This is a genomic window from Chryseobacterium sp. B21-037, assembly GCF_028570785.1.
GTDB lineage: Bacteria > Bacteroidota > Bacteroidia > Flavobacteriales > Weeksellaceae > Chryseobacterium > Chryseobacterium proteolyticum.
Genome location: NZ_JALGCB010000001.1, coordinates 3,229,602 through 3,460,287 on the forward strand (window position 1 = coordinate 3,229,602; position 230,686 = coordinate 3,460,287).

A 230,686-nucleotide genomic window follows, 5' to 3' on the forward strand; every position below is an offset into this window, starting at 1 on the left:
CAATTAGAGGATATTGTAAAGAATATTGCCCAGCCTTTTGAGGATAAAAAGGACGAATATAATGTCACCTATTATAGCATTAAGCTTAAGGAAGACTTCCCTTTTCCATGGCCAGGTGATGTTTTTTTCAATACATTCCCGGAGTCTTATTTACAAATCCCAAGAGAAATCCTTCCTCCGCCCGAAGAAGTATTGAATAAGAAATTCGATCTTATTATTTTCGGGTACCAGGTTTGGTATTTAACTCCCTCAATTCCAATTATCTCTTTCTTAAAAAGCGGTTATGCGGAAAACATTTTAAAAGACACTCCTGTTGTTACTGTTTCAGGAACCCGAAATATGTGGATGCTTTCGCAGGAAAAACTTAAGGTATATTTAAAAAACTTAAATGCAAAACTGGTCGGAAACATTGCATTGGTAGACAGACATGATAATTATACCAGTGTATTGACTATTTTGCGCTGGTTGACAACTGGAAAAAAAGAAAAATCGGGAATGCTTCCGGCAGCAGGAATTTCCGATGAAGAGATTGCCGGAGCCGGAAAATACGGTAACATCATCAAAAGGCATTTCGATAATAACCACTATGATAATCTGCAACCTGAACTAGTAAAGAACGGAGCTGTAGAAATCAGACCTTTTTTAGTAAGGGTGGAAAAAGTAGGAAACAAAATCTTTACTGTATGGTCTAACCTTATTATCAGGAAAAAAGAAAAGCGACCAATGCTTATCAAATTCTTTAAGGTATATTTGATGGCAGCGATATGGATTATTTCTCCTATTGTTTTAGTTTTTCACATATTGTTGGCACCTCTTTTGAGATCTAAAAGAATGAAAGAAAAAAAATATTTACAAGGAATAAATTTAAAATAAGAGATGAACGACGTATTTATAACCAAAGCTTCAACATACTTACCCAATGATCCGGTTTCTAATGATGAGATGGAAAGCTATCTTGGCTTGGTCAATGACACCCCCTCTAAAGCAAGAGCTTTGATCTTAAGAAATAATCAGATTAAAACAAGATATTACGCTTTAGATAAAAACAGCCAACCTACCCATACCAATGCTCAGATCACAGCAAGAGCTGTAGAAGGGTTGTTTGATGAAAATTTCACGAAAGATGATATTCAGTTATTATCTTGTGGAACTACTTCTGCAGATCAGATTCAGCCTTCTCATGCTTCGATGGTTCATGGAGAGCTGAATGTGGGAAAATCTATAGAAATCAATACCTCAACGGGACTTTGTAATTCAGGAATGAATGCCTTTAATTATGGTTTTCTTTCTGTAAAAGCCGGTGTACGTGATAATGCGGTTTGTGTAGGTTCTGAGAGATTTTCGGCCTGGATGACAGCAGATAAATTCAATCACGAAGCAGAAAACCTGAAACTACTGGAAGAAAGACCAATCATTGCTTTTAAAAGAGAATTTTTAAGATGGATGCTTTCCGATGGTGCAGGTGCTTTATTATTAGAAAACAAACCAAGGGAAAACAGCATTTCTTTAAAAGTAGAATTCATCGATTTTTATTCTTATGCACATGAAATTGAAGCTTGTATGTATTCCGGCTGTGAAAAACAAGAAGACGGAAGCTTAAAATCATGGGCAGATTATCCATCTGATGAATGGCTGAAGCAGTCTCTTTTTGCATTAAAGCAGGATACAAAGCTTCTGGATCAATATATATTAGTAAAAGGGGCAGAAAGTTTAAGAGCTTCTTTCGACAAGCACCAGCTAGACCCTGAAAAAATAGATCACGTCCTGGCACATATTTCATCCGGTTACTTTAAAAATGGGCTTAAGGAAGAATTTGCCAAAAAAGGAATGGATTTCCCATGGGAAAAATGGTATTATAACCTTTCCGAAGTAGGAAATATTGGAGCTGGCTCTATTTTCATTGCTTTAGAAGAACTGATGAATTCAGGAAAACTGAAAAAGGGAGAAAAAGTACTTCTTTGTGTTCCTGAAAGTGGAAGGTTTGCTTACTCCTGTGCATTATTAACGGTTTGCTAATGGAAATCAATCTGCCAACATCTGATAAAAGTTTTGTGGAAAGTTTAATTCCACAGAGGTTTCCTTTTGTCATGGTGAATGAATTAACTGAATACTCTGAGAATCATTTGGTCTCGGGTTTTACGATAAAAGAAGACAATATCTTCTTGCAGGATGGAATATTCCAGGCATCGGGATTGATCGAACATCAGGCTCAAAGCGTAGCTTTGCATACAGGCTATAAGTATTACCTTTTAGGTAAAGAAGCTCCAACGGGTTATATAGGAGCCATCAAATCTTTTGACGCGGAATCTTTACCCAAACTTGGAGATGAGCTAAAAACAGAAGTGGCAATCCTCAACGAAGTAATGGGAGTTACATTAGTTAACTGTATTACGAAACTGAACGGACTAACTATCGCAAGCTCTCAAATGAAAACTGTTGTAAAATAATAGTAATGAAAATTAAGGAAGACAATATCATCAATATCCATAACTTTTTACCTCATCGGGAACCGATGCTGATGGTAGATTATATTTTGGAATTAACAGAAGAAAATGTGATTACTTCCTTTCTGATAACAGCAGATAATATTTTTGTTCATAACAATGAACTTGTAGAAGCAGGGTTAATCGAAAATTCCGCACAAACATGCTCCTCTATTGTAGGCCAGAGTTTTTTTGAAGGACCCGAAATAGAAACAAAAGTGATCGGATTCATTACCAATATTAAAAAAATCGAAGTCTTTTCATTACCGAAAGTGGGTGATACGATCATTTCGAAGGCATCGCTTATTTCCAAATATGAGAATATATGCAATATCTTCTGCGAAACTTTTAATAATAATGAATTATTGATAAGAGCTGAAATCAATCTGTTTATTCAAAAACTATCATAATAAAAAACAGACTATGAAAAAGCAGGATCTTCCACAGGACGAAAGTAATCTGAAATCAGCGAACATGACCGAAGTGGTATATGTTACCGATGAAAATGACAATTATACAACAGCAAACAGTATTGGCTGGGAAGCCAAAAAGCTTGCCCTTGACGAATCCATGGCTCTTATTAATGAGAGGATAGAAGAAGCCCGGCAAAACGTTGCTGCTCAGATCGTAAGTCCGATCATTTATTTCATGGAATTAAATAAAATGGATATGGCTGTCCTTTCTGCATATGTCGGAATGTGGCAGTGGCGGATAAAAAGACATACCAAACCAAAAGTATTTAGAACACTAAGCGATACTGTGCTGAAAAAATATGCTGATGCATTCGGAATCACAGTAGAAGAATTAAAAAATTTCAATGGAAGATAATAAGATAAAGTACATAATTGATACTGATTCTATCTTCCCTGAAATAAAAAAATATAAGGATGAAATTGAATTTTGAACACCACCAAACCGCTCATTGCGAAAACGGTGTTGCCTCTAATTTATTACTCTATAAAGGTATAAAATTAAGCGAACCTATGATTTTCGGAATAGGTTCGGGGTTATTTTTTGTGTATCTGCCTTTCCTAAAAGTAAACTTTGCACCGGGCTTTAGCTATCGTCCGATGCCAGGTGCTATTTTCAGCAAAGCAGCAAAAAGATTGGGTATTAAAATTAAAAGACAAAAATTCTCAAATCCTAAAGATGCCCAGGTAGCATTAGAAAAAAACTTAGAGAACAATATCCCTACAGGACTTCAGGTCGGGGTTTTTAACCTTACGTATTTCCCGGAAGAATATAAATTTCATTTTAATGCGCATAATCTTGTCGTTTACGGAAAGGAAGACGGAAGGTTTCTGATCAGTGATCCTGTAATGGATTACGTAACCACATTATCTGAAGCTGAACTCGAAAAAGTAAGATATGCAAAGGGAGCATTACCACCAAAAGGACATATGTATTATCCCGTTTATATCCCGGAAAACATCCATTTGGAAGAAGCCATAAAAAAAGGGATTAAAGACACCTGTAAAAATATGCTTGCTCCCGTGCCTCTCATAGGAGTAAAAGCCATGAGATGGGTCGCGAAAAGTATTCCCAAATGGGCCGAGAAAAAAGGAACGAAAGTGACCAACCATTATTTGGGGCAATTAATAAGAATGCAGGAAGAAATAGGAACCGGTGGTGGCGGATTCAGATTTATTTACGGAGCTTTTTTACAAGAAGCAGCAGAAATTCTTAAGAATGATCAATTAAGGGAGTTGTCAAAAGAAATTACAGCCATAGGTGATCTATGGAGAGACTTTGCTGTGGATATTGCCCGCGTTTATAAAAACAGGAATTCAAAAAGCAATATTTATCAGGAACTTTCGAAATCAATGCTTCATATAGCAGATCTGGAAGAAGCTTTCTATAAAAAACTAAGAAAAGCAATCTGATATGGCAGAGCATATTATTGAAATTAAAAATCTTTATAAAAAATACAAGAACTCTGATGAGTTTTCTGTCAATGATATTTCTTTAAATATCGACAAAAACGAAATCTATGGAATTCTTGGGCCAAACGGTGCGGGAAAAACGACCCTCATTTCCATGCTTTCGGGACTGATCAAGCCCACTTCCGGCCAGTTTACCATTAATGGTCTTTCACCACAGAAAAACAGTTTTAAAATAAAGCAGATCATTGGAATAGTTCCTCAGGAATATGCTCTTTATCCTACCCTTACTGCAAAAGAGAATTTGTTATTCTTTGGAAGCTTATATGGGCTCAAGCATAAAGCACTTCATAAAAGCATTGATGAATCCCTCGAAATTATGGGATTATCAAAATTTGCCAATAAAAAGGTAGAACAATTTTCAGGAGGTATGAAACGTCGTTGTAATCTTATTGCAGGAACACTTCACAATCCTAAAGTCCTTTTCCTGGATGAGCCTACCGTAGGAGTAGATGTACAATCCAAAAAAGTGATCATTGATTTCCTTCAGGAACTCAATAAAAACGGAACCTGTATTATTTATACCTCCCACCATCTTTCAGAAGCCGAGGAATTTTGTACAAAAATTGCCATTATCGACAGAGGGAAGATCCATGCTACAGGGACCCCGGAGGAGCTTGTTGCACAGATAGCTTCCGCCGAAAATCTGGAAGACGTTTTCATTTCATTAACCGGAAAAGAACTAAGAGATGTTGTTGTATAAATTGTGGAGAAGTTTTATTAAAGAAATCCTTTTATTAAAAAGGGATATCGGAGGGATCGTTATTATTTTTGTGATGCCTTTGCTGCTTATCGTTACTATCACATTGATTCAGGATTCGACTTTTAAAAATCTGGAAGGATCCAAAATACCAATCATTTTTATCGATAAAGACAAGTCTGACGTTTCTCAAAATATAAAAAAGGAACTGGAAAACAGCAAGACATTTCAGCTTCTGACCCATTACAACGAAAAGTCCGCCCGGGACGCCGTTTTTTCGGGCGAATATCAGATGGCCATTGTCATTCCTGAAGACTTAACCAAAAACCTGAATTCAAATATAGAATCCAAAGTTCAGACGATCGTAAGTTCTTTCGGACTGGAAACTGACTCCGCAGCTGTAAAAAAAACAGCTCCAAAGACAAAAGATATTCATTTATATTTTGATCCTGCAACCAATGCAGGCTTCAAAAACTCCGTGATGAATTCTGTGAATAAAATGATCTTTGAGATTGAAAATAAAAAAATTTACAAAGCTTTCCAGAATCAGCTCGGAACAACAGAAAACCTGGAGGAAAACAAGAATCTCATCAGCTTTAAAGAGATCACTCCATCGAAAGGCAATGTGGAGATAATCCCGAATTCTGTTCAGCATAACGTTCCTGCATGGACATTATTTGCTATCTTTTTCATTGTAGTCCCTCTTTCCATCAATCTGGTTAAAGAAAAAAGCCAGGGCACCAGTGTTAGAGCCAGAGTGAGTCCAACACCTTATTATATTCATATTCTCGGTAAAACATGTACTTATCTGATCATTTGTATGATTCAGTTTTTACTGATGGTTGCTGTAGGTATATACCTTTTCCCATACATGAATCTTCCGGCTTTCGATGTGTCGGGAAAAATGTTCCACCTTATTGTGGTTACTTTATTTGCCGGGCTTGCCGCTATTGGGTTTGGGGTTTTATTGGGAACCATTGCAGATACTCAGGAACAGTCTGCGCCTTTTGGCGCAACATCTGTTGTTGTATTGGCTGCTATTGGTGGAATCTGGGTTCCCGTGTTCCTGATGCCTGAATTTATGCAGCATATGGCCAAGTTCTCACCCATGAACTGGGGACTTAATGCATATTACGATATTATTTTAAGAAACAGTGGAATCACCGATATAGCGAAAGAGCTTATTTTATTATTTTTATTTTATATCGCTATGGTCACAATTTCTATTTTTTACGAAAGGAAAAAAAATGCAGTCTAAAGAAAAAAATATTACCTTTTCTGAACAAGTCAGAGTAAGATTCAATGAAACAGATCCTTTGGGAATTGTCTGGCATGGTCATTATATTGTCTATTTTGAAGACGGAAGGGAAGCTTTTGGAAGGGAGCACGGACTTTCGTATCTCGACATCCAGAATGCCGGTTACCTTACTCCTATTGTAAAAAGCACCTGCGAGCATTTTCTTCCCTTAAAATACGGAGAAATCTTCAGGATAGAAACTACTTTTGTGAATTCGGTTGCGGCAAAACTGATCTTTACTTATGAAATATTCAATCAGGATAATAAACTGGTTTGCAAAGGCGAGACCATTCAGGTATTTTTAGATAATGACGGAAATTTATGCCTCTATAATCCCGACTTCTTTCAGAAATGGAAAGATAAAATGAAATTGTCATGATGAAGGAGATCTACATAACTGATTATAACTGCGTCACTCCGCTGGGTATGAACCTCAATGACAATTGGCATGCTCTGTTGCAAAACCAGTCCGGAGTTGCCCAGCATCCAATTTTAGAGAACCAGGAAGCAGTATATGCTTCAATGGTGGATACGGAAAAATTAAATGCGGAATTCAACAGTCATTTTCCCGACCAGAATTTCACCCGATTGGAAAAAATGTTCCTGTTGTGCTTAAAACCTTTAATAGAAAGGCACGACATTACTACAGAAACAGCTTTTATATTATCTACCACAAAGGGAAATGTGAGCTTACTAAAGAATCAATCTTCTTTACCAGAGGGGGCATTTCTTTCTGTCTTGGCACAAAAGATCGCTGATTTTTTTGGATTTAAATCAAAGCCCATTGTTGTTTCTAACGCCTGTGTTTCAGGAGTGATGGCTATTGGCGTAGCTAAAAACCTGATTCAATCGGGAAATTATAAAGATGCTTTTGTCATTGCAGGTGATGAAATCACGGAGTTTGTTATCTCCGGTTTTAACTCTTTTCAGGCTCTGGCAAAAGAACCTTGCCAGCCTTATGACAAAAATCGAAACGGGATCAATATCGGAGAGGCTGCGGCAGCGGTATATATAACTTCCTGGGCAATTTCTCCTGATCAGTTTAGGTTTAAAATTCTCGGAGATTCTGCTATTAATGACGCTAACCATATTTCAGGTCCTTCAAGAACAGGAGACGGACTGTATAAAAGTATCAGGAATGCCATGACAGAGGCTAAAGTAGCTGCCACTGATATTGATTTTATCTCTGCACACGGAACAGCAACCCTGTATAATGATGAAATGGAAGCTGTTGCTTTTAACAGAATGGAGCTTCAACATGTCCCTTTGAATAGTATGAAGGGGTTTTACGGACATTGTCTTGGTGCATCGGGATTATTAGAAAGTATCATTTCAATGGAAAGCGCTTTACACAATACCCTTCTTCCCTCCAAAAACTTTAAAGAGATGGGTGTCTCCCAACCTCTGCATATTATAAAAGAACAGCAACACTCAGAAATTAAATATATTTTAAAAACCGCTTCAGGTTTTGGAGGATGTAATGCTGCAATTGTTTTAGAAAAATGTTAAACCGGATAAGATGAAGAAAACAGCTGTTTGCACTATAGAAAACTCTACAATTACCATGAACGGGAATATGGTCTTCTCAAATAAGGAAACAACATTTCAGGAGTTTGCTAAAGAAGCCTACAAGAACCTTGATCTTAATTATCCTAAGTTCCATAAAATGGATCCGCTAAGCAAACTTGCTTTTTTAGCCGCAGAAATGCTTCTGAAAGATCAGGATAACAGCAAAACCGCTTTGGTTTTTGCCAATAAATCATCAAGCCTGGATACGGACTTTAAATATCAGGAAAGCATCAATTCCAACGAGAATTATTTTCCCAGCCCTGCGGTCTTTGTGTATACATTGCCTAACATTTGTGTAGGAGAAATAAGCATCCGACATAAAATGCAGACTGAAAATGCTTTTTTCATTTTAGACGAATTTGATGAAAATTTTTTAAACAATTATGCCCAGCAATTACTGAAGTCGGGAAAAGCAGAAAATGTATTGTGTGGCTGGGTGGAACTATATCAGGAAAGTTATAAAGCTTTTGTATATTTGCTCGCATTATAAAATATCATTGGTAATCTGGCACATTGTTATAGGGTTACCTTAAAATAATAATTATGGAAGATTTAAAATTAGAATTAAAACACAAAATTATAGAAGTTCTTAACCTTGAAGATGTAGCTGTTGAGGAAATCAAAGACACAGACCCGTTATTTGGTGGTGGTTTAGGATTAGACTCTATTGATGCGTTAGAACTGATTGTTCTTCTGGATAAGGATTATGGAATAAAATTAGCTGATCCAAAGAAAGGAAAAGAAATTTTTCAATCTATCGATACGATGGCAAAATTCATCGAAGAAAACAGAACAAAATAATTAATGGGTCATAAAATTGCCATAACAGGAATGGGCATCATTTCTTCCGTTGGCAACAACGTGGAAGAAAATTTTATTTCGCTGACAACAGGCCGGCATGGCATTTCGGACATCCAAATGTTTGAAACCCGCCATGCAGGATACATTAAAACAGGTGAAATAAAACAGTCTAATGAAGAACTTGTACAACACCTTCAGCTGAATGAAGACAACAATGTTACAAGAACCTCTTTATTGGGAATGATTGCTGCAAAAGAAGCTGTAGAAAATGCAGGAATTTCCGATATCAATGCCTTCAGAACAGGCCTGATTTCCTCGACTAGTGTCGGAGGAATGGATATTACTGAAAAGTATTTCTACAACTATGAAGACTTTCCTGAAAAGCAAAAATATATTGATGCTCATGATGCAGGAAACTCCTCTTTAGCCATTGCAGATTATCTGGGCTTAAAAGGAATGGTATCAACAATAAGTACCGCATGCTCATCGGCAGCGAATGCGATCATGATGGGAGCTAAGCTTATTAAAAATGGGGTGCTGGATCGTGTGATCGTAGGCGGAACAGATTCTTTATCCAAATTTACACTCAATGGGTTTAATACCCTAATGATTCTTACTGATTCTTATAATACTCCTTTCGACCAGAACAGAAAAGGATTGAATCTAGGTGAAGCAGCAGCTTTTCTGGTGCTGGAGTCTGATGAAGTTGTAAAAAAAGAGAATAAAAAGGTTCTTGCCTATCTTTCAGGTTATGGAAATGCAAATGATGCCCATCATCAAACCGCGTCGTCTGAAAACGGACAAGGTGCCTATCTTGCGATGCAGCAGGCATTAAAGGTTTCCGGAATCAACAAAGAGGAAATTAACTACATCAATGTTCATGGAACAGCCACTCCCAATAATGACCTGTCGGAAGGAATTGCAATGATCCGTATTTTCGGAGAAGGAAATGTTCCCGAATTCAGCTCCACCAAAGCTTTTACAGGACATACATTAGCCGCTGCGGCAGGAATAGAAGCAGTTTATTCCATTTTAGCCATTCAGCACGGCATTATATTTCCGAATTTGAATTTTAAAACTCCTATGGAAGAATTCAACCTGGTTCCGGTTACTGAACTTAGGAAAAAAAATATCAACCATGTCTTATCCAACTCATTCGGATTCGGAGGAAATTGTTCAACACTAATTTTCTCTAAGCCATGAGTTCAGTGTATATCAATGGAGCTTCATGTATTTCGGTACAGGATACATTAGCTGAAGATTTTTTTGGTCAGTTCAAACCTGAAAACTCTATACCAATTGTAAAGGCAATAGAACCGGCATATAAAGAATTCATTCCCGCAGCAATGATCAGGAGGATGTCTAAAACGGTAAAAATGAGCTCGGTCGCATCTCACTATGCCTTGAAAGAAGCTGGAATAGAAAAACCGGATGCCATTATTGTAGGAACCGGAATGGGCTGTTCTCAGGATTCTGAAAAATTCTTAAAAAATGTAATCGACAATCAGGAGGAGTTTTTAACTCCAACCTATTTTATTCAGTCGACGCACAATACCGTAGCCGGCCAGATTGCTTTGGCTCTACAATGCCACGCTTATAATTTTACTTATGTCAATACTTCTTCAGCTCTAGAGTTTTCCCTACTAGATGCCAAACTTCAGCTTACCGATGATGAGGCTGAAAATATACTTGTTGGCTGTACGGATGAACAGACCGAAAGAACAATGGAACTTTACCAACTCCGCCACATCATTAAAAAAACCGAACATTTTCCTGTTGATTTTTTAACATCAACAACAAAAGGTGTACTATGGGGTGAAGGTTCAAGCTTTTTTGTCATTGGAAAAAATAAGGCGGAAAATTCTTATGCCCAGATCAGGGACATTCAAATAACCAATAAACTTGAACAGCAGGAAACCGAAAGATTTATTGAAGCTTTTCTCGTGAAGAATAATCTTTCTCTTACCGATATTGATGCCGTAATTTTAGGATTCAGTGGCGATCAGGAATCGGATACGTATTATAAAACAGCAATGAACCTGTTTCCTGAATCAGCATTGCTATATTATAAACATTTAAGCGGAGAATACAATACGGCAAGTGGTTTTTCAACATTTATGGCATGTCATATTCTGAAAAATCAACAAATCCCGGAGATCATGATGATCAATTCTATAAAAAAGAATGCGATTAAAAATGTGCTTTTGTATAATCATCTTTTAGGAAATGATCATAGTTTGGTATTGTTAGAAAAGGTATGATAGGATAAAAGGACGGAATTTTTAATCTTTACATTTCAAAATCGTTAAATTGTAAGCGGGTAACATCTGGTATGTTCTCAATTTTTTAGATTTTTCGTTCTGCTGTGTCAAACCCCGGATGAAAAATTTTAGATTGGAAATTCAAAAAAACAATACAATGAAGCATTATTCAATGATCCTGTTTTATATATTCTGTAATGTATTTATTTATGCATTTCACGGGAGCTTTTGGGTATATGTATTCTGCTTTTTGCTTTTTTCGGCATTTGTGGTTTGGGGTTCCTTTGATATTAAGCTGGGCTATTTTGTGAATAGCATTACCCATAAAAAAACAAAAGTTAAAGAGGTTGCCCTTACTTTTGATGACGGACCGACTGAGTTTACACCTCAATTTTTAGATCTGCTTCAGGAACATCACATCAAAGCAACATTTTTTTGTATTGGAAAACAAATTGAGAAATATCCTGATACGTTCAAAAGGATTATTGCCGAAGGTCATAACATTGGAAACCATACGTATACCCATTCTAACTCAACGGGTTTTCTACCGACAGCAAAAATGACTGATGAAATAACAAAATGTGATGAAATAATTGCCTCTGTGGGAAACACCACAACCGTATTATACAGGCCTCCATTTGGAGTGACCAATCCTTCCATAGCTAAAGCAATTAAAAGAAGCGGAAAAATAAGTATCGGCTGGAATGTACGATCGCTGGACACCGTTATAGAAGATGAAAGGAAAATCTACAAAAGGATTACATCTAAAATAAAACCCGGCAGCATTGTGCTTCTCCATGACACTTCAGAAAAGACCTATCGTGTTTTGGTAGATTTATTGCTATTTTTGAAGAATAAAAAGTATTCTGCTTTTACTATTGATTCAATTATAAAATCAAATAAAAAATGATTAAAAATATTGCTTTCGGAGCATTTTTATTGGTTTCAGGTTTCTTTTTTGCTCAAAACACAGCAATGACAGGAAACGAGGCAAAGGCGTTTGTAATGAAGGTATCATCTGAAACACAACAAATCAAAACGTTGCAGAGCGACTTTACCCAAACCAAAAAAATGGATTTCCTGGATAAGAACATTGTCACCTATGGTAAGATGTCTCTTAAATCGCCCAATATGCTAAGCTGGAAATACACCAAGCCTTATCAATACAGCATTGTTTTTAAGGAAAATAAAATCTTTATCAATGATCAGGGGAAGAAATCCTCTGTTGATGCAAAAAGTAAAACATTTGAAAAAATTAACAAACTTATTGTAGGAAGCTCCAATGGAAAAATGTTTAGTGATCCCGAATTCATCGTCACCTACTTCAAAAGCTCTGCTTACAATATTGCAAAATTTACTCCTAAATCTGCTCAGCTCCTGAAGTACATCAAACAGATCGAGTTATATTTTCCTAAAAATGAATCCACCGTTGCCCAGGTCAATATGCTGGAAGCATCGGGAGATACGACGAATATAGTTTTCAAAAACACAAAGATCAATGCCCCGATTTCTGCATCAGAGTTTTCTTTATAGTACTCTTCTACTGTTTTTCTTATCCTGTAAGACCTATCAGCTTAATGATGTAAAACCTGCACCAGGAACTGAGAAATCTGTTGAGAACTTATATTTTTCTTCAAAAGAAGATTATGTGTATAAATGCCAGATCGATATTTATAAAAATCACGTGAGTGGAATTCTTATCATAAAAAGGATCAACGAAACGACACATCGCGTGGCATTGACATCAGATTTTGGGAATAAGCTTATTGATTTTGAAATTTCAGATCAAGATTTCAAAATCAATTATATCATTCCTGATCTCGATAAGAAAATCGTAAAAAACTTCCTGAAGAATGATTTTCAACATCTTCTGAAGCAGACCTATCCGGTACAGGAAAGTTTTGAAAATGATCAGTCAAAGATTTTTGTCTCTCAGGAAGACCACAACAAGTATTATCTGTTTTTTGATAAAAAGGACGGCTTGCTTCATCAGATCATGTATACAAGGAATAATAAAGCAAAAATCGATTTTAGTTTTGAAGCAAAAAAACATATATTCGCGGATAGTATCAATCTTCAACATAAAGATTTCAAGATCAATATAAAGTTAGTTCAAATAACAGAAACCGAGTAACAGATGCAAACCATTCTTACAGACTTTTATACTCTAAAATCGTACGACAAAGCGGAAAACGGAAGCTTCGTTGCCCATATCAGATTAAACAGTGATCACGAAATTTTTAAGGGACACTTCCCGGGAAATCCGGTTACGCCCGGAGTGTGCATGATGCAAATTGTAAAAGAACTTACAGAAGAGATCACCGGTTCAAAGTTGTTCTTAAAAACAGCTTCCAATGTGAAGTTTATGGCCATCATTAATCCTTTTGAAACACCCGACCTTACTGTACAGCTCGATATTAATGAAGGAGAAGATGAGATTAAAGTAAAGAACACGACTTTATTTGGCGAGACTATTGCATTAAAGATGTCTGTACATTATAAAAGATAGAAATTATGAAATTCATCTTATCGCTGGTAGCCGTATTTACATTTTTCTTTCAGTCCTCTGATCTGGAGTCATTGAGAAACAGCTATGCGAAAGCCAATCAATCGAACGCCAATACTCAGTCCTTTATCAATATCGCGGAAAAACAGTCTTCAACTGATCCCGTTATTTCCGGTTATAAAGCAGCTGCACAAATTATGGAAGCCAAGGTAACCACTGAAAAAGGAAAGAGAAAATCTTTTGTAAAAACAGGAGCAACAAGTCTTGAAAGTATTATTAAAAATAATCCTAACAATATTGAATTGAGAGTGATCCGCCTGAGCGTTCAGGAAAATATTCCTAAAATTGTAGGATACCATTCCAGTTTAAAAGATGATAAATTATTCATTCTGAACAATTACAGCAAGCAGAATCAGGCTTTAAAAAGCTATATTCAGAGATTTGCAGCGCAGTCTAAAACTTTTACTCCAGCAGACAAAGCTTCATTAAAATAAAACAATGACCCTTCCTGAAGTACAAAATACAATTTCCGAAAAGAAAATCTGTATTTTAATTCCCACCTACAACAATGAAAGAACACTGGCAAGAGTTATTGATGGTGTTTTAGAATATACTTCAAACATTATTGTGGTCAATGACGGATCCACGGATTCCACAGCTCAGATACTGAACGGCTATCCGCAAATTACAGTCATTACACTTCAGGAAAATAAAGGTAAAGGAAACGGCTTAAGAACAGGTTTCAGAAAAGCAAAAGAATCAGGATTTCATTATGCTATAACAATAGATTCTGATGGCCAGCATTACCCGGATGACATACCGGTTTTTACAGAAGCCCTTATCAAAGAAAAAGAAGATGTTTTGCTCATCGGTAACCGAAATATGTCTCAAGACGGAATTCCTAAGAAAAGCAGCTTTGGAAACAGGTTTTCTAATTTCTGGTTTTGGTTTGAAACTGGTATTAAATTAGAAGATACCCAATCTGGCTACCGTCTGTATCCATTACTAAAGATCCCCAAGAAATATTTTACCCCAAAATTTGAGTTTGAGATTGAAGTTATTGTAAGATCTGCATGGCGGCATATTCCTGTAAAGAATGTTCCTGTTAAGGTTCTATATGACCCTGCAGAAAGGGTTTCTCATTTCAGGCCATTTAAAGATTTTACCCGGATAAGTATCCTGAATACCATTCTTGTTACGATTACCCTTTTCTACATTATTCCAAGAAATTTTATTAATAATTTCCGTAAGAAAAGTCTCAAAAAGTTCATTAAAGAGGATGTGCTTGAAAGTGATGGCAGTAACAGAACGAAAGCTTTTTCCGTTGCATTAGGTGTATTTATCGGACTGTCACCTTTTTGGGGATTTCAGACACTGCTTGTTATTTCCTTATCAGTATTATTTAAATTAAATAAGGTGCTGGCTTTTGTCGCATCCAATATAAGCTTACCTCCCTTTATTCCTTTTATCATTGCAATCTCTTTATTTATCGGTGCTCCTTTCGTACATGGTGAAAGCAATGTTTTTAACCAGGAATTAAATTTCGATCTGGTAAAGAATAACCTCCTTCAATATGTTATCGGCAGTATGATCCTTGCAAGTATAACATCTGCTATTTCAGGTGCTGCAGTCTATCTTTTTCTTAATAAAGTAAATCCTGAATAATTAATTTATTTAAATACAACCCCTGAAAATAACAATAGGGTTAATATAACAGTGATAAATATCGAAACGATAACCAACACCATTTGAGCTGTTGCATAGGTCCTGGCTTTCTCGTCCTCTTTTATTTCAAAGGAAAAATTAATTTTATGAGGACTTTTGATAATCCACCAGATAAACAACAACAGGATCAGGTTAAGAATGATGGGAAAAAATAAAAACATTTTGCTGCCAAATCCATCTGTATTTTTCCCATATCCGTGGATAGGGATAATCTCGGGAATGGAATCATATACACTTATTAAATAACAAGTGTAGCACACAATAATAATAAAAGGAATACTAAATAAGATTTTAATCTTCTTCGAAATCATTGAATCGTTTTTACTTATACTCAGAATAATGTAATATTATTTTGAGCCTGCAATATAGTATTTTAAATAAAAAACTGCATAGCCTTTCGACTTTGCAGTTTGAAGTTATTAATTGATTGTAGTACTATTTTTTAGTTACTTTCTGCGAATATAATTTGCCATTCTTATCTAATAACACAAGAATATAAGTACCTGTGTTCAGCTGTTTAATCGATATTGTATTTCTTTCAACTTTTGTCTGCAAAGCTATTCTACCGCTTGCATCAAATAATCTGGCCTCCACCGGAACGAAATCGGCGTTGGATTTGAAATTTAAAAGGTCCGCACTCGGATTAGGATAAACTGTCAGCAGTTCTTGTGTATTTTGCACTTCCTTCACATCAAGATGTGTTCCTTCCACAACATGCAATGTTGTATCCGGGGTAACATTACTAATAACATCTACCAATCCGGAAGGCCATTTTACGACCACTTTTCCGATCGTTGTTGCTTGCCCGATTCCAAAATGAACATTAAGAGTATTCATATTCATAAAACCTACCCCACTTTGCACATCCCGAATCTGTTTACCCCATTCTCCGTAAATCTCAACTCTTGCCCCGATTCCATTTCTGTTACTCTGGGTTCCCCTCAATGTCACTTTTAACCAGTGATTAGAATTTCCGTCATTAATCATGATCGTTTGTCCACTTTGAATGTCCAGGAAACCATCGTTATTCAGATCACCTATTGGACGCTTGTTAAAGTCAAGACTATAAGGATTAAGGTTAGGAGTGAATTGGAAGTTTCCATTGCCAAACATAATTGTATTTCCAGCTCCCAATACATCTAGAAATCCGTCATTATCAAAATCATAGGCCACATATTCCCTGCTTAGATTGCTTATAATATCATATCCGGAGCCTACAGATACATCAGTAAAGGTACCGTTACCATTATTTTTCATGACTCTGCTCAACCCGTTTGAGGTAGAGTTTATCCCTATGATAGCATCCATCCAGCCATCGTTATTAAAATCCCCCCATGCAGAGGACCATGTCTGTGTAGGATTCGCCATATTAGCCGCCACTGCCACATTCGTAAACGTTCCATCACCATTATTCCGGTGCAGCTCATCTACGTTTCCTCCTGGCCCTGAACCTCCACCACTGCATTTTGCAATATAAAGATCCATATCTCCGTCATTATCATAATCAATCCAGATAGAACCATAATTACCTCCTGAAGGAAAATCTCCCAATCCTCCCTGGTTATGGTTCATATTAGTACCATCATTCAAATAGAACCGGTTCGGCGCATTATCATCACATACAAAAGCATCAAGCTTTCCATCTTTATTAATATCTATAAAATTGGTACGCTGTGTCAGGAATGTTTGGGGTTTTCTGTCAGAAGTGTACCCTGTTCCATCTGCATTGGCCTTTAAAAAACAAATGCCATTTCCCGAACCATATATCAGATCATTAAATCCGTTATTGTCATAGTCTCCAGCTGCTATGCTCCAGCTAGGGGTAACTGTGGTGTTGGGAACGTTATAGGTAACCGGATTAAAAGTTCCTCCCGGCTGCTGGTAGGAGATTGCAATCTGCGTGTTACTCAAAACCGATACAATATCATCCAGATAATCCCCGTTCATATCTACTACACAATTATTATAAGTACCATAAACATTACCGGACTGCGGGGTAAAAGACACCCTGTTGACAAGCGGAGCCGTTTCAGATACCGTGAAATTGAATCCTGAACTGGACCACTTATTATCAAAAACAATATAATATGTTGTGCCGGCCTGTGCTGTAAATGTTACCTGAGAAGCGTTTCCTAAAAAATCATCATTCGCCGTTACACAGGTCAATGCTCCGCAGGTGCCTTTAAATATAATCTCCCGGGTATCAACATTTTGTCCTGTAATGACTGTTGAGACGGTAACACTCCTATCCTGGGTCGCGGTATATTTGTACCATAACCCGGCCGTACCAGGCAGTCCGATATTACATGCCGTAGTAGCTGCAGTTCCGGTAATTACAGGTGCTGTATTTGTTCCCAGCACCACATTCAATGCAGAAGCACACGTTAATTGTGCAATTCCCCAGGTTATATTGAATAACAAAATAAAAAGGGATAAATTTTTTCTCATGTTTTCTTCAGGTTGTTTAGTTTTTAGGGACAGTTTTGGTTCAAAGAATTGATCCATTGATTTAAGAGGGCAACCCCTTCATCATGCACAATCGTTCTCCCCAGCAAAGGCATTCTCTTACTTTCATCTACAGAAGAAAGTCTGAAGCTCATCACTGATTTGTTATGATTTCCAGGTGTTATAATTCTTTCCAATGAGGCATCTATCGGTTCATCTGCCAGTACACAAACTCCCATATTGGTAAGGTTTGTAGTCTGGTTAAAGCTCAATCGGATAGCCCGATAATCACAACGTGCATTCTGCTGATGGCAGTGAGCACAATTAATATCCAGATAGGATCGTAACCGGATATCCACAGGTTTACTCGTATCTTTATAATTCACTGTAGAAACGATGTTTGCAGGATAGCTGACTAGGTAACCCTCGTCAACCAGTTTTTGCAATTGATTTTTAACTCCTCCAGGGTAATTGTATGTTGTATTTAAATTCTGGGGCTTTACCCCAATAGGGACAGGCTTATTGTCTAATTTGTGACATGCATAACATTCCGATTCCGATGGAATTCTGTAGTCAATATTCAGGATTTCATTATTTTCTTTTTAAATGTAATATTTTTGGAGCTTCCGCTGGTAAAATCGTTTCCGGATACGAGGTTGGCTTCTGTCTGGTTATCATTCCATAAATATTCGGCAAATATCCATCCACTGGATTTTCTTATCATTAATCTCGTTTCCAGAATTTTCGTTGTATTACCGGGCTGTATGGTATTGTAATAAAAACTTTTTATCAATACAGTGCCAACAGGAAAGTCCAATGTTTTGCTATCACCATCAAAAGTAGCTTTTGTACCTTTCGGCATCCAGATAAATCTTTTCTTTAAAGCATAATCTGTAAAAAGCGAACTGGCAGGTTCATAAGGTATTACTTTGGGTGCCGGAACCAGGTTCTTCAATTCGCCGGTGAAAAAAGAATAAGTAGATAATTTTGCATAGGGAATAGCATTAATATCGAAATTAACACGGGGATTTTCAACGCCTATTCCTTCGATTCTCTCATCTTTACAGGAGTACATAATAAGAAAGGACAAAAGAAATAAAAAATAGATTTTCTTCATTCATTTATTAATTTTAAACAAACGAATATAATTAATAAATTCAAATGTTTTAAAATATTTTTCACTTAAAAGTAATTTTTAATTAAAATAATAAAACAAATTGCCCTAAATAAAACAAATTACTCAATAAAATAACTGAGAATACAAGCAATCCCACAAACACATATATTTTTATCCCCAATAAAAATCAGATAAAATATGATCACTAAATATTCAATAGTATTAAAGGGAATGGGAAGGTTTTAAATAGAACAGTCTTAATTCAATTTTCTATCGGATTTTCTCAGATATTTTTCAACTTTCCTTTTGTCCGGGACAGTTGTGATTTCTTTCGTCAGAGCTTTTTCGAAAGCTGCCTTTGCCTTATAAAAGTCTTTCTTACTGAGATAGTACTTCCCCGCCTGGTAATAAACAAGCCAGAAATCTGGGTTTAAGGATTGATAATGCCGGATCCAATCTTCTGACAGCATTTCTCCCGTACGTTCTGAAGCATCATCTATCTTGTTATGAAGCTTTTTGTATTCTTCATAATTTTTAAATTCCCGGGAGTCTAAGAAAGGATCTTTAGATATATTGAGGCTGGAAACAGCAAACTCTCCGGATTTCAAACGATCTGCGGAAAATATCCTGTTTAAATCATAACAAACAAATTCGCCCAACTGATAAGGATTAGAAGAAACCCAGACTAATTTCTTCTGAGGTGAAAATATAACGGCATGATGAGCCAGCAGCTGGTTAAGGGCTTTTTCATTTCCATATCCTATCTTTTCACCTTTTAAACCTGATCTGTCCCTGAGAATCGAAGCCATCTTTTCAGGATTTAATTTTTTGTTCTCCTGAAGAAGCTCCTGAAGTTTTTCATATCGATATCCTGAATGGCTTTCCAGAATATGTTTTCTGTTTTTCTTATCATCTTTATAAGACTCGGATTGAAAATGATTGGTACAAACAATACGACTTGAATTCTGAACCCGGTAAACTCCAAAGTTGTTGGGAGAAACTTCAATTATCACTGCATTTTTATCATTGGCGCTTCCTACCAATATAGATTCTGAAACGAAAACCTTTCTTTTCTTAGCAATAGCAATGGCTTCGTCAATATTTTTAGCATACTGCAAAATCTCCCTGGTTACAAGAGATATTGGGGTTTTTGCGGTTAAGGGAATTTTGGATTTCCCTGCGTTGATGGTCACCGTGATTCCTTCTTTATTCATTCCGGAAACCACCCCGATCATTCCGGGCCAGCTGACAGACATATAGGGAATACCTTCTTCAGGTTCTATAAATTCTACAAGCTTATTTTTTGCAAAATCGTCTCCAACATAAAAATCAAAATTTCTACCAATCAGCAGGTCTCCATCTTCCGTATTATCATTCCAAACTGCCAGGGAGCTGCATCCCACCAAAGCAAGATCCTGCATGGCGTGGCCAATATCATGAGCTCCATGAAGGTATAGGCTTCTTAAATACCTTGGAGCAATAAAGTTGTACTGATCAGAGGAATAACGGGACAATCCGTATAGTTCAGCCTGATAATCTTCCCTTACATTCAGGTACATCTTCCTGTTATACCATTTTAGAAATCCTCGTAGTAATTTTTGCTTAAAATTGGATGGTACAAATCCTTCTACCTTAGAGAAAAAAATGGCTTCCTGCTTCTGCATCAGGTCTTTCGTCAATGCACCATTATTGTATCCCAGCTGTAAAGGATTTCCCTTGATATACAATTCCCAAAGCTGCTGCCGGTTCTTCGTTAAATAATTCTGATTAAAACTAAAGGTAGAATCGTTAATCCTTTCAACTTTGGGAACTTCCAAAGCATATTGTTTTACTTCAGGAAGATGATGTATGGATTTTTGAATACCACATGAGACGAGCGTAATAGTGCATAAGAGCGAGCATACTATCTTACAGATATCAACAATACGTAAGATAGAAAAGGAAGATTGAAAACCCTCATTCCACTTTCTATCATCCCGAATTGAAAACCTGAAATTAACTCTCTTTGTCACTCTTTGTATCCATTTTTTTCAAACGATCATCAATAAGTCCTTTCCCTAAAATCTCGGCACAGGTATTAAAAGCACCTATGGTCACGCCTAAAATACCATGCATATTAACAGTCTGTCCGGTTAAAAAAAGATTATCAATTTTAGTCCTTGGTGAAACCATTGTTTTCAATGGGGTTTCAGAACTTTTTATATATCCGTACATATTTCCTTCAAAACTTCCTATATAATCACGATAAGAAAGCGGTGATGAGGTGTATATATGTTTAATCGATTGTCTGAGATCCGGAATTTTCTTTTCCAGCGCATCAATCATCCTGTTGGCTTTTTCCTGCTTGAACTTTTCATATTCTTTCCCTCTTTCATGCTCATCCGTTACTGTATTGACTGTTTTCTCCCATTTTTTCACCTCATCAAAATCCATATAAGTAATTGCTGTCATACTTTCTGCAAATTCAGGATGATGCTTCGATGGCGTGGAGCTTAGCATATACGTCTCAGGCCAGGTTTCATTCTTATACTGATAAGCATTCCAAACCTGTTCACTGCAAGAATAATGGTAGATGTTGTGATTAAAATAGGATATAATTCCCGGCTTCAGAACAATATAGACACTGAAGCAGGAAGAAATAGGTTCCCAGCTTAAAACCCTGTTAAGAAAAGATTTTCTTAGTCTTTTCTCGTTGATCAGCTTTAGAGTAGAACGGATTTCCATGTTGGAAATAAACTTTTTAGCAGCATATTCCTTACCCGTTTTAGTCCTTACGGCTACCAAAACATCCTCATTAAAGATCATTTCAGAGACTTCAGAATGCTTGTGAACATCTGCACCATATTCCCGTAATTTGCGGATGAGCAACTTGGAGATCTGGCTTCCTCCTTTCACACATTTATAAGCACTCTGAATACAGGAATTAACGGTAAGTGCATGCACATAAAACGGGGTATTTTCAGAATCTCCGCCATACAGAAAATTAGACCCTAATAATATGGCCTGCAGCTTCTTATCAGAAGTAATTGATTCTATGAATCTCCGGGTATTGAGGTGAAGGATCTCCTCATTGTAATGATCTTTTCCAACCACATTATATCTGGGGAAATGATTACAGACGTATTGTACTCCCTCACAGTATCTTTCAAGGTTTTCTTTTTCATGAGGAAAGAAACGGGATAATTGAAAAACAAAGTTCTCATAACCCTGCGCATGAGGATATTCTGTATCATCTCCGTCAAAAGTTATTTTATCAAATCCGTTTAGATCCATTTGATGGATTTCCAGATCATCCATAATTTCCAGATAGGAAAAAAAACGGTTCAGGTTCTGGCCTTTTGAAAGCCCTCCAAGATAATGAACACCGGTATCGAAAATAAGTTTATTACGGGAAAAGGTCTGTAGATTACCTCCGTACTGATTGTTTTTCTCCAATACACATACCTTAAGACCTTCTTTCGCTAAAATCAAAGCCGAAACAAGACCTCCTAAACCGCTGCCGATTACAAGTATGTCATATTCTTTTTTCAAAAGTAGCGTCTCATTTCTTTAAAGCTAAGAAATTCAGAGGTTAAATTATTAAGCGGACGTATTTATTTTTGCTTCTTCCTTGCATTAAGATTATGCAAGGACAAAAACAAATACAGTAAGCTTCATTGATCTAAACTTCTAAAGAAATCTTAGCAGTTGGAGTTATTGTTAGTTTTTATGCCTTAAAAGTATAGAAAATTAATTAATATCATCCCAGAAATCAAAATAATTGAACCATTGCAGCGGATATTTTTTAATCATATTCTCCAGATTCTCGACATAAGAGTTTAATAACCCCTGAGCGTCCCGTTTTTTTACGTGTGCAACCCTTGCATATAAATGGTAATGGAGATTCTTTTCTTTCATAACATAAACGTACACCACAGGCACTCCTAACCTGGAAGCAATAAGAAACGGGCCTGCCGGAAACTTGGCACTTTTCCCCAGCAATTCGGTTTCCAGGAATTTAGAGCCTTCAAAGTAGCGATCTCCTGTAAAGCAAATCAACTCATTTTTAGATAAGGCGGTATTGATATCGAAAATATGGGACATATCATCTTTAACGTAAATAAATTTGATATTGCTTTTTTTAACAGCAATACTGTCCATATATTCTTTAATGGCTGTAACTTCCTGATCCGTAGTCACTAAATTAATCTGGCAATCGAAATCAATATCTGCAAAAAAATGTTCCGCGATTTCAAAATTTCCGATATGAGCACTGATAAGTACGCCGCCTTTTTTTTCATTAAGAAGGTCCTTAAGATTCTGGATCCCATCAAATTCGTAGGTAAACCGATCCCTTAAGCCAACCGATATGGCTGTCTTATCGATAAGAACCTTTCCAAAAGTAAAGTAACTTTTAAATACAGCGATTTTTGACTTCCAGAAATTATACTTTAATCTTTTGTTGAAGTAATAAAAGATATACTGATTACTCTTTCTTAGAAACAGAAAGTAATAGGTTGCTACAAAATAAAGCACAAAATATGAACTTCTGATGCCGATATTTCTAATACAGTAAACAAATATCTTATATCCTGATATTGTTCCTTTAGACTTACCTTTCCACTTGTTCATTTTTGATCTGCCTGATTTTTATAATAAAAAATAAAGTTCAGTCGATAGTTTATGCGTTTTTGTTAGCTATTTTGTTTTCAATAGTGTTGTAGAAGTCATCAAATGTGACCATCTTTTTAAAATCGGCTTCGCCTAACTTCACTCCGAAGTTAGCCTCAATAATGACAACCATGTCAATATAATCTAAACTGTCTAAACCTAAAGTTGTTTTAAGGTTAGCGTCTTTGTTTATCTCATCGCCATCTACCTCAAATTCATTTACTAAAAAATCATTAACGATAGCAACAATTTTTTCTCTTTCCATCTTTTTTAATCAAATTTTTTTACAATTAATGCCGAATTGGTTCCCCCAAACCCAAAAGAATTCGACAAAAATACGTCAATTTTTTGATTTTTTGTTTTAGATACCAAATTTATCCTTTTTGCCTCTTCATCGGGATTTTCAAGATTGATGTTCGGAGCTACAAAACCATTCTCCATCATCAGCATCGAATAAATCACTTCGCTGGCTCCCGCCATCCAACATTCATGTCCTGTCATTGATTTTGTAGAGCTTACCGGAACTTCGCTGCCAAAAATCTCGTAGATCGCACGTGCTTCATTAGCATCTCCTATCGGAGTAGATGTAGCGTGTGCATTGATATAGTCTATATCTTTAGCACTTAATCCAGATTGTTTTAGAGCTCTGTCCATTGCTAAAGCAGGACCATCTACATTAGGAGTAGAAATATGTCCCCCGTTTGAAGAAAAACCATATCCTATAATCTCGCCTAAAACAGGAACTCCCCTCCTTTGGGCAGATTCAAGGCTTTCGACGATTAAGGTCGCCGCTCCTCCACTCGGGATCAATCCGTCACGTGCAGAATCGAAAGGTCTTGATGCCTTTTCAGGTTCGTCTTCCTTTACAGAGAAAACACCCAGCCCATCAAAACTGGCCATTGAGTATTTATTGGTCTCCTGAGCTCCGCCGCAAACAATCATGTCTTGCAGACCGCTTTTGATCATCAGATAAGCAAGCCCCAGAGAATGTGATCCGCTTGCACAAGCTGCGCTGATGGTAAGGTTAATTCCTTTGAGTTTAAAAATCGTAGATAGGTTCATGGTCACCGTAGAGTTCATAGACTTGAAAATGGCACCTGATCCCATCAATGTAGTATCCTTCTTTTCCCTGGCAATATCAATCGCTTCCACTACAGCCTGAGATACGCTATCGTTCCCATACAAAATACCTACTTCATGATCTTCAAGAAAACTATCGCTGACCTGAGCCTGTTTTAAGGCGTCTACTGTAGCAAGATAAGCATATTCACTTTCTTCTCCCATGCTTACACGCTGTCTTCTGTTCAGAAGACCTTTAAGGTCCGGTTTAGGAACTTGTCCTGTTAACCCTGATCTGTATCCGAATTCCTTTCTTTCCTTTTCCAGAACGATCCCTGATTTGCCTTGATATAGGGACTCTTTCACCTCTTCTAAAGAAGTTCCGATGCAAGAATAAATTCCCATTCCGGTAATCACAACCCTATTTTCCATCTTTCTTATGCTATTGATTATGAATAAATACCACCATTAATATTAATCACTTCTCCTGTAATATAGGAGGATTTTCGTGAAGCCAGAAATGCAACCAGATCAGCCACTTCTTCAGCCTCCCCAAATCTGTTTGCAGGAATCATTGCCTTTAATTCATCTTCATTAAACTCCTGTGTCATATCTGTTCTTATAAATCCCGGAGCTACTGCATTTACCGTGATATTTCTTTTGGCAACCTCCTGCGCAAGTGCTTTTGTTGCACCCACTAAGGCTCCTTTTGCAGCGGAATAATTGGTTTGTCCGGCAGTTCCTTTAACACCGGAAACTGAAACCATATTTATAATCCTGCCATATTTGTTACGCAACAATTTCTGAATGAAAAAATTCGTAACATTGAAAAAACCATTTAAACTGGTATTAATTACACTATTCCAGTCTTCGTTCTTCATCCACATAAACAGACCGTCTCTGGTAATCCCTGCATTATTTACGATCACTTCAACCAATGCATCGGCATTACTTTCCTGCCAATCCCCTAAAACCTTAAGGGTTTCTTCGGCATTTCCCACATCAAACTTAAGAATTTCTCCAGTGGCTCCAAGTTCTTCAACTTTTGCCAATGTTTCCTTTGCTGCCTCTTCATTAGAAGTATAGTTGATCAGTATATGATAATTTTTCTCCTCAGCCAGTTTTATACAGATTGCCCTTCCTATACCTCTGGAACCACCTGTTACAATTGCACATTTCATCTCTTAGAATTAGTTTTAATTTTGAAAAAGTTCTGCATTATAAAACCATTTATTTCCCACCAGGGATCCTGTTTTATCAATAAAACCCCATTTTCCGGATTTCTTCACTCTGGAAACGCCTTCATTAAAACCTTTATTTTTTTCATTGAACCCAAAGCTTACTGAAATATCATAATCCATCGGAATAACAAGCTTACCGGAAGTATCAATGAATCCCCAATTCTTTCCTTTTACTGGAGCCAGGTTATCATTGCTAAAAACCTCAGCATCATTATATGCAGGTTCTACTACAAAGTTTCCTTTCATATCAATATATCCCCATTTTCCTCCTGAATATGCAGGAGCTAAATTTTGATTAAATGCCCTCGCCTTATCAAACTTAGGCTCTATCGCCCATTTTCCTGCTTTGTCCACAAATCCTATTTTTCCGTTTCTGCGGGCGTAGGTAATGGGCTGGTTTCCAAAATCCCAGATCTTATCCGCACCTTCAGCGATGGAAAAAATACTTCCATCAATAATACCATAAGCTTTTCCTTTCTGCGCCCAGGTTGCTCCGTTCTTATATTCTCCGATATCGTTATATTCCACAGGAACAATCACTTTTCCGGCTGTATCAATAATTCCCCATAATCCTTTCTGAGAAATCCTCGCATAACCATTTTGAAAGGGTTTGATAACATCATATTCTGCGGGTATTACAACCTTTCCGCCCGTATCAAATGCTCCGATTTTATTTGAAACTTTCATTAAGGCAAGTCCATTGTTAAAATCGTATAATTTATCCGAATACGGCATGTTTAGCTTTTCTCCATTCTTATTGATATAGAACCAAATTCCGTCACGTTCCACAGCACAAAGTCCATCATTGAAATCCCTCGCCTTCGTGAAGGAAGGTTCGATAGCCATTTTACCATCTTTCCCTACAAAACCCCACATATCTTTGATTTTCACAGCTGCTAATCCGTCAGAGAAACTTCTTGCTGTTTCATATGCAGGTTCAATTACGTAATTTCCCGATTTATCAATATATCCTATTTTCGCCTTTTCTTTTACCAATGCAAGCTGCTGAGCAAATATACTTTGCCCCAATACGATAAGAGAAAGAATCAACACTTTTTTCATCCTTTGTTGTTTTTAAAATATTGTTTCACCTCTTCCAGATAAGGGTACATCACCATATCGTCAGAGAATGCCGGGATGATTTTTCTGATATCATCATATAAGCTTTTTGTTGAAGAGGACACTTTATTCTGGAAGCCAAGATATTCGATTGCCTGAACAACTGTGATCGCTTCTATACTTAACACCTCAAAAGCATTTTCTATTACTTTTCTGCAAATAACCGCTGCATTCGTTCCCATACTTACAATATCCTGGTTATCATTATTGTTAGGAATACTGTGGACATACATAGAATTCGACAGCATCTGGCTTTCAGCAGTAGTAGAGGTAGCTGTAAATTGAACACCCTGCATTCCGAAGTTAAATCCTAATTTTCCTAAATTAACAAAAGGAGGTAAAATTTCATTGATCTTGGAGTTCAAAAGATAGTTCAATTGTCTTTCTGCAAGCATCGTTAATTTAGTTACGACCAGCTTTAGTTTATCCATCTCCAGCGAAATGTAATCACCATGGAAGTTTCCACCATGATATACATGTTTATCTTCAACGTTGATGATTGGATTATCATTTGCGGAATTGATCTCATTCTCAAGGACTTTCTCTGTGTATTCCAAAGTATCCAGTACAGGTCCCAAAATCTGAGGAACACATCTTAATGAATAATATTCCTGAACCTTTTCTTTAAATACTTTTTCCTGTTCTTCGAAGTGGGTATACAAATGATCTTCTCTTTTTCTGATCAGTTTACTGTCAGATAAATGGGCTCTCATTTTTTCAGCAATTTTCTGCTGTCCATAATGTCTTTTAGTCCCGTTTAAAACCTCTGAGAAATGATCATCATAAGCCTGAACAATCTCATTAATCGCGCAGGAAAGCTTTATGGATATTTCAGTAAGCTGGTTCGCTTTATAAGCATTTACAGCTCCGATACCAGACATTACAGAAGTTCCGTTCATTAAAGCTAATCCTTCCCTGATCTCAACTTTTATCGGCTCTAATCCTTCCGTTTCAAAAACTTTTTTTGTTGGTTGCCTATCTCCTTTATAAAATACTTCCCCTTCACCAATCAGAACCAATGCCAAATGGGCAAGCTGGACCAAATCCCCACTTGCTCCCACTCCTCCATGTTCAAAAACAAGAGGGATAACATCTCTGTTTATCAATTCTTTAAGTAAATAAACAACAGAACTATGAACACCGGAATTTCCCAAAGACAGAGTATTAAGTCTCGCCAACATACAAGCCTTAACTTCGGCTGCAGGAAGAGGATTCCCAATTCCTGAAGAATGGCTTCTGATCAGGTTATACTGAAGCTGATGGGTGTCTTCATCACTGATTTTAAATTGAGCCATTGGCCCAAAACCTGTGTTTACACCATATATTACTTTATTCTTTGAAAATTCTTTTAAAAACTGAAAGCTTTCTTCCACTCTTGTTAAAAGTGTATCATCCAGTTCTATTTTCTCATTTTCAATAATAATTTTTTGAAAATCCCTCAGTTCTAAAAAGTTGTCTATTTTCATTAATCAGAAGTAATAGTAGATAATTTTATAAAATATTAATTAATTGTCACTAATTTTGCGGCAAAGATAGAAGTTATTATTAAAATAAAAAATCAAAGATGGGTAAAGAGTTTGTAGACGTTCTTGTAATCGGTGCCGGACCTTCAGGATGTGTATCTTCCTCATACTTAAAGAAGAACAACATCAATGTAAAGGTTGTTGAGAAAGCCAGATTCCCAAGATTGGTCGTTGGCGAAAGCCTAATTCCCAGAGTAATGGATCACTTTGATGAAGCCGGACTTTTCCCTGCCCTGGACAAAATGAACTTTGAAAAAAAGCTGGGAGCCCGCTTTCTGAGAGGTAATGAAGTCTGCCTGTTTGATTTCAGTGACAAATTCGGAGAAGGTTGGGACTGGACCTGGCAGGTTCCCAGAGCTGATTTTGATAATACACTTGCCAACGAAGTCATCAATAAAGGAATTGACCTTGAATTTGAAACAGAAGTAATCGACATCAGGTTTGAAGGAACCGATTCTGTGACCACTGTAAAAAATAAGAATGGCGAGATGAAAGAGATTCATGCAAAATTCGTTATTGACTCCAGTGGTTATGGAAGGGTGTTGCCTCGTTTACTTGATCTGGAAAAACCTTCAAAACTATCTCCTCACTCCGCTATTTTTTCGCATGTTGAAGATATCAATAGAGAAACGGGAACGGAAGGAACCTTAATCTCTTTCGATATCATTGAAACTGAAGTATGGCTTTGGGTCATTCCTTTTTCTAATGGAAATACAAGCGTAGGAATTGTAGGTCCTACAGATTATATTGAAAAGCTTGCAGAAAATGGTGACACAACGGAAGCTCTCAGAAAAGCAATTTCACTCTCGGATTATTATGTGAAACGTTTTGGAAACGTAGACTTTATCTTTGAACCTAAAAAACTAGTTGATTACTCTTGCTCTGTAAAAAAACTATACGGTGACGGGTTCGCCCTTACCGGAAATGCATCAGAATTTTTAGACCCTGTTTTTTCATCGGGGATGGCTTTTGCTACAGAATCCGGAATGCTGGCAGCCAAACTTGCCATCAGACAATTGAACGGGGAAACTATTGACTGGCAAAAAGAATATTCTGATTACATATTATACGGTGTGGATGTTTTCACCACTTATGTAAAAGAATGGTATACAGGAAACTTACAGGAGCTGTTTTTCCACAGACCGGAAAACGAAGATGTCAAAAGAAAAATATGTGCGGTCCTGGCGGGTTATGTATGGAATAAAGACAATCCTTTTGTAAAGAAGCACGATACCGTCATAAAAAACCTTGCTAACCTGATTAAAATAGAGAAACAACAACAAGAATTACAATAAAAAGCGGCCTAGTTTCAGGCCGCTTTTCTATTAGTTTAAAGTACTTTATTTCTTTTATCTATCTCATATCAATAAAAGTAATCGGTTTCCTGCTGTTGGGATTATGTACAACTTTAGATAAAGTCTCAAATTCCACAATTTCAATCTTAGGACTTACCCTTAGCTTAGCCCGGAAGTGGTCCCGTACTTCGCTTACGAAATCTTCAGACTCACTATCCGTACTGATTTTAATAATGATCTCATCCAGCCCGATTTCATTAGATTGAATAACAATCTGATAACATTGTAAATTATTAAAATCATTCAAAATATCATTCATCGCAGGTGGATAAAGTGTTGTCCCTTTATATTTGATCATCTGCTGCTTCCTTCCGATCACAGGTCCAAGACGCATGGTGTTACGCCCGCATTGACAAGGCTCATAATGTGCTTTTACAATATCTCCTGTTTTAAATCGAAGCAATGGTATAGCTTCCACATCCAGAGTAGTAATAGTCAATTCACCACTTTCACCTTCCTGTACAGGATTTTCATTATCATCAAGTATTTCTGTAATGATCAGCTCCGGATGCTGATGTCCACCCACCTGAAACTCACATTCGGTAAATGCCGTACTCATTTCTGTGGAGGCATATGTAGAAAAAAGTTTAATATTCCATTTCTCCTTGATTTTCTGCGAAAGAATATTATCTGTAAAATCCTGGTTTTTGATACTTTCCCCAATACAAACAGCTCCATAAACGCTGGAATTTTTATAATCAATCCCATTCTTTTCTGCATAATCGATCATTTTTAGGAGAAAAGAAGGAACTGTGATCAGGTATTTAGGCTTATACCTGAAAATAGAATCCCATTGTAATTCCGGAATTCCAGGTCCCATCCTTACAACACTGGCACCCATTTTCCGCAGTCCCAGAAAATAAGCTAAACCCGCCATAAATCTTTTATCGATCGTAGTAATCATCTGCACTACATCTCCTTTCTGTACTCCCGCACAGGCAAAAGAAATAGCTTCATTATAAGCCAACCTTTCGAGATCTTTATCAGATAGCCCAAAGGTTACCGGATCTCCTAATGTTCCTGAAGTCGTACTGTAATCTACAATCTCCCCTGGAGGAATACAGAAGAAATCATGGTTATGCTGCTGCAGATCATTTTTGGAGGTGGTAGGAATCTTCCGTAAATCTTCCAAAGATTGAATATCACCACTGCTGATATTATTTTCTTTAAATAATCTCTGGTAAAACGGCGAGTTCTTTTCAAGATAAATTAGAAGTTCCTGAAGTTTTTTTTCCTGAAACTGTTTAATTTCGGGAAGGTTTGATTTTTCGATTGATGGATAGAATTCCAATGATTTTATTTTTATGTAACAAATTTATTAAATAAAATATTGTAGAATGTATTCGGGTACAATGTATTCATGATTTTTAATTGTCGTGTATCCCCGATATGTTATCTGTGAAATGTAAAAGTTTGTGTATTCATGTTTCCTGCAGTATTGGTTGTTGTCACTTTTAGTGTATGTACACCCGAACCTTTAGGACATTTTTCATCAAAAAGATAAACGAAATTATCTTTTATTCTTGCAAAACGAAGCCATTTCCCATCCAGTTCCGCACGAAATGATTCTATATCTCCAATATCCGTTTTCCCTCTGAGGATCAAAGAACTGCCTGCTATAAGCGCACCTTCTTTCCAGTTTGGAGAAACCGATGGCACACTACTATCCAAAAGAATTCTTGCTACCCCCAATCTCTTAAACTGTCCTTCGACATAGCTACCATTCCACTTTCCTTTAATGAACTCTTTATCACTTCCATAGTTAAGCTCAATTACCAAGCGGTTCTTTTCGTCATCATTTAATTTCCGGTTGGGTTTTATTTTCAGAGCATAATGATCATGAATGGGAACATAGAGATTGTGTAATATGACAGCATTTGAAACTGCATCCGCATCAGATCTTTCAGACATTTTAAAATTAATTGCGTCATAAAGAGCATTTTCGCTCAAATTGATTTCCGCATTCTCTGTTTTTATTGTCCTTGCTTCATTAGGATGTATTGTCTGGGCACTCTCAACTATTCCTTCTGAGGTTTTAATCCATTGGATTTGGGTTATTAGCCGACTGGTATTTCCATTAGTATTTTTTAATACAATTTCAATATTATGAATCGCATCATCAGGAAGGCTTATAATCCCATTTGATCCGGAACTATAATCGGGAAGCTTCATTCCCGGTAATACTGACAAATGCTGAATACTCATTTTATCACGAATGAACTTTGCGTAATCGATACAACCATTGATATACCGGGTATCGTCATAACTCACTTTATCTATTGTAAAGCTGTATATCAATTGATTATCCATCAAAAGCTGTGCTTTATAGATCCCGAGATTAAAGCCCTTATTAGCTTTATCCACAGCTTTAATGGCTAAGCTCACGACCGGAGAATTGACATATATGATATTGGCCGTATAAGTATTTCCTGATTTTTTAACAGAGACATCATTCGCTCCAGGTTCATAGCTACTGAACCGTCTGTCATACCAATACAAACCACTCACTATGGGGGCAACATTGTCCGGAATGTTAAAACCAAACAACAACGGATTCAGGCACTCTTCCGTTTTTGTATCTCTGATTTCAAAATGCAGATGGGGTCCGGCGGATCCGCCGGTATTTCCACTTAAAGCGATCATCTGCCCTTTCGCTACAGGAAACTGGCGTGGAGAAAAAGTAATATCCTGCTCCCACTTTTCATCTTTATACTGCTTTTCTTTTACGAATGCGTCAAGCTGATCAAAATATTTGTTTAAATGGGCATAAACAGTAGTATAACCATTAGGATGTGTAATATAAACAGCATTGCCAAAACCATAGCGTTCAACCTTTATTCTGCTTACATAACCTTCCGCAGCAGCTACTACGGGAAGATTTTCCTGACTGTTCGTCCGTATATCCAGCCCCATGTGAAAATGATTTGACCGTACAGCACCGAAATTAGCCGCCAGCTGTATCGGGATATTTAAAGGATTTCTAAAGTAGTTTTGAGGATAGCTATTTTGAGCCAGCATCAGGTTCCCGCTCACAAAATAAATAATAAGCAATAATCTGGAAATGGTTTTCATTCAAATGGTTTTTATGTGTTATCTTAAAATTACGAAATTTTGGTTAATTATCAGAAAAGGATAAAACCAAATGATAAAATGTATAATTTGAAAGTGGGTTCTAGCCCATTTTTATTAATATAAGAATAATTTTAATGAATAAAGGTCATAGAAGTATCCAGTAAAAACCTTAAAAAAGCTCAATTTTGCATTTCAAAATTCACAAATAATCAATCCCTTTATTTATATTTCTGAAATTGAAGTTTTTAATAGATGATATCAAAATAAAACATATATTATAAACCGACAAAAAATCACTAAATTTGCCAACTTAATTAATCAACGATATTGAGATAATACAATGAGTCAATTTAAAGAATACAAAAACCTCAACCTTATTGATATAGCCGACAATGTTTCGGAATTTTGGAAACAAAATAAAACCTTCAATAAAAGTGTTGAAATTCGCGAAGGTAGCCCTGAGTTTGTATTTTATGAAGGTCCGCCTTCAGCAAACGGTATGCCCGGGATTCACCATGTAATGGCAAGAGCGTTGAAAGATATTTTCTGCCGTTACCAGACTCAGAACGGTAAACAGGTTTTCCGTAAAGCGGGTTGGGATACACACGGGCTTCCTGTGGAGCTTGGTGTTGAAAAGGAATTAGGAATTACGAAAGAGGATATTGGCAAAAAGATTTCTATTGAAGATTATAATAAAGCATGTCGTGAAGCGGTAATGCGTTATACAGACGTGTGGAATAACCTTACAGAAAAAATAGGATATTGGGTGGATCTTGATGATCCATATATTACCTATAAATCAAAATATATGGAGACCGTTTGGTGGTTACTAAAACAATTATACAACAAAGAGTTGTTGTATAAAGGTTATACGATCCAGCCTTACTCTCCAAAAGCAGGTACAGGACTTTCTTCGCATGAGTTGAACCAGCCCGGAACATACCGTGATGTTTCGGATACTACCATAGTAGCTCAATTCAGAGTAAAAAAAGAAACCAGTGATTTGTTCAACGATGTAGAAGGTAATGTAGACATCTTGGCCTGGACCACTACTCCATGGACGCTGCCGTCAAATACAGCTCTTGCTGTAGGAAGAGACATTGAATACGTTGTTGTTAAAACTTTCAACCAATATACTTTTGAGCCTGTAACGGTTGTGTTGGCAAGAGTTCTTTTGGAAAAGAACTTTGGTAAAAAATATTCAGCAGGAACAGCGGAAGATTTTGCCAACTATACATCGGAGAGCAAAACAATCCCTTACCAGATTCTGAAAGAGTTTAACGGAGAAAAGTTAGCAGGAACTCAGTATGAGCAGCTCATCCCATGGTTTACGCCGTCTGAAACCCCTGAAAAGGCATTCAGAGTGATCATCGGTGATTTTGTGACAACTGAAGACGGTACCGGTATCGTTCATATCGCTCCTACTTTTGGTGCGGATGACGCCAGAGTTGCTAAAGAGGCAGGTATTCCTCCAATGTTGGTAAAAGATGAAAACGACAATCTTGTTCCGTTAGTAGATCTGCAGGGTAGATTTATAAGAGGAGAAAATGTTCCGGAAGTATTCTCAGGAAAGTATATCAAAAATGAATATTATGATGACGGGACCGCTCCTGAAAAATCTTGGGATGTTCATTTGGCAATTGTATTAAAAGAAGAGAATAAAGCTTTCAAAGTAGAGAAATACGTCCACAGTTATCCTCATTGCTGGAGAACTGACAAACCTGTATTATATTACCCATTGGATTCGTGGTTTGTAAAAATGACAGCCGTAAAAGACCGCCTGGTGAATCTGAACAAGGAGATCAACTGGAAGCCAAAAGCTACCGGAGAAGGACGTTTTGCCAACTGGTTAGAAAATGTTAATGACTGGAACCTTTCACGTTCCCGTTACTGGGGTATTCCATTACCTATCTGGAGAACGGATGACCTGAAAGAAGAGATAGTAATCGGTTCTGTAGAGGAACTATACAACGAGATCGAAAAATCCGTTGAAAAAGGATTCATGAAAGAAAATCCTTTCAAAGGGTTTGAAATAGGAAACATGACGGAAGAAAACTACTCTTTGGTAGATCTGCATAAAAATGTGGTGGACAAAGTTGTTTTGGTATCTGCATCAGGAAAACCTATGAATCGTGAAAGCGACCTGATCGATGTATGGTTTGACTCAGGCTCTATGCCTTATGCCCAATTGCATTACCCTTTTGAAAATAAAGAATTAATAGATAATAAAAAGGCCTTTCCGGCGGACTTCATTGCCGAAGGTGTGGATCAGACCCGTGGTTGGTTCTATACCCTTCACGCAATCGGAACAGCCGTTTTTGATTCAGTTGCTTATAAAAATGTTATGAGTAACGGACTTGTTCTGGATAAAAACGGTCAGAAAATGTCTAAGCGTTTAGGTAATGCGGTAGATCCGTTTGAAACTCTTTCCGTTTATGGCCCGGATGCTACACGTTGGTACATGATCTCCAACGCAAATCCTTGGGAGAATTTGAAATTTGATATTGAGGGCATCGATGAGGTAAGAAGAAAATTCTTCGGAACCCTTTATAATACTTATTCCTTCTTTGCATTATATGCGAATGTGGATGGATTCAATTACTCAGAAAAGGATGTGGAAAACCGTCCGGAAATAGACAGATGGATCCTTTCTGAACTGAACCTTTTAATTAAAGAGGTTAAAGCATTCTACGAGGATTATGAACCTACAAGAGTGGCAAGAGCGATAAGTAATTTTGTAAATGACAACTTAAGTAACTGGTATGTAAGATTATGCAGAAGACGTTTCTGGAAAGGAGACTACTCCGATGACAAGATCTCCGCTTACCAGACTTTATATACATGTCTTGAGGTAGTTGCTAAATTATCTGCACCAATTGCTCCGTTCTTTATGGATCAGTTGTATCAGGATCTGAATAAGGTAACAGGAAAAGAAAACTGTGATTCAATACACCTTACAGATTTTCCGGTTGCTGATGAAAGTTTAATCGATCAGGATCTGGTTGAAAAAACCCATTTAGCGCAGCAAATCACAAGCATGGTATTCTCTCTTAGAAAAAAAGAGAATGTAAAAGTACGCCAGCCTTTACAAAAGGTATTGGTTCCTGTATTAGATTCCAAAGCTGAAGAACAGATTCTTGCAGTTGCGGAACTGATCAAACAGGAAGTGAATGTAAAAGAATTACAATTAATCAATGCAGAAGAAGCTTCTCATTTAATTGTAAAGCAAATTAAACCGAACTTTAAGGCATTAGGCCCTAAATTAGGGAAGGATATGAAAGTAGTTGGAAATAAAATTGCTAATTTCTCATCAGAACAAATTGCTGATTTAGAAAAAGAAGGCAAAATAGCTATCCAAGGTTACGAAATAACAATGAATGATGTTGAAATTTCAACAAAAGACATTCCGGGATGGACAGTGACTTCTGATGGAAAAACAACTGTGGCATTAGATTTGACGTTGACAGACGAGTTGAAATCTGAAGGTGTGGCAAGAGAGTTCATCAATAGAATTCAAAACCTGAGAAAAGACAAAGACTTCGAGTTGACAGACAGAATAAATATCTTCATAGAAGAAAATTCACCATTCCTTGATAATATCAAGAAAAATGAAGAATATATTTCTGCAGAGGTCTTGTCAAATAAAATAGAAATTGTATCTTCACTTTCAAATTTTAACGAAATTGAGATAGATGAGGTTAATTTTAAGGTAAATGTTGAAAAAAATTAACATATAGTTATTGCATTTCAAATTCCATTTCATAATTTTATTAAAAAAGAGAAAAGAACATGTCAGACGAAAGAGTAAGATATAATGATTCTGATTTACAAGAGTTTAAAGCGATCATTAAAGAAAAAATAGAAAAAGCAGAAAAAGATTTACAACTGATAAGAGAAAGCTTTATCAATGACCAGAATAATGGGACTGATGACACATCGCCTACATTCAAAGCGTTTGAAGAAGGAGCTGAAACTCTTAGTAAGGAACAAAACTCGATCTTAGCAGGAAGACAGGAAAAATTTGTCCGTGATCTTAAGAACGCTTTAATCAGAATAGAAAATAAAACGTATGGTGTTTGCAGAGTAACAGGGAAACTGATTCCAAAAGAAAGACTATTGGCAGTTCCTCATGCTACCTTAAGCATCGAAGCGAAAAATATGCAGAAATAACCGTAAGGTTTGTAAAATAAATTTGGGTTTATATTGTATTAGCAGTAATACTTTATAAACCTAATTTTTAATTTATATCCATGAGCGAATATTTAATTTTAGGGTTGATCCTGATTGTGGTTTTATGGTTTTTCAACAGGGAGAGGATTAAGAATAAATTCTTTCCTGATCAGCACAAGAACTATACAATAGACGATCAGTTTAATTCCGATAAACGCGAAAGGGAAAAAGAAATTGACAAACTTTTAGGTAAGATGGGCAAAAACGGCATCAATGATCTTTCTCCAAAAGACAGAAAAAGACTTGACGAATTATCTAAGAAGTAAAAATCTAAATCCAGAACAATGGAATCTATAATAGTACATCCCAAAAATCCTATGGAGCTGAGTGCACTGAAAAGTGTTCTGAAGGAAATGAACATTAAATTTGAAAAGGCTCATGTTAAAAGTTCATTTAACGGACAAAAAGTGATCAAGAAAGCAAGCGATAATAAAAATGTAAAACCGGCTGCAAAATCCTCAAAACCTAAAGGACAGTAATGAAAAAGATATTAGCTATTACATTTTTGGTATTGTTAATCGACCAGGCTTCAAAAATATATATAAAAACTCATTTCAACCTTGATGATAGCGTTTCCGTTCTTCCGGGTTTCAAGCTTACTTTCGTAGAGAATCCAGGAATGGCTTATGGACTTCACTTTGGCGGTGTTATAGGTAAATATTTCTTAGTTATTCTAAGAATATTCCTGATCGGAGGGATGATTTATATGTTCAAAAAATGGCTTCAGCAGGGAGCCTCCAATTATCTTATCATTCCAATGGCTGTAATTTTTGCAGGAGCCATCGGTAATCTTATCGACGGAATGTTTTACGGGTTAATTTTCGATAGCGGCACCGTTTATGATCCTAGCATCGACCGCTGGATCGGATACGGAGGTATTTCGAAAATAGCTTCTGCAGGACAAGGATATTCGTCTTTCATGAGAGGCTGTGTAGTGGATATGCTTCACTTCCCACTGGTAGACTGGAATGTACCGGAAAGCTTCCCTCTTATTGGTGGAAAGCACATTGAATTTTTCAAATATATCTTTAATGTCGCGGATTCTGCCATTACTGTAGGAGCCATATTATTATTGATTTTCAGAAAAAAGGCCTTTCCAAACGGACTGGAATTTTAGAAAATAATACAGATGAAAAAACTGATTAAAAATACTCTTAAAATTTTCCTGCTTCTTCTCGTAGCAGGAATTATTTTTATTGCCTTTGCCAACTATAATATCAAAAAACAAAGTGCCCCATACATTTCAGATAACTTATCAGTATTACCTTCGACCAAAACAGCAATCCTCCTTGGAACAAGTAAAACACTAAACAGCGGTATGCCCAATGCATACTTCTACAACAGAATACAATCCGCTATAGATCTCTATAAAAGTGGTAAGATACAATACATTATTGTAAGTGGAGATAACAGTACTGCGGACTATAATGAGCCTGAGGATATGCAACTTGCTTTAATGAAATACGGAATTCCAAAGGATAAAATAATTCTGGATCACGCAGGTTTTAGAACACTAGATTCTGTAATCAGAGCTAAAGAGATTTTTGGACAAACCAGATTCATCATCATTTCCCAAAAGTTCCACAATGAAAGAGCCGTATTTTTAGCCCGTAAAAACGGAATCGAAGCCTATGGTTATAATGCAAATGATGTGAATAAATATGCGGGTTTAAAGACCAATCTAAGGGAGTATATTGCTAAAACCAAAGTATACTGGGATCTTTTATTTGGGGTACAACCGAAATTCGGTGGGGAAAAGATTGTGATTCAATAGTTTTTGTGTCCCCAGATTTTGAGGATTGAGCATATTTTTATTTTAAATTAATTTTAACTTTGGGCTAAAGCCATACGGATGATCATTTTTTTTGAAAGCGGACTAAAGTCCGCTCCTATTGATCCTTCTTTTTTGTAAAAAATTCCCGAGATTTATCCAAAAATCTTTTAATCTTTTAATCTTTTAATCTTTTAATCTTTTAATCTTTTAATCTTTTAATCTTTTAATCTTTTAATCTTTTAATCTTTTAATCTTTTAATCTTTTAATTATTATTCCCGCCAAACCTCGTAAATTTGTGGTTCGTTAATTTTTATAAATAATAAAACAAAATGTCAAGAATTCTTACCGGCATTCAAGCCACCGGAACACCGCACCTTGGAAACTTATTGGGTGCTATTATTCCTGCTGTTGAACTATCGAAACAGGAAGGAAATGAATCATTTTTATTCATCGCTAATCTGCATTCATTAACTCAGATAAAGGATGCAAAAGAGCTGAAACAAAATACCTACGAGATTGCTGCGGCTTGGCTTGCTTGTGGGCTGGATACTGAAAAAACATTTTTTTACAGACAGAGTGATATCCCTGAAACCTGTGAACTATCTTGGCATTTATCATGTTTTTTTCCTTATCAGAGATTAACCCTGGCGCATTCATTTAAGGATAAAGCAGACAGGCTTCAGGATGTGAATGCCGGTCTTTTTACTTATCCTATTTTAATGGCTGCAGATATTTTATTGTACGATGCAGAAATAGTTCCAGTAGGAAAGGATCAGCTTCAGCATTTGGAAATTGCCCGGGATGTAGCCTCAAGGTTTAATAATCAGATGGGAGAGGTACTGGTACTTCCTCAGGCCGAACTTCAGGAAAATACAAAATATGTCCCTGGAACAGATGGTCGTAAAATGTCTAAATCCATGGGAAATATTATTAATATTTTCTTACCGGATAAAGAACTGAAAAAACAGGTGATGAGCATTGAGACAGATTCCAAATCATTGGAGGAACCGAAAGATCCTGAAACCGACAAAGTATTTGCAATTTATCAATTGATTGCAACTCCTGAACAGACAGAGGAGCTAAGAGCAAAATATCTTGTAGGAAACTTTGGATATGGACATGCAAAAACAGAACTTTTAAACCTGATTACCACTCGTTTCCAGAAGGAAAGAGAAACATTTACCTACTATATGACCCACCTGGATGAATTGGAAGCAAAACTTCAGGAAGGTGCTGCAAAAACAAGAGTGATTGCAGTGGAAACCATTAAACGTGTAAGGGAAAGTCTAGGACTTTAATATATAGGCTAACTTTTATTCTTTGACAGAATGAAGCTATGCATTCCGTCTTCAAAATCATAAACAATATCCCATCCGGGATATTGTTTTATTATGGTTTTAATGATAGAAAGTCCCAATCCGGTAGAACTGCTGTCCGTGCTTTGCTTAAAAAACCTGTTGAAGATTTTTTTTCCATCCAGAGGATTCATTGATCCGGTATTCTGAAAAATCATCCTGCCCTTTTCGGTAATAATATTTAAAATTCCATTTTGATGGTTATACCTGACTGCATTTTTAAGTAAATTAGAAAGTAAAATATTGGCTAAGTCAGGGCTGAAGATAGTTTCAAATATTTCTTTGTCCAACAGGTTTACTTTAATCTCTTTGTATTCTATAAAATCTTCATAGCTATTGACCAGCTCTTTGATCATCGCAGTAAAATTTACATGGGACAAAGTACTGAACTGATTGTTCTCAATTTTAGACAGCATAAGCAGTGATTTATTCAGGCTTGCCATCCTTCCCAGATCATTCTTGATGTCAGTAAAGAAATTCATATCCTTTTCATCAAACTGATCATTCTGTATTGCCAGATCTATTTTATTGATTGCAATTGCCAAAGGTGTCTGCAATTCGTGAGATGCATTTTCAATAAACTGTTTTTGTTGATTAAAGGCGAGCTCGTTACGATCAATCATTTCGTTGATCTCTCTATCCAGCTCTTCAAACTCTTTGATGGAATATTTTGGAGACTCTTTATCAGAAGAAATCCCAAACTGATATTTTTTGAGCTTATCCAGAATACGGTAAAAAGGCTTCATCGCTTTGTGAAGCAAAAATCCGTTGATCCCGATAATACTTACTACCAATAACAGGTACAAAACAATCAGAGCTGTTGTAAGGTCATATACCAGCTCATCTTCTTCTACCGTGGACGTTCGGATAGTCAATTTCTGATACTTTCCAAACTGGTCTATAAAATCTGTCTCAAGAACTCTGTAAGGCTGCTCTTCATCATCGTATTCCATGTAATACATCTTATTAAAAAGCTTGTTCTTTTCCTGATGCTCTGCTGCAGAAATAGGATTGATCTTAAATTCATTAAAACCAAACTCATTATTCTTTAACAAGTGCTCATCCAGATATACTGCCTTAATAATCTGTATTTTTCTGTTTTTCAATCCATCATCCACATTATCATACACTTCGTCCAGAATATAGGCGTAAAATAATGCCGCCCACACTGCAATGATCAATAGCAGAATGGTTATCAGGTATTTTATGGTATAATATTTCAGAGAAACTTTCATTATACAAATTTATATCCTATTCCGTAAATCGCCTGAAAATCAGCTTCAGCGCCTAACGCTTTAAGCTTTTTACGAAGGTTTTTTATCTGTGAATAAATAAAATCCAGGCTATCCGCCTGATCAATATAATCGCCCCAGATTGCTTCTGCAAGCATTGTTTTTTGTAATGTTTTTTCAGGATGTATCACGAAATAATACAAAAGATCATACTCCTTACGGTTAAGGATCAATTCTTCATTACCTATCTTTACTTTTCTGTTGTCAGGATCCACAAAGATGTTTTTATAAGTGATTATATTCTCTCCATCCTGATTTTTCCTTCTGATGACCGATTTAATCCGGGCCATCAATTCTGCCAGGTGAAAAGGCTTGGCAAGGTAATCATCTGCCCCTATTTCCAATCCGCTTACTTTATCGTCGACAGAATCTTTTGCAGAAAGGATGATTACAGGATCTTTTTTGTGCATACTTTTAATTTCTTTAAGAAGATCCATCCCACTTCCGTCTGGCAGCATAATATCCAGGAGAATACAGTCATATTCATATGAAATGATTTTATCCAAACCTGAACTATAGTCAGAAGCGGACTCTACTATAAAGTGCTGTGCTTCAAGAAAGCTTTGCACGGTATTTCTTAATTCCGCCTCATCTTCAACAAGTAAAATTTTCATAGTAAGTATTATTCTGACTTTCTGATCAAATATATAAAATTATAACCTCCTGTTCCCGGGAGGCTATAATTTATCAAGATTAAAAATTATTTGTGATAGAACTACCATCCACATGAAAACTAAGCGTTTGCCCATTCAGCACATGGATTTTGTATTTATTCTTTATATCTTTTACCGATTCAATGATCATACATGGATGGTATATAGTAAGAAAAGTAAGTATATTTCTTCGGCTTTCTTTGTTGATTATATTCCAATTTACCATAACATAAAAATTTAATATAGTATTAGTCATCAATCTTACTAAAATTCCCATTTTTGTCGAATTTCAGGTCAACGCCATTGGATAGTTCAGCTTTATAAGACCATCTTTCTTTTTCAATTTTTATAATCGAAGTGTTTGGAAAGCTTTTAACCACATAATTTCTTATACCTGCAGGAATAAAGCCATACGGGAGCTTCTGATGCTTACCATCCACTTCCTTCCAGTTTCCCTGGCTGTCAAACTCTATTTTCACACCGTTGGAAAGGTATACTTTGTATTCGTCTACTCCATATATTTCACGGTCCTCTATAACGGAACCTACTGCAATACCTTTAAAATTTCCTGCCAGAAACTTCTTTGCAGTAACAGGTAATTGATTGGGACTGATTGCTCTATCCTGTGCAAATATGAAACCTGCTGATAAAACTAAGATAAAGGTTAGTAAGCTGGTGATTTTCTTTAAACTTTTCATAATATAAAATTTTATTCATTTATTATGAAGCAAAATTCTATATTAATTTAGGAAAGAATTAGGAAAAAAATGTAAGCAGCAAATTTTAAAGATATTCTTTGATTTGAAGAAGATGCTTAATGGTCTTTACATTTTCTTCTGTCCGGTTTTCGTTCAGGACATCAAAGAAAATAACATCCATTCCAAAATTCATGGCTCCTACCGCATCTGCAATCCAATCATCCCCTATCAAGATACTTTCTTCCTTATTCGCGTGTGCACGACCTAAAGAATACTCAAAAATTTCAGGATTAGGTTTCCTCACCCCCACTGCATCAGCACTGGTGATCGTATTAAAATAATGATCAATCCCTGAAAGTATACATTTTCTTTCCGTGACTTCCTTAAAGCCATTGGAAATAATGTGCATTGTATATTCTTTTGATTTTAGATAATCAAGAACATACAAAGCTCCCTCTACCAGTTCATTGTGATTAAGAATTTTATCCAGAAAGTGTTCTTCAAAATAATCTGACAACTGCTCATCTTCAACTCCAAAATGTTTAAAAGTATTAAGAAAACGGTGTTTTCTTAAATATTCTTTACCTATTATGCCGTCTCTGATTTTTTCCCATAAGCTCTCATTGATTTCATGATACACTTCATGAAATTCCTCGAAATCTATATTGTATTTGAGTGTTATTTCCTGCTTTTCGAAAAGATCCCTGATGGTAAGGTAAGCGTTCTTGCGATGATCCCAAAGCGTATTGTCCAGGTCAAAAAAAATGTGCTGAATTTTCATACAGCACAAAATTAATACTTTAATTTTTAGAGATCGAATAATTTTTATCTTTGATTTTTACTATTCCAAGATTTTTTGAAAAGTTGAGTAGAAAATCAACAGTTTGTTTTTTTGGTTTCAAAGTTTTCACTTTTAAGGAATCATTTTTTTTCATAGGCGAAACATGTTTATCCTTAAAACGGGAATTTTTTATAATTATTATCTGGTAAGGATAATATTATTCTCTTCCATGATTTTTCTCAGGTTGATCAGCGCATACCTTACACGTCCCAATGTAGTGTTAATGCTCATATCCGTGTGATCTGCAATCTCTTTAAAGCTCAACCCATCAAAAAATCTTAACTTAATAACCTCTTGCTGATTCTGAGGCAGGTATTGCAGCATTCGCAATAAATCTTCCTGAATCTGATTAGTCACTAATTGATCTTCAATATTTTCTGAAGGCTCTCTGATTAAATCGAAAATAGAATATTCGTCAGTTTCAAAAGTTGTTTCCGAAACCTTGATATTTTTCGATTTCAATCTGAAATGGTCAATAATAAGATTATAGGCAATTCTTTTAGCCCAAAGAATAAATTTTCCTTCTTCGTTATAACGTCCTTCTTTCAACATCACGATGATTTTCATGAATGTATCCTGGAAAACATCATTAGCTAGGTCTTCATCATTAATTTTGTAAAAAATGAATGTAAACAATTCTCTCTGATGACGATGAATAAGAGTTGATAAAGCTCCTTCGTCTCCTTTTTGGTAAAGGGAAATTAATACGCAATCCGATTTTGATTTCATGACTTTCTTCTCAATATAATATATATTTGCCGACAGTTTTTCTTCCAGATATTTTATCTGGTTTTAGCTGTAAATACAAAACAGTTTTTCAGAGTAAAGTCCAATCAATAAGCAGTTCGTTTATTTATGGATGTAAATATAATAAAATTTTAATAACTGTTAACCTATTATTAATATTTAGAAAAAATTTTTAAAAAAAATCACTTAAACATATCATGAATGAAGACAGTTGGGATATTTAATGTAAAATTTACATTCACTCCTTTTAGCTGTTTTCCGTTCAATTCAGCGTCTCCAAAGGGAAAAGCATACCCTGCAGTTAAATCCAACAGCCCGAATAAAGTAACCCCTACTTTGGGTGCAATATATTTATTGGTCCCTTCAACTCCTGCTAAAAAATAATAAGAGTGATAAAAATCTACATTTTTTTCAAAATTAAGCAAGACATCTGCCTGAATTTTGGGCATGATGGCAAATTTAGAATTAGTGGAACCCATTAATGCGGAAGCTCCTAATCTGTAAATAACATCGTCATTCTTAAGGAAAAGTAATTTTCCACCCAATTCTCCGAAGCTTTGGTTTTGATATGTATATCCAACACTAATCATTTTGTGCATGGTATATTGTGCACTTGCGTAGGTGGATAAAAAAAATATGGATACAACCGTTATTACCCATCGGAAATTCATCATCTTTTTATTTATTTAAGGTGTAAAATTAAAAAAAACTGCCTTATCTTGTTAAAGATAAAGCAGTATAAATATCTTAAAGAAAAAATTAAATACCAAATGCTGTTTTAATCTCTTCTACTTTGTCTAATTTCTCCCAGGTGAAGAATTCCAGGTCTTTAAGCGTAAGCTCATTTTTATGACCTTTATTAAACGTTTTATCAGCAATGTAGTGTTCTTTACCCATATGTCCGTAAGAAGCTGTTTCCTGATAAATAGGGTTTCTTAATTTCAGATTTTCTTCAATTGCGTAAGGTCTCAGATCGAAAATTGCAGAAACTTTCTTCGCAATTTCCCCATCATGAAGATCTACTTTTGAAGTCCCATATGTGTTGATATACAGACCACAAGGCTCAGCAACACCAATTGCATAAGAAACCTGCACCAATACTTCATCTGCAACACCTGCAGCTACAAGGTTTTTAGCAATATGCCTTGTTGCGTAAGCAGCACTTCTGTCTACTTTTGAAGGGTCTTTTCCGGAAAATGCCCCACCTCCGTGAGCTCCTTTTCCACCGTATGTATCCACAATGATCTTTCTACCTGTAAGACCGGTATCACCATGAGGACCACCGATTACAAATTTCCCGGTAGGATTGATGTGATATTTGATCTGATCGTTGAATAAAGCTTTGATTTCCTCCGGCTGTTGAGCCACTACTCTTGGGATCAGGATATTTTTGATATCCTCACGGATCTTGTTCAACATTTCTTCTTCGGCTCCAAAGTCATCATGTTGAGTAGATACCACGATAGAGTCAATTCTTACCGGTTTATGATCGTCAGAATATTCAATAGTCACCTGGCTTTTCGCATCAGGACGTAAATAAGTAATTTCTTTATTTTCTCTTCTTACTGCAGAAAGCTCTTTTAGAATAGTATGTGCAAGGTCAAGCGCCAAAGGCATATAATTAGCGGTCTCATTAGTAGCATAACCAAACATCATTCCCTGGTCTCCTGCACCTTGTGCATTAGCCTTGCTTTCAAAAGTCTCATCTGCTACTTTTCTATCAACCCCCTGATTGATATCCGGTGATTGCTCATGGATCGCAGAGATTACCCCGCAAGAGTCTCCATTGAACATATACTCTCCTTTTGTATAACCTATTCCATTGATTACTTCTCTGGCAATGGTCTGAACATCAAGATAAGCATCCGACTTAACCTCTCCTGCCAATACTACCTGTCCGGTAGTAACAAGTGTTTCACACGCTACTTTTGAGGATTTATCGTATGCTAGAAAATGATCAATCAAAGCGTCAGAAATCTGATCCGCAATTTTATCAGGATGCCCTTCTGAAACGGATTCAGATGTAAATAAATAAGACATATTATTCTTTGTTTTATTAGATTAAAAATATGAGGAATAACGTGAATAATTGCATGGAAAGCTCAAAAAGAATACTGTTTTAGCTTTTTTTTATAGAGGTTGCAATCAGGTCAAATTTTTCCTCGTTTGTAAACAGGGGCAAAGTTAAGGACTATTTTTCAATAGCCAAAACTTTTAAGAAATAATTATAAATTTCTTGAAACAAGCGATTTATCCCGATTGAGTATAAAAAACTATTGTGGTTTTATGCTTACGAAATCTTTTGGACTTTCATTATAATTAAGTCTTTCTTTTAAAGAAGACTGGATTGAAGAAGACAATTCGTCAATAATCTTTTGTTTGAAAGTCGGTTTGTAATAAATGATGCTTATTTCCCTGTAAGGGAAAGGCTTCTTAAATCTGAAAACTTTACCTTTCTGCTCTTCAGAAAGCTGGCTTAAAGCCAATTCCGGCAGAATACTTATTCCTCCTACCTTATCAACCATATGAACCAGTGTCTGGATATTGGAAGCAAGGAAGTCGAGATTTTTTGGCTTGAGTGTATTTTCTTTCAGATGACAAATGTTTTCAAACTGATTTCTCAAACAGTTCCCTTCTTCCAGAAGCCATACTTTTTCAACATTAAGCTCCTCAGGAATAATATAGGAATTCTTTTTATTAGCTTGTGTATCAGAGCTGTAGATCATCAGCTCTTCATTGAACAGAAAATCCTGATAGAATTCATCCGCCGTATCATACGGAGTTGAAATAATTCCAGCATCCAGTTCCCCAGCCTTTAAAGCCTTGATAATACTGTCTGTTGTCATTTCCTTCACGTTCATCTGAATTTTAGGATTCTCATCAAGGAATTTAAAAATTTCTGTAGGTAAAATAAAGGAAGATACTGTAGGAATAATTCCCAGGTTAATTGTTCCTCCTAAAATGTTATTAAGCAGGTTTGCTTTATTTCTCAGCTCATTGACAGATTCTATAATCACCTTCGCCTGATCAATGATCTGAAGCCCTACATCTGTGGTACGGATCGGGTGCGTAGTCCTGTCGAACACCTTTACATCCAGTTCATCCTCAAATTTCTGTATCATCGCACTTAGTGTAGGTTGCGTAATGAAGCATGCTTGAGCTGCTTTCCCAAAATGTTTGTACTTATCTACAGCGATAAGATACTCCAATTGCTGAATGTTCATCTGATTAATATTATCTATTACAAAGATATGATGTTTTTGCTATAAGCAATTAAAAATTCAAGTAAATTTGATAATTCTTACATCCAAAAACACAACAAATAAATCAAAATCTTAACTATATGGATTCTAAAAAATTAACATTAAGCAGCGGTGCTCCGTACTTTGAGCATCAGGATTCTCAGACGGTAGGTCCCAGAGGTCCTGTCCTATTGCAGGACTTTATTCTTCAGGAAAACCTTGCCCATTTCGTAAGAGAAAGAATTCCCGAAAGAATTGTTCATGCAAAAGGAAGCGGCGCTTATGGAACATTTACCGTAACACACGATATTAGTAAATATACCAAAGCAAAATTATTTTCGAAGGTGGGAAACTCCTGCAGAATGTTTGCAAGGTTTTCTACCGTAGGTGGTGAGAAAGGAAGCGCAGATACCGCAAGAGACCCGAGAGGTTTTGCATTAAAATTTTATACTGAAGACGGAAACTGGGATCTTGTAGGTAATAATACTCCTGTGTTTTTTATTAAAGATGCCAAAAAATTCCCTGATTTTATTCATACTCAAAAAAGAGTGCCGAAAACAAATTTAAAGAGTGCCACAATGATGTGGGATTTCTGGAGCCTGAATCCTGAATCCCTTCATCAGGTTCTGATCTTAATGTCCGACAGGGGTACGCCTCATGGTTACAGGCATATGCACGGTTTCGGATCCCATACCTTCTCTATGATCAATGCAAACAATGAAAGAGTTTGGGTTAAATTCCATTTCAAAACAAAACAGGGAATTAAAAACTTCAACAATGAGGAAGCCGTAAAGATGGCTGGTGAAAATCCAGACTTTGCCCAGGAGGATCTTTGCAATGCTATAGAAAATGGTGATTTCCCGAAATGGACCTTATATATCCAGGTAATGACTGAAGAGCAGGCAAAAGATTTCAGATGGAATCCTTTTGATGTAACCAAGGTTTGGTTCCAGAATGACTTCCCTCTAATTGAGGTTGGAGAAATGGAACTGAATGAAGTACCTGTTAATTATTTTGCACATGTAGAACAATCCACATTTTCCCCTAGCAATCTGATCAATGGAATTAGTTTTTCTCCGGATAAAATGCTTCAGGGAAGATTATTCTCATATCCCGATGCTCACAGATACAGAGTAGGAGTAAATGCTCATCAGCTGGAAGTGAACCGTTGCCCTTTTGCTACCAACAATTACCAGAGAGATGGTTTTATGGCTGACTCCAGTGAATATGCTGATAAGCCTAACTACCATCCTAACAGCTTTGATGACATCAAGCCGGATCCTTCTTATAAAGGTTATGATTATGAACTTGATAGCGCTCATGTAGCTTTCTACAACAGAAATGAAAATGATGATGATCATTATACACAACCCGGGCTGCTTTATACAAAAGCAATGAATACTGAAGACCGGGAACGCCTTGTCCATAATATTGTGGGAAGCATGAAGGGGATTGACGGACCAAAGAGAGATGAAATCATAAATCGTCAGCTGTGTCATTTTTTCAGAGCGAATATTGAACTTGGCATGAAAGTAGCATCACAGCTAAATATCAATATCGATAGCAATATGATGAATCACATCAAATAAGCAAACAAAATAATATTTCAACAAAAAAGGAAAAAATATCAACTTTTTTTCCTTTTTTTTGTAAAAAAATGATAATTTGCAAGGGTTAGTATTTAAAGTGGAAAAATGAGTTACGAAAATATATTATTAAAAAAAGAAGATAAATTAGCTATTATTACAATAAACAGACCTGAAAGTCTCAATGCACTAAACGCTAAAACCATCCAGGAAATAAGTTCAGCTTTAGACGACCTGGATTTGGACAAGTCTTGCAGGGTGATTATTCTTACAGGAAGTGGTGAGAAATCTTTCGTTGCAGGAGCAGACATCAAAGAATTCAGTGATTTCGGACAGGAAAGGGCTGAAGAATTGGCAAAAAACGGTCAAAATTCTCTTTTTAATAAAATAGAAAATCTCTCTAAACCAGTCATTGCAGCAGTCAATGGCTTTGCTTTAGGTGGAGGTTTAGAGCTTGCTATGGCATGCCATATCAGATATGCTTCGGAAAATGCTAAATTAGGACTTCCGGAAGTAACCTTAGGACTGATTCCTGGTTACGGAGGAACGCAAAGGCTTCCTAAGCTTGTCGGAAAAGGTATTGCCAACGAAATGATCTTCTCAGCCAAAATGATTCCCGCTCAAAGAGCCAAAGAAATCGGATTAGTGAACGAAGTATATCCTATTGAAGACTTATTAACCAAAACAAAGGAACTAGCAAACGTTATTGCCTTCAATTCACCCATGGCAATTTCCAAGGCTATTCATGCAGTGAATTTATCGGATACGGATAAAGGCTTTGATACTGAGATTAAGTATTTTGGCGAGCTTTTTGAACTAGCTGATAAACAAGAAGGAGTAAGTGCTTTTCTGGAAAAAAGAAAGCCTAACTTCTAAGATTATTTTTACAAATTATTTCGAAAAAAAAAAATGCTGCGGTATGAATAAGTTTGATAAAGCTTATCTAAAAATGGCTCAGGAATGGGCAAAACTTTCCTACTGTAAAAGAAAACAAGTAGGAGCTCTTATCGTAAAAGATAGGATGATTATTTCAGATGGTTATAACGGAACTCCTTCGGGATTCGAGAATTGTTGTGAAGATGCAGAGGGAAAAACACATTGGTACGTATTACATGCAGAAGCAAATGCTATATTAAAATTAGCTGCTTCTACCCAATCTGCAAAAGGAGCAACGCTGTATTTAACGCTTTCTCCATGTAAAGAGTGCAGCAAGCTAATTTTACAGGCTGGGATTACAAGACTGGTATATATCAATGAGTATTCGGATGACGATGGGATATCATTCCTTAAAAACCATAATATTGAAATAGAACAAATTTCTGATTGTGAACTAAAAAAATAACACAAATGACTTGGGATGAAAAAATTAAAGATTTTGAAATCTTTCTTCGTTTCGAAAGAAATTTTTCAGAAAACACTCTAGACGCTTATGTTAGAGACATTAAAAAATTAAAGGAGTACGCTGAGGAAGACCTCGACAACATCGGACCGGATGTGATCGGATACGATAATTTACAGGAGTATATCTTCAATCTTTCCAAACAAAAATTCAGTGAGCGGTCGCAGGCCAGATGGATATCTTCTATCAAGGCTTTTTTCAAGTTCCTTCTGGAGGATGAGGCCCGTGAGGATAATCCGGCAGCATTGCTTGAAGGCCCTAAATTGGGATTATACCTTCCCGATACACTAAGCCTTATGGATATCAACAAGATTATCGGAGCCATTGAAGTGAACTCGGATCTGGGAAGAAGAAATCAGTGTATTGTAGAAGTACTTTATGGTTGTGGACTTCGGGTATCAGAACTTATTGATCTGAAAATTTCAAACATTAATTTTAAAGAAAATTACATTAAGGTGAACGGGAAGGGAAATAAAACCCGTTTCGTTCCTTTGGCCGATTACACTGCTGAATTATTGAACAGTTACATCAAAGAGGTGCGTTCTAAAAACAAGATCAACAAGAAATATGAAGATTCATTATTCCTGAACAGCAGAGGAACTTCCATGTCCAGAGTGATTGTATTTCTTATTATTAAAGAACTCACGGATAAAGCCGGTGTAAGTAAAAAAATATCCCCACATACCTTCAGACATTCATTTGCTACACATTTACTACAAAACGGAGCTGACTTAAGATATATTCAGGAAATGCTTGGTCATTCAAGCATTACGACAACTGAAATTTATACTCATTTAAAAACCGAAGAACTACGGGATGTCATTTTAAATTACCATCCCCGAAATATTAATATTGCTTAATGAAATTATTGAAATATTGTCCAAACTGTGGCAAAGAATCTCTACACTGGGATGGCGAAAAAAAATGGAGCTGCCCTCTATGCAATTTCACGTTATATAACAATGTAGCAGGAGCTGTAGCCGTTGTTATAAGATATGGTGATGAAATTTACCTGACAAGAAGAAACCGGAATCCTAAGAAAGGAAAGCTGGACCTAGCAGGTGGTTTTGTTGACCCGAAAGAAAGTGCAGAAGAAACCTGTAAAAGAGAACTTTTTGAAGAGCTACAGCTGAATATCGATATTTCAAATTTAAAATACCTTACCAGCCTACCTAATATCTATCAATATAAAGAGATCGACTACAATACGATCGATTTATTTTATGAATACCGCGTGGATAAAAAATTCGAAGTTAACATTGAATTATCCGAAATATCGGAAGCACAGTGGATTCCACTAAAAGATATTAAACTGGAGGATATTGCTTTTGATTCTCAGAAAATATTTTTTAAGCAATATTTAAACAATCTATAATTACACAATTTAAAATATTGATAGCAGGGCCAAAGCTCTGCTATTATTATTTTACGACGCTACAAACCAGCGTATCAGTAAGTTTTGGATTTCAGCATTTCCTCGAAATAATTGATCAGCAGTTTTCGCTCTGCTTCAGATAAATTAGCCTCCTTATGATACACAATATATCCGGGCATCGGCATTGTCCTGCTTTGAAGTGTTGGAATAATACTGTTAAGCATACTTATCTTCAAATCTGAATTGTAAGTTTGCCAGATCGAAAAGTTCAGATGCTCTCTTCCATCATTAACATGGCTTTTTATAGACCATGATATAGGCGCTATATAAGAATACTTAGGATATACCGTTTCGTTGGAATGACAGTCATAGCAAGCTCCTTTTATAAGTTTAGTGATCTTTTCGGGTGTTTGTTTTGCATCTACAAAATTTACCTTATGATCAACGGGCATATTGGTCCTGTCTATAGGGATAAACTGAATGAGTGCAAAAACAACCAGGCTCCAGAATACAATCTTCTTTATCGTTTTCATACGTTCTCTATCTCACAGGTTGCAATACGGAATTACCGGACTTAAGTGCAGGATTATCCTTTTCAACAGGCTTTTCAACAACCGGTTTAGGAATATTTAATCCTTTTGTATCCAGCACTCTTGTATCCTTTAAATCCCAATCTTCATTGCTGTCCCATAAAGGTCTTACAACAACAGCTTTATAGAAAATATAAGAGTCTTCCGCAAACACGTCGTTTTGAAAGTCTGCTTCATCCCAATATTTATTATCATTGTTGTCAACCAGAATCCTCACAACATAATCTCCGGGTTTCAGAATATCGAATTTAACAGCGTCCCCCTTTGTATATTTCTGGTAAACCACTTTTTCAGATGTATCCAATAGCTGAAGCCAATAATTCGAAGCGGGGGCATTTTGGAGCTTGAATGCAAGACTGCCGTAGTTTTCTACCTTGTCTGCTTCAAAGTCAAACCGCTTTGATGTTGGGTTTTTATCATAGAATGACAGAACAGTTGTTTTAGGAACAACCAGCTGATATTTTTTTCCCGGAACAAAATCGGATTGAATCAGGATCTGATACGGATTGGTTTCGGAAATTTTTGCCGTGAAGTTCTGTGTTGTTAAACTATCACTTTTCAATACCCATTTATCCGTATTTATTTTATCAATGATGTAATTGGAAGTAATCCTGAAATCTGTTTTAGGAGGTAAAAGAGATCCGTCATTGTTGTCAAGGGTCATTCCGTTTTTCGCATTGTATTTATAAAAGACAGAAACCGTATCCTTTTTATTATCAGCATCATAACTAAACTTCAAATTTTCAGTAGTCGTCTGTCCTACATTGCTTTTCACCGCGTCAAACCATATCTTAACAGAATCCGATTTAGGTCTGTGGGTTACTTTTATATCCTGAAGCTTATCGTTAATAGAAAGAACCTGTACATTATCCGGCTTTCCTTCAAACGTCATCGTGATACCTCCCGGTGTTTCCTTCATCTCTACATACTTCAATGGTTTTCTCGATGGATATACCTTTAAGTTCAATCCCGAAATGGATTTTTCAAAGTCGATAGGCTCTTTCTGGAATCCTACTTTTTCTTTTCCGGGATCATACATGGAATTACCATTTTCATCTTCAAAGGCAATGATCTTGTATTTCCCCGGCGACAAATAATTAAGCTCATAATAGCCATCGTCATCTACCTTTGTGATATAGTAAGGTTTTTGTTTATAATTCATGGTATCCTGAACCTTGTACAAACCTACAACCATTTTATTTTCTGTGCTTGTTTCCTTTTTAAAGGATATTGCATCTCTTACATCACCACTGATATAAAGATCATCCAGTTTCTCACCCGTAGAAAAAGCAAAGTTGAAATAACGAAGTGTGTTAGACTCATTATTATCTACTATAGAATTTCCAAAATTAAAATTATAAGTGGTATTGGCCTGTAAGGTATCTTCCCACTGGATCAAAAGATATTTATTGGCAATATTCGAAGGTAAGATCCGCTTGATTTTTTTAATAGGCGGAGAGATAATTAAATTTTTGTTGATATCTTTCAGCGTTACATATTCATCAAAATCGATACGAAGTTCTTTAACATCTCTTCGAACATTGACTCTGGTTGTATCTATATTTGAGCTTAAAAACTTTGGAGCCAGCGTATCTTTAGGACCTCCTACCGGAGAACCTACTCTTGCACAGGACTGTACAAGAAAACCAATAATGAATAGTAGAAAAAGTCTTTTCATGAATATGTTTAAGCAAAAGTAAACATTATTCTCCAAAAACTTCATGTCCATTTTTTAAAGAATCCTGATTATCGTTCATGACACTATGCAGCTTATCTTTTTGCGCAGGAAAATCTTCAAATAATCCGGATAATGCCAATGCTGTATACACCCTGTTTGAATATTTGTTTCCAATGGCAACAATGGTCACCTTTGAATTTAACAAATGGGCAAAAACAGAATTCGTTCCATGCCACCATCCGTTGTGATAGGTAAGCTTCTCTCCGTTATCAAAAATCTTCATCCGGAAACCTAATCCGTAATTATTCATTCCGGCTTTTTCATTACTGTAAGGTGTAAAAACCATCTGCATAAGTTCCGGCTTTAAGAAATCCTTGGAAAACATTGCTTTTGAAAAATTAAAAAGATCCCTTGGAGTAGTATATACATTCTTGTCTCCGTAAATAAGGTCAAGTCTGTCCAAAGGATATAGCTTACCTCGTCCGTAATAAAAAGACTGTGCAGCGGTAGGTATATCTTTCTCCTGGAAGATATAGGTATTTTTCATTTTAAGAGGATCAAATACCATTTCCTTCATGGCCTGAGGAAACGGAGTTTTTGTAATCTTCTCAATCAGCAATGCCAATAAAGCAAAATTTGTATTGCAATACATAAAACCAGTATCTGTGTCTCTTGCCAGTTCAGGTTTATATTTGATGATCATATTCAATACATCCTGATTGGTCATGAATGTTTTGGAAAGCTCAACGGGAGCCGGTTGAATTTTAGTAATAAAATATTCGTATTTGGGTAAACCGCTTCTCTGTGATAACAAGTTCTGAACGGTTACATTCGGATAAGGAAATCCCGGGAAATATTGTGTTAAATGATCAGACAATTTTATTTTTCCTGCCTCAATTAACTTCATCATCGCCATCGCCGTCATCGTCTTTGAAACAGAAGCAACATGAAGAGGTGTATTTTTATCAATAGGCATTTGATTTCCTTCTCTTCCAAAACCTCTGTAATTTTCATATAGAATGTCATCTCCTTTAGCAACAAGTATTCCACCACTTAAGTCACCGGCATCCCATACTTTTTTATAATACTGATCAATATATTGTACCAGAGAAGCTTTATTAGGCAATTGATCATCTGCTTTTGTAAAAACCTTGCTCAGGTCCACATTTCCGTAGTTGGGTAGGTTAGTAGTATTTTCTGCTACAGCTTCTTTAGTTTCGGATTTATTCTTACAGGAAAACAAAAATGCAAAAGCAGCTAAAAAAAGGACAAAATTATGCTTCTTCATGAGTATCAAAAATGAGCGGCAATTTAATAAAACTCAAAATAAATATTGACTCCTCAATACGAATTATGAATTATTTAACAGTATCGTTAAAAAAAATAAACTGCATTACACAGTTTATTCTTAATTGAGCCATTTTTAAAGTAAATAGTTTGTGTTCTTTGATATTTTTATCACGGGCAATATCACTGAAAAATGAGTAGCCCTTAACAATCTTATTATTCTTTCAGCACCTTAAAAGTACAGAATTTAACTCCTGTACCAGAAAGATTATCTATGATCACTTTATTTCCATCTGTCCCTTTAATAACTAATTTAGACACAACTCCTTCACTTGTCGTACAGTGAAAGGCGCCATCTCTAAATTCGTAAGTTCCGGAAAATGTTCCATTAGGTGCAGAAGTTGAAAATGTCTGATCTTCATTAAACTGAATATACCAGCCCTTACCATCAGCTGGTAAAAATTGTTCTCCCAGCCTTGGTATCGAATACTCTTTAACAATCCACTTTCCCTGATAATTCGATTGTATCGCACTTGTTTCTTGATTTGATATGGTATCATTACTCTCAACAGTGCAAAAGTTGAAAGAAAATAAGACTAATACCATCGGTAAAAATAACTTTTTCATAATCTGTATTTTGGTTAATTCGCTGTAATTATTAAACAAAATGACTCAATTCAATTAATAATTTAAGTTAGAATAGCATAATAAAAATAAATTATTTATATTCAAATAGCTGATTATCAGAAACTTAAATTAACATTCACTAATGTAGTTATTTTTTTCAAGGAGGTCACTAATTATACAGCTATTTGAAAAGCCTTTGTGAAAAATCTGTAAAAAATCGTGTAGCCATGGACATATGACAGCCTATGATATTTGTCAGTTTTATTCTTTTTACAGTATATTGATAATAAAAAAGTGCTATCAATTGATAGCACTTTTTTATTATTGTTTTACTCTTAACCAGCGAACCTAGCGACAATCTTATCCACAATAACCTGGGCCAATTTTTCTTTGCTTTGATGCGTCCATCCCGCTATATGCGGTGTTACAATTACTTTTTCTGATTCCAGCAGATATTGCAGGTCTTCATTTTCCCCTGCCTCTAAGTTTTCAAAAGAAGATTTCTCATACTCTAATACGTCAAGACATGCCCCTTTTACTTTCCCAGCTTTTAAAGCCTCAACTAAACTTTTCGTTTCTATATTTTTCCCTCTTGCCGTATTTATAAAATAGAAATCATTTTTCATATCGGAAATGAACGGTCCATCGATCAGATAATAAGATTCGTCGGTCAAGGGAATATGTAAGCTTAAAACTTCAGCCCTTTCCTTCAGGTCTTTTAAAGAAACCTGTGTAGCGTATTCATCAGAAAGACCGGGTAAAATATCATGGAAAATCACAGTACAGCCAAAACCGGAAAGTCTTTTAGCAGTCGCCTTCCCCATATTTCCATAACCAATCAGCCCAACAGTTTTTCCTAGCAATTCGTCACCTCTGTTTTCTTCGCGCAGCCAAATTCCGTTTTTCACTTCCTGGGAAGCTATAAACAGGCGATTCATAAGAATCAGCAACATTCCTACAACATGCTCTGCCACGGAGTCCCTGTTTCCTTCCGGGGAGTTAATCAGCTGAATTTCCAACTTTTCAGCGGCGGGAATATCAATATTCTCCATTCCTGCTCCTACTCTTGCAATGAACTTCAGCTTTTTCCCTTTTTCAAGGAAGTGCTTATCCAAAGGAATCCTGCTTCTTATAATCACACCGTCATAATGATGAATTTTTTTACAAACCTCATCATAAGAAGACGTAAAGTCTTCTTCCAGGATAAAATTTTTTGCGAGAAGCTGCTCCGTGATAAGGGGATGATTTTTATCTAAAAGAAGGATTTTCATAATATTTAAACACTGATGACACAAATTTTATTAACCAATAACACCAATTAGAATCACTGTGTATGCAATTCCGAATATTTCATTCTCAGAAATACCTGCTTTCATAATTTTTGATCATATGTTGGCAAAAATCAGTGGTCAAGTTTGTACCAACCACTTGTTTACTCGTATTTATTTCGGTTCCTGGAAAAGCTTTTTAAGCTCCACCGATTCCAGAGGTTTCATTCTACCGGAAAGAATCAATGAAAGTTCTTTTCTACGAAAAGCAGCAGCAAACCTTTCTTTTTCTTCTTCTGTTTCAGGAATCATTTCAGGAATAGGAATCGGACGATTAAATTCATCCACTGCAACAAACGTATAAATACCTGCATTGGTATGCATTTTCTTTTGATTGATGGGATCATCCAACCAAACATCAACATACACCTCCATGGAAGTAGAAAATGCCCTTGAAACTTTTGATTCCAGAACAACTACTCCACCTTCAGGAATAGGATGATTGAAAGAAACATGGTTTACGGATGCTGTCACTACTCTTCTTTCACAATGTCTTGCAGCCGAAATTGAGGCACACCGATCCATTTTTGCCAAAAGCTCTCCACCAAAAAGGTTTCTTAAAGAATTTGTTTCATTGGGAAGAACAATATTAGTCATAATCGTCAGGGATTCCGACGCCTTTTTTATTTTTTTTGCCATGTTGCCTTAGTGTTGTTTTGAGTGTTTTTAAGGTTTGCTCCTTTTTCAATCTGCTTTGGTAAAGAATCTTTTTTCAGGGAATCTAAAGTTTTCATCTGAACAGAATCTTTTTTAATCTTTACCGTGTCTTTTACTATTCTTCTTGTTTTTGTCTGTACAGAAACACTATCGAATGATTTTTTCCCAAACAATAGTTCCTGCTGTGAGAATGCTACATACAAAATTCCTAAAACAGGAATAATGAACAGAAAGATCCAAAGAATGGATTTATTAAATTTATAATCGCTCTCTTTATTTTCTGAAACCAAAGGCTTCTGTGCACTATTAATATCCGAAAGCCTGATCTCTTCCAGGCCATAATATTCAGGATGGTTGGACTCCAGTCTTTTTCCTTTGAAATGGGGCTCACCATCTTCAATAAAAATTGTTCCCAGATTCTGAATTTCCAAAATCTGATCCGCCTGGAGTTTTTTCTTCCAGAAATCAGTCTGAATTTGCAATTCATTCTGTGCAGACTCAATTGAAATTTGTTTTTGACTACTTATAAAGGATACCAGTTCTTCTGATTCCACCTCATAATCTGATGCAAAGGCTATCTGACTGGAGGGAGGAAGTATACTTCCGTTTTCAGAATTAATAATCGCTTTTGAGTTCTCCAGAGAAAACACGCCAAACGCTGGAACTGTAACAGAACCAAATTGTTTCAGATATTCTAGAATGTAAGCTGAAATATTCATCTGGCAGCAAATTTATAACTTTTTCAGGACTTTTTATGACATTTATTTGGATAAAAAAAGACTGCCTGAGCAGCCTTATCATGTATAATTTCCAAGTTTAGATATCTTTTTTGCATATTTCAAAAAAAACAGCAACTATTTTTACATTATTCTTATTGTATTTTCCAACTTATTCCAAACATAAAATTAATTCCCGCTTGTGAAAAATAATACGGCTCACCGCCATACACAGCACCGTTATTGACATATTTTTTATTGAAAATATTATTAACCAAAAGCTTTAAAGCAATATCATTGTTGGCAATCCTGAGCTGATATTGTGCATTAAAATCGGTAAGAAAGTAATCCTTAAGCTGTAAATTCGGATCTTCAGTGTTATCAAGATATTGTTTTCCGACATATTGATTCATCAATGAAAACTGGAAATTTTTATCAGGATTAAATTTTAATCCCAGATTAGCAACAACATCTGGAGAGAACGAGATCTGTGTATTTCCCAATTCTTTAACAACCGCTTTATTTTCTATTTTAAAGTCCTGGTTCCTGTTTTGACTTAAACTAACATTCCCTGAAATCTCCCATTGCTTTGAAACTTTTGCGACTGCCCCTATCTCGATACCTCTCCTATAGCTTTCACCCGAATTTGTACGGATAAAAGCTCCAACATTATTCAGTTCTCCGTTAAGCACCAGCTGATTTACATAATACATATAATACAAATTAGCCGTCAATGAAATAATACCAAGCTGTTTTTCAAACCCTGCTTCGAAATCATGAAGCTTTTCAGCTTTTACTTCATTATTGGCAATAAGATCGTCCCGGTTCGGTTCCCGTTGAGCATGTGCATAGGATAAAAATATTTTACCATTTCCTATTCTGTAGTTTATCCCTGCTTTCGGATTGAAGAACAACCAGTTTTTCTTGATATTAGCACCTTCATCATCACCTTCCAATAAAATCTTTGTATCGTAGTCAATATTTCTAAGCTGCAAATCTCCAAAGAACTCAAAATCATTGACCCTAAACAAAGCTTTTGCAAATCCTGCCACCTCATTTTTTACCGAACGCCCTCTGTAATACTCATGCTCATCAATAGGAAAGAACACACCCGTCACATTCCCATAATGTCTTCCATAGTACTGATTTGCCACGGCACCGAAATTAAGATCCAGGTTTTCGTATTTTCCGTAAAGGGTTGAAACAATTCCGTAAAAATCATTGTTCAGCCATTTCTTTCTGATAAAATCTGATGTTTCTATGGTCTGCCCTCCTTCTATGATATTGGGTAAATTATACCTTGAAAACGGATCTCCCTGCTTATAATTTTCATAATACCCTTTTCCTTTGGTATAATGCAAAGTTGTCTCTAAATTCCAATGATCATTAAACCCCTGTTCCCATAATAACTGATAATGATCTTGCCTGTAGTTATCAGTTTCATTATTGTAAAAACCTGTGATATTCCCATCAGCGCCATAAATTGCACCTGAATAATTAAACTTCGGATCTGTCTCCCATGTTTTCCTGTCTATCCCGTTCCAGGCCTGATATGTTTTCTCCTTCCCTCCAAAAGCCATCAGACGAACCCTTGTTTTTCCTTCTTCAAATAAGGCAGTGAAATTATAAGAATCTAATCTTGATGAAGCCCTGTCAATATATCCGTCAGAACTGATGTGGGTATACCTACCCATCAATGACAGACGATTATTCCAAAACTTTCCGGAACCTACCTCAGCAGAATATTTATAGGTATTAAAAGACCCGTAACTGTCATCTGTTTTTACATAAAACTTATCTTCCGGATCTTTGGATATAACATTGATACTCGCACCGAAAGCCGAAACCCCATTATTGGAAGTTCCTACTCCTCTCTGAATCACAATCTGTGATGCCGAGCTTGTCAAATCCGGGACATTCACAAAAAAAGTACCCTGGCTCTCCGAATCGTTAAACGGAACTCCATTCATCATAACATTTATTCCCCTTCCAGCAACTCCACGAATTCTAAAACCAGTATATCCCACCCCGTTTCCGGCATCTGAAGTGGAAATTACAGAAGTCTGATTTTTTAAAAGTATGGGAAGATCCTGTCCGAGGTTCCTGCTGTCCAGGTCTCTTTGTACATTAATGATCTCCTTTGCAACGGGAAGTCTCCTGGTAAAATTAACCGCTTCAATTTCCTTGATTTTTAAGGAATCTGTATTTTGGGTTTGGGAGAAAGCCATTGAACTGGCAGTAAGCCCTAAAAAAAATAATCCTTTCATTCTATAAATTTTAAAATTTAATGAATAAAAGGGGATCAATAAGATATTATACAATTCCGGCAAAAGCCGGAGCGTCCCTAAACAGCATTACCTGTTCCAGGTTCAGTGGGTATAATCTCAGCCTGTAAAAGCACCCCTTTATTTCAGCCGCGAAATTACAAAAAATATATGAGATGGGAGAGGCATGTGGATACCCGGGGCTCACATTGCTTAGTACGCTTTATTCTTCGAATCTATATAATAATAGTTTGTTCCATCTTTTGTTACTTCAAACATCTTTCCCAATTTCCAACTGAAATTTCTTTTAATATTGGAATACTCAAAAGGGATCACAATTTTATTATGAACATCAATTACTCCAAAGCGGTCATTATGAGAAGCGACGATCATAGGATCAGAAACATCATCTCCTTCCATGATATGCAGATATTCATATTGAGGATAGATCTGATATTCTCTGTAATCAGCAGCATTCATAAATTTTGAAGGTTCAATAATTCCGTAAAAGCCATTTAAAATATAGGCCTGATATTGTTGCTGTTTAAATTCCATCTTACATTGTCCCAGATCGGAATTTTTGTACTGATATACTCTTTTTCCGGTCTGATCTATTCTATAAGAAATCAGATCTTTTTCAACTGTAGCATATTCTTTTGTTCCGAATTTTCTGACCTTTTCATTAGGGGAATACAGTAAATTACAGTCTTCAGCAAAAAAAACAGCTATATGGTATTCAGGCTGAATAATGAATTTTCCTTTTTGGTTGACATAACCGAATTTGCCATCCTTCTTTTGTGGAATCAGAACAGGAATCTCGTCATTAATAACAACCAGATCGGGATTGATTTTTGGTTCGGATGCTTTTTTAACAACCGCTTTGGAAACTTTTTTAACCGGATATTTTTTCACAGATTTAGCCTGTGAAAAAACAAAAATCGAAATAAAAAGGGATAGCAGACCCATTACATTTTTCACTTTCATCATTTATTTTTTGCAAAAGTACAGCCAAAATAGAAAATATAAAAATCATATTTATAAAGAATCTAAATAATTTCATCCTTATAAAATATTAAAAATTCGTACTTTTGGGAGCATTTTTAAATGTTTGATAATTTTAAAACGTCTTTGGAATACAAGATTTGATATTGACATGATCAGAAAGTTTTCCAACGTTACAAAGAGAGTTTTTGCGGCAAGACAGACTACAGGTAAGCCATTTACACTTTTCGATAAGGTCCTTTATACTTAGCTTTGGCATGAAACATTATCTTTCATTTTATAAAAGCAATGTAGATTGTACTTATTTTAACTGGTCCGTGTTACATATCAAAATGCAAAGCTCAAAAACGGCATATTATGGTTTAATTCTGACTGGTAAGGAAAAGTGGCGTTATCAATCTACCTTTAATTAATATCGAAAAGACTTCTATATGAATAATTATAAGGATTACATCAAAGAGATTGAGGAAAGAAAAAACCAGGGGCTTCATCCAAAGCCGATTGATGGTGCAGAATTGCTAAGCGAAATCATCGCACAAATTAAAGACCCGGCTAATGCAGACCGAGCAGATTCTCTTAAGTTTTTCATCTACAATACCCTTCCGGGAACGACCAGTGCAGCAGGTGTTAAAGCAAAATTTTTAAAAGAAATCATTCTGGGCGAATCTGTGGTAGAGGAGATATCACCTGCATTTGCTTTTGAGCTTCTATCTCACATGAAAGGTGGTCCTTCGATTGAAGTACTCCTTGATCTTGCTTTAGGAAATGATATTTCTATCGCAAAAGAAGCAGCAAACGTTCTTAAAACACAGGTTTTCCTATATGACGCAGATACCAACCGTCTGAAAGAAGCATTCAATAATGGTAATGAAATCGCACAGGAAATTGTTGAAAGCTATGCAAAAGCTGAGTTTTTCACAAAATTACCAGAGATTGCTGACGAAATCAAGATTGTTACTTATATTGCCGGTGAAGGTGACATCTCAACAGACTTACTTTCTCCGGGTAACCAGGCTCACTCCAGATCTGACCGTGAGCTTCATGGTAAGTGTATGATCACGCCTCAGGCACAGGAAGAAATCAAAGCTCTGCAGGCACAGCATCCTGACAAAAGCGTAATGCTTATTGCAGAAAAAGGTACTATGGGTGTAGGTTCTTCAAGAATGTCCGGAGTAAATAATGTGGCTTTATGGACAGGTAAGCAGGCAAGTCCATATGTACCGTTTGTAAATATTGCCCCGATCGTTGGAGGTACAAATGGTATTTCTCCCATATTCCTTACAACCGTAGATGTTACAGGAGGTATAGGTATCGACCTTAAAAACTGGGTGAAAAAACTGGATGAAAATGGCAATCCTCTTCGTAATGAAAATGGTGAGCCAATCCTTGAGGAAGCCTATTCTGTAGCTACAGGAACTGTACTTACAATCAACATTAAAGAGAAAAAATTATATAAAGGTGATCAGGAGCTTATTGATATTTCGAAGGCTCTCACACCTCAGAAAATGGAGTTTATTAAAGCCGGAGGCTCATATGCCATTGTTTTTGGTAAAAAACTTCAAACATTCGCTGCACAACTTTTAGGAATAGAAACTCCTCTTGTTTTTGCTCCTTCAAAAGAAATTTCCCATGAAGGGCAAGGCCTTACGGCAGTAGAAAAAATATTCAACAGAAATGCTGTTGGAACAACACCAGGTAAAGTATTACATGCAGGTTCTGATGTTCGTGTACAGGTAAATATCGTTGGATCACAAGATACAACAGGTCTTATGACTTCTCAGGAACTTGAGTCGATGGCGGCTACAGTGATCTCTCCGGTAGTAGATGGTGCATATCAATCAGGATGTCATACCGCTTCAGTATGGGATAAAAAAGCTCAGGCAAACATTCCTAAACTTATGAAGTTCATGAACGAGTTCGGATTGATTACAGCCCGTGATCCTAAAGGTGAATATCATGCAATGACCGATGTAATTCATAAAGTTCTTAATGATATCACGGTAGACGAATGGGCAATTATCATCGGTGGTGATTCTCACACGAGAATGTCTAAAGGTGTTGCTTTCGGGGCTGACTCTGGAACAGTAGCCCTTGCCTTAGCCACAGGTGAAGCATCTATGCCGATTCCTGAATCTGTAAAAGTTACCTTTAAAGGAAACATGAAAGAACACATGGATTTCCGTGATGTGGTTCATGCAACACAAGCTCAGATGCTGAAACAATTCGGTGGAGAAAATGTGTTCCAGGGTAGAATTATTGAAGTCCACATCGGAACTCTTCCTGCTGATCAAGCATTTACCTTTACAGACTGGACTGCTGAAATGAAAGCAAAAGCATCCATCAACATTTCTGAAGACAATACCCTGATCGAATCATTGGAAATCGCAAAAAGCAGAATCCAGATTATGATCGATAAAGGAATGGATAATAAAAATCAGGTTCTTCAGGGATTGATCAATAAAGCAAACAAAAGAATTGCAGAGATCAGATCCGGGGAAAAACCGGCTTTAACTCCTGATGCGAATGCTAAATATTACGCTGAAGTTGTTGTAGATCTTGATGTTATTGTAGAGCCGATGATCGCTGACCCTGACGTAAACAATGAAGACGTTTCCAAAAGATATACACATGATACCATCAGAGCTCTTTCTTATTACGGAGGAGAGAAAAAGGTAGATCTTGGATTTGTAGGATCATGTATGGTTCATAAAGGAGATTTAAAAATTGTTTCCCAAATGCTAAGAAACCTTGAAAAACAGCAAGGTAAAGTAGAATTTAATGCTCCTCTTGTAGTAGCTGCTCCCACTTATAACATAATTGATGAACTTAAAGCTGAAGGGGATTGGGAACTACTGGAAAAATATTCTGCCTTCGAATTTGATGATAATGCTCCTAAGGGAGAAGCCCGTGTAGAATATAAAAACGTAATGTACCTTGAACGTCCGGGATGTAACCTTTGCATGGGTAATCAGGAAAAAGCAGCTAAAGGAGATACTGTACTGGCAACTTCTACCCGTCTTTTTCAGGGAAGAGTAGTTGAAGATTCAGAACGTAAAAAAGGAGAATCTCTGCTTGCATCAACACCTGTTGTCGTTCTATCTTCTATCATTGGAAGAATTCCTAATATAGATGAATATAAAGCAGCAGTTGAAGGTATTGACCTTACTAAATTTGCTCCACCTATTAAAGAACTTGTTCAGGTTGGTCATTAAGAGCTTGAAATAATAAGTCGAAAGACTCTTTTATATAATAATTTAAGAAAGGTTTCAATCTATTGGATTGAAACCTTTCTTTTTTATTTAGAATCTTTCCATTTAAGAGTGAATAGAATTATTTTAACCTAGGTCAACAGCTCAAAATTTATTTTTTCCTTAACTTGATAGGTATTAAAAATAGTAATGATTCATCTTATTTATGCCATTTTTGGAAGGTAGGAATAGTATTTGATGATTTGCAATCGAAGAATTTCCGCTTCTTATTTTTAAATTAAATCCGGAAAAAAAATTGAAAAAGAAAAATTAAAATAGATATGACTTTCGACATTGATATGATCAAAAAGGTGTACGAGCGTTACCCTGAAAGAATTGCTGCGGCAAGACAAATCGTTGGAAAACCTCTTACACTTTCTGAAAAAATCTTATACACCCACCTTTGGGAAGGAAATGCAACTACAGCACATGAAAGAGGAAGCTCTTACGTAGATTTTGCTCCAGATAGAGTAGCTATGCAGGATGCAACAGCACAAATGGCACTTTTACAGTTCATGCAAGCCGGCAAAGCCAAAGTTGCCGTTCCCTCTACTGCCCATGCGGATCACCTGATCCAGGCCAGAGTAGGTGCAGAAGCAGATTTACAGGAAGGTATTAATAAAAACTCTGAAGTTTTCAACTTTTTGAGTTCTGTTTGTGATAAATATGGAATCGGTTTCTGGAAACCTGGAGCCGGTATTATCCACCAGGTAGTACTGGAAAATTACGCCTTCCCTGGCGGTATGATGATTGGTACTGATTCGCATACGGTAAATGCAGGAGGACTTGGGATGGTAGCCATCGGAGTAGGTGGTGCTGATGCTGTAGACGTAATGGCAGGAATGGCATGGGAGCTTAAAATGCCTAAGTTAATCGGTGTAAAATTAACCGGTAAAATGAGTGGCTGGACTTCTGCAAAAGATGTGATCTTAAAAGTAGCAGGAATTCTTACTGTAAAAGGAGGAACCGGATGCATCGTGGAATATTTCGGAGAAGGAGCAGAATCTCTTTCTGCAACAGGTAAAGGAACCATCTGTAATATGGGAGCTGAAATTGGAGCTACCACTTCTACTTTCGGGTATGATGACTCCATGAGAAGATATCTGGCTGCTACAGGAAGACAGGATGTTGTGGATGCTGCTGATAAAATTGCTGAACACCTTACTGGTGACGCCGAAGTATATGCAAATCCTGAACAATATTTTGATCAGGTAATTGAAATCAATCTTTCTGAGCTGGCTCCGCACTTAAACGGACCATTTACTCCAGATTTAGCAACTCCTGTTTCTGAGTTCAGAGCAAAGGCAGAAGCTAACGGATGGCCTTTAGAGGTTGAATGGGCACTGATCGGTTCTTGTACCAATTCGTCTTATGAGGATTTGTCAAGAGCTGCTTCTATTGTTGAAGATGCTGTAGCAAAAGGAGTAAAACCTAAAGCTATTTTGGGTATCAATCCGGGATCTGAGCAGGTGAAATTCACTGCAGAAAGAGACGGTTTCTTAAATTCATTCAGAAAATTTGAAAACGCAAGAATCTTTACAAATGCCTGTGGACCTTGTATAGGGCAATGGGACAGAGAGGGAGCTGATAAAGGAGAGAAAAACTCTATTATTCACTCTTTCAACAGGAACTTTGCAAAAAGAGCGGACGGTAACCCGAATACGCATGCTTTCGTAGCTTCACCGGAAATGGTAGCTGCTGTAGCAATTTCAGGAAGACTGGACTTTAATCCTATTACCGATACGCTTACTGCAGAAAATGGAGATCAGGTTAAACTAGACGAACCGAAAGGATCTGAGCTACCGGCAAAAGGGTTTGCTGTAGATGACAATGGGTATCAGGCTCCATCTGAAGATGGTTCTTCAGTGGTAGTAAAAGTAAGCCCTACATCAGACAGACTTCAGTTATTAGAAGAATTCCCTGCATGGGATGGTAAAAATATTACAGGAGCTAAAGTTTTAATCAAGGCTTTTGGAAAATGTACAACCGACCACATTTCTATGGCTGGACCATGGTTAAAATATAGAGGACACCTTGATAATATTTCCAATAACATGTTAATCGGAGCAGTAAATGCTTATAATATGGAAACAAACCATGTTAAAAACGAATTAACGGGTGAATACGGGGAAGTTCCGGCTGTTCAAAGAGCTTATAAAGCGGCAGGTATTCCTACCATCGTTGTGGGTGACCAGAATTATGGTGAAGGATCATCAAGAGAACACGCAGCAATGGAGCCGAGACATCTTGGTGTAAAAGCAGTATTGGTAAAATCATTTGCAAGAATCCACGAAACCAACCTTAAAAAACAAGGGATGCTGGGATTAACTTTCGCTAATGAGGCAGATTATGATAAAATCCAGGAAGACGACACTGTTAACTTCTTAGATTTAGATCAGTTTGCTCCCGGAAAACAATTAACACTGGAATTTGTACATGCTGACGGAACCAAGGATATTATTATGGCTAACCACACCTATAATGATCAACAAATCGACTGGTTCAAAGCTGGTTCAGCATTGAATCTTATTAAACAGCAAGAGGCATAAATTTATTTATGCCCCGATAATAAAAAAACATCCCGGTCGGGATGTTTTTTTATTATCTATATGTATACTTTATATGATAACCTTCAATTTTTATAGGAATATGTAATAAATCTATATAATAAGTTGTTTTAATAATAGTAATAAAATATCATGAAAACACTTCTTTACACTCTTCTATTATTTTCCTGCTTTGTTCAGGCCCAAAAAAAACCATCAGATTTCTTCCCTTCCCCCAAAACAAAAGTATTAGTAGTTGGTTCATTCCATTTTGATTATCCTAATCTGGATGCCCACAAAATCAAAAAACAGGACCAGATCGATGTACTATCTCCTAAAACATCCAAAGAGGTTATCGATCTGGTAAATTATATTAAGAAGTTCAGGCCAACAAAGATTGCTATTGAAGCTTCACCCGAATGGAACGCCAATCAAAAACTCAAAGAGTATAATGAAGGAAAACACCATGATAAAAGAGACGAACGATACCAGCTTGCCATGAGAATTGCCAATGAACTGAAGATCAATGAACTATTCAGTGTAGACGCCTCTTCCGTATTAGAAGACCTTATGGAAAAGTTTGGAAAGACTGACTCACTGTATTTTAAGAAACTTACAGAGGGATATGATTATAAAAGTGACGACCCTATTTCTCAAAACTTTACTGATTTCTATAATCATTCAGAAGCAAAAAACTTTAGCTCACTTATGAACACCTTCCAATATCTTAACAGCAAAGAATATCACGAATATGGATATGGCGCTTATCTGAGTGGAGATTTTAAATTAAGGGATTATGACGGAGCTGATGTACTTGCCATGAACTGGTATAGCAGGAATCTGAGAATATTCCGTAATATACAGAATATTCCGCATCAGAGTGACGACAGAATTCTAGTAATCATAGGAAACGGACATGCAGCAGTCCTCAGACAACTTTTAACCTGCTCTGCAGAATATGAATTCACAGAATTTTCTTCTTTATAAATATAAAGGCAGAGATTTAAGTTGAAATCTCTGCCTTTATTTATATGGCTTTATGCTTCAAAGCTTCCAGAGCATTTAAAACTTAAATTCTACCCTTGCAAACAGAAATCGCCCTCCAATACCGTATTGGGAAACCTGTCTGGAGTATACAAACTGATTATCTGCTGTCAGGGAATTGATTAGTGGATTTTTAGAAGGCATCACATTGAATATATTGTTACTTCCAATGGTTGCAGATATATTTTTACTGAAGTCATAGCCTACTGAAAGATCTGTTACAAAACGATTATTCAATACAAAGTGTTCCTGTTTTCCTACTACACCATCAAAATTAGCATCCAATACATCAGCGTCGGTTACTTTTCCAAAGAAAGAATTCCTCAATAAAATATTAAATCCGGAAACTCTAAGATTATTGGATAGAGTTGCTTTTACACGGGGTACAGCTTCTTCAAAGTAAATCCTGTTAGGCTCAGAAAAGTAACTGTCTATCTGGCTAACTAATTTTGGGGAGGCATGAATATTTCCTATTCTTCTGGTCTGATTCAGATTGAGCCCAAAGTTATTTTCCAGGTTAATTCCTGAACCTAAATTGGATGTCTGGGAAATGGTAAGATCAAGCCCTTTGGTTTGGGAATCCACAGCATTCGCAAAAAAGTTGGCGGCACTAGCTCTTGCAAGGTCAAAAGCATTCTGCAGAATCGCCTGATCCGATCCTTCAGGAAAATCTACACCTCTAGTACCTTTAGGCCTGAAAAACAAATCAGTGAGCACTACTCTATCTTTAATTTTAATATAATAAACATCTGCTGTAACCACAAGATTCAAATTTGGAGCTTTCCAAGTAAGTCCTGTACTGTACGACTGGGAGGTTTCCTGTTTCAGTTTTGGAATCCCAAGCGCCTGTGCAGCCTCGGAATTATTCCTAAAAGTTCCTACCTGGGTAGTATTGCCCTGTTGAATTAAGGTTGATGTTGAGCTATAATAGATCTGGGCTAATGAAGGGGCTCTAAAACCTGTAGAAACAGCACCTCTCCAATTAAAATTATCAGCCAACTTCACATTAGTCGCTAGTTTATAATTAAAGGTAGATCCAAAGTCTGAATAGTTTTCATAGCGCAAAGCACCTTCTACCAGCCACCAATCCGTTGGTTCCAGCTCCACATCTACATATCCGGCCACACTATTTCTATTTCCGGAAACAGCATTATCCGGACTAAATCCCGGAAATACCTGGGAACCGGCAGGTCTTGTTACGCCAAAAAAATCAGTCACAAGCTCATTTTTTGGAGTATTTACGGTCACTACATTTCCATAAATATCATAAGAGGCATAAGAATTCTCGTTACCGGCATTCACCTTATAATTTTCATAACGGTATTCCCCTCCAAATGCAATGTTCAGCCCATGCAATACATCATACTTTTTGGAAAAGTCAAGGTTTAGGGTGTTTTGCAAAAACTCAAGTCCACCTGCATCAAATCTTCTTGGAGAGTTGTTGACCAATGAAGAATTAAAAGTATTAACAACTCCAAACTTGAAAGTATTCTTTCCAAAAGTGTTACTGAGATCTATATTCCAGTCATTCCATTTTCCTTTGATCCCAGCTGCATATGAATAATCATTAATGGTAGACTCAATCTGTGGCAGATATCCGTTGGGTGTTATAAAATTGATATTTCTCTCGGTATTAGGCAAACGGAAAAAACCTCCGGCATTCCCCAGCCTGTAGCTATATCCTCCAAAAGAATACACCTTCCAGTCATCATTAATCGGAATTTCCGAATTATAATATACCTGGGCTGATTGTAGTTTCGACTGTCCTGCCCTGATACTGAAGTCTTTCCGTTGAAGTCCTCTATATGCAAGTTCATCATTGGTAACATCCCCTCCTAATAAACCCTGTAAAGTTGAAATGTTATTGGCGTTTGCAATTTTATTCTGTAAATCAGATGAAAAATAATTTACTTTTGTTGCATATTGTTTAATCGTATTGATAATTTGCTGGCTATTGGAAGTATTATTTATATTCTTATAAAGCCCGTCTATATCTATCCCATCTTGAGCAGCCCTGTAGTTAATAGCATTATAGGCATTGTATATATCGCCATTCCTCACACCAGCTCGGGAATAAGGATCCCGGTATTGTGTTGATGTGGTAATATTGAAGAAACCCTGTTTTCCAAGTTTGAATCCATAATTCAGGTCTAAAGAGATGGTTTCTCCATCCAGTCCACCGGAAAAATTGTTGGTAACCGGTGAAGCATATCCTCCCAAAAATAACTGACCGGATAACCCCAATCTTTTTTTAAGACCTAAATTGACAACTCCTGCAATAGCATCAGATCCGTATTGTGCAGAAGCACCATCCCGAAGCACTTCAATTTTATCCAAAGCAAAAGCAGGAATCGCATTAAGATCTGTTCCCACCGAACCCCTACCTGGTGTAAGGGTTACATTGATGAGTGAAGACTGATGCCTTCTTTTCCCATTAAGTAAAACTAAAACCTGATCGGGACCTAAACCCCTCAATTGTGCAGGATCCACAAAATCCGTCCCGTCATTTACAGTATGCGATGTGGAGGAAAAAGAAGGGACAATATAGTTTAGAGCCTGGCTTATATTATTAACCGGGCTTTGTTTCAATATTTTTGAAATGTTAATAACGTCTACTGGAACCGGAGTATCTGTTAATGATCTACCTGATCCTCTTGAACCGAGAAGAACAACCTCATCGATTTTTTTTGATTTTAGAGTATCAGACTGGGCGAAGTAAAACGTCGAAATTAAAGTGGCCGAAGCAATGATACTTCTATTTTTAAAATGGCGCATGTGTTTTATTTTTAAATTTTTGTTATAATTTTTTTGTTTGCTTAAAATTTTAAGCAAAAAGTATCCTGTAACCTTGAAAACACAAGGCTAAAAGAAAAATGATAAACGGTTTTATTAGTTAATAGAAACCAGAGGCTAAGAACAACAACACATACACATCACGAAATGCCATGAGTGATCACCAGCATACAGAAGCTTTGCTTCGATATCTGCCGGGCAAAAAGTCAAATTCATTGTGCTGTAATTTTCCCTGTTCTTAAACATTGATTTTAAATTTTAAACAAAAATTGTAAGATGGGAATGAATAGAAAAACATTTTTTCCGGAGCTTGCCGGCTTATCTATTTCAGCACCTTGCTTGTTTTGCAGGTTGCTATCCCATCTATGAGATTCTTGATAATTGTGAGGCACAAGATATAACTATTTTACAAATAAAAAAATAATTTGTAAAATTTTTAAATTAATCGCAAAACCAAGCCGTATGATGATGCAATATGATTATATTCTATTGTGAGGTATTTCATGGAATAAAACAACCCTCTAAAAACTTTCCTTGTAACATTTTTTTATTTTAAACGTCTAACTGAGTAGTAGTAAAAACCATTATGAAAAAAATTGTACTCGTTTTATTTTCCTTAAGCATTATTGTCACAAAGGCTCAGGAAAAAACCAACAACCAGGTCAAGGAAAAGCAGATCGAAGGGGTTGTAATTACCAAAACTAAAAAAGCCGTTGAACAAAAAGCAGACCGGACTATTTTTGATTTTTCAGAACAGCCCCAGCTGAACAACGGAAATGTTTTAGAGGGTATCAAAAAACTTCCGGGTCTGGTGTCTACTGATATTGCCGGTATGATGTATCAGGGAAAGATCCTTGATGTTTATCTTAACGGACGCCCTTTAAACATTACTTCCAATGAACTCAATTCATTTTTGGAAGGGATGCCTGCCAATTCTGTAGACCGAATTGAAGTGATCACTCAACCTGGCGCTGAATTCCCGGCAACTTCCGGGGGTGCAATTATGAATATCATTACGAACAAAAATGCCAATAAATATCTTACGGCAACTTATTCAGGAAATTATTCATTTACCAACTACGGTAAGTTGAGAAGCAGAACCAGCAACTCTTTAAATTTAAACGCCCGTAATAAATATTTCGGATGGCAGCTGAACATCGGACAGAACTATCGGGAAAGTATGCTGAATTCGAATCAAAATGATTTATTATTAAGCAATACGGATAGAATCGGCCGTGGTTATTTCGCGAAATCGGGCTTAACATTTGATCTGGGACAGGACAGATTATTATTAAATTACGATATCTATCATAATAAAAACAGCAATTACACAGATAGTAACGGTTTTGCTGACCTACCGTACATTCCTGTTAAAGACAGTATCAGGGAAGGATATTTTCATGCATTTGATGCCGCTTACACGAATAATTTGAGACAGGAAGCGGTAATAACCTATCAGAAACGCTTTAGTGATAAATCTCAAAAACTGGATTTCCAGTTCGGATATACCAAATCAACGAGTAAATTTGATCAGAATAATATTTTCAGAGATATCAGTTACATCAATCCTAACGAAAACTTTCCAAGGTTTTCGGATGGCCTTTTACTGAACAATGAATCTGACATGAGAATTGCTAATTTTAAAGTGGATTATTCGCAACCAATCAAGATCCTTGATGGAGGAAAGGTAAGTTTCGGTGGATTATATGAAAAACAAAACTTCGATACCCAAAGCAGAGGTTTGACCAATCTGGACTATCAACGACAGACCGCTTCCACCTATCTTGAGTTCCAGGCTAAATTGAAAAAATTCGATTTCACATTAGGATCAAGGGCTGAAAATTATGACATCTCTGGAATTACAAGGGTGATTGACAGTACCGGTGCAATAGTTCAGAAAAATCTGATCCCTTTTAATAAGTTTAAATTATTTCCAAATGCAAGCGTTCAGTACAGCTTTATGAATCAGGTTTCTGTTTCAGCAAACTATAACAAGAAGATCAGTCTGCCAAGTATTTCTGCACTTAATCCCAATAACACTACATTTCAGGGACCGAATACCCAGGTTACCGGAAATCCGAATCTGCAGCCTACGATCTTTGACAATTATGAAGTAAAACTTTCTGCCTTTGATTATGCATTCATCGGATATAGTGTAAGCTCAGCTAAAAATCAGGTTGCACAGATCATCAGAAAAAATGGAAAAAACCTGTTTAATGAGCAGATAAACATTTCCAGCATGAGGATCCACAATTTCAATGTAGGGCTTCCTGTCCCTTTCATGATTTTTAGTAAGCCCATGAGCGAAATCATGAAGTTTGATTTTAATCCAGACAAAATCAATTTTATGTATCTGTATGCCGGATATCAGAAACATGATATTGATAATTTAAACAACAAAGGATTCTGGATTTTCAATGTGATGACCCAACTTATTCTGCCTAAACAGATTAAGCTAACAGCAAACTACAGCTACCTGACGCCAAAAGCAGGTTATTTCTACTTCACAGCAGAAAAACCATTCAGCAATTCACTGGATATTACACTGACTAAAAAGTTTTTGGATAACCGTCTTACTGTTTCTGTTTTTGCTAATGATATTTTTAACGGACAGGTAATGCAGGTCCGTTCTAATCCGCCATCCGGAGAAGCGGTTACTTTGAGAACAAAATATGACACAAGAAATTTCGGACTTTCCATTAATTACAAGATCCCAACCAAAAACAAACTGGCTAAAGAGGATCCGAATATCTTAAACAGCAGCAAGAAAGAGGATAACGGAGGGGTAATGCAGCAGGATAGTAAATAATCAGGTTATAGTCTTTTAATACTACATCAACATATCAATTATCATAAAATCGGGCAGTAAGAATATTCTTATTGCCCGATTTATTTAAAAACAATATAATTAAAAATCGATGGTGCGAAATCTCCAGTCCAGAGTATCGACCAAAGTCAGCTGATTGGTATTCACAGGAAGATCTGTAATTATTTTCAGGCTCAGATGTGCCATCATACTTCCTATTATTCCGGGTAATGATCCCAGAACACCTAAACTATCACAATCCGGGGTATCTTCATCCACCGGTGGTTCAGGAAAAAGATCCCTCAGGTTTTTACTCTCTCTGTAATTAAATACTGCCACCTGACCGGAAAAGCCCAGAATACTTCCATAAACCACCGGCTTTTTTAGTCTCACACAAGCATCATTAATTAAATACCGTGTAGAAAAGTTATCTGATCCGTCTACAATCAGGTCATATCTGGAAATTATCCTTTCAACATTTGAAAGATCTATCTTTTCATCAATGGGAATAATAGTAATATGCCTGTTAAGTGCTTCAACAAATTGTACTGCGCTGGACACTTTGGATATCCCTACACTTTTTTCATTATGAATAATCTGCCTGTTCAGATTATGAAGCTCTACTTTATCAAAGTCTGCGATCCCTAAAATGCCAACTCCTGCCGCTGCCAAATATTGAATAACAGGACTCCCCAATCCACCAGCCCCCACAACAAGCACTTTCGCATTAAGTATTTTTCGTTGCCCTGAAGTACCAATCTCATCAATAAAAATTTGACGGCTGTATCTGGAAAACATTTCTTCGCTATTCATGATCATTCTATTAAAAACCACTGTACACAGAATCCCAATCTTTCATAACAGGATCATATCCCGCATTCCTGATCACATTTTTTATATCCTGCATGCTTCTTTCATCACTGGTTTCAAATTGTTCCAACGATTGAGGATCTACAGCATAGCCTCCCGGATTAGTCTTAGATCCGGCACTCATGGAAGTGGCTCCAAGAGATACAATATGATTTCTGAAATTTTCATTCTCCCTGGTAGAAATGGAAATTTCAAGATCTTCATTCCATATCCGGTAAGCACAAATGAGTTGCAAAAGCTCTTTATCTTCCATAATGAAGTTGGGTTCTATGATTCCCTCAGCGGGCCGTAATCTCGGAAATGATACGGAAAATTTACTTTTCCAATATTGCTTTTGCAGGTAATCAATGTGGGCTGCATTGAAGAAGCTATCGACTCTCCAATCTTCCAATCCTAATAAAACACCTAACCCCATTTTATGGATCCCTGCTCTTCCTATTCGGTCAGGTGTTTCCAGACGAAAATTAAAATTTGATTTTTTACCTTTCGGATGATACTGCTTATACACTTCCTGATGATAAGTCTCCTGATACACAAGGATTGAATGAACTCCTTCCTGATGGAGTAATCGGTATTCATCTTCTGACAATGGCTGTACTTCGATAGAAATGTTGGCAAAATGGGATTTTAATAACCGAACAGCATTCAGAAAGTAGGCAATTCCTACGGTCTTATTCGCTTCACCGCTTACCAGCAATATATGATTTACTCCCATCGCCTTCAGAACCGTTGCTTCTATCATAATCTCAGTATCGGAAAGTGTTTTTCTTTTCAGTTTATTGTCTAAGCTAAAACCACAATAGGTACAAATGTTCTGACATTCGTTACTAAGGTATAAAGGTGCATACAGCTGGATTACTTTGCCAAAACGTTTTTGGGTAATCGCTCTCGCCATGCCAGCCATCACTTCTAATTTCGGTGCCGCAGCCATTGAAATAAGATTAAGGAAATCATCTAATGTTTTCTGCTTCTTCTGAAGGCTGTATTCTACATCGGATAAAGTGACATTTTCCAGTTTTTGTTTAATATCATTCCACTCATAGGATGTGAAAACCTCCTCAAAATTTTTCATTCTAATACGATTTATTCAAATAAAAATGAAGTCAAGGGGCTTGATGCCTCAGCATGGGAACTAATCGAGCCCAGTCCGGCTTCATAAGCTCTTCTTCCTGCAATAACCCCTTCCTTAAATGCAATTGCCATACTGATCGGATCCTTTGCCACGGCTATAGCAGTATTCACCAATACGGCATCAGCACCAATTTCCATGGCCTTTGCCGCATCAGATGGGGCTCCTATTCCTGCATCAACTACCACAGGAACTTTGCTCTGGCTAATGATAATTTCCAGGAAATCCAACGTCCGAAGACCTTTGTTCGTTCCGATAGGAGCTCCCAATGGCATAACCACTGCTGTCCCTGCGTCTTCTAACCGTTTGCATAAAACGGGATCAGCATGAATGTAGGGCATTACAATAAACCCAAGCTTCGCAAGTTCTTCCGTTGCATATAATGTTTCTATAGGATCCGGCAGTAAATATTTAGGGTCCGGATGTATTTCCAGTTTCACCCAGTTTGTTTCTAACGCTTCTCTGGCCAATTGCGCAGCTAGTACCGCTTCTTTGGCAGTACGGGCTCCGGAGGTGTTAGGCAGAAGATGGGTATTGGTGGGCTGCAGTGCCGTGAGAATACCATCATCCTCAGATTGAGCATCAATTCTTTTCAGTGCCATTGTCACCATATTGCTTTCTGATGCAATAATGGATTGCGTCATTTCTGCCAGATTTCCGAATTTACCCGTTCCCAGAAATAGCCTTGATTCGAAACTTCTTCCTGCAATTGTTAGTATATGATTCATTTGAAAGATTTTATAAATTCATTAACGACAGACGGCCTGCCTGTAATTTGTCCGGAGACAGCAACTCCATGGATTCCAATTTCCTGTAATAATTCTACATCTTCAAGACGTACACCTCCAATTGCATAGATTGCAGGAATTTTAACCGATCTTTTTTCTAAATCCCGGATCAGTTGCTGATACCCTTTAAAGCCCAGTACCGGACTTAATTTCTCCTTTGTCGGTGTATACCGCAATGGCCCCAAACCGATATAATCACAAGATTCATCAATTCTTTGCAGGACGTCCTCTAATGTATTAGCTGTTCCCCCGACTATTTTTTCAGGACCCAGAATTTGTCTTGCCTGAGTGATTGTATCATCATCTAATCCTAAATGGACACCATCAGCATCTACGAGTTCTGCCAAATGTATGTGATCGTTAATAATACATATTGCCCCGTATTCGGTACATTGTAATTTTGATTTTTCACACAATTCAAAAAGCTCTTTCCCAGGCGCGTTTTTCCAACGAACCTGCACCCACTTTACACCGGCGTCCAGAGCCCTGTAAATATTCAATTCCTGTTCTTCTTTTGTATTTCCCTGGGAAATATATTGTAATTTTTCTTTGACCAATTTCTACCTGTTTTGATAATTATATTCCAACATTCTATTCCTGCACTGATTAAATGCCTTTACAGGTTGCTCATTCATCCAGATCCCTCCCAGCAAGGCAAGACCTTCTGCTCCCGATCTCAGTGCTATCTCCATGTTTTCCTCATAGATTCCTCCTAAAGCAATAAGTTTCACATCATGATTATTCCGAAGTCCTATCCTCTCCAAAACCTTAGAATGTTCTCCATATCCCGGTTTTGAAATGCTTGAGAAAAATGGACTGAAAAAAGCATATTCCCAATTGGGCTCAAGAGCATTAAAACAAATGATATCATGTACCGATGTAGAGATTACCGAACCTTTTGCACGCCATGAATGCAATCCATTAATACGGTCCTCTTCTCTGAAGTGTATTCTTGAAATGCCATATTCTGCTGCCAGGTCAAAATAACCGTGCATTACCAATCGATGACGGAATGATGCATCGATCTGATCCAAGAAAACGATCATTTCTACCTCAGTGATAAAAGGTTTCCTGATATGAAATAATTCCAGCCCATCCTGAAACATCTTATTGACACATTCTGCTTCATTGATTAAAATGTTTTCAGGACTTATGACAATGATCATAAATAAATTTCCTTTCCGTTCTCGATAAACTCCTGTGATTTTATCATCATCCCCATTTCAGCGGATTCCCGTATTTCCTGAGTAATTTTCATGGAACAGAATTTAGGACCACACATGGAACAAAAATGCGCAATCTTTGCTCCCTCTGCCGGTAATGTTTCATCATGATATGCTTTTGCCGTTTCAGGGTCCAGGGAAAGATTAAACTGATCTTCCCATCTGAATTCAAACCTTGCTTTACTCAGAGCATTATCTCTGTACTGAGCACCTGGATGTCCTTTTGCCAAATCCGCAGCATGTGCTGCCAGCTTGTAGGTAATAACCCCGTCTTTCACATCTTTTTTATTGGGTAGTCCTAGATGTTCTTTAGGGGTAACGTAACAAAGCATTGCACATCCAAACCATCCGATCATGGCAGCTCCGATTCCTGAAGTTATATGATCATAGCCCGGTGCAATATCTGTTGTTAACGGCCCTAACGTATAGAAAGGTGCTTCGTGGCACTCTTCCAGCTGCTTATCCATATTTTCTTTGATCATATGCATCGGAACATGACCGGGACCTTCAATCATTACCTGTACATTGTGTTTCCAAGCAATCTTCGTAAGCTCTCCTAAAGTCTCCAGCTCTGCAAATTGTGCAGCGTCATTAGCATCTGCAATAGATCCCGGACGAAGTCCGTCACCTAAAGAAAAAGCTACATCATATTTTTTCATGATTTCACAAATCTCTTCAAAATGCGTGTACAAGAAGTTTTCTTTGTGATGATAAAGACACCATTTAGCCATAATAGAACCTCCGCGCGAAACAATTCCCGTTACTCTATTAACGGTAAGGTGAATATATCTGAGCAGCACTCCTGCATGAATGGTAAAATACGAAACGCCTTGCTCAGCCTGCTCGATCAGGGTATCTCTAAATACTTCCCAGGTAAGATCTTCAGGAACTCCTTTCACTTTTTCAAGTGCCTGATAAATAGGAACAGTTCCGATAGGTACAGGACTATTTCTGATGATCCATTCCCGTGTTTCGTGAATATTTTTTCCTGTGGAAAGATCCATAATAGTATCCGCACCCCATCTGCATGCCCACACTGCTTTTTCGACCTCTTCATCGATACTGGAAGAAACAGCACTGTTACCAATATTGGCATTTATCTTTACTAAAAAATTCCGCCCTATAATCATCGGTTCACTTTCTGGGTGGTTGATGTTATTAGGAATGATTGCCCTTCCGGCAGCAATCTCTTCTCTTACAAATTCAGGAGTAATCTTATTTTTAGGAGTTCTTGCCCCGAAATTGTTCCCGGCATGCTGGGAAGACATTTCTTTGGAAACAAAATCAAGCTGTTCTATTCTTTGGTTTTCACGGATGGCAATGTACTCCATTTCAGGAGTAATGATCCCCTGTTTTGCATAGTATAACTGGGTTACTTCCTTTCCTTCCAGAGCGACTTTTGGCTTATGGTTATAAGAAAAACGTAATTCATCCAGTTTCGGATCTGCCAAACGGGCTTTCCCATATTCGGACGATATTCCGTCGAGAATTTTTACATCTCCCCTTTCCAGTATCCATTGCTCTCTTATTCTTGGAAGTCCTTTCTGGATATCGATCTGCGAATTTTCATCCGTATAAGGTCCTGACGTATCATAAACCGTGACAGGAGGATTATTCTCCAATGTTCCATTGCTGAGCTTTGTAGGGCTCAATAGGATTTCGCGCATAGCAACCTTAATAGGATGAATGCTTCCTTCAACATAAATTTTCTTTGAGTTCGGAAATGGCGAACGCGTAATTGAATGTGCCATAAAATTATTGGGGTTTTACGAAGATTAGCCGCCCTGTGTTGCGGTAATAATTAAAATTGAATCCTGGTCCTGAAGTACAGTATTCTGCCAGGAGGAAATGGGAATAATACGATTGTTTAAGGCAACAGCGATTCCTTTTTTGCGGCCGGGTGCCTCCAGAGCCATCAAAGCCTCCAGGTTTTCCGGTGGAATATCGAAAGTTTTCCGTGTGTGATTGATTATAAGTTCCATTCCAAGATTTTTGTTATAAATCACTTTAGGAATGGCTATAATTGTACAATAGAAATGTACAGCAAAAAGTCATCTCACTTTTCCCTACGCTGGTATGATCCAGATCAGGTTCAAAGGGTAAAGTCTCAGTCTGCTTGTGAACAGACACCCCTAAAGTATGGGACGAAGTTAGTTATTTTTTCAAAACAGGCAAAATGATTTCATTAAAAACAAAAAGACCATCTGCTTTTAGAGGGTCTTTTGTATGTTTAATAGTATAATGTTAAGATTAACTTTTATATTCAGACTTATTCTTCGCATGCTCTCCATATGGCATCATTTTGCGGAACAGGAGCTACAATTCTGATCTCTTCTTTGGTCACGGGATGGATGAATGTAAGCATCCGTGCATGAAGATTGATTCCTCCATCCGGATTGGACCGGGGTGCTCCATATTTCAAATCACCTTTTATTGGAACTCCAATCTTGGAAAGTTGAGCCCGGATCTGATGATGTCTTCCTGTTTCCAGATCAATTTCAAGAAGCATATAATTGTCCAGGGTTTTAATAACATTATAAGTTAAAATTGCCTCTTTCGCTCCATCTGTTGCCTTTGGAAAAACAATGGCTTTATTATTTTTCTCATTTTTCTTTAAATAATGAACCAGCCTCTGGTGATGCGGAATCATTTCTTTAGCAACAACAGCCCAGTATGTTTTTTTAATTTCCCTGTTTTTAACCATCTGGGTAAGACGGGAAAGGGCTTTTGAGGTTTTGGCATAAATAACCAAACCTGATGTCGGACGATCTATACGATGAACCAAACCGAGAAAAACATTTCCCGGTTTAGCATCTCTTTTCTTTATAAAGTTCTTTATTGATTCTAATAACGATTCATCACCGGTCTTGTCACCCTGTACAAGCTGACCGACTTTTTTATTTACAACCAGGAGATGGTTGTCTTCATAAGCAATCTGCTCCTCCATTTTACATTTAATTAATCTGTCGTCTGTTCGACAAAGAAAGAATAATCCCTGCAAGAAGCCCAAGTGTTTTCATTGCAGCCAGCCTTGATTCCAATGGAAGAAAAGCGCCAACAATACAAAGACCTGCGGCAGCATACATTGGATATACAAAATTTCTGTTAGACAGAAAAGGAGCTTGAATGGCAAAACTTATTCCTATGACGATGTAAAATACCCTTTTCGAGAGAATATCATTAGTTTCCGGTGAAAAGAAATTGAACCATCCTACGGCAAGGCAGATCAATGCGATAACGGAAATAACTCCTTGTATAGTCTGTTGATTATCTCTCATTAATAGCTTTCTTTTTCATTAGGAAAGGTAACCTCTTTTACATCTTTTACATATTGTGCAACCGCCCCTGTGATTTCACTGTAAAGATCAAGATATCTTCTCAAAAATTTTGGACTGAACCCCTGGTTCATTCCTACCATATCATGATAAACCAAAACCTGTCCGTCACAGTCAGGGCCTGCTCCGATTCCGATTGTCGGAATCGAGATACTTTCAGATACTTTTTTAGCCAAATCTGCCGGAATTTTTTCTAAAACAACAGAAAAGCACCCTAATTCTTCTAAAAGCTGCGCATCACTGATCAGTTTCTCAGCTTCTGCTTCGTCCTTCGCTCTTACTTTGTAAGTTCCGAATTTATAAATAGACTGAGGGGTTAATCCTAAATGCCCCATCACAGGAATTCCTGCATTAACAATTTTCTTGATTGATTTTGAAATCTCTTTACCGCCTTCAATTTTCACAGCATGGGCACCGCCCTCTTTCATCATTCTCACGGCAGACTCTAATGCTTTTTCAGGATTACTCTGATAAGTTCCAAAAGGAAGGTCAGCAATAACGAGAGCTCTGTCTACTCCACGTACAACGCTTTGAGCATGATAGATCATCTGATCAAGAGTAATAGGCAGCGTAGTTTCAAAACCTGCCATTACATTGGCTGCAGAATCTCCTATCAAAACAGCATCTACTCCTCCTGCATCTACCATCTTTGCTGTAGTGAAATCATAGGCTGTAAGCATTGTTATTTTTTCCTTGTCGAACTTCATTTTACGCAAGGTTTCAGTCGTAACTTTTTTTATTTCAGAATGAACAGACATAATGTATCTATATTTTAAAAGTTAAAAAGTCGGCTTCCGCCGACTTAAATTTTTTTTATGATTTATAAAACTACGTGACCTAGTTTCATTAGTTTGTCGTGGTTGAGGATCTTGATGTTTCTTCCGTCCACTTCTATCAGATCATCCTGTTTGAATTCGGAAATCAGACGGATAGCACTCTCGGTAGCTGTACCGATGATATTGGCAATTTCTTCTCTTGTTAAAGAAATTTTGATAAACCCTTCCGGATCTACTCCTAATTTCTGTTCCAGAAGCAATAAAATTTCAGCCAATCGCTCTCTTACGGTTTTTTGAGCAAGGAAAGTAATCGTGTTTGAAGATTCTCCTAATTCATAAGCTATTTTCTGAAGCATTACGAAAGACAATTGAGAATCCACCTCTAAAAGATACATAAATACATCTGCAGGTAGAAAAGTACACTCAATATCAGTCATTGCTTCAGCTTTAGCCTGAAAATTTTCTCCGCAAAGTAAAGAACGGTAGCCAATAATATCACCTTCTTTGATAAACCTTAAGATCTGATCTTTTCCAAAGGCTCCGGATTTAGAAAGTTTAGCAGCACCATTTTCTAAAAAATATACTCCCTTTGGAGTTTCTCCATCTTCGAAAATAGTATCGTGTTTCTGAAATTTTAATTTCTTTTTTGTGCTAATGTATTTTTCAAAATCTGCGCTTGAAAGTCTTTCCTTAAAAGATTTATCATTAAAAACTCTGGCGAACCTCTCTTCAATTGCAATCTGTTGTTCCTGCGACATTTTAATATGACATTTATCACAAAAATAGAACATTTTAACTCGATAAACAAAAAAATTTGTTATAATTTTGTACCTCAATAATTTATGAAGGTGAGCGAGAACTGTTTCCATTGTGGTCAAGGCATAGAAAAAGAACGAATTCTTTTTGATGAAAAAATTTTTTGTTGCAACGGTTGCAAGTCAGTTTACGAAATTCTGAATACCAACAATCTAAGTAATTTTTATGAACTGAATAAAAGAGCAGGAATTCGTCCGGACGAAAATTCCTCTCAGTTCGATTATTTGGACACCCCGGAAATTTTTGAAAAAGTCACCGATTTTTCAGAAGGCAATACAAGCCTTGTGACTTTTAAAATCCCTGTAATCCACTGCTCATCTTGCATCTGGCTTTTGGAAAGCCTTCATACCCTGAACGACGGCATTAAATATTCACAGGTCAATTTTACCAGAAAGACCCTACAGGTTTCTTTCAACCATAACGATCTAAAACTAAGCGAACTCGCTAAATTTTTAACCAACCTCGGATACAAACCGGTCATTAGCCTGGAAACGGCAGAGAAAAACGTGGATCATCTTGATAAGTCCCTTCTTGTTAAACTTGCCATTGCCGGTTTTGCGTTTGGGAATGGAATGTTCCTTGCTTTTCCTGAGTATATTGGAGGTGAAGATTATTGGATGCAGCACTACAAAGGACTTTTTAGAACATTAATGTTTCTGCTTGCCATTCCTGTAGTTTTCTATTCAGCTTCAGATTATTACAAATCGGCCTGGTATGGTTTAAAGAACAAGATCGTTAATATTGACGTTCCTATTGTTTTGGGTATTTTCGTTCTTTTCGGAAGAAGTATTTATGAGGTAGCAACAGACTACGGACCTGGCTATTTCGATACACTTTGCGGGCTATTATTCTTCATGCTGTTAGGAAAAACCTTCCAGAAAAGAACTTATAGCGCTCTTTCATATGACCGTGATTACAAATCTTTTTATCCAATTGCAGTTACCAAAGTCGATTTTGATGGAAAGCAGGACAATATCTTACTTTCAGAAGTTAAAGTAGGAGACCGGATTCTGGTTAGAAACCAGGAAATCATCCCCGTAGATGCTATTCTTATTAACGGGGAAGGAAATATCGATAACAGTTTCATCACTGGTGAAAGTGAAAGCATAAGTAAACAACCGGGAGATAAAATTTTTGCCGGTGGAAAACAGATAGGTTCTTCTCTTGAACTTGAAGTGATCAAAAATGTGGACCAAAGTTATCTTACTCAACTTTGGAATAAGGAAGCATTTAAGAAATACGAAACAGGACTTGACACTCTCACCAATAACATCAGCAAGTATTTCACATTTATCATCTTAGGCATAGCTTTGATTTCAGGAATTTACTGGTCATTCATTGATCTGGAAAAAATGTTCCAGGTGGTATCTGCCATATTGATCATTGCCTGTCCTTGCGCGCTGGCGCTTTCCGCTCCTTTTACTTTCGGGCACATTATGAGGATTTTAGGACGAAATAAATTCTATGTAAAGGATACCCTGACCATTGAGAAAATTGCAAAAATCGACACACTTGTATTTGATAAAACCGGAACCATTACCCACCGCAAAAAAACAAATATCAAGTATGAAGGTTCCACCATTTCAGAATTCGACTCACTGAATATCAAAACCTTATTAAAAAATTCAAATCACCCGCTTTCAAAATCTTTATACGAATTTATTGATATTAATGATGACTACTTCCCTGTTGATAATTTCGTTGAGACCTCCGGGAAAGGATATGAGGCTACTGTAAGAGGAGCTCATTATAAGATAGGATCTGCAAAATATAATAATCAGGAATCTAAAAATCTTGAAACGGCAGTCTACATCAGTAAAAACAATGAATTTCTAGGTAAATTCATATTCAAAAATGAATATAGAAGTCGCCTTAAAAACTTATTCAAAACGCTCAACCATTATAAAATCTTCATTTTAAGCGGAGATAATTCTTCTGAAGAAAATCAGTTAAAGGAAATTATCCCCAACTATCAGGCGATGGCATTTAATCAAAGCCCGGAGGATAAATTAAATTACATCAAGCAACTCCAGGATAAAAATTACAAAGTTGCCATGTTGGGAGATGGATTAAATGATGCAGGAGCATTGAAACAAAGCAATGTAGGAATAGCCATTGCAGATGACACCAATACCTTTACTCCTTCATCTGATGTCATCATGAATGGTGACAAAGTGGTTACCCTTGACAGGTACCTGAACGTTTGCAAAGGCTCAATTACTATTGTTAAAATGACATTCATAATAAGCTTTTTATACAATATAGTAGGCTTAAGTTACGCTGTCACAGGCCATATGCATCCGCTATTCGCAGCGATAATCATGCCAATAAGCTCAATCACTGTAGTTGCATTCACTACAATTTCAACCTGGATCTTAGGACGGAAATACTTTACCAAAGAGGCGTAGAAGCCCTTATTTAGACTGATTTTAAATTAGCAAGAATCGGTATTTCGTGATGAATGTCATTATTTTTCACTAAATTTGAACCCCGAAAATAGGTTAATTTTGTTGTCTGATGGATATTCTATATTTAATGATCCTATGCAGTGTTTCTTTAGCTGCAATTTTCTTGGTCGTTTTTATAGTTAACGCCCGAAAAGGACAGTTTGAGGATGATGAATCTCCTGCTGTACGAATTCTTTTTGACTCCGGTGAAATAAAGGAGAAAGAGAAAGATGGCAACAAAACAGACGAGAAAGAAAAAGGAGAAAATAATAAAATTGAAGAAAAAAGTGAATAGTTGATATGGAGACACAAAAGTTTAGTTATGACAACAGTATTGTTCGGGCATTTCTTTATGCGACCATAGTTTTTGGGCTTATAGGGTTTTTGTTCGGGCTTACAGCAGCCTTAATGCTTTTCTACCCTGAACTTCCTGAATTTTTATTTGGTACAGATGATACTACCATTCAGAGTTTGAAGAGTGGTAATATCCAAGGGCTAATTAATACTCATGGTGCATTTGGTTTTGGTAGAATCAGAATGTTGCACACCAACACGGTAATCTTTGCATTCGTTTGTAATATCGTTTATACCGGTATTTATTACTCATTACAGAGATTATTAAAAACAAGAATGTATAGCGATACATTATCTTGGTTACATTTCTGGACTTGGCAGTTTATGATTGTTGCTACGTTCATTACATTCTTTATGGGGATCAACACCTCTAAAGAATATGCTGAGCACGAATGGCCAATCGATATATTAATTGCTTTCTCATGGATCATTTTCGGTATCAACATGTTCTTAACTATTGCTAAGAGAAGGGTAAGACACCTTTATGTAGCTATCTGGTTCTACATTGGTACCTGGATCGCAGTAGCAATGCTTCACATCTTTAATAACTTAGAAGTTCCGTTATCTTTCACAGGATGGAAATCATATTCAGCATATGCAGGGGTAAAAGATGCTATCGTACAATGGTGGTATGGTCACAATGCAGTAGCATTCGTATTAACAACTCCGGTTTTAGGTTTGATGTATTACTTCTTGCCAAAAGCGGCAGACAGACCGGTTTTCTCATATAAACTGTCTATTATCCACTTCTGGTCATTAATTTTCGTATATATCTGGGCTGGTCCTCACCACCTTCAGTATACTGCACTTCCTGCATGGGCACAGGCAGTAGGAACAGGGTTCTCTATTATGCTTATCGCTCCATCATGGGGAGGAATGCTTAATGGTCTTCTTACCTTAAGAGGAGCATGGGATAAAGTAAGAGAAAATCCTATCCTTAAATTCTTCGTGGTGGCTGTTACATGTTATGGTATGGCAACTTTTGAAGGACCGCTTTTAGCAACTAAAAATATCAACAAGATCGGTCACTTTACTGACTGGGTAATCGGACACGTACATTTAGGTGCACTGGGATGGAATGGTTTCATGGCATTCGGTGTAATCTATTATCTTGTACCTATCTTGTGGAGAACAAAATTATGGTCTGTAAAACTAGCTAACTGGCATTTCTGGTTAGGGACTTTAGGAATTATTTTCTATGCAGTACCAATGTATATTTCAGGATTTACTCAAGGTTTGATGTGGAAACAGTTCAATCCAGACGGAACCCTATTGTGGAAAAACTGGTTGGATACTGTAACAGCTATTATCCCTTATTTTAAAATGAGATTCTTAGGAGGATTCTTCTACATTTCAGGAGCTATTTTAATGATCGTAAACGTTGTTGCAACGGTAAGAAAAGGATCATTCCAGAAAGAAGTTCCTGCAGAAGCTCCTGCTTTAGCAAACATCAGCAAAAACAGAAAAGAAGGAGAAGGAACTCACCTATGGTTAGAAAGAACTCCTGTATTATTAGGTATTTTATCTTTCATCACTATTTCTATCGGTAGTTCAGTTGAAATTATACCTACTTTATCACTTAAGAAAAGTGTACCTACCATTTCAGCAGTGAAGCCTTATTCTCCGTTGGAACTTGAAGGTAGAGATATTTATATCCGTGAAGGTTGTAACGCTTGTCACTCTCAGATGGTAAGACCATTCCGAGATGAGATCGTAAGATTTAACGGTAAAAACGGACAATATTCAAAAGCGGGTGAGTTTGTTTATGACAGACCATTCTTGTGGGGTTCAAAAAGAACGGGACCGGATTTACATAGAGAAGGAGGGAAAAACCCTAGTTCTTGGCACTATAAGCACATGTATAACCCAAGATCGACATCAGCGGGTTCTATCATGCCTCGTTACCCTTGGTTAATCGCTACGAACTTAGACAGATCTAAAATGGTTGATAAAATGTTACTGATGAAAAATACTTTTGACGTACCATATACAAAGCCTCAGATAGATTCTGCAAACAAGTGGGCAGATAACCAGGCAGCGAAGATTGTAAAAGATATTTTCTCTGAAGCAAATGACCTGAAAGAGGCTTATGCGAAGAGACCTAAAGGTGAACTAGAGAAAAAAGAGGTTGTAGCCCTTATCTCTTATCTTCAAAGATTAGGTACTGATATCAAAACAACAGAAATAAAAACAGCAAGTAATAACTAAAAAATATTAAAGCTCAATGATTCCTCAGAACTTTAAAGATATATTATCCAATACAGAAAACGCTGGTTTTTACCAGACGCTGGCTCTGATTTTCTTTATGCTGTTCTTCGTAGCTTTGGTAATATATGTTTTTAGCAGACCTAAAAAATATTACAAGGAAGAAGAAGAGGCTCCTCTGCAGGATGACGAAGACGACTTTAATTTAAAAAATTAAAAATTTATTATGAAACAAAGAACACCGGTTGTTGTAAACATTTTAATAATAATTGGACTTTTAATAGTTTTTTATTATTTATTTGTACAAAGCTACTCGTTTCTAGCTTCACCATACTTCTGGGGAACTGTTGTGATAAGTGCTATCTTAGCTTATATTCATAGCGCCATTGGAGACCTGATTGAAAATAATAGATTCAAAAAATTGTCTCCTGAAGAAAAAGCGGCTTACCTTGCTGAGAAAAAGATTCCTTTCTTAAGAAGAATGTATGACAGTGCATTCAAAAAGCAATCTGTTACAGAGGAAAAAGACATCCTTATCGACCATGGCTTCGATGGAATTATGGAGCTCGATAATCAATTACCAAAATGGTGGGTAGGTTTATTTTATTTTGGGACTGCTTTTTGTATTGTATATATATGTGCATACTCTTTTACAGACTTCGCTCATCCATTAAGCGAATATGAAAAAGAATATAAAGAGCAAATCGCAAGTATTGCAGAGTACGAAAAATCTCAGCCTCCTGTAACCATTGAAACAGCGAAATATTCGGCTGATAATATTGCAGATGGTAAAGAGCTTTTCAAAACAAACTGTGCATCTTGCCACGGAGAAGACGGAAGAGGAGGTATTGGTCCGAACTTAACGGATAATTACTGGATCAACCAACCAGAGAAGACTTTATTTAAAAATGTTTTCCATATGGACTGGAATGGTTCTCCTACGAACCCTGCCATGAGACCGTTTGGTAAAAATGGTGAGGTTTCAGGTGCCGAAATTGAGAAAATTGCAGCTTTTGTATATCACATCAATCAGGAACAACCACCAATTACACCGGCTCAAGGTGGAGCAGCTCCTCAGGGAACAGAAGCTCATTGGGAAAAAGAATAATTTAAAGAAAATTAAAACATATGAAAAGCATAATTTGTTATTAGAAAAAAAATAGTAACCAATTATGCTTTTCTTTTTTTAAATACACTACAAAATGTCAGACATAGAAGAAATAGAAGTACGCGGCGGACAGGGACAGGTTCTGGACCCTGAGACTTACAGGGATTCTATAGGGACTATGGAGCAATCCGGAAAAAGAAAATGGGTGTTCCCAAGAAAACCTAAAGGTAAATACACCAACTATAGGAACATTGTAAGTTATACTTTATTGGTTATATACTTTGCTGTTCCATTCTTAAAAATTAATGGTAACCCTTTCCTTTTATTCAATGTTATCGATAGGGAGTTCTTTATTTTCGGACAGCCTTTCTATCCTCAGGACTTTTTTATCCTTACTTTGGGTGCTATAGCATCTTTGATATTCATTATTATTTTTACGATTGCATTCGGAAGAATTTTCTGCGGGTGGATATGCCCTCAGACAATTTTTATGGAATCGATATTTCGTAAAATAGAATTCCTTATCGAAGGTGACAGAAACAAGCAGATGAAGCTGGACAGACAGCCATGGGATAGCGAAAAGATCTGGAAAAGAAGTTTAAAGTGGTTTGTATACATTGTAATATCATTGATCATTACCCACTTTATGTTTATGTATATCGTGGGATATAAAGAAGTCTTCAGAATTGTTTCTGAAGGTCCTTTTGCCAATCCAACCAATTTCATCGTAATGATTCTTCTAACAGCAGCATTTTACTTTGTGTTTGCTTGGTTCAGGGAGCAGGTATGTACATTGGTTTGCCCATACGGGAGACTACAAGGTGTATTAATTGATAAAGATACCATCAATGTATTCTACGATTTCAAACGTGGAGAAAACAGGTCAAAATGGAGAAAGGGCGAGGATAGAAAAGCTGCGGGAAAAGGAGATTGTATAGATTGCCATCAATGTGTCGTAGTTTGTCCTACAGGAATTGATATCAGAGATGGGCAACAGTTGGAATGTGTGAACTGTACCGCTTGTATTGATGCCTGTGATGAAGTGATGGAGAAAGTAGGTCTTCCGAAAGGATTGATCCGCTACGCATCTGAAAATGAGATTGAAAATCAAACGCCATTCAAATTTACGGGAAGGATGAAAGGATTTGCCGTTGTTCTCGTACTGCTTGTTGGATTCCTCGGCTACCTTCTGTACAACCGCGGAGAAATGGAGGCTAAATTCATTAAACCTGCAGGAAGTACATTTTTTGTAAGGGATGGTAAGATCACCAATACATATAATTACACTTTCTTAAATAAGACAAACGACAAGAAAATTGTAACCATCAAAGTAATAGAGCCTGCTAAAGGTGAAATTATCTACAGTGCATCGAGTAAAATTACTGTAGAAAGAGATAAGATATCGAAAGGGACAATCAACATAAGTTTCCCTGAAGATGCCATGAAGTTATCTAAGCAAAACATTACAATTGGTGTTTATGATATGAAAGGAAAACTGGTTGATTCTTATAAAACTTATTTCGAAGGACCATTTAAATTAGATTTTTAATTCTCAGAAACCTCCATATTTTCGCATTCATGTAGTCAAATGAAAATGACAGAGGTTTTTTAATGATATACTATAAGACAAATAAAAAAAATCCGGAAGCAATGAAAAACTTTAGTTGGGGACACGGTGTTGTATTGGCATTAGCTGCATTTATTATCTTTATTTTATCTATGTTATTTCTTTTCCCGAACGGGCAGAAAAATTCAGAAATGGTAACTGATAATTATTATGAAGAAGAATTACAATACCAGGATGTGATAGATGCTAAAAGGAGAGCAGATGAACTTAAGGAAAAACCTGCTTACACTCAAGATACAAATGGAATTAAAATAGTATTCCCAAAAGATTATAATAATTCCAATACTACTGTAAAGTTTGTTTTAAACAGAACAGATGACCAGAATTTAGATATCAAAAGATCTGAACAATTGGATGCAAATCAATCGTTTGTTATTCCTTCAAAGGTATTAAAAACCGGAGGTTATACCCTACGATTAATGTGGACAAGAGACAAGGTCAACTACAGAATGGATTATGATGTGATATGGAAATAGCACTTATTTTATCGGCAATTGGATTAGGCTTTGCTTCCGGCTTTCACTGTATCGGAATGTGTGGCCCTATTGCATTATCGATGGGATTAACAAAGAAACAGGCTACTAATTTTTATCTTCAGAATCTCACCTATCAGTTTGGAAGAATATTTACGTATTCTCTTTTGGGTGGTATTCTTGGGATCATTGGGCAAGGATTTGAAATGGCAGGATTTCAGCGGTACTTAACAATTGGTGTTGGAATCCTGTTGATTATTATGGCCATTTTTTCTTTTGGAGGAAAAGATTTTGCGTCCAAAATTCCTTTTTTCTCCAAATTCCTTTTTTCAGTAAAATCAAATTTAGGAAGGCTCCTTCAAAAAGCAGACTATCGTTCAAGATTTACAACGGGTATTTTAAATGGATTTTTACCTTGTGGAATGGTTTATATGGCTCTTACGGCAAGTCTAGCAAGCGGAGGAATATGGCAGGGAGCTTTATATATGGCTTTATTTGGATTAGGAACACTTCCGTTCATGTTTGCGATAGTTCTTGTCGGAAATCTCATGAATCAGGCTTTCAGGATGAAGGTTTTAAAAGCGATCCCTATTATCATGATTATTTTAGGCGGGCTCTTTATCGTTAGAGGACTTGAATTGGGAATTCCTTACATTTCTCCCAAAGCTGAAGCCATGACAATCCAGAAAGGCCATAATCATGATGTAAACTGTCATTAAAATATCTTACTATACCCATGAAAAAAACATTCCTGTTATTCACGATGTGCCTTTTGGCATTGCAATCCTGTACCATCAATTCTGAAATAGTTTATTATAAAGATGCTGCGTCCTCTACGGTTATGGATATCGATGTGCGTGAGTTTATGGCCGAAATGAAAGCCATGACAACGGATTCTTTACAGAAAAAGGAGCTTGGCGAAATGGATAAACTTCCCACAACCTGGACAAGCATGTATGAGTTGGATAAAGAAAAAAACAAAGGTAAAATCAAGGATCAGGATTCCATAAAAATATTAAAGAAGGTTTTTATGAAATCCAATAAAGAAAATAATGAATATGCAGGATTTTCTTTAAAACTAGACCATTTCTCAAAACCTGATTATGATGCACTCCATCGTCTTTCCGTAGGCTATCAGCTCCCTGTTGATCAAAATGTATATAATGACTGGAATGGTAAAACCTTAACGATCAATACAGAAAATCTTAATCTTAAAAATATTGAGGAAGCGCTCAAATCAAAAACACCACAAGAAGAAATCGAGAGTGCTGAAGGTTTGTTACCTATGCTTTTTAAGAAGATCGGAACTACTCTGAAATTTGAAAACAAAATAAAATCCATTACCGGAAAGCATGACTGGGTACAGCAGGTTGATGATCATTCGATTAGGATAGAATACGATATTAAAGCGCTTTATGATAAAGGATTTAAGTTCAAACATGATGATAAAATGATCATTATTACAACAGAATAAAAACAAAAAACCACCGGTATGCCGGTGGTTTTCATATTATATATTTCTGAATTAATTAATCAATTCAAATTTTGCATATTCAGCCACTTTTTTCGGAAGTCTGATTCCTTCTTCGGTCTGATTATTTTCAAGCAATGCAGCCATAATTCGTGGTAAGGCCATAGCAGAACCATTTAGGGTATGAACCAGCTGAGACTTGCCATCTGTTTTATAACGGCATTTTAAACGATTCGCCTGGAATGTTTCAAAATTAGAAACAGAACTTACTTCCAACCATTTTTCCTGAGCAGCACTCCATACTTCGAAATCATATGTCATTGCAGACGCAAAACCTGTATCCCCCCCACATAGTCTTAATACCCTGTAAGGAAGTTCAAGATCCGTAAGAATCTCTTTGATATGTTCAACCATTTCTTCCAAAACGGCATAAGAATTTTCAGGCTTTTCAATTCTTACAATTTCTACTTTTTCAAATTGATGAAGACGGTTCAATCCTCTTACATGAGCTCCATAACTACCGGCCTCCCTTCTGTAACATTGTGAAAATGCCGTATTCTTAATAGGAAGATCTTTTTCTTCCAGTAAAACATCACGATATAAATTTGTTACCGGAACTTCAGCTGTAGGAATCAAATAGAGATCATCCGCACCGATATGATACATTTGCCCCTCTTTGTCCGGTAATTGTCCGGTACCATATCCAGATGCCTCATTAACTACGTGAGGAGGATTTACCTCCATATATCCGGCATCTACATTTTTATCAAGAAAATACTGTACCAATGCTCTTTGCATTCTTGCCCCTTTTCCTAAATAAACAGGAAAACCTGCTCCTGCAATCTTCACCCCTAATTCGAAATCAATAAGGTTATATTTTTTTGCCAGCTCCCAGTGTGGAATTGCTCCTTCTCCAAGACCTTCAACTTCATGAGACTGATAAATGATTTCATTATCATCTGCTGATGCTCCGTTCTTTACAAGCTCATTTGGAATATTCGGAAGTTGATACAGGATATTTAATAAGTCTTTTTCTTTTACATCCAGTTGTGATTGTAATTCTTTACTCGACTCTTTAAATTGTGCTGTTTTAGATTTTGCTGATTCTGCTTCATCTTTTTTACCCTCTTTCATTAAAAGCCCAATTTCTTTGGAGATTTTATTGATTTCGGAAAGTTGAGAATCTAATTCAAACTGGATTTTTTTTCTTTCGTCATCGGTAGCAATAGCTTCGTCTACCAACTCAAGATTTTTGAATTGTCTTTTTTTCAGACCTTCTAAAACGCGCTCTTTGTTATCGCGTAAAAAATTAACTTGTAACATTTTATTTGGATGTTAGTTGATTAGAATGTTAAACCATAGATCATCCAGGCTAACAGTTTTGCAAATTTAAAATTATTTTATAATGGTAACAACATTTGGAGCACCTGGTTGTTTTGTAAACTTCAGCTCATCATTATAAAATACTTTGGAGACTTCGAATACGTAAGGTGTCCAATGATATTGGATTCTGAGAACATCATTTGTCACATCATTGGTGGTTTCTGTAAGCTTTTTTGTAAGTGCTAATGTAATACGGGATTCGTAAGTTCGATCTGCAGGGCTTATTGAATCTACAGTTACTCTTCTGGCTCCCGCAATATACTCAATATAAAGTGTAGAATCTGCCGTAGCCTTTAATGCAAAACTTACCGGAGCATTATCGCTGATCCCATTGATATCATTCATTGAAATTGCGGTAAATGAGCCGCTCTTTTTGGCATTCAATAAATCCTGTCCGGCACTGTTCTTCATATACAGATTAACAATCTGATCTATCCTTTGTATACTATCCTCGTCGCTTCTACAGCTCAGAAGCGCAAAAAAAACTACCAGAATTCCGAATATAACATTTCTCATTTCGAACAAAGATAAAACATATTTTAATTATTTTTTCTTAATACTTTATTCAGCAACAAATTAATTTCAGATTTTGAAATCATAAAATCACGGATATGGAACTCTGTCAGTTCATAAAATTTCCAGAACAATAATCCGGATGAAATACAATAGGAAACAGAGGTTATGATACAGGCTCCTGTAATTCCCCACCTTGGAATGATAAAAAAGGATGAAACGATCGTAAAAATAAGCCCTATTACAGATTTAATATTTAATATTCTCAGCTTATTCACCCCGGCAAAATAATATCCTATTATATTACTTACGGCTATAGCCAGAATGCCGGGAGATAAAAACAGGGTGATCCGTTTGGTTTCGCTAAAATCTTTACCAAAAATCATCACATAGAACTGGGCTGGTAAAAGCAAAATGATGATAATAAAAAGTAAGGTAACCAGAAAACTGATCTTCAAAGATATCTTTGTTTTTTCAATAGCGATGTTATGATTGCTGGTATTAACCACATCTGAATATAAAACCACAGAAAGGCTTTTACTTACAGTCCAGATCGCCTCAGAAAAAGCAATTCCGATAGAAAAAACACCAACACTCGTAATCCCCTTAAAAAATTCTAAAAAGTAAAATGATAACCTGTTATTTAAAAACTGGAGAAAAGCACTTAATTGTGTCTTCCAACCATAATCAAACAGCTTATTACGAATTTTTTTAGAAAATGAAATACGGCCAATTTCACAATAACGTAAGATTTGAAAGCTACTAGTTATGAATAAAACGGCAAAGCAACTTAGCTGGGCTATAAAGTAAGAAACAACTGACGTAATGTTAATAAGGTATACAATAATTATAATAAAAACAATATGAACTACCTGCTGCAAAATAGTATATAGATTGAACATTCTGATATTCTGCTGCCCGACAAACAAGTTAATATTAGCGGCAAGAAGTGAAGACAAAACAGACAGTCCAATGAGATAGGATAAATATTCTACCGGACGAATAATACTAAAAATAAGCGGAACAGCTATCCCTATTAAAACAGACCATAGATAAGCATACAAAAGAATTTGTTCCGTTTTATATTTTGAGGCAAAATATGTGACGCTGCTTCCCACAAAAATGTTACAGAAAAAGCCTACAATGGTAAGGTCGGCAATCACAATGGAAATTGTCCCTTTCCCTTCACTGCCCCACATATTGGTTGTATAAATGACCAGCCCGAAATTTAATATCAATATTAAAAAGCGGGAAATAAACGTTTTCACAATTGTATTTTGCTTCATCATATCAATTATGAAGTGATTGTTTGACGAAGTCTGTAAAACGCTTTTTTATGAGATTCCAGTTGTATTTCTTCTCATACTCTTGTCTGGCATTCAGTGCATGTCTGTTATATACCTCAGGATGATCTATGTAATTGATAATGGCATCTGAAATAGCATCGTCATCTTCAGGATCAACCAAAACCCCAAACTCAGAAACATCTACGTGCTGCCGGGTAGCTTTTAAATCGGTATAAATAACAGGTTTTCCAGATGCAGCGTAATAGAATATTTTAATTGGTAAACAATGATGGTTTTCATAGCTCATTTCCCTAAGGTCAAAACATAAATCAGCTTCAGCATATGCTTCTGTAAAAGTCTCAAAAGAAGCAGGCTTTTTAATGGTTATATTTTCCCACTTGTACTTTGAAAGTAAGTAAGAAAAATATTTTTCATCCTTTTCCTTTCTTGATGACCCTATAATCAGAATTGCAATCTCCAGTTCCGGTCTTTTTTTTCTTAATGTATCAATAGCTTTAAAAAAATTTTCAATCCCTTTCTCTTTGGAAATCTGCCCCGTATAACACAATGTTATTTTATTCGGATCTAATTTCTTAATATTCGGATGAATATAAGCATCATTGGGAAAATAAGGCAAAGTAATATTCCTTTTAAACGGAAAGACATATGCCAGAGGAAATTTTTTGGTGTTCTCCCCAAAAATAAAATGAGTACTTATCCATCCTGCATACAATTGAATCATCAAAAATTTAAAAGCATGAATCCCTTTTAGAAAAAATGAGAAGTTTTCAACCATTCTTTTGGAGGGATACCATTCCGTAATATCATAGATAACACTTATTCCCCGTTCCTTCTTTATCTTTTTTGAAGCTATAACCGCCAGTGGTTCTGAACTTATGATACTGTCCGGCTGGAAACTATCACAAACCCTTTTAAAAATCTTAATCTTACTGCTCGTGCTTTGGTCTAAAACCGGATAAGATTCAATTTCTATCCCGTCAATAATTCCCTTGTATCCGGAGCTCAAACTACAGATTTTCACGTCAAACCCCCTCCCTTTAAGCTCTTTAGCCTGATGATAGAAGATCCTGTCATCATCATATCTATGTGCGGTGGTTAGAAAAAGTATTTTAGGCATGGTTCTGGAAAATGATAGCCGGATAAATAAAATGAGTTAAAAATCCGGTTGGATACAAATATACTTTAAAAAGAAAAAAAGCGGAACAATCCGCTTTTCTTTTCTTTTGACTTTCGATAAATTTATTTAATATCAGCAGCCCAGCTCTTATCAAGAGGTAATAGGAAATGACTCAAAAAATCAAGGTATGTGTTTTTAGAAAAATCAAATACCTGAATATCCCTTGATAATTCTCCGTTTCTAAGCTTTGTCTTAAAATCGATCAATTTTAATGTTTTGATTTCTCCTTCTTCAACGTAACTCGCCTTCATTCTGTCAAATAACCCCAATTCATACTCCGCATCGATTTCTCTCATTACCTTTCCCAAAGCATCGATGCTGCATCCTGAAGCCATTTCTTTTTCTTCATCTACACAGATCACGATAAACTGATTCTTTTCAATTTTAAAAGATGATGAAAGAGGTTTCCCGTGGGCTGCCCACCCTGCCAGAAAGTCGTACAGTTTCTCTGTAATAACTTTAGCTTCTTTTGTGGTGAAAGGCCTTGTCGCAGGATATATGATAACTCTGTAATCGCTTGTTTCTACTATATTGGATTCTTCAATCTTCATTGCTGTAAATTTAAAGTATAAAATTACACAATTTTATTCAGTTTAAAACCATTGTATTTTTTACTTAAGGCATACAACAATATTATAAAAAGGAGTATAATGAATCCAAAAAAGAACCTAAGACCCGAAGAATGTGGAAAAAAAATAAATTTAATATAAATATTGGCGAAAATAAGACATGCAGATAATTTTACCCACTGATCCTTAGAAAGATAAAAAACAGCACCAAGCATACTTAAAGAGATCAGACTTACTTTCTTAAAATAAATAATCTTATTTAAAAGGATATGAAGATACTCCTCAATAGTAAACACCGCAGGTTGAGCTGATATTGTTGGTCTTCTGTAGATAAAAGAGTCATAAAAAAGATTTTTCCATCCGGGATAATTATAAAACTTGATAATAAACATATACAGACACAAAAGTGCCGCTCCCTGGATCAGGATATAGAAATCAATCTTTTTATCCTTATAATATTCAAATACAATAACACTCATCAGATAGCTCAAAGTAAAAGGAATATAATCAGGTCGTGTAAATGTAATGCCTAAAAGAATCAAAAACATGATCCATTTATTCCAGCGTTTTATCCAACCTATTGCAAAAACAAGTAAAAATTGAAATATAAACATATCCGGTGTGGAAACCCTGGACATATAAGTCATCGGAGGTAATAGAGCTATTACAATAGTAAGCCCGGCTGCAATGAGATATTTCTGAGGAAATATAATTGTAACGATATAAAATAACAGTAGTCCGGATATAAAATAAGAAATAAGGCTCGCTACTAAAACTGCCATAGGAGGAGAAAATCCTATTTCGTAAAAAAAGGAAATCGCCAGGTTATATCCGGCCTTTATCTGGAAGTACGGAATTTGTTCGGTAAAAGATTGTGTATCGTTTTTAAAAACCTGTCTTGCCCTGTCTACAGGTTTCAATCCGATGATGTCGTTATACTGATCTGCGGGTGCTTCTTTTTCAATAAAACCGAAAGTAAGATTCCTTACTTTTTCAGGAGAATCCGGAAACCGGGAGGTATATAAACACCCCAGATATCCTGGCATATCCCAATCGTATATTCTGTTTTTATAATTCCAAAACGTAAGGTAAGATAAAATCAGAATTACTAAAAGGAAGGAAACTTTCCATTTTGTCTTCATTAAGAATCAATACATCAGCAATAGATCAATATTATAAATCTTCTGCCTCGGCAAGAAGCTCTACAATATCTTTTACGGCCACTTCATCATTTTTATTGAAATGTTTCACCCCATCCGTCATCATCGTATTACAGAAAGGACAACCAGTAGCAATTACTTTAGGCTCAAAAGACAATGCCTCTTCAGTTCTTTCTATATTAATATCCTTATTTCCTTTTTCAGGTTCTTTAAACATTTGTGCTCCTCCTGCACCACAACATAGTCCGTTGGTTTTGCAACGTTTCATTTCTACCAACTCAGCATCAAGTTTTTCCAAAAGTATTCTTGGCGCTTCGTATTCGTTATTCGCTCTTCCTAAATAACATGGATCATGGAAGGTAATCTTCTTTCCTTTGAAGGCACCACCTTCAATTTTCAATCTGCCTTCCTCCATTAAACTTTTAAGAAATTGAGTATGATGTACTACCTCAAAATGTCCACCTAAGCTTGGATATTCATTTTTAAGCGTATTGAAGCAATGAGGACATGCCGTTACAATTTTCTTCACTTCATAGGCATTGAGGACTTCAATATTCGTTAATGCCATCATTTGGAAAACAAACTCGTTTCCTGCACGTTTTGCAGGATCTCCTGTACAGCTTTCTTCCTGGCCCAAAACCCCAAATTCAACGCCTATTTTATTTAATATTTTGCAAAAAGCTTTCGTAATTTTCTTTGCACGGTCGTCAAAGCTACCAGCGCAACCCACCCAGAATAAAACTTCCGGTGCTTTTCCTTCGGCAGCATATTCTGCCATTGTTTTTATATTGAAATCCATCTTTTCTTACGATTTGAAAAATATGAGGATTTGGAAATTTGAAAATAGGTTGAGTGAAATCAATTTTTCAAATTTTCAAATTGATTAATTATCTAGTTTTCGTTTGCCCAGTTTAAACGGTCTGCCTGATTATACTGCCAAGGAGCAGCATTATTTTCCACATTAGTCATCATCAAATTCAGTTCCTGTGGTGCTGCCGATTGCTCCATTACCAGAAATCTTCTCATTTCAAAAATAATGGAAAGCGGATCCAGTAATATAGGACAAGCTTCTGTACAAGCATTACAAGTAGTACATGCCCAAAGCTCTTCTTTCGTTATATAATCATTCAGTAACTTTTTGCCATCATCTACAAACTTTCCGTTTTTGTCAATATTTCTTCCAACCTCTTCCATACGGTCCCTGGTCTTCATTAGAATTAACCTTGGAGAAAGCTTTTTACCGGTAATATTTGCAGGACATACAGAAGTACATCGTCCGCATTCCGTACATGAATAGGCATTCAGTAATTGAACCTGATTCAGATCAAATATATCTTCAGCACCGAATTTGGAAGGAACATCTGCTTCAGCGCCTTCTGCCGGCGCAGCGTATGGATCAGCATTAGGATCCATCATCAGTTTAATCTCCTTCGTTACAGATTCCAAATTGTTGAATTTCCCCTTTTTCTCCAAATTAGCATACCATGTACTTGGGAATGCCAGGATAATATGAAGGTGCTTAGAATAATAAAGGTAATTCATGAAGAACAAAATTCCCACAAAATGAAACCACCAGGCTGCTTTTTCTGTGAAAAACAAAAAGCCATCACTAAAATTGCTGAAGATAGGTCCCAATAATGTTGAACTAACTGGAAAACTTCCATGCTCGGGAAGAAGCCCTCTTTGCTGAAGTACCCAATCTGCTGTATTCATTTTAAGGAAAGCAATCATAAGTGCAAACTCAATAATAAGAATCCAGTTGGCATCGTGTTTTGGCCATCCAAACAATTCTTTCATTGTTAATCTCTTTACTCCATAAAAATTTCTACGGATAAAAAAGACAACAACTCCAATGATGACCAATAATGCCAATACTTCCAGGGTTGCCGTAAAGAAGCTATAGAAGCTATGCCCAAAAACCGAAGCAAGGAACCTGTGAGTACCGAATATCCCATCGACAATAATCTCGATAAGTTCTATGTTGATAATAATAAAACCAACATAAACAAAAAGGTGTAAAATACCCGCTACAGGTCTCTTTACCATTTTACTCTGCCCCATTGCAACACGTGCCATGGTTTCCCAGCGCTCGGACTTTTTATCACTTCGGTTGATTTCTTTGCCTAACTGAATATTTCTGTAAATTTTCATCAGGCTTTTAGCAAACAACCCAAACCCAGCAATTAATAAAATCAGAAAAATAACGTTATCGATGTACTGCATAAGGTGTAAATATTAGTCTTTATTATTCTTACCAAAAACGGAGAAATTGATATATCTCTTAGGATTGGCTTTCATGTCTTCAATTAACGAATTAAGATTCGTAGATGCAGAGTTCAAATTATTATACAGCTGTTCATCTTTCATCAACTTCCCTAAACTCCCTTGTCCGTTGTCTATTCCTCCGATTACCTGGTTAAGTTTACCAACGGTAGCATCCAGATTAGCAATGGTTGCATTCAGCCTTTTAGTATCGATGCTCTCTGCCAGGTTGCCATATTTATCTAAAGTCACTTTCCCACTTTGCATGGTTAAGCTCGCATCATCTAAAACTTTCTGAAGTTTAGGATCATTGTGTCCAACTAAATTGTTAACGCTTCCTGCAGTTGTTTGTAATGCGCCTACAGTTTTATTAAGATTGGATAGTAAAGCTTTGATCTCTGCCCTGTTTTGTCCATCAACAATCATATTGGCATTGGCCATCAAAGAATCAACACGGTGCAAAACAGATTGCAATTGATCCTTAACCGGTCCTACCTGTGAAGAAAGACTTCCCAAAGTTCCCAATTTGAAAGCTCCTTTTAAAGTGTCCCCATCTTTTGCCGTTGCCCCTCCATATACAAGGTTGACACGCATTTCTTTACCAGACATTAATCCCGGCTCAAAAATTTCAAGAGTAGAGTTCTTTGAAAACTCAAATTTATTATCTACCGTAATTTTTACAACAAAATTGATTTTCCCATCTTTACTTGTCTGAGGAATGATCTTATCAACCTGCCCTACTTTCAAGCCATTGATGGATACCGCTGAGGATTGTGCCAACCCTTCAACATTATCATATTTCGCGTAAAATATATTATCGGTAGTAAAAAGGCTACGACCTTTCATAAATTGAAATAATAACACAAAGCCTACGATAGCTAAAAGTGCAATTACACCAGCTTTTAATTCTTTACTGAACTTCACTTGCTAATTTTTTTCTAATGAGCAAATATAGCACATTTTAAATTAATCTTTCTGTTTATTCCTCTGCGTTAAATACAAAAAAAGCGGCATTTTTTATGCCGCTTTTTGTATCTATAAAATTACTTTTTTATTAATGCTGATTTCCCAGCTTATTCCAGATTTCAATTCTGTAATCATCGATATCAGCATTGTCCTGCAAGCTCTTTAACCAAGCCTGTCCGAACATTCCTGCACTTCTTTGAGTAACAGACTCTGTAAATTGCTTAAGATCTCCAGGTTGTTTATTTACAGTTTCATTCTTTTTGATCAGAACATAAACTCCCGTTCCTCCTTCTACAGGTTTAGAAAGTTGAGATTTCTTAACTCCAAAAGCAGCACCGGCAACTTTAGGCTCCATAGATCCGGCTACTGAAGGATTTAAGAGATTCACCTGAGCACTTTGTTTTGTAGTGGCAAACATTTTTGCAATCTGATCAAGATTTGAAGCTTTAGCTGCCGTAATCTTATCAGCTATCTGTTTTGCAGCCAGCTTATTTTTCACAACCACCTCGATCTGATCTCTTACAGACTCAGGATCTGCCAATCCTTTTTCCTGTTTCCCGTTAAGGTATACTACAATTTTATCACCCGTTCCGTCTACTGTAAAGAATTCTGTATCCCCTTTAGATCTCTTCTTATCAAAAGCCCACGCAAGAATATCACCGTCTTTTTCAGTTCCTAAGCCTTGTAACTGACCATCGAATCTTTTGGCGGCCTTAGGATTTGAGAATTGATAATTTCCTTTCTTAGCAATATTCACGAAATCGTTGAAAGATTTACCCTGAACCTGCTGAATGAATCTTCTTGCTTTTTTATCAACATCTGCTTCCGTAGCATCAGAAGCTTTGATTGCTTTTACAACATTCGCTACTTTATATCCTAATGCACCAGGCTTTTTATCTTCAATGTTGATGATATGATATCCAAACTGCGTTTCTACAACACCTGTTGCTCCTTTTGGATTATTAGCCAAATAAGTAAGGAACTCAGGAACGAAAGGAGTTTCCGGAGTAGTCCATCCTAAACTTCCTCCTTGAGCGGCAGAATTAGGATCGCTGGAAAGCTTTAAGAATTCTGTGAATTTAGCAGGATTTGCTTTTACAATAGCTCCGATAGAGTCCGCTAATTTTTTAGCTTCTTCTTTGGATCTTGTAACACCTTCTCCTGCAGGACTTCCTTTGAATGCTATAAGGATATGTCTTGATAGTGTAGAATCTGAAGTCTTTTTACCTAAAAGCTTAGAAACCACATAGAAATTTTGCTCTTTATAAGGACCAAAAGTCTGTCCGACAGCTGCAGTTGTAATCTGTGACTGTATTGTCTGTGGCAATTGATTAGGCTTCAAATATTGGCTATTGAAAGGCATATCAGAGTTGGCCATTACAAACATAGAGTCATTGGTTGTATTTTGGAAATTTTCTTTCCCACCGCTTGCATCAGTTCCTCCTGAGAATATTTTATTGATTTCTTTTAAGGCTGCTGCATCATCAGCTGCACTCGGTTGAGAAGGAAAGAAAGCAATACCAATATTTCTGCTTGCTTCAGTCTTAAACATCACCGGATGTTGCTTAATATAATCAGCAAGGTCCTCTGTCTTAACTTTAATATTATTTTTCTGAAGGTAAGATGTGTAATCCACTTTCACAAAGTCGATATCAGCCATCTGATCTCTTTGTCTCATCAACTCTTCAGCTTCTTTTTTACCTGTAGTGATCCCTGTAGAAATATTAGCAAAAACCTGTCTTGCCATAATTCTGTATTCAATAGATTTTCTGGTTTTCAACCACTGATTGTATCCTTCAGCACTTGTTGTTTTTAATTCCTCAACTTGTTTCTTAAGCTCTTGAGTCTTAAAATTACCTTTCTCATCAAAGAATTGTTTGTTTTGAGCAAACATCTGATCATACTGAATCTGACTCCAGAAGTAATCATCTGTCATTTCAAACCCCATCTTATCAAACTGCTGCTTGATAAGCTTTGATTGAACCAACAACTGCCAAGCTTGTTCTTCAAGACCATTTTTGGGCTGACCTTGTTGCTCTGCCTGCTGTTGCAATACGAAAAGTTGATCGTTAAACTCTTCACGGGTAATCTTTTCACCATTTACTTTTCCTAAAACATCAGGATTTTTTCCAAAAACCTTATCAATGCTATCAGGATTAACTAAAAACGCTAAAAGCGCCAGTGCAATTACTCCCATCAAAAGCCAAGGTCTATTCCTAATCTGTCCTAAAATTGCCATTTTATAAATTATAGTTTTTTATCAGGTTGCGAAAATACACATTTTTAAGAAATTACAGAAATCCAAGTGCTTTTTTTAATTTTTAAAATTCAAATTTCATAAAAAAGGAAATTTTGACCATATTTTTTAATGAAAAACAAATGGCATAGGTATTGTGCATCTTACATTACCATAATATACTAGGTATTTTCTTAGCATATTATGCTTAATCACTTTAACGATTTAAAACGAGAATGACAATTTGTCATTTGATTTACTATGACAGAATTTGAAGATATTAGTTTGGAGGAAATGATTAGCGATGGATTTGATATTGTGGCGGAAGAGATAAATCTTTCCGACTTTTCGGAAACTGATAAAAATTCCGAACAAAAAATATTTCCTATTCTTCCTGTGAGGAACATGGTTATGTTTCCAAATGTAGTAATACCTATTACCGCGGGAAGAAAGGCATCTATACAGCTTCTTGAAGAGGCTCAGAAAAATGGAGATTTCATTGGGATTGTAAGTCAGAAAAACTCAGAACTAGAACAGCCTACTGAAAAAGACTTATATCAAACAGGAACTCTGGCGAAGATCATAAAGATCATCAAACTTCCTGAAGGAAATATTACTGCTATTACTAAAGGTTTTCACCGCTTTAAGGTCAAAAAATTTATTGAAACCCAACCTTATTTTAAGGCTGAAATTTCTAAATTAAAAGATACCAAAGCCAAAAACCAGGATGAATATGATGCTTTACTGGAAAATATTAAGGATTTAGCTTTAAAAATAATTGAGCTTGATCCAAATATTCCAAACGCAGCTAATTTTGCAATAAAAAACATCAACAATAACGATGATTTATTGAATTTTATTTGCACCAATGCCAGTTTCCCTTCTGTAGAAAAGCAAAAGCTTCTTGAAGAAAAAAGCCTGATGGCAAGAGCCAACAGCTGTTATGAAAAGATGCACGAGGACTACCGAAAACTGGAATTAAGAAACCAGATCCATCAGAAAACATCAAAAGATCTTGACAAGCAGCAGAGAGAATACTTCCTTAACCAACAGATCAGAACGATCCAGGAAGAACTTGGAGGTGGAGCAGAAGGAGATGTAGAAGATCTTATCAACAAGGCAAAGACTAAAAAATGGAGCAAGGAGGTTGAAGAACATTTTCAAAAAGAAATCAACAGACTACAAAGACAAAACCCTAATTCTCCGGACTATAATGTTCAGAGAAATTATCTTGATTTTTTCACGGACCTTCCATGGGAAACTTATACAAAAGATGTTTTCGACATTGTAAAAGCTGAAAAAGTTCTTGAAAAAGCACATTTCGGGCTGGAAGACATAAAGAAAAGAATCCTCGAACACATGGCTGTTTTAAAATTAAAAAACAACATGAAATCTCCGATTTTACTTCTTGTAGGTCCTCCCGGAGTAGGTAAAACTTCTTTAGGAAAATCTGTTGCCGACGCCCTGGGAAGAAAATATGTACGGTTATCTTTAGGTGGTCTTCATGATGAAAGTGAGATTCGCGGACACAGAAAAACCTACATAGGAGCAATGGCAGGAAGAATTCTTCAGTCCATAAAAAAATCAGGAACGTCTAATCCGGTTATTGTATTGGATGAAATTGATAAAGTAGGACAGGGAATCCATGGAGACCCAAGTTCTGCACTTTTAGAGGTTCTGGATCCTGAACAAAACAATGCATTCTATGATAATTTCCTGGAAATGGGTTATGATTTGTCTAAAGTAATGTTCATTGCTACTGCAAATTCTCTCTCTACCATACAAACCCCGCTCCTTGACAGAATGGAAATCATTCAGATCGCAGGGTATACCATGGAGGAAAAAACAGAAATCGCAAAAAGGCATCTTATCAAAAAACAACAGGAAGAAAACGGCTTAACTTCAAAATCTTTCAAGCTTGGAAATCCTGAACTTAAACATATTATAGAGGCTCACACTTCAGAAAGCGGAGTAAGGACATTAGAAAAAAGGATAGCTTCTATTGCAAGATGGGTGGCATTACAAACCGCATTGCTTAAAGATTATGATCCTAAGATAACTGTTGAAAAAATAGATGAAATCCTTGGTGTCCCAAGACCTAAAAGTTTATCCGAGATCACAGGAGTTCCAGGAGTAGTTACAGGATTGGCCTGGACAAGTGTGGGAGGAGATATTTTATTTATCGAAAGTATTCTCAGCAATGGAAAGGGCACACTGACAATGACAGGAAACCTGGGAACGGTAATGAAAGAGTCTGCGACAATAGCATTGGAGTATATCAAAGCAAAACATAAAGAATTAGGAATCGATCAGGAAGATATCGAAAAGAAAAACATTCACGTTCACGTTCCTGAAGGCGCCACTCCAAAAGACGGGCCTTCCGCGGGAATTGCCATGCTAACCTCAATGGTTTCTTCTTTTAAAAACAAGAAAGTTAAACCTCACCTGGCCATGACGGGAGAAATTACCCTCAGAGGAAAAGTGCTTCCTGTAGGAGGTATCAAAGAAAAACTTCTCGCAGCTACAAGGGCAGGTATTAAAGATGTTATTCTTTGCGAAGCTAACAGAAAAGATGTGGAAGAAATCAAAAAAGATTATCTGAAAGACCTTAACGTTCATTACGTTAACAAAATGGAAGATGTTATTGATATTGCCATAGAAAAGTAATATTATCATTTATCATATAGTCAATAAACAAAAAAACACGTCTCAGTTTTGAGATGTGTTTTTTGTTTAAAAGTATGGCATTCAGTTATAAGTCTTCCTAAAAGAATTACTCAGGATTCAGAAGTTAGATACCACATCTTTAATCAAATTAATTTATATTCTGAAAAGAATTCAAGTTAATTGAATAAAAAGCCTTTCAATTCAATGGGTTTTACTAATTTTATAAAACAGATTATGAGTTATGAATTTTTTTAAGCTTCCCTTCCTTCTAAAATTAACCCTTGTTATTATTTCAATTATAGGTATCGGATACCTTATAGAGTTAGGACAAAGCATCCTGGCTCCTTTCTTTCTTGCTTTTTTAATGGCAATGTTATTTTTGCCTTTTTCTACATTCTTAGAAAGAAAATTAAGATTTCCACGCTCTGTTTCCACAATGATATCTGTTCTTTGTATGTTAGTGATCTTAGCAGGATTAATATTTTTCTTTGGATCTCAACTTTCAAGTTTCACCAAGGACCTCCCACACCTAAGAATGCAATTCGACACCGTTTTCAACGGTCTTCAAAAATGGGTATATCATACATTCAATGTTAAGATTCATGAACAACTCGACTACATTGATCAGGCTTTAAATAAACTGTTATCATCCTCAGGAGTTATTCTGGGATTTACTTTTGGAATCTTTTCTACAGGCCTAGGCTTCCTTGTGTTTTTTATATTGTTTTTCATCTTCATTTTAAATTACAGAAGAATCCTTAACAACTTTATTGTTAATGTCTTTAGTGAAAAACATAAAGCAAGTGTACAGGAAGTAGTATCTGAGGTTCGCGTCATGACGAAAAAATACATTATTGGCCTTTGCATACAGATTATTATTGTATCCAGCCTTACGTCAATTATCCTTGCAATTTTAGGCGTTAAATATGCTATTTTATTAGGTGTGTTAACAGGATTGCTCAACGTTATTCCTTATCTGGGAATTTGTATTTCCTTAGTCATTTCTTGTTTTATCGCTTTTGCAACGACTACTCCTTCTACCTGTATATATGTGATTATCGGTTACATAGGAGTACATGTGGTGGATGGGAATATTGTACTTCCTTTTGTGGTAGGTTCGAAAGTAAAGATCAACGCATTATTTTCTTTTATAGGCATTATTGTTGGGGAGCATCTGTGGGGAATATCAGGAATGTTCCTTTGTATTCCTGCAATTGCTATTATTAAAATCATCTTTGAGAGAGTGGATGGATTACAGCCATGGGGAAAATTACTGGGTGAAGATGAAAAGCCTAATAAAAAGAAAAAGAGTTATAAAATTTCGAAGAATATTACGTTAAAAGAAATGGATTAAAATTATAAAATTAGGCCTCCGAAATCGGAGGCTTTTAATTTTATCCTATTGCACATAGAGGACTCATTCCATTTGGGCATGACTGATTACATGGAATATAAGTATGACTATCAGGACAATATCCCATGTCTGTTCCAGAGCCTGGATCACCAGGATTCCCACCACCAAGACATGGATCACCAGGAGGAATCTTACATGGACAACCAACAGGACCTATATCACATGGACCTGTACCTATTCCACCTATAATTTCTTTAAGATCTTTACGATCTAGCTTTTGAAGATTTTTTAACATAAGCTTGTTATTTAATTTGTTCAACAAATATATAAATTCAAATAACAATAAACGAGCAATCCAATCCTTTAAGGTTCATTATATTCATTTTTTAAAACAAATACATAAATTAATAATATTTTTGTTTTACATTTGATGAAAATTCATCAATCATGAAAGTCATAAAATTCATTCTTTGCCTACTATTCGGACTTATGTTTCTGAATGCAGGGCTCGACAAATTTCTGCACTACAATCCGGCACCCAAACTTACCGAAGCACAAATAAAGTTATATACTGCATTTGGTGAAATCGGCTGGCTGCTGCCTTTAGTGGGGGTAGTAGAAATTATTGGGGGATTACTTTTTATCTTTCCAAAAACAAGAGCTTTAGGAGCAATTGTAATTTTACCCGTCATGGTGGGTATTGTATTGCATAATACATACAGAGACCCATCTTCAACAGGGATTGCGATTTCCCTGGTCCTTTTCCTAATTAACATCTGGATAATCGCAGATAACAGCAAAAAATACAAAGCTTTAGTAAGCTAAAAAAGACTGCAATTGCAGTCTTTTTTTATACAAATGCACTAAAGCCTGTTATAGACCTACCGACAATTAGTGAATTGATTTCTTTAGTTCCTTCATAAGAATATATTGCCTCGGCATCTGCCACAAATCTTGCAACATCATATTCTAACAGGATCCCATTCCCACCCATTACCTCACGGGCTCTGGATACAATATCCCTTGTACGTAAAGTACAAAAAACCTTTGCCAGTGAAGCATGTTCATCCTTTAAAATCCCTTCGTCCTGCATTTCAGAAAGCCTGAAAACCAACGTCTGCATCGCAGTAAGATTAGACAGCATTTCTACCAAATGCCCCTGAACCATCTGAAAAGAAGCAATGAGTCTTCCAAACTGTTCTCTTTTCCTGGTATAGTCTAATGCACTTTCATAAGCACCTCTTGCGCAACCTGTCGCCATCCAGGCCACTCCGGCCCTTGTCATTCTCAATACTTTACCTGTATCTTTAAAAGAATTAGCATTTTGAAGTCTGTTTTCTTCAGTTACAAGACAATCTTTTAAAGTGATTAATCCGTTTTGTACGATACGAAGAGCCATTTTTCCCTTAATTTTTTCAACAGAGAACCCCGGATTATCTTTTTCTACAATAAATCCTTTCACCTCTCCGCTATCGACATCTCTTGCCCAGATAATCACCAAGTCAGCGAACGTAGCATTTCCAATCCATTTTTTCTCTCCGTTAAGAATCCATCCTTCAGGCGTTTTCTTGCATGTAGCAGTTAATCCTCCTGCTGCGCCGGATCCTACTTCAGGTTCCGTTAATCCGAAAGCTCCTATTTTTTCAAACTTTTGCATCTGAGGAAGCCATTTTTGCTTTTGCTCTTCAGAACCACATATATAAATGGATCCCATTGCCAATCCTGACTGCACCCCAAAAAAAGTAGCTATTGAAGCATCAATTCTCGCCATCTCCATTGCAATAACCCCCTCCATTAGGAAAGGCATTCCGGGGCAACCATATCCTTCATAGGTGACCCCACAAATATTCAGTTTCTGGAATTTAGGTATCAATTCAAAAGGAAATTCATCTCTTAACCAATAATGATTAACCAAAGGCTTAACTTCCTTTTCCATAAATGCCCTGACCTTTAGCTGTATTTCTCTTTGTTCAGGCGTAAGCGTATGATAAATATCGTAAAAGTCACCGTCAATGGGCGGTAGCTCTTTCTTCTTTTTATCGGAATCCAGCATTTTCATTAAACCTCCTAATTGTTTGTCATCTAATTTTGAGAAATTATGCATCAGCTTCGGAAGATCTACTTTTCTGGATATTGCACTTAACTGATCAAAATCTATTGATCTGAATAATTCTATAGCATTTCTGATTTTGGAAAAAGTATTCGACATATTTACAGTTGTGATTTAATTTGTAAAAGATATACAAAAATCACTCCGAAATTTAATTCTTACAACCATCTTTATTTTACAAATACATGACTTACAATGAATTAAATATCATTTTCTATTTACAAAGTTTTTACTTGTGATTTTCAAACTTTACAAACCATTCCATCTGAACTTTGGTATCAACAAAAATAAATATTATGAAAACTACTTACATTAAATTATCTATGGCTGCTGTTCTTTTATTAGGTATTTACTCGTGTAAAAAAGGAGAAGCGGTAGCAGCAGATTACGAAACGGCAAATGCTACAGACTCTGCTTCGTTCATGGTATCCGATAGTGTATCTTCTGCTGCAACAATGAAGATAAAAGACAAACAGTTCATTAAAACTGCAGATGTCAATATGGAGGTAAAAGACGTTTATGATGCAACCGTTTCAATTGAAAAATCAGTGCAGGATCTGGGAGGATTTGTTACACATAGTAACTTACGAAGCAATATAATTTCAGAGGACACTTATAATACTTCCAATGAAGACGCCATACTTGTAAAAAAATACCAGACTGAAAATGCTATGCAGGTACGTGTTCCTACGCCAAAATTAGGAGAATTCTTAACCTTGATTAACAACAAAAAGCTATTCCTAAACTTTCGATCAATCAATGCAGAAGATGTAACATCGAGCATAAAATACGCAGAACTAGAAGGAAGAAGGATCAAAAAAACAGGTGAAAATATCACTCAGCTGAAGAATAACAAGGACAAGGTAAAACTGGACGACGACAATATGTCCGAAGGCAATCTTCAGCAACTCGCTAATCTTGAAGTTACTGACAATCTGAAATATAGTACAATTGACATTTACATTAAAGAACCTAAGTACCGGATTGCGGAAATTGCCATAACGAATACTAAAAATATTGATAATAAATACAAATTCAATTTTATCTATGATGCTAAGAATGCCTTTGTAGAAGGGTTTTATCTTATTCAAAAAATTGCAGTAGGACTGATCACCATTTGGCCGGTTTTATTAATCGCAGCAGTGATCATCTATTGTATCAGAAGACGAAAACCTATTCAAAAGACGAACCCACCCATTTCATAATAACACAATGCTATCCTAACCTTTGGGTTATCACTATAATTTTAGATTTTAAAAACCTCCGAATAAAATCGGAGGTTTTCTTCTATTTATATGGTTATTTTTTTATTATAATTTTTTTAGAAGACACTCCATTCTTATTTTGCATTTTAACAAAGTAAGTCCCCTCCGTAAGCCCCGATAAGTCTATGGAAAACCGGTTCGTTAAAAAGTTATATTTTTTTAATTCTTGTCCACCCATATTATATACAGTTATAAAATACGGCTTTTTATCTGCATCTAATTCAAAATTAAAAATACCACTTGATGGGTTAGGGGAAATCGTTCCAAAATTTAAAATTTCATTGGTTGTAGTACCTAATGTAGCACTGTACTCACTTGCCCCTATATCGATAATTGTATTTGAAATTCTCCCAGCTCCATAAAAATCCAATTCGCCTGAAGTAATAGCAGTAGTTGGTTTTCCCTTATTTATACAAACACTTGCTGCATTTAATTTTACAATAGGTGTTGTACTTGAAATGGATACCAAACTTGGATTAGCATAAAGAGAATTGGCGTCCTGGCCAGTTGCAGATCTATACGCTGCAAATGTATCATAGGTTGTTCCTCTCCAATCTACTGCGATATCATTTTGATCATTATTTGGAGTATACCAACAATTATAATTAAAAGTATTGTTCGATTGTGGACTCTTGTTATCTATAAACATCAATAAATTTTCCGGGCCAGTGTAAAAAATATTGTTCTCAAAAGTACAATTAGAAGCTTTGCTCATCGAAATTTCTCCAGATCCTTTATTCGCAGTGTCGTTTTGTAAAAATGTATTGTTTCGGATAACACTATTAATAACCTGACCTGTGGTATTATCATCAAACCCTCCTATCGAAAGCCCTGCTTCTTTATTTTTATATATTAAATTGTTTTTTACAGTAATTTGCTGAACAATCCCATCTCGCTCAGCTCCGACCTCAATTCCATATCCATTTTGATAACTTTTATTTCTTTCTATAGTAATATTCCTCGCGCCATCAACATAAATCCCTGCGGAAGTTGCATACTTTGCAACATTATTATAACACTCATTATTAATCACTACTCCATTTCTGGCTTCATCTAATGACGTATTTGATGCTGTACCCTCATGTCCTAGGATATCAATTCCGATATTTGTATTATCGTATACCTTGCAATTTTTGACTATAAATCCATCTATATTTCCATTTACAGCCAATGCTTCACTATAACCCAAAATATTATTAAACACCTTGCATTCGTCTATCGTAAGATTGGTAATTCCGCCATTACGACCATACACAATAAAGCCCTGCGCATTATTATTAGGATTAACCGGTATATCTTTATTTGCATTCCAATTAATTTTTGTAACCTTTATGTTTTTGAACGTGAGATCTGTAGATGAACCGATTCCCGTTGTTTGAACAAGCACTCCCTGCGCATCATTTACTGTTTTGTTTTGGATGGTCAGGTTTTCAAATTTCAAAAAACTTTTATTCGTCACCGTCAACAGAGTACTTCCCGGGGTATTTGTTCCGTCAATGATTACATTATCATTGGCATAATTTTTAAAAGTAATATAGTTTCCACTAGTTCCACTTACGTTGATAACAACATTTTCGTAATAAGTACCTGCCTTAATATTCACAATACTGTTTGGAGTAGCCTTAGTGGCTGCTTTTTGTATTGTTTTCCATGGAGCGGTGCTGCTTCCGTTATTGTTATCGCTTCCGTTTGCTTTATCTACATAATAATTGGTCTGGCCGAATCCCAGGTTATACACCAGTAATAATACTGTGATTTTAATAATTTTTTTCATTTAACGATATATTTAAGTGATATGTATTCACGGTTTCACCTCTTTTAAAAGGCTTTGTGGTTAATGCGAGAGATGCATTATTCAGAATTACGTAACGGCGTATAAATATACAAAGGTTCCCGTAAAAAACTAATTATCAATTTATAATATATTGAAAATTAACAAATATTAATCTCACTTCCTGGCACAACAATCATGAAAAGGATACAACATCCGGATGATCACCATAATTTTACATTTTACCATGGCCAATTTTTCCCGGAGGTTTTATTTTTCCTTAAATTTGCATTTTAATCTCAAGATTCCAATAAAATTATTGATTCTCAACCTAGAATTTTAACTTTGAACATATGCTATCAAAAATAAATCCCATACACACCAACAGCTGGAAAGCCCTTGATGAACACTTTGCAGGAAATGATTTCGACTTAAGAACCCTTTTCGCATACAATGAAAATCGTTTTGAAGAGTTCTCAATAAAAAAAGAAAATTTTCTTTTTGATTACTCTAAAAACCTGATGGATTCAAGGACTAAAGAATTGTTGTTGAATTTAGCTGAAGAATGCCAGCTAAAAGACGCCATTTCTAAAATGTTTAGTGGTGACAAAATCAATGAAACAGAAGGGAGAGCAGTTCTTCATACAGCTTTAAGGGATTTTTCGGATAAGGAAATTTTGGTAGATGGAGAAAATGTAAAGCCTCACATCAGAAGAGTCCTTGACCATATGAAATCTTTTTCCGAGAAAATAATTTCCGGAGAGCACAAAGGATTCAGCGGAAAAGAAATCACGGATGTAGTTAATATCGGAATCGGAGGCTCTGACCTTGGTCCTGTGATGGTATGCTCTGCGCTAAAACACTTCAAAACAAGGCTGGACGTTCATTTCGTATCTAATGTGGACGGAAACCATATTGCAGAAGTCGTTAAAAATTTAAATCCTGAAACAACTCTGTTTATCGTTGCTTCCAAAACTTTTACAACCCAGGAAACAATGACTAATGCCAACTCTGCAAAAGATTGGTTTTTACAAGCTGGAAAGCAGGATGACGTTGCCAAACATTTCGTAGCTTTATCCACTAATATCGAAGCAGTTAAAAGCTTCGGAATCGCAGAAGATAACATATTTGAATTCTGGGACTGGGTTGGCGGAAGATATTCTCTTTGGAGTGCTATCGGATTAAGTATTGTTCTGGCAGTAGGTTATGAAAACTTCGAAGAATTGTTAAAAGGAGCTTTTGATACCGATCAACACTTCCAGAACACGGACTTTTCAGAAAATATTCCGGTTTTAATGGGTCTCATTGGCATCTGGTACCGTAATTTTTATGCTGCAACTACTTATGCTATTTTGCCTTACTCCCAGTATCTTGACAGATTTGCTGCGTACTTACAACAGGGAGATATGGAAAGCAACGGAAAATGCGTAGACAGAAATGGTGAATTTGTGGAATATGAAACAGGTCCTATTATCTGGGGAGAGCCAGGAACAAATGGACAGCATGCATTCTATCAGCTGATCCACCAGGGTACGGAATTAATTCCTGCTGATTTTATAGCCTATGCAAAAAGTAGTAATAAGGTTTCTGATCACCAGGACAAACTACTGGCTAACTTTTTCGCTCAGACGGAAGCGCTTGCTTTTGGAAAAAATGAAGAAGAAGTAGAGGAAGAATTAAGAAATTCAGGAAAATCGGATGAGGAAATAGAAAGGCTGTTAAACTTCAAGGTCTTCCACGGAAACACACCAACTAACTCCATATTATTCAAAGAATTAACTCCTTTTTCATTAGGCCAGTTAATAGCAATGTATGAGCATAAAATCTTTGTTCAGGGAGTGATCTGGAATATCTTCAGTTTTGATCAATTCGGAGTAGAGCTTGGAAAGGTATTAGCCAACAAAATTCTACCTGAACTGGAGAATGATGCAACTATTGGGTCACACGATAGTTCGACTAACGGGCTGATCAATTATTATAAGGACAATAAATAAAGAAAGTAAATATCTAATAAAAAAGTAAAATGGCAGAAATTCTTGACGGACTAAAAGTATCCAAAGAAATAAAAGCAGAAATCAAGACAGAAGTTGAAAAGATTCTTGAAAGCAAAAGAAGAGCACCTCATTTGGTGGCCATCCTTGTTGGAAACAACGGAGCAAGCAAGGCTTATGTAAATGCTAAAGTAAAGGATTGCGAGGAAGTAGGTTTTCAATCCAGCCTTATTAAATTCCCGAGTACGGTTTCCGAATCTGAATTACTGGAAAAAATAGATGAGCTGAATAAATCTAAAGCTGTGGATGGATTCATCGTTCAGTTACCTTTACCGGATCAGATTGATCAGGAGAAAATCATTAATGCTATTGATCCAAGAAAAGATGTTGATGGATTCCATCCTGAAAATTTCGGGAAAATGGCATTGGAAATGGATACCTTCTTACCTGCTACCCCTTTTGGAATTTTAACATTGTTAGAAAGATATAATATTGAAACTAAAGGTAAAGACTGTGTAATTATCGGAAGAAGTAAAATCGTAGGGAGACCCATGAGTATTTTGATGGGAAGAAAAGACTTCCCTGGAAATTCTACTGTTACCCTTACACACTCTTATACCAAGGACATTGAAGAATATACTAAAAAAGCAGACATTGTCATTACGGCTTTGGGAGATCCTCATTTCTTAAAGGGAGAAATGATTAAAGACGGTGCTGTAATCGTAGATGTAGGAATTACCAGAGTGGATGATGACTCTCCCAAAGGATATTATCTGGCAGGTGATGTAGATTTTGACAGCTGTGCTGCAAAAGCGAGCTGGATTACACCTGTTCCCGGAGGAGTTGGTCCCATGACAAGAGCTATGTTGATGAAAAACACCATCATTGCTTATAAAACTTCAGTCTATAACGACTAATTTAAAAATGAATAAAGAAGAAGATATTTTATTAAATGAAGGTAAAATGCTCCCTGTGATGGAGCATTTTTACACTTTACAAGGTGAAGGAGCACACACAGGAAAAGCCGCTTATTTTATAAGATTGGGTGGCTGCGATGTGGGTTGCCATTGGTGTGACGTAAAGGAAAGTTGGAATCCTGATCTTCACCCATTGATGAATGCTGAAGAAATTGCAGAAACAGCAGCAAAACATTGTAAAACCATCGTTTTAACCGGTGGCGAACCTTTGATGTGGAATCTGGATATTTTAACCTCCAAGCTAAAGGGCTTGGGATGTACCATACACATTGAAACTTCGGGGGCTTATCCTGTAAGTGGACAACTGGACTGGATCACCCTTTCTCCAAAGAAAACAGGTCTTCCAAAAGAAGATGTATATGAGAAAGCCAGTGAACTGAAGGTAATTATTTTCAATAATCACGATTTTGCATTTGCACAGGAGCAAGCTGCTAAGGTTTCAAAAGATTGTAAGCTGTATCTTCAAAGTGAATGGAGTAAACGTGATGAAATGTATCCGAAAATTACTGATTTCATTTTAGCAAATCCGGAATGGCAGGCCTCAGTTCAGACGCATAAATATCTTAATATCCCGTAAAAATTACATATCTTAGCTCCTGACATCCCTTATATAGCGATAGATGCAGAGAATTCGATACTCTAGATATTTAAAATCGATTATCCTTTTGCTTGACCTTTTGGTTATTGCATCTGTTTTTATTTTCTTTTTTTTAAGCAGAAACCGGGATCTTATACACGACAAGGATATTTGGTACGAAAATTCGTTCCCATTGCTTTTGTTGATCTCTTTTTGGATTCTGCTGAGTGGAAGAACCAAAATTTACAATATAAGAAGAAACCTTACCTACACTACTTTTATAGAACGTATTGTTACTCATTTTATATTGTTTGTAATTGGTCTTGTATTAATAAGAAAGGTAAGTAATAATAAATTTTTCAGTTCAGAGCTTTCTTGGTTGTCGCTGTACCTGTTTTCTTTTATATTGATTACAAAATCCATTATTTATTTTGGAATAAAATATCTGAGATCTATAGGAATTAACAATAGGAATGTGATGTTTCTAAGTGAGAACAGCTCTACGAATGTTTTGAAAAACATATTGAATGAAAGGAAAGACTTCGGATACAGAATTTTTGAATACCCTACTGAAATAATTCAGACCCAAGAGCTTCAGTCCTTCTGGAAGAGCAATGGAATACATACATTATTTCTGCCACTGGAAAATACATTTACCTCTCAGATGGAGGATGAAATTTTCAGATTAGCTGAAGCAAGCAAGGTGCATATTTCGCTGATCCCTAATATATCTCAGACTGATCTTTTTGCTTACGACCTGGGATATGTAGAGACTCAGCCGGTTCTCAATCAGGCAAAGTATCCTTTGGATTATTATTCCAATTACCTTTTAAAAAGATTGTTTGATATCGTTTTTTCACTTGTGGTTATGATAGGTATCTGCTTGTGGCTATTTCCGATAATTGCAATTTTTATCAAGCTGACGTCAAAAGGGCCTGTTTTTTTCATACAGAAAAGATATGGTTTTCATGAAGAAGTATTTAGCTGTATAAAATTCAGAACAATGGTGGTGAATGATGAGTCAACAACGAGAACAACATCGGAAAATGACGCAAGGATCACAGGGATTGGTAAGTTTCTCAGAAAAACAAGCTTGGATGAGATGCCACAGTTTATTAATGTATTAAGGGGAGAGATGTCAATTGTAGGACCTCGTCCTCATATGCTGGCAGTAGATAATTATTATAAACCCAAAATAGGAAGATATAGTCTTAGAAGTACTGTAAATCCAGGGATTACAGGTCTTGCACAGGTAAACGGGCTCAGGGGTGATTCCGGGGATGTGGAGGTTGAAATGAAAAAGCGGATACTGGCTGATGCCTTCTATGTAAGAAACTGGAGCTTCATCCTGGATCTTATCATCATTTTGAAAACTATTTTACTGGTTTTAGGTGGAGATAAAAACGCAAAATAAAGAATGCTTAATAAAAAAAGTCTAATTTAGCAGAATGTTAAAAAAGTTTTTCACAGCCGTAGGGGAATACATTATTCTTCTTGGTAAATCTATGCAAAAACCTCAGAAAATGAGGGTTTTCTGGAAGCTGTTCATGAGAGAAATCAATGATTTAGGAGTCAACTCATTCGGGTTGGTTATCTTTACATCTATATTCGTGGGAGCGGTAGTTGCCATCCAAATGTTCAACAACTTTGATGCTTCTTCATTTCCCATTCCTACTTCGTTCGTGGGATACGCTACAAAAGCAGTACTTGTACTGGAATTTTCACCCACCATTATCAGTTTGATTCTGGCGGGAAAAGTAGGCTCATATATTGCATCCAGTATAGGTACAATGAGGGTTTCAGAACAAATCGATGCATTGGATATCATGGGAGTTAACTCACCCAATTTTCTGATACTCCCTAAAATAATTGCGTGTATCATTTTTAACCCGCTTCTTATTGCAATCAGTATTGTGTTTGGTATAGGCGGTGGATATATTGCCGGAATTTTAACAGGAAACTGGACGGAATCCGATTATATTACGGGGATACAGATGTATATGCCTAATTTATTCGTTTACTATGCATTTATAAAAACGATCGTTTTCGCTTTTGTTATTGCAACAGTTCCTTCATACTTCGGTTACTTCGTAAAAGGTGGTTCACTGGAAGTAGGTAGAGCGAGTACACAAGCCGTGGTTTGGACAATGGTATTTATTATCATTTCCGAATTAATATTAACCCAATTAATATTAAGCTAATGATTGAGGTAAAAAATCTTAAAAAAAGTTTTGATGATGTTGAAGTACTTAAAGGAATTTCAACTTCTTTTGATAAAGGGAAAGTAAATCTGATTATCGGGCAAAGTGGATCGGGAAAAACAGTATTTCTTAAGAGTTTATTAAATGTATATCAGCCTTCCTCAGGTGAAATTCTTTTTGATGGTAAAGACATCAATACAATGACCCGTGAAGAAAAGCAGCACCTGCGATCGGAAATCGGAACGGTATTCCAGGGAAGCGCTTTGTTTGACTCTCTTACAGTGGAGGAAAACATTATGTTTCCTCTTGATATGTTTACCAATTTAAGTTTCAGGGAAAAGAAAAAAAGAGTTTTTGAAGTTATTGGAAGAGTACATCTCGATAAAGCCAACAAAAAATTTCCATCCGAAATTTCCGGAGGAATGCAAAAACGGGTGGCCATTGCAAGAGCCATTGTGAACAATCCTAAATACTTGTTTTGTGATGAGCCAAATTCAGGACTGGATCCCTATACATCCAATGTAATAGATGATCTATTGCTCGAAATAACAAAAGAATATAACACTACAACGATCATTAATACACACGATATGAACTCCGTAATGACGATAGGTGAAAAGATTGTCTATCTGAGATTAGGAATTAAAGAGTGGGAAGGAAATAAAGACATTCTGATTACAGCAGGCAATAAAAATCTTATTGACTTCGTTTATTCTTCAGAGCTATTTAAAGAATTGAGGGTGTATTTACTTGAAAATAATAAAACTATTGATAATACGATCACAAAACTAGACGAAAATGAAACAAATATTTAGTATAGCGCTATTAAGCCTTTCGATGTTTGCTTCTGCACAGATTTCTCTTGCAGGTAAGGCAAACTTAATTTTTCCAACGGGATCTCCATCGTGGAAAAATATCTCCAATACGGCAAGTGCGGCAATAGACAATAAGGGAAAGAATAATGTAGGATTTAATATTGGACTTTCATTAAAAGCTAACCTTCCGATGGCATTTTTCCTGATGCCGGAATTGTATTACACCACCTTTAAAAATGAATTCACAGATCCTGTTTCTAATACTACATTCGATGTTAAAAACAACCGTATCGATTTACCGGTACTTGTAGGTCATAAAGTATTAGGAGATATGCTGGGTGTATTCATTGGGCCTGTTGCCAGCTATAACCTGGCTAAGGAGGATACATTTAATGATTTTAAAGAAAATGCGAGAGATAATTTTACTGTAGGATACCAGTTCGGAGCTCAGCTTGAAATTAAAAAACTTCTTATCAACGCAAGATATGAAGGTGCATTTAGTAAAGATCAAAGAAATTTTGTAAACAGAGTATCTGGTGAAGAAATCAGATATGATAATCGCCCTAATCTCTTTATGGTAGGTTTGGGTTATAAATTTTAACCGAAAGAAAATAACAACTATTAAAAAATCCTCAGGTATTATACCTGAGGATTTTTATTTTGGTTTTCTAATTCTGTTTGTCGTTTTGCAATTTCCACAGCGTGTTTTTCCAACTCTTCTTTCTCTTTCTGTAGCTGCTTAAATTCCCTTCTTCTTTGCTCTTCTTTAATAGCAGATCCTTTACTCAGATAGCCTACCATTCCACCTATGATAAGCCCAATCCCGATTCCTCCCATAATTCCCATAATATGAGAAAGCTTGATCTGTTCAACAGCAAAGTCTGTTGTTAAATAAAAAAGTAAAGCTGATACTGCTAAAAGTATAAGGCCTGTAATTGATATACTTTTCATAATGTTGTGTTTTTGGTGATTTAGTCTTTACTAATGTAGTGAAATTTTAGCAAAGCTGAATTTGATTAAATTTTCCCACCTGCATTTTTGTAATATTCCAATGCTTTTGGTAAATCTTTTTGAATATCTGATATTCTGGTTCCCGGGCTTGGGTGAGTAGAAAGAAACTCCGGCTGTCTGCTTCCAGAAGATGCAGCTTCCATTCTGTTCCAGAAAGGAATTGCCTCCCTTGGATCATATCCGGCCATAGACATCAGATACAATCCCATCTGATCAGCTTCCGACTCTTGATTTCTTCCATATTTTAACAAAGCTACCTGCGAACCAATCGGATATACTTTCTGAAAAATATTAGCCCATTGGGAATTAGAAATAGTTCCGCCTAATATAGTCCCGCCGTATTGCGCTACCATTGCCTGGGAAATTCTTTCATTTCCATGTCCTGCCAAAGCATGAGAAACCTCATGGCCTAAAACTACTGCCAGTCCGTTATCATTTTTAGTTACCGGTAATATTCCTGTATATACAGCTACCTTTCCACCAGGCATACACCAGGCGTTTAATTCATTACTCTGAAGAAGGTTAAACTCCCAGCTATAATTTGCCAGATCTGCAGATCTTCCAATACTTTGATAGTATCTTTCAGCAGCTCCTTTTATTCTTGTTCCTACATTTACCACTCTTTTAGCATCTGCCGTCCCTGATATAATCTTTGATTTGGACAATGTTGTTCTATACTCCTGAGATGACATCGTTAATATTTCAGAATTATTTGCCAACTGCAACGAAGATCTACCCGTAATAGGGTTCGTGGTACAAGCTACAACTGATAAAGCAATTGCTCCTATTCCTAATAGATAAGTTAATTTCATAGTTTAAGTGTTAATAATTCAACTTTAACAATTATTATTCCAAAAAGTTTTACAACCTATATATTTGCATACATTTTGCTATTTAAATTTAATAATTATTAAGGTCATGAAAAAATATATTTCACTTATATATATTTTGGGATTTATCTTCTTTTTTCAAAGTTGTTCTTCACAAAATACCGGCGATTCTAAAACTACGGATTTGCTGATTAATTCGCAGGAATTTACGTTCCACGCAGAACGCGCAAACCCTACCAACTATGATGTCATCAACATTATGAATTCTATGCCCAACTCAACATCGACAAGAATTCTTCAGCTTAACGGCAACTACACGGTAGAACTGAGAAAAAACAAGTTAGAAGTTACCCTTCCTTATTTCGGAAGACTATTTAATCCTACTTATGGTAATACCAGCGGCAACAGCTACAGGTTCACTTCGAAAGATTATACGGTCAATAAATCACAGAATAAAAAAGGAAACTGGATTGTAAGAGTTAAGCCTAATGATGTAAACAATGTAGACGAGATCATTATTGAGGTTTATAAAAACGGAAAAGCATTTACTGCTGTACGAAGTAATGACAGGCAGCCTATATCATATGATGGATTTGTTTCTAAGAACGACCCTGAATCTGCTCCTTAATTTTCACGAGTCCCGTTAGATAAAAATCTTTCTACAAACAATTTAGCTTCAGTACTTGGGTTGGAAACCATTGCTGAAGCATTTTTTTTATGATACAAATAAGCTTCTTCTACGGAATCACTCTTCTTCATCATGGATAAAATATATTCCTGAACCCAATATTCAAACCGCTTTTCTGCCTGTTGAATTCTGATTTCATCAAATGTTCCGGACTTCTTTTTAAGATCAATAAATTCAGCTATTGTACCGTAGATTTCATCCAGGCCTGCATTATGAAGTGCAGAACCCAATAAAATAGGAACTTTCCAGCCTTTTTCTTTTGGGGGAATAAAATCAAGCGCCCTTTTTAATTCAAGTTTGGTAGTTTTTGCTTTTTGTAAATTACTTTCGTCAACTTTGTTAATAAAAATAATATCTACCATCTCCATGATCCCTCTTTTGATCCCCTGAAGCTCATCTCCTCCTCCAATAATCTTAAGAAACAGGAATACGTCTGTAATATCGGCAACCAGAACTTCAGATTGTCCTACCCCTACAGTTTCAATAAGGATATAATCATATCCTGCAGCTTCACAGATCATCATGGTTTCAAAGGTTGTATTGGCAACACCTCCTAAAAATCCGGAACTCGGGGAAGGCCTGATAAAAGCGTTTTCTTCTTTTGCCAGCTCTTCCATCCTTGTTTTATCTCCAAGAATGCTTCCTTTGTTAATTGCCGAGCTCGGGTCAATAGCAAGAACTGCCACTTTTTTATCATGAGCAATAGCCAGTCGTCCAAAATTTTCAATGAAAGTAGATTTTCCTGCCCCCGGAACTCCAGTAATTCCGATCCGTATGGAATTTCCCGTAAATGGCATGATTGCCTTCAGTAATTCGTCTGCCTGGAGGCGATGTTCGGCTTTTTTGCTTTCAACTAAAGTAATAGCTTTTGCGATCAGACGTTTATTTCCTGATCGTATTCCTTCCACCAAGTCTTCTGTTGAAAATTTCATTAGGTCAAAAATATAAAAATAAGCATCAAACTACCTCATAAAGCTCTTTTAATTTTATTTCTTCTAAATTAAAACTACACCTGATTTTATCAATAGCATAAGGAATTTGCTACATTTGTTATCAATCAAATATAAGAAACAATGAAAAAAATAATCGCTATAGCATTTTTTACTGCTGTTCTGGTATCATCATGCACCTCAAAATCATCAACAGCAACTTCAGCTATAGGCCCTGCAGTATCTACTGCTGAACAAATCGCTCAGGGAAAGACCATTTTTGAAAGCTCTTGTACGAGATGTCATAAACTACCGGATCCCACATCACATAATCCGGTTCAATGGGTAGGAATTATGAACTCTATGGCTCCAAAAGCAAAACTCACTGACGAGCAGCATCAATGGGTATATGATTATATTGTTTCTGTAAAAAAATAATCACATCTAAAAATATTACAATGAAAAAGTTAGTTTTAAGTATTATTTTAGGATCTGCATTTATGATTTCGTGCGGACCGAAAAGTGTAGCGGTAACAGGACCGAAATATACAGCTTCTGAACAACTGACTCAGGGAAAAACCATTTTTGAAAATTCCTGCAACAAATGCCATCAATTACCGGATCCTGCAAAACACGACGACCAGGGATGGATCAAAACGTTAAGCAGAATGGCTCCAAAAGCTAAACTGACTGATGATCAGCATCAAATGGTGTATGATTATCTGATTTCTGTAAATAAAAAATAAGCTTTCAAATGAAAGCTTATTTTTTTAACTCTATTCCCAATCCAGGTTTCTCCGATAAAATTATGATACCCTTTTCTACAAAGTTCCCAGTAGCATAATCATTGGAGATCAGATTTGCCCCGTCGAGATCAACGTAATCGACAAGTCCGGTTAAAACACACCCTGCAGAAATCCCAACTGTAGATTCTGTCATGCATCCTATCATTACTTTGTAACCTGAACTTCTGGCTTTTCTTATCATTTCTAAAGCAGGGGTCAAACCTCCGCATTTCATTAATTTGATATTGACACTTCTATAATAAGGTATTAAATTTTCTAAAGAACCCATCTCCTGACAGTCCTCGTCTGCCATCCAGTTAGCATAAGCATTTTTTTCTAAAACCTGATAATGACCGATAGGTCTTGGCTGCTCAAGGTATGTGAATTTTCGCACATCGGAATTTCCCTGAAGCCATAAACAATCATCATCCGTAAAGCTGGCATTTGAATCCAGAGCGATATTCCTGTCCAATTGTAAAAGTCTGGTTACACCATCCTTTTGTAAACCACTGCATTTCACCTTAAACTTATTCCAGCTGCTTTTTTCGATTTTTTCGATTTGCTCACCGATAGTTCCTATAGATATAGTAATGGAACTATCCACTAAATTTGTTGAAGAAAGATCATTGAGCTCCATAAAACTTTTATTTTCAAGTTTTCCGAAAAGGTCCCAATAGGCGCAATCTAAGGCAGATTTTAAAAAGGGGTGTAAATCTGAAAAAGAAAGAAACTGATAAAATTCTTTTGGGTGTTCAATTTTTCGTGCTTCAATTCCGGAACGGATTTCATTTAATTTTGAAACCAACATGGTCAGATTAATCTTATAATAATCGATGGCAACACACTCTCCATATCCTTTACAATTATGGTGAGATAATTCGATAACCAAACTTTCTCTGGTGTTATAATTACCATAAGCTATTGAGAAAGTTTCTTTTAATCGAAGGGATTTGATTTCAAAACGCAGTTCCATACATTAAAGCTACAAAAAAAGCTGTCTCAAAAGATCAACAATACTCTCCAATCTCCAGAATGACAAAGCCATCAGACAGAATTTCGAAAGTAAAAGTGCTCTTGAAACAACCTTATTCTAATCTTAACAATTGTTTTTTACTTTACAATTAACTTTTCAATTTGACTTTTAAGTCCTTGTTTAATATGAACCATATATACTCCTTTAGGAAAACTTTTTGTAGAAATGGCTTTTTTAGATTCTGGCATTCTTGAATCAGTAATCACCACTTTTCCCGACATATCAAATACCCTTATTTCCACTTCATCTTTTGATTTATTTATATTTCCAACAAAGAACTCATCATAAGTAGGATTAGGGAATATAATAAATTGATTATCGGCAAGATTACTTTCCTTGGTTGCAAGCACACTATCACAGTCCGATGGAATAGTAAAATCTTCTACTTGATCAGTTCCCACCGTTTTACTTCCCGCAGAAGCATTTACTCCTAATCCTCTTTTGGCAAATGCTTTCCAAATCATACATTTATCTTCTCCTCCATTTCCTATAGCATCAGCTTGAAGAATAGCATCTCTACCATCAATAAAGGTTGGACTACATGGTTGCAGCTTAAGCCCATCAACCACTATCTGTAATGCTTTTGCATTACCGGATGTTGGGTTTGCCAATACATCACTATTATATCCATACTTTTCAACATACTTCCAGGTAAGATCCCAGAGCATGGTAGCCCAAATAAATCCTACACCATGAGGAACGACAGCAGTATTGGTACTATTATATGTATACCCGTTTACAGAAAAATCCGGAGAATACTTAGCCGGTCTGATCCCAACTCCTGTAACTGGCTGCCCTTTCGGATAAGTTCCTACACCTCTTGCTAAGGATGATGTGTCACCTGGTCTTGTAGTCAGCATCAAGGCAAAGTAGTCTGACCATCCTTCCCCCATTTGTTCAATGGTATTAGTTGTCGATAGACAACTGTATCCCTGACCGGTTAATCTATTTGAAATACCATGACCGTATTCATGAGCAATAATTCCGTTATCAAAACTCGAATGCTTAAATCCATCATAATCAAAGTCCAATGTGGCATTAATAGCATTGCCATTGTTAAGCTCTCCAACCAGAAAAAGCCCCTCTGTTTTCCCAATGTTTATAGAAGGAATATTGACTTGAGATCCATAGGATCCAGCACCCATGCTCGTGGGAGTGTCATTAGAAGGTCTATAGACTATTACACCAACAGCACCTGCATTCTGAGCATTCAATACTTTGAGACCATACTCACAACTTGTACTTGTTACAATTGCAATTTTGTTTGTAAGACTACCCGGCGCTGGCGCTGTACATGCATCTGTAGGTGATGAAACAATGAGGTCTCCTGTCACTGGCGGGCCAAAAACCGGTCCAAATCCTGCTCCACCTGTTAATACTTTTGGCCTGCTAGTAATTGATGCAGGACTGTTGTATTGATACCTTATGATAGGATCATCAGGAGTCTGTGTTCTATCATAAAGATACATCTGCATTCTAGGCGCTAAAACCTGGGGCTGCCCTCCAACAACTCTTTCATAACCTGAACTAAAATTAGCATTGTTAAGTCCACTTCCATCAAAAGCCTCTGCTCTCACGGCATCATTCCCTATTCCACCATTATTAAAGTTATTCGTCTGAAAGTTTCTCGCCGTTTCTGTGAATCCGAATTTATAAAATATATCATGCATTTTATTGTTCATATAAAACAAATTGGTGATAGCAGCGTCTTTGTAGGCAAAAGGATCATCATACCTTCCATCTGCAAAAGGAAAATCGAAATTAAGCGTACTTCCTCCATCTGGTGAATATCCTGGAACATTGGCATTATTTTGATCTGAATAGGCATAAACATTGTTTCCTCTCGTGTTTGTGTAATTATTTGTCCCATCCGAATGCCATCCCTCGGGAGAGGCTTGTACATCCCATGGATTATTAATAGTTGAACGAGAACCAAATGTGGGAGCTTCCAGAGGTAAAGGAAAAATATTATAGGAAGCATTGGAAGGAGGAAACAAGCTATTAACCAACTTTGTATTTGGGATTTTATTAGCCACTCCTTGAAGCATTTGTGCATTATTCATCTTTTCAGTTGCCTCCAATCCGTTAGAGGCTTCGTGCGGATGGATATTCCGTTCAAAACTACAATCAAGTGTCAGGTTATCCTTACTAAGTATTTCTCCACTACTCGCATTGGCAATTACATGCCAAACATCTGACGTATTTTTATCTGAAACAAATAACTCTTTAGATAAAATATATAATCCATTTTTCTCAAAATACACATCTGTCAAATAATCTATGTTTGCGATTTCGCGTAATCCCAATTGCTGCTTGAGAAACTCCTTTGAAAGGCTTTTCAAAACTTTTGGCTGATTAGCAATAACAATATTTCTACTAAAGGTATTTTTTTCGGAAATGATCTTATCATTTTTTATAATGACTTTGCCTAAAGCATTATAAACCCTAAGTCCATTGTAAGTTTGTTGAACATCCAAAATATTAGCGTTCAAACTTTTGGAAGAATCATTATTTAAAATCTCAATCCCAACCTGGCTATTATTACCGCTCTTTAAATTTAGCTGTCCATTTCTTTTGTAAAAATCATGAATGATATTTTCAGAATTCTGAGCGTTCATTTTATCAAAACAAAAAAGCATCACCACAGACACAGGCAATAAAAATAATTTTTTACTCATAAATATAATTTTTAAGCAATAAATATACAATTTTTACAGAATATCCTTAATGAAAACTACTGCTTTTAATCAAAAAAATACTCTTATGTTCAAATTCTTTATTTTTTCGGCATTTTTGATTTAATAAATTTAACCCGTTCTTCAAGAATATCAATCATTTCCTTATTATAGCTGTATTTTCTGGCTTCTTTTAATGGTTTCAAAGCTTTCCTATATTCCAATCTGATCTCAAACAATAAAGATTTATGAATTAATATTCTGGACTTATCAATCCCTTTGATCTTTAAAGCGTACTCAATCAATTTTTCTGCCTCATCAAGATCTTCATTATCTAAAAGACATTTAATATAATATTGGGGAGTATTAAGATTTGAAACATTATGAAACATTGCCTCCGCAAAATATAATTTTGCTTTTTCATAATCTGTTAACATTTCACTGTATATTCTCCCCATCAGGCAAAGGCTGTCGGCGTCTTCCGGATCGTAGGATAAAGCATAGTTCAGAGCTTCCAGACAAGAAGGAAGATTATATGGATAGTTATCCAATGCTTCAAAATAATATTTATTTTTAGTTAAAGTCATCTTTTAAATTTTTAAGTTCATTCTTAAGACTGCTCCTTGTTTTTTTAAAGGATTTATCTTTATAATTATGTTTAAAATCCGTCCCTGAAAAAGTACGGATAGGATTTCCCCTTTGTACCTGCAGATGATGGGTCCAGGTTTCCTGCATCCTATTGGCCATTTGTTGAATATTTAATTCCATTACTTTTTCCTTTAATCTCATAACAGAAAGTTTTTTATTCTCCAACTGCGACCTTGAATCCTGTGCAAAAACACTTATTCCTGTCGGAAGATGGGTCGCCCTTACCGCAGTATTTACCTTATTGACATTTTGCCCTCCGCTTCCTTGGCTTCTTGTCGTTTGGAACTGAATATCCTTTTCGCTAAAACCCACTTCGTGAGTATTTTCAATTTCAAAGATTCCAATAAACCAGTTGCTCCGTTTATGCAGTTTTCTAAAGGTACTTCTTCCGCTCCAACAGATACTTCCCAACCAGTTTTTTAAAAATCCGGATGTATCCTTTCCTTTTAAAAGAAGGGTAACCGATTTTAGGGTCAGATTTTCATCCCCGTTTTCTCTGTGGATGATTTCGTATTGTATTTTTTCCTGTTTTATTTCTTCAAGGAATACTTTCAAAACTTTAGCAACTACCCATTGGCATTCTAAAGGTCCTCTTCCCGAAGTGATTTGTATAAGTTTGTCCATTTTATTTTGGTATTTCACTTAATCTGGGGTGCCCCACTGGATCAATTCCTTTTTCCAACAAATCCCTGGCGGTTATCACTGCCCAGCATTTGTCACTGGAATGAATATTTCTGTAAAAAGTAAGCAACACTTCAGGCTTTACAACCGTAAATCCATTGGCTAATATGGTTTCCAGGTCATCCCTTTCAAAAAAATCGATGGTAATTCTATGGAACTTCCCGCTTTCCAATTCTATTGTTTTTTCATATCTCCTAAAATTTTCCTCACTTGGCAGATGGTCATATCGCGTCCATACCTTCTGAAAGCTTTCTTTCACAAGCAGCATTACCACATCCGCAACATCTTCTTTCTTTACAAAAACATCAATATCCTTATGATCATGGGCGTGTTTATACTCTGTATGTCCTTTTTCAGACATAAAGTGCCAGGCCCAGCCTCCCGATAAAATGATTTTATTTTTTAATTTTTCTAAAATTTCAAGTCCGTATTGAATTCTAAATTCCGGCCAGACTTCGCCGTATCTTTTTATATTATGTGGTGCTCCCATTTCTCTTTTTTTAATTAAAAATTGATGGTTAATAGTTGCCAGCTAAATTTCTTACCTGACAACTAAAAACTATCATTTGATTATTTATCCATTCTCACGATCCGTGGTTGAAATGTTCCCAGAATATCCACCAATCCACTTTGTGCGTTCATGACCTCATTGATGTCTTTATATGCCATAGGAGCTTCTTCTGCATTTCCACCCATAAGCACAACATTCTTTAGCTTGAGCTCTTTTTTAATATCATTCTGGGTGAACATATTCCTGCACTCTCCTCTGGAATACGCTCTTCCTGCACCATGAGAAGCAGAATTGAGCGCATCAGGGTTTCCTTTTCCACGAACAATAAATCCCTTTGCTGTCATAGATCCGGGAATCATCCCCAGCTCATTTTCATTGGCAGGAGTAGCCCCTTTTCTGTGGACAATTACCTCTTTTCCATTATGAATTTCCTTCCATGCAAAATTATGGTGGTTCTCAATTCTTGCTTTCACTCTTCCTCCTACGGCTTTTACAAGCCTCCTATGAATATCATCATGGCATGCTGAAGCATAATCCCCTGCAAGGTTCATTGCTGTCCAGTATTCAAGTCCCATATGGGTATTCAGATCCAGCCATGCAAAATTTTGAGCTTCTTTAGGTAAAGGACATTGCTCTATCGCAACCCTTGAATAGTACTGTGCTATCTCCGCTCCCAATCCACGCGAACCGCTGTGTGAAAGAATACCCAGATATCTTCCTTTCGGCAGACCTATCTGTGCTTCTTCCTCTGTAATTTCAACCTCCCCAAATTCTACAAAATGATTTCCCCCGCCAGAAGATCCCATTTGCTTGATTGCTTTTCCTTTTAATCTCCTTAAAATAGGAATTAAATCAAATGTATCACGATCAAAGATCTCATGTTCAATATGTGATTTATGGGTTTCATACATCCCGAATTTGGTATGTTCAGCCAACGCTTTTTCATATTTATCTTTAGCGCCGTCCAGATATGAAATAGGTGTATCCAAAATACTAAGGCTCATTCTACAGCCAATATCCATTCCCACTCCATAAGGAATCACTGCGTTTTCAACGGCAAGCACTCCTCCTATGGGAAGTCCGTAACCAATATGTGCATCAGGCATCAGGGCTCCCTGAGTTGCTATTGGTAATTTTAAAGCAGTATATAACTGATTCTTTGCTTCTTCAGAAATATGGTTACCAAATATCTGAAATGATGCTCTTTGTGTATTCAGCATTCTCTTTTCTGTCTTTTTTGAAGAAAGTAAGGCCTCTGCAATTTGTCCGAAGGTCAAATCTTTCTCAAAGTTCTCCGGATGAAGCATAATTTCTTTTAAAAGTGCTTTAACATAATGGATATTCTTTGTTGCAAAATTTCTTTTCATGACTTCCAAAGCTATATTGACACTTTGATTATTTGGATAGCCTAATTTTAATATATCTTTTCCTTTAAGTTTTAAATTTCCCATTGTTTTAAATTTAGATATGAGATGTCAGATGCTGAATCATAGACCTCTAAGCATACAGACACCATTCAACTATTATTTTAGTTGATTTGTAATAACATCATAACAGGCAGAGATTTTTCTTCCGTCTGAATGATCCTATTGTAGCCTTTCCAGTAAAACGGATTGAATAAAAATTTCTATGTATTAATGAAATTTCATTTCTCCTGAATTATTTGGAAGACAAAAAAATGATTAAAAGATTTCGGGGAAACTTAGGTTTGAAATATTGCGCAATAAAAAACCCGAAATCTACACGACTCCGGGTTCTGATATTTCAATATACTATTGTTCTATGAATGTACCAAACCACGAAGCCTTACCACCATAAGGGGCAATCCAACTGTAGAATTCTTTTGAAATTTGAACATTTGCTTCGTTGTTTTTAAATTGGTTAAACTTTATTTTCAGGTGCAAATATATACAATTTTCTGAAAAGTAATCATTTAATTATAAATTTTTGAAAAATAAAAAGCTTCAACAGGAAACCTGTTGAAGCTTTTTATCTGCATGTATTACTTTAATCTTTAGAGCCGAAAGTATCCATTCTTGCATCCATGCCCCTACTGTTAGGACGGTATACTCTTTCCGGGTCCAGAAAATAAACGTTGTGTTTTGCTTTAGCAATGATCCCTTTATAAACGTCTTCCGGTAAACCTGCAGTATCTTTATCTGTTGATTGATCCGTATTCTGTGCTTCTTTTTTAACTTCTATAGCACCACTTTCATTTAAAATGACCTTTGCTTTTCTGGCATCCTCTATATTTTCCGTATAGACGATTATATTAATTTTACCTATACTTCCTTCTCTATAAGCTGTAAGCAGCTCTATTTCATTTACAAAAATATGGTCCCAAAAACTTTTTGTCTTCTCATCTTCTTCGTAATCATCTGCCGATGTTCCGTTTTCTAATTTTGATTTTGAAACAATGATATCCGCTTCTTTAAATCCTTGATTCTGTAGTTCTTTTTTTATTCCTTCTACATCTGCATTAGCAGGGAATATTGAAATTACTGTATAAGCCATATCTAAATTTTTCACTTAAAAGTGCAAAAACCATACAACAATGGCCAATATTAAAATATTTAACTTTTGTTTAGAAACTTATCCAGGATCTCTACAGCGCATTTAGGAAGATTGGTTCCGGGGCCGAAAATAAAGTCTGCACCGTTTGCGTAAAGAAATTCATAATCCTGCTGAGGAATAACCCCACCTACTACAATCGTTACATCATCTGCCCCTAATTTTTTTAATTCTTCCACGACCTGTGGAACGAGGGTTTTATGGCCTGCTGCGAGAGAAGACACTCCTAAAATATGAATATCATTCTCTACAGCTTGTTTCGCTACTTCTTCCGGAGTCTGAAATAAAGGAGCTACATCCACATCAAATCCCATATCTGCAAATGCTGTTGCCACTACCTTAGCACCACGGTCGTGTCCGTCTTGCCCCATTTTGGCAACCATTAATCTTGGGCGACGTCCTTCTTCTTCCTCAAATTTTTGAGTGAGATGAAGGGCTTTTTCGAAATATTCATTTTTACTCGCATTCATTGCATATACTCCTGAAATTGTTCTGATATTGGCTTTGTATCTTCCAAAGCTCTCTTCCATCGCATCACTCATTTCACCAAGTGTCACTCTTCTTCTTGCCGCTTCAATACATAAAGCTAAAAGGTTTCCTTTACCTGTTTTTGCACTCTCTCTGATCTCATTTAAGATCTCTTCAACAGCTTCTCCATTTCTTGTTTGCTTAATGGAATCCAGTCTTTCTATCTGTTTTCTGCGAACTTCCGTATTATCGATATCAAGGATCTCAATAGGCTCTTGTTTCAGAGCCGATTTAAATGAATTGACACCAATGATAAATTCCTCACCGCTATCTATTTTTGCCTGCTTTCTGGCTGCCGCTTCCTCAATTCTCATTTTAGGAATTCCTGCTTCAATTGCTTTCGTCATTCCTCCTTCCTGTTCCACCTCATCGATATACCTCATTGCCTCCTCAATCATCTGCTGGGTAAGACTTTCCACCAGATTGCTTCCCCCCATCGGATCCACCACATCACAAATTCCACTTTCCTGCTGTAAAATAATTTGGGTATTTCTGGCAATTTTTGCTGAATAATCTGTAGGTAAAGCAATCGCTTCATCCAATGCGTTGGTATGTAAGGATTGTGTTCCTCCTAATGCTGAAGATAATGCTTCAATAGCAGTCCGGGTAATATTATTAAAAGGTTCCTGCTCTGTAAGTGACCATCCTGATGTTTGAGAATGGGTTCTCAGCGCTAAAGATTTTGGATTCTGAGGGTTGAACTGTTTCAAAAGATTAGCCCAGATGTATCTTGCAGCACGCATTTTAGCTATTTCCATAAAATGGTTCATGCCTATTGCCCAGAAAAAAGAAAGTCTTGGGGCAAAATCATCCACATTCATTCCCGCTTTAATTCCTGTCCTTACATATTCCAAACCATCTGCCAATGTATATGCCATTTCAAGAACAGGGGTTGCTCCCGCTTCCTGCATATGATAACCAGAAATCGAAATAGAATTGAATTTGGGAATGTATTTAGATGTATATTCAAAGATATCCGCAATGATCTTCATGGAAGGGGTAGGCGGATAAATATACGTATTTCTTACCATGAACTCTTTCAGAATATCATTCTGAATGGTTCCTGAGAGCTGATCCTGTTGAACACCTTGTTCTTCTGCGGCAACAATATAGAACGATAAGATTGGTAAGACCGCACCGTTCATCGTCATGGAAACCGAAATCTGATCCAGAGGGATTTCATTGAATAAAATCTTCATATCCTCAACGGAATCAATGGCAACCCCGGCTTTCCCAACATCTCCCACAACTCTTGCATGATTGGAATCATATCCTCTGTGGGTGGCAAGATCGAATGCTACAGACAATCCTTTTTGCCCTGCTGCCAGGTTTCTTCTATAGAATGCGTTAGACTCTTCAGCGGTAGAAAATCCGGCATACTGACGTATTGTCCAAGGTTTTTGAACATACATCGTTGAATACGGCCCTCTTAAATAAGGTGAAATTCCGGGAGATGTCTCTGTAAGAGCTTTATCTTTAACATCTTCATGGGTGTAGGATGATTTTAATTCTAACCCATCCTTTTCGAAATTATAAATCTCACCTTCTTTAGGCAAAATATCCAGATTCAGTTTTCTTACAGAAATTGTCTTTCGCATTTCAATAATTTTATCCCCGTAAAGTTAATTTTTTTGAATGAAACATGAAACTACAGTTAAACACCTGTTATTAAAACCAATAGCTAAATAAAAAGCCGGACAATTGTCCGGCTCCGATCTAATTTTTAACTTTATTATTTCTTAATCAGCTTTGTACTGTATGTTTTAGTTTCACCGGTAATGGTAATAACATACATTCCTTTAATAAGTGAAGCTACATTAATTCTTTGACCTTCCAGTTTACCGCTTTGTACTAGTCTTCCTTCAGCGCTGTAGATCTTATAATCTGCTTTTCCTTTAAGATTTTTAACTTCAACAAAGGTATCGGCAGGGTTTGGATAAATCTCAATTTCAGATTTTGTTCCTTTTACTTCATCCACAGCAAGTGCTCCTGTAATTTTTACAGAAAAGTCTCTAAAAGAACCCGTTGAAATTACTCCACCGCCACCTACCGGAATAGAGGAAGTACCACATGGCCCAGTAGCAGGATTAAAGAAAGTACTTGCCACTCTCATTCTTAATGTTTTGTCACCTGAGTAGGCAGTTGCTGGTACCGTAAATACAATCGTCCCATCATGGAAATTAAGATCATTTGCAGCATTATAAACAGGAACGGCACCACTAGATCCTATCTTTTCTGAGGCTTCAAAAGTACCATTTCTATTATAATCAATCCATATTTCTAACCAGTCATTATAAGTTCCAAGACCATGACCTAAATTTCTAAATGAAATAGTATATTGAGTACCTTTTGTTAAGTTGATTAATTTACTGGCATCTTCACTAAAATCCAAATAGGTTCTAGCTGCAGTATTCAAGTTACCTGAGAAATAATTAACATTAGCCAGATTTAATTGAATAAGCCCGCTGTAGTAGGGTGCAAGAAGATTATTCCCCCCCGTAGTCATCAAACAATAGTCAACTCCTGTTCTTAAACCTTTCGTTTTGAAAGTATAATTCGTAGAGAATGCTCCAGGTACATTGTTTACTACAGCTGCAACTTGGGTTTCATAACTGGTTTCGTCTTCAAGACCTGTTAAAGAAACAGAATTAGTATTACTTACCGCATTAGCCCAATTTACTTCACCAACTTTTCTATAGTTAATAGAATAAGTATTAGCTCCGGGAACACTGTTCCAAGAAACTCTTGCCGTGGTCTTTAAAATTTCAGAAGGCAGTACGAAAACTCCTGTAGGAGCATTAGTCGTTGATGTAGGGGCTGTTCCAATAGTAACCTGAGGAGACACCGCATAAAATATATTTCCAATTGCTGATATTCTAAACTTAACAGCACCTGTTAAATTACTTGGCATTTGTGCGGAATAATTGCCTGTATTGGGAGTAGTAGCTACCAGATCAGTCCATGTATTTCCGTTATCGGTTGTATAATCTATTTTCACATTGGTAACATTATAAGGAGCTGCATTGGTATTAGCCACCTCCCATTGGATCGTGTTTGAAGCATTATTATATAATACCGAGGAAGCAGTTAATCCGTTAAATTTAAATGGTCCATCATTACCAACTGTTACAGTAGTCTCAGAAGAAGATAACATTGGTCTTACAGTATTCTCATCTCTTACTGTCACTGCATAGTGTAAAGTTCTAGGCACATAAGGAACTGTTTCCCATGTCGCTTTATTGGTAAGAGTACCATTCATTACTAAAGGCAGACTTGGAAAATATCTTCTTCCACTTGCTGTTCCAAAGAAAGATCTTGCTAAGGATCCCTGAGTATTGTATCCCCATCCACTATCTCCTGAAATTGAAGCGAAGTCATCAACACTGTCATATTGTTCCCATGTATATTTCAATGGGTCATTTTGAGCATCTGTTGCTACTGCATCTAAATAATATGCTGTTCCTTTTGGAATGCTATAAGATGTAAGAGGAGAAATTACAGGTGGAGTATTCGTTGTAATATCTTGAGATATACCACAAGCAGCCGGCTTACCTTCAAGATTTGTTAGTATTTGATTGATTGAAGCATAGTGGAAATAAGCATCGGAATTCATTTGTACATTGTCCTGTGTAATTCCTGCATAACTCATAATCGTTGTTCCACCCCCAGGTTCTACATTCACTCCTGAACCTTCAGTGCTTTTTGAGAAAGTATGGTTTCCCCCTAACTGATGCCCCATTTCATGGGCAACATAGTCGATATCAAAAGTATCACCACTTGGATTTCCATTTGAAGGAGAAGTAAATCCGGAACCTTTACCTTCTGGCTCTGCAGTCGACGGATCTACACAAATACACCCAACACATCCTGCATTTCCCCCTCCTCCATCAGCTCCGAATAAGTGTCCAATATCATAATTAGCATTTCCTACATTGGCTGTTAAAGTATTTTGTAATTCTAAGTTCCAAGCTCCTGCCGATCCAGCAGCAGCATCAGAATATGGATCTGTAGCAGGGTTACTATAAACAATTGTTGGCAAATCCTGAACAATTAATTTAACTCCAAAATCTTTTTCAAATACTCCGTTTACACGAGTCATCGTCGTATTCATCTGTGCAACAGCACCAGGTACTCCGCCAAAATGCTGGGTATATTCACCTGTAACAGACAGTGCAAGCTTATATGTTCTATACTTTGTACTGGAAGGTCTACTTGTAATTCCTACACTAGAAAGCTTTTTTTTTCCGTTACCCTCCAGCGTCTTTATATCTTTAAAGCTCTTTTCCTCACTTGTACATTCAAACCCATGATCTCCTTCAGTCCTCTTCGTCTTGTAAAAGACTCCATATGTCTGCTTATCTGTAGAAATAGGTTCTATAAATTGAAATACGCCATCCTTAATAATCATAGATTGCATTTCAGTCGGCGAGGTACTGAATCTTACATATTTGGAAGGATCATCAATACCTACCCCAACATATGAACCTAACTGATATCTATCTGCCAGAGATTTCTCCATAACAGGATTACTGTACACAGCAAACTTTTCAATTTTTCCCTCTACCGTAGGTAAATTAATAACAACAGGTTTGGCATTGTTTCCTGTTTCAACAGCATCTTTTAATAAATTTCTGAGCGAAGTTAAATCTACTTTATAAGCATATTTAACCTCTACTTCTTTTCGTAACTGGGAAGTCTTTTGAGATACGGATTCCCATCTTTGAGCATAACTACTGGTAAGTCCAGCAGCTAGTGCACAAATAAGTAGAACTTTCTTTTTCATAAATTACATTTATTTTAATAAAAACGTTAAGCATTTCAACAAAAATAAAAACAAAAAATACTAATAACACATCAAAAAAGTTAATAATCAACTAAAGCATCAATTTAACCCCTCCTTATACATTTGATATTAAAAAAATAAACCATAAATGCAAAAAAAAATTAAATAATTACACATTTTTTCGTGCAAAAAAACCGAAAGATTGATCTTTCGGTTTAACAATTTGTATATTTTATTAAAAAAAATTAATCAATTACAATCTAATTCCCATTTCAAACAAAGCAAAAGAAATTAAATCCGCATTTTCACCAATAACCTGTTCGGTCGATCTTCCGGCTCCATGTCCTGCATTTTTTTCAATTCTTAACAGGATTGGATTTTTACAGGCTTGTTTCTCCTGAAGTTCAGCACCGAATTTGAATGAATGCGCTGGAACAACCCTGTCATCATGATCACTTGTAATAATCATAGTCGACGGATAACAAGTTCCGGCCTTTACATTATGTACCGGTGAATAAGATTTTAGATAATCAAACATCTCTTTGTTGTCTTCTGCTGTTCCATAGTCATAAGACCATCCGGCACCTGCCGTAAATTTATTATACCTCAACATGTCCAGAACACCTACTCCTGGAAATGCTACTCTAGCGAGATCAGGTCGCATGGTCATCGTAGCTCCAACCAGCAATCCTCCGTTTGACCTTCCAGAAAGCGCCATATACTCTTTCGAAGTATATTTTTTATTTTGCAGGTATTCTCCGGCAGCAATGAAATCCTCAAATACATTTTTCTTTTGCATTTTTGTTCCCGCATCATGCCATTTCTTACCATACTCCCCACCTCCACGGATATTCGGAACTGCATAAATTCCTCCATTCTCCATCCAGATCGCATTGACAACAGAGAATGATGGCTGTAAGCTGATATTAAAACCTCCGTAAGAATAAAGAATAGTAGGATTTTTACCGTCCAGCTTTACCCCTTTCTTGTAGTTAATCATCATAGGAATTTTCGTTCCATCTTTTGATGTATAAAATACCTGCTCAGATATGTAATCCTCAGGATTGAATTTTACCTTTGGTTTCTGGTAAACCTCTGATTTACCAGTATCAGCGTTAAACTTATAAGTTGTTCCCGGTGTAATATAGTTGGTAAAAGAAAAGTAAAGTTCTTTTTCATCTTTCTTTCCTCCGAAACCTGAAATATTTCCTTTTCCCGGAAGAACTATATCTCTTACAAGTTTACCCGTTTTATCATATTGCTTTACCTGATCAATGGCATCTACCATATATGTTGCAAAGAAATATCCTCCACCGGTAGAAATTCCCAATACATTTTCTGTCTGAGGAATGACATCGATCCAGTTTTCAAGAGAAGGGTTTTTAATGCTGGTTTTTACAAGACGCATATTTGGAGCGTCTTTATCCGTGAAAATAAACAAGTTATCTCCTTCCGTATCTACAATACCCGCACTAATGTCAAATCCTTTATTAATTTGTATGAAATCACCTCCATTTTTAAGATCCTTGATATATAATTCGTTCCCGCTTGTAGTATTAGCAGCTGATATGATAAGATATCTCTGATCTTCAGAAACATTTGCTCCGATATATCTCCTTGGTGTTTTATCTCCTCCGAAAATCAGTTGATCAGAAGATTGTTTTGTTCCTAATTTGTGAAAGTATACTTTATGCTTATCGGTCATCCCTGAAAGCACAGTTCCCTCTTTAGGTTTATCGTAGCTGGAATAATAAAATCCTTCATCTCCTTGCCAGGAAATACCACTGAATTTAACATCCGTCAATGTATCATCGATTTGCTTCTTTGTAATAGCATCAATAATGATAATTTTATTCCAGTCACTTCCACCTTCAGAAATAGAATAAGCCGCTAAATTCCCTTTTTTATTAAATGAAAGCTGAGAAAGAGAAGTGGTTCCTTTTTCAGAAAACTTATTGGGGTCAAGGAATACTTCTGTAGTCTTCGTTTTATTATTTGTTCTGTATATCACGGATTGTGCCTGCAGCCCGTCATTTTTATTATAATAAGTAAAATCTCCTTCATTTGAAGGTGCAGAAATCTTTTCATAATTCCAGATATCCCTCAATTGATTTTTTATTTTTTCTCTAAAGGGTATTTTTGAAAGGTAATTCTGGCTGAAAGCAACTTCTTCATCCACCCATTTTTTAGTGGGCTGGGAGTCATTTTCCAAATCTCTGAAAGGATCCGCCACAGCAGTTCCGAAATAGGTATCAGTCTGATTACCTTTTAGGGCCTTAGGATAAGTCATTTTTTGTGAATAAAAAGATGCTGAAAATAAAACTCCAGCTGTTAATAAGATCGGTTTAAAATTCATTTCAAAGGATTTTATCAAAAATACATAATATCATCAAATAAAAAAAACCTGTTATACAGGCTCAATTTGATTAATATTTTACATTAAAACTTTCAAAATAAAATCGGTAAGGTTAGGGACAATCCGATCCGGGCTGTTTGTCAATTAAGACATCTCCCATTTGTTTCAAACCATACAATCTAATCGTTTGGAAAATACCGTTTTATAAAAATAATAGCTCTGTAAGCTTTCATAATATAGATTGGTGTTACGAATGAGACATTTAAAATAAAATAGCCTCTGAAAACAGAGGCTATTTTATTTATTTAATTTAAAAAATTTAATAATTATCTTCTTCTCCCTTCATTTTTTCTGCATTCTCAGCCATGATTACAGCATCAATCATTTCAGAGATATCCCCATTCATATAGGCATCCAGATTATACATCGATTTATTGATTCTATGATCTGTTACCCTACCCTGAGGATAATTATAGGTTTTAATTTTTGCTGAACGGTCTCCTGTAGATACCATCGTTTTTCTTTGTGCAGCGATATCTCCCTGAACTTCCTGCAGTTTGATGTCGTATAATTTTGCACGAAGCATTTCCATTGCTAATTCACGGTTAGCCAGCTGAGAACGTGCCTGTTGACATACCACCACAAGACCTGAAGGTTTGTGAGTCAACTGAACTTTTGTTTCAACCTTGTTTACGTTCTGACCCCCAGCTCCTCCGGAACGCGAAGTCTGCATTTCAATATCTGCAGGATTGATCTCCACATCTACTTCTTCAGCTTCAGGTAATACAGCAATAGTAATGGCAGAAGTATGTACTCTTCCCTGGGATTCAGTTTCAGGTACACGTTGTACACGGTGAACTCCGGATTCAAACTTCATGATTCCGTACACTCCTTCACCTTCCACTTTCATGATCAATTCCTTATAGCCTTTTGCAGCTTCATTAGAGTCTGTTACTTCATGTCTCCAACCTTTAGTTTTGAAATACATGGTATACATTCTGTAAATATCTTCCACAAAAATAGCTGCTTCATCACCCCCTGTTCCTGCACGCAATTCCACAATGATATTTTTATCATCTGCAGGATCCTTAGGAATCAGCAATACTTTCAATTCCTCTTCAAAAGCAGGAAGTTTTGCCTGAGCTTCTAATTTTTCTTCTTTAGCAAGATCTACCAGGTCTCTGTCTGAACCATCAGCAATAATTTCATCAGATTCTTCAATTGTATCTAATGCCGCTTTATATTGGTCGTACACTTTAACGATTTTTCCCAGATCGCTATATTCTTTGTTCAGAGAAGAATATCTTTTCTGATCAGAAATAACATCAGGCTGGATAATAAGGTCGGCAACCTCATTATATCGTTGTTTTATAGCTTCCAGTTTTGGAATTAATGACTTGGACATTATAGAAATTTTGTGGCTGCAAAGATATGAATTATTAATTCAATTTGAAACTCCTTTAGTTTCTGATTTATACCGTCTTTGGCCCCCTTATACATATTAACTTCTTTAAAGTACTAATTTGCACGATCAACAAAGTAAAAAAACTAAATAGTATACAATTGTACAAAAGAATCATTTAACATTCAAACTATTTAATGATGATCTTTTGTATCGCAATTCCCGACTCAGAATTCAGATGAACAAGATAAGTTCCTGCAGCATAATCCATTTTAAACTCATAAGTTCCACTCTCATTTTTGAGCGCGAATGATTCCAGCTTTTTACCTGTCATATCATACAATGCAATTACTCCATTCTTAGCCTTGTAATATTTTAGTTTTACTACTTTATTATGCACCGGATTCTCCATTACCTGAAGAGATAGTCTATTAGGTGCATTTTCATCCACAGTAGATAAATTGCCTGTATAATTCCCAAAAATCCTGAATTCTCCGGGTTGTAATACAATAGGAGCGGTAGTCGAGGTAATATTTGAAATAGTTTGATCCATTAAGTTCTGCCATTGACCTGTATATGGAAAATAAGGAATAACATTCTTCGTTGTTGTATTGTAATTCGCCAGAACTACTACATTTTTCATCCCGTTATTAAGAAGATTGTCATAAACAAATATCCTGGTTATCAATCCATCCGGATCATTAGAAAGGTTATTGGATTCTACTGTATAGGTTTTTGATTTAAACACGGGATATGTATTTCGAATGGTAATAATTTGCGCCCATGTATCATAGACCGCTTTTCTGTTTGGGTTGTTATCGTAACCTAATGTAAAGGCAATTGGCTTTTCGTCGGTTCTGCAACCATTATTAATGGTTCCGTCGGCACATCGGTTAATACTGAATTCATAACCAAGTTCTCCAAATTGCCAGATCATTTTCGGTCCCGGTATGGTAAAGAAGGTCGCTCCAAAAGCTTTCATCCTTTCAAGAGCCGTATCAAGATTTTTTACACTATAAGCACCGTTTATCGCGCCATATTCTAAATTTTTAAACATAAGTCTTTCTTCATCATGGCTTTCTCCATATCCTACAGCATTCATTTTGGTGAATCCGTGAAGCTGATGATTCATCCGGTCAAAATTGCTGTTTTCCTTATATCCCATTGTATTCTGGTTATAAGGCTCTGTTTGCTTATTCCAAAGCAGCACTCCTTTTCCTTCAGCAACTCTGTAGTTGGCCCATTGCTGTTCTTCTGCATCTGTTCCTAAATGTTCAAAAATCATATATGAATTAGGGTCAATTGCCCACTGTTTATCCGCATAGTACTTTAAAATATCTACCCTGTCCTGTTGATAAGCATTCGTGCAGTTCTCATCATTTTCGGAACAATTTTGGGTAAATCCTTTGGTGAGATCCCAACGGAAACCATCAATTTTATATTCCGTCAGCCATTGCTGCAAGGTCCGTTCAACATAATATCTCGTGGCTGAACTTGTGTGATTGAAGTCATTGAAAACATTGTAAGAATGTTTGGGAACCTGATTAAAATAAGGATTATTAGCTGCTACATCCCCATATCCATCCCCGTCAGGATCAATATTCCATAATCTTACCAATGGAGACCTTCCCGTAGCATGATTAAATGCCACATCTAAAATCACAGCAATCCCGTTTTGGTGGCACAGATCTACAAATTCTTTAAATTTCTCCGGTGTCCCATAGGCTTTATCTAATGCATAATGAAAAGAGGTATTATATCCCCATGAAAGGTTTCCTTCAAATTCCATAATAGGAAGAAGCTCAATCGCATTAATTTTTAAATTCTTTAAATAGGTAATCTTATTGATAAGAGATTGCCAGTTTTTTTCCTGTGTAAAATCTCTTAATAGCAACTCGTATACAATCAGATCTTCTTTATCTGGTCTCTGGAAATTGGTAACCTGCCAATTATAATTTGGCTGCCCTGTTTTAAACATAGAAGCTTCAAAATTCTGTCCCGCAGGAAAGGGTGGCAAATTGGGATATGTGGATGACGGAATCCATTGGTCGTCGTAAGAAGACAAAATCTGCGGAGAAAAAGGATCTGCTACTTTTTTCAGGTCATTCGTTCGGTATTGAAAAGTATACAGCTGCTGCGGAGTAATCCCATCTAACTCAATCCAATATAAATCAGTGTTTGTAGTATCCCTTTTCATCAGGTAATTATCATTTACTGTCCAACTATTAAAACTTCCGATGACATGCACAAAGTTTTTATGGGGAGCATACAATGCTAAACCAACCTTTGTATTGTCGGTAGGATGATAATTAATGCCTTGACGTATCCATGAAGGAATAGCCTGAGATATTACATTTCTTGGAATCTGTATTATGAATTTCGCATTTTTAGTCCCGGAATTATCTGTAGCAATGAGTTCCATATCAGCATCTGCAGATACCATATAGGTGTAAGAGTACGAAACAGAAGGAGTAGATGTTGAATTTACAACAACTCCATTAGCTTTTAATTGAAAATTAGCGGCGACGTTTGTTGTTGCTGATATAGAAACAGAACCTCCTGAAGGTACAGATGTCAAGCTATTTGGCAGCGGATTTGTCAGGGTGAGATTTAATACACCTACATTTACAAAAATATCCGGAGAAGTTTGATGGGTTCCCGCCTTGTCTTTTAATAGAAAACCAAATCTTCCGATTCCTGTTCTTCCAAAAAAGTTGTTGGTGTAAAAGTCAGTGAATACGTATCTGTCGTTGAATTATAATTCAGTTTATTCTGATCATCAGAATTGTCCCAGCTCCCATTTGTAGGACAATTCTGACTATTCATATAGTTGGTATCCAGTGACCATGACCAAATATAAATCGCGTGGTTACTAACGTTCCAAGCCGATTCATCAATCTGATCACCAGGAACTGTCAGTGTGATCTGATCTGTTTCGTTAAACTGTCCGGGAGTAATGATATAGTTGATTTGTCCGAACACAAAAAAATTGATCAACAGCAATATAAAAAAGTAAAATTTCTTCATAAGGGTCGTTTTTCTATTTATATACTAAAATAGTTTAATTTCTTAAAAGCAATTTATTTTAAACAAAATAATACACAAAAATTACTAATTAATCATTCACAATTTAAAATGACCGCTTCACGATTAATAATGCCCGGTTGAAATAAGTAACAATGGTAAGGCTTTACGAATCGTCCTACTTTTGAATCATAAATAAAAATCACTCCAAAAAATCAAAAATCTAAAGCTATGTTACAAAGATTCAAAATTCAAAATGTAATGGAAAAGCTGATTCTAAATGCCGTTTTTCTCATTCTTATTACAACGGGCTCGCTCCACGCACAGCAAACATCCGCTCATCCTCAGGATCAGGAAAGTTCGCTCGGAGTTTTAAAGCAGATTGATGCAGGTGTACTCAATATCGGGTATACTGAAGCCGGACCAGCCAACGGAACTCCTGTTATTCTTCTTCACGGATGGCCATATGATATCCATAGTTACAATGAAGTAGTTCCGATTTTGTCACAAAAAGGATACAGAGTAATTACTCCTTATCTGAGAGGATTTGGAACGACCCGTTTTATCTCTCCAAATACAATGAGAAATGCCCAGCAATCTGCTGTTGCCCTGGATATCATTGCCTTGATGGATGCCCTTAAAATAAACAAAGCAGTAGTTGGAGGGTTCGACTGGGGAGCCCGGACAGCAGACATTATGGCTGCGTTATGGCCGGAACGAGTAAAAGCTCTTGTTTCTGTAAGCGGATATTTAGTCACAAATTTAGAAGCTAATAAAAATCCATTAACTCCGGAAGCTGAATATGGCTGGTGGTACCAATATTATTTTTCTACCGACAGAGGTGAAAAAGGATATGCTAAAAATGCATATGAATTCAATAAACTGATCTGGAAATCTGCTTCACCAAAATGGAATTTTGACACGGCAACCTTTGATCAGACAGCCGAATCCTTTAAAAATCCCGATCATACGGCAATTGTTATTCATAACTATCGTTGGAGGTTATCCCTGGCCAAAGGAGAGCCCAAATATGACAATCTTGAAAAACGTTTGGACAAACGCCCCGTTATTAATGTACCCACCATTACTATAGCAAGTGATTTTGATGGTCCCGCTGCAGATGGAAAAGCTTATGCCAAACAATTTACCGGTAAATATGTACATAAAATCCTCAATGGAATAGGCCATAATGTTCCGCAGGAAGCTCCGAAAGCTTTTGCTGAAGCTATTATTGAAGCAGATTCTATTGCAAATTAAATCAATCAAAAATTTAACCTAAAACAAAACCCGCAATGTACAATATAGTATACACTGCGGGTTTATTTAACTAAAAAATGAACTATCTTTTAAAATGTCATATATTGAATATGAATAAGTTTTGAAAACAAAGGTCTTTACCGATTACCTTCTAAATAATCAATAGTAAAGTATTAGTTTTTAATGATTTTTTTTGAAAAAGTTTGCCCGCTCTTTAACTTTACCTGAACCATATAAACTCCTTTAGCAATTCCTTGCATATTAATCTTGTTATTGAAAAACGGAATTTTGACAATTTGCCCTACTGCATTCATTACCTGCACATTTTCTATTGCTGAATCCACATCAATGTTAACAATTCCATTCGTTGGATTTGGATATACACTTATTGTATTAAGTCTGATTTCGGAAGTACTTAGCGCAGATACATCCTTGACACATCTTACCGATTGTCCTTGGCCTCTTGGTCCGCCTGCATTTGGATTTCCAATAGTATTCCCGATATAAAAGTATTTGGCTCCGAAGGCTGACGGGGTGGAACTCCAGTAATAGCCTCTTTGCCCAACAAAAGTAAAGTCAGCTGTTGAAGCTCCTCTGTATCCTCCCGCAGGCAATTTTAAAGTACTGCTGTATGCGGTTGCAGGATTATTGATTACTTCAGCACTTTGCAATGCAGCCCAATCTGCCTGGCTCGGCATTTTCCAATCCAGGCTTATTGCTTTACAAGGATCATATCCGTTTCCTGAGTTTACCGCATTCATATTGTTTGCTGACCAGTGATCTGTTAATGAATTGGCATTCCACCAGGATCCGGTTACAAAAGAAGTAATTCCGGTTAACCCATCTGGAGAATTCGGCGTAGGAATGCCTACTGTTTGAGAATTTCTTTTCTGATGTCCATCATCCCATCTCCCCCACTGAAATAAGTCTCCGTAAGAATCTTCATCTGTCATTGAGGTAGCTACCTGAATGCTTCCCAGATTCTGCTGAAGCCATATTTTCCCATCCTTACCTCTAACAGTAGAATAAGAAACCTGACTTCCGTTATAGGTAAAAGAAACACATCCTGTATCTCCGGGATTATTTCCCGGATCTGCATTGGTACAGGTTTGAGATGAACCGGCAATTGAAATTCTTTTTACGCGTGTTCCATCCTGAGAATAAGCCAAAACCAGATATTTGTTCAATGTATCGATCGCGAGATCATTAAATGTAGCTCCTCCATCGGAAATAAAATCCCCTCCAAAAGCACCCCATAACTGAGTTACATTGTCCAATTTGTAAACCGTATTTCTTAAATGATTATCATTTTCCCATCGACTAACCGCTACATAAGGTTCACCGGAAGGTGTTACTGCAATTGCGGTATACTGAACAGCTCCTGATGAAAAATAAGCATTTCCAACCTGAACCCAGGAAGTTCCGTTAAACTTCTTAACATTTACTTTCCTTCCATTCGCAGCATTGGAAACATAAGCAACATACAAATTATTATTGCTATCAATTGCAATATCTGAATAATACTGTTCTCCTGATGAAGAAGCATCAACAACACTTCCACCAACCAATGTCCAATTATCGGAAGCTGTTGCCCCCGTTGAATTTTGATATACATTAACTCCGTTCGCTACACTACAAGTATATACCTTATTATCTGATCCTATTACCATTTCAGCAAATGCTGCTCCATTAGAAAAACCACTATTTCCAACCTGTTCCCAGGATCCGTTTACATAACGTTTAACAGTTCCGGATTCATCGTTACTATATGTAAATAAAACATTGGAGGATGATACTGCCGAAGCATGATAATTTACTGAATTCGATGTAACATTGGGTAATTGTGCCCATGCAAGACCAGTATACTGACGTACTTCCAGACCGGAACCCGGGTAACCGATCTGATTGGTATAATAGGGATTTCCTGAACTGTCAAGTGTCAGTGAATTGTAAAGGGCTGATCCGTTTGTTATCCCTGCACTTCCGCCTACATAAGACCAACCGGTTCCGTCAAATTTCTGAACCGAGCCTTTCCCAACAGACACATCATAATATGATAAATAATAGTTCCCTGAATGATCTATAGCCAGATTATTATTACTACTCCCTCCCGTAGAAACAATTGTGCTCAAACCTACATTTTCCCACTGCTGAGCATATAGGATACTTCCACCAATGAACAACCCCAGTCCCAGCACCAATTTTCGCATTGTAAAATATAAAATTTTCAACATAATGAATATTATTTTTAATTATTCTAAATTTAAATTTAACTTTGCGCAAAAGTACTCTACTCAGGTAATCTGAAGTTATCATTTTCAAACTTTTTGTTATCGGGTGTTTAACTAAATATCAATCGTACCATATCGTAAGGAGATTGCCACATGAAGGAACAATCTAAAAAAGGATTATTATTCAGATCCGCAGACTTTAAAATAATACAGGAAGAAGTTTGCCCCGAACAATCCTCGAAATCAATTATGACTGAGGGTCAAAATACCTTCAATCTTCTCTTTTTACTTAGTCAAGGCATCTATCTGGAGGCCCAGGATTGTAGAACAAGGTTTTTATTCAAAAAAAATCAATATATATTACATTATTCCTCCCAGGAAAATACCTCATTACTCTGGACAGAAAATCCCGAAAAACTAAAATATCTCCAAATTCAGGTTACTTATCAGTATATGGAAAAACTGATTCAACCTGAATCTGACCACGAAAGCGCAGATATCTTAAAAAAAATGGTGAATAATAATTATATATTTCTTCATAAGGAAACTCCACCACTTATGACAGTGGAAATGCATATGATCGTCAAGGAAATATTAAGCAATCCCAAAAAAGGAATTACACAAAAATTACTGATCGAAGCTAAAATAATCAAACTCCTGATTTTAATGATTGAACAGTTTGTTGAAAAAAAAACAAATGAAATCTCTCCTAAAACCGCATCAGCCATTAAAAGATTTGTGGATGAAAACTTCCATAAAAATATCAGGGTAGAAGAAATCGGCAAGATTATAGGAATTAATCAGAATAGCATTCGAAAAGCCTTCAAGTCCCAGTATAATATGACCATAACAGATTATATCTCAGACCTCAGAATGCTTAAGGCAAAAAAAATGATCATCAACAAGGAGATCATGATCAAGGAAATATCTATAGAATGTGGATATGAATATGTACAAAACTTTACAAGGGCCTTCAAAAAGAAATTCGGACTTTCTCCGGAGAAATTGAGAAACCAGTAAATAAAAAAACCACCTAATCAGATTAAGTGGTTTTGTATATGTTGTTTTGCTTTGATATCACTTTCCCGGAATTAAGGCGGAAAAGCAATGACAATCAATTAATGATGTCCGTGACTATCGTGTAAGAAAGGGCCGTTACCTTTAGGCTCGCTGAAGATTACCTCTACTCCTTCCTGCTCATATACTTTTTTTCTTCTGATATCTTCCGGATCGAAAGGCTTTACTTTACCGAAGTATTCCATCAAACCTTCGCTTAACCACATTGGGATTACTAATCCAAAAAACATAAAGATACACCAGAATCCTACCAGGAACATTGTTACAAAATAGATGGTCCAAAGGAACTGATAAAACGGCCAAAATGCTGATAACATCATTTTTCTTATAGATTTTAGGCAAAAATAGAACTTTTTTCCTTTTTACACAAAAGATACAGGCTCTATTTTATTATTTATTTTGATTTTAAACTAATTAATGCGCAAGATCTGCAAAGAAATCATTCCCTTTATCATCTGTAATGATAAACGCCGGGAAGTCTTTGATCTCTATTTTTCTTACCGCTTCCATTCCTAATTCCGGGAAATCAACTACGTCTACGGAAAGAATATTGTCTTTGGCAAGGATAGCCGCAGGACCTCCGATAGAACCGAGATAGAAACCTCCGTACTTTTTACAAGCATCTGTTACATCCTTGCTGCGGTTTCCTTTGGCCAGCATAATCATGCTTCCTCCGTTTTTTTGGAATTCATCTACATATACATCCATTCTTCCGGCTGTTGTTGGGCCAAAACTTCCGGAAGGCATCCCTTCTGGGGTCTTTGCCGGTCCTGCATAATATATAGGATGATTTTTAAAATATTCAGGCATCGGTTTTCCACTGTCGATCAATTCTTTAATTTTCGCATGGGCAATATCTCTTGCCACAATTAAAGTTCCGTTTAGCTTTAATCTGGTTTTGATCGGGTATTTGGAAAGCTCAGCCAGAATTTCCGGCATTGGCTTATTCAGATCGATCTCAACGGCCTCTTCCAGGTGGGGCGCTGTTTCAGGCAAAAATCTTTTAGGATTTTCTTCCAGTTGTTCAAGGAAGATACCCTCTTTGGTAATTTTACCTTTAATGTTTCTGTCTGCTGAACATGAAACTCCCATTCCTACAGGACAAGAAGCTGCGTGACGAGGAAGTCTGATCACCCTTACATCATGTGTTAGGTATTTTCCTCCAAACTGAGCCCCAATTGCACTTTCCTGACAAATCTTCTGAACCTTAGCTTCCCATTCAAGATCTCTGAATGCCTGTCCGCCTTCATTTCCGGAAGTAGGAAGATCATCGTAATATTTAGCTGAAGCTTTTTTCACTGCTGCCAGGTTAGCTTCCGCAGATGTTCCTCCAATGACCAAAGCAAGGTGGTAAGGTGGACATGCAGCGGTTCCAAGATCTGAAATTCTCTCCTTAATAAACTCTTCAAGAGATTTTTCATTAAGTAAAGATTTGGTCTTTTGATATAAGAAGGTCTTATTTGCTGAACCACCTCCTTTTGTTAAAAATAAAAACTCATAAGAGTTTCCCTTTTTGGTATATAAATCGATTTGAGCAGGTAAATTTGACCCCGAATTCTTCTCGTCAAACATATTCAAAGGAATGATTTGTGAATATCTCAGATTTCTCTTCTGATATGTATTATATATTCCTTTACTTAAATACTCCCCGTCATCTACTCCTGTATACACATTTTCTCCTTTTTTCCCCATTACAATAGCAGTTCCGGTATCCTGGCAGGAAGGAAGGGCTCCTTCTACGGCAACGGCAGCATTCTGTAATAAGTTGTACGCTACAAAACGATCGTTATCAGTAGCTTCAGGATCATCAATAATTCTTCTAAGGCTTTCAAGATGAGAAGAACGAAGCATAAAAGAAACATCAGCCATTGCCTCTTCAGCCAATAACTCCAATCCTTTAGGATCTACTGTTAAAATCTCTCTTTCTCCAAGTTGTTCTACTTTCACATAGTCTGATGTAAGCTTCTTGTAAACCGTATCATCTTTCTGAATCGGATACGGATCCTGATATCTAAATTCCATTCAATTTTTTCTTTATGCAAAAATAAAACATACTTAAAAAAACATGAGTAAAATCACCAATAACCTTTCATATTTATAACCATTATAAATTGTGAATTTTATAGTTTATCTTTAACTTTATAAAAATTTCAACCACAATGAATTACAGAATAGAAAAAGACACCATGGGCGAAGTGCAGGTACCTGCTGATAAATTCTGGGGAGCGCAGACCGAACGATCCAGAAACAATTTCAAGATCGGACCGGAAGGTTCAATGCCTCATGAAATTATTGAAGCTTTTGCTTATCTGAAAAAGGCAGCCGCTTATGCCAACACCGATCTGGGAGTTCTTGCTGCTGAAAAGAGAGATATGATCGCGAAGGTTTGTGATGAGATTCTGGAAGGAAAGCTCAATGATCAGTTTCCATTGGTTATCTGGCAAACAGGCTCCGGAACACAATCGAATATGAATATCAATGAAGTAGTATCAAATAGGGCTCATGTTAATAATGGCGGAACACTTGGTGATAAATCTGAAATTCACCCGAATGATGATGTGAACAAGTCTCAATCTTCCAATGATACCTATCCTACCGCAATGCATATTGCTGCCTATAAAAAAGTAATTGAAGTAACCATTCCTGCGGTTGAAAAACTAAAAAATACGTTAGCCGAAAAAGCTAATGCTTTTAAAAATGTCGTAAAAATCGGAAGGACCCATTTAATGGACGCTACTCCTCTTACTCTTGGACAGGAATTCTCAGGCTATGTAGCTCAACTGGAATTCGGTCTCAGAGCATTACGAAATACTCTTCCGCATCTTTCTGAATTAGCTTTAGGAGGAACTGCAGTAGGAACAGGCCTTAACACTCCAAAAGGTTATGATGTAGCTGTAGCGGGATATATTGCAAAGTTTACCAATCATCCTTTTATAACTGCGGAAAACAAATTCGAGGCACTTGCTGCCCATGATGCCATAGTGGAATCCCATGGAGCCTTAAAACAATTGGCCGTATCACTATTTAAGATCGCCCAGGATGTAAGATTATTAGCTTCGGGACCCCGTTCCGGGATTGGGGAAATTCATATTCCTGAAAACGAACCGGGATCATCTATCATGCCCGGAAAGGTAAATCCTACTCAAAATGAAGCTTTAACTATGGTTTGTGCGCAGGTTTTAGGAAATGACACTACCATCTCCTTCGCCGGGACCCAGGGAAATTACGAACTAAACGTTTTCAAGCCTGTTATGGCGTATAATTTTCTTCAGTCAGCTCAGTTAATTGCTGATGCATGCATTTCATTTAACGACCACTGCGCTGTTGGAATTGAACCTAATTATGAGAGAATTAAAGAGCTTGTTGATAAATCTTTAATGTTGGTAACTGCTTTAAATACCCATATTGGTTATGAAAATGCAGCTAAAATTGCAAAAACAGCCCATAAAAACGGAACAACATTAAAAGAAGAAGCCGTTAATCTAGGACTTTTAACCGCTGAACAATTTGATGAGTGGGTAAAACCGGAAGACATGGTCGGAAGCTTAAAGTAACAAACAGAAAGGCCTTGGAGAAATCTAAGGCTTTTGTTTTAAGCATTTAAGCACTGATCTTCTGATTATTTTTTTTCATAAATTAGTGATACATAAATATTTAAACTAATAACTATGAAAAATCTTGCAAAGCTTAACAGAGAAAATTTAAAGAAAATAGTGGGTGGACATACTTGTCCGAGTGGAACCCGTCACATCATTTACAACGGATATCATGGCTGCTGCTTATCCGCACCTTCAGGAAATCCATGTACTTCTGGAATGTGCTTTGTAGAAGCAGACATGTGTTCGGAAGAACCGCCAATGTAATTTCATAAACAAGGCCGGAAAATCATTTTCCGGCCTTTGTTCAATAGATTTATATAAATATATGTGTTTTCTTACCACCAAAGGGCTACTCCAAAAATCAGTGCTTTATCATTTTTAAAAGTATCATCTTTAAAGAAATTGCTGAAATCCTTCTTTACAAAAATACTGAAATCGTTATAGGAAAGTGTAACCTGACCACCATATACGAAAGGATTGACCTGGTAATTCGCACGGTCTCTCGAGTCGAATCCGTCTCCTTTGAAGATATTATTACTCGACATTTTTATCCCTCCATACACATTAGCTCCAACCTTGAATCCCTTATTATAATCTCTGTACTGAATATCCATTCCTGCACTTTTAAGTTTTGAAAAATTATACTGCAAACCCAGAGGAATCATGATATAGCCCGTTCTCAACTTACTTTTATCTATACTTCCCTGATATTTCTGCAAATGGACATTCGAATTGGCATCCTTTGCAAAAATCATATTATCATCCAAACGCAGTGTTCTCCAGGAAAATCCAACACCGGAAATAAGACCCCATGGACTGGTTCTGCTAAATTGATAGTTAAATTTAAAGCCGAATTCCAGATTATTGGAATATCCCATATGCTTATCGAGGTCATTATCGGACAAATTATTTGTAAGCGTCATTACTCCATAAGAGAAATAACCATCCAAACTTCTTGTCGGCCTGAACTTCTTCAAAAGCTTCGCCCTTAGTTCTTCCTTGGAAGTAACATCAGTATTGAGAAGTGAATACCTCACCTGTTTCTGAATCACCATATCGAGGTCAAAACCCAAATCCCGTATCCTTTGGTCAATTTTTTCTGAAAAGCGATCTGCAATGTCTGCTTTCTGCTTATTAAACTCATTCTTTTCGAGTCCTTTGCTCTGAAGATCTAAAAGCTCAGCTTCCATAAGTTTTTTCTCCTCCTGAATAATTGTATTAATCTCTGTAGCATATTCTTCTACTTTTTCCTTGACCATAGGACTCACATCGGATTCTTCTTTTGAAGGAAGATTAAACGTAGGCTTTTTCTGTGCATATGCTGTGGCAGAAAAAAGGCACACGAATCCTATCAGGATAAATTTCTTGATCATAGTATTATTATTTTTTTATCGTTAAAATTATTATTTGCCGTTCAGATCGATAGTCGCAACATTACTTTTGCCTTTGGTCTTTTCAATGGCATCTTTATGTTCAACCGAAAAAAGCAATGTTGAGGGGTCAACATATCTTTTCCTGCCAGCCGGTACCTTTGCAGAATCCGTCTGTGCAATAATTTTGGCAGGAGGTGTTTCTATAATAACAGGTACTAACTCAGAAGTGTTTTCTTTAATGACCGGTAATTTTTTGTTATCTCTGGATACAACTGCCTCAGGGGCCCCTAAATTCTCAGATGGTTCAGTATTCTTTGTCTCGTCCTTCTTTTTTACATCCTGTAGCACCATTGCCGGAGATTCTTTTACCACTTCTCTTATCACTTTCTTTGCACCGGAAGGTATTTTTCTTTCTGTAATCTGAACTTCTGAAGGCTTTTGTTTATTGTAAAATACCAGAACAGAGCCTAAACTGAAAAGCAGGATAAGACACGCTGCAACCAATAACCAGTTAAGTTTTGATTTTGGACGATTATTCTGTGTGTGATTCTGAATTTCAGACCACAAATCTCTGGAAGGATTTATTTCCCTTTCTTCAATTTGTTTTCTGATCTGATTTTCAAAATTATTTTTAATAGTGTTCATTTTTTAGTGTTTTTTGTTGTTGAAAGTAAATTTTTCTTAATCTCTCTTTTGCTCTGAATAATTGCGTCTTGCTCATGGCTACGGAGATCTGTAGTGTATCGGCAATCTCCTGATGAGAGTATCCTTCCAAAACATAAAGGTTAAAAACCATTTTATATGCATCCGGCAACTGATCCAAGAGCTCCTGGGCATTAAAATCAAATACTAGCTCCTCTTCATTGCTTTCATCCATGAAAGATTGGTTGATTTCATCGAGGTAAAAAAACGGTTTTACGGCTTTTGATAAAGTTTAAACATTCATTAACAACAATTCTTCTTGCCCATCCCTCAAGGTTACCATCTCCTCTGAAACTTTCAATATGTTGAAAAATCTTGCAAAATGCTCTGATAAGGCAATCTTCTGCCTGATACAGATCACTGACGTAGCTTTTGCTTACACTTAGAAATTTTTTTACATTTTGATCATAAAAGAATTTCTGGGCAGCCGCATCCTGTTTTTTCAGGCGGCTAAGCAAATCCTCTTTTTTATTTCCAAACAAAAGTTTCATTTAAGATTAGTTTCTACTTTAAAGACAACAGGATTTCAAAAAGGTTACACCAAAAAATATTTTTTTATTTTAATTGATAAATATAATAACAGTTGATCCGTATTTTATCCCGAAAAAGCGTCCAGCATATCTCGGGTTGGAGCAAAGAATAATGTCCCTGTTTTAGCAGTGCTAAAATCTAAAATCCTGTCATAATTCCCTGCCGGATCGCCAATAAACATGTTGGTAAGCATTTTTTTCACTGTTGTAAAGGTGCTTGCATATGCGATAAAATAAGTTCCGAATTCATTGGTTGATGGATTCCCAAATGGCATGTTATCTCTAACGATTTTTAATTCTTCACCATTTTCACCTTCAATATTGGCTAAAGCAATGTGGGAATTAGATGGTTTTACGGAATCAGACATCTCAATGTCATTTTCCTTTGACCTTCCGATCACTTTTTCCTGTTCGTCAGTCGAAAGTCCTTTCCATGCATCCATATTGTGAAGGTACTTCTGAACAAAAAGATAGCTTCCCCCTTTATAGGCTAAATCTTCGTCTCCTACTTTTGCAAAATAATCACGGTCTTCTCCGTGCGGATTTTCGGTTCCATCTACAAACCCTAAAATTGACCTGGCATCCCAATATTTAAATCCATGAATTTCCAATATACTTTCAGCAACGGAGCTTAATAATTTTGATATCTCAATGGCCATATCAAAGCAAATACTTTTATTGTTTGCCCTTAAGTGAAAATGCAGGTCGCCGGGAGTAGCAACAGCAGTATGTTTTACCCCTTTTATTTCTTCGAAATTGGCTAATTCTTTAGGAAGTGGTGTTGGGAGATCCAGTTTTTTTCCATGCTTCATATCCAATCGCCATAATACAGCTTGCTCTGCTATCCGGAAATCTGTTGAAAACAGAATTGTTAAGATTTAAAACCAAAGCGCATAGTTGCTGAAATATTTTTTTCAATTGAGGGCCCTCTTGTAGCTTCCACACCATAAAAATAGTGTTACTGTTAGGATAATCAGTAACGTTCTGTGACTCTTGATTCATTTGTATTTTGTTTTAAAATTAAAATTATAGGGAAACCTGATCCGCAAAGTACTGCTCAAGATCACGCAGCGTCTCCGGATTAGTCTGAATGTCTTTAACCATCTTTCCTTTATTAACCACCACAATCCTGTTGCACACTTCGGTTGTATGCGATAAATCGTGACTGGATATCAAAAAAGTAACTCCTTCTTGCTTGGAGAGTTCTTTGATCAGGTTTTTAAGCTTTATTTGGGTTGAAGGATCCAGGTTGGCAAATGGTTCATCCAAAATAATGATCTCCGGACTTCCGATAATCGCTCCCACAATTCCCACTTTTTTCTGATTACCCTTTGACAGATCCCGGACATATTTACCGGAGTTAAGGATTTCTCCATTAAACAAATCATAAAACGGTTTTAAAAACTCATCTACAGAGGCTTTGTTTTGCCCGCGCAGTTCACCGATAAAATAGAAGTACTCTTCGGGTGTTAGATAGCCTATTAAAAACGTATCATCTACAAACGCAGAAACTTTACTTTTCCATGCTTCAGATTCGTTTACTTTGATACCATCAATGCTCACAAAGCCTGTTGTCGGCTGAATAAGATCCAGCATCAGACTGAAGAGTGTCGTTTTTCCTGCACCATTATTTCCAACCAGCCCAAAAGTTTCTCCCTGAGGGATTTCAAGGTTTTCAATGTTTAGAACAGTAGCTGTACCGTATGTTTTGGATAAATTATGTATTGTGATCATTCTGTTAATCTTTATTTTTAAATGCCTCTAGTGTACTGTATTTTTCTCTTTTATAGTGCCTCACAATGATATCAAAGATCTTTTCTCTGAACAAGAAGCCAATCACGCCTAAAACTGCAATGCTGATTACGCCTCCTGTGATCCCGAAAGAATATTTAGAGATAGCAAAAACAGCCATGGGCAACAACATTTTAGGTATCAGCAATAACATTGCTTTTAAATTAAAACTATTTTTTTGGCCGATTCTTTTTTCCTTTGAATTAAGATCGATCTGCGTTTTATTAAACGCTCCTGACCATAATGTAAATTGTGAGTTAACTCCCATATTATATAGGCCTGCCGCTAAAAAGGTGATATATATTTCCCATCCGAAATACACATAAAATGCTGCAAGCACCATTGACAGAGAGGTTATAATATTCATGAGCCACCATTTGGCTTTAAGATATTCTTTATAGGGCACATTTAAGGTCATCATCAACGGATAATAAGAACTGTCGAATGCAGGAACTCTCTGTCCAAATAAAAACTGAAAGCCGCCTGTTACAAACAATCCCATGAACATCATCATAGCCGGAGTCTTATATACCGGAGAGACCAGCATCAGAAGACCATAAAAAACAAAAAAGAAACTTCCCAATAAAATACCTTTTGTTACCTTATTTCTTCTGAGCATTTTTACGTCATTATTGATAAAAGTTCCTAATGCGCCATACTTATTCAAAAAGGCGATATTTTCTGTTTTACCAATCGTTTTTTTAGCTTCAAGTCCCTGATCAAGATAAAATTCCCTACGGATATGATTAAAGCATAACCACCACAATACTAGAAACAAAACAAAGGCGATTACTGCATAATACGGTTTTTCATAAAAGCTATAAAACACCGTTTCTGAATAAGATAAAACAGGAATAATCTGGTAATAGTTCAACAAAGCAAAAGCTCCAAAAACAATCGCTACTGCAATGGCAATCTTTTCTTTATCATTGAAAAATATATTAATAAAATTATTTAGGTAAAAAAGAGAAGAGACCCCTATGAACCACCCAAAAATTTCTAAAAACCCGTATCCATTGAATAAGGCGATCAAAGAAAAGGTAATCAGGAAAAGAGAATTAAACCAGCTGAATGCAGACAGAAATGTCTTTACCAGCATATAATTAACCAATGTTTTCTTTGAAATATTCAGGGTAAGAAAGGGCTTGATGTTCTGAGTAGGCATTTCCTGCCAGATGTATTTGGCAGCAAGGTCGATAATCCATCCTATAATTAAAAATCTTGAAACTATTTTTAAGGGATCCTGATGAAGCTCTTCCTGTACATAAAAGAAAGCTGCGAATGCTCCACCTGCTAAACATGCCATAAAATAAAGAATCCCCATAAAACGAAGGATCTTCATTGCCATGTTAATCCCAACGGAAGTACCACGAAAAAAACTCTTGATTTCTAACCTGAGGAATTTTAAAAACATAACCTTTTTTTTACATTAGTAAATATAATGTAAAAAATGTTACAAAACTCAGCCTATAAGCTCTTTGGCCTGTGCTAAAGCCGCTTCGGTAATCTTACTTCCAGAAAGCAATTGGGCAATTTCATTTAGCTTTTCATCTTCATTTAACGGGATAATTGTAGATTGTGTCCTTCCTGCAACATCCTGCTTTACCACTTTGTAATTATTATTTCCTTTGGCCGCTACTTGTGCCAAATGAGAAATCACAATGAGCTGCATGTCTTTTGACATTTCTCGCATCAGATTTCCTATCTCTTCAGCAACTTTTCCAGAAACTCCGGTATCGATCTCATCTAGGATAAGCGTAGGAAGATCATCACTTTCGGCAATAATCTTTTTTACAGCAAGCATTACTCTTGATCTTTCTCCTCCGGAAATAGCCGTCTGAATAGGACGTAAAGGAAATCCTGAATTAGCCTGAAATAAAAGCTGGATATTTTCTTTACCAAAAGCATTAAAATCCGGTACTGTCTCTAGCTCTATATCTACTTTTGCTTTTTCAAGTCCTAATTTCTTTAAAAGCTCTTCTGCTTTTTGATAAATACAGGAATACTTTTTTTCCTGTTCTTGGAAAGTTTTTCAGAAAGGGATAGAAGCGATTTTTCTTTCTTTAATATATCTTCCTTAATTTCACTGATCAGGCCTTCCAGTTCGGACGCTCCTTTTTGTTCACCTGCAAGCTGATCCCTGATTTCTTTCAATTCGCTGACATCTGCAACATTGTGCTTTAAAAGCAATGCATTCAGCTTGTTATTAAGTTCAGAAAGCAATGCCAGATTTTCAGGATTGATTTCAATTTTTTCAGATTCATTTTCAAGCTCCGAGATGATATCTTTTATTTCCACGAATGATTCATCAAGCCTTCTATCGAGTTCAGAAAAGCTATGCGAAATATCTGCAATTTTTGAAAGCTTATTTTTAGCTTCATTAAAAAAGGATAAAATCCCTATTTCTTCCTGATGAAATCTTGATAAAATCTGAACAAGATTATCAGAAATCATTTCCGCATTTTCCTGAATCGAAAGCTGGCTTTGTAATTCTTCATAATCAATATCATCCAGTTTCAGATCTTCCAGCTCATTCAGTAAAAATAATTTGTAATCACTTTCTTTGTTGTTTTCAGAAAGCTGAATTTGCAGTTTTTTAAGTTGCGCTTTTAAGCTTTGAAATTCTAAAAACTCGTATTGATAATCTGAAATCAGCTGTTTGTTTTCAGAAAGTCCGTCTATGATTTTAAACTGATATTCCGAGGTAAATAGATTGGAAGTTTCAAATTGGGAATGAATATCAATCAGCTGGGAAGAAAGTTCTTTTAAAACATCCAAAGTCACAGGAACATCATTAATGAAAGCCCTCGACTTTCCGGATGGCAGGATTTCTCTTCTGATAATGGTCTGATGCTCATAATCCAGATCGTTCTCTATAAAGAATTTTTTAAACTGGTTATCCAGAGAAAATTCGGTTTCTACAATACTTTTTTCTTCTGTTTTAGAAATAGATTTCAGATCTGCTCTTTCTCCTAAAATAAGCCTCAAAGCACCCAGTATGATCGATTTCCCAGCACCCGTTTCACCGGTAATCACCTGCAATCCGTTGTGCAAAGAAACTTCAAGAGTATCGATTAAAGCAAAGTTTTTAATAAAGATTTTCGAAAGCATAAATTTCCAGCAGATTAGTACTGCAAATATAAATTTTAGAATTAAGAATTCAAGATATTTATGTTCTTAAAATTTATTTCCACTTATTCCATTTATCATTAAACTTAGGTGCAAAAACCATCATCATCTGCTTAAGATCATTTAAAACTATTCCTCCGTTGTTGTTAGAGTTGAAAATATTAAAAATTTCATCATTCTTTACTTCAAGGAAAAGATTCAATGCATAATTCTGCTGGAAACTATTTTCATACGTTTTCAATTGCATCAGTGCATCGTATATAATTTTCTTAGGCTGTGTCTGATCCTGGTTGTATAAGTTATCTAATCCGGCTCTGTGGTAAGTATAGTATATGGAGCGCAACTGACTTAAGTTAGGACCTGTTAGCTGACTGATCAGGACACCTCTGGTTCTTGGCCCCTCACTTCCGATCTGTGCCCAGCCTTTGTATCCTCTGTTTTGTGCATTCTGTGCGATTTGCTGTGCTTTTGCAAACCATTGTGTCCCTCCCATTGATTGAAAGCTATCAGCATCATAACCTAAAACAAGGTATACATAGAAGCTTATGACGTCAATAAGATTTTTACCCGAGAATTGCCTTTCGTTGAATATCAGGTTTTCATTTTCAACATATTCAAATTCGAAATTGGTATCCTGCAAGTTGATGAGCGGAGATTCATAATTCGAATTATAAACGGGACGAACTGCCTGAACAACAATATTTCCCCCATATTTGTTTCCATCTTTGGAAGTTAATACAATCGCAAAATTGGATTTTATTTTTTCAAAATTCTGAAGCTTTTTTCCCGTCCAGCTGGTATTATTAATAAAATCTTTAAGACTTTTTTCCAACGTTTTAAACGCCTGCTGATTACTTCCTCCCAACTGTTGAGAATTTACCTGCACGGTAGACAGTAATTCCTGAGAAAAGCTGACGTTATATATGAAGAGCAGTAAAAATAAACCTATTAGTTTTTTCATTATCTATTAAAAATTGAGAACGGAAATTTATTAAAATTATTTTAAAAGTTGATCCTCAACGAAATTCAGAATATCTTTAGCTACACCCTCTTTTGATTTCAAATCAAATTCTTTCCTCTCTGTTTTGGTAAATATCCTTATTTTATTGGTATCATTTTTAAATCCTGCTCCTGGATCACGAAGTGAATTGAGCACAATCATGTCAAGATTCTTCTTCTCCAGTTTTCCTTTAGCATTTTCCTCTTCATTCTGAGTTTCCAGAGCAAACCCAACCAAAAACTGACGAGTTTTCTTCTCTCCCATCGTTTTAAGGATATCCGGATTTTTCACCAATTCTATTGTAAGATTTTCATCGTTCTTTTTGATTTTCTCCCTGGCGACCTCTTTCGGGGCATAATCCGCTACAGCAGCACTTGCTATTGTAATGTCTGCATTTTCATAAAATTCAAATACTTTATCAAGCATTTCTTTCGCGGAAACCACTTTATGCAGCTCTATATTAGGAGAGTGGATAACCTGAGAACTTGGACCGGATACAAGAATCACTTTAGCACCTCTCTTCGCGGCTTCTTCAGCCAATGAAAACCCCATTTTACCGGAAGAATGATTTCCTATAAACCGGACAGGATCAATAGCTTCATAGGTAGGACCTGCCGTGATCAAAACTGTTTTTCCTTTGAAAATTGTATTGTCACCGGCTGCAGCAAAAAAGTTATCAACGGTTTTGAAAATAGTGTCAGGTTCCGCCATTCTTCCCTGGCCCACTAGACCACTTGCAAGCTCTCCGCTTTCTGCCGGAATAACAAAGTGTCCGAAATCCTCAGCTAGTTCCAAGTTTTGTTTTGTAGTTGGGTGGTCGTACATATCAAGATCCATTGCAGGGGCAATAAAAACTGGGCATTTCGCAGACATATATGTAGCCAGCACCAGATTATCACACATCCCATGGGTCATTTTGGCCAACGTATTTGCAGTGCAGGGAGCAACGATCATTACATCCGCCCACAATCCCAATTCAACATGGCTGTTCCAACTCCCATTTTCATTATAAAAATCAGTAAATACAGGCTTCCTGGATAATGTAGAAAGGCTTAGTTTAGTAACAAAATGTTCGGCATCAGGAGTCATAATAACCTGCACTTCCGCACCATTTTTTATAAAGTCTCTTATCAAAAAGTGAATTTTGTAAGCAGCAATTCCTCCAGAAACGGCAATAAGAATCTTTTTTCCGGAAACACTCATTTAGTTTTAATTTTTTAAAACACTAAATTACTTATTTTTTCCCACAACAGGTTTACAAACGACAAAGGTCATAAAGAAATTATTCCCTTATGACCTTCATTTATAAAAAATACAAATGATTTTTATTTTCTTTCTTCAGTTTTTCTGAAGTACACGTCTTCGTTCAACCATTCTTCAATTGCAATAGAAGTTGGTTTTGGAAGTTTTTCGTAATGTTTGGAGATCTCAATCTGCTCTCTGTTTTCGAAAACCTCTTCCAATGTAGAATTGTGAACAGCAAATTCATCTAATTTATTATGCAATTCAGTACGAATTTCTGCATTAATCTGCTCTGCTCTCTTTCCCATGATAACAATAGCTTCATAGATTGAACCTACTTTATCTTCAATCTTGTCTTTATCGTAAGTAATTGTATTTACTTCTGCTTTTGTATCTTTTACACTCATTTTGAGAAAATTATTTATTTATAAGGTGGCAAATTTACGAATTATCTTTTGATTTTGAAAGTGGCAGCCGGAGGAGGTGTTTGTAACGCAGCACTATCCCTCTGAATCTGCAATGCTTTCTTTTCTGTAGCGACTTGATCTTTGATCTGCTGATCGGTCTTTGTTCGTGCTTCCAGCTTCTCAGCTTCTTTCTTTTGCCTTGCTGTTAATGTTGCCAATCTGGCTTCTGTCTGCTTCTTAACAACTGCAAAGTTTTGCTTTTCTTTATCCAGCTTCTCTCTAAGATCTACTGCTGTTTTAGAATATTCTGTGTTCGGAAGCTCTTTTTCTACCTGCCTTGTGAATGCTATTGCACTTTCAATACGTTCTTCTTTAAGTCCGTATACCGAATTTTGTGCAAGCAAATAACGGGACTTCATCATATAATCATAGATTTTCGGACGAAGCTTTGTACTTGGAAAATCTTCCAATACGTTTTCCAAGGCAACAGTGGCTGATTTATAATCACCCATTTTATAGTATTGTCTTGCGTTTTCGTAGGATTTAAATTCCAGTTTATAAGTCAGCTCATCAATAAGCTGGTTGATATTTTTAGATCTTTCAGAATTTGGATAGTTGTTAAGGAAGTCTTGTAATTCATTGACTGCCAACTCAGTACTTGACTGATCCAGGTTATAATCCATAGATCCTTCATAGTAACATAGTGCAGACATATACGCTGCTTCCTCAGCTCTCGGGTCTTTTGGAAAACTTACTGCAAAGTTTTTGAACTGGTGTCCTGCCAACTTATAGTTCTTATCATAGTAGTTTGCATAAGCCGTATTAAATCCAACATTCGGAAAGTCATCAGTCCCTGCAACTAGGTTAGCAAGCCTGTCATAAAGAGCCAAAGCGTTTTTCCATTTCTTTTTAGCAAAATTTTCATTAGCTGCTTTTAAGATGAAGGCTTTATCAGCACTTTTCAATGCTTTTTCCTGCTGACTCGCGCATGATGAAATTACAGCTATGGCAAAAAGACCTAAAATATATTTTTTCATAAAAAATTCAACCGTTATTGGATTATTCCAATCTATTAATTTGCAAAAATATAACTTTTTTATCAATAGATTTTTTTTTATGATTATTTAACGTAATTTTAGTCTGCAGCGTATCCTAATATTGCAAAAACACTCAATAAAAGGTTCATTCTGATTTTTTTCTCCGCTTCCTTAGCATAAGCTTCCTCATTTTTACTCGGTACATATAGTTCATAGAAATTCTTATTTCTAATGACAAATAATGTGGATCCCAGAATCGTTGTAAGGATATCTTCTGGCTTTGGAGTAAATGTAAAAACTCCGGACGCAACTCCTTTTTTGATCACCTCATCCAGTTTTTTTACAAAAAGCTGATAAAAATCCAGCAATTCAACTTTCAGGTTATCCGTATGTCGAAGCTCCTGAGTAACAAAGCCATGAAAATAATTATATTTAAATAATTGTGATACAATATATTTTATAATTTCTTTCATCTGCATCTCTGGTTTACCGTCTTTAATGGTATCAGCAAATTCCGAAAAATTTTCTCTGGTCTTTAGCACTCTGTACTGATAGAGGTAAGACATCATTTTTTCCTTGGACCCAAAATAATAAGAGATCATGGCTACATTAATGTTTGCTTTAGAGCAAATGTCTCTTACCGATGTTCCTTCATACCCTTTTTTCGCAATAAGCTCCTCCGCAATATCCAAAATATGGATCTGTTTTTCGGTAAATTTTTTTTTCATAAAGTGTCGCTTTTGAGTAAAGTTAAGAAATTTTTAACATATTTATAAACGTTTGTTTAAGAATTTTAAATTAATTCCAAATTATAGTATTTTTGATGATGGAATTTTTTGATTTTCACCATCATAAAAAAAATGTCTGCGACGGTATCTATAATCTGGATATCGGAGATAATATACCCAGTACATTTTATTCTGCGGGTATTCATCCAAAAGATATTGATCCGGACAAGATTGAAGAGCAGTTCAACTGGCTGGATTCCGTAATTCATAACAATTGCCTTACTATAGGAGAATGTGGCCTTGACAGCTTTGTTCCGGTTGATATGAAAATCCAGGAAAGCGTATTTTTAAGACAGATCAAATTGGCGAATGAATTAAAAAAGCCGATGGTTATTCATTGTGTCCGAAAATTCTACGAAGTCATTTCATTAAAAAAAAAGGCAGAACAGCCTATGATTATTCATGGTTTTAATAAAAAACAAAGCATCGCTGAAGATCTCCTAAAGAATAATTTCTATTTGAGTTTTGGAAAAGCTGTTTTGTATAATTTATCTTTGCAAAATATTTTGAAAATTACTGCTTTAGATAAAATCTTTTTAGAAACCGATAACGATGATTTTAATATTGATTTATTGTACAGCAAAGTTTCGGAAATAAAAGGTATTTCTCAGGAAAACTTAAACAAACAAATTTTAGAAAATTTAGAGACGATAAAAAATGGATAAGTATTGGTTGGAAAGAACAGAGCTTCTTATTAAGGAGGAAGGACTCGAAAAGTTGAATAAAGCGACTGTTCTTGTAGTAGGATTAGGTGGAGTAGGCTCGTTTGCCGCTGAATTTTTAGCAAGATCCGGGGTCGGAAATATGACGATTGTAGATGGCGATACGGTAGATATCACAAACATTAACAGACAATTACCGGCATTACATTCTACTATCGGAAAGCACAAGGTTGAAATCGTTGCTGAAAGACTCTTAGATATTAACCCAAAACTTAATTTAATAACTATCAATGAGTTTTTAAATCCTGAAAGAATGGATCAGATCCTTGATGAAAACAAATTTGATTATATTCTCGATTGTATTGATAGCGTAACTCCAAAGCTTACATTGTTAATTGCTGCAAGAAGAAGAAAAATTAAGATCGTAAGCTCTATGGGAGCGGGTGGAAAAACAGATCCAAGCAAAGTAATGGTGAGAGACATCAGCAAAACCCACAACTGTTATCTGGCCAAGCAGGTTAGAAAAAGGCTTAAAAAGGAAAAAATAAATAAAGGCATCCGTTGTGTTTTCTCTAATGAACTTCAAAATGAAGAAAGTTTGAAAATGACAGATGGAACAAATTACAAAAGGTCTTTTTATGGGACTATCAGCTATATACCAGCCATTTTTGGATTGTATGCAGCGGCGGAAGTTATTAATCATTTAGTAAAAAAAGGCTAATGCAGAATTTCAGATACCCAAAGGAGGAAAAACTCAAAAAGACCAATGACATCACCTTGCTTTTCGAAAAAGGTAAATGGAGAACCCATGGGAATCTGAGAATTATTTTACTTAAGGACAAACCTAATTTACCTGTTGAAGTTTCTAAATTCGGGGTTTCCGTATCTAAAAGGTATTTTAAAAAAGCAGTTCACAGAAACCGCATCAAAAGATTATTGAGAGAATGCTATCGCTTACATAAAGATCTTTTTAAAGAATCTTTTGGAGAAAAGACGATGGCCATGCTTTTTTGGATCTCCCCTGAACTTCCGCAAAAGTTCCAGGATGTAGAAGCCCAGTTCATCAAACTATGCCAGGCTCAGAAAAAACAGTAAACTCCTCATATTGTCTGTAATTTTCAGATAAGCTTACAATAGTTTTTGTAACTTTAGGGAACACAACCAATTTGAAAATTAATATGTTAGACAATATTCCCTATCTCCCTTATGTATTAAGTGCATTCATTGGCATTGGCCTGTCCGCAGCAACAGGCTTCAGGGTATTCCTTCCTCTGTTTGCCGTAAGCCTGGCATCCTACTTACACTGGATCCCTATGAATGATCAATTTGAATGGCTTGCCGGGCTCCCAACACTTATTACAACAGGCATTGCTACGATCGCGGAAATTTTAGCCTATTATATTCCATTTATTGATCATCTGCTGGATACACTGTCTGTTCCATTGGCAACTATTGCAGGATCCATCCTTTTTGCAAGCCAGTTTGCCGATTTTGGAACATTTCCGCAATGGGCATTGGCTATAATTGCCGGAGGCGGAACTGCCGCAACAATCAGTTCCGGATTTGCAGGAATCAGAGCTGCCTCCACAGCCACCACAGGAGGCTTAGGCAATTCTATTGTAGGGACCACTGAAACAGCAGGAGCAGGAATTATGTCCGTTCTGGCCATGGCCGTTCCTGTTATTGCGGCTATACTGGCTGTTATTTTAGTAATTATGGTAATTGTTATGGGACGTAAGGCCTGGCGAAAATTAAAACGCAGTAAACAGACTATTGATAAAGTATAAAAATACAGAAGGCTGAATATGAATTCAGCCTTCTGTATTTTTATTCGAACGAACTGTTTTATAAATGGCGTAAGCAAAAGGGAAAAAAACCGATGTATAAGACATTTTCAGTCCTTTATAAAACTCTTTTGGAGGATAAAATAAAAATGAAAGTAAGAATCCTAAAACAAGAAATCCAACAATCAGTACTATTACTCTCTTATTCATTTTTAAATTTTAACTTTTCCCTCTTATATCTTTTACTTCCTGTATTTTATCTTCAAAATACGATTTCTTTTCAGGATGTTTACCTGCTAATATTTCAAAAGCTTTTATTGCCTTGGTATATAGTTTTTGTTCAATATATAATCGTGCAAGTGTTTCCGTCATTAAATGTGAGATATCATCGTTTTTTTCTTTTACAACGAAGTTGCTCTCATCTTTTAACTGGCTTATTTTAGGATTATTCTCAATGAATGATTCAATCACTTTATTTTTAAGCTCAGCTTTATCCTTTTCAGGATCTTTCTCGGTACGATCTATCTTTAACCAACTCTGCCATGTATTGATAAATCCCGGAACATTGCTGTCAGCAGGATCCGCAGTGGCCTCTTCCACATGAGGTTTCTCAGATGCAAGATCTTCCGTATTGTTATCCTTTTCTTCATCATTCTTAGTAGCCATCGTCCAGCTTGAAATATCTGAGCTGAAGAAAGAAACATTCATCACAGGGGCTTCTTCTTTATTTTCTTCTACAGAAGCTGCCTGAGATATTTCTGATTCTTCCTGAACGGGTTCCTGCTCTTCTATATCCTCTTTAACAATCTGGTGCGTTGTCTCTTCTTTTGGTGCTTGTTCTTCTTCAGGAAGTTCTGCCGGTACAATTTCTTCTTTTGGTTGAGAAACAGGTGCCGGTTTATTGATAAGTGAATCGGGAGTATGGGATTCGAAACTCATAGGCTTCCATTCTGATTTCACTTCTGTGGCAATTCGAGGTTCTGATTCTTCCTGGTAAGCTTCAGCTTTGATCTCTTCTGAAGGATTAGTCACTTCGTGCACCGGTTCAGCTTTCTGTATCTCTTCCGCTTCAATTCCTTTTTCAACTTCAGGATGAAAACTCTGCGTTTCTGAAAAATTAATATCACGACTCAGAATTTCTGGTTCCGGATCTCGTTTTTCCTCAGTGACAGCCTTAGTTGCCTTCATTTTCTTTTCTACCTCCTCAATAAGCCTTCTCATTTCTTCTTCGTGCTTATTGAGTCCCTGTTGTGCAACTTCAGCAACAGCAAGCTCATCGTTGCTGCCAGATTCAATCTTCACTTCCGGCATAAAGGAATCAGTACCATGGAAACTCAATTCCGAATCATCGGTTACTCCTTCTTTTTCAACAGGAGATGTAATCTGATCCTCATTGATTATTTCTTCCGGGGTGTAAGTTTGTGACTCAGGTTCAGTAAAATCCTGATTTTCATCCGAAGTAAGCTCTGTCTCTTCTGTATCCCTAACTTCAATAATTTCAGCTTCAGAAGAAGTCGCCGTTTCTATTTCCTCTGCATTTATTTCTGGGGACTCTTCTACTTTATCCTCTTTAGCCGGTAATTGCTCAGTAATTTCTTTTTCTAAAGGTAAATTTTCAGGGAGTATTTGCTTTTGTGTAACTATCGTTCCTGATTCCAGCGTAGATTCTAAGTCAATTGTTTCGATATTGTTATCATCAAGGAAGTTTTCCTCTCCTTCAAACAAAATTCTGTTTCGTTCACCGTTTACATAAATATGTTTAATTTCCGGAAGTGGTGCCGGCAGCTTGTTAGTTGCTTCTTCTTTAGTCTGTATCTTCTCAGGTAGCTCTTCCCTTTTGATCGGGAAGCTTTTACTTTTAGGAAAATACCTTGAAGCATTCTCTTTATTCGTTACCACTTTATTTTCAGGAGCTGCAGGTTTCGTTTTTTCCTGAATTTTACCATTTATAAGCTGATAAAGGATCTTTTTATCAGTAGTATAAGCCGCAGTTGTAGACAATTCCTTCTGATAGTTTTCCTGATCATAAAGATGAATACCATATAAATGTAAAGCTCTTATATTTTGAATGTAGGGAAAAGAATTAATTTCTTCTTTCAAAAGATGAAGATCTTCCGATTGAATATTTTTGGGGTTCTTTAATAATTCTAAAACTCTGCTATTCATCTTACCAGTTCGCTACAATATCGTTAAATATCTTATTAATGATTCTTTCGTTTACAATTTTAACCTGCGAGGTTTCTATCGCACTTTGAGACAAGCTGCTGTTGAATACAGCTTCATCTGAATATGTACGGTCAAAACTTAGGTCAGGATGAAGTTTATTCTCATAATGCACTTTTACAGTAATCGTTAGCTTATTTTGAGATTCTTGTATAACTCCTCCTGTAGCTGTTGTCTGAGTATTGGAGCTAATAGTAGTAGGAGTAATAGAATAGTCTGTAATTTCTCCTTCCACCAAGATGTCCGCATTCTCTTTTGTTCCTTTTAGCGTCGTTCTTTGTAGAAAACGATTTTGAATATCGGTAGAAAACTGCTGAGATAAAGTAGGATTTACTAAAGCCGCATTATTGGGAAATTCATTAATCTGAATCGTTTTCTCGTCTTTTAAAGACGATCCGGTAAAACTATAACATGAGTTTAGGGTACTTAAGCAAAGTAACAAAAACCCAACAATTTTCAGGCGCATTATATTGATATTCTTAATGTTAAAATTCATTTTTCGTTCCGATTTCTTTTATTTCATCATATTCTATCTGCTGGATTGCATCCTCAAACGCAAAGTAATGGGTTGTATAAAAATAAGGCATTGTGATAAGAATACCAATACCACAAAGAAGTATTCCTATCTGGGAAAGAAACCCAACAATAATCGCAAATAAAAAGATAGTCAAGAGATTATTCCTAGTCATAATCCTCGACATGATCCATGCTGTTTTTATATCATTAACCTTTTTAAGAGATATGAGCCCCGGAATATAAAACCCAAGTAAAGCTACAATAAAAACAGCAATTACAATGAGGAATATATAAAGGACCATAAATAATCCGAATGCGGGCGGAACAGCATCTCCATCCACTACAGAAGTAAAAGGAATAAAAATAAACATTGGAATATAAAGAGCGAAAACTCCACCTATAATGATCAGCTGTACGATAAAATAAGGTAAAAAATCATCGAAATTAAAAATTTCACCTACACTTGCTTGTTCTCCTTTATTGACTTTCCGGCAATATTTGTAAAAATTACCCATTGCCAGTAGTCCACAAAAAGGTATAATAGACATTACCATACACAAAATGTAAGCTACTATAAAATTCCCAAAATCTTTCTTTAAAAGTTCCAGGCCTTTGCTCAGGTATTCGTTTAGTTTAAATTCGACAGGCTTTGCCTTATTATTCATCATACTTAGTCTTCTAGATTATATTGTTTTATCTTTCTGTATAGTGTTCTTTGTGAAATGCCCAACTCATCAGCTGCTTTATTCCTACGTCCCTTATGCTTCTCTAATGCTTTAATAATCAAATCTTTTTCATTATTTTGAAGCGAAAGCGATTCCGGCTTATTTTCTTCAATCTCTATATCCTGAATATCTTCATAACTATCATCGGGAGTCGAAATAATAGTTGGAGTCTGGACTACAGGATGATTATCTTCAAAATAAAGTAGGGAATTAGCATTAGTATTTTGCTGTGAATCCGAAGTGTAAAGTCTGTTGATCAAAGTTTTTTCCTGGGAACTTAGATCGCCTGCTCCTCTGTTTTTTATTAATTCAGAAGTCAGAGATCTCAGATCATTGATATCATTCCTCATATCAAACAGGATTTTATACATAATCTCTCTTTCGTTTCCGAAGTCACTCTGTTTCTGAGCATTAGGCGTATTAACAACCATTGGCAAATGGCTTTCGGTCGGTATGTACTCCGCCAGTTTTTCAACGCTTATATTTCTTTCTCTTTCCACCACGGTCATCTGCTCAACTAAGTTTCTTAACTGACGTACATTCCCGGGAAAGCTATAATTTTCTATATAATGAACTGCACTTGGCTCTAAAACCAACTCAGGCATTCTGTATTTTTCAGCAAAATCGATTGCAAACTTTCTGAAAAGCAGATGAATATCTCCTTTTCTATCTCTCAAAGGCGGCATATCGATCTGCACGGTATTCAAACGATAAAATAAATCTTCGCGGAACCGTCCGTCCTGGATCGCCTTCATCATATTTACATTGGTTGCAGCAACAATCCTCACATTGGTCTTTTGTACCTGAGAAGATCCAACCTTCATAAATTCTCCACTTTCTAAAACCCTTAAAAGGCGGACTTGTGTTTGCAAAGGAAGTTCACCCACCTCATCCAGGAATATTGTTCCGCCATCTGCCACTTCAAAATAACCTTTTCTAGTTGCTGTAGCTCCGGTAAATGCTCCTTTTTCATGTCCAAATAATTCGGAATCAATTGTTCCTTCCGGAATAGCACCGCAATTGACAACGATGTAAGGCTGATGTTTTCTTCTGGATTCTGAATGAATAATCTTAGGGATAAATTCTTTTCCTACACCACTTTCCCCAATGACCAGAACGGAAATGTCTGTTGGTGCCACCTGAATAGATTTTTCCAAGGCACGGTTTAATGCAGGAAAATTACCAATTATTCCAAAACGGTTTTTTATATTTTGTAAGTCGTTACTCATAAGTAAATTAGATTATTGATCTTAAATTTCGCCTACCTTCAATTTTGTTTTAGTAAGCATCATTAATTTGTTTAAATAAAAAAGTTTAAATTTTAATTTTAACTTATTATATCCAAATAATCTTTGTTTCTGATTTTGGAAACTTTACTTTTAAAGTTGAAAGCTTTAGCAGATGCATATCCGACCGCTTTTTTCTCAAAATTCCTTAGAATCTCATCATATTTTCCAGCTTCACCTCTACCTCCATGCTCATTAAAACCCGGATTATGATCTCTATTTGAACTTAGATCTCCGGCGTTTTGCTTTTGGCTGATAGCGGTGTAGTGAATTTTATGCTTTCTCTCGGAAAGATGAGATCCTTCACAATCTTGAGAATTTAAAAACTGATGATAGACATCATAAAGCCTATGAATGGTGGTATTTTCAGCAGAACAGGTTGTGTTTTGTGCTGAAATATTACTGCAGATTATTACCAATAAAACACTCAGGCAATATTTATGAAGCTTTTCCATTGTCTATTTTATGGTTATTGATAATAATTTATAGTTTATAATTTACTCCTGTAAAAAGTAGATTAGTTTTTAACTGTTTCCCCTAAAAGCGTCCCTTGTGTATTGTCAAATACAAAAACATCTACAATGTCACCTATCTTTTGACCTTCCAGCATATCGAATACACAAACAGCATTCTGGGAATTTCTTCCCTTCCATTGATTTTTATTCTTTTTGGAAACTCCTTCAATGAGAATCTGATGCACTCTTCCTACATAGGATTTCATCCGTTTTTTAGAAAGCTCTCCCTGTAAAGCGATAACCTCCGCCAAACGTCTCTGTTTAACATCTGCAGGAATATTATCTTCCATCTTTTTATGGGCCGGAGTGCCAGGCCTTTCAGAGTAAGCAAACATATATCCATAGTCATACTCTACCTCTCTCATCAGGCTTAGGGTATCCTGGTGATCCTCTTCAGTTTCATTACAAAAACCGATGATCATATCCTGGGAAAAAGAGATATCAGGAACAATTTCCTTAGCTTTTCTGATAAGCTCCAGATATTCTTCTCTGGTGTGCTGTCTGTTCATTGCAGCCAGCATATTATTACTTCCACTTTGTACCGGAAGATGCACATATTTACAAATGTTCTCATGCTTAGCCATGACCCTGAATACATCAAGACTCATATCCTGAGGGTTGGAAGTAGAGAATCTTATTCTCATTTCCGGAACCGCTTGAGCGACTAAACCAAGCAGCTGAGCAAAATCAACGGCCGTAGCTTTCTGCATTTCAGAAGCTTTTGCAAAATCTTTTTTCGGGCCCCCTCCATACCAAAGGTAAGAATCTACATTCTGCCCCAAAAGGGTAATTTCTTTATATCCGCTATTCCAAAGATCTTTACATTCTTCAAGAATTGAATGTGGATCACGGCTTCTTTCTCTTCCTCTTGTAAAAGGAACAACACAGAAGGTACACATGTTATCACACCCCCTTGTAATAGTTACAAACGCGGTTACTCCATTTCCACCCAGACGGACAGGATTTATATCTGCATAGGTTTCTTCTTTGGACAAAATAACATTGATCGCATCCCTGCCATCTTCTGTTTCCTTTAATAAATTAGGCAGATCCCTGTAGGCATCAGGCCCCACAACAAGATCAACAAGCTGTTCTTCTTCGAGAAACTTAGTTTTTAATCTCTCCGCCATACATCCAAGAACCCCCACCGTCATATTAGGTCGTTCTTTCTTGAGGTTTTTAAACTGAGAAAGACGCATCCTTACGGTCTGTTCAGCCTTCTCACGTATAGAACAAGTATTTAAAAGAATGAGGTCTGCTTCTTCTACTTTAAGGGTGGTATTATATCCTTGTTCATTAAGAATAGAAGCAACAATCTCAGAATCAGAGAAATTCATCTGACAGCCGTAGCTTTCTAAAAATAATTTTTTAGAATTCCCTACTTTTTCAGCAATAGCAAAAGCTTCTCCCTGTTTCGTTTCGTCTATATATTTTTCCTGCACAATAATCAATTTAAGTTTTAAATCACAAAGTTAAAGCACTCCCTTCAACTTTAGAATGCTAAACTTTTATAATCAATTTGCAAAGATACAAAATATTGTGACAGAATGGCAGGATTATCTTTTCTAAAAAGAAGGGCTTCAAGATACAGCCAATCAATTGGATTATATAAATATTTCAATTGTCCTTAAACAATAGATACACAATGATTCTGCACAAAAATAACCTTTATAAAGGGACTATAAATCTGTAGCCATAGATGATAAATTCATTTTTATCTTTATCTGAGAAATTATTGGTCTATTATTACAGGTAGCAGGTATCCAGTTCTTTTTGATTCTCCTTACAATATATTTCATATCATCAAAAAATATTTCGCTGTTCGCAACCTTTGGAGAACCATCTATCCCTACAACCTTGCCAGTTTCATTGATAGTTATGGTAAAATTGAAATCCCCGTTCAGTACATAAAAGTCAGAATTAAGATAATTGTACATATACTTTCGCAGCGTTTCTTTGTAAACTGATGCCCCTCCTTCATAGGCTGCCGGTTTAAAGTCTGTACAGTTTTTAATGCAATCTGTAATAAGGGTTCCTTAATATCAATTTTTAAAATATTTTTATTGGTTTCCGTAATAAAAGAATCATCCCGATCTTCAACATCCTGTTGCCCAAATAAAAAAACAGATATTAAAAGCGATAAAAATAAAACCAAATCCTTCATATGACCAGATTTATAAATCTAAATAAAATTAACACAAACGTTTTATTATTGCATCACAAGATTTTCTTTAGCCTTACTTCCGGTTTCTTTAAGCAATACTGAAATAAAAATTGCCAGAACAATTCCACCTATCCAAAACAACACAGAATTATGAAAATGTTCTTCTCCCGGTGCTATACCTAAATTCTTCCCAAACCATCGGCTAAATAGGGGACTTAATAAGGTAGTTACTCCAAACGTAATAAAATTAATAGCTCCCGTAGCACTTCCTTTAACATAATCAGGATTAGCCTCTTTAATGACAGAATAAGGAATCATTGCCGCTCCTGAACCTAATCCAAAAATAAACATACTCACTTTTGCCGAGTACAGGTCCGGTAAGTAAATTAATTGAAGCAAACTTAAGATCATCAAAGCGGCTCCGCCAACAAGTACAGGCTTTCTTTTTCCTAGCCTATCGGTTATAAATCCCAAAAGAGGACATCCAAAAACCCATCCAAAGGCAACCATAGCACTTGTGATAGCGGCTTCATGAAAAATAAACCCTTTATCTTTTTGGAAAAATGCTACTGCCCAGGTCATGGCAAATATGGTTGTCGGTGCAAATAGCAATCCTGAAATCACTCCACATAACCAGGATTGGGGATTTGTAAACACGATTTTATACGGTTCTAAATAACCTACCGGCTTTGACACTCCCGATGATTGTTCAGATCTTTTTTCTTTAGGAATAACAAAGAATAATCCTAATGCTGTAATCACTGTTATAATTCCCGACCATAACCAAAAGCTATCAATATTCACTCCTTCTTCCACCCAGGGCCCTACCACAAACTGTCCGGCAGTTCCACCCAACATTCCTACGCATTGGGTAACTCCGATTGCCGTTGCCAATGATTTTGACGAAAACCCCTTACTTGCAAGATAAACACATCCAGGAAAGGCAAAAGCACAACCTGCTCCCTGCAGTAATCTTCCTGAAATTCCGGCAATTTGAGAAGACAACAGGAACAATAAACATCCTATCCCTAATATCAACGCTCCGGTAAAAAGGGATTTTTTTCCTCCGAATTTATCTAGAGCGATTCCGGCAATCAGACTACAGGTGGAATAAGTATAGTAATAGGTGCCTACCATGCTGATCAGCTTCAATTCCGTTGTATTGAAATTATTGATCAGCTGTGGAATCATTACTGCCGGAGCAGATCTGATCACATAGTCTAAAAAATAAAATATAAGTCCAAATATCCAAGCAACAACATACAGTTTCTTTAAAGAATTATCCATTACAATAATCCTTTAATGTGCTTATAATTACTCTTTACGGTTTCAAGAACTTCTTCCATTTTACCACCCAACATCAGCTGAGCCATAGACTTGGTCATTCCTACAACCTGATCAAAATCTATTTTTGGCGGCAATGCCAGGGCATTAGGATTCGTAAAGATATTTAAAAGATAAGGTCCGTTATAGTTCAGACATTCTTCAATAGCACTCTCAACTTCTTCCGGTTTATGAACATTTTTTCCAGGATAGCCCATTGCCTGCGCAACCATTGCAAAATCAGGATTGATCATATCCGTTTCGTTATCCGGCATCCCTCCTACTTCCATTTCCAGCTTTACCATGCCCAAAGCCCTGTTATTAAAAACGATCAGCTTAACCGGAAGCTTATATTGGAAAATTGTAGCCATATCTCCCAGTAACATCGACAGTCCGCCATCTCCGCACATGGCAATCACCTGTCTGCCCGGGTATGCTAATGATGCTCCGATAGCCATCGGCATCGCATTTGCCATGGATCCATGGTTAAAAGAGCCCAGCATTTTACGCTCTCCTGTACCCGTTATAAATCTTGCTCCCCAAACACAGCACATCCCGGTATCCACCGTAAAAATTGCATCATTTTTCGCAATCCTGTCTAAAGTATGCGCAACGTATTCCGGTTGTATGGCATCTTCTTTTCCTGAATCTTTTACATAAGTAAGTTGATTTTCTTTTACTTTTTCATAAAACTCAAGTTGCTGATTCAGAAAATGAACATCTGTTTTTTCTTTTAAAAGGGGCATTAATGCTTTAATAGTCTCTTTTACATCTCCTGCAAGACCCAATTCCAGTTTAGCTCTTCGCCCTAATCTTTCAGGGCTTTCATCGACTTGGACAATCTTATTTTTGACAGGCATAAACTTCTCATAAGGAAAATCTGTTCCCAAAAGAAGAACCAGATCCGCATCATGCATCGCATGATAAGCAGAAGGAAAACCAAGCAGCCCCGTGAGTCCTACTTCATTAGGATTATTAGGCTGAATCGCCATTTTTCCTCTGAAAGAATAGCCTACAGGAGCTTTTAAATATTGTGATAATCCTATAACTTCAGCATTCGCCTTTTCAGCTCCAATCCCACAATAGATGGTCACCTTTTCGCTTTCGTTAATAAGTTTAGCCAGGTTATTTAATTCCTCGTCCGATGGACGAATAACCGGATTCGTTCTAAATATCTGAGCGGAAGTTGTCGCCTCTTCTGCATCCAGTTCAGAAACATCTCCCGGAAGGCCGATTACGGCAACTCCTTTTTTGGAAATAGCATGCTGAATCGCGGTCTGCACTGTTCTTTGAACCTGTTCAGGTCTGGTAATCATCTGATTGTAATAACTGCAATCGTCAAATAACTTTATCGTATTCGTTTCCTGAAAATAATCCATCCCCATTTCCTCACTCGGAATCGTAGATGCAATTACCAACATAGGTACATGGGACCGGTGCGCCTCGTAAACGCCATTAATAAGATGTACATGTCCGGGGCCACAGCTTCCGGCACAAACGGCAAAACCATCAAGTTCCGCTTCTGCGGCGGCGGCATATGCTCCAACTTCTTCATGTCTCACATGAATCCATTCAATGCTGCTCTTTTTAACCGCTATATTTAAATGATTAAGACTATCACCTGTTACTGCATAAATTCTTTTCACATTTGCGTTCTCAAGCATTTCAACAATTTGTTCTGCTATATTTTTTGCCATAATTAATATTTTTTGGTACTTATTATTTTTGGAAATAAAGAAAAAGGGAAATAGATGATTGAGATTTTTCGGGTTTGAAAATCTATATCCCTATCAAATTTAATGATTTATTTTAGGAACCCCATCGGTATAGTCTGTTAATTTACCTTAATTAACATCTAAAAAAAAGCTCCGCAATTTCTTGCGGAGCTTATCATATTTTAATTTAAATTACTTCAATCTGATTTCTCAAAAGATCTTCAAACTCGTCTCTCTTACGAATAAGATGAGCCTTTCCATCTAAGAAAAGTACTTCTGCTGGCTTCAGTCTGGAGTTGAAGTTCGAACTCATTTCAAAACCATAGGCTCCTGCAGTATGGAAGGCCAGAATATCTCCTTCTTTTACTTCATTTAATTTTCTATCCCAGGCAAATGTGTCCGTTTCACAGATATTTCCAACCACAGTATAAATCCTTTCAGGACCTTTTTGGTTCGATAAATTCTCAATAGTATGGTAAGAATCATAAAACATAGGACGGATCAGGTGATTGAATCCTGAATTAACCCCCACAAAAACCGTCGCTGTAGTTTGCTTGATAACATTAGCTTTTACCAAAAGATACCCACTTTTCCCAACAAGGAATTTTCCGGGCTCAAACCATAATTCAAATTTTTTACCTGTATTTTTAGAAAAATCGGCAATTACTTTCTCAACTTTTTTACCCAGTGTTTTCACGTCTGTCTCCATCTCACTTTCCTGATAAGGAATTTTGAAACCGCTTCCCATATCAAGGTATTTCAAATTAGGAAAATGCTCAGAAAGCTCTAACATAATATCCAATGCCTGTAAAAAAACATCCGGATCTTTGATCTCACTTCCTGTATGCATGTGAAGACCTTCAACATTAAGGTTGGTACTATTCATTACCCTTTCGATATGACGAACCTGGTGAATAGAAATACCGAACTTGCTATCGATATGACCTGTGGATATTTTATAATTTCCTCCAGCAAAAATATGAGGATTGATTCTTACGAGAATCGGATAAGTATCTCCGTATTTATTTCCAAATTGCTCAAGAATAGAGATATTATCAATATTAATGTGCACTCCATATTGCATAGCTTCTTCAATTTCAGCAAGATCCACACAATTTGGGGTAAACAATATTTTTTCTTTAGTAAATCCTGCCTTTAAACCAAGCTTTACTTCGTTAATAGAAACACAATCCAAAGAAGCACCCAGGTTCTTGACATACTTTAGAATGTTGATGTTAGTCAATGCCTTTGCGGCATAAAAGAACTTTGTGTGTTTTAAAAAAGAAGATGTAAGTTTTTCATATTGAGTTTTGATAGATTCAGCATCATAAACATACACCGGGGTGCCAAACTCATTGGCAATCTTTAATAATTCTTTTGAATTCATAATTTCATTTTAACATAAAAAAAAGCAGATTCTTTCCTCAAGAGTCCGCCACATTAACTATTTTTTATGCAAGACAACTCTTTTAAATATTCCAAACCTTAGAGAACTTTATAGCTCCCTTTTTTCCAGTTTTAATTTGCTTAAAATATTGCATTGCTTATTTTTATTTTTGCAAAAATACTATTTATTTTTTTATTCTATTCAAATTGATTTGAAAAGCCTCCACCTTCCTTTTTATCATTTAGGCAACGGGAGTGTCTCAAAATCACCGCGAAGCAGTGCTAACTGTAAATCATTAATCAGGTCAGAAGCAGGTAAAGGCAGGTCGATTTTCAGCTTGGAGAGCCTGCTCAGAGTCTGAATCTGTGTAAACAGTTCATAAAAACCGTATGAAACAACTTTACCATTTTCAATAATTAAAAATAATTTCTCACCCAATTTCCTTCCCGAGCCAAGCCATAGCTCATTACGGTTTTTAAAATCAATCTTTCTTTTAAAAATACTGATATCATCATATTCTCTCTGGCCGCCAATAAACTGGATTGCTTTTGATCCTTGTGTAAAAGACCTGAACTTCAGAATAGGTTTATCTTCTTTGTTCAGTTTATTTTTCTCAACAATATATTTATCGTTTCTGTGATAAAGGCCAAAAGGTAAAATTTCTCTCCTCTTGATATTTTTTGAATTGAGTATCAATCTGGCAATAATATCATTTCCAGTAAGTTCGAAACTAATCTGTTCTACCTCATTCTGTATCGTTTCCCATTTTTTGGATTTCGAATTAAATACTTTTTTTGAAAACTTATTGATATCCTGAACATACTCTGAAAGAATGATTTTTCCAGCTGCATTCTGAAAATACACAAACCCTCTTTCATTAGGTAAATCCTGCGTTAACAGCTTGATTTTGTTGATATAAGTCTTGGCATTGGATTCATCGTGATGTTTTTGTATAATCTCATTCTCAGTATCCTTTGAAACCAGCAGCCTGAACAACTCCAAAGTAGCCCTCGCGTCTCCGTCTGCCCTGTGATGATTGGTTAAAGGAATTCCAAGAGATTTTACGAGCTTACCCAGCGAATAGCTTGCTTCATCAGGAATGAGCTTTTTAGCTAACGGAATAGTATCTAAAGTATTGATTTTAAAATCGTAACCAAGACTTTTAAAAGATTGCCGAAGCATTCTGTAATCAAAATCAATATTGTGCCCGACCAAAGTAGTATTTTGGGTAATTTCAATGACTCTTTTTGCAATTTCATGAAATTTCGGAGCCGTTTTAACCATTTTAGGAGTAATCCCTGTCAGCTTTTGTACAAACGGAGTAATATCACTTTCCGGATTCACCAAAGAAATGAACTGGTCAACAATTTTCTGCCCGTCATACCGATAAATGGCAATATCTATAATGCATTCATGTCTATAACCTGCACCATTACTTTCTATATCTATAATTGAATACATTTAACCTGATGTTATAATATTTCTTCTGTTGCGGATTTTAATAATTTTTGTCATTAAAAGTCCGAAAATTAGCGTTAAAAAACTAAGCACATAACCCATGCCATACGTCCAAAGAGGCTGCATCATCGCATTTTGACCGTCTTTAACCATGGACACAAAAATGGCAAAAATAATATATAAACTGATAAGGCCCATAGTGCCTCCAAACAATTCATACATCCATTTTTTATTGAGCAGTAAAGGCAATCCCGCTAAAATAACAAAAATTATATCAAATATTCCAAAGTGGTTATGAATGGTATCCATTACGAGATTAACCGAAGCTAATCCGATACAATAAAAAGATGATACATTTTTCATGGTTATTAGATAAGAATTGCACTAATGTTTTTATTATCTCCTTCTTCCTCCCAGACCAAACATTCCCAAAACTGCTTTTGCCCCTTCACGCATCAATGTGGTGGTAAAAGTTCTTCCTGCTTTGCTCTGTAATACCTGTTCAAACATCCCTGGCTCTTCCTTTACCGGCTTTGCTCTTTGTGTAGGAGCCGGATTCTGTGCCGCCTGCTCCATTCTTGCCGTTAATATCTCATAAGCCGATTCTTTATCTATCGCTTCTTCATATTTAGCAACCAAAGCAGAATTTCCTGTTAATTCCGAAACCTCAGCATCATTCAAGACATCCATTCTCGATTCCGGAGAAATCAGGTAAGTCTGAACCAGAGGAGTAGGAATTCCTTTTTCATCCAACGCCGTTACAAAAGCTTCTCCAATTCCAAGATTCTGAATCAGATTAGAAGCATTATAAAATTCTGTTGTAGGATAGTTTTCCACTGCTTTTGAAATCTCTTTTTTATCTTTTGCAGTAAATCCTCTCAAAGCATGTTGAATTTTTAATCCTAACTGAGAAAGAACATTCTCAGGAACATCTCCGGGAATCTGTGTAATAAAATAAATACCTACCCCTTTTGAACGGATTAATTTAACCATTGTTTCAATTTGTGAAAGCAATGCCTTAGAAGCTTCATTAAAAATTAAATGCGCTTCATCAATAAATAAAACTAATTTAGGTTTTCCGCTATCTCCTTCTTCAGGAAATGTCATATAAATTTCCGCAAAGAGAGAAAGCATAAATGTTGAAAACAGCTGTGGTTTATTTTGTATATCGGCAACCCTTAAGATATTTACAACTCCTTTTCCATCCCTTGTCTCAAGTAAATCCTGAACATCAAAGCTCAGCTCACCGAAGAAATCAGTTGCTCCCTGTTGTTCTAAAGCGACTATTGATCTTAGAATAGTTCCCAAAGAAGCAGATGCTATTGATCCGTAATTGGAAGATAATTCTGCTTTACCTTCTGCATTATCAGTCACATATTGCAGGACTTTTTTCAGGTCATTTAGGTCGATTAAAGGAAGTCCTTTATCATCACAATATTTAAAAACAATTGACATAATACTCTGCTGGGTATCATTCAACTGTAAAATCTTGCTCAATAAAACCGGACCGAATTCTGTGACAGTAGCTCTCAATTTCACACCCTTACCACCGGAAATACTCATTAATTCAACAGGAAAGGCTTGTGGATTGTATGGAAGCTGGGTTTTTGCATATCTTTCTTCTATAATGGGATTCATTTCACCTGCTTCTGCAATTCCTGAGAAATCTCCTTTAATATCTAAAACTAAAGATGGAATCCCAGCATGTGATAACTGTTCCGCAAATACCTGAAGAGTTTTGGTTTTTCCTGTTCCGGTGGCTCCCGCAATAAGACCATGCCTGTTGATTGTTTTTAATGGAATGGTTACATTCACTTCGGTAACTACCTCCCCATCAAGCATACCTTTTCCTAATATAATATGATCTCCTTTCGGAGTATATCTAGCACTTAATTCATCAATAAATTGTTTTTTATCTGCCATTTGATTTTTTTTAACTTATAAATATAAAATTTTTTACAAAATATTAAGTCAACAAACTTGTATTCTTGCGAAGTTCTCTGATTAATTATTTCGTATTTCTTTTAAACAGACCCATTTCCTGTACGTAATTATTTTTGTTTTTTAAGCATGACAAAAAACAGTCTACCAATTTAGTATTTTAATAATCTGCCCTTTCTTGTTGAAAATAAATAACTTTCGATTCCTAAAACCGGGCAAAACCATTTAAATTGAAAGAAACTATCATTCAGATTTAACATTTCGTTTACAATTCATCTAATACTTTGTATCTTTAACTGAAATTTAATTTAAAACTAAGCAAATGAAAGTTGAACAAATATATACGGGCTGTCTAGCTCAGGGAGCCTATTATATTGTCTCAGAAAACGAAGCTGCAATTATAGATCCTCTAAGAGAGGTAAAACCATATCTGGACCGTCTTGAGAAAGACCATGTAACTTTAAAATATATTTTTGAAACACATTTCCATGCCGATTTTGTTTCCGGACACCTGGATTTAAGTAAAAAGACTGGTGCTCCTATTATTTACGGACCTACTGCTAAGCCGGAATTTGAAGCAACAATTGCTGAAGATTATCAAATCTTTGAAATTGGAAAAGTAAAAATAAAGGTTCTGCATACTCCGGGCCATACCATGGAAAGCACCACCTATCTTTTAATAGATGAAAATGATGTTGAAACAGCAATTTTCACGGGTGATACTTTATTTTTAGGAGATGTTGGCCGTCCGGATCTCGCTCAAAAAGCAACTAATCTCACGCAGGAGGACCTTGCGGGAATATTATATGAGAGTCTTCATAGCAAGATTATACCTTTAGCAGATACCATCACTGTTTATCCTGCACATGGAGCAGGTTCTGCCTGTGGAAAAAACATGCAGAAAGAAACAGTTGACACCCTTGGGAACCAAAAACGAACCAACTACGCTTTAAACCAACCCGATAAAGAATCTTTTATAAAAGAAGTTTTGGACGGCCTTACTGCCCCACCGAAATATTTCGGAATGAATGTAGCTTTGAATAAAGGGGGTTATGAAAGCATAGATACCGTAATGGATAAAGGTCTTAATCCAATTTCTGTAGAAGATTTTGAGATCATCGCTGAAGACTCCGGAGCACTTATTTTAGATACCAGAAGCGCTGCCGATTTCCATAAAGGCTTTATTCCTAATTCTATTAATATCGGACTGAAAGGAGATTTTGCTCCTTGGGTAGGAACATTGATCGTAGACGTAAAACATCCACTGTTATTGGTTTCAGATAAAGGAACCGAAGAAGAAGTGATTACCCGGTTAAGCAGAGTTGGATTTGATAACGTTTTAGGGTATTTGAATGGAGGTTTTCAATCATGGCAGAATGCCAATAAAGAAACTGATGAGATTAAAAGGATTTCTCCTTCAGAATTTGTAGAAGAATTCAATGATCAGTCTACGGTTATTGATGTCAGAAAACTGACTGAGTATGCAGCTGAACATATTGATAACGCATTTAATAAGCCATTAGACTCCATCAGCGACTGGATCAGTTCAATTGATGACTCGGAACATTTCTTCCTTCATTGCGCAGGAGGATATAGAAGCATGATTGCCGCAAGCATTCTTAACTCACACGGGATCAGAAATTTCACTGAAATCGAAGGAGGTTTTAACGGAATTAAAAAAACGGAAAAACTACCCACTTCGGATTTTGTCTGCCAGTCGAAAACATTGTAAATTAACGAATGAGAAATAAGGTTTGCGGATTTATTTTTGCTGTATCTGTAACGTTAAGTGCATGTAAAAATTCAAGTGTATCGAAGAATAATGCCCCAGCTGATATTAAACAAATAGTAAACAGTAGTGATGTTACTTTGGTAGACGTTAGAATTCCGGAGCAGTATAAGGAAGGAACAGCAAAAGATGCAATCAACATCCCGCTTGCTGAGATTCAAAATAATATTGAGTCCTTAAAAGGCAAAAAAGTAGTGGTTTTTTGCAACAAAGGAATCCAGGCGGACCAGGCAGTAGAGATTTTAAAGAAAAACGGAGTGGAAGCCTATGACGGGACAAGCTGGAAAAATGTAAAGGCAATCCAGAAAGAGGCTGATAGCCCCAAATAATAAAAACACCAAAAATCATGTCAGAAAAATTTAAAGAATTAATTAATTCCGAAAGACCTGTTTTAATTGACTTTTTTGCGACCTGGTGCCAACCGTGTAAGGTTCAGTCGTCAGTACTCACAACAGTTAAAGAAAATGTAGGTGAAGGAGCAAGAATTATTAAAGTAGACGTAGACCAGTATCCGGCTATTGCTTCACAATATGGAGTTCGTGGTGTCCCTACTTTGGCTATATTTAAACACGGAGAACTTTTGTGGAAAGAAAGTGGCGTACATGACGTCAATACTTTAACCCAATTGCTGAAACAATATGAATAAAGCTGTGAAATTTCACAGCTTTTTTATTTCGATAATTACATCTGAATTGAAAATTGATCCCGGTCATTCAAAAACTGGAAATGCTTTCTGAAATCCAAAAGCTCATTCATATTCAATTCTGCAGACACAATATTCTTTTCTTTTTGGGCAATGTCTCTTCCATCAGCAAAAAAACAATGTGAGCTTTCCTGATAGAATAAATTATTTCCATCGGTTCCTATCCTGTTCAATCCAAAAACGTATGATAAATTTTCAATAGCCCTGGCTTTCAGCAAGTGCTCCCAGGCTCCCACTCGCTTCTCCGGCCAATTGGCTACATAAAAGATTGCATCATAATCATCATTATTTCTTGCAAAAACAGGAAAACGAAGATCGTAGCAAACCTGAAGCAAAATGCGGAATCCTTTATATTCAACAATAACCCTTTCTTTTCCTGGGGTATACACCTTATCCTCTCCAGAGAAAGAGAACAAATGTCTTTTATCATAAAAAACAACTGACGAATCAGGCTTTACGAAATACAACCTGTTGTAAAATTTCCCATCTTGTTCTACAGGAGCACTTCCACAAAAAGCGGATCCTTTCTCTTTTGACATCTTGTGTAAGAAACTTAAAGCTTCCTCATTACGGTCTGAAACCTCAGAAGCATCCATACAAAAACCTGTTGAGAACATTTCGGGTAAAAGAAAAATATCAGCATCCTGATTATTTAATTCCTCTTCTATTAAACGAAAGTTACTTTCCTTATCTTTCCAGATAATATCTAAATTTAATCCTTTAATTTTCATAAAAGTCGTTCAAAATCTTGTATAAAAATAGGATTTTTAATCGGTTTCGGTTCTATTTTTGTAGCTGATTATTCTTAATTAATAGAACTAAAGTGTAATATTTATGAAGAAATTGGTTTTTATTTTAGCGGTCTTCTTCTTTGGAACTGCCGTAAATGCCCAGGCATGGACAGGAAAGGGTGATCAGAAAGTGCAATTGGGATTCAGTGCATGGGGATATGGAACAGGAATTACAGGGACTTATGATTACGGGCTCAATAAACTTATATCAGTTGGTGCCGGGCTGAACGGCTACTTTAGCGGATATAAAAATAATGACAATGACAACAAGGTCTTCATCTTTGGAAGGCTTAATTTTCATTTAAAAGAAGCATTACAGCTCCCTGAAAAGCTGGACATTTATCCCGGAGTTGATCTTGGGGTTCTCGGAAAAGATTTTGGAATCGGCGCCCATATCGGTGCCCGTTACTTTTTCACTGAGAGAATCGGTGTATTTGCAGAAGTTGGAAACAATGGCAGCCTGGGGGTTTCCCTTAATTTGTAAAAACAGTCTTAATATATGACAAAGCTTCTCTATATGAGGAGCTTTTTTATTTGGCATAGTTTTGATAATTGTTACCTTTGCAAATTAAAATCTAAAATTTATTAATGGAATTAGCAATTAAAATTTTTCAATTCATATTAAGCATTTCTATCTTAGTCGTTCTTCATGAACTGGGGCATTTTTTGCCCGCCAAATGGTTCAAAACCAAAGTAGAAAAGTTTTATTTATTTTTCGATCCTTGGTTTTCTATCGCAAAGAAAAAAATCGGTGAAACAGAATACGGTATCGGATGGCTTCCTTTTGGAGGCTACGTGAAAATCGCCGGAATGGTGGATGAAAGCATGGATACCGAACAATTAAAACAACCGGCACAACCATGGGAATTCCGTGCAAAACCGGCTTGGCAGAGACTTATCATTATGTTGGGAGGAGTTACGGTAAACTTTTTCCTTGCGTGGTTAATTTATAGCTGTCTTTCTCTTTTTAATGGAGAAATGTATACAGATCTTACAAAATTTGACAATGGTATCGGCGTAACAGATGCCGGTAAAAAAATGGGATTCCAAAATGGTGATAAAATTGTCTCTATCGATGGAAAACCAGCAGAAAGATTGGAAAATTCAGCTATTAATATACTTTTTAGTGATCATGTTACTGTTCTTAGAGGGGGTAAGGAAATTACATTCAAAGTGAATGAAGATGGTGTAGCTGATGTTATCAGACAAAGAGAAGCAAAGCTTTATATCACTCCCAGAATTCCCATGATCATTGATTCTTTAGCGACTCCTTCTTCAAAAGCATCAGGGTTGGCGAAAGGCGATAGAATTGTAGCCATCAATGGTAAACCAACTCCTTTCTTCGACGAGGTAAGTTCTACATTAGCTGAAAATAAAGGAAAAACAGTAAGCATTGAGGTTAATCGTGGTACTGAAAAGCAAACTATCTCCGCACCAGTAGATAAAAATGGTAAATTAGGAATTGCTGTTGACCAAAAAAGTCTTGCAAGTGTAGTTACTGACAAAAAATACTCTTTCGGAGAATCTATTCCAAGAGGTTTTGAAAGAACCATTGAAGCTTTAACCATGCAGGTAAAGCAGTTCAAAATTATGTTCAACTCTAAAATTCAAGGATACAAAAATGTAGGTGGACCTATTGCAATTGTAAAATCTATGCCCGTAAATAAGGCAGCAGATGGTAGCTTTGCGATTAACTGGCCTGCATTCTGGAGCTTTACAGCAATGTTTTCGATCTGGCTGGCTTTCCTGAATCTTATTCCTATTCCAGGATTAGATGGGGGACACGTTTTATTTACATTGTATGAAATTATTTTCGGAAAACCAGTTCCTCAAAAAGTATTGGAAAATGCACAAATGATTGGTGTTATCTTTCTGTTAGGCTTAATGTTACTGATTTTCGGAAGCGATATCTTTAAAATATTCACAGGAAAATTATAATATTTTTTAAATTTTCAAAAGAAAAATTTGCCTGGTATAAATATTCGTCCTATATTTGCACCACTTAAAAACAAAGGGACATTCCTCCTTAGCTCAGTTGGTTAGAGCATCTGACTGTTAATCAGAGGGTCGCTGGTTCGAGCCCAGCAGGAGGAGCAAAAAGACTTACATTTCTGTAAGTCTTTTTTTTGCATATCACATTTAATAATGCAAAAGATCCTGATATTCTTAAAAAATTAGATATTTGCAACTTATTAAATAATTATAAGAGGAAATATTTTGCAGAGCAAAGTATGACAACATATCCCCAGGAATATCTAATTATCTCATGAAAAGAATCTTTATTTCGTTATTAGCAGCCTTTGCTAGCATTCAAGTTTCAGCACAGGAAAAATCTTATTTTTTATCAAGTCCTTCATTAAGCCCGGATGGGAAAACCGCTTATTTTGCTTATGATGGAGACATCTGGAAAGTGGACTCCAATGGCGGAAACGCTTCCAGAATCACAGCCCTGGAGGGAGAGGAAATTAATCCACGCATTTCTCCAGACGGAAAATGGCTTGCATTCAGTTCCAATCAATACGGAAATTATGACGTGTATGTGATGCCTGCTGAAGGAGGAAGCATTAAACAGTTAACATTTCACACAGGAAAAGATGAAATAGAAAACTGGGGATGGGACAGTAAAACTATTTATTTTACCTCAAACAGGAATAATAACTTTGGAAGTTTTAAAACTACTATTGAAGGCAAAACACCACAAAAGCTTTTCAACAATTACTTTAATAATACAAACGGCCTGGCAGAAACTCCTGCGGGTGAATATCTTTTCACAAGTTCATCAGAAAGCGCCAATCAGGTACATCGCAAACACTATAAAGGAGAAAACAATCCTGATATTTTAGGTTATAATCCCAAGAACAATTCCTTTAAACAATATACGAACTATGCAGGAAAAGATTTTAATCCGAGCGTAGATAAAAATGGGACTATTTATTTTATTTCTGATGAAAATAACAATGAATATAATCTTTATGAACTTAAAAATGGCAAAAAGGCACCTTTAACACAATTTGAAACCTCTATTAAAAAGCCATTTGTTTCAGCTAACGGATCCAAAGTAATATTTGAAAAAGATTATCAGCTTTACACCTATGACGTAGCTACAAAAGATATAAAAGCTCTTAATATAAGCCTTAACACAAATAAAACACTGGAGAAAGAACAAAATTTTAATATAGAAAATAATATTTCTTATTATGATATTTCATCAGATGGTAAGAAAATAGCTTTTGTGAGCCGTGGTGTTCTTTTTGTTTCTGATATTGAAGGAAAGTTTACACAACAGATATCTGACGGAAAGGAACGTGTAATGGAAGTAAAATGGCTGAAGGACAATCGCACATTACTTTTTAACCAGACTTACCAGGGATATCAAAACTGGTTTAGTATTGCTGCAGACGGAAAAGGCCAGGTAAAACAATTAACTGCTGATTTGCGTAACAACCGCAATATAACCCTGAATAACGACCTTTCAAAAGCAGTGTATTTAAGTGGTCGTGATGAAGTAAGATTAATGGACTTAAAGAGTTTACACTCTACAACTATCGTAAAAGATGAAATCTGGGCTTTTCAAAATTCAAAACCTTCTTTTTCTCCCAATAACGAATATGTACTGTTCTCTGCAAAAAGAAATTTTGAACTGGACATCTTTGTTTATCATATCGGAAAAGGCAAAATCATAAATCTTACCAACACCGGCGTTTCAGAGGAAGATCCTTTTTGGTCACCCAATGGTAAGTATATTTATTTTACAAGTGACCGAACGAACCCTTCTTATCCGCTAGGTATGCAGAAATCTAATATTTACAGAATGGCGCTGGATTGGTTTGATGAGCCTTACAAATCTGAAAGATTCGATAAGCTATTTACTGAGGAGGTAAAGAAACCTGAAACGACAAAGGAAAACAAGGATAAAAAAGAAGAAGACAAAGAAAAAAAGGAAGAAAAAGAAATTGTTGTAAAAGAATTGAAAATTAATCCTGAAAACACTTTGGAAAGGATTGAGCTGGTTACAGACAGGTATGGATACCAGGAAGATCCTACCGTTTTCATGGACGACAAAAAGGAAATTTTATTCTTTAATTCCAATCAGGATAATGGAAAGAAACAACTTTTCAAAAAGGTTTTCACGGATTTTGAAACCGCTAAATCAGAAAAGGTTTTCGATAAAGAAGCCAGCTATATCATCAAAAATGACAAGTCTTTTTTTACATTAATAGAGGGTAACATTTATAAAATGGCCATAGCAACATTAAAGCCAGAAAAGATAAATATCCAGTATACTTTTAACAAAAATCTCGCTTCTGAATTTACCCAGATGTATGATGAAACATGGACTGGGGTTGAAGAAAATTTCTATGATGAAAAATTCCATGGCATCAACTGGAAAGCAAAAAAGGAGCAGTATGCTAAATATCTTCCGTATATCAATAACAGAAATGATCTGCGAATTTTATTGAATGACCTGTTGGGAGAACTCAATTCTTCACATACGGGATTTTCTTCAACAGGAAAGGAAGAAACCAGATATCTGAATTATTTTACCAATGAAACAGGGATTATCTTTAAAAAGGACCAGCCTTATAGTGTAGAAGGTATTGTAAGAAAATCACCCGCTTTCCGTTCCGGGGTTGACATTAAACCAGGAGATCAATTGATTGCTGTAAATGGAAAAAATATTGACGTACACGAAAATCGTGAATCTTATTTTACAAGTCCTAAAAAGCAGGAAGAAATTATTCTTACTTTCACACGCAATGGCAAGGAAATAACCACCAAGGTACATCCAATTTCAAATACAGAATTAAAAGGACTTTTGTATGACGACTGGATATTCAATAATCGGCAACGCGTAAATCAGATGAGCAACAGCCGCATTGCCTATTCATATATGAAAAATATGACTACTGATGAACTGGACCGCTTCCTTCTGGATATGGTGGAGCAGGAAATTCAAAAAGAAGCTGTTATTCTCGATTTACGCTATAATACGGGCGGAAACGTTCATGATAAAGTATTAAATTTCCTTTCTCAAAAACCTTATTTACAATGGAAATACCGGGAAGGAAAAATGACCACACAGCCCAATTTCGCACCTTCCGGAAAGCCTATTGTTCTTTTGATCAACGAAGCTTCGCTGAGTGATGCCGAAATGACCGCTGCCGGTTTCAAGGCTCTGAAATTAGGAAAAATCATTGGCCAGGACACCTATCGATGGATTATCTTCACTTCCGGAAAAAGTCTTGTAGATGGCTCTTATTATAGGCTTCCTGCATGGGGAACGTATACTCTGGATGGCCAGAACCTGGAAAAAACAGGTGTAAAACCGGACATCTATATTAAAAACACATTCATAGACCGACAGCAAGATCATGACCCGCAACTGGAAAGAGCGGTACAGGAAATCCTTAAAGATTTAAAGAAATAAAAAAACAAGACTTACAGAAATGTAGGTCTTGTTTTTTGCATGTATTTTGCTTAATATCAACTAAAAACAGACAAATGCCTTATTTATCCAGGATTTATTTAAACGAAGACCATCCGAAGGATTTTCCCTTCAACCTTCCTTTTTTGAGTAGTGGATTAAATCTTAGACTTCGAAGCAATGTCACTTTCTTTGTTGGTGAAAATGGGATTGGAAAATCAACTTTGCTAGAAGCTATTGCCGAAAAATGCGATTTCAATGTTTCGGGAGGAAATAGAAATCATAATTATAATTTTCATAAAACGGAATCCGAACTGGCAGAACACCTTAAACTTTCATGGGATACCAAAACAGCACAAGGCTTTTTTATGAGGGCAGAAAGCTTTTTTAATTTCGCAACATATATTGATGAAGTAGCCGAAGAAGACAGAAGTGTTTTAGATGCTTACGGGGGAAAATCTCTTCATCAGCAATCCCATGGCGAAGCTTTTTTATCATTATTTCATAACCATTTTCAGAAAGGCATTTATATCCTTGATGAGCCGGAAGCCGCTCTTTCTCCGCAAAGACAACTTTCCCTATTGTCAATTATTCACAAGCTGGAAAAAGCTGGAAAAGCCCAATTCATTATTTCCAGCCATTCACCTATTTTGATGAGCTATCCGGAAGCTGAAGTCTATTTACTGGATGATAAAATTAAACAGATTGATTATAAAGAAACGGAGCATTATCAGTTAACAAAAAGTTTTTTAGAATCCCCGGAATTGTATTTCCGTTATTTATTTGAGGATTACTCCATTTAATAAGATGACAAGCAAAATATTTCTTATTGAAATTCAACCTATTTACTTTAAAATCATTGATAATTGAACGTAAAACTTGCCTGATATAAATATTCATATTATATTTGCACCACTTAAAACAAAGGAAAATTCCTCCTTAGCTCAGTTGGTTAGAGCATCTGACTGTTAATCAGAGGGTCGCTGGTTCGAGCCCAGCAGGAGGAGCAAAAAAGACTTACAGAAATGTAAGTCTTTTTTATTTTTCATTCGGAATAAATTCTGTCCTATCCTATTGTCTTTTAAAATCATAGGTCATAATTAATCAAATTGGTCCTGTTATTTTTGTTACATTTGCATTTTTGTAAATACACACGAAATTTTTTTAAATCTTATCCGTTTTAAATAAACAGCATACTTTTTGTTTATGCTAAATGCTTGAAGAAATACCTAATGTTAATTAATAACTCTAAATACCACTATCTCTACCTTTTTCTTTTATTTTCCGGTATTGTATGCGCACAAAATGCTGCAAGTGGCAAAATTGTTGATGCCAAAACCAATAAAGAAGTTACCGGGGTGGATGTATTTATCAATGATAGTAATCAACCTTTTTTAACAACAACTACGGGAGCCTTCAGCGTTCAATCAGACAGTATTATTTACAAATTAAAATTCTTAAGAAAAAGCTATGCCTTACAAAGTATAGATGTTACCCCAGATAATGCCAATAATATCTTCGTAAAGCTTTCCAAAGAAAAGGTGGAAAACATTGAAGAAGTTGTGATCCATAACGAGAAAACAAAATATAAAAACAAGAAGGAAAATCCCGCTTATGCCATTATGCAGGAAGTATGGAAAAGAAAAAGAAATAATGGTCTAAGTAAATTCGATACCTACACTTATAAGGAATACGAAAAAATACAGTTTGACGCTAATAATCTGGACAGCGCCTTTATGAAGAGAAAGATCTTCAACAAGCTGGATTTCATCTTTGATTATGCCGACTCAACGGCAAGTGGAAAAATGGCTCTGCCCATCTTCCTGAATGAATCAATTTATGAAAATTACGGAGAAAATAAGCCCGGCAAGAAAACCAAAAAGCTTTTAATAGCTCAAAAAACATCTGGTTTTCAGGATAATCAAATTGTAACTTTAACGGCAAAAAATCTCTACAGGGACATCAATATCTATGACAATAACCTGAATTATTTTGATATTGGTTTTCCAAGTCCTGTAGGAACTGATGGTTTTAGTACGTATGACTATAATCTGATCGATACGATTGCTATACATGGTGAGAATGCTTATAAAATCAGGTATCAGCCTAAAAGAACAGAAATTTTAGCATTTCAGGGCTATCTTTATATTGATACCGACACTTATGCAGTTTTAGGAGCGACGTTAAAATCAACACAAAAAATGAATGTAAATTTCGTCAATGGGATTTCCACAGAGCTGGAATACGACAACCCCGACGAAAATACTTTCCTGCCTAGAAAATTTGTAACCGTAGTAGAGCTGACCCCTTTCTCAAAAAAGAAAACATCTAAAAGTATCATCGCTAAAAGAACTGTAGACTATTCGGAATATGAATTTAACAAGCCACTTGCTCCATCGGTTTTCACCCGAAAGGAGGAAGAGTATGACAATAAATTTGTAGATAAGGATGATGCTTACTGGGCTAAAGCGAGACCTGATACGCTATCCAAATCTGAACAGGGAGTCTATGATATGCTTGATAAGCTTCAGAAGGTCCCGAAATTCAACCGGATTGTAAAGTTATATGAAACCCTTGGATCAGGATACTACAACATAACAAAGGGAATAGATTTGGGTCCCATTTTTTCAGTTTATGGAGTAAACGAAGTAGAGGGAGACAGAATAAGACTGGGAGCGAGAAGTTATTTTTCCATGAACGATCCTTGGAGAATCCAGTTTTATACAGCATATGGATTTAAAGATCAGCAGTTCAAATATGGTGTTGAAGCAAAATATATGTTTAATAAAGTCAACCGGTTTATGATCGGAGCTGGCACCAGAAGAGATGTTATGCAGCTCGGTGTTCAGCTAACAACTGATGACGGAATCATGTCTCGTACATTTGCCTCGTCTACAGTCTTCGCAAGGGGAGATAATGCCTCTTTAAGCTCCCTGAATCAAACTAATGTATTTGCTTCTATTGAGCCATGGAAGAACTTTCAAATACGGGTAGATGGAACTATGCAAAGCATCAAATCAGCAAATCCTGACGGCTTCAACCTTATGTATTACAGAAACGGAGAATTAAGAAAAACCGTTAATGATTCCCATGTAACCCTTAGCTTAATAGCAAGACCTGGTGCTAAATTTTCACAAACCGGAGTTGACAGACACGAACATGGAACCTTGGCTCCTACTATTGTTTTAAAGTACACAAGAGGACTGGAAGGCCTGTTTAATGCTGATTTCAATTATAATAAACTACAATTCTTATTTTACAAACCGGTATTAATCGGAAGCTGGGGAAAAACACTAATCAATTTTGAAGCAGGAAAAAACTTCAATACAGTTCCGCTAGCCTTACAAAATATAATTCCCGGAAACCAATCTTATAGTTTGGTAGGAAATACATTTGCACAACTTAATTATTATGAGTTCGTTGCAGATACATATACGACGCTGCATCTGGAACATCATTTCAATGGTAAAATCCTTTCCTATATTCCACTAATCAAGAAACTCAAATTAAGAGAAATAGCTTTTATCAGAAGTGCATACGGAACACTGAGCGATGCATCTAAAAAGATTAACGTTGAAGGTTTTAAGTATTCTGCTCCTAGTGATCATATTTATTATGAATACGGTTTCGGAATTGAAAATATTGGATTTGGAAACCTGAGGATCTTCAGGGTAGATTTCAACTGGAGAGGCAACTACCTCAACAGGCCTGACATTTCTACATTTGGCGTAAAAGCAGGATTCCAGGTAGGCTTTTAAAATACTTTAGAAAGACAAATAATTTCCATCTGATAAGCAAGTAAAAACATTCAAGAATATCGAGCATTATTCCGTTATCAAAATAGATTAAAGGCAAAATATAGGCTACTACAGCTAAGCCGGTTTAGAACAGCCAGAAACACTAGAAGAGATCATTACAGCTCAAGATCAGCAACATCATTTTTTTAAGATCCTTTTATGTAGGCTTTCCCGGATTTTCAAGACAAAATTAGGATATTGAAAAAATTCCATACCATTTAAACATAAAAAAGCCTCAACAATGTTGAGGCTTTTATTTTATAGAACGCTTAAATTAAGCGTTTGGTTCTACAGATACAAAAGATCTGTTATTTGCTTTCTTTCTGAAAACTACTTTACCGTCTACTAATGCAAACAAAGTATGGTCTTTACCCATCCCCACGTTTTCACCTGGGTGGTGTTGAGTACCTCTCTGTCTGATAATAATATTACCGGCAATAGCTTCTTGTCCACCGAAAATCTTTACACCTAATCTTTTAGAGTGAGATTCTCTACCGTTTTTGGAACTACCGACTCCTTTCTTGTGTGCCATTTTATTTGTAGATTATTATTATTTATTAAGAGCTTTAAATTGATCAATGTTCTTAACGATAGCAGCATCTACTTCTTCGTGAGTAAGAACTTTTTTCTCTAATTCAACTTTAACAGCTTTTCCTAAAGTAATTAAAGTTTCTCTGTTTTCTTTAGACTGAGACAAATTGTGTTTCTTTAAGTGATAGTTCAACTCATGATCTTCACCAAAGTTAACAGTTGCGTTGTCTGAAAGAACTTCAGCCTTTACTGTTTCTTTTTTAGCTGCTTTCTTTGCACCTCCTTCAAATCCAGTGATTCCTGTAATTTGAATTTGAGTTAAAGATTGTCTATGACCGTTTTTCACTTCATAACCTTTTCTTCTTTTCTTTTTGAAAACGATTACTTTATCAGCTTTAACATGGTCTAAGATCTCCGCTTCTACAGTGATCCCGCTTACAGCTGGGGCGCCTACAGTGATTGTACCGTTTACAGTAAGAAGAACTTTATCGAAAGAAACTTTTCCTCCTTTATCTCCTTTTAAACGGTGTACAAACAACTTCTGGTCTTGCTCAACTTTGTATTGAAGCCCTGCTATTTCTACAATTGCAAACATTGTTTATAAATTTTTAGTTATTTCGAGGTGCAAATATACAAATTATTTTATAAACTGCTTACAATCAAAACAATATTTTTCACTATAAACACTTTTTCACCAACGAAGGAATAATTTTAACTATTTATATATTAATTATCTAAAAAATAATTTATACCTTCGTTTTCACCAAAAAAATATTTTATGAAAAGAAACTTTAAATTCTGCTTTTTAGCAGGAGCTATTGCTGTATTATCTTTATCAGCATGTAACGACGACAAAATGGAAGACAACGTCTTACCAAATTCATCCACTGAAAATGCTAAAATTGAACAACCCGGAGACCTTCAGAGAAGCTGCTCTTATGTTGATCAAAACTGGAGTTCTACAGCAGTCCTTTTAACCGGCTTACAAACGAGTGCCGACACCAACTTCATGAACGGGCAAATGACAAAAATTGCCAGTATGTGGGGAAGAAGTAACCCAACATTGCGATTTGTAAACGATCCTTCCAATTTCAACTCCACCTATAATGCTATTTCCTACTCTACAGGAAAAATCTATTATGGTTATGCGATCTACGCTGATGCAAAAAATAAAGGCGGAGATATCGTGAATGCTATGATCCTGGCACATGAATACGGCCACCAACTACAATATGCGTTTAACCTGCCTTCTGTAAATGAATCTACAGCAAGACCTAATGAGCTTGAAGCCGATGGTTTTGCAGGGTATTATCTAAGAAGACCGAACGGGTATAACAAAACTCAATTCTCTGAAATTGCAGCAGCCTATGAATTTGCACAAAGCATCGGAGATTATCAGACCTCAAGTTATAACCATCACGGAACTCCTCCTCAAAGAAGATCTGCTGTTCGTTTAGGCTTCCTGCTTGGACAGTACAGTTTATCTGCGGCTGATTTCGACTATAACTTCTTTTATTACTATCAAGGAGTCCTTAACGGAACCTATAAAATGGGGAAAAATTCAAGAAATCCTGAAATTGACGCTTATATGAGCCAATATATGGACGAGTTAAGAAAAATCCAAACCGGAGAAATTTCTGCAGAAGAGTTTAGAAAACTTTAAACATTCATTATTAACATATTTAGGAAAGGAGGTAAAGTTCGCTTTACCTCTTTTTTATTTTTAAAATTATTTCCAAACTTTATCTATTTTTGAACTTTATCAATTACCATAATGAACAGGGATCTCTACATTGATTTTGCAAAAGGATTAGCAACGCTTTCCATTATATTCATCCACACAGCATTCTGGTCGGGGCAGTTTTATATCCCGGCGGAAGTCAGGGTCTTTTCTTTAGTATTTGATGTAGCTTTGTTTTATGCATTAAGTGGAATTACATCCGGAACCAATATTGAGAAAACGTTCTACCGCCTGCTCAAACTACAAATCACCTATATGATTTTTGTAACATTCCTGTTTTTCCTGGATTACTTTTTTAAAGTTTTCGGGTTAAGCTTTTTTTCTGTAGAATGGTTGCAAAACTTTTACTCTACATTCGGCTCAAAATACGCGACAACAAATATATCTACGGAACCTCAATGGCAAAATTTAGGGAACTGGTACCTCCATCAATACACCAATGCCGATACATTCCCCGTAGTAATGGGAAGCTTCTGGTATTTAAAAGTATACTTTATATTAGCTGTTTTCGGTGTATTGATTTTAAGATTCTTCTCTAAACATATTAATTGGTTTATAGGACTGTGTATTGCTTTGACACTAATATTTAATTTATTTCCGTGGTTTTATCCAACAGGCCAGGTGGGATATGTTGCTTTTTATCTTGCGGTTTTCTTAATTGCCAATAGAATGAAGGGAAAGAAAATCCCTTCCCGTATCATCCCCGCACTTTATGCAGCGGTTGGAATTCTGCTAATCTGGATGTTCTGGTATTATGGAAGCGAAATATTTTACAAGATCAATAAAAATAAGTTCCCTCCTAAAACTCCCTATATCATATGGACCCTGTTTTCACTGGTTACGTTATTTGTTTTTTATAACAGATTAAAGATCACAAAAGAAAATTTTATTACTTATATCGGAAAGAATGCAATATTCTTTTATTTTGCACAGGGAATAAGTTCTTCTCTTGTTTATTTTTTAGTCGTTCATTTCAAGCAAGATGTACCGTGGTGGATATTAATGATTTTAATCTATATAACGAATATTATCCTCGCAACAACGATTGCAGGATTTTTAATGAAAGTAGATCGTTTAGGGTGGAATATTTTAGAATTTTTACGAAGAAAGACCGCTTCTTAAATAACTGGAATAAAACAAGATTTGTTATTGTAATTTACTTTAAATTTACAGAAATTTTAAAACATGTTTAAGTTGAAACTTCCCACGGATCCAAGGTGGGCAAATATTGCGGAAGGAAACATTGAAGAAATTTTAACCGATCATGCCTGGTGCGAACAAAAAGCAGCTACAAACGCTATCGGATTGATTACGATGCTTCCGGAACACCCTGAAATTGTAACCGAACTTCTTGCTATTGCACAGGAAGAATTGGATCATTTCAATCAGGTTCATGAGATCATCAAGAGCAGGGGATACAAGTTCGGAAGAGCAAGGAAAGATGATTATGTAAATGAATTGATGAAGTTCATTATCCAGGGCAGCAGAGAAGATCTTATCGTTGATAAAATGTTATTTGCCGCTATGATAGAAGCAAGAAGCTGCGAAAGATTTAAAGTCCTTACAGAAAATATCAAAGATGAAGAGCTTAAAAATTTTTACAGGGACTTAATGATTTCGGAGGCTAACCATTATACAACTTTCATTAGTTTTGCAAGACAGCTTGGAGATCCCGAAAAAGTAAACAAACGCTGGGAGGAGTGGCTGGAATATGAAGCTAAAATTATTAAGTCATACGGCAATAAGGAAAGCATACATGGCTAAACAAAATTAGTAACTGAATACGTTGAAAAAACTGACTTTCGAAAATATCGCCAATTTTTTCCTGAAAAATTTCTTTCAGGGACTTGTTATTATCGGACCTATCGGGCTAACGATATTTGTCATATGGTATGTTGTCACGTCTATTGATAATATAATTCCATCTGTGGCAAAAGAAATACCGGGTTTGGTTTTTGTATCAACTATTTTAATCACCGCACTTTTGGGCTACCTGGGTAATAAATTCGTTGTGGGAAGATTTTTTTTCGACACAATGGACAGCCTGTTGGAAAGAACACCGGGGGTAAAACATATTTATACGCCAACTAAAGATGTAATGTCATCATTTGTTGGTGACAAGAAAAAATTTAATGATCCTGTATGGGTAAAAACCAATGAGCATCCTGAGATCTGGAGAATTGGTTTTTTAACCCAGAAAGAAATGGCAGATGTGGATAAACATAATTATGTTGCTGTTTATCTTCCTCACTCCTATGCTATTTCCGGATGGGTAATTGTTACGGAAGAAAAAAACATCAAACCTGTAGTGGGAATGTCTGCTGCTTCTGCAATGAAATTTGCAGTGAGTGGTGGTGTAGCCGGTTTCCACTCCGATGAAAATATATTTAAAGCGCCTGAGTAGTATTCTCCTGCTCCTTTAAATATATACTGATGAATTGAAATTATTTTCAAACAAATTTTCTTTACAAAACAATAAAATACTTAACTCATGAATTTACCGTACGCGGAACCTTTCCGCATTAAAATGATTGAAGAAATCCGTCAATCAACAAGAGAAGAAAGAGAGCAGTGGCTTAAAGAAGCCAATTACAACTTATTCAACTTAAAATCATCACAGGTTTTTATCGATTTACTAACCGATTCCGGAACCGGAGCCATGTCGGACAGACAGTGGGGAGCATTAATGACCGGTGACGAAAGCTATGCCGGTTCCCGTTCTTTCGACCAACTTCACAATACTGTAAAAAATATAACCGGATTTCAATATCTTTTGCCCACTCACCAGGGAAGAGCAGCTGAAAACGTGCTGTTTTCTGTTCTGGTAAAAGAAGGAGATATAGTTCCCGGAAATTCCCATTTCGATACTACAAAAGGACATATTGAGTTTCGCAAAGCACATGCAGTAGACTGCACAATTGATGAAGCATTTGATATTAATGATCTACATCCGTTTAAGGGAAATATTAATCTTGAAAAGCTGGAAGAGATTTACAAAAGCTATCCAAAAGAAAAAATCCCTTTTTGTTTAATTACCATCACCTGTAATTCTTCAGGAGGTCAGCCAGTTTCTCTGGAAAATATGAAAGCAGTAAGAGAACTTTCCAATCAATACGGAATTCCTGTTTTTTTCGACTCTGCAAGATTTGCTGAAAACGCTTATTTCATTAAAAAAAGAGAAAAAAGCCAGGAAAACAGAAGCATTAAAGAAATCTGCAAAGAGATCTTCTCATATGGTGATGGAATGACCATGAGCTCCAAAAAAGATGGATTGGTAAACATCGGTGGTTTCATCGCATTGAATAACGAGGAGGTTTTCAGAAAGGCTTCCAATTTTACAATTATCTATGAAGGCTTCATAACCTACGGAGGTATGGCCGGAAGAGATATGGCAGCATTAGCCGTTGGACTGGATGAAGCTACGGAATTTGCTTATCTGGAAAGCAGGATCTCCCAGGTTGAATATCTTGGAAATAAGCTGATTGAATACGGAATTCCTGTGCAAAAGCCTATCGGAGGACATGCCGTTTTTATTGATTCTTTAAATTTCCTTCCAAAAGTATCAAGGGAAGAATATCCGGCACAGACTTTAGGTCTTGAAATCTACAAAGAAGCTGGCATCAGAACGGTTGAAATCGGCACCTTGCTAGCAGACAGAGATCCAGAGACAAGACAAAACCGTTATCCGAAATTGGAGCTGGTTCGATTAGCAATTCCTAGGAGAACCTATACGAATAATCATATGGATTATATTGCTGCAGCGATCAAAAACGTTTATGAACGCCGTGATGAAATCGCAAAAGGATATAAGATAACATGGGAGCCAGATCTTTTAAGACATTTTACTGTTCAATTAGAAAAAGCATAAAAATTAAAACCGGAGTAATTCCGGTTTTTTCATTTTATATACATATACGAGAATAAATTGTTAAAAAAAATCGTAATAAGGAAAAATACACAACATATCATTTATGTATTTTACGATTTTAACTAATTTTTACTATTTGATTGAAAATTTTCATATAATTATGCATCGCATCCATTTTTCATAACACTTTTCAAATAATAGTGATTTTTTCTGATGATTTAAAAACAAAAATCAATACTTTTGATTGAATTACCAATCTCAGAAACTCAATATATATGAAAATTAAATATCTAAGCGCTTTATTTCTGGGCAGCACTGCGGCTTTATATTCGCAGCAAATCAATGACACCATTTCTAAAGAAGCAAAAATTGAAGAAGTAGCTATTACGGGGAGCCGAAACAAAAAAAGAACAGTAATAGACACTCCTGTTCCCATCGATGTTATTGACATCAAACAGGTAAGTCAATCTACAGGGCAAGTTGAAGTGAACCAGCTCCTGCAGTTTTCGGCACCTTCATTTAATTCCAATAAACAATCGGGGTCAGATGGTGCAGATGCTGTCGATCCAGCCACTCTCAGAGGATTGGGACCAGACCAGACTTTACTTTTATTAAACGGCAAAAGATACCATCAGTCTTCACTGATCAATCTTTTCGGAACTAAGGGAAGAGGAAACACCGGATATGACATGAACACCATTCCGATCGGAGCTATTAAAAGGATTGAAGTCCTTCGCGATGGAGCTTCCGCTCAATACGGTTCCGATGCTATTGCAGGCGTTATCAACGTCATCTTAAATGACCGAGATAAAGGCTTTGAAGGAAATGCATTTTACGGGATGAACCTTTTTAAAAGTCCCGGAGATAAAGATGTTGTATCAGATCATAAAATTGACGGGCTTACTTTTGATTTTAACGGAAATTATGGAACAAAAATAGGATCACAAGGAGGATTTGCAAATTTTACCGCAGAATTCATCAATAAAGAATATGCAATCAGAAATGCTAATCCTACGGTTTATGATGCCCCAAGACAACGTTTTGGAGATGCAAAATCACAAAATGTATATTTCTTTGGAAATATTGAAGTTCCATTATCAGATAATATAAAATTTTATTCTCATCCCGGGTTTTCCCATAGAAATACAGATGCTAATGCATGGACCAGAAAAGCAGATGCAGATGGAAACATACCGCAGGTTTATCCAAATGGATTTAACCCTATTCAGGATACAAGCATCACAGATTTTACATTTGATAATGGTTTAAAGTTTAAAGTTGCAGGTTGGGATGCCGATGTTTATAATGCCTTTGGCAATAACAGATTTACGTACCAGATAGACAATACAATTAATGCTACATTAGATATAAAATCTCCTACAAGTTTTAACGCAGGAGGGCACTCGTTACTTCAAAATACAACAGGATTTAATGCAACGAAACAATTTGGAGTGTTAGAAGGACTAAATATCGCTTTCGGATCTGAGTTTAGGTACGAAAAATTTAATGTTATAAGGGGGCAAGAAGCATCTTATGCAATGTATGATGTCAACGGGAACATTGTAACTTCAAATACAGATCCTAGTCTTTTAGTAATAAATCCTTTAACAGGCAACATCAGACCTGGAGGCTCCCAGGGCTTTCCCGGATATTCTCAGGAAGTTAATAAAAGTAGAAATAATTTTGCAGCCTATATCGATACCGAGCTTGATATTACCAAAAAATGGATGGTTAGTGCAGCAGGTAGATTTGAAAACTACAGTGATTTTGGAAGTACCATTAATGGGAAATTTGCAACAAGATATGCGATAACTCCTCAATTTGCACTTCGAGGTTCAGTTTCAACAGGGTTCAGAGCTCCTTCGTTAGCTCAAAAATATTATGCGCTTCAATTCACGAATTTTCAGGGAGGTAATCTTGTAACGATCCAATTAGCATCAAATGACAGTGATTTAGCTGTAAAATCCGGGATATCTCAATTAAAACAAGAAACATCTCTTAACGGGAGTGTAGGGTTTACATTCAACACGGGAAAGTTTACTGCAACTGTTGATGGGTACTACATTAATGTAAAAAACCGAATTGTATTGACAGGTAACTTTGCCAGAACAGACCTTCCACCTGATGTTCAGGCAGATTATCCTTATATTGATCAGGCACAATTTTTTTCCAATGCCATAGACACAAGAACAAAGGGTGTAGATGTTATATTAAGCTACAATGAAACACTTGGAAACGGAAGATTAACCACAACTTTAGCAGGAAACTACAACGAAATGGAGATCACATCTGTAAACGTTTCAGAAAAATTAAAAGGAAAAGAAGATATATATTTAAGTGCGCGTGAACGTGCTTTTATCCTCGCCTCAGCTCCGAAGACTAAAATTAATTTAAATGTTAACTATAAAATTAACAAGTTCAATGCTAATATACAGTTGGTTAGATTTGATAAACTCACATTAATTGGCTACAATGGCCCTGATGATTATCAGACCTACAACGCTAAAGTAACCACTGATCTATCTTTCGGGTATGATTTTTCAAAAAATATTAGTTTAACTATTGGAAGTAAGAATTTATTCAACAGATATCCCACTTTACAAAGAGAGGCTGTTTCTGCAGGAAATACAGAATCCGGTGGTATTTTCGATCCTGTTCAGATGGGCTTTTCCGGAAGACAGGCTTTTGCAAGATTTAATTTCAGATTTTAAATAAAAAAGGCTCCGGATTTATCGGAGCCTTTTTTTTATTTCTTAGAAATTTTATATAATTTCCCACTGTCGGTAACAGCATAGATGTTTCCGTCTATTCCATCCAACACATCCCTGAATCTTTCTTTCTGATCAGCAAGCAAACGTTCTTCTCCAACCACTTTATTATCTTTCATCACAATCCGGTTGATGTGTTCACCACTTAAGCAGCCAATAAACAAATTACCTTTCCACTCATCTATATTTCCTGTATAAAAAGTAACACCACTTGGAGAGATTACCGGATCCCAGTAATAAACAGGTTGCTCCGTACCCTCTCTCTGGGTAATTCCCTCTCCCACTTTCGCTCCGGAGTATTCAATACCATAGGTTACGTCACCCCATCCATAATTTTTACCCGCTTGAATTAAGTTAATTTCATCACCTCCCCTTGGACCCATTTCCACATCCCATAAGGACCCGTTGGGATCTATTGCCAAACCTTGCGGATTTCTTATACCATAGGCATAAATCTCATGTTTAAATCCGGCCTTTCCGATGAATGGATTTCCCGGAGCGGGTTTTCCTTCTTTTGTTATTTTAAGGATTTTACCTAAATAATTATCCGTTTTCTGGGCATACACCCTGGTTTCTTTATCTGATCTTTCTCCGGTACTTACAAACAAATTCCCATCTTTATCAAAGGCCAATCGGCTTCCGTAATGTTTATCTCCGTCATATGATGGTTCAGCACGGAAAATGACTTTTACATCTGATATCATTTTTAAATCTCCTGAAAGTTTACCTTTTGCTACAGAGGTCAGATTACCCTTCCCAAAGGGTTCAGAAAAACTAAAGTAAATAATACTGTTATTTTTAAAATCTGGATCCAGTGCAACATCCAGCATTCCTCCCTGTCCTTTTGCATCGACTTTAGGAAATCCTGATATCTTAGAAATCTGCTTCCCATCTTTAGAAACAACATTCATAAACCCGGATTTTTCAGTGATCAAAAATCTCCCGTCTGGTAAATTAATAATTCCCCAAGGTCTGCCCAGATCTTTATTTAAAACCTCAACATTGTAGGGTGTAGATGTCTTTACAGCCTTAATTCTGGTTTGTCCTGCAAAGGCAGGTTTATAGTCTGAATTAGGCTTTTCTGTTTCCACACTTCCATCACTGCTGACCTTTTGAGCATTGACGTTATTTTTCTTGCATGAAGATAAAACTAAAAAAAGACTAATGATTGGTACATAAAACTTATTGAATTTCATAGCGTTGTGATTATTGGTTAAAAAAACAATGGAAAAATAGTGCCATAAAATTTGTTGATTTAAAATTTTATTCTACATTTGTAGAACAACATTTCAAATTGTAGAATATGAAAGAAATAAAATTAACAGATTCGGAAAAAGTTCTCATGGAGATCATCTGGGATAAACAGAAAGTATTCATGAAAGATATTCTGGATCTTTACCCGGAACCCAAACCTGCATCCACTACAGTAGCTACATTGCTTAAAAGAATGCAGAATAAAGATCTGATAGGATACACATTATATGGAAATTCCCGTGAATACTACCCAAAAGTAGCTAAAGGAGAATATTTCAGGGAAGAAATGACTTCCATGATTGACCGCTTTTTCAACAGCTCCGTGACCCAGTTTGCTTCATTTTTTACATCCAACACAAAACTAACCCAGAAGCAATTGATTGAACTGCGCGAAATAATTGATCAGAAAATAAAAGAATAAAGATGCTTTACATTTTTTTTAAAATTGTTTTGTGTTGTTCACTTTTTATTGGAGTGTACCATTTGTTATTGGAAAAAGAAAAAACGCACCACTTTAACAGGTTCTTTCTGCTTTTTTCCCTCGCATTTGCCTATACGGTTCCTTTTATCTCAATCACAGCAAAAGGTCCCGTTACAACAGAAAGTCCACAACTAATTTTTGAAGAAACCACTCAACAGATATTAAGCCTTCCGGCTAAGGAAGAAGCTTTTGAATGGACCAATATTCTTTGGATTATATATGGAGCTATTACTTTAATGCTTTTAGTAAAGGCATTGCTCTCAATTTTAAAAATCCGGAATATAAAAGGAAAAGTAAGATATCAGGAAGGGTATAAAATAATCATCTCTGAGAATAACCTCTCCCCATTCACCTTTGGAAAAACTATTTACCTGGGGAAAAATTATCTTATTAACGACCAAATTGATCCAAGGATATTCTTACATGAAAAAAGCCATCTGGATCAAAAGCATAGCTGGGATCTATTCCTGATCGAGTTTTTAAAGGTAATAACATGGTTTAATCCTGCCCTCTTTTTCTACAGAAGAGCAATGATCACCAATCATGAATTCTTAGCTGATGACCGCGTATTGAAAAACAATTTCAATATCAAAGATTATCAAAATCTGATACTCGATGAAATAATTGATTCTCAAAAATTTGATTTCACACACTCATTTAATTTCAACAACACCAAAAAACGATTTATTATGATGAACACTAAAAAAACCAAATTCGCAGGCTTAAAAAAAGCCATTACCATCCCTATACTCATAACAGCCTTTGCCTTATTTGTCCAAAAGACCTATGCCAGCAATTACGTTTCAGGTAACGGTACACCCATGGAAGAATATGCAGTAGAATCCTTCAGTACTTTACAAGAAATATCTTCTAAGCAGAGTAGGAAAGATCACCAAAGTATTACGGACACCATTCGCCCCACAAAAAAGGCGAATGTAAAAAAGGCAAAAATCAATAAAAATAGCGCACCTCCTCCTCCATCTCCTCCTCGTGTAGAAAAAAATGGATCTAAGAAAGCAAACATGAGTGGAGATCAGAACATCCCACCACCTCCGCCTCCGGCGAGCACTTCTTTTATCCAGGCAGAATTCCCTCAGGGAATTAATGAATTCCGAAACAAGGTGGCAAAAAATTTTAACGGTAGTGTATTTAAAGGAGATGAAGGCCGGCTCCAATCTAATGTATTCATTTCAATAAATGCCGAAGGGACAGTAGAAAAAGTAGTGGCAGATGGAAAAAACAAACTTTTTAATGACGAGAGCGTAAGAGCCATTAAAGCCTCTACAGAAAATATCAACTGGAAACCCGCACTGGCAGATGGTAAACCCGCACCAACGGTTTTTAAGCTGCCATTAGCTATGATATTTGAAAATAAGAAAAAATGATAATAATTATGAGAGTCCTGAAAAGGACTCTTTTTTTTTATAAATTTGATGTATGAATTTTAATCTTCATTCAGAATATAAACCTACCGGCGATCAGCCTCAGGCCATTGAAAAGCTTACCGAAGGCATTGAAATCGGCGAGAAATATCAAACCTTATTAGGGGTTACAGGATCCGGAAAAACATTTACCATTGCTAATGTCGTGAATAATGTTCAGCGGCCAACTTTAGTTTTAGCTCATAATAAAACTTTAGCAGCTCAGTTATTCATGGAATTTAAAGAGTTTTTTCCTGAAAATGCGGTAGAATATTTTGTGAGTTATTACGACTATTATCAGCCCGAAGCTTATATTGCCACTACCGGAACTTATATAGAAAAGGACCTCAGCATTAATGAGGAAGTAGAAAAACTACGTCTTTCCGCAACGGCAAGCTTATTATCCGGAAGAAGAGACGTTCTCATTGTAGCTTCAGTTTCGTGCATTTACGGTATCGGGAATCCAACTGAATTTCATAAATCACTGATCTCTATCGGAATCGGCGAGAAAGTGACCCGAACAGCTCTTCTTCATTCTTTGGTAAGTGCTCTTTACGCAAGAACCCTGAACGAATTCCAAAGAGGGACCTTTAGGGTAAAAGGAGATGTAATAGATGTTTTTCCTGCTTATGCCGATGATGCGATAAGAATCCAGTTTTTTGGAGACGAGATTGAAAAAATCCAAAGTTTTGATCCTGTTACCGGAAATGTAACTTCCAATTTTGAACAAATTCAGATTTATCCGGCCAACCTATTTGTAACTTCAAAGGAGACCTTAAACGGAGCGATAAGAAACATTCAGGATGATATGGTCAAACAGGTAGACTTCTTCAACTCAATTGAAAAACCTCTGGAGGCAAAAAGGCTACAGGAAAGAACAGAACTTGATCTTGAAATGATCAAGGAACTTGGCTACTGCTCAGGAATAGAAAACTATTCAAGATACCTGGATGGTAGATTACCCGGCTCCCGGCCTTTCTGCCTGATTGATTATTTTCCAAAGGATTTTCTGATGGTCATTGATGAAAGTCACGTTACTGTTCCTCAGGTTCACGCGATGTATGGCGGAGACAGAAGCAGAAAAGAAGCCCTGGTAGAATATGGCTTCAGACTGCCGGCAGCAATGGATAACAGGCCCTTGAAATTCGAAGAATTTGAAAGCATGCAGAATCAGGTGATCTATGTGTCTGCTACGCCTGCAGATTACGAACTTGAAAAAACGGGAGGAGCTTATATTGAACAAATTATCCGTCCTACCGGGCTTTTAGATCCTGTAATAGAAGTTAGACCTTCGCTTAACCAGATCGATGACCTGATGGAAGAAATTCATAAGCGCGCTGCAGCAGACGAAAGAGTACTGGTGACTACATTAACCAAAAAAATGGCTGAAGAGCTGACCAAGTATTTTACAAAATTTGGAATCAGAACACGATATATCCACTCAGACGTTGAAACATTGGAGCGTATCCAGATTATGCAGGACCTTCGATTGGGAGTTTTCGATGTTTTAATTGGTGTTAACCTTTTAAGGGAAGGACTGGATTTACCTGAAGTTTCACTCGTAGCCATATTGGATGCAGATAAAGAAGGAATGCTAAGAAGCAGAAGATCAATGATCCAGACGGTCGGAAGAGCCGCAAGGAATGTCAATGGTAAAGCAATTATGTATGCCGATAAAATCACGAAATCTATGCAGGCTACTTTAGATGAAACGGAATATCGCCGATCAAAGCAGATGAAGCACAACGAAGAAAATGGCCTGGTTCCGACTGCTTTAAATAAAAAAATCTCTGAAAATCTAGTAGGACGAAGCAAGGACTTCCCGGATGAAAAATATACCCACAAGGAAATTTTACAGAAAGTTGCTGAAACCAAAGCAAATTATGCAAGCGGAGATATTGAGAAAATAATTGAGCAAAAGCAGAAGGAAATGGAAGCTGCAGCAAAAAATCTTGATTTCATAAAAGCGGCAAAACTTCGTGATGAGATTGCAGGTTTGAAAAACTAACAACAATGGAAACAATCATCATTATTTGTGGAATTTATTCTTTATTACTTGGTGGGTTTCATTTATTTTTCTGGACGTTTTTTAATTGGAAAAAGGATTTGTCAAAACTTTCTCAGATTAACAAAGGAATAATGCAAATCTTAAATATCCAGATGATTTTTGTTTTCTTTGCCACAGGGTTAATATGTCTTTATTTTAATAAAGATATCTTAGAAACAAACTTTGGTAAATATTTTTTATTCGTGAATTCAGGATTTTGGGCTCTAAGAATAGTCAATCAGTTTCTTTTCTTAAGAATAAATGATTACAGGATTCATTTATTAACTTTTGCTTTTTTTATTGGTTGTGTTCTCTTTCTAATTCCTGTAATTTATCAAACCAACTAAATAGTTAATGAGAATTTGCCTACACGATCATTAATGTGTAAACTCTTCAATAACTTCTTTTAAATCAGGATATTGTTGAAATAATACACTTCTTTCTGCTAGTTCAAAATCTAAAAAATCAAATCCCGGAGCAACAGTGCAGCTTACTAATGAGTAACCTTTTCCGCTTGATATTTTTGCCGCAAACCATGTATCTGCATCAATTTTTGCTTGTGGTACCTCGCCGTTTTCAATTGAATTCCCCAGGATAATGGTCTGTAAATTTCCGTCCTTAATAAAAACAATTTCCAAAGGTTCACCCTGGTGGAAAAACCAAAGTTCATCAGACTTGATCCGGTGAAATGAAGATTTATTTTCATTTTCCAGCATGTAATAAATAGCTGTACTTACGTTTCTTACACTCCCCTCTTTTAAGGTTAATGTTTGTTCACTCCTATATGTTTCTTTATAATATCCTCCTTCCGGATGTGGCTCCAACTTTAATGTTTCCACCAGTTTTTTAGAATCCATACGTATAGTTTAAAATTTATAGGTCTTATTTTTAGGCGATCCGTACAACTGCCTGATCGGAGTGAGCAAATCCATCAGCCCATTCAGTTTTATTTCATAAATGGTTGAGAGCTGCATTCCCAATTTTCCTTTGGGCATCCCCTGCCTGTTAAACCACTCCAGGTAACTTACCGGTAAATCTGCAAGTATTGTCCCTTCATATTTTCCAAAAGGCATTTTTACAATACAAATTTCCTTTAGTATTTCCGAATTTATTCCTTCCACAATTATAATATTATAGTATTAAGTCCACATTGTCCACATCATCATCTTTATCCGGTAATTGCAGGTCGGGATGTGTTTCGTTATCTGAAAATTCATTCCTGTATACCTGAATAAGTAGAAGGGTAAGAGAAATCAGGATAGGCCCAAAAATAAGACCCATAAAGCCAAAAAGATTCATCCCCATAATAATTCCGAATACGGTATTCAGCGGATGGATATCTTCCAGTTTTTTCAATAAAGTAAAACGAAGTAAATTATCTGTTAGGCCTACCACAACAAGACAGTACGCTGCCAATCCAAGGCCCGGTCCTGTATCCCCCACGGCTATCATATAAATACAAACAGGAATATACACAATTGCAGCCCCTACAACAGGAATCATAGATCCCGCAGCAGTTAATGCAAAAAGAAGAACAGGGCTTGGTGCTCCGAATACGAAATAACCAATCAATGCAACCACCCCCTGGCCTATAGCTACAACAGGAATTCCTATTGCATTAGCTATGATGAGTTTTCTCATTTTCTCTCCTATCAAAGAGACATTAGCTCTTTTTAAAGGAGCCGATGAAGTAAGTATCTTTTCAAATAATCTGGGCTTTTCCAGAAGGAAATAAAGAATAAAATACATGGACATAATTACCGTAAGCGTATTAAATGTTCCGCTTAAGGCAATGGTAGAAACCTTTCCAACAGAGCCTTTTACTTTATCCATATTCTCCTTGCTCAGGATATCAAATCCAAATTTCTTATCAATGTAAGTATGTATTTTCTCAAGAAACACATTGAATTTCGCCATATAAGCCTGTGCATTCCCGAGCTTATCTATTAAAAGATCCGCAATAAAATAAATGGGTAAAATCAGAATAATGAGGCTTGCCAGCATCAGTACAAATGAAGCCAGCCAGGGTTTCCATTTTTTTACTTCCTGGAGGTAAAAATTATATTTTCTGCAAACGACATAAATTGTAATGGCTCCTAATACGGAAGGAATAAATAGTGCAAGATTAAAACAAATCAGCCCTGTCAATACCAAAATTATAGCCAACAGGAAAACCTGTTTTATTGCAACCCCGCTTATTTGTTTTTCTTTATTCATATATTATTTGAACATTATTTGCCTTGGTTTCCCCAGGAAAGCACAATAGGCTGAGTACATTACCACCATGATGAACGGAGCGGTAATAATAACTCCTATAAAGCAAAGTACAATACCTGCAAATGATATTAAAAACCCTACAATAGTAGTGCCAAGGAAAGTTCCGTAGTTTTCTTTTGCGATATTGAATGATTTCCCCAGAGCTTCTGTAGCTGAAGCATTTTCAAATAATAAAATAGGATACCCTAGCAACAGTAAAGGATAAACAAAGAAGAACGGGAAAAAGCATATAGAAATCGCTATACTGGATATAACGCCCGATATAAGACTGTATATCAATATATTCACGAAATTCTGGCGATATCCGATAAATAGATCCGAGAATTCTATTGCATTTTTTGTGTTGTATTTATTTACAATATAGATCAATCCCACATATAACGGAGCCAGAAGAATTCCCAGCAATCCTGATAAAGTAAGATATAAGGGAAATCCGGGTGCATTCCAATAACTAAAAGCGGAAATATCATCCCCTGCATTTTTCATCTCTTCCACCATGGAAGCAGAATTGAAGCCTGTTACAGACTGAATAATAAATCCCCCGATAAGATATACTATCATAGCAACTATAGCATAAAGAAATACCCCTTTATACATTTCAAAGGCATGAGAAATAATTGATCCGGTATCCCTGTTGGGAACAGAACCTTGCTGATCAAATTCGTCGAATCCAGACATGGCTTAATTTTTTTAATGTTTTACCAAATTTAATTTTTTTTGATAAAAAAAGCATTAAGCAATGCTAAAATTTAATTTTTTTCTGAAAAAACAGTCTTGTATAGTGAATATATAATTGCATTCCAAAAAGGAAATGTAAAAAGTCCTCCCACCAGAAACAGAGCAAATCCGGCATATTTAAAAATAAATGCTACGATAATACATACTGCAATTTCTACAAAGTACATTTTCAAAGCTTTAAAGTTCAATGTAATTGCTTCAAAAATTCTTTTATCAGCAAAAAACATAAGCGGAGCAACAAAAATGGTTACAAATACCCACGCAACACCAAGGATAATAGTTTGTGCAGTTAAAAGATAAATGAAAAACCAGAATAAAAAGTAACTGATATATTTAAAGAAATTTAGTCCGTTATATCCCGCAAACAGATCCCCCAACACTATTTTTTCATTAAGGTCCATTTTTCTGAAAATCTGGAAAAATCCAAGGTTCAGAGGATAAAGAAAAACAATGATCCCCAGTATTCCATAACTGAATTTCTGATAGTTCTCGGTTGCACTCATCGCGGCCGCTTTTTCCATATAGACTTTGGTACCCAAACGAAGTGCTTCAGACAACTCCTGGCTCTGCTCCCATATTCCAAACCGGGAAGCGAAGAAAAACATTCCCGTAAAAAATATAGCAAAGTAAATAATGGAAAACATCAGTTGAAAAATCAGAGTTTTATTCCAATAGAAAAATGCCTGCTTCAGTATAAAATCAATTCCCGGTTTCTGCGGATATTTGTTCTGCATGTAAAAATATTTTGTGCAAAAGTAAACATCAATAAGTACTTTTGTCGAATGTTTTCAATGAATCATCAAAAATTTATAGAAATGGATGAGCTTTCTATCCGGAAGACTCCTTATTTCTTCATCATCGACTTCTTGTGTGAAAATGTGGAAATCTACTTAGAAAACGAACTTGATAAATCGGGTTTACAGATTGATTTTCAATCATTTTCAACGCTAAAAAAGAGCAAGACCCTTGACAAAAAAATTGAATGGAAGTCCTATCCGGAAACATTAGAGAGCTTTAAAGCAGGATTTGATAAAGTTCAGAAAAATATTCGTCTAGGAAACTCTTATCTAATTAATTATACAAGAAAAACTCAAATTGAAACAAATTTATCCCTAGAAGAAATATTTCTTCACTCCGATGCGAAATATAAAGTTTTTTATAAAGATTTTTTCGTATTTTTTTCTCCGGAAACTTTTGTAAAGATCATTGACGGTAAAATTTTCACATATCCAATGAAAGGAACCATCGATGCCTCTCTTGAAAATGCAAAAGAAATCCTTAAGAATGATAAAAAAGAAAAAGCCGAACATTATACGGTTGTAGATTTGCTAAGAAATGATCTAAGCATGGTATCAGACGAAGTAGAAGTAACTCATTTTCAGAATATTGACCTGATTAAAACGCAACAAAAGAACCTATATGCCATGAGTTCTGAAATTGTAGGAAATATAAAACCTGAATTTGAAGGCAAAATTGGAAGTATCATGAAAACTCTGCTTCCTGCAGGTTCTATCTTAGGTGCTCCAAAACCAAAGACACTGGAAATCATTCTAGATGCCGAAGGCTATGGAAGAGGATATTATACGGGCGTATGCGGCTGGTTTGATGGTAAAAATGTAGACAGTTGTGTAATGATCCGTTTTATTGAAAAGGAAAACGACACTTTATATTTTAAAAGTGGTGGCGGAATAACGCATATGAGCAAATTAGAAGATGAATATCAGGAAATGAAAAACAAAATTTATGTTCCAATTTATTGAAAGTATTAAAGTTGAAGATCAGGAAGTTTTTTTGTTAGATCTTCACCAAAAAAGGGTGAATGAAACCTTTGCACACTTTGGGAAAGAAGGATCAATAGATCTTTCCAAATTGTTCAAAAGCCTCAACCATGATGAAGACGGCCTTTTCAAATTAAGAATTGCTTATGATCTGGACAAGAAAGTCAGAACACAAATGATTCCTTATGCCATTCCGGAAATATTAGACTTTCAATTGGTAGAAAATAATACTTTTGACTATTCATTTAAATTTGAAGACCGTAAGGAACTTGAAAAAATGAAGATGAAATCTAAAGCCGAGGAAATTATCATTGTCAAAAACAACCATATCACCGACACTTCGTTCTCCAATATTTTATTTATGAAGGGTAAAGAATGGTTTACTCCTTCCACTTACCTTTTGAACGGTGTCCAAAGACAGAACCTGTTAAAGAAAAAGAAAATAAAGGAAACGGAAATCACCTTACAAAACATTAAAGAGTTTTCCCATTTCCAATTGATCAATGCTTTGAATGACTTCGATGATATGTTTATCTATCCGATTGCCAGGATTAACAATTTACCCGGCAACGAAGAGTATCTGGATCTTTAGCTTTCTTTCATAAATTCAAAATACCCCTTAAGGACATCTGCACTGTTGGTTCCATGGGTATTGATTTCCAGAATCTTAGGCAAAGTATCGGGTTTGAAAAAATTGTCTAAAACCCGGTCTAACGTTCTGTCATCTTCCACTTTGGTGTAAGAAAACCCAAAATGCTTCGCAAGATGTTCAGCATTTTTATGGTGTTTTGTTGCTATAAACTCATCGAGCGTATTAGGATTGGCATTGCCAGGTCCCGGAATAATTTTAAAAATATTTCCTTCTCCGTTATTAAAGATGATAATCCTTACAAAAGGCGGGATATATTGATTCCACAAGCCATTAATATCGTAGAAGAAACTCAAATCTCCTGTAATTAATAAAGTAGGATTGGAGTTTTTAATGGCAAACCCCATTGCAGTTGAAGTAGAACCATCAATTCCGCTTGTTCCTCTGTTACAATACATTTTTCTCCTGCCAAAATCAAATAATTGAGCATATCTGATACCTGAACTATTGCTGAAGTGGATATTATAGTTCTCCGGTACGGTTTGTGAAGCCTTGTTAAAGAAATAAAAATCCGAAAACTCAACAAGGTTTAAGAACTTCTCGTGTTTAGCATCTTTCTTATCTCTAAGAACATCCCAAAGGTTATAATATGGCCTTGGCTCAAGATTAATAAACTTCAATAACTTAGAAAAGAATACTTCCGGTTTTACCTCTATTTTCTCTGTTAAAGAAAAATAAGTATCCGGCTGCCAGACTTCATCAAGATGCCAATGCTGCTTTGGGCGGGCTTTTCTTAAAAATTGTTTCACTTTTTTGGAAACTACGTTCTGCCCTACCGTGATCAATAAATCCGGTGCATATTTTTTATAATCTTCTTCAGTAAAATTAAAGATATAACGGTCTATAAATCTAAAGAATTTTTCATGGTATACATTTGAATTCGCCTCACTCAAAACAACCGCTGTGTGGTTTTTAACCAATTGTGACAGCTGATTTTCAAGCTCAGGAATATAATCCTTTGTCCCCACCAGGATCATGATACGTTGTGAAGTATTCCAATCCGCTACAAGATTCGAAGGAATTTCATATTCTTTCTTTTTAATCGTTTTTTCCACGGTTGGAAAAGTAGGAAGTTCAGAAACCAATTCATATAAAGGTTCTTCAAGAGGAATATTGATGTGCACAGGACCTTGTTTTTCAAAACAAAGCTCAATCGCCTTTTTAATCATTTCAAAATTGATATCCTCTGCATTTTCTTCTTTATCCTCTAAAAGCTGGAAGTCTCCATAGGAATGCTGATGAAAAATATTATTCTGACGGATCGTCTGTCCATCAAAAATATCTACGAAATCCACTGGTCTGTCAGCAGTTAACACCAACAGGGGGACATTCTGATAAAACGCTTCCGTTACAGCAGGATAATAATTAACTGTTGCAGAACCACTGGTACAGGTAATGGCCACCGGCTTTTTTTCGCTTTTAGCCATCCCAAGTGCAACAAAGGCAGCACTTCTTTCATCTACAATGCTAAAACAGTTAAAATGATCAATCTCTGAAAAATGAATTGCAAGGGGTGCATTTCTCGATCCGGGAGAAATAACAACATCTGAAATCCCGTACTGCTGGAGAAGATTTGCCAATATCTGAATGCTTCTCTTAGAAGAATATTTTTTCATATCACAAATGTAGTTCATAAATACTTAATTGTAAAATCATTTAATTTAAAAAAGACGTAATTTAGCGCCACGTTAAATTTCTAAAAATGGATAAAATACCTAGTGTAGACCTGCGTGATTTCCTTTCGGACAACCCGGAACGCAAACAGAAATTTGTAAATGAAATCGGAAAAGCTTACGAAGAAATTGGTTTTGTTGCTCTAAAAGGGCACTTCCTTGATGACCAGTTGGTAGGCAATCTTTATGGAGAGGTAAAAAACTTTTTTGATCTTCCTACGGAAACAAAACAGAAGTATGAAATTCCTGGTATCGGAGGACAAAGAGGTTATGTAGGATTTGGTAAAGAAACCGCGAAAGGTTTCAAAAAAGGAGACTTAAAAGAATTTTGGCATTTCGGGCAATATGTGTCTGATGATTCCAAATACAAAACGGAGTATCCGGACAATGTTATCGTTGAAGAACTTCCGGAATTCAACAAAGTAGGTAAAGAAACATACCAGATGCTTGAAAAAACAGGAAAATATGTTCTGAGAGCTTTGGCATTATATCTTGGTCTGGATGAATTTTATTTTGATGATAAAATAGCAGAAGGAAACTCTATTTTACGACCTATCCACTATCCACCAATTACCCAGGAACCGGATGATGCTGTAAGAGCTGCTGCTCATGGTGACATCAACCTGATCACCCTTCTGATGGGTTCTCAGGGGAAGGGACTTCAGGTACAAAACCACGATGGCGATTGGATTGATGCCATTGCGGAACCGGATGAACTGATGATCAATGTAGGAGATATGCTTTCAAGGCATACAAACAACAAATTAAAATCTACTATTCACAGAGTGGTAAATCCACCAAGAGAATTGTGGGGAACTTCAAGATACTCAATTCCTTTTTTTATGCATCCGGTAAGTGGGATGTCTTTGAATTGTCTTGAAAATTGTATAGATGAAAACAATCCGAAATTGTACGAAGATACGACTGCCGGAGAATTCTTACATGAAAGACTGATCGAGCTCGGATTAATTAAAAAATAATCTATATTTTTAATTTTTTCATTTCAAATTTTAATTATATATTTACTTTAGTGTCAAATTTTTAATTAAAACAATATGAAAAACTTAAAAAAACTAAACAACAGCCAATTAAAAGCAATTTCAGGAGCCGGGATCAAACCTGTAGAAGAATTCTGCATGTATTACTGTAACGGAGTTGTTATCTGTGCAACCTGCAGTGATGATTTCAAGTGTCCTGTTGATTCAATGTAATTGAAATTAAAAGTCATAAAAAACCGCTCCATTTACGGAGCGGTTTTGTTTTTCTATTCAAATAGCCTCAGTTGCTGCTCTTTTGTTCCGGTGAAGTTTTTTGTAGATAGTTTAGGAAATTCTTTTCCATCAAAATACTTTTTCCTGCCAATTTTAAAAGTATTATGGATCATCTCAGCGATATTCCCCTCTCCTTTTTGCCTTTCAAAATACCTTTTATCTCCCAATTTTCCGCCCCTCATGGAACGTATAAGATTAAGGACCTTTTGTGCCCTGTCAGGAAAACTGGCTTCTATCCATCTCACAAAAACAGGCTCTACCGTATCATTCAGCCTTACCAGGGTATAACCAAAGCTTTGCGCCCCTGCTTCAGAAATTGTTTTTAAAATATGTAATGGTTCGTCACTATTGAGTCCCGGAATAATTGGGGCCACCATCACATTAACAGGGATCTTATGCTGCGACAGAACTTCTATTGCCTTTAATTTATTATTCGCGGAACTGGTCCTCGGTTCCATCTTTCGCCGCAATTCTTCATTAATGGTTGGAATACTCAGAGAGACAGAAACCAGGTTTTGTTCTGCCATAGGTTGCAAGAGATCGAGATCACGTAACACCAATGCATTTTTTGTTAAAACATTGACAGGATGTCTGTAATCGAGACAAACTTTCAGAAGCTGTCTTGTAATCTCAAATTGTCTTTCAGCAGGTTGATAACAGTCAGTATTGCCCGAAAGTAAAATCGGAGCTGCCTGATATCCTCTTTTTTGGAAAAATTTTTCCAGCAATTGTGGAGCATTTTTCTTTACCATGATCTTCCGTTCAAAATCAATTCCTGCGCTATATCCCCAATATTCATGAGTGGGCCGCGCAAAGCAATACGCACATCCATGCTCACATCCCTGATAAGGATTCATTGAATATTCCATTGGAAGATCTTCACTTTTCACCTGATTAACAATTGTCTTGGGAAAAACTTCAGTGAAAGATGTTTTTATTGTTTCGAAATCTTCATCCTCAGGCTCAAAGGTATACCTGTCGAAACGATTGATTACATTTCGCTGAGCTCCCTGACCTTTTATGATATTTTCGTTCTGCATCCTGATGTAAAATTAGATGGCTTTGATCAAAAAGTAATGAGTTTTAACACTAAAGTTTTCCACAAAAAAACCGACCCCTTTACAGGCGCCGGTTTTAACATAATTAGATATATTGTTTTACTACTTCATTGCATAAAATTCGACACCATGATATTCATCTTCATGATCCTTTCCATCAAAGTGTCTGTGATAATCTGAATAATAATCACTGTATTTTTTATCTTTTTTATTTAAAATCTTTTTATTCCTAAGAAACTTAATACTGCCAAAAGTCCTACACCTCCTGCCAATAAAACTCCAATTTCCTTTTTCATATTCTATTCGATTTAATACTTTCACTACAACAAAAAATGTACCTTTTCCATTTTATTCAATTATAAATTTTGTTAACATTAAAAAATCATTTCAGACGAAGAATATTTTATCCAGGCTACAAAATGATTGAATTAATGGTTTAATTATTGTACTAACGTTTAAAAGTATAATTATGGATAATTCAGAAAACATCGACAGAATGACCACATTAAGCCAGGTAATGAAGACCTTGTCAGAAAGAGGTATACAAAGGGAATTCAGAATGAACGAATCGAGCGAGATGAAGTTTGAAAATTCAGAAAAAAAATACCAGCCGTCTGATCTCACCATCTTAAAAACTTACCGTTTTGAAGGAGATAGTGCTCCTGATGACAATGCAGTTTTATATGTAGTTAAAGATACAGCAGGAAATATCGGAATGATCATAGATTCTTATGGTGCCGACAGCAATTATCCCGGAGAAAAATTTGATGAATTCTTAAGAGACATTCCGGTTCAGGAAAGTGACGAATTCAACTTCTAAAATAAATTGATCAAGCCCGGAATTATTCTTTTTCGGGCTTTTCCTTTTTCTTAAAAACATTTTTCAGAAATCCTTTTTTCTTTTCTTCTTCAGCCTGAGGAGAATCTTCTTTTTTTAGTTCTTCCTTATGATCACTTGATACGGTTTGTTTTATATCCTTAATACTTGTTTTAACATCATTCACTGCCGCAACTGTCTTTTTAACTGCTTTTTTAGCTTTATCCGTATTAACTCCTATCAGCGTTTTCTTCAGCCCTTCCTGAATCCCTTTCCAGAATAAATTAAAAAAGGATTTGGTAGGATCCCGTTCTACTTTTTCCACTGTTACAGATTCCGGAAACTGCCCAGAATTTGATTTGATAAACAAATTCGCTACCGCAGTTAAAAACCCTTTCTTTTCCTTATTCTCTTTATTTAAGATGGCAATTTTCAGATCTTTATGCTTCAGGTTAAAAGTTCCGCCAAGTCCTGCAGGATTTCCTTTAAAATTGAAAAGCATCTCCTGTATGGTTCCTGTAGCTGTTATATGAAGATATGGCCGGATAAAAGGATTGATTCCCTGCGCAGGAAGATTAACAGCCTTTCCTGAAATTGTAAAATCATCATGCTGATTGGCGACATCAAAATTCCAGTTAACTCCCAAAGGAGCAAGGTTCATGAATGAGCAGTCTATTTTAATATGCACCTGGGTAGGTTTTCCTTTCAACTTTGCTGAATTAAGGTTTTTGACATTCATATTAAAGTTACTGAATGTCAGTTTTCCAGGTCCTGAACTTTCAGGCGTATCTTCTTCATACACCAAAACAGAATTCTTTAAGTCCAGATTATTAATATACATTGGTATTTTTATAGACCGAAGCATCCTTGAATACAAAGGTTTTTCTTTTGGATCGTCTGCAGGAATCTTGCTCCTGAAAATATTGGCATCAGCAGATTGAATGACAACATGGGAAGCATTAATAAATTTATTGCCGGAAAATAAATCCCAATTCCCTTCCGCGGTAATCTGACCCGCTTTCAGATCATACAAATCTCTTTCAACAGGAATCATTTTAATAAATTGCGCTCTTGATACAAGAGGCTTCATGACAAAATTACTGATCTGAACTTTGTTTTTACTGACATTCAAAGAAGCAACACTCATGTTATAAAACTTCGTCCTGTAAGCAAAGTTCTTTGTTGTAAGCCCATAATCTTTTACCGTTAATCCAATGCCTTCATTATTTGCTTTAGGCTTAAGTTCTATTCCATTTATTGTAGCATTCAGATCATTAAAACTTAACGGCTGATTTCCTTTCTCATAAATGATATTTGAGTTTTTTACAATTACCTTTCTTACGATGACAGGAAACTGAATTCCCTTTATTTCAGATTTCTGCTTTTGAGCGACTTCACGGGTTTTTATTGTACCATGCACTCCATTCACCAGGATATCTTTAATATCGAGATTAAGTTTTTTATCGATAAATTCCCATTTGTTGATATTAAAAGCAACATGGTTCGCCTTAAGATCCATTGATGTTTTTGAATCTGTTGGTAATGCAGTAATATCTCTTATCTCTCCACTCTTTGGGTTTAGTGCAATGCTGCTAACCTTAATATTCTGCTTGCCCGCATAATAAATATTTCTGCCGGAAAAGTTAAAATTTTTATACCCTACAGGAATAATATTCTCAGCAGACTCTTTATTAAATACAAACTTATTGATATTAAGGTTCAAACTTTGAGCAGACAAAAGTTTATTACCATCCGGTTTAATAATCCGTACTTCACCGTTTCTCAATACAACATCTTCGAGGTTCACTTCAAAACTGAAAGGTTTACCTTTTTTTGGGGCCGGAGCTCCGGTATCATATACTAGCAATATCGGATCAAGGAGGCTTGCATTAGCAAGAGAAATATTATTTTTCTTTAAAACAACATCCTTAAATTCCATTCTCTGAATGTTGAACTGGAATAATTTATTTTTCTGGGGATAAAATCTTTTGAACTGATTGATAGTCAATAACGGCAACAGCTTAAAATCTTCTACCCGCATTTGCCCGTTTGTGGTTGTTATTTTGTTGATTTTTATGGCATAAATATTATCCGGGCGAAAGAAAAAATCTTTTCCTTTGATATCATACCGATCAAACACCACGGGTAATTTGTCTTCTACAGACTCCTCAGTCATCTGAAGGTTTTCGACAAATAAATTAAACTCCTTAACTCCTACAAACTTTTGTTTTGTGTGTCTGAATACGTTAATGTTCCCGTTGTTGATCCGTATATTCTCAAACAACACCGGGTTACGCTTCTTTCCTGTCTTTTTATCTATGGGCTTAGCAAGCGTAATATTCAGATTGGGTTTCACCAACGAAAGATCCTTTGAACTGATCTTCTTATTAAATAAGGCATCATAAATCCCGAATCTACTGATCTTCAAGGTATCTATTGTCCCTTGCAGACCTATCACATCCGTATTTTGTGGGTTTTTACTATTAACTGTTATTCCTTGGGCCAGGATATTTCCACTTCCCAAATCCACATCGAGCTTCTTGTAGGAAACCTTATAATCTGTATTGTTCTTGATATATTTAGGAAGCTGGGTTTTAAGCCAGATATTTAATCCGAGGTTAGCCAGCAAAAAAATGACAGCTAATACTCCCAGGCTAATCAATAGCTTTTTAACCCATTTTTTCATATTTGCGATTTCAGGTAATTATATCTAAATATAACATTAATTTTTTACACTCAACTCTATTACATACCCTTCATGTCCTCTTACATTTATAAAATCTCCTCCCTGGAATCCTAAGTACTGTCCTTTTATCCCGGTTAACTTTCCCGTAAATTCAGGCTTTTTATCCAGCGTAAATGAGCTGACTTTTTCCGGCTTGTCAAAAGGGTAATCAAATTTCCAAAGTTCTTCTCCTTCACTGTAAAATTTCTGAAAGTCATCAGGAAAATACTGTTTTATTTTCTGCTGAAAATCCGCCAGATCCAGCTCTCCTTCAAAATCATCCTGAAGCATTTTCTTCCAGTTGGTTTTATCCGGTAAATGATTTTTTAATGCAACTTCTATCATTCCCGCTTCATAGCGGTTTTCTGTCCTGGCAATAGGTAAAGCAAAAGTTGCGCCCTGATCGATCCATCTTGTTGGGATCTGGGTATTTCGTGTCACTCCTACTTTCACATCTCCTGTATAGGCTAAATATACGGTATGCGGTTGCAGCTGGATTTCTTTTTCTATTTCCAGGTCACGCTCTGCTACTCCCAAATGAGCGGTTGAAAGTTCGGGACGGATAATAGTGTCACTTGCATATGGGCTTTCAAAAAAGCAGCTTTTACAGAAACCCATTCTGTATATGGGTTTATTTTCTCCACAGTTTACACACTGAAACCCTGTATGTCTTATGGTCAGCTCTTTTCCGAACAATTCATTCATGTGAATGAGGTCCCCGGAAAGATTAAGATAGTACTGAATCGGCTGATCATCATAGCTCGTCATTTTTAAAATTTGCCCTTGAAACTGCATATTAACTTTATATTACTTTTTTAAGTAAATTTAATGATTATATTTTCAAGTAGTAAATTTTATATTTTTGTGCTAATAAAAAAACACGAATGAGGTATCTTATAACTGGAGGAAGTGGATTTATCGGTTCTCATTTGATAGAATCCCTGTTGAAAAATGGACATTCTGTCATAAACGTAGACAACTTTGATAATTTTTATAATTATCAGATAAAAATTAAAAATACATTAGAATCTGTAGGTAAAACTTTGGATTTTGATTTTTCAGATAAGGAAAGTGATATTAAAAATTTAATTATCACCACTCAGTCAGATAATTACACGTTATATTTCCAGGATATCAGGCATAAAAATAAACTTGAAGAAATATTCCGCAATCATGAGATTGATATGGTTATTCACCTGGCTGCACTTGCCGGCGTGCGTCCTTCTATCGAAAAACCTCTTGAATATGAAGAAGTGAATGTAAAAGGAACAATGAATCTTTGGGAGCTGTGTAATGAGTTCAACATTAAAAAGTTCATTTGCGCCTCTTCTTCAAGTGTTTACGGAAACAACACTAAGATTCCTTTTTCCGAAACAGATAACGTAGACAATCCTATTTCCCCTTATGCTGCTACCAAAAAGTGCTGTGAGATCCTCGGACATGTTTACCATCATCTTTATGATATCGATATGATACAACTTCGGTTTTTTACGGTGTATGGTCCCAGACAAAGACCCGATTTGGCGATACATAAGTTCACCCGATTAATTTCTGAAAACCAGGAAATTCCCTATTATGGAGATGGAAATACAGCGAGAGACTATACATATATCGATGATATTATCGATGGTATTATTAAATCGATCGATTATCTGGAAAAAAACACCAAAATATACGAGATCATCAACCTGGGAGAAAGTGAAGTCATCTGTTTATCGGATATGCTTTCCGCCATAGAAAAAGCACTTGGTAAAACGGCGTCAAAGAAAATGCTGCCGATGCAACCGGGAGATGTCATAAAAACCAATGCAGATATCACAAAAGCCCGGACATTAATTGGCTACAAACCAGCCACAGACTTCCAAAATGGCATAAAAAAATTTATGGAATGGTTTTTGAGAAAATGACAACAAGTAAGTTGCAGGCATCCTTATATTAAGGGAATAACGCCTGTAGTGAACAAAAGTTAATAAAAAGAATTGAAAATCAGGTATAAAAAAGTTTATTATATAACCTATTTTTATACTTTTGCAAAAAAAATAGAAAAATTATGTACTGGACATTAGAATTAGCTTCGTATTTAAGTGACGCACCTTGGCCAATGACAAAAGCAGAGCTTATTGATTATGCAATCAGAACTGGTGCCCCAATGGAAGTAGTGGAAAACCTTCAGGCTATTGAAGATGAAGGAGAAATTTATGACGCCATTGATGAGATCTGGAGTGATTATCCTACTGATGAGGATTACCTTTGGAATGAAGACGAATATTAAACTGTAAAAGGCTTTAAGCTCTGTGTTTAAAGCTTTTTTAGATATATCATAAGCACCCGCTAAGGTGTAATAATTAAAATGCTCAAGGCTTAAGTTTTGAGCCTAAATCAAAATTTTATGAGTTTTTTAAATAAAGTTCTTAAGGGGTTTTTGGGAGACAAGAAAGCGCAGGACCTAAAAGAAGTAAAAAAAGTTGTAACAAAAATCAAAGCTGTTGAACCTACCATTCAGCAATTGAGTGATGATGGTTTAAGAGAAAAAACTGCTGAGTTTAAAGATAAGATCAAATCAGCAACAAGTACCATTACAGCGCAAATAGAACAAATAAAAGAGCAGATAAAAAACTCAACGAATGTTGATGAAAAAGAAGCTCTTTTCTCAAAAATTGAATCTCTTAAAAAAGAATCATACGAAATTGAAGAAAAAGTTCTTAGCCAGATTCTTCCTGAAGCTTTTGCATTGATAAAAGAGACAGCAAGAAGATGGGCAGAGAACGGAGAGATCCGCGTAACAGCAACTGCGACAGACAGAGAACTTGCAGCAACTAAAGATTTCGTAGAAATTCAGGGAGATACAGCCGTTTGGAAAAACTCTTGGGATGCAGCCGGAACTCCTGTAGTTTGGGATATGGTCCATTATGATGTTCAGTTTATCGGAGGGGTTATTCTTCACAGCGGTAAAATTGCCGAAATGGCAACCGGTGAAGGTAAAACCCTGGTAGGAACATTACCTATTTATTTAAATGCTCTTCCGGAAAGAGGAGTTCACGTAGTTACCGTAAACGACTACCTTGCTAAAAGGGACTCCGCATGGATGGGACCTCTTTATCAGTTCCATGGAATGTCCATCGACTGTATCGATAACCACCAGCCGAATTCAGACGGAAGAAGAAAAGCCTATAACTCGGATATCACTTACGGAACCAATAACGAATTCGGTTTTGATTACCTGAGAGATAACATGGTGACTTCACCTTCAGAACTGGTACAAAGAGAATTGAACTTTGCCATCGTGGATGAGGTAGATTCCGTATTGGTAGATGACGCAAGAACACCTTTGATTATTTCAGGTCCTGTACCTCAGGGAGACAGACAGGAATTTGATGTATTAAAACCTTCTATCGACAGAATTGTAGAGGTACAGAAAAAAACTGTTTCAACAATTTTCAATGAAGCAAAAAAATTAATTGCTGCAGGAAATACGAAAGAAGGAGGTTTTAAATTGCTTCAGGCCTACAGAGGTCTTCCGAAAAACAGACAATTGATTAAATTTTTATCGGAAAGCGGTAACCGGGCGTTGCTTCAAAAAGTTGAGGGGCAATACATGCAGGATAACAACCGTGATATGCCGATCGTAGATAAAGATCTGTATTTTGTAATTGAAGAAAAAAACAATCAGGTAGATCTTACAGATAAAGGGGTAGAGTATATGTCACAAGGAAACTCAGATCCTAACTTCTTTGTTCTTCCTGATATCGGAACTGAAATTGCAGAACTGGAGGCTAAAAATTTATCTAAAGAAGAAGAATTTGAGGCTAAAGAAAAATTATTCTCTGATTTCGCTGAAAAATCCGAGCGTGTTCACACGATGAGCCAATTATTAAAAGCATACACATTGTTCGAAAAAGATGATGAATATGTAGTAATTGATGGTGAAGTTAAAATCGTTGATGAGCAAACAGGACGTATCATGGAAGGACGTCGTTATTCAGATGGTCTTCACCAGGCAATCGAAGCGAAAGAAAATGTAAAAATTGAGGCTGCTACTCAAACTTTTGCGACGATAACGCTTCAGAACTATTTCCGTATGTACAATAAGCTTGCGGGGATGACCGGTACAGCAGAAACGGAAGCGGGTGAGCTTTGGGAAATCTACAAATTAGATGTTGTGGTTATCCCTACCAACCGTCCTATCTTAAGACATGACAGACAGGATCTGGTATATAAAACCAACAGAGAAAAATACAACGCAGTTATTGAAGAAGTGGAAAGCCTAACAGCAGCAGGAAGACCTGTTCTGGTTGGTACAACTTCTGTTGAAATATCTCAATTACTTTCCAAAGCACTTCAGCTAAGAAAGATCCCACACCAGGTATTGAACGCAAAACTTCACAAGAAGGAAGCGGAAATTGTAGCTGGAGCAGGACAGCCGGGAGTGGTAACCATTGCAACCAACATGGCAGGTCGTGGTACGGATATTAAACTTTCCAAAGAAGTAAAAGAAGCAGGAGGTTTAGCAATTATCGGTACCGAAAGACACGATTCAAGACGTGTTGACAGACAGCTAAGAGGTAGAGCAGGACGTCAGGGTGACCCTGGTAGCTCCCAGTTCTATGTATCTCTTGAAGATAATCTGATGCGTTTGTTCGGATCTGAAAGAATTGCCAAGATGATGGACAGAATGGGTCATAAAGAAGGAGAAGTGATTCAGCATTCTATGATCAGCAAGTCTATTGAAAGAGCTCAGAAAAAAGTAGAGGAAAATAACTTCGGAATCAGAAAGAGACTTCTTGAGTATGATGATGTAATGAATAAGCAGCGTGACGTAATCTATAAAAGAAGAAAGAACGCATTATTCGGAGATCACCTGAAGTATGACATTACCAATATGATCTTTGACGTTGCCAATTCTATTGCAGCCAAAGGTAAAGCTAATGGCAGTTTCAAAGATTTTGAATTTGAAGTCATCAAACATTTCACAATGGGTTCTCCTGTTTCTGAAAGTGATTTCGGTAACAAATCTGTTCAGGATCTTACGAATATCCTTTTCAAAGCAGCACAGGAAGATTATCAGATGAAGTTGAATCTGTTGAAGGAGAAATCATTCCCTATCATTGAAAATGTATACCAAAATCAGGGTTCAATGTTCAAAATGATTCAGGTTCCTTTCTCAGATGGACATAAGACGCTTACAATTGTTACGGATCTTAAAGATGCTTTTGAAAGCCAGTGTGATACGCTGATCAACGATTTCGAGAAAAATATTACGTTATCAATCATCGATGAAAACTGGAAACTTCACTTACGTGAAATGGATGACTTAAGAAGATCTTCACAAGGAGCTGTTTATGAACAAAAAGATCCGCTTGTAATTTATAAACAAGAATCTTTCCACCTGTTCAGTGAAATGGTAGACAAAATGAATAAAGAAATTATTTCTTTCTTGTACAAAGGAGAAATCCCAGCATAAGAAATAATTAATACATACGAAAAACCGCAACAAGTAAACTTGTTGCGGTTTTTTTTGCTCAAAATAAATAATTCATACAATTAAAAGCTACTATCTGGGAAAAACATCGTCCCATCCGAACTAAAAAGTTAAAAAGGCTTTTTTATTATCTTCTAAATAAGATTTACGTGATAAATATCAACATTATGATTTATTTAGAATAATTAAAAACAATATATTTGCAAAAAAAAATGCTTTCATGAAAAATGTACTGATTGGTGTTTCAATGCTGGGCTCAATGTTAACTTTTGCACAAAAAAAAGACACGGCAGATACCAAAACCAAAAGTATTGATGAAGTCATCATTAGTACTTATATCAAAAAAGACAGTGACTATTCTAATAAAATGCCGTTAAAAGCTATAGAAGATCCACAGGTATATTCTTCAATTGATAAAGGTGTTCTGGAAAATCAATTATTATTTACCGTGGATGATGCATTCAGAAATGTCGCAGGTGCCCAAAAAATGTGGAGTGCTACCAACAGAGCCGGTGATGGCGGAATCTATCTTAACTTAAGGGGCTTTGTAGCCGGAAACTCTATCAGAAATGGAATGGTCGCTCCGATCACCACATCTATGGATGCTATTAATGTAGAAAGAATAGAGGTATTAAAAGGACCTTCTGCTACCCTCTTCGGGAGTAATGTAACTTCATATGGGGGAGTAGTAAACAGAATTACAAAAAAGCCTTTTGAAGAATTTGCAGGAGCAGTTTCTCTGGCTGGCGGAAGTTATAACTACTACCGGGTACAAGCCGATGTAAATACACCACTTACCAACGATAAAAAACTGCTATTCAGATTAAATACAGCTTATACCAATCAGGGAACTTTTCAAAGACCAAATGCAAAAAACTCCTTTTATGCATTTACTCCTTCCCTTACCTATCGCCCTACAGACAAACTAGAGATCAATGCAGAATTGGAAATGTTTGAGACTAATGCGTATCCTGAAACCGCTTTCTTTTTTTATTTTCCAAGTTCACAACTGGGAGCTGACAGCATGGATAAAATGGAAAAGCTAGGATATGATTACAAGCAAACATACACAGGGAACGATCTTAAAACAACAGCAAAAGCCAGAAATTTTTTCGGGCAGGTAAATTATAAGATCAATGATTTTATCAAATCCTCTACCAATGTAAGTACTTCCTATTCTTATTCTGACGGGTTCAATCCTTATTTCTACTTTGCTCCCAACCCCAATAATGGTTCAGAAATAGGAATTACTAGAGCCGATCAGTCTACCAAAGACAGTAAAAGAACATATTTCCAACTTCAGCAGAATTTCAATGCTGATTTTAAAATCGGAAGCGTAAGAAACAGAACCGTAGCCGGTTTTGATTATATGAGGATAAATGATAACCAATTCTTTATGTTCACAAATTTTGATTGGGTCCCATTTGGAGGAAATTATTCCAACATGAATGGTCAAACACTGAGCGAAATATATGCAAACCTTCAAAGTACGCAAGATTTTGAAAAAAACAATACCTATAAAAGTGCCGGTAAAAAAGATATCTACAGCGGCTATATTTCTAATGTAATTACTCCATTGCCCGGGTTAAACATCTTAACTTCATTAAGATATGAAAGTGTTGCTTATAAAGGTGGTATTATAGGACCAAACATTGCTTCTTCCTACAATCAGGGAGCATGGTCTCCAAAATTCGGAGTTGTCTATCAGATACTTCCGGACAAGTTCTCCGTTTTTGGAAACTATCAAAATAGTTTTTCAAGTAATGGTTATTATACCTCAGATAAAGCAGGAAACATCAACCTAGCTACTCCTGAAAGAGCCAATCAATTTGAAGGAGGAATCAAAACGAATCTTATAAAAGGAAGAGTTACTACTACTTTAAGTTATTATAATATCAAAGTAAAGAACACCCTTCTTAATACAGGTGAAATGACAGGAACCGGGCAGGCTGTACAAAACCAGGCCGGATCATTAACAAGTCAGGGTGTCGAATTAGAAGCCAATGCTTACCTGATCAAAGGTTTCTCTGTAATCGCCGGAGTAAGCTACAATGATATGAAATACACTGAAGCAGACAATACGGTTATAGGAAGAAGGCCGTCAACGGCATCATCTCCATGGTTGGTTAATTTTAATGCAAGCTATCAGTTCTTAGATGGAGGTTTAAAAGGACTGGGCTTTGGTGTAGGAGGTAATTACGCGAGTGATAATAAAATCGTAAACTCTACTACTATGGGAACATTTATACTTCCGAAATATCTGGTATTAAATGCCAATGCATTTTACGATACAAAGAAATTCAGAATAGGAGTTAAGGTAGACAATTTTACAAATGAGCATTACTGGAATGGATATACGACTGCAAACGCCCAGCCTATAGCAAATATTCTGGGAAGTATTACTTATAAATTTTAATATCACTTTTACCTCAAAAGAAGCAAATTCTTCTATTTAAATTATAATTAGCATTACAATAAAAGCCATTTCATTTAGTATGAAATGGCTTTTATTATTCTTCAAATAACATTTTTATGATAAATATCAATACTCTAATTTATTTAGAATAATTAAAAACAATATATTTGCAAAAATTTTTAGTTAACAAATTATAATCTACAGTTAGATCATAATCAATCAAGGCGCTGAAATATCAAGCCGGTATGTTCAAAAAGAACAACGGTGTTATCATCAATCGTCTGACTTATAAATTTTAACAAAATAA

General features: G+C 36.3%; 208 protein-coding genes, 2 tRNA genes, 2 pseudogenes and 2 riboswitches (1 of these 214 running past the window's edge). Of the genes and pseudogenes, 99 read left to right on the top strand and 113 right to left on the bottom strand.

Going from position 1 to position 230,686, the window contains the following annotated elements:
* The 20 genes from MTQ00_RS14280 to MTQ00_RS14375 form a co-directional block, all read left to right on the top strand.
* Window positions 1-873, top strand: partial view of a dialkylrecorsinol condensing enzyme DarA gene (locus tag MTQ00_RS14280; RefSeq protein WP_172281097.1) — the 3' portion only. Its footprint begins 42 nt before the window's first position; only the last 873 of its 915 coding nucleotides appear in the window; its start codon lies off the left edge, out of view; the stop codon is at window positions 871-873.
* A 3-nt stretch (window positions 874-876) separates the two neighbouring features.
* Window positions 877-2,016, top strand: coding sequence for a beta-ketoacyl-ACP synthase III (locus MTQ00_RS14285; protein WP_172281099.1), 1,140 nt, complete (start codon window positions 877-879; stop codon window positions 2,014-2,016).
* Window positions 2,016-2,447: a hypothetical protein gene (locus MTQ00_RS14290; protein WP_172281101.1), complete on the top strand. Its 432-nt coding sequence runs from the start codon at window positions 2,016-2,018 to the stop codon at window positions 2,445-2,447. The genes MTQ00_RS14285 and MTQ00_RS14290 overlap by 1 nt, the downstream gene beginning before the upstream one ends.
* Before the next feature lie 5 nt (window positions 2,448-2,452).
* Complete coding sequence (locus MTQ00_RS14295; protein ID WP_273649892.1) at window positions 2,453-2,893, top strand: ABC transporter permease; 441 nt, start codon at window positions 2,453-2,455, stop codon at window positions 2,891-2,893.
* Between the two features lie 13 nt (window positions 2,894-2,906).
* A complete protein-coding gene (locus tag MTQ00_RS14300) occupies window positions 2,907-3,311 on the top strand; it encodes a hypothetical protein (RefSeq protein ID WP_273649894.1) in 405 nt (134 codons plus the stop codon).
* A gap of 59 nt (window positions 3,312-3,370) precedes the next feature.
* Window positions 3,371-4,366: a BtrH N-terminal domain-containing protein gene (locus MTQ00_RS14305; protein ID WP_172281107.1), complete on the top strand. Its 996-nt coding sequence runs from the start codon at window positions 3,371-3,373 to the stop codon at window positions 4,364-4,366.
* A gap of 1 nt (window position 4,367) precedes the next feature.
* Window positions 4,368-5,126 (top strand): ABC transporter ATP-binding protein, encoded by a 759-nt coding sequence (locus tag MTQ00_RS14310; protein WP_172281109.1) that lies wholly within the window; start codon window positions 4,368-4,370, stop codon window positions 5,124-5,126.
* Window positions 5,113-6,381, top strand: coding sequence for an ABC transporter permease (locus tag MTQ00_RS14315; protein WP_273649897.1), 1,269 nt, complete (start codon window positions 5,113-5,115; stop codon window positions 6,379-6,381). The genes MTQ00_RS14310 and MTQ00_RS14315 overlap by 14 nt, the downstream gene beginning before the upstream one ends.
* Window positions 6,371-6,799 carry an acyl-CoA thioesterase gene (locus tag MTQ00_RS14320; protein ID WP_273649899.1) on the top strand — a complete coding sequence of 143 codons (429 nt, stop codon included), beginning with the start codon at window positions 6,371-6,373 and terminating at the stop codon, window positions 6,797-6,799. The genes MTQ00_RS14315 and MTQ00_RS14320 overlap by 11 nt, the downstream gene beginning before the upstream one ends.
* A complete protein-coding gene (locus MTQ00_RS14325) occupies window positions 6,796-7,929 on the top strand; it encodes a beta-ketoacyl synthase N-terminal-like domain-containing protein (RefSeq protein ID WP_273649901.1) in 1,134 nt (377 codons plus the stop codon). The genes MTQ00_RS14320 and MTQ00_RS14325 overlap by 4 nt, the downstream gene beginning before the upstream one ends.
* A gap of 10 nt (window positions 7,930-7,939) precedes the next feature.
* Complete coding sequence (locus tag MTQ00_RS14330) at window positions 7,940-8,479, top strand: 3-oxoacyl-ACP synthase (RefSeq protein WP_273649903.1); 540 nt, start codon at window positions 7,940-7,942, stop codon at window positions 8,477-8,479.
* Window positions 8,480-8,532: 53 nt separating this feature from the next.
* Entirely contained in the window at window positions 8,533-8,790 is a 258-nt protein-coding gene (locus MTQ00_RS14335) for a phosphopantetheine-binding protein (protein WP_172281119.1), read from the top strand.
* Between the two features lie 3 nt (window positions 8,791-8,793).
* A complete protein-coding gene (locus tag MTQ00_RS14340) occupies window positions 8,794-9,993 on the top strand; it encodes a beta-ketoacyl-[acyl-carrier-protein] synthase family protein (RefSeq protein ID WP_273649905.1) in 1,200 nt (399 codons plus the stop codon).
* A complete protein-coding gene (locus MTQ00_RS14345) occupies window positions 9,990-11,051 on the top strand; it encodes a beta-ketoacyl synthase chain length factor (protein WP_273649907.1) in 1,062 nt (353 codons plus the stop codon). The genes MTQ00_RS14340 and MTQ00_RS14345 overlap by 4 nt, the downstream gene beginning before the upstream one ends.
* Before the next feature lie 157 nt (window positions 11,052-11,208).
* Window positions 11,209-11,961 carry a polysaccharide deacetylase family protein gene (locus tag MTQ00_RS14350; RefSeq protein ID WP_273649909.1) on the top strand — a complete coding sequence of 251 codons (753 nt, stop codon included), beginning with the start codon at window positions 11,209-11,211 and terminating at the stop codon, window positions 11,959-11,961.
* Window positions 11,958-12,584, top strand: coding sequence for a LolA family protein (locus tag MTQ00_RS14355; RefSeq protein ID WP_273649910.1), 627 nt, complete (start codon window positions 11,958-11,960; stop codon window positions 12,582-12,584). Before MTQ00_RS14350 ends, MTQ00_RS14355 begins: the two co-directional genes overlap by 4 nt.
* Window positions 12,550-13,185 (top strand): hypothetical protein, encoded by a 636-nt coding sequence (locus MTQ00_RS14360; protein WP_273649912.1) that lies wholly within the window; start codon window positions 12,550-12,552, stop codon window positions 13,183-13,185. The genes MTQ00_RS14355 and MTQ00_RS14360 overlap by 35 nt, the downstream gene beginning before the upstream one ends.
* Before the next feature lie 3 nt (window positions 13,186-13,188).
* Window positions 13,189-13,560 carry a 3-hydroxyacyl-ACP dehydratase gene (locus tag MTQ00_RS14365; protein ID WP_172281131.1) on the top strand — a complete coding sequence of 124 codons (372 nt, stop codon included), beginning with the start codon at window positions 13,189-13,191 and terminating at the stop codon, window positions 13,558-13,560.
* A gap of 5 nt (window positions 13,561-13,565) precedes the next feature.
* On the top strand, window positions 13,566-14,051 hold the full coding sequence (locus tag MTQ00_RS14370; RefSeq protein ID WP_273649915.1) for a hypothetical protein: 486 nt from the start codon (window positions 13,566-13,568) through the stop codon (window positions 14,049-14,051).
* A gap of 4 nt (window positions 14,052-14,055) precedes the next feature.
* Complete coding sequence (locus MTQ00_RS14375) at window positions 14,056-15,222, top strand: DUF2062 domain-containing protein (RefSeq protein ID WP_273649917.1); 1,167 nt, start codon at window positions 14,056-14,058, stop codon at window positions 15,220-15,222.
* A 5-nt stretch (window positions 15,223-15,227) separates the two neighbouring features.
* On the opposite strand, the gene MTQ00_RS14380 is transcribed toward MTQ00_RS14375, so the two are convergent.
* The 12 genes from MTQ00_RS14380 to MTQ00_RS14435 form a co-directional block, all read right to left on the bottom strand.
* Window positions 15,228-15,593, bottom strand: coding sequence for a hypothetical protein (locus MTQ00_RS14380; protein WP_273649919.1), 366 nt, complete (start codon window positions 15,591-15,593; stop codon window positions 15,228-15,230).
* Between the two features lie 124 nt (window positions 15,594-15,717).
* On the bottom strand, window positions 15,718-17,730 hold the full coding sequence (locus tag MTQ00_RS14385) for an FG-GAP-like repeat-containing protein (RefSeq protein ID WP_273649921.1): 2,013 nt from the start codon (window positions 17,728-17,730) through the stop codon (window positions 15,718-15,720).
* 23 nt (window positions 17,731-17,753) lie between these two features.
* Complete coding sequence (locus MTQ00_RS14390) at window positions 17,754-18,173, bottom strand: hypothetical protein (protein WP_273649922.1); 420 nt, start codon at window positions 18,171-18,173, stop codon at window positions 17,754-17,756.
* A 134-nt stretch (window positions 18,174-18,307) separates the two neighbouring features.
* A complete protein-coding gene (locus tag MTQ00_RS14395; protein WP_273649924.1) occupies window positions 18,308-18,844 on the bottom strand; it encodes a hypothetical protein in 537 nt (178 codons plus the stop codon).
* A gap of 257 nt (window positions 18,845-19,101) precedes the next feature.
* Complete coding sequence (locus MTQ00_RS14400; RefSeq protein WP_273651066.1) at window positions 19,102-20,769, bottom strand: C45 family autoproteolytic acyltransferase/hydolase; 1,668 nt, start codon at window positions 20,767-20,769, stop codon at window positions 19,102-19,104.
* 70 nt (window positions 20,770-20,839) lie between these two features.
* A complete protein-coding gene (locus MTQ00_RS14405; protein ID WP_273649926.1) occupies window positions 20,840-22,375 on the bottom strand; it encodes a phytoene desaturase family protein in 1,536 nt (511 codons plus the stop codon).
* A 198-nt stretch (window positions 22,376-22,573) separates the two neighbouring features.
* A complete protein-coding gene (locus MTQ00_RS14410) occupies window positions 22,574-23,455 on the bottom strand; it encodes an LpxL/LpxP family acyltransferase (RefSeq protein WP_273649927.1) in 882 nt (293 codons plus the stop codon).
* Between the two features lie 49 nt (window positions 23,456-23,504).
* On the bottom strand, window positions 23,505-23,759 hold the full coding sequence (locus MTQ00_RS14415; RefSeq protein ID WP_172281149.1) for an acyl carrier protein: 255 nt from the start codon (window positions 23,757-23,759) through the stop codon (window positions 23,505-23,507).
* A gap of 5 nt (window positions 23,760-23,764) precedes the next feature.
* Entirely contained in the window at window positions 23,765-24,985 is a 1,221-nt protein-coding gene (locus MTQ00_RS14420; RefSeq protein WP_172281151.1) for a beta-ketoacyl-[acyl-carrier-protein] synthase family protein, read from the bottom strand.
* A 17-nt stretch (window positions 24,986-25,002) separates the two neighbouring features.
* A complete protein-coding gene (gene fabG / locus MTQ00_RS14425) occupies window positions 25,003-25,734 on the bottom strand; it encodes a 3-oxoacyl-ACP reductase FabG (protein WP_273649931.1) in 732 nt (243 codons plus the stop codon).
* A gap of 15 nt (window positions 25,735-25,749) precedes the next feature.
* The gene (locus MTQ00_RS14430) at window positions 25,750-26,856 is read right to left on the bottom strand and encodes a WG repeat-containing protein (protein WP_273649932.1); all 1,107 of its coding nucleotides are present in this window, start codon (window positions 26,854-26,856) and stop codon (window positions 25,750-25,752) included.
* A complete protein-coding gene (locus tag MTQ00_RS14435; RefSeq protein WP_273649934.1) occupies window positions 26,853-28,379 on the bottom strand; it encodes an HAL/PAL/TAL family ammonia-lyase in 1,527 nt (508 codons plus the stop codon). Before MTQ00_RS14435 ends, MTQ00_RS14430 begins: the two co-directional genes overlap by 4 nt.
* Window positions 28,380-28,477: 98 nt before the next feature.
* Here MTQ00_RS14435 and MTQ00_RS14440 point away from each other — a divergent pair, with 98 nt between their 5' ends.
* Complete coding sequence (locus tag MTQ00_RS14440; RefSeq protein ID WP_273649936.1) at window positions 28,478-29,731, top strand: NAD(P)/FAD-dependent oxidoreductase; 1,254 nt, start codon at window positions 28,478-28,480, stop codon at window positions 29,729-29,731.
* Window positions 29,732-29,789: 58 nt separating this feature from the next.
* On the opposite strand, the gene MTQ00_RS14445 is transcribed toward MTQ00_RS14440, so the two are convergent.
* On the bottom strand, window positions 29,790-31,082 hold the full coding sequence (locus tag MTQ00_RS14445; protein WP_273649938.1) for a phenylacetate--CoA ligase family protein: 1,293 nt from the start codon (window positions 31,080-31,082) through the stop codon (window positions 29,790-29,792).
* A gap of 101 nt (window positions 31,083-31,183) precedes the next feature.
* Window positions 31,184-32,863: a M23 family metallopeptidase gene (locus MTQ00_RS14450; RefSeq protein WP_273649940.1), complete on the bottom strand. Its 1,680-nt coding sequence runs from the start codon at window positions 32,861-32,863 to the stop codon at window positions 31,184-31,186.
* Window positions 32,864-33,203: 340 nt separating this feature from the next.
* Here MTQ00_RS14450 and ileS point away from each other — a divergent pair, with 340 nt between their 5' ends.
* The 7 genes from ileS to trpS all read left to right on the top strand — a co-directional run bounded on the left by ileS (window position 33,204) and on the right by trpS (window position 40,166).
* Window positions 33,204-36,593: an isoleucine--tRNA ligase gene (ileS, locus tag MTQ00_RS14455; RefSeq protein WP_273649942.1), complete on the top strand. Its 3,390-nt coding sequence runs from the start codon at window positions 33,204-33,206 to the stop codon at window positions 36,591-36,593.
* Window positions 36,594-36,652: 59 nt separating this feature from the next.
* Window positions 36,653-37,033 (top strand): TraR/DksA family transcriptional regulator, encoded by a 381-nt coding sequence (locus MTQ00_RS14460; RefSeq protein ID WP_034740299.1) that lies wholly within the window; start codon window positions 36,653-36,655, stop codon window positions 37,031-37,033.
* 80 nt (window positions 37,034-37,113) lie between these two features.
* Entirely contained in the window at window positions 37,114-37,359 is a 246-nt protein-coding gene (locus MTQ00_RS14465) for a DUF6576 domain-containing protein (RefSeq protein WP_172281168.1), read from the top strand.
* Between the two features lie 18 nt (window positions 37,360-37,377).
* Window positions 37,378-37,572, top strand: coding sequence for a DUF2683 family protein (locus MTQ00_RS14470; RefSeq protein ID WP_172281170.1), 195 nt, complete (start codon window positions 37,378-37,380; stop codon window positions 37,570-37,572).
* Complete coding sequence (locus MTQ00_RS14475) at window positions 37,572-38,210, top strand: lipoprotein signal peptidase (RefSeq protein ID WP_172281172.1); 639 nt, start codon at window positions 37,572-37,574, stop codon at window positions 38,208-38,210. The genes MTQ00_RS14470 and MTQ00_RS14475 overlap by 1 nt, the downstream gene beginning before the upstream one ends.
* A gap of 12 nt (window positions 38,211-38,222) precedes the next feature.
* Complete coding sequence (locus MTQ00_RS14480) at window positions 38,223-38,867, top strand: SanA/YdcF family protein (RefSeq protein ID WP_273649949.1); 645 nt, start codon at window positions 38,223-38,225, stop codon at window positions 38,865-38,867.
* Between the two features lie 330 nt (window positions 38,868-39,197).
* Window positions 39,198-40,166, top strand: a complete 969-nt coding sequence (gene trpS / locus MTQ00_RS14485; RefSeq protein ID WP_273649951.1) for a tryptophan--tRNA ligase — start codon at window positions 39,198-39,200, stop codon at window positions 40,164-40,166.
* 8 nt (window positions 40,167-40,174) lie between these two features.
* On the opposite strand, the gene porY is transcribed toward trpS, so the two are convergent.
* The 8 genes from porY to MTQ00_RS14525 all read right to left on the bottom strand — a co-directional run bounded on the left by porY (window position 40,175) and on the right by MTQ00_RS14525 (window position 47,678).
* Window positions 40,175-41,458, bottom strand: coding sequence for a sensor histidine kinase (gene porY, locus MTQ00_RS14490; RefSeq protein ID WP_273649953.1), 1,284 nt, complete (start codon window positions 41,456-41,458; stop codon window positions 40,175-40,177).
* On the bottom strand, window positions 41,458-42,129 hold the full coding sequence (locus MTQ00_RS14495; RefSeq protein ID WP_273649955.1) for a response regulator transcription factor: 672 nt from the start codon (window positions 42,127-42,129) through the stop codon (window positions 41,458-41,460). Before MTQ00_RS14495 ends, porY begins: the two co-directional genes overlap by 1 nt.
* Before the next feature lie 287 nt (window positions 42,130-42,416).
* Entirely contained in the window at window positions 42,417-42,866 is a 450-nt protein-coding gene (locus tag MTQ00_RS14500) for a PepSY-like domain-containing protein (RefSeq protein ID WP_273649957.1), read from the bottom strand.
* An 85-nt stretch (window positions 42,867-42,951) separates the two neighbouring features.
* Window positions 42,952-43,647 (bottom strand): YjjG family noncanonical pyrimidine nucleotidase, encoded by a 696-nt coding sequence (locus tag MTQ00_RS14505; RefSeq protein ID WP_273649959.1) that lies wholly within the window; start codon window positions 43,645-43,647, stop codon window positions 42,952-42,954.
* Between the two features lie 198 nt (window positions 43,648-43,845).
* Window positions 43,846-44,436 (bottom strand): RNA polymerase sigma factor, encoded by a 591-nt coding sequence (locus tag MTQ00_RS14510; RefSeq protein ID WP_089028087.1) that lies wholly within the window; start codon window positions 44,434-44,436, stop codon window positions 43,846-43,848.
* Window positions 44,437-44,636: 200 nt separating this feature from the next.
* The gene (locus MTQ00_RS14515) at window positions 44,637-45,128 is read right to left on the bottom strand and encodes a hypothetical protein (protein ID WP_373428012.1); all 492 of its coding nucleotides are present in this window, start codon (window positions 45,126-45,128) and stop codon (window positions 44,637-44,639) included.
* A gap of 85 nt (window positions 45,129-45,213) precedes the next feature.
* Window positions 45,214-46,494, bottom strand: a complete 1,281-nt coding sequence (metK, locus tag MTQ00_RS14520) for a methionine adenosyltransferase (protein ID WP_273649962.1) — start codon at window positions 46,492-46,494, stop codon at window positions 45,214-45,216.
* Between the two features lie 233 nt (window positions 46,495-46,727).
* Entirely contained in the window at window positions 46,728-47,678 is a 951-nt protein-coding gene (locus MTQ00_RS14525; protein WP_172281186.1) for a LysR substrate-binding domain-containing protein, read from the bottom strand.
* A 119-nt stretch (window positions 47,679-47,797) separates the two neighbouring features.
* Between MTQ00_RS14525 and MTQ00_RS14530 the strand changes: the two genes are divergently transcribed.
* The 5 genes from MTQ00_RS14530 to MTQ00_RS14550 all read left to right on the top strand — a co-directional run bounded on the left by MTQ00_RS14530 (window position 47,798) and on the right by MTQ00_RS14550 (window position 52,056).
* Window positions 47,798-49,285 (top strand): catalase, encoded by a 1,488-nt coding sequence (locus tag MTQ00_RS14530; RefSeq protein WP_172281188.1) that lies wholly within the window; start codon window positions 47,798-47,800, stop codon window positions 49,283-49,285.
* Between the two features lie 105 nt (window positions 49,286-49,390).
* Window positions 49,391-50,158, top strand: coding sequence for an enoyl-CoA hydratase-related protein (locus MTQ00_RS14535; RefSeq protein WP_273649966.1), 768 nt, complete (start codon window positions 49,391-49,393; stop codon window positions 50,156-50,158).
* Window positions 50,159-50,201: 43 nt separating this feature from the next.
* Window positions 50,202-50,624, top strand: a complete 423-nt coding sequence (locus MTQ00_RS14540; protein WP_172281192.1) for a deoxycytidylate deaminase — start codon at window positions 50,202-50,204, stop codon at window positions 50,622-50,624.
* Window positions 50,625-50,629: 5 nt separating this feature from the next.
* Complete coding sequence (gene xerD, locus MTQ00_RS14545) at window positions 50,630-51,541, top strand: site-specific tyrosine recombinase XerD (protein ID WP_172281194.1); 912 nt, start codon at window positions 50,630-50,632, stop codon at window positions 51,539-51,541.
* Window positions 51,541-52,056 carry an NUDIX hydrolase gene (locus tag MTQ00_RS14550; RefSeq protein WP_273649969.1) on the top strand — a complete coding sequence of 172 codons (516 nt, stop codon included), beginning with the start codon at window positions 51,541-51,543 and terminating at the stop codon, window positions 52,054-52,056. The genes xerD and MTQ00_RS14550 overlap by 1 nt, the downstream gene beginning before the upstream one ends.
* 74 nt (window positions 52,057-52,130) lie before the next feature.
* Here MTQ00_RS14550 and MTQ00_RS14555 read toward each other — a convergent pair whose 3' ends face one another.
* The 9 genes from MTQ00_RS14555 to MTQ00_RS14595 form a co-directional block, all read right to left on the bottom strand.
* Window positions 52,131-52,589 (bottom strand): heme-binding domain-containing protein, encoded by a 459-nt coding sequence (locus tag MTQ00_RS14555; protein ID WP_172281198.1) that lies wholly within the window; start codon window positions 52,587-52,589, stop codon window positions 52,131-52,133.
* Window positions 52,590-52,596: 7 nt separating this feature from the next.
* Window positions 52,597-54,324: an Ig-like domain-containing protein gene (locus MTQ00_RS14560; RefSeq protein ID WP_273649971.1), complete on the bottom strand. Its 1,728-nt coding sequence runs from the start codon at window positions 54,322-54,324 to the stop codon at window positions 52,597-52,599.
* A gap of 25 nt (window positions 54,325-54,349) precedes the next feature.
* Complete coding sequence (locus MTQ00_RS14565) at window positions 54,350-55,612, bottom strand: serine hydrolase domain-containing protein (RefSeq protein WP_273649973.1); 1,263 nt, start codon at window positions 55,610-55,612, stop codon at window positions 54,350-54,352.
* 215 nt (window positions 55,613-55,827) lie between these two features.
* Window positions 55,828-56,238, bottom strand: coding sequence for a hypothetical protein (locus MTQ00_RS14570; RefSeq protein ID WP_273649975.1), 411 nt, complete (start codon window positions 56,236-56,238; stop codon window positions 55,828-55,830).
* Between the two features lie 335 nt (window positions 56,239-56,573).
* Window positions 56,574-57,509: a 2-hydroxyacid dehydrogenase gene (locus MTQ00_RS14575; protein WP_273649977.1), complete on the bottom strand. Its 936-nt coding sequence runs from the start codon at window positions 57,507-57,509 to the stop codon at window positions 56,574-56,576.
* Between the two features lie 171 nt (window positions 57,510-57,680).
* Window positions 57,681-58,205, bottom strand: a complete 525-nt coding sequence (locus MTQ00_RS14580) for an acyl-CoA thioesterase (protein WP_273649979.1) — start codon at window positions 58,203-58,205, stop codon at window positions 57,681-57,683.
* The gene (locus tag MTQ00_RS14585; protein ID WP_273649981.1) at window positions 58,190-58,942 is read right to left on the bottom strand and encodes a hypothetical protein; all 753 of its coding nucleotides are present in this window, start codon (window positions 58,940-58,942) and stop codon (window positions 58,190-58,192) included. Before MTQ00_RS14585 ends, MTQ00_RS14580 begins: the two co-directional genes overlap by 16 nt.
* A gap of 152 nt (window positions 58,943-59,094) precedes the next feature.
* Window positions 59,095-61,206: a TonB-dependent receptor gene (locus tag MTQ00_RS14590; RefSeq protein ID WP_273649983.1), complete on the bottom strand. Its 2,112-nt coding sequence runs from the start codon at window positions 61,204-61,206 to the stop codon at window positions 59,095-59,097.
* 210 nt (window positions 61,207-61,416) lie between these two features.
* Window positions 61,417-62,190, bottom strand: a complete 774-nt coding sequence (locus MTQ00_RS14595; protein ID WP_172281210.1) for a WG repeat-containing protein — start codon at window positions 62,188-62,190, stop codon at window positions 61,417-61,419.
* 121 nt (window positions 62,191-62,311) lie between these two features.
* On the opposite strand from MTQ00_RS14595, the gene MTQ00_RS14600 reads away from it, so the two are divergent.
* The 4 genes from MTQ00_RS14600 to MTQ00_RS14615 all read left to right on the top strand — a co-directional run bounded on the left by MTQ00_RS14600 (window position 62,312) and on the right by MTQ00_RS14615 (window position 68,986).
* On the top strand, window positions 62,312-62,455 hold the full coding sequence (locus MTQ00_RS14600) for a hypothetical protein (RefSeq protein ID WP_172281212.1): 144 nt from the start codon (window positions 62,312-62,314) through the stop codon (window positions 62,453-62,455).
* A gap of 181 nt (window positions 62,456-62,636) precedes the next feature.
* Window positions 62,637-65,417, top strand: a complete 2,781-nt coding sequence (locus tag MTQ00_RS14605; protein WP_172281214.1) for a bifunctional aconitate hydratase 2/2-methylisocitrate dehydratase — start codon at window positions 62,637-62,639, stop codon at window positions 65,415-65,417.
* Between the two features lie 317 nt (window positions 65,418-65,734).
* A complete protein-coding gene (locus MTQ00_RS14610) occupies window positions 65,735-68,002 on the top strand; it encodes an aconitate hydratase (RefSeq protein WP_273649986.1) in 2,268 nt (755 codons plus the stop codon).
* 150 nt (window positions 68,003-68,152) lie between these two features.
* The gene (locus MTQ00_RS14615; protein ID WP_273649988.1) at window positions 68,153-68,986 is read left to right on the top strand and encodes a DUF5694 domain-containing protein; all 834 of its coding nucleotides are present in this window, start codon (window positions 68,153-68,155) and stop codon (window positions 68,984-68,986) included.
* A gap of 75 nt (window positions 68,987-69,061) precedes the next feature.
* On the opposite strand, the gene MTQ00_RS14620 is transcribed toward MTQ00_RS14615, so the two are convergent.
* Entirely contained in the window at window positions 69,062-71,818 is a 2,757-nt protein-coding gene (locus MTQ00_RS14620; protein ID WP_273649990.1) for a TonB-dependent receptor plug domain-containing protein, read from the bottom strand.
* A 305-nt stretch (window positions 71,819-72,123) separates the two neighbouring features.
* A riboswitch (SAM-I-IV-variant riboswitch) is annotated at window positions 72,124-72,222 on the bottom strand.
* A gap of 200 nt (window positions 72,223-72,422) precedes the next feature.
* Here MTQ00_RS14620 and MTQ00_RS14625 point away from each other — a divergent pair.
* Window positions 72,423-74,645 carry an outer membrane beta-barrel family protein gene (locus MTQ00_RS14625; protein WP_273649992.1) on the top strand — a complete coding sequence of 741 codons (2,223 nt, stop codon included), beginning with the start codon at window positions 72,423-72,425 and terminating at the stop codon, window positions 74,643-74,645.
* A gap of 99 nt (window positions 74,646-74,744) precedes the next feature.
* Here the strand turns inward: MTQ00_RS14625 and MTQ00_RS14630 are convergent, their stop codons facing one another.
* From MTQ00_RS14630 to MTQ00_RS14680, 11 genes are all read right to left on the bottom strand, one after another.
* Window positions 74,745-75,455 (bottom strand): HesA/MoeB/ThiF family protein, encoded by a 711-nt coding sequence (locus MTQ00_RS14630; RefSeq protein ID WP_273649994.1) that lies wholly within the window; start codon window positions 75,453-75,455, stop codon window positions 74,745-74,747.
* A 10-nt stretch (window positions 75,456-75,465) separates the two neighbouring features.
* Window positions 75,466-76,584, bottom strand: coding sequence for a 2-iminoacetate synthase ThiH (gene thiH, locus MTQ00_RS14635; RefSeq protein ID WP_172281225.1), 1,119 nt, complete (start codon window positions 76,582-76,584; stop codon window positions 75,466-75,468).
* A gap of 11 nt (window positions 76,585-76,595) precedes the next feature.
* Complete coding sequence (locus tag MTQ00_RS14640) at window positions 76,596-77,369, bottom strand: thiazole synthase (protein ID WP_273649997.1); 774 nt, start codon at window positions 77,367-77,369, stop codon at window positions 76,596-76,598.
* Window positions 77,366-77,986, bottom strand: a complete 621-nt coding sequence (locus MTQ00_RS14645; RefSeq protein ID WP_273649999.1) for a thiamine phosphate synthase — start codon at window positions 77,984-77,986, stop codon at window positions 77,366-77,368. Before MTQ00_RS14645 ends, MTQ00_RS14640 begins: the two co-directional genes overlap by 4 nt.
* A gap of 3 nt (window positions 77,987-77,989) precedes the next feature.
* Complete coding sequence (locus tag MTQ00_RS14650; protein ID WP_273650001.1) at window positions 77,990-78,595, bottom strand: thiamine phosphate synthase; 606 nt, start codon at window positions 78,593-78,595, stop codon at window positions 77,990-77,992.
* Entirely contained in the window at window positions 78,592-80,403 is a 1,812-nt protein-coding gene (thiC, locus tag MTQ00_RS14655; RefSeq protein WP_273650003.1) for a phosphomethylpyrimidine synthase ThiC, read from the bottom strand. The genes MTQ00_RS14650 and thiC overlap by 4 nt, the downstream gene beginning before the upstream one ends.
* 24 nt (window positions 80,404-80,427) lie before the next feature.
* Window positions 80,428-80,634: a sulfur carrier protein ThiS gene (gene thiS, locus MTQ00_RS14660; protein ID WP_172281231.1), complete on the bottom strand. Its 207-nt coding sequence runs from the start codon at window positions 80,632-80,634 to the stop codon at window positions 80,428-80,430.
* A gap of 64 nt (window positions 80,635-80,698) precedes the next feature.
* Window positions 80,699-80,796, bottom strand: a riboswitch (TPP riboswitch).
* 125 nt (window positions 80,797-80,921) lie between these two features.
* Window positions 80,922-81,599, bottom strand: a complete 678-nt coding sequence (locus MTQ00_RS14665) for an RluA family pseudouridine synthase (RefSeq protein ID WP_273650005.1) — start codon at window positions 81,597-81,599, stop codon at window positions 80,922-80,924.
* A gap of 7 nt (window positions 81,600-81,606) precedes the next feature.
* Window positions 81,607-81,930: a hypothetical protein gene (locus tag MTQ00_RS14670; protein WP_273650008.1), complete on the bottom strand. Its 324-nt coding sequence runs from the start codon at window positions 81,928-81,930 to the stop codon at window positions 81,607-81,609.
* Window positions 81,930-82,745 (bottom strand): 3-methyl-2-oxobutanoate hydroxymethyltransferase, encoded by an 816-nt coding sequence (gene panB / locus MTQ00_RS14675; RefSeq protein ID WP_172281236.1) that lies wholly within the window; start codon window positions 82,743-82,745, stop codon window positions 81,930-81,932. The genes MTQ00_RS14670 and panB overlap by 1 nt, the downstream gene beginning before the upstream one ends.
* A gap of 62 nt (window positions 82,746-82,807) precedes the next feature.
* Entirely contained in the window at window positions 82,808-83,521 is a 714-nt protein-coding gene (locus MTQ00_RS14680; RefSeq protein ID WP_172281238.1) for a Crp/Fnr family transcriptional regulator, read from the bottom strand.
* Window positions 83,522-83,611: 90 nt separating this feature from the next.
* Between MTQ00_RS14680 and MTQ00_RS14685 the strand changes: the two genes are divergently transcribed.
* The 9 genes from MTQ00_RS14685 (at window position 83,612) to MTQ00_RS14725 (ending at window position 93,267) form a co-directional block, all read left to right on the top strand.
* Window positions 83,612-85,987, top strand: coding sequence for a heavy metal translocating P-type ATPase (locus MTQ00_RS14685; protein ID WP_273650011.1), 2,376 nt, complete (start codon window positions 83,612-83,614; stop codon window positions 85,985-85,987).
* A gap of 109 nt (window positions 85,988-86,096) precedes the next feature.
* Window positions 86,097-86,321, top strand: coding sequence for a cbb3-type cytochrome oxidase assembly protein CcoS (ccoS, locus tag MTQ00_RS14690; RefSeq protein ID WP_172281242.1), 225 nt, complete (start codon window positions 86,097-86,099; stop codon window positions 86,319-86,321).
* 5 nt (window positions 86,322-86,326) lie between these two features.
* Window positions 86,327-88,588: a cytochrome-c oxidase, cbb3-type subunit I gene (gene ccoN / locus MTQ00_RS14695; RefSeq protein WP_172281244.1), complete on the top strand. Its 2,262-nt coding sequence runs from the start codon at window positions 86,327-86,329 to the stop codon at window positions 88,586-88,588.
* A 16-nt stretch (window positions 88,589-88,604) separates the two neighbouring features.
* Window positions 88,605-88,802, top strand: coding sequence for a cbb3-type cytochrome oxidase subunit 3 (locus MTQ00_RS14700; RefSeq protein ID WP_089028120.1), 198 nt, complete (start codon window positions 88,605-88,607; stop codon window positions 88,800-88,802).
* A gap of 9 nt (window positions 88,803-88,811) precedes the next feature.
* Window positions 88,812-89,693: a cbb3-type cytochrome c oxidase N-terminal domain-containing protein gene (locus MTQ00_RS14705; RefSeq protein WP_172281246.1), complete on the top strand. Its 882-nt coding sequence runs from the start codon at window positions 88,812-88,814 to the stop codon at window positions 89,691-89,693.
* Window positions 89,694-89,787: 94 nt separating this feature from the next.
* Window positions 89,788-91,242, top strand: coding sequence for a cytochrome c oxidase accessory protein CcoG (gene ccoG / locus MTQ00_RS14710; RefSeq protein WP_172281248.1), 1,455 nt, complete (start codon window positions 89,788-89,790; stop codon window positions 91,240-91,242).
* 101 nt (window positions 91,243-91,343) lie between these two features.
* On the top strand, window positions 91,344-91,796 hold the full coding sequence (locus tag MTQ00_RS14715) for a FixH family protein (protein ID WP_172281250.1): 453 nt from the start codon (window positions 91,344-91,346) through the stop codon (window positions 91,794-91,796).
* Window positions 91,787-92,512: a sulfite exporter TauE/SafE family protein gene (locus MTQ00_RS14720; RefSeq protein WP_172281252.1), complete on the top strand. Its 726-nt coding sequence runs from the start codon at window positions 91,787-91,789 to the stop codon at window positions 92,510-92,512. Before MTQ00_RS14715 ends, MTQ00_RS14720 begins: the two co-directional genes overlap by 10 nt.
* 17 nt (window positions 92,513-92,529) lie before the next feature.
* Window positions 92,530-93,267: a hypothetical protein gene (locus MTQ00_RS14725; RefSeq protein WP_273650030.1), complete on the top strand. Its 738-nt coding sequence runs from the start codon at window positions 92,530-92,532 to the stop codon at window positions 93,265-93,267.
* A 51-nt stretch (window positions 93,268-93,318) separates the two neighbouring features.
* Here the strand turns inward: MTQ00_RS14725 and serS are convergent, their stop codons facing one another.
* The 10 genes from serS to MTQ00_RS14775 form a co-directional block, all read right to left on the bottom strand.
* Window positions 93,319-94,587: a serine--tRNA ligase gene (gene serS, locus MTQ00_RS14730; protein WP_172281256.1), complete on the bottom strand. Its 1,269-nt coding sequence runs from the start codon at window positions 94,585-94,587 to the stop codon at window positions 93,319-93,321.
* A 72-nt stretch (window positions 94,588-94,659) separates the two neighbouring features.
* A complete protein-coding gene (locus MTQ00_RS14735; protein ID WP_273650033.1) occupies window positions 94,660-95,163 on the bottom strand; it encodes a hypothetical protein in 504 nt (167 codons plus the stop codon).
* Between the two features lie 23 nt (window positions 95,164-95,186).
* Complete coding sequence (locus MTQ00_RS14740; protein ID WP_273650035.1) at window positions 95,187-96,428, bottom strand: polysaccharide biosynthesis C-terminal domain-containing protein; 1,242 nt, start codon at window positions 96,426-96,428, stop codon at window positions 95,187-95,189.
* A 22-nt stretch (window positions 96,429-96,450) separates the two neighbouring features.
* Window positions 96,451-97,584, bottom strand: a complete 1,134-nt coding sequence (locus MTQ00_RS14745) for a glycosyltransferase (protein ID WP_273650036.1) — start codon at window positions 97,582-97,584, stop codon at window positions 96,451-96,453.
* A gap of 122 nt (window positions 97,585-97,706) precedes the next feature.
* Window positions 97,707-98,195 (bottom strand): hypothetical protein, encoded by a 489-nt coding sequence (locus MTQ00_RS14750; protein WP_172281264.1) that lies wholly within the window; start codon window positions 98,193-98,195, stop codon window positions 97,707-97,709.
* 23 nt (window positions 98,196-98,218) lie between these two features.
* Window positions 98,219-99,355, bottom strand: a complete 1,137-nt coding sequence (locus tag MTQ00_RS14755) for a hypothetical protein (protein WP_273650038.1) — start codon at window positions 99,353-99,355, stop codon at window positions 98,219-98,221.
* 31 nt (window positions 99,356-99,386) lie between these two features.
* Window positions 99,387-100,172 (bottom strand): (Fe-S)-binding protein, encoded by a 786-nt coding sequence (locus tag MTQ00_RS14760; protein ID WP_172281268.1) that lies wholly within the window; start codon window positions 100,170-100,172, stop codon window positions 99,387-99,389.
* A 92-nt stretch (window positions 100,173-100,264) separates the two neighbouring features.
* Window positions 100,265-101,596, bottom strand: coding sequence for a (Fe-S)-binding protein (locus MTQ00_RS14765; RefSeq protein WP_172281270.1), 1,332 nt, complete (start codon window positions 101,594-101,596; stop codon window positions 100,265-100,267).
* A gap of 12 nt (window positions 101,597-101,608) precedes the next feature.
* Window positions 101,609-102,559: an MlaD family protein gene (locus tag MTQ00_RS14770; RefSeq protein WP_172281272.1), complete on the bottom strand. Its 951-nt coding sequence runs from the start codon at window positions 102,557-102,559 to the stop codon at window positions 101,609-101,611.
* 130 nt (window positions 102,560-102,689) lie between these two features.
* Entirely contained in the window at window positions 102,690-104,840 is a 2,151-nt protein-coding gene (locus tag MTQ00_RS14775; RefSeq protein ID WP_273650042.1) for a SurA N-terminal domain-containing protein, read from the bottom strand.
* A gap of 258 nt (window positions 104,841-105,098) precedes the next feature.
* On the opposite strand from MTQ00_RS14775, the gene lon reads away from it, so the two are divergent.
* The 4 genes from lon (at window position 105,099) to MTQ00_RS14795 (ending at window position 109,683) form a co-directional block, all read left to right on the top strand.
* Window positions 105,099-107,504 (top strand): endopeptidase La, encoded by a 2,406-nt coding sequence (lon, locus tag MTQ00_RS14780; protein WP_172281276.1) that lies wholly within the window; start codon window positions 105,099-105,101, stop codon window positions 107,502-107,504.
* A 241-nt stretch (window positions 107,505-107,745) separates the two neighbouring features.
* Entirely contained in the window at window positions 107,746-108,858 is a 1,113-nt protein-coding gene (locus MTQ00_RS14785; protein ID WP_172281278.1) for an AI-2E family transporter, read from the top strand.
* A 103-nt stretch (window positions 108,859-108,961) separates the two neighbouring features.
* Entirely contained in the window at window positions 108,962-109,132 is a 171-nt protein-coding gene (locus tag MTQ00_RS14790; protein ID WP_273650045.1) for a hypothetical protein, read from the top strand.
* Window positions 109,133-109,305: 173 nt separating this feature from the next.
* Window positions 109,306-109,683: a DoxX family protein gene (locus tag MTQ00_RS14795; RefSeq protein ID WP_172281280.1), complete on the top strand. Its 378-nt coding sequence runs from the start codon at window positions 109,306-109,308 to the stop codon at window positions 109,681-109,683.
* 25 nt (window positions 109,684-109,708) lie between these two features.
* On the opposite strand, the gene MTQ00_RS14800 is transcribed toward MTQ00_RS14795, so the two are convergent.
* Window positions 109,709-111,067, bottom strand: coding sequence for an acyl-CoA dehydrogenase family protein (locus MTQ00_RS14800; RefSeq protein ID WP_273650048.1), 1,359 nt, complete (start codon window positions 111,065-111,067; stop codon window positions 109,709-109,711).
* Window positions 111,068-111,264: 197 nt separating this feature from the next.
* On the opposite strand from MTQ00_RS14800, the gene MTQ00_RS14805 reads away from it, so the two are divergent.
* On the top strand, window positions 111,265-112,173 hold the full coding sequence (locus tag MTQ00_RS14805; RefSeq protein WP_273650049.1) for a DUF4349 domain-containing protein: 909 nt from the start codon (window positions 111,265-111,267) through the stop codon (window positions 112,171-112,173).
* A 94-nt stretch (window positions 112,174-112,267) separates the two neighbouring features.
* Here MTQ00_RS14805 and MTQ00_RS14810 read toward each other — a convergent pair whose 3' ends face one another.
* Window positions 112,268-114,007, bottom strand: coding sequence for a T9SS type A sorting domain-containing protein (locus MTQ00_RS14810; RefSeq protein ID WP_273650051.1), 1,740 nt, complete (start codon window positions 114,005-114,007; stop codon window positions 112,268-112,270).
* Window positions 114,008-114,357: 350 nt separating this feature from the next.
* Here MTQ00_RS14810 and pgi point away from each other — a divergent pair, with 350 nt between their 5' ends.
* The 7 genes from pgi to MTQ00_RS14845 are packed head-to-tail and all read left to right on the top strand — an operon-like array spanning window position 114,358 to window position 121,166.
* Window positions 114,358-115,998 carry a glucose-6-phosphate isomerase gene (pgi, locus tag MTQ00_RS14815; protein WP_172281288.1) on the top strand — a complete coding sequence of 547 codons (1,641 nt, stop codon included), beginning with the start codon at window positions 114,358-114,360 and terminating at the stop codon, window positions 115,996-115,998.
* Window positions 115,999-116,027: 29 nt separating this feature from the next.
* Entirely contained in the window at window positions 116,028-116,912 is an 885-nt protein-coding gene (locus MTQ00_RS14820; protein WP_172281290.1) for a bifunctional 5,10-methylenetetrahydrofolate dehydrogenase/5,10-methenyltetrahydrofolate cyclohydrolase, read from the top strand.
* A 7-nt stretch (window positions 116,913-116,919) separates the two neighbouring features.
* Window positions 116,920-117,549 (top strand): 7-carboxy-7-deazaguanine synthase QueE, encoded by a 630-nt coding sequence (locus MTQ00_RS14825; RefSeq protein WP_172281292.1) that lies wholly within the window; start codon window positions 116,920-116,922, stop codon window positions 117,547-117,549.
* Between the two features lie 43 nt (window positions 117,550-117,592).
* Window positions 117,593-118,963, top strand: coding sequence for an exopolysaccharide biosynthesis polyprenyl glycosylphosphotransferase (locus tag MTQ00_RS14830; protein WP_273650055.1), 1,371 nt, complete (start codon window positions 117,593-117,595; stop codon window positions 118,961-118,963).
* Between the two features lie 34 nt (window positions 118,964-118,997).
* Window positions 118,998-119,750, top strand: coding sequence for an MlaE family ABC transporter permease (locus MTQ00_RS14835; RefSeq protein WP_172281304.1), 753 nt, complete (start codon window positions 118,998-119,000; stop codon window positions 119,748-119,750).
* On the top strand, window positions 119,750-120,565 hold the full coding sequence (locus MTQ00_RS14840; protein WP_172281305.1) for an ABC transporter ATP-binding protein: 816 nt from the start codon (window positions 119,750-119,752) through the stop codon (window positions 120,563-120,565). The genes MTQ00_RS14835 and MTQ00_RS14840 overlap by 1 nt, the downstream gene beginning before the upstream one ends.
* On the top strand, window positions 120,549-121,166 hold the full coding sequence (locus tag MTQ00_RS14845) for an outer membrane beta-barrel protein (protein ID WP_172281307.1): 618 nt from the start codon (window positions 120,549-120,551) through the stop codon (window positions 121,164-121,166). Before MTQ00_RS14840 ends, MTQ00_RS14845 begins: the two co-directional genes overlap by 17 nt.
* Window positions 121,167-121,204: 38 nt before the next feature.
* Here the strand turns inward: MTQ00_RS14845 and MTQ00_RS14850 are convergent, their stop codons facing one another.
* Window positions 121,205-121,516, bottom strand: coding sequence for a hypothetical protein (locus MTQ00_RS14850; RefSeq protein WP_172281309.1), 312 nt, complete (start codon window positions 121,514-121,516; stop codon window positions 121,205-121,207).
* Window positions 121,517-121,581: 65 nt separating this feature from the next.
* A complete protein-coding gene (locus MTQ00_RS14855) occupies window positions 121,582-122,388 on the bottom strand; it encodes a M48 family metallopeptidase (RefSeq protein WP_172281311.1) in 807 nt (268 codons plus the stop codon).
* A 106-nt stretch (window positions 122,389-122,494) separates the two neighbouring features.
* Between MTQ00_RS14855 and MTQ00_RS14860 the strand changes: the two genes are divergently transcribed.
* A complete protein-coding gene (locus MTQ00_RS14860; RefSeq protein WP_273650059.1) occupies window positions 122,495-123,034 on the top strand; it encodes a DUF4251 domain-containing protein in 540 nt (179 codons plus the stop codon).
* On the opposite strand, the gene meaB is transcribed toward MTQ00_RS14860, so the two are convergent.
* Window positions 123,031-124,026 (bottom strand): methylmalonyl Co-A mutase-associated GTPase MeaB, encoded by a 996-nt coding sequence (gene meaB / locus MTQ00_RS14865; RefSeq protein WP_273650061.1) that lies wholly within the window; start codon window positions 124,024-124,026, stop codon window positions 123,031-123,033. The two genes, MTQ00_RS14860 and meaB, sit on opposite strands and share 4 nt — an antisense overlap.
* A gap of 141 nt (window positions 124,027-124,167) precedes the next feature.
* Between meaB and MTQ00_RS14870 the strand changes: the two genes are divergently transcribed.
* Window positions 124,168-124,461 carry a c-type cytochrome gene (locus MTQ00_RS14870; RefSeq protein WP_273650063.1) on the top strand — a complete coding sequence of 98 codons (294 nt, stop codon included), beginning with the start codon at window positions 124,168-124,170 and terminating at the stop codon, window positions 124,459-124,461.
* 20 nt (window positions 124,462-124,481) lie between these two features.
* Entirely contained in the window at window positions 124,482-124,769 is a 288-nt protein-coding gene (locus tag MTQ00_RS14875) for a cytochrome C (protein WP_273650065.1), read from the top strand.
* 16 nt (window positions 124,770-124,785) lie between these two features.
* On the opposite strand, the gene MTQ00_RS14880 is transcribed toward MTQ00_RS14875, so the two are convergent.
* The 13 genes from MTQ00_RS14880 to MTQ00_RS14940 all read right to left on the bottom strand — a co-directional run bounded on the left by MTQ00_RS14880 (window position 124,786) and on the right by MTQ00_RS14940 (window position 145,023).
* A complete protein-coding gene (locus MTQ00_RS14880; protein ID WP_273650067.1) occupies window positions 124,786-125,781 on the bottom strand; it encodes an enolase C-terminal domain-like protein in 996 nt (331 codons plus the stop codon).
* Between the two features lie 137 nt (window positions 125,782-125,918).
* Window positions 125,919-128,519 carry a T9SS-dependent M36 family metallopeptidase gene (locus MTQ00_RS14885; RefSeq protein ID WP_273650069.1) on the bottom strand — a complete coding sequence of 867 codons (2,601 nt, stop codon included), beginning with the start codon at window positions 128,517-128,519 and terminating at the stop codon, window positions 125,919-125,921.
* Between the two features lie 98 nt (window positions 128,520-128,617).
* On the bottom strand, window positions 128,618-129,103 hold the full coding sequence (locus tag MTQ00_RS14890; RefSeq protein ID WP_273650071.1) for a hypothetical protein: 486 nt from the start codon (window positions 129,101-129,103) through the stop codon (window positions 128,618-128,620).
* Window positions 129,090-129,788: a peptide chain release factor H gene (prfH, locus tag MTQ00_RS14895; RefSeq protein WP_273650073.1), complete on the bottom strand. Its 699-nt coding sequence runs from the start codon at window positions 129,786-129,788 to the stop codon at window positions 129,090-129,092. Before prfH ends, MTQ00_RS14890 begins: the two co-directional genes overlap by 14 nt.
* Before the next feature lies 1 nt (window position 129,789).
* Window positions 129,790-130,335, bottom strand: a complete 546-nt coding sequence (locus MTQ00_RS14900; protein WP_273650075.1) for a hypothetical protein — start codon at window positions 130,333-130,335, stop codon at window positions 129,790-129,792.
* An 80-nt stretch (window positions 130,336-130,415) separates the two neighbouring features.
* Window positions 130,416-131,807, bottom strand: coding sequence for an RtcB family protein (locus MTQ00_RS14905; protein WP_273650077.1), 1,392 nt, complete (start codon window positions 131,805-131,807; stop codon window positions 130,416-130,418).
* Between the two features lie 556 nt (window positions 131,808-132,363).
* Window positions 132,364-132,870 carry a hypothetical protein gene (locus MTQ00_RS14910; protein ID WP_273650079.1) on the bottom strand — a complete coding sequence of 169 codons (507 nt, stop codon included), beginning with the start codon at window positions 132,868-132,870 and terminating at the stop codon, window positions 132,364-132,366.
* A gap of 59 nt (window positions 132,871-132,929) precedes the next feature.
* On the bottom strand, window positions 132,930-135,053 hold the full coding sequence (gene scpA / locus MTQ00_RS14915; RefSeq protein ID WP_273650081.1) for a methylmalonyl-CoA mutase: 2,124 nt from the start codon (window positions 135,051-135,053) through the stop codon (window positions 132,930-132,932).
* Window positions 135,054-135,187: 134 nt separating this feature from the next.
* Window positions 135,188-138,238 (bottom strand): reprolysin-like metallopeptidase, encoded by a 3,051-nt coding sequence (locus MTQ00_RS14920; RefSeq protein WP_273650083.1) that lies wholly within the window; start codon window positions 138,236-138,238, stop codon window positions 135,188-135,190.
* Between the two features lie 253 nt (window positions 138,239-138,491).
* Window positions 138,492-140,594 (bottom strand): prolyl oligopeptidase family serine peptidase, encoded by a 2,103-nt coding sequence (locus tag MTQ00_RS14925; protein WP_273650085.1) that lies wholly within the window; start codon window positions 140,592-140,594, stop codon window positions 138,492-138,494.
* A gap of 319 nt (window positions 140,595-140,913) precedes the next feature.
* Window positions 140,914-141,999: a peptide chain release factor 1 gene (gene prfA / locus MTQ00_RS14930; protein ID WP_172281336.1), complete on the bottom strand. Its 1,086-nt coding sequence runs from the start codon at window positions 141,997-141,999 to the stop codon at window positions 140,914-140,916.
* Between the two features lie 187 nt (window positions 142,000-142,186).
* On the bottom strand, window positions 142,187-144,574 hold the full coding sequence (locus MTQ00_RS14935) for an alpha-amylase family glycosyl hydrolase (protein ID WP_273650088.1): 2,388 nt from the start codon (window positions 144,572-144,574) through the stop codon (window positions 142,187-142,189).
* A 92-nt stretch (window positions 144,575-144,666) separates the two neighbouring features.
* Window positions 144,667-145,023: a hypothetical protein gene (locus MTQ00_RS14940; protein WP_273650089.1), complete on the bottom strand. Its 357-nt coding sequence runs from the start codon at window positions 145,021-145,023 to the stop codon at window positions 144,667-144,669.
* A 228-nt stretch (window positions 145,024-145,251) separates the two neighbouring features.
* Between MTQ00_RS14940 and MTQ00_RS14945 the strand changes: the two genes are divergently transcribed.
* Complete coding sequence (locus MTQ00_RS14945) at window positions 145,252-146,277, top strand: alpha/beta fold hydrolase (protein ID WP_273650090.1); 1,026 nt, start codon at window positions 145,252-145,254, stop codon at window positions 146,275-146,277.
* 173 nt (window positions 146,278-146,450) lie between these two features.
* Here the strand turns inward: MTQ00_RS14945 and MTQ00_RS14950 are convergent, their stop codons facing one another.
* The gene (locus MTQ00_RS14950; RefSeq protein WP_273650091.1) at window positions 146,451-148,511 is read right to left on the bottom strand and encodes a T9SS type A sorting domain-containing protein; all 2,061 of its coding nucleotides are present in this window, start codon (window positions 148,509-148,511) and stop codon (window positions 146,451-146,453) included.
* A gap of 150 nt (window positions 148,512-148,661) precedes the next feature.
* On the opposite strand from MTQ00_RS14950, the gene MTQ00_RS14955 reads away from it, so the two are divergent.
* The gene (locus MTQ00_RS14955; RefSeq protein ID WP_273650092.1) at window positions 148,662-149,528 is read left to right on the top strand and encodes an AraC family transcriptional regulator; all 867 of its coding nucleotides are present in this window, start codon (window positions 148,662-148,664) and stop codon (window positions 149,526-149,528) included.
* Between the two features lie 98 nt (window positions 149,529-149,626).
* Here the strand turns inward: MTQ00_RS14955 and MTQ00_RS14960 are convergent, their stop codons facing one another.
* Window positions 149,627-149,905: a hypothetical protein gene (locus MTQ00_RS14960; RefSeq protein WP_172281344.1), complete on the bottom strand. Its 279-nt coding sequence runs from the start codon at window positions 149,903-149,905 to the stop codon at window positions 149,627-149,629.
* A gap of 94 nt (window positions 149,906-149,999) precedes the next feature.
* Window positions 150,000-151,607: a fumarate hydratase gene (locus MTQ00_RS14965; protein WP_273650094.1), complete on the bottom strand. Its 1,608-nt coding sequence runs from the start codon at window positions 151,605-151,607 to the stop codon at window positions 150,000-150,002.
* Between the two features lie 137 nt (window positions 151,608-151,744).
* Here MTQ00_RS14965 and fumC point away from each other — a divergent pair, with 137 nt between their 5' ends.
* Window positions 151,745-153,139 carry a class II fumarate hydratase gene (gene fumC / locus MTQ00_RS14970; protein ID WP_273650095.1) on the top strand — a complete coding sequence of 465 codons (1,395 nt, stop codon included), beginning with the start codon at window positions 151,745-151,747 and terminating at the stop codon, window positions 153,137-153,139.
* A 114-nt stretch (window positions 153,140-153,253) separates the two neighbouring features.
* Window positions 153,254-153,448, top strand: coding sequence for a hypothetical protein (locus tag MTQ00_RS14975; RefSeq protein WP_172281350.1), 195 nt, complete (start codon window positions 153,254-153,256; stop codon window positions 153,446-153,448).
* Window positions 153,449-153,519: 71 nt separating this feature from the next.
* On the opposite strand, the gene MTQ00_RS14980 is transcribed toward MTQ00_RS14975, so the two are convergent.
* The 13 genes and pseudogenes from MTQ00_RS14980 to MTQ00_RS15040 form a co-directional block, all read right to left on the bottom strand.
* Window positions 153,520-154,557 carry an outer membrane beta-barrel protein gene (locus tag MTQ00_RS14980; RefSeq protein ID WP_172281352.1) on the bottom strand — a complete coding sequence of 346 codons (1,038 nt, stop codon included), beginning with the start codon at window positions 154,555-154,557 and terminating at the stop codon, window positions 153,520-153,522.
* Between the two features lie 30 nt (window positions 154,558-154,587).
* Window positions 154,588-155,202, bottom strand: a complete 615-nt coding sequence (locus tag MTQ00_RS14985) for a hypothetical protein (protein WP_273650098.1) — start codon at window positions 155,200-155,202, stop codon at window positions 154,588-154,590.
* A complete protein-coding gene (locus MTQ00_RS14990; protein ID WP_273650100.1) occupies window positions 155,189-155,434 on the bottom strand; it encodes an RNA polymerase sigma factor in 246 nt (81 codons plus the stop codon). The genes MTQ00_RS14985 and MTQ00_RS14990 overlap by 14 nt, the downstream gene beginning before the upstream one ends.
* Window positions 155,435-155,450: 16 nt before the next feature.
* Window positions 155,451-155,750: an RNA polymerase sigma factor gene (locus tag MTQ00_RS14995; protein ID WP_273650102.1), complete on the bottom strand. Its 300-nt coding sequence runs from the start codon at window positions 155,748-155,750 to the stop codon at window positions 155,451-155,453.
* A 104-nt stretch (window positions 155,751-155,854) separates the two neighbouring features.
* Window positions 155,855-156,791, bottom strand: a pseudogene (locus MTQ00_RS15000) (Dyp-type peroxidase).
* Between the two features lie 24 nt (window positions 156,792-156,815).
* Complete coding sequence (locus MTQ00_RS15005) at window positions 156,816-157,523, bottom strand: ABC transporter ATP-binding protein (RefSeq protein ID WP_273650103.1); 708 nt, start codon at window positions 157,521-157,523, stop codon at window positions 156,816-156,818.
* 4 nt (window positions 157,524-157,527) lie between these two features.
* Window positions 157,528-158,994 carry a DUF5687 family protein gene (locus MTQ00_RS15010; RefSeq protein ID WP_172281362.1) on the bottom strand — a complete coding sequence of 489 codons (1,467 nt, stop codon included), beginning with the start codon at window positions 158,992-158,994 and terminating at the stop codon, window positions 157,528-157,530.
* Window positions 158,995-159,042: 48 nt separating this feature from the next.
* Window positions 159,043-160,691 (bottom strand): annotated as a pseudogene (locus tag MTQ00_RS15015) (DNA repair protein RecN).
* 73 nt (window positions 160,692-160,764) lie between these two features.
* Window positions 160,765-161,670 (bottom strand): type IX secretion system protein PorD, encoded by a 906-nt coding sequence (gene porD / locus MTQ00_RS15020; protein ID WP_172281366.1) that lies wholly within the window; start codon window positions 161,668-161,670, stop codon window positions 160,765-160,767.
* 36 nt (window positions 161,671-161,706) lie between these two features.
* Window positions 161,707-162,912 carry a bifunctional phosphopantothenoylcysteine decarboxylase/phosphopantothenate--cysteine ligase CoaBC gene (coaBC, locus tag MTQ00_RS15025; protein ID WP_273650106.1) on the bottom strand — a complete coding sequence of 402 codons (1,206 nt, stop codon included), beginning with the start codon at window positions 162,910-162,912 and terminating at the stop codon, window positions 161,707-161,709.
* A gap of 122 nt (window positions 162,913-163,034) precedes the next feature.
* Entirely contained in the window at window positions 163,035-163,358 is a 324-nt protein-coding gene (locus MTQ00_RS15030) for a DNA-directed RNA polymerase subunit omega (protein WP_034681463.1), read from the bottom strand.
* A gap of 41 nt (window positions 163,359-163,399) precedes the next feature.
* A complete protein-coding gene (locus MTQ00_RS15035) occupies window positions 163,400-164,395 on the bottom strand; it encodes an outer membrane protein assembly factor BamD (protein WP_172281372.1) in 996 nt (331 codons plus the stop codon).
* Between the two features lie 98 nt (window positions 164,396-164,493).
* Window positions 164,494-165,123: a TetR/AcrR family transcriptional regulator gene (locus tag MTQ00_RS15040; protein ID WP_172281374.1), complete on the bottom strand. Its 630-nt coding sequence runs from the start codon at window positions 165,121-165,123 to the stop codon at window positions 164,494-164,496.
* Window positions 165,124-165,218: 95 nt separating this feature from the next.
* Between MTQ00_RS15040 and MTQ00_RS15045 the strand changes: the two genes are divergently transcribed.
* The 4 genes from MTQ00_RS15045 to MTQ00_RS15060 all read left to right on the top strand — a co-directional run bounded on the left by MTQ00_RS15045 (window position 165,219) and on the right by MTQ00_RS15060 (window position 167,632).
* Window positions 165,219-165,848 (top strand): TatD family hydrolase, encoded by a 630-nt coding sequence (locus MTQ00_RS15045; protein ID WP_273650112.1) that lies wholly within the window; start codon window positions 165,219-165,221, stop codon window positions 165,846-165,848.
* Window positions 165,841-166,566, top strand: a complete 726-nt coding sequence (locus MTQ00_RS15050) for a tRNA threonylcarbamoyladenosine dehydratase (RefSeq protein WP_273650114.1) — start codon at window positions 165,841-165,843, stop codon at window positions 166,564-166,566. The genes MTQ00_RS15045 and MTQ00_RS15050 overlap by 8 nt, the downstream gene beginning before the upstream one ends.
* Entirely contained in the window at window positions 166,566-166,940 is a 375-nt protein-coding gene (rnpA, locus tag MTQ00_RS15055) for a ribonuclease P protein component (protein WP_273650116.1), read from the top strand. Before MTQ00_RS15050 ends, rnpA begins: the two co-directional genes overlap by 1 nt.
* 83 nt (window positions 166,941-167,023) lie before the next feature.
* Window positions 167,024-167,632 carry a DUF4126 domain-containing protein gene (locus MTQ00_RS15060; RefSeq protein ID WP_273650117.1) on the top strand — a complete coding sequence of 203 codons (609 nt, stop codon included), beginning with the start codon at window positions 167,024-167,026 and terminating at the stop codon, window positions 167,630-167,632.
* A gap of 24 nt (window positions 167,633-167,656) precedes the next feature.
* Here MTQ00_RS15060 and MTQ00_RS15065 read toward each other — a convergent pair whose 3' ends face one another.
* The 13 genes from MTQ00_RS15065 to MTQ00_RS15125 form a co-directional block, all read right to left on the bottom strand.
* Complete coding sequence (locus MTQ00_RS15065; protein ID WP_273650119.1) at window positions 167,657-167,839, bottom strand: hypothetical protein; 183 nt, start codon at window positions 167,837-167,839, stop codon at window positions 167,657-167,659.
* A 9-nt stretch (window positions 167,840-167,848) separates the two neighbouring features.
* A complete protein-coding gene (locus MTQ00_RS15070; RefSeq protein WP_273650121.1) occupies window positions 167,849-169,795 on the bottom strand; it encodes a hypothetical protein in 1,947 nt (648 codons plus the stop codon).
* 1 nt (window position 169,796) lies between these two features.
* Entirely contained in the window at window positions 169,797-170,348 is a 552-nt protein-coding gene (locus MTQ00_RS15075; RefSeq protein ID WP_273650123.1) for an LptE family protein, read from the bottom strand.
* Window positions 170,338-171,036 (bottom strand): hypothetical protein, encoded by a 699-nt coding sequence (locus MTQ00_RS15080; protein WP_273650125.1) that lies wholly within the window; start codon window positions 171,034-171,036, stop codon window positions 170,338-170,340. The genes MTQ00_RS15075 and MTQ00_RS15080 overlap by 11 nt, the downstream gene beginning before the upstream one ends.
* A 2-nt stretch (window positions 171,037-171,038) precedes the next feature.
* Window positions 171,039-172,322, bottom strand: a complete 1,284-nt coding sequence (locus MTQ00_RS15085; RefSeq protein ID WP_172281392.1) for a sigma-54 interaction domain-containing protein — start codon at window positions 172,320-172,322, stop codon at window positions 171,039-171,041.
* Window positions 172,323-172,420: 98 nt separating this feature from the next.
* Window positions 172,421-172,834, bottom strand: coding sequence for a hypothetical protein (locus MTQ00_RS15090; protein WP_273650128.1), 414 nt, complete (start codon window positions 172,832-172,834; stop codon window positions 172,421-172,423).
* 62 nt (window positions 172,835-172,896) lie between these two features.
* On the bottom strand, window positions 172,897-174,336 hold the full coding sequence (gene miaB / locus MTQ00_RS15095) for a tRNA (N6-isopentenyl adenosine(37)-C2)-methylthiotransferase MiaB (RefSeq protein WP_273650130.1): 1,440 nt from the start codon (window positions 174,334-174,336) through the stop codon (window positions 172,897-172,899).
* A 767-nt stretch (window positions 174,337-175,103) separates the two neighbouring features.
* Window positions 175,104-176,345, bottom strand: a complete 1,242-nt coding sequence (locus MTQ00_RS15100) for an MFS transporter (RefSeq protein WP_273650131.1) — start codon at window positions 176,343-176,345, stop codon at window positions 175,104-175,106.
* Window positions 176,345-178,078 carry a thiamine pyrophosphate-dependent enzyme gene (locus tag MTQ00_RS15105; RefSeq protein WP_273650133.1) on the bottom strand — a complete coding sequence of 578 codons (1,734 nt, stop codon included), beginning with the start codon at window positions 178,076-178,078 and terminating at the stop codon, window positions 176,345-176,347. Before MTQ00_RS15105 ends, MTQ00_RS15100 begins: the two co-directional genes overlap by 1 nt.
* A gap of 205 nt (window positions 178,079-178,283) precedes the next feature.
* Entirely contained in the window at window positions 178,284-179,483 is a 1,200-nt protein-coding gene (gene lysA, locus MTQ00_RS15110) for a diaminopimelate decarboxylase (protein WP_273650135.1), read from the bottom strand.
* Between the two features lie 237 nt (window positions 179,484-179,720).
* Window positions 179,721-180,944, bottom strand: a complete 1,224-nt coding sequence (locus MTQ00_RS15115; RefSeq protein WP_273650136.1) for a 3'-5' exonuclease — start codon at window positions 180,942-180,944, stop codon at window positions 179,721-179,723.
* Entirely contained in the window at window positions 180,945-181,304 is a 360-nt protein-coding gene (locus tag MTQ00_RS15120; RefSeq protein WP_273650137.1) for a hypothetical protein, read from the bottom strand.
* Window positions 181,305-181,337: 33 nt separating this feature from the next.
* Window positions 181,338-182,864, bottom strand: a complete 1,527-nt coding sequence (locus tag MTQ00_RS15125) for a helicase HerA-like domain-containing protein (RefSeq protein ID WP_273650139.1) — start codon at window positions 182,862-182,864, stop codon at window positions 181,338-181,340.
* A 340-nt stretch (window positions 182,865-183,204) separates the two neighbouring features.
* On the opposite strand from MTQ00_RS15125, the gene MTQ00_RS15130 reads away from it, so the two are divergent.
* Genes MTQ00_RS15130 through MTQ00_RS15140 form a run of 3 tightly spaced genes read left to right on the top strand, consistent with a single transcriptional unit; the run spans window position 183,205 to window position 185,317 of the window.
* Window positions 183,205-184,614 (top strand): MBL fold metallo-hydrolase, encoded by a 1,410-nt coding sequence (locus tag MTQ00_RS15130; protein WP_273650141.1) that lies wholly within the window; start codon window positions 183,205-183,207, stop codon window positions 184,612-184,614.
* 8 nt (window positions 184,615-184,622) lie between these two features.
* Complete coding sequence (locus tag MTQ00_RS15135; RefSeq protein WP_273650142.1) at window positions 184,623-185,000, top strand: rhodanese-like domain-containing protein; 378 nt, start codon at window positions 184,623-184,625, stop codon at window positions 184,998-185,000.
* Window positions 185,001-185,017: 17 nt separating this feature from the next.
* Entirely contained in the window at window positions 185,018-185,317 is a 300-nt protein-coding gene (locus MTQ00_RS15140; RefSeq protein WP_172281416.1) for a thioredoxin family protein, read from the top strand.
* A 35-nt stretch (window positions 185,318-185,352) separates the two neighbouring features.
* Here the strand turns inward: MTQ00_RS15140 and MTQ00_RS15145 are convergent, their stop codons facing one another.
* Window positions 185,353-186,105 carry a nitrilase-related carbon-nitrogen hydrolase gene (locus MTQ00_RS15145; protein WP_273650143.1) on the bottom strand — a complete coding sequence of 251 codons (753 nt, stop codon included), beginning with the start codon at window positions 186,103-186,105 and terminating at the stop codon, window positions 185,353-185,355.
* A gap of 103 nt (window positions 186,106-186,208) precedes the next feature.
* Here MTQ00_RS15145 and MTQ00_RS15150 point away from each other — a divergent pair, with 103 nt between their 5' ends.
* The 7 genes from MTQ00_RS15150 to MTQ00_RS15180 all read left to right on the top strand — a co-directional run bounded on the left by MTQ00_RS15150 (window position 186,209) and on the right by MTQ00_RS15180 (window position 195,348).
* On the top strand, window positions 186,209-186,649 hold the full coding sequence (locus MTQ00_RS15150) for a DUF6646 family protein (RefSeq protein ID WP_172281420.1): 441 nt from the start codon (window positions 186,209-186,211) through the stop codon (window positions 186,647-186,649).
* A gap of 104 nt (window positions 186,650-186,753) precedes the next feature.
* Window positions 186,754-188,103, top strand: a complete 1,350-nt coding sequence (gene rseP / locus MTQ00_RS15155; RefSeq protein WP_273650145.1) for an RIP metalloprotease RseP — start codon at window positions 186,754-186,756, stop codon at window positions 188,101-188,103.
* A gap of 82 nt (window positions 188,104-188,185) precedes the next feature.
* Window positions 188,186-188,259 (top strand) — tRNA-Asn (locus MTQ00_RS15160).
* 172 nt (window positions 188,260-188,431) lie between these two features.
* Window positions 188,432-191,593, top strand: a complete 3,162-nt coding sequence (locus tag MTQ00_RS15165) for a S41 family peptidase (RefSeq protein WP_273650147.1) — start codon at window positions 188,432-188,434, stop codon at window positions 191,591-191,593.
* Window positions 191,594-191,667: 74 nt separating this feature from the next.
* Window positions 191,668-192,393: an AAA family ATPase gene (locus MTQ00_RS15170; RefSeq protein WP_273650150.1), complete on the top strand. Its 726-nt coding sequence runs from the start codon at window positions 191,668-191,670 to the stop codon at window positions 192,391-192,393.
* Between the two features lie 130 nt (window positions 192,394-192,523).
* Window positions 192,524-192,597 (top strand) — tRNA-Asn (locus MTQ00_RS15175).
* Window positions 192,598-192,822: 225 nt separating this feature from the next.
* The gene (locus tag MTQ00_RS15180; RefSeq protein WP_273650152.1) at window positions 192,823-195,348 is read left to right on the top strand and encodes a DUF5686 family protein; all 2,526 of its coding nucleotides are present in this window, start codon (window positions 192,823-192,825) and stop codon (window positions 195,346-195,348) included.
* 313 nt (window positions 195,349-195,661) lie between these two features.
* Here the strand turns inward: MTQ00_RS15180 and rpmA are convergent, their stop codons facing one another.
* Both rpmA and rplU read right to left on the bottom strand, forming a co-directional pair.
* A complete protein-coding gene (rpmA, locus tag MTQ00_RS15185; RefSeq protein ID WP_007842221.1) occupies window positions 195,662-195,919 on the bottom strand; it encodes a 50S ribosomal protein L27 in 258 nt (85 codons plus the stop codon).
* Between the two features lie 18 nt (window positions 195,920-195,937).
* On the bottom strand, window positions 195,938-196,513 hold the full coding sequence (gene rplU, locus MTQ00_RS15190) for a 50S ribosomal protein L21 (protein WP_273650157.1): 576 nt from the start codon (window positions 196,511-196,513) through the stop codon (window positions 195,938-195,940).
* 183 nt (window positions 196,514-196,696) lie between these two features.
* On the opposite strand from rplU, the gene MTQ00_RS15195 reads away from it, so the two are divergent.
* The 6 genes from MTQ00_RS15195 (at window position 196,697) to MTQ00_RS15220 (ending at window position 204,238) form a co-directional block, all read left to right on the top strand.
* Complete coding sequence (locus MTQ00_RS15195; protein WP_172281430.1) at window positions 196,697-197,581, top strand: metalloprotease; 885 nt, start codon at window positions 196,697-196,699, stop codon at window positions 197,579-197,581.
* Between the two features lie 111 nt (window positions 197,582-197,692).
* Window positions 197,693-198,781 (top strand): acyltransferase family protein, encoded by a 1,089-nt coding sequence (locus MTQ00_RS15200; RefSeq protein WP_273650160.1) that lies wholly within the window; start codon window positions 197,693-197,695, stop codon window positions 198,779-198,781.
* 63 nt (window positions 198,782-198,844) lie between these two features.
* The gene (locus tag MTQ00_RS15205) at window positions 198,845-199,423 is read left to right on the top strand and encodes a tRNA-(ms[2]io[6]A)-hydroxylase (protein WP_273650162.1); all 579 of its coding nucleotides are present in this window, start codon (window positions 198,845-198,847) and stop codon (window positions 199,421-199,423) included.
* A gap of 22 nt (window positions 199,424-199,445) precedes the next feature.
* Window positions 199,446-200,063 carry a DUF502 domain-containing protein gene (locus tag MTQ00_RS15210; protein WP_172281435.1) on the top strand — a complete coding sequence of 206 codons (618 nt, stop codon included), beginning with the start codon at window positions 199,446-199,448 and terminating at the stop codon, window positions 200,061-200,063.
* A gap of 87 nt (window positions 200,064-200,150) precedes the next feature.
* Window positions 200,151-201,527, top strand: a complete 1,377-nt coding sequence (locus MTQ00_RS15215) for a tryptophanase (protein WP_273650164.1) — start codon at window positions 200,151-200,153, stop codon at window positions 201,525-201,527.
* 275 nt (window positions 201,528-201,802) lie between these two features.
* A complete protein-coding gene (locus MTQ00_RS15220) occupies window positions 201,803-204,238 on the top strand; it encodes a TonB-dependent receptor plug domain-containing protein (protein WP_273650166.1) in 2,436 nt (811 codons plus the stop codon).
* Window positions 204,239-204,273: 35 nt separating this feature from the next.
* Here MTQ00_RS15220 and MTQ00_RS15225 read toward each other — a convergent pair whose 3' ends face one another.
* On the bottom strand, window positions 204,274-205,491 hold the full coding sequence (locus tag MTQ00_RS15225; protein ID WP_273650168.1) for a PQQ-dependent sugar dehydrogenase: 1,218 nt from the start codon (window positions 205,489-205,491) through the stop codon (window positions 204,274-204,276).
* 107 nt (window positions 205,492-205,598) lie between these two features.
* Between MTQ00_RS15225 and MTQ00_RS15230 the strand changes: the two genes are divergently transcribed.
* The 4 genes from MTQ00_RS15230 to MTQ00_RS15245 are packed head-to-tail and all read left to right on the top strand — an operon-like array spanning window position 205,599 to window position 209,845.
* On the top strand, window positions 205,599-205,970 hold the full coding sequence (locus MTQ00_RS15230) for a BlaI/MecI/CopY family transcriptional regulator (protein WP_172281443.1): 372 nt from the start codon (window positions 205,599-205,601) through the stop codon (window positions 205,968-205,970).
* Between the two features lie 2 nt (window positions 205,971-205,972).
* The gene (locus tag MTQ00_RS15235; RefSeq protein WP_273650169.1) at window positions 205,973-207,415 is read left to right on the top strand and encodes a M56 family metallopeptidase; all 1,443 of its coding nucleotides are present in this window, start codon (window positions 205,973-205,975) and stop codon (window positions 207,413-207,415) included.
* 52 nt (window positions 207,416-207,467) lie between these two features.
* Window positions 207,468-209,459 (top strand): excinuclease ABC subunit UvrB, encoded by a 1,992-nt coding sequence (gene uvrB / locus MTQ00_RS15240; RefSeq protein WP_172281446.1) that lies wholly within the window; start codon window positions 207,468-207,470, stop codon window positions 209,457-209,459.
* A gap of 5 nt (window positions 209,460-209,464) precedes the next feature.
* A complete protein-coding gene (locus tag MTQ00_RS15245; protein WP_273650170.1) occupies window positions 209,465-209,845 on the top strand; it encodes a hypothetical protein in 381 nt (126 codons plus the stop codon).
* Window positions 209,846-209,875: 30 nt separating this feature from the next.
* Here MTQ00_RS15245 and MTQ00_RS15250 read toward each other — a convergent pair whose 3' ends face one another.
* The 5 genes from MTQ00_RS15250 to MTQ00_RS15270 form a co-directional block, all read right to left on the bottom strand.
* A complete protein-coding gene (locus MTQ00_RS15250; RefSeq protein WP_273650171.1) occupies window positions 209,876-210,355 on the bottom strand; it encodes a cupin domain-containing protein in 480 nt (159 codons plus the stop codon).
* A 9-nt stretch (window positions 210,356-210,364) separates the two neighbouring features.
* On the bottom strand, window positions 210,365-210,610 hold the full coding sequence (locus tag MTQ00_RS15255; RefSeq protein ID WP_172282414.1) for a DUF3820 family protein: 246 nt from the start codon (window positions 210,608-210,610) through the stop codon (window positions 210,365-210,367).
* A 19-nt stretch (window positions 210,611-210,629) separates the two neighbouring features.
* Window positions 210,630-211,715, bottom strand: a complete 1,086-nt coding sequence (locus MTQ00_RS15260) for an AI-2E family transporter (RefSeq protein WP_172281451.1) — start codon at window positions 211,713-211,715, stop codon at window positions 210,630-210,632.
* Between the two features lie 3 nt (window positions 211,716-211,718).
* A complete protein-coding gene (locus MTQ00_RS15265; protein WP_172281452.1) occupies window positions 211,719-212,453 on the bottom strand; it encodes a beta-carotene 15,15'-monooxygenase in 735 nt (244 codons plus the stop codon).
* 71 nt (window positions 212,454-212,524) lie between these two features.
* Window positions 212,525-213,247, bottom strand: a complete 723-nt coding sequence (locus MTQ00_RS15270; RefSeq protein ID WP_273650172.1) for a hypothetical protein — start codon at window positions 213,245-213,247, stop codon at window positions 212,525-212,527.
* Window positions 213,248-213,295: 48 nt separating this feature from the next.
* Here MTQ00_RS15270 and MTQ00_RS15275 point away from each other — a divergent pair, with 48 nt between their 5' ends.
* The gene (locus MTQ00_RS15275) at window positions 213,296-214,273 is read left to right on the top strand and encodes an aminodeoxychorismate synthase component I (RefSeq protein WP_273650173.1); all 978 of its coding nucleotides are present in this window, start codon (window positions 213,296-213,298) and stop codon (window positions 214,271-214,273) included.
* Complete coding sequence (locus MTQ00_RS15280; RefSeq protein WP_273650174.1) at window positions 214,257-214,883, top strand: aminotransferase class IV; 627 nt, start codon at window positions 214,257-214,259, stop codon at window positions 214,881-214,883. The genes MTQ00_RS15275 and MTQ00_RS15280 overlap by 17 nt, the downstream gene beginning before the upstream one ends.
* On the opposite strand, the gene menD is transcribed toward MTQ00_RS15280, so the two are convergent.
* On the bottom strand, window positions 214,880-216,556 hold the full coding sequence (gene menD, locus MTQ00_RS15285) for a 2-succinyl-5-enolpyruvyl-6-hydroxy-3-cyclohexene-1-carboxylic-acid synthase (protein ID WP_273651068.1): 1,677 nt from the start codon (window positions 216,554-216,556) through the stop codon (window positions 214,880-214,882). The two genes, MTQ00_RS15280 and menD, sit on opposite strands and share 4 nt — an antisense overlap.
* A gap of 86 nt (window positions 216,557-216,642) precedes the next feature.
* Between menD and MTQ00_RS15290 the strand changes: the two genes are divergently transcribed.
* Both MTQ00_RS15290 and MTQ00_RS15295 read left to right on the top strand, forming a co-directional pair.
* Window positions 216,643-217,593 (top strand): isopenicillin N synthase family dioxygenase, encoded by a 951-nt coding sequence (locus MTQ00_RS15290; RefSeq protein ID WP_273650175.1) that lies wholly within the window; start codon window positions 216,643-216,645, stop codon window positions 217,591-217,593.
* A gap of 75 nt (window positions 217,594-217,668) precedes the next feature.
* Window positions 217,669-217,824, top strand: coding sequence for a hypothetical protein (locus MTQ00_RS15295; protein WP_172281461.1), 156 nt, complete (start codon window positions 217,669-217,671; stop codon window positions 217,822-217,824).
* Between the two features lie 53 nt (window positions 217,825-217,877).
* On the opposite strand, the gene MTQ00_RS15300 is transcribed toward MTQ00_RS15295, so the two are convergent.
* A complete protein-coding gene (locus MTQ00_RS15300; RefSeq protein WP_273650176.1) occupies window positions 217,878-218,924 on the bottom strand; it encodes a PA0069 family radical SAM protein in 1,047 nt (348 codons plus the stop codon).
* Between the two features lie 487 nt (window positions 218,925-219,411).
* Here MTQ00_RS15300 and MTQ00_RS15305 point away from each other — a divergent pair, with 487 nt between their 5' ends.
* The gene (locus tag MTQ00_RS15305; RefSeq protein WP_273650177.1) at window positions 219,412-219,762 is read left to right on the top strand and encodes a hypothetical protein; all 351 of its coding nucleotides are present in this window, start codon (window positions 219,412-219,414) and stop codon (window positions 219,760-219,762) included.
* 22 nt (window positions 219,763-219,784) lie between these two features.
* Here the strand turns inward: MTQ00_RS15305 and MTQ00_RS15310 are convergent, their stop codons facing one another.
* Entirely contained in the window at window positions 219,785-222,445 is a 2,661-nt protein-coding gene (locus MTQ00_RS15310) for a hypothetical protein (protein ID WP_273650178.1), read from the bottom strand.
* A 36-nt stretch (window positions 222,446-222,481) separates the two neighbouring features.
* Window positions 222,482-223,279 carry a DUF2797 domain-containing protein gene (locus MTQ00_RS15315; RefSeq protein ID WP_273650179.1) on the bottom strand — a complete coding sequence of 266 codons (798 nt, stop codon included), beginning with the start codon at window positions 223,277-223,279 and terminating at the stop codon, window positions 222,482-222,484.
* A gap of 89 nt (window positions 223,280-223,368) precedes the next feature.
* Between MTQ00_RS15315 and MTQ00_RS15320 the strand changes: the two genes are divergently transcribed.
* From MTQ00_RS15320 to MTQ00_RS15335, 4 genes are all read left to right on the top strand, one after another.
* Window positions 223,369-224,391 (top strand): GDP-mannose 4,6-dehydratase, encoded by a 1,023-nt coding sequence (locus MTQ00_RS15320; RefSeq protein WP_273650180.1) that lies wholly within the window; start codon window positions 223,369-223,371, stop codon window positions 224,389-224,391.
* A gap of 143 nt (window positions 224,392-224,534) precedes the next feature.
* On the top strand, window positions 224,535-224,756 hold the full coding sequence (locus MTQ00_RS15325; RefSeq protein ID WP_027382805.1) for a DUF2795 domain-containing protein: 222 nt from the start codon (window positions 224,535-224,537) through the stop codon (window positions 224,754-224,756).
* Window positions 224,757-224,873: 117 nt separating this feature from the next.
* Window positions 224,874-227,945 carry a preprotein translocase subunit SecA gene (gene secA / locus MTQ00_RS15330; RefSeq protein WP_172281475.1) on the top strand — a complete coding sequence of 1,024 codons (3,072 nt, stop codon included), beginning with the start codon at window positions 224,874-224,876 and terminating at the stop codon, window positions 227,943-227,945.
* 238 nt (window positions 227,946-228,183) lie between these two features.
* Window positions 228,184-230,379, top strand: a complete 2,196-nt coding sequence (locus MTQ00_RS15335; RefSeq protein ID WP_273650181.1) for a TonB-dependent siderophore receptor — start codon at window positions 228,184-228,186, stop codon at window positions 230,377-230,379.
* Window positions 230,380-230,686 lie beyond the last annotated feature (307 nt).

Excerpts from the sequence above, each read along its gene's own strand:
- MTQ00_RS14285 (WP_172281099.1), top strand. The coding sequence starts at position 877 with ATGAACGACGTATTTATAACCAAAGCTTCAACATACTTACCCAATGAT.
- MTQ00_RS14290 (WP_172281101.1), top strand. The coding sequence starts at position 2,016 with ATGGAAATCAATCTGCCAACATCTGATAAAAGTTTTGTGGAAAGTTTA.
- MTQ00_RS14295 (WP_273649892.1), top strand. The coding sequence starts at position 2,453 with ATGAAAATTAAGGAAGACAATATCATCAATATCCATAACTTTTTACCT.
- MTQ00_RS14300 (WP_273649894.1), top strand. The coding sequence starts at position 2,907 with ATGAAAAAGCAGGATCTTCCACAGGACGAAAGTAATCTGAAATCAGCG.
- MTQ00_RS14305 (WP_172281107.1), top strand. The coding sequence starts at position 3,371 with ATGAAATTGAATTTTGAACACCACCAAACCGCTCATTGCGAAAACGGT.
- MTQ00_RS14310 (WP_172281109.1), top strand. The coding sequence starts at position 4,368 with ATGGCAGAGCATATTATTGAAATTAAAAATCTTTATAAAAAATACAAG.
- MTQ00_RS14315 (WP_273649897.1), top strand. The coding sequence starts at position 5,113 with ATGTTGTTGTATAAATTGTGGAGAAGTTTTATTAAAGAAATCCTTTTA.
- MTQ00_RS14320 (WP_273649899.1), top strand. The coding sequence starts at position 6,371 with ATGCAGTCTAAAGAAAAAAATATTACCTTTTCTGAACAAGTCAGAGTA.
- MTQ00_RS14325 (WP_273649901.1), top strand. The coding sequence starts at position 6,796 with ATGATGAAGGAGATCTACATAACTGATTATAACTGCGTCACTCCGCTG.
- MTQ00_RS14330 (WP_273649903.1), top strand. The coding sequence starts at position 7,940 with ATGAAGAAAACAGCTGTTTGCACTATAGAAAACTCTACAATTACCATG.
- MTQ00_RS14335 (WP_172281119.1), top strand. The coding sequence starts at position 8,533 with ATGGAAGATTTAAAATTAGAATTAAAACACAAAATTATAGAAGTTCTT.
- MTQ00_RS14340 (WP_273649905.1), top strand. The coding sequence starts at position 8,794 with ATGGGTCATAAAATTGCCATAACAGGAATGGGCATCATTTCTTCCGTT.
- MTQ00_RS14345 (WP_273649907.1), top strand. The coding sequence starts at position 9,990 with ATGAGTTCAGTGTATATCAATGGAGCTTCATGTATTTCGGTACAGGAT.
- MTQ00_RS14350 (WP_273649909.1), top strand. The coding sequence starts at position 11,209 with ATGAAGCATTATTCAATGATCCTGTTTTATATATTCTGTAATGTATTT.
- MTQ00_RS14355 (WP_273649910.1), top strand. The coding sequence starts at position 11,958 with ATGATTAAAAATATTGCTTTCGGAGCATTTTTATTGGTTTCAGGTTTC.
- MTQ00_RS14360 (WP_273649912.1), top strand. The coding sequence starts at position 12,550 with ATGCCCCGATTTCTGCATCAGAGTTTTCTTTATAGTACTCTTCTACTG.
- MTQ00_RS14365 (WP_172281131.1), top strand. The coding sequence starts at position 13,189 with ATGCAAACCATTCTTACAGACTTTTATACTCTAAAATCGTACGACAAA.
- MTQ00_RS14370 (WP_273649915.1), top strand. The coding sequence starts at position 13,566 with ATGAAATTCATCTTATCGCTGGTAGCCGTATTTACATTTTTCTTTCAG.
- MTQ00_RS14375 (WP_273649917.1), top strand. The coding sequence starts at position 14,056 with ATGACCCTTCCTGAAGTACAAAATACAATTTCCGAAAAGAAAATCTGT.
- MTQ00_RS14380 (WP_273649919.1), bottom strand. The coding sequence starts at position 15,593 with ATGATTTCGAAGAAGATTAAAATCTTATTTAGTATTCCTTTTATTATT.
- MTQ00_RS14385 (WP_273649921.1), bottom strand. The coding sequence starts at position 17,730 with ATGAGAAAAAATTTATCCCTTTTTATTTTGTTATTCAATATAACCTGG.
- MTQ00_RS14395 (WP_273649924.1), bottom strand. The coding sequence starts at position 18,844 with ATGAAGAAAATCTATTTTTTATTTCTTTTGTCCTTTCTTATTATGTAC.
- MTQ00_RS14410 (WP_273649927.1), bottom strand. The coding sequence starts at position 23,455 with ATGAACAAGTGGAAAGGTAAGTCTAAAGGAACAATATCAGGATATAAG.
- MTQ00_RS14415 (WP_172281149.1), bottom strand. The coding sequence starts at position 23,759 with ATGGAAAGAGAAAAAATTGTTGCTATCGTTAATGATTTTTTAGTAAAT.
- MTQ00_RS14420 (WP_172281151.1), bottom strand. The coding sequence starts at position 24,985 with ATGGAAAATAGGGTTGTGATTACCGGAATGGGAATTTATTCTTGCATC.
- fabG (WP_273649931.1), bottom strand. The coding sequence starts at position 25,734 with ATGAAATGTGCAATTGTAACAGGTGGTTCCAGAGGTATAGGAAGGGCA.
- MTQ00_RS14430 (WP_273649932.1), bottom strand. The coding sequence starts at position 26,856 with ATGAAAAAAGTGTTGATTCTTTCTCTTATCGTATTGGGGCAAAGTATA.
- MTQ00_RS14435 (WP_273649934.1), bottom strand. The coding sequence starts at position 28,379 with ATGAAAATAGACAACTTTTTAGAACTGAGGGATTTTCAAAAAATTATT.
- MTQ00_RS14440 (WP_273649936.1), top strand. The coding sequence starts at position 28,478 with ATGGGTAAAGAGTTTGTAGACGTTCTTGTAATCGGTGCCGGACCTTCA.
- MTQ00_RS14450 (WP_273649940.1), bottom strand. The coding sequence starts at position 32,863 with ATGAAAACCATTTCCAGATTATTGCTTATTATTTATTTTGTGAGCGGG.
- ileS (WP_273649942.1), top strand. The coding sequence starts at position 33,204 with ATGAGTCAATTTAAAGAATACAAAAACCTCAACCTTATTGATATAGCC.
- MTQ00_RS14460 (WP_034740299.1), top strand. The coding sequence starts at position 36,653 with ATGTCAGACGAAAGAGTAAGATATAATGATTCTGATTTACAAGAGTTT.
- MTQ00_RS14465 (WP_172281168.1), top strand. The coding sequence starts at position 37,114 with ATGAGCGAATATTTAATTTTAGGGTTGATCCTGATTGTGGTTTTATGG.
- MTQ00_RS14470 (WP_172281170.1), top strand. The coding sequence starts at position 37,378 with ATGGAATCTATAATAGTACATCCCAAAAATCCTATGGAGCTGAGTGCA.
- MTQ00_RS14475 (WP_172281172.1), top strand. The coding sequence starts at position 37,572 with ATGAAAAAGATATTAGCTATTACATTTTTGGTATTGTTAATCGACCAG.
- MTQ00_RS14480 (WP_273649949.1), top strand. The coding sequence starts at position 38,223 with ATGAAAAAACTGATTAAAAATACTCTTAAAATTTTCCTGCTTCTTCTC.
- trpS (WP_273649951.1), top strand. The coding sequence starts at position 39,198 with ATGTCAAGAATTCTTACCGGCATTCAAGCCACCGGAACACCGCACCTT.
- porY (WP_273649953.1), bottom strand. The coding sequence starts at position 41,458 with ATGAAAGTTTCTCTGAAATATTATACCATAAAATACCTGATAACCATT.
- MTQ00_RS14495 (WP_273649955.1), bottom strand. The coding sequence starts at position 42,129 with ATGAAAATTTTACTTGTTGAAGATGAGGCGGAATTAAGAAATACCGTG.
- MTQ00_RS14500 (WP_273649957.1), bottom strand. The coding sequence starts at position 42,866 with ATGAAAAGTTTAAAGAAAATCACCAGCTTACTAACCTTTATCTTAGTT.
- MTQ00_RS14505 (WP_273649959.1), bottom strand. The coding sequence starts at position 43,647 with ATGAAAATTCAGCACATTTTTTTTGACCTGGACAATACGCTTTGGGAT.
- MTQ00_RS14510 (WP_089028087.1), bottom strand. The coding sequence starts at position 44,436 with ATGAAATCAAAATCGGATTGCGTATTAATTTCCCTTTACCAAAAAGGA.
- MTQ00_RS14515 (WP_373428012.1), bottom strand. The coding sequence starts at position 45,128 with ATGATGAATTTCCGATGGGTAATAACGGTTGTATCCATATTTTTTTTA.
- metK (WP_273649962.1), bottom strand. The coding sequence starts at position 46,494 with ATGTCTTATTTATTTACATCTGAATCCGTTTCAGAAGGGCATCCTGAT.
- MTQ00_RS14525 (WP_172281186.1), bottom strand. The coding sequence starts at position 47,678 with ATGAACATTCAGCAATTGGAGTATCTTATCGCTGTAGATAAGTACAAA.
- MTQ00_RS14530 (WP_172281188.1), top strand. The coding sequence starts at position 47,798 with ATGGATTCTAAAAAATTAACATTAAGCAGCGGTGCTCCGTACTTTGAG.
- MTQ00_RS14535 (WP_273649966.1), top strand. The coding sequence starts at position 49,391 with ATGAGTTACGAAAATATATTATTAAAAAAAGAAGATAAATTAGCTATT.
- MTQ00_RS14540 (WP_172281192.1), top strand. The coding sequence starts at position 50,202 with ATGAATAAGTTTGATAAAGCTTATCTAAAAATGGCTCAGGAATGGGCA.
- xerD (WP_172281194.1), top strand. The coding sequence starts at position 50,630 with ATGACTTGGGATGAAAAAATTAAAGATTTTGAAATCTTTCTTCGTTTC.
- MTQ00_RS14550 (WP_273649969.1), top strand. The coding sequence starts at position 51,541 with ATGAAATTATTGAAATATTGTCCAAACTGTGGCAAAGAATCTCTACAC.
- MTQ00_RS14555 (WP_172281198.1), bottom strand. The coding sequence starts at position 52,589 with ATGAAAACGATAAAGAAGATTGTATTCTGGAGCCTGGTTGTTTTTGCA.
- MTQ00_RS14560 (WP_273649971.1), bottom strand. The coding sequence starts at position 54,324 with ATGAAAAGACTTTTTCTACTATTCATTATTGGTTTTCTTGTACAGTCC.
- MTQ00_RS14565 (WP_273649973.1), bottom strand. The coding sequence starts at position 55,612 with ATGAAGAAGCATAATTTTGTCCTTTTTTTAGCTGCTTTTGCATTTTTG.
- MTQ00_RS14570 (WP_273649975.1), bottom strand. The coding sequence starts at position 56,238 with ATGAAAAAGTTATTTTTACCGATGGTATTAGTCTTATTTTCTTTCAAC.
- MTQ00_RS14575 (WP_273649977.1), bottom strand. The coding sequence starts at position 57,509 with ATGAAAATCCTTCTTTTAGATAAAAATCATCCCCTTATCACGGAGCAG.
- MTQ00_RS14580 (WP_273649979.1), bottom strand. The coding sequence starts at position 58,205 with ATGGCAAAAAAAATAAAAAAGGCGTCGGAATCCCTGACGATTATGACT.
- MTQ00_RS14585 (WP_273649981.1), bottom strand. The coding sequence starts at position 58,942 with ATGAATATTTCAGCTTACATTCTAGAATATCTGAAACAATTTGGTTCT.
- MTQ00_RS14590 (WP_273649983.1), bottom strand. The coding sequence starts at position 61,206 with ATGAAAGGATTATTTTTTTTAGGGCTTACTGCCAGTTCAATGGCTTTC.
- MTQ00_RS14595 (WP_172281210.1), bottom strand. The coding sequence starts at position 62,190 with ATGATGAAAGTGAAAAATGTAATGGGTCTGCTATCCCTTTTTATTTCG.
- MTQ00_RS14605 (WP_172281214.1), top strand. The coding sequence starts at position 62,637 with ATGAATAATTATAAGGATTACATCAAAGAGATTGAGGAAAGAAAAAAC.
- MTQ00_RS14610 (WP_273649986.1), top strand. The coding sequence starts at position 65,735 with ATGACTTTCGACATTGATATGATCAAAAAGGTGTACGAGCGTTACCCT.
- MTQ00_RS14615 (WP_273649988.1), top strand. The coding sequence starts at position 68,153 with ATGAAAACACTTCTTTACACTCTTCTATTATTTTCCTGCTTTGTTCAG.
- MTQ00_RS14620 (WP_273649990.1), bottom strand. The coding sequence starts at position 71,818 with ATGCGCCATTTTAAAAATAGAAGTATCATTGCTTCGGCCACTTTAATT.
- MTQ00_RS14625 (WP_273649992.1), top strand. The coding sequence starts at position 72,423 with ATGAAAAAAATTGTACTCGTTTTATTTTCCTTAAGCATTATTGTCACA.
- MTQ00_RS14630 (WP_273649994.1), bottom strand. The coding sequence starts at position 75,455 with ATGAATAGCGAAGAAATGTTTTCCAGATACAGCCGTCAAATTTTTATT.
- thiH (WP_172281225.1), bottom strand. The coding sequence starts at position 76,584 with ATGAAAAATTTTGAGGAGGTTTTCACATCCTATGAGTGGAATGATATT.
- MTQ00_RS14640 (WP_273649997.1), bottom strand. The coding sequence starts at position 77,369 with ATGAATCATATACTAACAATTGCAGGAAGAAGTTTCGAATCAAGGCTA.
- MTQ00_RS14650 (WP_273650001.1), bottom strand. The coding sequence starts at position 78,595 with ATGATCATTGTCATAAGTCCTGAAAACATTTTAATCAATGAAGCAGAA.
- thiC (WP_273650003.1), bottom strand. The coding sequence starts at position 80,403 with ATGGCACATTCAATTACGCGTTCGCCATTTCCGAACTCAAAGAAAATT.
- thiS (WP_172281231.1), bottom strand. The coding sequence starts at position 80,634 with ATGGAACTTATAATCAATCACACACGGAAAACTTTCGATATTCCACCG.
- MTQ00_RS14665 (WP_273650005.1), bottom strand. The coding sequence starts at position 81,599 with ATGGAGGAGCAGATTGCTTATGAAGACAACCATCTCCTGGTTGTAAAT.
- MTQ00_RS14670 (WP_273650008.1), bottom strand. The coding sequence starts at position 81,930 with ATGAGAGATAATCAACAGACTATACAAGGAGTTATTTCCGTTATCGCA.
- panB (WP_172281236.1), bottom strand. The coding sequence starts at position 82,745 with ATGTCTGTTCATTCTGAAATAAAAAAAGTTACGACTGAAACCTTGCGT.
- MTQ00_RS14680 (WP_172281238.1), bottom strand. The coding sequence starts at position 83,521 with ATGTCGCAGGAACAACAGATTGCAATTGAAGAGAGGTTCGCCAGAGTT.
- ccoS (WP_172281242.1), top strand. The coding sequence starts at position 86,097 with ATGGATATTCTATATTTAATGATCCTATGCAGTGTTTCTTTAGCTGCA.
- ccoN (WP_172281244.1), top strand. The coding sequence starts at position 86,327 with ATGGAGACACAAAAGTTTAGTTATGACAACAGTATTGTTCGGGCATTT.
- MTQ00_RS14700 (WP_089028120.1), top strand. The coding sequence starts at position 88,605 with ATGATTCCTCAGAACTTTAAAGATATATTATCCAATACAGAAAACGCT.
- MTQ00_RS14705 (WP_172281246.1), top strand. The coding sequence starts at position 88,812 with ATGAAACAAAGAACACCGGTTGTTGTAAACATTTTAATAATAATTGGA.
- ccoG (WP_172281248.1), top strand. The coding sequence starts at position 89,788 with ATGTCAGACATAGAAGAAATAGAAGTACGCGGCGGACAGGGACAGGTT.
- MTQ00_RS14715 (WP_172281250.1), top strand. The coding sequence starts at position 91,344 with ATGAAAAACTTTAGTTGGGGACACGGTGTTGTATTGGCATTAGCTGCA.
- MTQ00_RS14720 (WP_172281252.1), top strand. The coding sequence starts at position 91,787 with ATGGAAATAGCACTTATTTTATCGGCAATTGGATTAGGCTTTGCTTCC.
- MTQ00_RS14725 (WP_273650030.1), top strand. The coding sequence starts at position 92,530 with ATGAAAAAAACATTCCTGTTATTCACGATGTGCCTTTTGGCATTGCAA.
- serS (WP_172281256.1), bottom strand. The coding sequence starts at position 94,587 with ATGTTACAAGTTAATTTTTTACGCGATAACAAAGAGCGCGTTTTAGAA.
- MTQ00_RS14735 (WP_273650033.1), bottom strand. The coding sequence starts at position 95,163 with ATGAGAAATGTTATATTCGGAATTCTGGTAGTTTTTTTTGCGCTTCTG.
- MTQ00_RS14745 (WP_273650036.1), bottom strand. The coding sequence starts at position 97,584 with ATGCCTAAAATACTTTTTCTAACCACCGCACATAGATATGATGATGAC.
- MTQ00_RS14750 (WP_172281264.1), bottom strand. The coding sequence starts at position 98,195 with ATGAAGATTGAAGAATCCAATATAGTAGAAACAAGCGATTACAGAGTT.
- MTQ00_RS14755 (WP_273650038.1), bottom strand. The coding sequence starts at position 99,355 with ATGAAGACAAAATGGAAAGTTTCCTTCCTTTTAGTAATTCTGATTTTA.
- MTQ00_RS14760 (WP_172281268.1), bottom strand. The coding sequence starts at position 100,172 with ATGGATTTCAATATAAAAACAATGGCAGAATATGCTGCCGAAGGAAAA.
- MTQ00_RS14765 (WP_172281270.1), bottom strand. The coding sequence starts at position 101,596 with ATGCAGTACATCGATAACGTTATTTTTCTGATTTTATTAATTGCTGGG.
- MTQ00_RS14775 (WP_273650042.1), bottom strand. The coding sequence starts at position 104,840 with ATGGCAATTTTAGGACAGATTAGGAATAGACCTTGGCTTTTGATGGGA.
- lon (WP_172281276.1), top strand. The coding sequence starts at position 105,099 with ATGACAGAATTTGAAGATATTAGTTTGGAGGAAATGATTAGCGATGGA.
- MTQ00_RS14785 (WP_172281278.1), top strand. The coding sequence starts at position 107,746 with ATGAATTTTTTTAAGCTTCCCTTCCTTCTAAAATTAACCCTTGTTATT.
- MTQ00_RS14790 (WP_273650045.1), top strand. The coding sequence starts at position 108,962 with ATGACTATCAGGACAATATCCCATGTCTGTTCCAGAGCCTGGATCACC.
- MTQ00_RS14795 (WP_172281280.1), top strand. The coding sequence starts at position 109,306 with ATGAAAGTCATAAAATTCATTCTTTGCCTACTATTCGGACTTATGTTT.
- MTQ00_RS14800 (WP_273650048.1), bottom strand. The coding sequence starts at position 111,067 with ATGTCGAATACTTTTTCCAAAATCAGAAATGCTATAGAATTATTCAGA.
- MTQ00_RS14805 (WP_273650049.1), top strand. The coding sequence starts at position 111,265 with ATGAAAACTACTTACATTAAATTATCTATGGCTGCTGTTCTTTTATTA.
- MTQ00_RS14810 (WP_273650051.1), bottom strand. The coding sequence starts at position 114,007 with ATGAAAAAAATTATTAAAATCACAGTATTATTACTGGTGTATAACCTG.
- pgi (WP_172281288.1), top strand. The coding sequence starts at position 114,358 with ATGCTATCAAAAATAAATCCCATACACACCAACAGCTGGAAAGCCCTT.
- MTQ00_RS14820 (WP_172281290.1), top strand. The coding sequence starts at position 116,028 with ATGGCAGAAATTCTTGACGGACTAAAAGTATCCAAAGAAATAAAAGCA.
- MTQ00_RS14825 (WP_172281292.1), top strand. The coding sequence starts at position 116,920 with ATGAATAAAGAAGAAGATATTTTATTAAATGAAGGTAAAATGCTCCCT.
- MTQ00_RS14830 (WP_273650055.1), top strand. The coding sequence starts at position 117,593 with ATGCAGAGAATTCGATACTCTAGATATTTAAAATCGATTATCCTTTTG.
- MTQ00_RS14835 (WP_172281304.1), top strand. The coding sequence starts at position 118,998 with ATGTTAAAAAAGTTTTTCACAGCCGTAGGGGAATACATTATTCTTCTT.
- MTQ00_RS14840 (WP_172281305.1), top strand. The coding sequence starts at position 119,750 with ATGATTGAGGTAAAAAATCTTAAAAAAAGTTTTGATGATGTTGAAGTA.
- MTQ00_RS14845 (WP_172281307.1), top strand. The coding sequence starts at position 120,549 with ATGAAACAAATATTTAGTATAGCGCTATTAAGCCTTTCGATGTTTGCT.
- MTQ00_RS14850 (WP_172281309.1), bottom strand. The coding sequence starts at position 121,516 with ATGAAAAGTATATCAATTACAGGCCTTATACTTTTAGCAGTATCAGCT.
- MTQ00_RS14855 (WP_172281311.1), bottom strand. The coding sequence starts at position 122,388 with ATGAAATTAACTTATCTATTAGGAATAGGAGCAATTGCTTTATCAGTT.
- MTQ00_RS14860 (WP_273650059.1), top strand. The coding sequence starts at position 122,495 with ATGAAAAAATATATTTCACTTATATATATTTTGGGATTTATCTTCTTT.
- meaB (WP_273650061.1), bottom strand. The coding sequence starts at position 124,026 with ATGAAATTTTCAACAGAAGACTTGGTGGAAGGAATACGATCAGGAAAT.
- MTQ00_RS14870 (WP_273650063.1), top strand. The coding sequence starts at position 124,168 with ATGAAAAAAATAATCGCTATAGCATTTTTTACTGCTGTTCTGGTATCA.
- MTQ00_RS14875 (WP_273650065.1), top strand. The coding sequence starts at position 124,482 with ATGAAAAAGTTAGTTTTAAGTATTATTTTAGGATCTGCATTTATGATT.
- MTQ00_RS14880 (WP_273650067.1), bottom strand. The coding sequence starts at position 125,781 with ATGGAACTGCGTTTTGAAATCAAATCCCTTCGATTAAAAGAAACTTTC.
- MTQ00_RS14885 (WP_273650069.1), bottom strand. The coding sequence starts at position 128,519 with ATGAGTAAAAAATTATTTTTATTGCCTGTGTCTGTGGTGATGCTTTTT.
- MTQ00_RS14890 (WP_273650071.1), bottom strand. The coding sequence starts at position 129,103 with ATGACTTTAACTAAAAATAAATATTATTTTGAAGCATTGGATAACTAT.
- prfH (WP_273650073.1), bottom strand. The coding sequence starts at position 129,788 with ATGGACAAACTTATACAAATCACTTCGGGAAGAGGACCTTTAGAATGC.
- MTQ00_RS14900 (WP_273650075.1), bottom strand. The coding sequence starts at position 130,335 with ATGGGAGCACCACATAATATAAAAAGATACGGCGAAGTCTGGCCGGAA.
- MTQ00_RS14905 (WP_273650077.1), bottom strand. The coding sequence starts at position 131,807 with ATGGGAAATTTAAAACTTAAAGGAAAAGATATATTAAAATTAGGCTAT.
- MTQ00_RS14910 (WP_273650079.1), bottom strand. The coding sequence starts at position 132,870 with ATGGCTTATACAGTAATTTCAATATTCCCTGCTAATGCAGATGTAGAA.
- scpA (WP_273650081.1), bottom strand. The coding sequence starts at position 135,053 with ATGCGAAAGACAATTTCTGTAAGAAAACTGAATCTGGATATTTTGCCT.
- MTQ00_RS14920 (WP_273650083.1), bottom strand. The coding sequence starts at position 138,238 with ATGAAAAAGAAAGTTCTACTTATTTGTGCACTAGCTGCTGGACTTACC.
- MTQ00_RS14925 (WP_273650085.1), bottom strand. The coding sequence starts at position 140,594 with ATGAATTTTAAACCGATCTTATTAACAGCTGGAGTTTTATTTTCAGCA.
- prfA (WP_172281336.1), bottom strand. The coding sequence starts at position 141,999 with ATGTCCAAGTCATTAATTCCAAAACTGGAAGCTATAAAACAACGATAT.
- MTQ00_RS14940 (WP_273650089.1), bottom strand. The coding sequence starts at position 145,023 with ATGAAGAAATTTTACTTTTTTATATTGCTGTTGATCAATTTTTTTGTG.
- MTQ00_RS14945 (WP_273650090.1), top strand. The coding sequence starts at position 145,252 with ATGTTACAAAGATTCAAAATTCAAAATGTAATGGAAAAGCTGATTCTA.
- MTQ00_RS14950 (WP_273650091.1), bottom strand. The coding sequence starts at position 148,511 with ATGTTGAAAATTTTATATTTTACAATGCGAAAATTGGTGCTGGGACTG.
- MTQ00_RS14955 (WP_273650092.1), top strand. The coding sequence starts at position 148,662 with ATGAAGGAACAATCTAAAAAAGGATTATTATTCAGATCCGCAGACTTT.
- MTQ00_RS14960 (WP_172281344.1), bottom strand. The coding sequence starts at position 149,905 with ATGATGTTATCAGCATTTTGGCCGTTTTATCAGTTCCTTTGGACCATC.
- MTQ00_RS14965 (WP_273650094.1), bottom strand. The coding sequence starts at position 151,607 with ATGGAATTTAGATATCAGGATCCGTATCCGATTCAGAAAGATGATACG.
- fumC (WP_273650095.1), top strand. The coding sequence starts at position 151,745 with ATGAATTACAGAATAGAAAAAGACACCATGGGCGAAGTGCAGGTACCT.
- MTQ00_RS14975 (WP_172281350.1), top strand. The coding sequence starts at position 153,254 with ATGAAAAATCTTGCAAAGCTTAACAGAGAAAATTTAAAGAAAATAGTG.
- MTQ00_RS14980 (WP_172281352.1), bottom strand. The coding sequence starts at position 154,557 with ATGATCAAGAAATTTATCCTGATAGGATTCGTGTGCCTTTTTTCTGCC.
- MTQ00_RS14985 (WP_273650098.1), bottom strand. The coding sequence starts at position 155,202 with ATGAACACTATTAAAAATAATTTTGAAAATCAGATCAGAAAACAAATT.
- MTQ00_RS14990 (WP_273650100.1), bottom strand. The coding sequence starts at position 155,434 with ATGGATGAAAGCAATGAAGAGGAGCTAGTATTTGATTTTAATGCCCAG.
- MTQ00_RS14995 (WP_273650102.1), bottom strand. The coding sequence starts at position 155,750 with ATGAAACTTTTGTTTGGAAATAAAAAAGAGGATTTGCTTAGCCGCCTG.
- MTQ00_RS15005 (WP_273650103.1), bottom strand. The coding sequence starts at position 157,523 with ATGATCACAATACATAATTTATCCAAAACATACGGTACAGCTACTGTT.
- MTQ00_RS15010 (WP_172281362.1), bottom strand. The coding sequence starts at position 158,994 with ATGTTTTTAAAATTCCTCAGGTTAGAAATCAAGAGTTTTTTTCGTGGT.
- porD (WP_172281366.1), bottom strand. The coding sequence starts at position 161,670 with ATGAAAAAACTAATAGGTTTATTTTTACTGCTCTTCATATATAACGTC.
- coaBC (WP_273650106.1), bottom strand. The coding sequence starts at position 162,912 with ATGAGTGTTTCCGGAAAAAAGATTCTTATTGCCGTTTCTGGAGGAATT.
- MTQ00_RS15030 (WP_034681463.1), bottom strand. The coding sequence starts at position 163,358 with ATGAGTGTAAAAGATACAAAAGCAGAAGTAAATACAATTACTTACGAT.
- MTQ00_RS15035 (WP_172281372.1), bottom strand. The coding sequence starts at position 164,395 with ATGAAAAAATATATTTTAGGTCTTTTTGCCATAGCTGTAATTTCATCA.
- MTQ00_RS15040 (WP_172281374.1), bottom strand. The coding sequence starts at position 165,123 with ATGAAAAAAAAATTTACCGAAAAACAGATCCATATTTTGGATATTGCG.
- MTQ00_RS15045 (WP_273650112.1), top strand. The coding sequence starts at position 165,219 with ATGATGGAATTTTTTGATTTTCACCATCATAAAAAAAATGTCTGCGAC.
- MTQ00_RS15050 (WP_273650114.1), top strand. The coding sequence starts at position 165,841 with ATGGATAAGTATTGGTTGGAAAGAACAGAGCTTCTTATTAAGGAGGAA.
- rnpA (WP_273650116.1), top strand. The coding sequence starts at position 166,566 with ATGCAGAATTTCAGATACCCAAAGGAGGAAAAACTCAAAAAGACCAAT.
- MTQ00_RS15060 (WP_273650117.1), top strand. The coding sequence starts at position 167,024 with ATGTTAGACAATATTCCCTATCTCCCTTATGTATTAAGTGCATTCATT.
- MTQ00_RS15065 (WP_273650119.1), bottom strand. The coding sequence starts at position 167,839 with ATGAATAAGAGAGTAATAGTACTGATTGTTGGATTTCTTGTTTTAGGA.
- MTQ00_RS15070 (WP_273650121.1), bottom strand. The coding sequence starts at position 169,795 with ATGAATAGCAGAGTTTTAGAATTATTAAAGAACCCCAAAAATATTCAA.
- MTQ00_RS15075 (WP_273650123.1), bottom strand. The coding sequence starts at position 170,348 with ATGAATTTTAACATTAAGAATATCAATATAATGCGCCTGAAAATTGTT.
- MTQ00_RS15080 (WP_273650125.1), bottom strand. The coding sequence starts at position 171,036 with ATGATGAATAATAAGGCAAAGCCTGTCGAATTTAAACTAAACGAATAC.
- MTQ00_RS15085 (WP_172281392.1), bottom strand. The coding sequence starts at position 172,322 with ATGAGTAACGACTTACAAAATATAAAAAACCGTTTTGGAATAATTGGT.
- MTQ00_RS15090 (WP_273650128.1), bottom strand. The coding sequence starts at position 172,834 with ATGGAAAAGCTTCATAAATATTGCCTGAGTGTTTTATTGGTAATAATC.
- MTQ00_RS15100 (WP_273650131.1), bottom strand. The coding sequence starts at position 176,345 with ATGGATAATTCTTTAAAGAAACTGTATGTTGTTGCTTGGATATTTGGA.
- MTQ00_RS15105 (WP_273650133.1), bottom strand. The coding sequence starts at position 178,078 with ATGGCAAAAAATATAGCAGAACAAATTGTTGAAATGCTTGAGAACGCA.
- lysA (WP_273650135.1), bottom strand. The coding sequence starts at position 179,483 with ATGAATTCAAAAGAATTATTAAAGATTGCCAATGAGTTTGGCACCCCG.
- MTQ00_RS15115 (WP_273650136.1), bottom strand. The coding sequence starts at position 180,944 with ATGTATTCAATTATAGATATAGAAAGTAATGGTGCAGGTTATAGACAT.
- MTQ00_RS15120 (WP_273650137.1), bottom strand. The coding sequence starts at position 181,304 with ATGAAAAATGTATCATCTTTTTATTGTATCGGATTAGCTTCGGTTAAT.
- MTQ00_RS15125 (WP_273650139.1), bottom strand. The coding sequence starts at position 182,864 with ATGGCAGATAAAAAACAATTTATTGATGAATTAAGTGCTAGATATACT.
- MTQ00_RS15130 (WP_273650141.1), top strand. The coding sequence starts at position 183,205 with ATGAAAGTTGAACAAATATATACGGGCTGTCTAGCTCAGGGAGCCTAT.
- MTQ00_RS15135 (WP_273650142.1), top strand. The coding sequence starts at position 184,623 with ATGAGAAATAAGGTTTGCGGATTTATTTTTGCTGTATCTGTAACGTTA.
- MTQ00_RS15140 (WP_172281416.1), top strand. The coding sequence starts at position 185,018 with ATGTCAGAAAAATTTAAAGAATTAATTAATTCCGAAAGACCTGTTTTA.
- MTQ00_RS15145 (WP_273650143.1), bottom strand. The coding sequence starts at position 186,105 with ATGAAAATTAAAGGATTAAATTTAGATATTATCTGGAAAGATAAGGAA.
- MTQ00_RS15150 (WP_172281420.1), top strand. The coding sequence starts at position 186,209 with ATGAAGAAATTGGTTTTTATTTTAGCGGTCTTCTTCTTTGGAACTGCC.
- rseP (WP_273650145.1), top strand. The coding sequence starts at position 186,754 with ATGGAATTAGCAATTAAAATTTTTCAATTCATATTAAGCATTTCTATC.
- MTQ00_RS15165 (WP_273650147.1), top strand. The coding sequence starts at position 188,432 with ATGAAAAGAATCTTTATTTCGTTATTAGCAGCCTTTGCTAGCATTCAA.
- MTQ00_RS15170 (WP_273650150.1), top strand. The coding sequence starts at position 191,668 with ATGCCTTATTTATCCAGGATTTATTTAAACGAAGACCATCCGAAGGAT.
- MTQ00_RS15180 (WP_273650152.1), top strand. The coding sequence starts at position 192,823 with ATGTTAATTAATAACTCTAAATACCACTATCTCTACCTTTTTCTTTTA.
- rpmA (WP_007842221.1), bottom strand. The coding sequence starts at position 195,919 with ATGGCACACAAGAAAGGAGTCGGTAGTTCCAAAAACGGTAGAGAATCT.
- rplU (WP_273650157.1), bottom strand. The coding sequence starts at position 196,513 with ATGTTTGCAATTGTAGAAATAGCAGGGCTTCAATACAAAGTTGAGCAA.
- MTQ00_RS15195 (WP_172281430.1), top strand. The coding sequence starts at position 196,697 with ATGAAAAGAAACTTTAAATTCTGCTTTTTAGCAGGAGCTATTGCTGTA.
- MTQ00_RS15200 (WP_273650160.1), top strand. The coding sequence starts at position 197,693 with ATGAACAGGGATCTCTACATTGATTTTGCAAAAGGATTAGCAACGCTT.
- MTQ00_RS15205 (WP_273650162.1), top strand. The coding sequence starts at position 198,845 with ATGTTTAAGTTGAAACTTCCCACGGATCCAAGGTGGGCAAATATTGCG.
- MTQ00_RS15215 (WP_273650164.1), top strand. The coding sequence starts at position 200,151 with ATGAATTTACCGTACGCGGAACCTTTCCGCATTAAAATGATTGAAGAA.
- MTQ00_RS15220 (WP_273650166.1), top strand. The coding sequence starts at position 201,803 with ATGAAAATTAAATATCTAAGCGCTTTATTTCTGGGCAGCACTGCGGCT.
- MTQ00_RS15225 (WP_273650168.1), bottom strand. The coding sequence starts at position 205,491 with ATGAAATTCAATAAGTTTTATGTACCAATCATTAGTCTTTTTTTAGTT.
- MTQ00_RS15230 (WP_172281443.1), top strand. The coding sequence starts at position 205,599 with ATGAAAGAAATAAAATTAACAGATTCGGAAAAAGTTCTCATGGAGATC.
- MTQ00_RS15235 (WP_273650169.1), top strand. The coding sequence starts at position 205,973 with ATGCTTTACATTTTTTTTAAAATTGTTTTGTGTTGTTCACTTTTTATT.
- uvrB (WP_172281446.1), top strand. The coding sequence starts at position 207,468 with ATGAATTTTAATCTTCATTCAGAATATAAACCTACCGGCGATCAGCCT.
- MTQ00_RS15245 (WP_273650170.1), top strand. The coding sequence starts at position 209,465 with ATGGAAACAATCATCATTATTTGTGGAATTTATTCTTTATTACTTGGT.
- MTQ00_RS15250 (WP_273650171.1), bottom strand. The coding sequence starts at position 210,355 with ATGGATTCTAAAAAACTGGTGGAAACATTAAAGTTGGAGCCACATCCG.
- MTQ00_RS15260 (WP_172281451.1), bottom strand. The coding sequence starts at position 211,715 with ATGAATAAAGAAAAACAAATAAGCGGGGTTGCAATAAAACAGGTTTTC.
- MTQ00_RS15265 (WP_172281452.1), bottom strand. The coding sequence starts at position 212,453 with ATGTCTGGATTCGACGAATTTGATCAGCAAGGTTCTGTTCCCAACAGG.
- MTQ00_RS15270 (WP_273650172.1), bottom strand. The coding sequence starts at position 213,247 with ATGCAGAACAAATATCCGCAGAAACCGGGAATTGATTTTATACTGAAG.
- MTQ00_RS15275 (WP_273650173.1), top strand. The coding sequence starts at position 213,296 with ATGTTTTCAATGAATCATCAAAAATTTATAGAAATGGATGAGCTTTCT.
- MTQ00_RS15280 (WP_273650174.1), top strand. The coding sequence starts at position 214,257 with ATGTTCCAATTTATTGAAAGTATTAAAGTTGAAGATCAGGAAGTTTTT.
- menD (WP_273651068.1), bottom strand. The coding sequence starts at position 216,556 with ATGAAAAAATATTCTTCTAAGAGAAGCATTCAGATATTGGCAAATCTT.
- MTQ00_RS15290 (WP_273650175.1), top strand. The coding sequence starts at position 216,643 with ATGGATAAAATACCTAGTGTAGACCTGCGTGATTTCCTTTCGGACAAC.
- MTQ00_RS15295 (WP_172281461.1), top strand. The coding sequence starts at position 217,669 with ATGAAAAACTTAAAAAAACTAAACAACAGCCAATTAAAAGCAATTTCA.
- MTQ00_RS15300 (WP_273650176.1), bottom strand. The coding sequence starts at position 218,924 with ATGCAGAACGAAAATATCATAAAAGGTCAGGGAGCTCAGCGAAATGTA.
- MTQ00_RS15305 (WP_273650177.1), top strand. The coding sequence starts at position 219,412 with ATGGATAATTCAGAAAACATCGACAGAATGACCACATTAAGCCAGGTA.
- MTQ00_RS15310 (WP_273650178.1), bottom strand. The coding sequence starts at position 222,445 with ATGAAAAAATGGGTTAAAAAGCTATTGATTAGCCTGGGAGTATTAGCT.
- MTQ00_RS15315 (WP_273650179.1), bottom strand. The coding sequence starts at position 223,279 with ATGCAGTTTCAAGGGCAAATTTTAAAAATGACGAGCTATGATGATCAG.
- MTQ00_RS15320 (WP_273650180.1), top strand. The coding sequence starts at position 223,369 with ATGAGGTATCTTATAACTGGAGGAAGTGGATTTATCGGTTCTCATTTG.
- MTQ00_RS15325 (WP_027382805.1), top strand. The coding sequence starts at position 224,535 with ATGTACTGGACATTAGAATTAGCTTCGTATTTAAGTGACGCACCTTGG.
- secA (WP_172281475.1), top strand. The coding sequence starts at position 224,874 with ATGAGTTTTTTAAATAAAGTTCTTAAGGGGTTTTTGGGAGACAAGAAA.
- MTQ00_RS15335 (WP_273650181.1), top strand. The coding sequence starts at position 228,184 with ATGAAAAATGTACTGATTGGTGTTTCAATGCTGGGCTCAATGTTAACT.